Below are 230,686 nucleotides of genomic sequence, written 5' to 3' on the forward strand. Positions count from 1 at the left end.
TGCGGATGTATTGGGCACTGCCATCATCACTGCCGTCATCAATCAGCACGATTTCCCAGTGCAGGTCCAGGGTGGCAAGCACCGGTAGAACCCGCTCAAAGAAAAGGGGCAGCATCGGGCGCTCGTTGTACAGCGGCACCACCAGCGATAACAGCGGCTTGCCAAACGGGTCATCCAAAGGTACGACGGGGAACTCAACGCGGTTGTTCATGGAAAACCAGCCTCTGGTAGACGATGTAATTCAGTGCAGCGACAAGCCCTGTGGTCACGATTTGTGACAAGGTGACGGGAAGTCCCAATACGTTATTGAGTAGAAAAAAGAAGGCGAGATTGCAGAACCAGGCGCCAAGACAGGAGACGATATAGCGCCACAACGTGACCCTGTGAGGGCCGGCATTGCGAAATGCCAGGCGCCGCTGGAGGCCGTAATTTAGCAGCGCACCAGACACGCTTCCGCTAACGGTTGCCAGCACTGGTTCAAGCCCGGCAGCGATCAATGCTGCCATTACAAACCAGTGGAGCAACGTAGAAAGGCCGCCGGCCGCTACAAATCCCTGAAGTTGGCGCGATAGGAGTGTGCTCATGACAATAACCACCACATTGACGACTGAAACGTCGCCCTGACATTGAGTGGGTATGATGACCCACCCTGTGTCACAGGTTTGTGGGAGTTTTATCAGGAAAATGTCAAAGCCAGAGTTAGTCCCGGCAAAGATACGCTTTCCCTTTTAACGAAACTCAAAACTTTCCTGATGGAAACGTAATGAAATGGGCTGTTGCTTAAGCCCGCTTCGCATGGCATCTGCGAGGCCCTGCGGCCCGCAAAACCAGACATCTACCTTGGAGCCATGGACTTGCAGTTGATTCACGGCCAACCGCTGCCCCTGCAAACTGTCGTGGATATGCAGTGATATCTCCGGCAGTGCAGTAATGAAGTGTGATAACCGGATGTTTTTGTTTGGAATTGATCAGGCGCTTTTCCAGAGCCGCCAGAAACGGTGTGATACCTATGCCGCCAGCCACCCATATTTGTTGGGCGAATTGTCCGGCCTGATGACCGGGCCACCGCTTGCCCATGTCACAGACGACTTCCGTAATGTTGGCTGATGTCTGCTTCACGGCCTGAACCAACCCCTTGTAGCGGCGGCTGCTTCCGATTTGCCCGGTCAGCGACTGCAGGCTTTCCACGGCACCACCTGCGATCAATAGCGCCATCAGCCAACCGGTGGGTTGGTGCCACCATTTCAGCGGGGCCAACAACAGCGCGTGGGCGGCCAGTACCAGATAAATCACTGGCATCATCCGCCATTTCGACCAGCCAGTGTGTCAGAGCAAAAACAACAGCCAGAATGGCAGTTGGGACATTATTCGGGCATTGAAGATTCCTGCGTGAATTGGGAGGGTACGCACTTTCAGCGCCTCAGTTCACACAGGTGATATATACCTATGATTGTTTTGAATCGAAGCGTCTGCTCAGGCAGAAGGCGTAGGCACTACCAATTACATAAACATTTATACGGGTATATTCTGGGCATACAGCAGCAATAAATTTAACATTAAGACAAGACAATTATTTATGCAGACATGTTAGTCCTGCCGAGGGCACAGGATGGTCTGCGCGGTGATCTGAGCCTATGGAAAGTCAGCAGCGTATGCTGACTTCGAAAACTTGAAATAAAATACGATCTCACCGGAAGCCTGCGGCGTTGACTGCCGCAGGCCCGGGTTCCCGCCTGACACTAGTCAGTGTCGAAGCACTAAACCTTCGCACCACTCAACGGCAGAACACGAACCAGTTCCGGGTCGTCGGCGTGCTCAAGCAGCATTTTGCGTACACGTTTCTGCCAAAGGCGAGCAAACTCCACCTGCTGCTCAGGTGTCTCGCGGTTGTGCATAACAGCCAACATACGCTCGCGTTGGGATTCATGCGGGGGGATCTGATTGGCATCAAATTTTACCGTTACTGCTGCGCCGGTATCGATGCGCTCGAAACGAACAGCCCCATCATTCTCACCACTTTTTTTGGCGAAACTGAGTAGTCCATTACGAGCAAAACGGCCTCCTATGCCCTTAAAGCCACCCTGGGCAGTGGCACCGGTAAGCATTGTTATTACCTGTGCGACAACGCCAATAGTGCCCTCTGTTTCTGGCGCGGGCATGTGTACCCGAATTGCGCCGCGCTCGGGCAGTGAGTTCGGATACAGCACATTCAGTGCAGCCCGAACGCTCAGGTAGGCACCGGCAACAGTCGGACAGGAATGCCCCGCCAGCCTTACAACATCTGCGTAGCGATACTCGATAGCGCCACCTTCGGCAGCACCCAGAAGATCTGCCAGCGGATCACGTAAAGAAATAACGGGTGCATCATCAAAAAACTTGGGGAACGCCATCACTATCTCCTGAAACCGGGACATTGATACCACAATCTCAGCCCTGAATCGCCTTCAGAGCCACTCTCAGCTTCTCCACAGTTCGATCCACGTTATTCAACTTCTCCAAGCCAAAGAGGCCCATACGGAAGGTGCAGAAACTCTCTGGCTCACCACACATCATCGGCACGCCAGCTGCCGTCTGCAAGCCCTGCTCACGAAACAGGCTAGTGTTATGGATATTAATATTGTCGGTGTGCAACACCACAACGCTAGACGACTCAAAGCCCGGGCTGGCAACACTCTTGAAACCAGCGCCATAAAACAGCTTGCGCACTTTGCGGCCCAATTCTTCCTGGCGCTGAAACAACAGGTCTGGGCCGGTTTTCAACGTTTCAAGCATGGCATCACGAAGGATAGCCAGGGTATCGGTGGGCATGGTGGCATGGTAGGCGTGGCTGCCGGATTCATAGGCCTGCATAATCTGCGACCATTTGCGTAGATCCCCGGCGAAACTGCTGCTGGTGGTTTCTTCTATCCGCGCAATCGCACGGTCGCTCAAGGTGATCAGGGCGGCGCAGGGTGAAGCGCTCCAGCCTTTCTGCGGCGCAGTAATAAGTACATCCACGCCACAGGCGGTGGTATCAACCCAGAGGGCACCGGAGGCTACGCAATCCAACACGAACAAGCCATTAACCTCTTTTACAGCCTCCCCAATGATTTTCAGATAGTCGTCTGGCAGCACGATCCCGGCAGCGGTTTCCACGTGAGGCACAAACACAACGGCTGGCTTTTCCGCCCTGATGCGCCCTGCAACTTCCTCGGCGGGTACAGGTGCAAATGCTGCCTGGGGTGAATCGTCAATAGCCCGTGCGGAGAGCACCGTCACGCGATCGGTGATTCGGCCTGCTTCCAGTATTTGCGTCCAGCGGTAGCTGAACCAGCCATTGCGGACTATCAGGCAGCCTTCATCATTGGCAAACTGGCGAGCCACGGCCTCCATACCAAAACTACCACCGCCGGGCACAATTACAGCTGCTTTGGCGTTGTACACGTGCCGCAAAGTGGAGGAAATATCCCGCATTATTTGCTCAAATGGCGCAGACATGTGGTTTAGCGAGCGATCATTGAATACCACGGAGTATTCCAGTAGCCCATCGGGGTCAACAGAAGGAAACAATTTGGACATGGGGCGTAGATTCCTTGCCTGGTGCAGTTTCTGGATGAATCATCTATGGTGTGAGTCTAACAAATCTGGCGTTATGCGCTTTATTTCTTACGTTTTCTGCAAGCCCACTTGTGGAACCCGACAAAAGCTTATAAATTGACCAAAGCGGCCAAGTTCCCGCTTTTTCTTTATTTATCCAGACAACACACCAGGTGAACCTGTGAGATCATTATTCTCAGCGTTTATTCCTTTCTATCATTCAAGCGCCCGCCGTCAGGCAGGCACTGCTGGTGTGTTGCCCGCTTTTCTCTTTTCTCGCTGAATCCGCTTTAAAAACGCCGGGTTCGGCGCCTGAATCCTGAAATTTTGAATTACTAATTATATTTTTTGGAGATAACTATGGCTGATATGCCGGCAGTTTTGGTTGCTGAAGAAGATTTCAACCGTTTGACTACCCTGATCGAAAAACAGGGTGATTCCGATGTGGCAGAAGGTCTGGATGATGAACTGAGCCGCGCCACGCTTGTGCCGCTTGCAGAAATGCCAGCGCACGTAGTGACCATGAATTCAAAAGTGCGCTTTCAGAATGCAGATACCGGCCAGGAGCAGGAGCTGACTTTGGTCTACCCTCACGAAGTGGGCACTGGAGAAGGCAAGATTTCTATTCTGGCACCAGCTGGCTCGGCACTACTTGGACTTGCTGTGGGTGACTCTATCGAGTGGCCAATCCGTGGCCGTAACAACATCCATCTCAAGATCATTGGTGTTACCCGAGAGGGCTAATCGCATGGCGGGGGCGGTTTAAGTGGCCCGCCCCGCTAGTTGTCCTTTCTGATTAATCGGAACTGCTCAATAGTTTCTCTAAGCGCTTCCGCCATCACCAGCAAATCACCTGCAATACCAGCCGTTTCCTGAGCATCTGTTGCTGTCTGCTCGGCCGAGCGGCTGATTTCAATCACGTTCTGATTGATAATTTCAGACACATCGCTCTGTTCGTTCGCTGCGCTTTCCATTTCCTGGTTAAGTGAAGTGATTTCACGAACGGCCGACGCAATGGTTTGCAACTCGGTTTCTACTTTCAGAATGGCTTCTACCTCATGCCCTGCCATATCAGAGGCATGGCGCATGGTAGCCACACATTCGGTTACTTCGCTTTGAAGAGAGTTTATGGTTTTGCGGATTTCCTCTGTAGATACCTGAGTGCGTGATGCGAGCGCTCGAACCTCATCTGCAACCACTGAGAACCCACGCCCCTGCTCACCCGCTCTGGCAGCCTCAATAGCAGCGTTCAGCGCCAGCAGATTGGTTTGTTCCGCAATATTAGAGATTTCTTCCAACATCTTCGCCATCTGACTGGTACGTTCGTTCAAGTCCTCTATTCGTTTAGCGCCACTCTGTACTTCCGTGTTGAGCGTTTCAATACCCTCTACTGCTGTGCGCGCAAGTTGTTCACCGCTATTGGCAGATTCAGCTGTTTCCGCCGACTTTCGAGCTGTGTGGTTGGCATTCTCCCGCACTTGAACAGCCGATGCGGCCATTTCAGTGGTTGCGCTGGCAACCTGGTCTGTATTGTCTTTTTGAGCCGTGACTTCGCGGCCAGTAGTTTGGGCCTTTTCCGCAATGCTACGGGCCGCCCGCTCAACCTGCTCGGCGTTATCCATCACCGTGTGCATACTTTCACGGATTTTTGCCATCATGCGATTAAACGCAAGGGAAACAGTCCCAATTTCATCATTGCGCGATACATCCAGCTCAATCGTGAGATCAGAGTTTCCGGAAATCTCATCCATACTCATCTGGAGCCGACGTAAACGGGAGAACACCAGCCGATTCAAAACCAGCCCGGTCAGGAAGAATACTGCAACAAAGATGGCGATCTGAATACCGCCACTGGTAAGCAATTGCTGGTGCAAGCTGGCGTCGCTTTCAGCGAGAGAATAATCCACTCGAATCGCACCCAGCACATCCCCTTCCTGGGCTTGATGGCAACCCAGGCAATCCACACCCTGATAGTCTGATTGAGCAATAACCGGGTCAATTAACGTGTAAACACGCCCATTTTCATTGCTTGAGTAACGCTCAATTCTCTGGCCGTCCAGTGCTTTTCTATCGTCTGCATCACGTTTCTGCTCTGCCTGGGTACCGGTGCCAAACATCTGGTTCAGCTGATCGCTACGAATCACCCTCACATCCAGCACATCCGCAGGCGCCATCACCTTGTCCCGAAGCACATCACGGTTGCTGATGGTACCAGTCACCATCATGGTGTTCAGTCCGTCAAAATAGGACTTGGCAAGGCCATCCACGTATTTGTGACTGAACTCTTCCATGTGGTCGCGCTGGGAACTGGCACTATGGAGCACGGTAAAAACCAGGATGAGTGAAAACGCAGCTGCCAGGGCAGCGAGCAGCAGAAAACGAATGGAATATTGGTTTTTCATAGCGACTCAGTCAAAAGAACAATGAGCACCAAGCTTTACCTGGCTCTTTCAAACATTCTATGTGGTTGACGGCAAAAGGACGGTTAACTTTATAGACATGCGTCAAATATTTACTGACTCAGATCAGAAGCACGTATTTTCAGTGGCTGGCCCGGAATGTGCATACACCAGGAGACAGACGATAAATTTCTGGCGCGCTTGTGCGAGCCAGTGGAGGAATGCACGCCATGTCACTGCTGACATCTCTTATCCAGGCAAGCACCCGCTTTCAGCAAACTCTGGAGAAGCGCCCTGTTGCAAACGGGGCCGATGAACAAAAGGCCAAAGGCACAGCCAGTGCTGAGACATTGCAACCCTCAGGGCCGGGGGATGACCGTTTTACACCATCGGGAGAGCTTTTGACTGATGCCGGCAGGCCTAAATCCCGGAAGCTGCCCCTATCGGATTACAAGCAAACCGTAGGGCAGGATCTTGCCTTCATCAGGGAGACGCTGCGGCACAAACTTGCCGAATATAACCTGAACCCATCCCTATCGATAAGCGTCAACAAAAACGACAGCGGTAGGATTGAGGTGGGCGGCAACCTGGCAGAAGAAACCCGAAGTCGAATCGAGAAGGATTTGAATGTAAACAAAAACTTTGCGGATGCCTTTAGCCGGCTGAGCGTGAACGAGCCAACTCTGCACTTCATGGACAACGCCCTGAAACTCAGCCAAGCCTATGGGGTTAATAATTCACTGCTGGATACGCTGATCAGCGAAAACCAGCAATTCAACGGCTTGCAGGATCTCGTACACCGCTACGACACCCTGCGCCGCTCCGCTCCGACTGACCAATTTAACGTTGCAGCCAACCGGGGCGCTTACGCCTTCAACCTGAACACCCGAGCCTAAGCCCTACTGTTCAAACGGTGCCGGATCGCCCTTACCCACCCGGGTAACCTCCGGCACTTCACCGGTAAAGTTCACCACGGTGGTTGGCTCCATGCCACAGAAGCCGCCATCAATAATCAAATCAAGCTCGTGCTGTAGCGTATCCCGTATGTCGTAGGGGTCCGTCATGGGGTCAGTCTCACCCGGTAAAATCAGCGTGCTGCTCATAATAGGCTCGCCAAGCTCACCCAACAGATCCCGGACAATCGCATTATCAGGAACCCGCACACCAATTGTGCGACGCTTCGGGTTCAGCAGGCGCCTTGGCACCTCACTCGTTGCATCCAAAATAAAGGTATAAGGACCGGGCGTGAAGGTTTTCAGCAACCTGTACTGGGTATTATCCACCTTGGCATACACACCGATATCCGACAGATCCCGGCACACTAATGTGAAGTTATGCTTATCATCCAGCTTTCGAATGCGCTTTATCTTGTCTGCTGCCGGTTTCTCACCCAAATGGCACCCAAGGGCATACCCGGAGTCGGTGGGGTATACAATTACGCCACCAGCGCGAAGAATCTCAACCGCTTGCTTGATCAACCGCTTTTGCGGGTTTTCCGGATGAATCTGAAAAAACTGACTCATAAAAGCCCTCCGCTGTGTTTTTTAGCCATCTGAAGCCGCCGATTAAGCATCAGACTTGGAACCACCCATACAATTCGGTGACGTGGGTGCAACCTGACCCGTTGCCTCCCACTCCTCAGGAGAGTATAGATGCAACGCCAATGCATGCACGCCACCGGCCATCTCCAACTCCTCAGAAAGCACCTGATAAATAGCCTGATGCCGTTTAACCTTCATCTGCCCCGCAAAGGCCGGCGACACCATGGTCACCTTGAAGTGCGTCTCCGAATTAGGCGGCACGCTGTGCTTGTGACTCTCATTCTCCACCTGAAGAATGCTGGCGCTAAACGCCTCATTCAGCTTGGCTTCAATTGCATTCTGCATTTTCATTACTTTTTAACTCCACAGTTCGCTCTGTATGTAGTGGCGATATCTCTGAGCCTGAAGCGGCTGTGGGCGTCGGCTTCCCAAAAGTGTGTGTTGCCAGGGATGGCAACACCAAGCCCCCATGGATGGGTTCACGGCGTCTTTTGGGAAGCCGACGCCCGCAGCCGCCACCTCCAGAGCAAACAGTCTACTACAGAACAAGCAGCTCCCGAACCTTGACACCCAACACCCAAACCGCCACATTCCCCACCACCCCAAATCCAGACAAAACCATACCCAAACATGCTCCTGTACATCGCCGAAAAACCCAGCCTTGGCAGAGCCATTGCCGCCGCCCTCCCCGGCCCCTACCAAAAAGGCCAGGGCTGGATCCGCTGTGGCAACGGCAGTGAAGCTGCGACCGTAAGCTGGTGCATTGGTCACCTGCTGGAACCTGCCGAACCGGCGAGCTACAACCCGGCATGGAAAACATGGCGCCAGCACGACCTCCCCATGTTCCCGGACAAATGGCAGCTGTCCCCGAAAGACAGCGTGCGCCATCAACTCAACGCACTGGAATCCCTCATTCGGCAAGCAAAGACCATCGTCCATGCCGGAGACCCAGACAGAGAAGGCCAATTGCTGGTTGATGAAGTAATACGCTACTTCGGAACTCAGGCACCTGTGCAGCGCATACTCATCAACGATCTGACACCTGCAGCAGTCGCCAAGGCCATACAGCAGCCCAGAGACAACCGCGAATTTCGCCGGCTTTCCCACTCTGCCCTTGCCCGACAACGGGCCGATTGGCTCTACGGCATCAACCTTACCCGTTTTTATACGCTGAACTACCAGCAGCAAGGTCAAAAGGGCGTTTACTCCGTAGGCCGGGTGCAAACTCCGGTGCTGGGTCTGGTGGTGGAGCGTGATAGAACCATAGAGAACTTCGAGCCCAAACCATACTTCCCCATAGAGGCACGCTTCAGAGCCCAGGAAGAAGAGGCAGACCAACAACCCTTCACCGCCAAATGGGTTCCAGACGAACAGTTTCAGGATCATCTGGACGAAGAAAGCCACCTATTGGATCGCGCCACCGCTGAGCAGATTGCTGCCAGCATTCACAACCGGCCCGGCACAGTACTGGACTCTCGCTTTCGCGACCGCTCGGAAGCGCCGCCCTTACCCTTATCTCTCTCGGCTCTGCAAATTGAGGCGGGACGCCTGTTCCGCATGGGAGCAAAGGACGTACTGGACACGGCACAGAATCTTTACGAGCGCCACCAACTGATCACCTACCCCCGATCAGACTCCCGTTACCTGCCAGAAGGCCATTTTGCCCAGCGTGAGCAAGTCACCGGTGCCATTGCCCGAGTCTCCCCCGACCTTGCCGATGCCTGTAGCAAAGCAGACTTCAGCCGCAGAACAGCCGCGTGGAACGACAAAAAAGTGGATGCCCACCACGCCATCATTCCCACCAGCAGAACCGCGCCCAACGGAAAGCTCAGTGACACTGAACAGAAGGTATACGGCTTGATCAGCCGCTATTATCTGATGCAGTTTTTTGCCGATGCCATACACCGCGAAGGCCAACTGACCGTGCGAATTACCGAGCACCGATTCCGCGCCTCAGAAACCGCCGTGCTCGAACCCGGCTGGAAAGTACTGGAGCTAAAACTCCGGGACAATAAAAAAGAAACAGATAAAGCACCGCTGCCACGCCTGAGCAAAGGCGAACCCGTTTTCTGCGAAGACAGCACCGTAATCCAGCGCAAAACCAAGCCACCCCAGCACTTTACCGATGCAACGCTGCTCTCGGCGATGACCAACATTGCCCGATTTGTAACCGACCCGGAACTCCGCAAAACCCTGCGAGAAACTGACGGACTGGGTACGGAGGCAACCCGGGCGAACATAATCGACACCCTGTTCAAACGGGACTACCTGTACCGGGACAGCCGCCATATTCGCGCCACCGACAAAGGCAAAACGCTGATCAGTGCACTGCCGGAATCGGTCAGCAAGCCAGACAGAACCGCCGTCTGGGAGGCGACGCTCGAGAGTATTCGCAGGGGTGAAGACGACCCTCGTAAATTTCTGGACACACTGAAGACTGAAATTCGCCTCTTCATTGGCACCAAGGCGGACACGCCAGGTGCAGGGCCTGAAACCCTGGCGCCAAACTGCCCAAAGTGCCGTACACCAATGACCGAGAGAGACGGCAAATTCGGTCGCTTCTTTGCCTGCACTCGATACCCCGACTGCCGTGGCACGCGCCCGATTGAAGATGCAACGCCCCAGGACGGTACCGGGCAAAAGCCTGTACCCTGCCCCCACTGTTTTTCCCCCTTGGTCAGACGGAAAGGTAAAAAAGGCTGGTTCTGGGGCTGCAGTAATTTTCCTGCCTGCCGACAAACAGTGGACGACGAAAACGGAAAGCCTGCATTTCCTTTACGCAAGGCTACATAACGACACTGAATACAGTGCTCCAATTTGTGATAATCGACTGATACAACACCACTTATCCCGGGAGAAGCGTAATGCGCATCGCTCTGCTTGAAGATCAACAAGAACAGGCGCAGCACATACAGTCCATTTTGTCGGAGTATGGGCACGACTGCGACAGCTTTCCTACAGGCCAAAGCTTCATCAGCGCGGCACTGCACCGCAGCTATGACCTGATGATTCTGGACTGGCAGATTCCCGACATGACCGGCATTGATGTGCTCAAAAGCATAAGAGCACAGATTAACTGGCCAATTCCCGTAGTGTTTCTCACTCAGCGCGACAGTGAAGCCGATATCGTTGAAGCCCTGGACGCTGGCGCAGACGACTTTATTGCAAAGCCCGCACGGGCAGCGGAATTAGTGGCACGCATTAACGCCTTGGCACGCCGCGCCAATCCAGACAGCGAAAAGGAAGTCCTGGTATACGGGCCTTTTGAAGTCAACACGCAACACAGAACCATAGCCCTTCACGGTGAAGAGCTGACCCTGACCGACAAAGATTTCGATCTGACCTTATTCCTGTTTCAGAATCAGGGCCGCCTGCTCACCCGTGAAGTCCTTCTGGAGCGGGTTTGGGGCTTGGCGCGCGACATCAATACGCGAACGGTAGACACTCACATGAGCCGCTTGCGGCGGCGGTTGGGCTTGAATCCGGAAAACGGGTTCCGCATCAAAACAATTTACCAGCGCGGTTATCGCCTTGAAGCCATGAAAGCCGAGGCTACCACTGAAGAATGATTGAAAACCCTGTGCCCTTTCTCACTAAAGTATTCCTGATGCTGGCTTTGCTGGCATTGGGCGCACCTGTGAGCGCAGAACTTTCACTTACACGCGGTTCGGCAACAACCATCGCGAACGCCTCCAGCCAAACTGCGCCTGAGTGGGTTTATACTCTGAAAGCGGGCGAGAGTTTTACCGAAGTAGCCAGCGATCTTCTGATTAAAAGCTATAGTGCTGGTCGACTGCTGCAATACAACGCTATCGAAAACGCCGCCATGCTGGGAGAAGGCGACCGCATTCGCATTCCCTTATCCTGGCTCAAAAGACAACCCGACCCCGCACGTGTCACCTCGGTTTCTGGCAGCGTTCAGCTGATATCCGGCATTGACGGGCGTAAAAAGCCTCTGGCAAAAGACGCACTTATACGGGTAGGCGATGAAGTGCTTTCTGCCGCTGGCGCCGCAACCATTGCATTAGCAGATGGCTCAGAAGTGCGCATATCTCCAAATTCAAGACTGATCTTCAACCGGCTAACCCAGTATGGAAAATCAGGCATGGTTGATACACGGCTGAGATTGAACCGGGGAGAAGTGCACACTCGAGTAAAGCCAGTCATTGAAGGTGGCGCCCGCTTTGAGATCGAAACGCCTTCTGCCGTCGCTGCCGTGCGTGGCACAGCATTTTCTCTGCAAACCGGGCCTGAAGGCACCCGTTTGCAGGTAACCGAGGGCGTTGTTGAGTTTGGGGCCCCTAACCGGACCCACCAGATTCCTGCAGGCTACAGTGCCACAGTTGCCAGCTATAGCAGCAGCAAACTGAACATACGGAAGATGCCAGCCGCTCCCGAAATCAACTCACTACCACCGGTGCTCAGGCAACTCCCGGCAGAGATGACCTGGAAATCAGCCCAATCAGCCAAGTATCGCCTTGATATCTTTGAAACAGAAAGCGGGCGCTGGGTTGAAAGCCGTGAAGTAGACGGGAACCGTTTCGATATCAGCCGCCTGGATAACGGGCAGTATGTTGTGCATTTGGCGGCACTCGACCCGCAAGGCATGACAGGAATGCCCGGTATCCTACCCATAGAGGTTGACCTGCAAGCTCGCACAGCCAGCCTGCTTACGCCCGAAAACGGTGGCAGCGTGAACGACGACATGCCGGAGTTTCGCTGGGTACTTAAAGGTGAAAACGAAGTGGCCCGGGTTGAAATTGCTGAAGACGATACTTTCCGCAACCTGATTGCAACCAGTGAATGGGCTCCGGGGACAACGGCCCTGCCCTCCCGCCCCTTGAGCCCAGGTCAATATTATTGGCGCGTAGTAACAGAAGCCGGCGGGAACTCGGTAGCAACCACCCAGCCGAGAAAACTGATTGTAAATGGCACCCTCCCGCCGGTGCGAATCATCAGCATCAACTACATCGACAGCCAGGTTCGTGTGTTCTGGGAAAAGGTGGATACGGCGTCGAATTACCGGTTACAACTGGCAGAAGAGCCCGGTTTTAACGACATAATTAAAGAAGCTACACTACCAGACACCACAGCGGCCTTGCGTCTTATTCCCGGAAGGCGGTATTTTGTGCGCCTGAAAGCACTTTCTGACGGCCCATTGCAGAGCCGCTGGGGACCAGGGAGGGAACTGTACCTGGAATAACTTCGAACACTTAACGCGCAAAGCAGGACTCATGAACCGGGATTGGTTGCCAATTAAGACGACTCCATGGACGCTCGGTCTGTCACTCCTGCTCCTGTTTTTGCTCGCCGAAACAACGGAGTTGCCCCAACGTATTGATTACTGGCTCCTGGACTCTGCCCTGCTTGCCAGCCCTGCTTTTGTTTCTCCCGACATAGCCATTGTCGCCATTGACGACCACAGCCTCGCCCAAGAAGGCCGCTGGCCCTGGCCAAGACAAACCCACGCCGATCTTATCAGGAAGCTGCACCAAGCCGGCGCAAGCACCATTGTGTTCGACATATTGTTCATAGAGCCTTCTCCAGACGATGGGGACCTAAGCAGTGCCATGCAGGACCATGGCAAAGTAATACTGCCCATTCATCTGGCACCCTCGAGCTCTCGCCTTTTACTCAGCGAACAGCTTCCTCCTGGCGACCTTATCTCTGCAGCGGCCAGCCTTGGCCATGCACATGTTGAACTGGACCATGACGGCATCGCCAGAGGGCTCTATCTGTTTAATGGCATGGGGCGACAACTCTGGCCCAGCCTTGCACTTGCAGCATCAGGTGTTGGCCCCCGAAAACCTGCCACACAAGGGCTGCCTGCCTTTGTAAACGTTAGGGACGACTATCGGATAGTTCCGCTTGCAGGTGGAGCCGGCACCTTACCTACCTACTCCTACAGCGACGTACTTGGCAGCCCTCCCGCACCGGACACATTCGGTGGCAAAACGGTCTTTGTTGGGGCCACGGCAGCGGGCCTGGGAGATATATTACCCACGCCTTTCTCCGGTCTCAGCCAGCCGATGTCGGGAGTGGAGTTTCATGCAAACACACTTTCCGCCATCAATCAGCAGCTGCTCATCAGGACAACTCCCAAATGGGTTGGCATTGCTCTGGCAATGATCACCCTTGTAACCTTGGCCTTGCTGTTGCCGCGAATACGCCCTGCACGCACCTTGCTGGCATGCCTCATGACCAGCGGAGCAATTGTTGGAATGTATCTGGTTATGGTGAGTGTATTCCAGATCAGGCTTTCGGTTGCTCACGCGTTGATCATTCCCCTGCTTGCGTTTCCCATATCCAGCGGTCTGCGCCTGGCCATGGCCAACCAGTTTCTGAACCGGCAACTCGATGAACTGGTGCGCAGCCCCAGAGTCGCCTTACCGGAGCCATCAAAGCGCCCGGCAACCCAGCTTCTTGAACACTTCCAGGCGCTGTTTCAGCCCCAGGGCTGGTTACTGGTGGAAGCGCAGAACATTCTCTCCATACGAAACCTGAATCTGGCTGATATTCCCGGCAATCTGGAACCGGGGCTCTGGCACCACAGCGGCAATCAAAGCTGGATTCGGTTCTACCGTGGAAGCGACAGCTACACATTGGGATTTACGCTCCCCAACGACCTCAGCCGGGAGGCGATACAGCGCTATTTACGCCGCCTCAAGCTTTCAGATACTGCACACGCTGCAAAAAACCCAAAACCCAGTGAAAATATTTCAGCGCGCATTGAGCGCGTTAAAGTTGCGACTGAGCGCCTGAACCACATTCAGGAATTTATCCGCCGCAGCTTTGAACGCATGCCTGATGGCATTATCGTTACTGACGAGCTCGGCATCATCCGGTTTGCCAACGGCCACATTGAGGAGTGGTTCGGAGAGCCCATGCCAAGCCTGGGCGGCTTACCATTGACGCGACTTCTTGAAGGGCACGACCCGCGGGAAACACCACCCTGGCATGAAACCGTTTCTGAAACGCTCACGCTTCTGCAAAGCCGGACCGTGGAACTCAAAATCCGTGAGAAAGACTTCCTGATCCATTTCGCTCCCTTTGCTCTTCCCGACAGCGTGCAATACGGCATCATTGCGAACATTTCTGACATATCCGAACTGCGGGAACAGCAGCGCCAACACCGCGAAGCCATCGACTTTATATCCCACGATGTACGCTCACCCCTGGTGTCGCAGCTGGCACTTATCGAGCAACTGAAGCGCGACCCGACTCATGTCGACCAGAGCCAACTGGAGCAATTGGGGCGCCTGGCAAGACGAAGCTACCATTTGGCGGAAGAGTTTGTGCAGCTGGCACGGGCCGAGCAGCTGACCGAGACCCGCTTTTATGAATGCGAGTTTTTGGCCATTGTTGAAAATGCCCGTGACAGCGTCAGTGAGCAGGCCGTAGAGAAACGAATTTCACTGCAACTCCAAGGGACTGAAGATTTATGGTTAAGAGGTAACGCAGAACTGCTTGAGAGGGCCGTGATCAACCTGCTAACCAACGCGGTGCAATACAGCCCAACTGGCTCGGCGGTGAGTCTTCAAGTGTTTCGAGCCGGGCATGAAGCATGCCTGACCATTACTGACGAAGGCGCTGGTATCGATCCTGACGAACTGCCTTATCTGTTTGACCGCTATCGGCGCCAAAAAAGCAGCGAACTGGCAGGTGTTCACGGCACTGGCCTGGGGCTTTCGTTTGTAAAAACCGTTGTAGAAAAACACCGCGGGGAGATATACGTTGTGTCCAGCCCCGGGGAAGGCTCATCGTTTACACTTAAACTCCCCATTGCCGACCCCTTGTCATAAACCCTGCGAACCCGCACTTATAATCAGCAGGCCGGCCACGCCCTTTCTTCAGGATTTGATTTCCTTGTTAACAATTGCTGAAGGTGCGCTCAACAAGCCATTGCTATCCTCAACCAGTATCGTGAAGTACCAGACACCAGCATCCAGATTATCCACTTTGTGAGTCATCTGGGCATAATCCTGGGCGCCTTCCACAACAACCTTATGGTCCAGTTTCTCGGCATCTTTTCCGTACTGAATAATGTACTTGTTCAACTCGCCCATTGGGATTCTATCGCCATTAACGCGACTTTCGGGAGCGCTCCAGCTCAGCACCGCCGCATTTTCGGCCTCTGGATAAACGGTCTCAGTGTTTGAGCCGACAGTTCCTGGGCTACCGGAATCAGAACCGCCACCACACCCAGCAAGCAAAACTCCCATAGAAAACGCGGCGATCCATGCCTTCGACACTTTAATGACGCGTTTCATATCACTTCTCCACCAATAATCCGTCGCATTTGTTAAATTGTACAAAACGCCGGCGATTATCAATGTGAGGCCTGTCATTCCCTTAGTTAAAAATTCGTCAATATACCGTCACCAAATCGTAATAAATTGAACGGATAACCGTGAACCTTTGATTGGTCAGGCAATTTTTTGCCCGACACTTGATGTAGGCGCTTACCGAGGGGGTGAAAAAAATTTGCAGCTGATATTTCGGGGTTGTGTTAGGAGATAGAAAAGGGTTAAGGAGGGGAAGCGGTAGCTTGAGGATATTGCCAGACAAGGGCCCCAACGGGACCCTTGTCAAAGGATTAGTAGCCGGTACCCCAACCTTGCGGAACCGAACCTTCGCGAATTCGCTGAGGGTGGTCACCAACATCCACGCGAGCAATTTCCTCAGCACGCTCGATGTTGATCACAGATATCTGATCGGTGCCACTCCAGGATACGAAGCAGTTTTCTCCGGATTTGTCCCGGGTGATCCAATAGGGCTTCTTCCCGAGGCCTTCCAGAATTTCGTACTCGAAACTCTCACGATCAACAATGGCCACGTAATCGCTCATGGTGCCAGCAACACAAAGCTTTTCATCGTTGCCGCCCATGGAAATACCGTGGTGGGCAGAATCGTTTACGTAGCGTTCCACGGGAAGGTTGGGCACCAAATTAGGCAAATCGGCCACGCGAGTAATCCGGTCGTTCTCCATGTCGTATTCCACGAAACCATGGAAGAACGAAAGCTGGAAATAGAAGAACTTTTCATCTTCGGTGTGTGCCATCGGGCGAATCGCCGGGCTCATGCCCGGGTAACCGGCCTCTGCCAGTTTGTCGCTGATATCAAAGCTTTTGATTTCCTCAAGCGTGTCGGCGTTAACCACCTTGAAGATGCGGTTTCCCTTGATATCCCTGAGTGCCCCCCTATCGGCCAATGTGAATACGTGGCCAATGCTGGCGTGATAAATTTTCTTGCCATCTTTGGAGTAAACATTTTCGTGGGGCGAATCTCCTGTTGGAAATCTTCCCCGCTCCTTGCCCGTGCGCACATCCAATATGTGTACAACTTTGCCAGTGGATGCAGACACTGCAACTTCGGTTCCATCTGGCGACAAGGCCATGTGATCCGAACGATACCCTTCAACCTCAAAGCGCCAGACAATCCTGTTGGTTGCAATATCTATGGCAACCACATCCGCAAAGCTGGGGCGGGAGACGATCAGTAATTTTCCGTCCCGGGTGCTGTACATATCGTCCACATACTGATCGTTACCTTCACCGATCAGATGACGCACAACCTGAAAGAAAAACAGCTTATCCGGGCGCCAGATTATTTCCCGAAGGCGTTTTCTCCTGTCAGGAATGCCATTGATGCGGCCAATTCTTTCATAGGTTTCGGCATCAATAACATCGATCATGCCTTCCCAATTGTTGCCGACAAACACTGCCTCGCGGGCGTAGCTTCCAGTCCCGGCAAGCGCATTGAATGACAGCGTAATGAGTAGTAAGAGAGAAACTCTGATTGGTCTCACGATTCAGTCCCTTTTTGTAGTTGTTGGTTTAACCCAGCCCAACCACTACGAGACAAAACGTCTATCCCGGTCGGCGCCAAACTGTAGCAACGCCAAAAAGCATCGTGCATGGCAGAAATGACACAGGCCCGGGCTTCTGGGCCAGCGTCGTTTTTATGGACACTTAAAGGAGTCGGCCGTCAGGCCAACGGCAGCGCTGAAAGCAGTATATTCCGCCGCACCATGTGCTCCTGCATCACCGCCAGCTCTTCGCTCGCCATGTGTTCGGCAATGGCGAGAAGCTCCCCGTCAGCTCGGCCTTTCAGCCTTGTCAGGGCGACGGACTGGTTACGGTGCACTTTGGGTTGGTTAAATGGCGTGTGCTTGCCAAGTTCACGCCAACTGGCAGGGACGAGTGTGCTGCCTTTGCCCTGATCGAGAGCGAGGGACTGCCCGGATGGGTCGAAATCGAAAAACCAGGCAAGTTTGTCTGCGGGTTGATTGCTGACCAGCTCTGTAACACCGCGAACGTTTTCCCTGTGCCCCCGGTACAGGATGATTGAGTCCGCGAAGGAATCCGGAAGCATGATATCCCCCCAGTAAGGCATCAACCCCCCGTTTTCGATAATCACTAAATTCTGAGTTTTAACGTGTTCAGCATCCAGGCAGTCCGGTCGAACGCTGAGCACACTGCCCTGAGGTGTTGTGACATTCTCACCGCTTACCCTTAAATGTGCAGTTCCGGCAGTCGCCAACACAAGCAGTTCGCCGAAGACTGAATCAGGGCTGAGCTTTTCACTGGCATTGTGGCTGGCCATTGCCATGCGGCCACCAGCACGGGAATCATATTGCGGGTCTAAACCATGCTCAGCTTTGGCGTATTCTCTAAGCCGTTGGCGCTCTTCCGGCGTGAAGCGAATCTCCTTGCCAACGACCTGCCCTACACCCGTCTCTGCGCATATCTGGTCCCAGACTTTTCCGCGCCTGACCGATGACTTGCCGCCCCTTAACAAACGCTCAATGGCTGCAATTTCAGCCGGCATTGCTATGCCTCAGGGTGAGGTCAGAAACCATCACATTATCTGGATAGATCCGGTGTGGCACCTGATGGTAGATCACCTCAATATACTGCTGATCCCCATCAGACAAGGATTCGATCTCTGAAACAATGGCCTGCAGCCAATCGGCTTTATCTATCTTCAAGCCAGTGCTGGTCAAGGCTTCAGAAGCAAGAATGCTGCGTTCACCCAGAGCGCCATCAACCACCATCTGAATCAACTCCTCAATGGCTTCTTCTACCGGGTCGTCTTCTTCAACTTCTGTTTCACCTGCTACGTCAAAGTTGACTGTAGCCACGTCATCGGGAACTGGCTTATCTTCTATTTCAACAGGGATTGTGCGGGCCTTTGCAGCAATCTCTATCAGCTCCAGATCGTCGGCTGAATCATAAATATCGCCAAAGCCCTTTATCTGAAACGGCTCTACCGTATTCAGAAACTCCGGAACATACCTCAGGTCCAGATGGTCGATGGAGGGTTCGAATCCGCGGTTGTTAATAAAGTGCGCTTCAAAGGCACCCACCATTCGGCTTAGCCGTTGATCCTCACGCATGCGCACCAGCATTTTGCGCAGCTGGTTAAGGGCGTAGGAGAGGTTCTTCTGTGAGGATTCCAGGGTGGCGGGCAAATGCCGCAATAACAGTCGCTTCAAGAAGGCATCGGAGCCCGCCTGCTCCGCCAGCTCCCGTATACGAAAGCTTTCAAACAAGGTAATCAGACGACCCGCGCGCTCGATAACCCGCTCGTTTTCACGGATGCGCAATTGCAAGTCTGTGATGTAAGCGAAGCCGGTATTGATGTATGTGGCGAAGGCCTCCGTGGCGTTTCGGATATCCTCAATAACATCCGCAAGGCATTCCTTGATTTCACCTTCCAGCCGATCAATATCACTCAGAGCCGATCGCTTTTTTGCTTCTTTGTATTCCAGAAACAGCTCACTGAGTTGCTGCCAAAGAATATCCACCTGAGCATTGGCGTAACGGCGTCGTTCAGACTCGGTGATGTGATCCAGAAACTGAACCAGCACCTTCTTCAGTTGCAGGTCTTCGTTGTCACCAATCCGCCAAACCAGGCGGTGGTGTTCAAGGGTTTCGATCAGGCCAAGGTTGTCATCGGAATCCGGCACCCGGTTGCCGTTTCGCAGGTGGGCCTCCAGAATCGCTTCGCCATATTTGGCCAACGCACGAAGCGTTCCGTGGGCATCATGAGCGCGGGCCATCAGTGCAGCCTCATTTGCTCGGAATCTGTGTCGTCAGAGCCCTGAATGCCTTCGTGGGTCTGTATGAATGTCATGGCATCGTACAGCCAGCTCCAACGGCCAGTGGCCCTGAAAAGGCTGCCGCTGGTGCCTACCGACTTCAGGTACCCCATCTTCTCCAGACTGGAGAGCACAGCACGAATCTGGCCAGCAGAGTCTGCACGCTTGGTATGAAACACCTTTTTCTCCGCCAGCGATCTCAGTTTCGATTCCAATGCAGGCGCTGCCGCAATGCGATCCAGAATGGCGCCCTCAGACAGCTTGTCCCCGGGCAAAATCGGCCGGTCGTTTGCCTCCAGCATCATCACAAGCCGCAAAAACTGCACAAAGGCTTCAAGGTTGTTGGCAACATCCCGAAACTGGTGGCGAATCGCATCTTTGGTATCGGAGTCGGAGGTGTCCAGATAGGCGCAAACGAAGGCATCGTGAGCACTGGTCTGACGAAGCGTTCGATTTATCTGAGCCAGGAATCGATTCACAGAATCCTGATTGGCGGGCATAAGAAGGTAGTTGTACAACTCATCGTCACTGACCTCACAGATAACCCGCTCCTGAAGCAGGACCGTTACGGTTCGCTCGAATAACGGACTACTCATGGCTTGTCACCTCATCTGCTACTTGTACATCCTGGCTCACGCTCGAGAACAACTCCGCGTGTTTTCCTTCAATCCCGGAGGATTCGTAGGTGTGAATCCGTCCCTGCTTGAGGGAGATCTTATTCTCAAAGAACTTCCTCAAACTTCGGTCCAGCTTCGGGCAGGCAGAAATCATGGTGAGATTATTGGCCTCCAACATATCCGCCAGATGAGAGATGTTGTTGGGGCTGAGCGTGCCCAATTCATCTATGGGCCAGGTAATGCGCGTGTTCAAATCCGGGCACAGGTAGCGGGTGAGCCCCATGAATACAGTCATTATCGCCAGATAGGTCAGGCCGGTTGAGCTGGCCGACAGGAAGTCCGCATCGGTGCGGATGACCACCTGGCGGTCGTTTTCTTTCATTTCCAGGCGCATGTCGATCATCGACTCAACGCTGTCTTTTACCTTGGCATCACTGAGCGTGTCTGTAACCAGTTTAAAACGGCGCAGAATGGCATCGCTCGGTAGAGAGCGGCGATTCATTTGAATCCAGTTTTGCCATTGACCCACAAACTCTTTCAACGGCTGCCAGGTTTCGTCTTCGTAAATTCTGGGTTCCAGCACAACCTGTATGTCGCTCAGGCTTTCAATGTGCTGGTCGGTATTAATCTTTCTTTTCAGAAGGCTGGAAACTGCCTTCACTTCTCTAGCCATGACTTCCAGGCTGTCGAAATACTTCACCAGGCTGCCGGCTTCCGACACAAACTGGTCAATCAGTGCATCGCGAAGCTGGGGTATATCGGTATCCAATAGCTCTCGCAAATCCGGGACCCGCGCCAGCTTGAAGCTTTCCTCATGGTCCAACACCTCACCCGTCATCTGTCCACGCCGATAGGCTGAGAGTTTCTGCCATGCCTGCTGGATCTGGGTGTTGTCGTACCGGTTCAGGATTGCGGTGGCCTGGTCGAACGTGCCCACCACCTCTCTGCGTAATTGCTCCAGCTTTTGGTAGGCCCCCTGAAGCTCCTGGGTAAGATCGGCCATATTGCCCGGAAAGCCTTCTGAGAAGGTATTGCTCTGGAAATGCTTGAGCACAGCCTCTGCCGCTTCCGTTTGATCCCGCAGGTTTTTGATTGCTGCTTGATGCTCAGCAATAGAGACCTTCAGCTTGCTGTCCTGCTCTTTCCATGAGCGCTCTGCTTGCTCCCGGGTACGGGCGGCAGCCTCACATTTTGCCTTGGCTTGATTGGCTTGCTCGGTAAGCACTTCAACCTTGCACCACTCCTGCTCGCGCCATTTGCGATAGCCACGCACAAGGTCTTCAGACGCCACAATGGTTTCGACAGTGTCTTTGAGCTTGGCTAACGCCTCTCGAGCCTTTTGAACTTCCTTGGGATCAATCCCCTCTTCCGAAAGGCGCTGATCGTATATCTGGCGCTTACTCTTGAGCCGTGCTTTGTGGTCGGAATCCGCAGAAGCTATCAGCTCGCTTTGGTGGTCTATGCTGGATTGCAGCTCAGACTCTCTCTCTGCCCAATGAGCGCGCATATCCAGCACTTGTTGCTGGAATCCGGATTCAACCTCTCGTACGCCCTCACCCGTTTGCTCATCGAAGGCCTGCAGCTTGCCCTGGACGGCTTCAAGCTCTTTTGTGATTGTTGCAATCCGAGTGGCCTGCGCCTCTTTAACACGCTGGCGTACGTTAGCCAGTTTGTTCTGCGCGTTATCGCGGGCACGTTTGACCAGCGAGAACTCAGTTTCCAGCCGGTCGGCAGCGGCGGCTCGTTCCTTGTAGGTCTCATGCCTGCGCTGGGCCTCGCGCTCGGTATCCGCCCGCTGCTTGAACGCGGCCTGGCGCTCTGTATCTATGTTCCGGCTGCTTTCCTGCAAGGCTTCTTCAGAAGCTGCAAAATCCGGAATTGGCAAAGTATCCAATGCGAGCTGCCAACCCATAACAGCCGTGCTATTTGCAGTATGATCGCGGGTAGGTGCAAGATCCTTTCTGTGCAGCAGATCGGGATTGACGACTTTTGCCAAGTGGCTGCCCCACTCCGGGTCCTGGGCCCGCAGCTGTGATAACCAGGTACCGTCTTCAGGGGCAATCTGCCGTTGCAGTTCGTTAAACGTGTCTTCCAGCGCCTGGACCTTGTCATCCATTTGCTGAACCTGATCCTGCGCAACTTTCCAGTCCCGGTCTGCCTGATCTCTTTTACGTCCAGCTTCTAACCGATTTTCATGGGCCAGAGACACCTGTTCCGATGCTTCTTCTGCGGCCTGCTCAGCAACCGCAATTTCCTGCTGTTCAGTTTCCGTTTGCCCCGGGTTTTCCCGCAGCGCTAACAAGCGAGCCTGCTCACTCGTCAGTTCCGAGCGCTCCTCTGAACGGCCACCCTTGTACTCAGATACCGCCGTAACCTGACTTGTTTTGATGGAATTCAGTTTCAGATCATAGGCATGCTTTGCTGAGGTAAGCGCGTCAGTAGCTTCCCTCAGCCGCTGCTGGCGCTGAGCCTGCTGCTTCTCATGCTCGCGCTGGATACTCTGCTTTTCCTGCTCGTACTCGCCTTCTATCTCAGAGGCCTTACCCGTCAGGCTGTCGTAATCTGCTTGCGCTGTGGCCAAGCGCTGGCGGTAGTCGGCGAGATTATCGAAACTCTGGGCCAGCTCTGAGAGCCCATCCTCTTCATATCTGTCGTTCTGCTTGTGCAGGGCGGCTACTTGCCCGTCCAGGGATTCAAACTCGGCATTGCGATCCGTTACCTCTCGGGCCAGTTGGCGATCGCTGTCTTCAAACTCCGCTCTTCGATTGCTTCTATCTGCCTCAAGCCGCTCTTTCTGCTCCCCCAGTTCACTGACCTTCTCCCGGGCCTCATCAACAGACGCGTGCAGGTTGGCTACGGACTTATCCGCCTGTTCAAGAATCGCCCTGCGTTCTGCGTCCTTTCGCAAACATTCACGGATTTTTGCTTCCTCACCCGCAAAGGCAGAAAGGCTTTGTATGTCCGCGATCAGGTCTTTGCGATCAATGGCGCGAGGCTTGGCATGCTGGTGGATATTCTCGAACTGGGTTTCGCAGATCATGGTTTTGAAACTGCTGAGCAGCCGGTGCTTGTTCAACACCACATGGGTAAGCCGCTCAATGTTGGTCATCTGGGTGTCGCTGTCACCCAGACCATGCTCGGCCGCCAAGGCGCGGAGCGCTCGTGCATCCGCAGGCAACCTTTTCAGCAACTTTTGATTCCGCTGAATAATGGCCCGGTAGCTGGTAATGGTATCGATCATTTTCGAAGGGTTAACACCCCGGCTACGGAGCGCGGCAAACACGTCATCTGCACTGGCCCCGGCTTGAAGCAACGGCTTCACCTCTGGCGAGAAAAAGGTCTCCTCAGCAGAGCCAGCCACAAACCGGTAGCAGGGTTTTCCCTGTGCATGGCGATACATCACCGCACAGTGCAGCCCCGTGCTTCGCCGGTACTCGAAAATTATGAGGCTTTGGAAGGTGGGCAGGTAGTAGTCCAGAAAGGACAACTTGCCCGAAGCTTTGGTAACGATGCGCTCTGGCTCTTCGCCAAAAAATGCCGGTATAAGCGCCAGGACAGAGGTTTTGCCGGCCCCGTTCACACCACCCAGGTGCGTACGTTCGCGGCAGTCGATTTTGATGGTTCGCCCCTTCACTTGCTTGAAGGAGTGATGAAGGATGATGCTTTCTAGTCCGTAGCTAACAGTCTCGCCAGACAAACTGATTTCCCCGTAACGGCAGGTCGTTCTTGATACCCGCAGTATACAGGGAATAGTTTCCGGACAAAGCTATGGAGCTGGTTCAAACATCACTCAGCGCCGCTGGGCATAAACTATCTACCCAACGGCTCTGGATCTTGCTCTGGCAGGGGGCTATCAGCCTTTAAGCTTGGCGGCGATTTTTGCTACATGCTCACCTTGATGGCGGGCAATGCTCAGCTCACGCTCGTCTGGCTGGCGTGAACCATCACCGCCTGCAATTGTAGAGGCACCGTAAGGCGCACCACCACCAACTTGTGAGACATCAAACAGCGCTGGCGTGGTATAGCCGATTGGCACAATAACCATGCCGTGGTGCGCCAAGGTGGTCCAGGTAGAGGTAATTGTCATTTCCTGACCACCACCGGTACCGGTTGACGTGAACACGCTAGCCACCTTGCCTGCCAATGCGCCCTTGGCCTAAAGGCCTCCGGTCTGGTCGAAGAAGGTGCGCACCTGCCCCGCCATGTTGCCAAAGCGTGTGGGCGTGCCGACGATGATGGCGTCGTAGTCTGCCAGCTCGTTAGGCGTAGCAACCGGTGCAGCCTGATCAACCTTTCCACCCGCACCTTTGAAGGCCTCGGCATCCATGGTTTCCGGAATACGCTTCAGGGTCACTTCCACACCCGCTAAGCTGCGAGCACCTTCAGCAACGGTTTGCGCCATAGTTTCAATATGGCCGTACATTGAATAATAAAGAACCAGAATCTTCGTCATTTATGTATCCTTCATCTGTTTGGTTTGTACGCGTGTATGTATTCACCAAGAGCCGGGCAACACTCTTACCAAAGGTAGTAGTGCAGCCCGCTTCCAACAAGTCGAACTGGCTTCTTACGCCACGTCTACCAGTACGATTTCGCTGCTTTCCAAAGCCTTCACGTTCAGCAACTCTTCATCTCTAACCGCAACGCCATCACCGGCAGACGCTACCACTCCATTCACTTCAATCTTGCCGGTAGCTAAAACCAGATACACCTTACGCCCGGGGGCGATGTGATATTCAGTAGCCTGACCTGTCTCCAGAGTTGCTGCCACCATGCGAGCATCCGTGCGAATTGGCAGAGCCTCACCATCACCGGGCATGCCGCTCGCCAGGGTTACAAACGAGCCACTGCGCTCACCTTTGGGGAAAGGCTTGGTGCCCCAAGTGGGTGGCAAACCAACTTCGTTAGGCATGATCCAGATCTGGAAGATTTTGGTCGCCACATCTTCCTCATTCATTTCACTATGGGCAATGCCGGTTCCCGCACTCATTACCTGCACATCACCTGCTTCCGTGCGTCCCCGGTTACCAAGACTGTCCTGGTGGGTGATTGCGCCTTCGCGAACGTAGGTGATGATTTCCATATCCCGGTGCGGATGGCGTGGAAAGCCTGAGCGCGGGGCTATGGTGTCATCATTCCATACTCTGAGATTTCCCCAGTGCATGCGATTGGGATCGTAGTATTCGGCGAATGAAAAATGGTGGCGAGTATCCAACCAACCATGGTGGGCACCGCCGAGTTCACTGTGGGGTCTGAGTTCAATCATTGTAAGATCTCCTGCTTCGTGTCATTCGTGACGGTTAACTTTTCGCCTTAAGGGATCAGGACAATTTTTTCAGCCCCACCCTCATTTACCTTGTGGTAAGCCGCAACAGCTTCCGAGAGCGGCATCTCGGTAAAGTCTTCCGGTATTGGTAGCGCCCCTTCAAAGGCTGCACCAATCTGCTCAAACATGGTCGCGCACTCTTCCAGGCTGTATAGCAGCGAGTTGATGCCGATGACCGAACCACCGCGGCGGTAAAGAGCAAGAATAGGCATGCTAATCAGCCCGTCCACTGGCGCTGCGATAACCGCGATACGCCCGAATGCAGCCAGGGTATTCACTGCTGCTGGCAACCAGTAGCCGGTGGTGTCAAAAATCACCTCAGGCGCTTGCTGCTGAAAATGCGCCAGTGCCTGCTCTGGTAACTGCTCCGCCTCTGGCAACTCAAAAGCCTCAACACCTTTCGCTATCAGCTCTTGCACAACATCGGCCCGGCGCGCGGCCATGACCACATTCGCACCCCTTGCTTTGGACAGCGCTTGCGCTGCTCTGGCCACGGCACCGGCGCCGATGATCAGGAACCGGGTGCCCGCTTTAACCTGGCTACGCTCCAGGGCATCCCACGCCGTGATGTAGGGAACACCGAAGGTTGCCGCCTGAGCAAAGCTCAGTGATTCCGGTTTGGGCGCGACTGCATTCGCCGGTACAACCACATACTGAGCATGGCAGCCGTCCCGGGTAAAACTGAAATCTTTGCCCGTGCCGCCCCAGACCGCTTGGCCCAGAAGCTCTTCCGGTCCCTCCACAACAACACCTGAGAAGTCTCTACCGGGAATGCGCGGCGTTGTTGTGTAAGGAAAGCGACCGAGAACGTTTTTCAGGTCGCTGGGGTTCAGGCCAGCAGCCCGAACCTCAACAAGAACCTCGCCGGCACCGGGTACTGGCCTAGGCAGATCAATCACTTGCAGCGAATCGAGTGAGCCGGTTGCTGAAAACTGTAGAGCTTGCATAATCGACCTCGATAACAAAATTGAAAGTTGTGCCTTATCGGCGACTGCCACCAAACCGTTCCAGCAGCAGGTTATCCACTGCAAACCGACCACCGCCCTGAATAGCAAGGGCTACAGCCACAACAAACAAAGTCAGGCCGAACTCATAACCGTTGTTTTCCATGAACAAACCGTTGCCAATGTGCACGGTGAAAATGGCGACCAACATAGCAAAGGCAATAACTGCTGCGGCCGGGCGTGTCAGCAGGCCCAATACCAGCGCCAGCCCCCCGAAGAACTCAGCACCGCCAGCCATGAGGGCCATCAAATAACCTGGCTCCAGACCAATGCTGGCCATCCACTGCCCGGTGCCTTCAAGACCATAGCCGCCGAACGAACCGAAGAGCTTCTGCGCACCGTGTGCCGCCAGGGTCAGTCCAACCGGGACCCGCAAAACAAGCGAAGCGAATCCGCCATTGGAATTGAACAATGCGTGGGTAAGTTTGGAGCTCATGATGAATCCTCAAATAGTAGTCTGTTGATTTGCCTCCTGAAGCGTCGCTCCAGATAATGAGCCTACTTTACTATCGCCCATTCGAAAGAATAAGATGGCAGATGTTGCGTTACTATCAACACAGCGTTGATAATCATTGAGCCTACAAAGTCAGGATGAACCTATGGATCGCCTTGATGCCATGCGTGCTTTTGTTACGGTTGTTAGTGAAGGCGCCTTCACTCGCGCCGCCGAAAAGTTGGACATGTCACCCCAACTCGTCAGCAAGTATGTTTCTCAACTGGAAAAACATCTTGGCGTGCGCCTGCTCAACCGCACCACCCGCCAGCTTCACCTCACAGAGGCAGGCGCCAGCTATCACCTGCGGGCTCAACAGGTGCTGCACGATATTGAAGACATGGAGTGCCAGATTGGCGACCTGCAAACCGAGGCTCGTGGCATGCTGAGAATCAGTGCGCCGGTCTCTTTCGCCATTCGCCATATGGCGCCGTTATTGAGTGAGTTCCAGAAAGCCCACCCTGGTGTAGGCATCGACTTGCAACTTAATGACCGCAAGGTTGACCTGGTTGAAGAGGGGTTCGATGTAGTACTGCGGATCGGTCACCTCAAAAGCTCCTCTCTGATTGCCAAGCGCATTGCTCCGATCAGAATGGCAGTGTGTGCATCCCCGGATTATCTGAAACAGAATGGCACCCCCAAGCAACTGGAGGATCTGCAGGGCCACCGCTACCTGCGCTACAGCTACATTGAACTCGATTCCAGCCAGCCCCTGCACCGGTGGCTGCAAAACAACGGGCAAAATGACAGCAACGGTATGAGCAGCAATAATGGCGACGTACTGGTTGAATCTGCCATCGCAGGCTCGGGGATTGTCTTGCAGCCTACATTTATCTCTGGCCCGGCAATCAAGGAAGGCAAGCTGCAGGTCATACTGCAGGAATTTGAACCTGAGCCCATGGGGCTTTACGCGATGTATGCCCACCGCCAACTATTGGCGAGCAAGGTTCGTAGTTTTGTTGATTTTATCGATGGGTATTTCGGTGACCCGCCCTACTGGGATTGAGCGGGCACCTGCTTATGCTTTTGCGGCTTCGAGGGATTTGTATCGCTCGGCTAATTCCGCACGAATGGCACGACGCTCTTTACCGTTGGCAAAGCGCCTGATTTCATCTTCAGTACGCGGTTCCAGCGGAGGGACTTTTACTGTTGCCCCAGTCTCATCAACCGCCACCATGGTGAAAAAACAACTATTGGTATGCCGGACCATCTGCTCTTGTATATTTTCAGTGATCACCTTGATGCCCACCTCCATTGAGGTGTTGCCCGTGTAGTTAACGCTGGCCAGAAAGGTAACCAGCTCACCCACGTGAACAGGCTGGCGAAATGTCACCTGATCCACCGACAGAGTAACCACATAGTTTCCCGCATAGCGGCTTGCGCAGGCATAGGCCACTTCATCAAGATATTTGAGCAAAGTGCCACCGTGAACGTTACCCGAAAAGTTGGCTTTGTCCGGGGTCATTAAAACGGTCATGGTCAGTGTTGAAGATCCGAGTGCCATATTATCCTCTTGGTGGAGCGTCTCTATAGGCTCCAGAATCAGTGATAATATGGCTAGCGTCAACCACGAGGAGCTGGGTACCGGTTAACGGGCCTTCCCAGCTGTTTTCTTCACGCTCTCCTGCTGCTCGATTTCTACCGCGGTTAAACCTTTTTTCTTCCCCTGCAGATACCTCAAGTACGCAGGTATGTGCGTTTTACCCATGTACTTATCAAGATACGGCAGGAAGCCCGCGTAATTGCCTTTGAATTTAGCGTGGTGAAAATCGTGATAAACAGGGCCTTCGTACACAGGCAGCAGATGCACCGGGTTCCAGGGGATGTCATAGCCAATGTGGCCGTCTGCACCTTCAATTTGCCGGATGATCACCCAAAGCCAAACAACATAGATATGTGCGCCCAAAAGAATGGGGCCTATCAAGGTGAGCGTTGCGGTTAACGTATATTCCAGCCAGTGCATGTAGTTACCGTTGATTCCGCAGGTATTGCGGATTCGATGGTGCACGCTGTGCACATTTCTCAACAGCCATTTGTTCTCGTGCATGTACCGGTGCATCCAGTAATACAGAAAATCATCCAGCAACACGAAAAACACCAACTGCGCCAAAATCACATACCACGCAGGCAGTTCGTTGTTATGCACGCCGGTATGTTTCAGCAGCGGCCAACTCAGCACCAGCAGCGACGCCAGAATAATGTTGTTAACGAGTATGCGTCCGAGGGAAGGCAGCAGAAACTTTTTAACCTCAAATGGCTTTTGCTGGATTTTGTATTTTCTCAGCGAGACAGGATCCAGCCAGGCAACGATGGTCCAAGGCGTTGCCACAAGCAAAAACGCCGCCATGCTGATGGCCAGTGTGGCCATAGGAAACTGCCAGAACCAGGGATCGTTATAAAATCCATCCCACAAACCAAATACATTCATACCGACTCCAGACAACCTGAATCCATGATCAAAATGCGGTTATCAATAAGCTGGATCACTTCTTCCTGTACACAGTTCCAAAGCTCAGATCACCATAGGTGACCGTTGGCCGATACCCGGGAAAGCCCCAATAGCTGGTCAGCTCAGAGGAATTGGCCATGTTGGGGAAATCTGTATACAGCGGATGATTACCGGCGATGGTTTTCTCAACCACCATAGAAATGTATTGATCCAGCCCGCCCTCAAGGGTGTTGCCATTCAAAATCACTTCCATACCGGTTTGCTGTGCGTATTTCTTCAAGCCAGGAATCCGTGAATGCAGAGGCGCATAACAATCCGGGCCAACACCGTTTTCGCTGGTTACCTTTAGCCCTTCCGGCGTATGAGCCACGAAAGAGTGGTTACCCACGGTATGGCCGGGCGTGCGAATCAGCGCCAGCCCATCACCAATCATCACATCCCCATCCAGCTGAATAATGCGATCTTCCGGAACACCCGCCAGCCCATTTGGGCAGTACCAGTCGATCTGTGGTGGCATCAGGAAATTAGCTGAAGTCCACTCCTCTCTCATCACCAGAAGCTTGGCATTGGGGAACAAACCTGGATTCTTGCTATCGCCTAGCCAGCGACGAATATCCTGGGTGTGCAGATGGTCATAGCTGATGTAGTCCACATCTTCCGGCGTCAAACCAGCCTGCTGCAGACACGCTTCAACCGCATTGATTTCAGGCGCGAGAAACTTTTTAACCAACTCTTTGAGAGGGCCAGCCTTGTCGATCACCTTCCGGAAATACGGGGTTTCTGCGTTCGCTTCGGCATCTGAAGGCGAGAGCAGTATCGTTTTCACACCCTCTTCACTATCAACCTGCACAATAAACAGGCGATTCAGGATATGAATAAAAGGACTTGGAATAACATTGCAGTTCAGAAAAGCGTACTTGGTGGGGTACGGCACACGGATCAAGCCCATACTCTGATAAAACCTGGCCTGGGGTTTTGCCAACATGTCATCGCGGAAACTGACCGCCGCTTTCCGCATGCTTTCCAGTCGATAGTGCGCAGTATGGCACTTACGAGCCTCTTCAAAATGCTTGATCGGCTTGATAATGCTGCTTTCAATCGTACCGGTTTTGAGAATACTGCCCATGTGCCGCCTATTTATAATTGTTGTAGTGTCTGTGACTCGAATTGAAAAGCATCCTAGCCTGCTTTAACCTGACTTAATTGTTGGATCACGAATAAAAATTACTATAAGGCGGCAATCTTGATCAACAAACCAGAAGCAAACACTTCGCGAAACCACCCACTCAACTTTGTGGTTGGAGCCTACATTCAGCCCATTCTCGTAGCCTATCTTCAACAAGGCGGCCGACTCTCTCCTCTAGCAGATGCTGCCGCTGTTAACGACCTGTGGATGATTAACCCTCCGGAAACAATTGCGGTAGAAGACTATTTTCGACTTTTTCTGAGCGCAAGCGAACTTCTCAAAGACCCCTTGCTCGGCATCAAGGCGGGGCAAAGTGCAGGCCTCGAAAACTTCGATGTGCTGGGTGAAGCCTTGACCAATCTACGAACCAAATCACTGACTCTCGGGCATGCCTTACATCAGATGATGACTCTTGAACGACTGGTGCATCGCTTGGGTACCTCTCGCATAGAATCAGGTGGCGGGAACATTCGTCTTATCTGGCGAGCCCATTTTCAGCAACACAAAGCGGCCCGGCTGGTATGTGAAAGTGTAATTGCAGGAATTATCCATCTTGCGGAACAGCTAACGGGGCGATTGATACCTGTAATGGAAGTGTGCTTCGTTCATGCAAGGCCAGCGGATTATCACGAAGCGGAGTACCAACAGGGATTCCGGGCACAATGCCGGTTCAGCCAAAGCCATAACAGCATTATGTTTGCCGCAGACGTATTAGCCTGGCCTTTAAAAAACATAGCTCGCCCATCCGTTGCCGACTCCACCGCAGGGCAAGTGGTTGAGCAGGTAAAAAACCATGTTGGGAAGAACCTGCTAAACAGCCCAAAGCTCCCCCAAATAGCCGCCATTCTAGGGCAAAGCGAACGCAGCTTGCAGCGCCAGCTAAAACAACAGGGAACCAGCTATCAACAACTATTGGCCGATGTTCGCTTACACCATGCCCAGGATTATCTGCAGTATTCGAATTTGAGTATTTTGCAGATCAGCCAGTTGCTGGGGTTCAGGGAACAGAGTTCGTTTAACCACTTTTTTTTAAGGGGCAGCGGAATGTCGCCTAAAAAGTGGCAGGAAGTGAATCGGGCTGGGGCTGCGGCTGGGTAAAACTTAATAAGGCGGGGGCAGACTGTCATCAGGCGTTAATCAAGTGCGGGCAATATTGGCGCCTGTACAGCCTGAGATTAAACAACCGCCCCGTTCTCGCCAACTAAAGCGATGCCGGGACGAACCCAAAATGTCCAACAGAAGGACTCTGTTATGAAAGTTTCGTTTATATTGCCTCTGTTCATCGGTGCTCTCGCCATGTTATCCGGCTGCAACGACAGCGATAGCAACGCCAACGTACCTGAAGCGAGCCCTTCAGATAACAACGAGCAGCTGGTTCAGCTCGGCCCAAGGCCTTACTTTCTGGTTAATGATATGGATGACGGTGAGCTGAAAAGTAAGCTGCAAGCATGCGAATCCATACCTGCAGTCTCGACCGACTTCTCCATTGCCCACCGGGGGGCGCCATTGCAGTTTCCTGAACATACCCGCGAATCGTATGTAGCGGCGGCCAAAATGGGAGCCGGAATCATTGAGTGCGACGTTGCCTTTACCAAAGACCGGCAATTAGTTTGCCGTCACGCACAGAACGATCTGCACACCACCACCAACATCGTGGCCATACCGGAGCTGAATGCCAAATGTACCAAGCCTTTCGTGCCTGCCAATCCAGGCGCTGGCACAAAAGCTGAGGCCGAATGCCGCACCAGCGATATCACGCTGGCTGAGTTCAAGTCGCTCCGAGGGAAAATGGATGCGTTTGATGAGAATGCCACCACTCCTCAAGAGTATTTGGGCGGCACCGCCGATTGGCGCACGAACCTGTATGCCACTGAGGGCACTCTATTAAGCCATCGCGAAAGCATCGAACTGATCAAAAAGCTGGGCCTTAAGTTCACCCCGGAGCTGAAGACACCGGTGGTCGATATGCCTTTTGAGGGTGACTACACACAAGAGGATTATGCTCGGCAGATGATCAATGAATACATCGCTGCCGGTGTGAAGCCCGAGGATGTATGGCCACAGTCGTTCCTGCTGGACGATGTTGCTTTCTGGGTTAACCAAATGCCCGAATTTGGCCGCCAAGCCGTATTTCTGGATGAGAAAAGTAACGACCCGGATAACGTGTCTATGGCATATATGGAAAGTCTCGCCCAAAAAGGTGTTTCCATTCTGGCGCCGGCACTCTGGAAAATGCTGACTCTAAACGGCCACCAGGAGATCGTGCCATCCGAGTACGCGCTCAATGCCAAGGCTGCTGGCCTTGATTTGATTGGTTGGTCTCTGGAACGCAGTGGGCCGCTCGCCGAAGGTGGTGGCTGGTACTACCAAACTGTCAACGATGCTATTAACAACGACGGCGACATTTATACAGTAATTGATGTGCTGGCTCGCGAGATTGGTGTCATAGGCATTTTTTCAGACTGGCCTGCGACGACAACCTACTATGCCAACTGTATGGGCCTGAAGTAGTCCCGCAATCGAACGTTCGTTAATGCCATACCAGAGCCAGCGGATGCCGTTATCCGCTGGCTTTCTTCGCTGCCCCAACCTTTCAATCCCCTGCTCGCCCGATTAACAGACACTTCCAACATCCTGTCTTTGTCACGGAACCATAACAATCCCTGGTTAGTATCTGGCCGATGATGCTTCATAACCTGAGGATGCAAATATGAATAAGTTGATGTCTCTTACATGTGCTGCTCTGATGACGCCTATGCTCGCGCAGGGCGCATTCAAACTGGACTCCCGATACAGCGACAATGACGGGGATCTGATTGCTGACATTCCTGCCGAGTCTGAGCAGATCGATCCCTCCACTCTGATTTTTGCTTACACCCCGGTAGAAGACCCGTCTGTTTACGCTGAAGCCTGGTCCGACTTTCTCGATCATCTGTCTGAGAAAACCGGTAAAAAAGTTCAGTTTTTTCCGGTCCAGTCGAACGCAGCGCAAATTGAAGCCATGCGCGCAGGTCGCCTCCATATTGCCGGTTTCAATACCGGATCCAACCCGATAGCCGTTGCCTGTGGCGGCTTCCGCCCTTTCACCATTATGGCGTCCGCTGATGGCTCATTCGGCTACGAGATGGAAATCATCACCCACCCTGATTCGGGCATTACCGATGTAGACGGACTGCAAGGTCGCGAATTGGCATTCACCTCCGAAACCTCGAACTCAGGCTTCAAAGCGCCCTCTGCAATATTGAAAGCGGATTATGATCTTGTTCCAAATAGAGACTTCACGCCGGTGTTTTCCGGCAAGCACGACAACTCTGTGCTTGGCGTTGCCAATAAGGACTATGACGCCGCCGCAGTCGCCAACTCCGTTATGGCGCGAATGCTGAATCGGGGCGTTGTCAACGAAGATCAGATCGTGTCTCTGTACAAGTCTCAGACCTTCCCGACCACAGGGTATGGCGTTGCTCACAACCTGACGCCAGAGCTGCAGGACAAAATCCAGCAGGCATTTTTTTCCTTTGAATGGGAAGGAACTTCTTTGGAAGAGGAGTTCTCCAAGTCAGGTGAAGCTCAGTTCATCCCGATTACTTTCAAGGAGCACTGGGAAGTTATTCGTAAGATCGATGATGCCAACGGCGTAGTTTATAACTGCCGCTAAAGACTCAGTCCCCAAACCGCCTTCAGCGGGTTGAGCATGTCGCGAGATGTGCTCAACCCGCTGACTCATATAAATATCAGCAATGGCAAAAAAACTGTGCTTGAACTGAAATCCTTATCAAAAACCTACAAAACCGGCGACCGGGCACTGACCGACATCAGCTTCTCGGTGCCTGCAGGCCAGGTTGTAGGCCTTATTGGCCCCTCTGGCGCCGGCAAGTCGAGCCTGATCCGGTGTATCAACCGTCTGGTTGAACCCAGTTCCGGCAGCATTTACCTCGGTGAAACAGAACTGACCAAACTCAGTGGCCGGGCTTTACGCCAGGCTCGTCGCCGTATCGGGATGATTTTCCAGGAATATGCTCTCGTTGAGCGCCTTACAGTAATGGAAAATGTGCTCTCAGGCCGTCTGGGGTATGTCTCCGGCTGGCGATCCTTCCTGCGCCGATACCCACAAACTGACATCGACCAGGCATTCGGCTTGCTGGAGCGAGTCGGGCTGGGTGATCACTACAACAAGCGGGCAGATGAACTTTCTGGCGGCCAGCGCCAACGAGTAGGTATCGCCCGGGCGCTGGAGCAAAACCCGGAACTATTGCTGGCCGACGAGCCCACGGCGTCGCTCGACCCGAAAACGTCTCGCCAGATCATGCGCCTGATTCAAGGCGTCTGCCGGGAAATGAACCTTCCAGCCATCATTAACATTCACGATGTAGTGCTGGCACAAAACTTCGCCGATCGGATCATCGGGTTACGGGCAGGCCAAGTAGTGTTCGATGGCCCACCGTCAGCCTTGTCCCATAAGGCACTGACCTGCATCTACGGAGCAGAGGATTGGGACCAGGTGCAACAGAGCAGCGAGTCACAAAACGACGAGTTTCTGTTCAGCAACGCCAAAGTGCTGGAGCTAACATGACCGGCGCAATCACGTCTTTGAGGACCTGGAAGCGGCCTCCGGTACTACTTAAAGACCCACGATGGCGCTGGACCATTTTGTTAGGGAGTGCGATCTACCTGGTTCTGGCGATCAGCTCAGTGGAGGTCAACTGGTTTCGGGTTTATGAAGGTCTTGAGCGCGGCTGGAAGTTCATTCAAGGGTTTCTGTCGCCGGATTTCAACTCCCGCTGGCGGGACATCCAGGCTGGGCTGGTCGAAAGCCTGACCATGACTCTAACCTCCACCGCAGCAGGTGTGTTGATCTCGGTACCCATCGGTATTGGTGCCGCCCGCAATCTGGCCCCGGCGCCGGTGTATATGTTCTGCCGCAGCCTCATTACGTTATCTCGCTCATTCCAGGAAATCATCATAGCGATTCTGCTGGTTGCGATGTTCGGATTCGGGCCCTTTGCCGGGTTCCTCACTCTGACGTTTGCTTCCATCGGGTTCCTTTCCAAGCTTCTGGCGGAAGACATTGAAGGCTGCGACAGCGCCCAGATAGAAGCCATTCGCGCGACCGGCGCAGGCTGGTGGCAGGTGGTTAACTATGCAGTCCAATCTCAGGTGATGCCAAGACTGATCGGCCTTTCTCTGTATCGGTTGGACATAAATTTCCGGGAGTCGTCGGTCATAGGTATCGTTGGTGCCGGCGGTGTTGGAGCCACTTTGAATACAGCTATTGATCGCTACGAGTACGATTCAGCTGGCGCCATCCTGATTATCATCATCGCTATTGTATTAGTGGTGGAATACTCATCATCCTACATTCGGCGGTGGGCCCAATGATTGCCAGTACAAACACGAAAACATGGCAGTTCAGAACTCCAAAACAACACCTGCTCCGATGGGCTGGCTGGTTCTGGCTGGTGGCTTTAACAGCATTCTGCTGGAACCTGATGACTGAAGACACCATCTGGGCCTTTGTAGCAGACGCACCCCGACAGGCTTCGGATATCGGTGGCCGCATGCTCCCACCGCGCTGGGGCTACCTCAATCAACTCTGGCAGCCGCTCTGGGATACGCTGAACATCGCAACTCTTGGCACACTGATCGGAGTGATCATCGCGATACCCGTTGCCTTCCTGGCCGCTGGCAACACCACCCCGAGCCGTCATTTTGTACGCCCGATGGCCCTGCTTATCATCGTAACCTCACGCTCCATCAACTCGCTTATCTGGGCGCTGCTGCTGGTCGCAATCATCGGCCCTGGACTTTTGGCAGGCATTGTCGCGATAGGCCTACGCTCGATCGGCTTCGTTGCCAAGTTACTGTACGAGGCCATTGAAGAGATTGATGAGAACCAGGTGGAAGCAGTGCGAGCAACAGGTGCCTCCCGGGTTCAGGTGATTGATTACGCGATTATCCCGCAGATCCTGCCGGCATTTTGGGGCATATCAGTGTTCCGCTGGGACATCAACATTCGCGAATCGACCATTCTCGGGCTGGTGGGTGCCGGCGGCCTGGGTCTGCAACTCCAGTCATCCTTGAGCACGCTAGCCTGGAACCAGGTAACGGTAATTTTTCTCGTTATAGTGGCGACTGTGGTCGTTTCTGAATGGGTGTCTGCGAAAGTTCGGCGGGCTGTGCTCTAAACGAGCATGATCGCCAGTAGGGTGAGTAACTCAAAACGAAAAAAGGCAAATCAGTAAGTTACTGATTTGCCTTTTAATATGGTAGCGGGGGCAGGATTCGAACCTACGACCTTCGGGTTATGAGCCCGACGAGCTACCAGACTGCTCCACCCCGCATCAAACTGGTTGTTGCCGAGTCGCCTCGATCAACGTGCGCGTATAATAAGGACTTGTGGGCGCGTTGTCAATTACTGTTTTCAAACAGATCTGTTGGGTAGTGGAGGTTTTCTGTCACCGACGCCTCGGGATTCTTGAAGAACCCAACCTGCTCCATGGCCTCCTGAACTGGCCGGAAGGACTTGCGATGTTCTGGCGTTACCCCCAACCGGAACAGGGCTTCCATGTGGACGGGCGTGGGATAACCTTTGTGTTTGGCAAGTCCGTAGCCGGGATACCTCTGCTCCAGTGCCTCCATCTCCCTGTCCCGGGTCACTTTGGCAAGTATGGATGCAGCGCTGATGGCCTCTACCCTGCTATCCCCCTTTACCACCGGCTCGGAAGGCCAATGCCATTTCGGGCATTTGTTTCCATCCACCAGCACGTACTCTGGCGCAACGCCCAAACCGGCAACGGCTCGCTCCATGGCAATCATGGTGGCTTGGTATATGTTGATCTGATCTATCTCATGGGCCTCACAACGGCCCAGACACCAGGCAGTCGCATGCTCAATAATTTCTTCGTAAAGAGCATTACGTTTTTTTTCTGTGAGTTTTTTCGAGTCTGCCAACCCTGCAATAGGCCGATCAGGATTCAGAATAACCGCTGCAGTCACTACCGCACCAATGAGTGGCCCGCGCCCTACCTCATCCACGCCAGCCAATAACCGGCCCTGATAGGCACATTCAAACGGAGGTAATGCAGGTGCTCGCGCCATTCAACGGGCTCGCTCTTCAACAAGCTCAGAAATTGCCTGGGCAGCTTTTTCGTCGGCATCCTGTTTCAAGGTGTGGTGAAGCTCTGAAAATGCCTCTACTAACCGGTCTCGCTCTTGCTGATTTTCCATGCGCTCCAGCACAGCAGCGCCGAGTGATTCCGGTGTCGCGTCATCCTGCAATAACTCAGGCACAAGAGGTTGCTTCGCCAACAGGTTAGGCAGTGAAACGTGAGGCACCTTCACCAGGCGGGAAATCACTGCCCAGCTGACGTTGCTCAAGCGATAGCCCACGACCATAGGCTTTTTCAGCAGCATAGCCTCTAGAGTCGCCGTTCCGGACGCCAGCAATACAACATCTGATGCAGCCATCACTTCCCGGGAGCGGCCTCTTACAATAGTGACCTGAAGCTTTACGTCGAGCGCTTCGATGAGATCACGAACCTGCTGTTCCCGTTCACGGTTCACACAGGGGATAACCAGTTGCACATCCGGCCGTTTGGCCTGAATCCAACGTGCGGCTTCCAGAAACAAGGTACCCAGACGTTCGACTTCACCAGCCCGGCTCCCTGGAAGCACCGCCAACAAGGGTGCACTCTCATCAAGTCCAAGGTCTTGGCGGGCTTTCCCTGTTTCGGGAACCAGCGGTATGCGATCTGCAAGAGGGTGCCCTACAAAGGCAACGGGCACCTGATGCTCTTCATAGAACCTGGCTTCAAATGGCAACAGGGTGAGCATCAGGTCGACAGACTTGGCGATTTTGAAAATTCGTTTCTGCCGCCAGGCCCAAACCGACGGGCTGACGTAATGAACTGAGGGGATGCCCGCTTCCCGACAACGCCGTTCGATAGCCAGGGTGAAATCCGGGGAATCGATGCCGATCACCACATCTGGTGGGGTGGCGAAGAAATAACTCAGGAGGCGTGCGCGTATACGAAAGAGTTCCCGGATACGGCCAAGGACTTCTACCAGGCCCATAACAGAGAGCCGCTCCATAGGAACCAGAGAGTGGAAACCTTCGGCTATCATTTCATCACCACCAATGCCGACAAATCGGGCTTTGGGGTAGCGGTTGCGAAGTGATCGGATCAGGCCGGCGCCTAAAATATCCCCGGACGCCTCACCTGCGATAATTCCAAAGGTTATACTGCGGTCACTGACAAATGCGGCCCGGGGATGATCCATCGAATAAAGCTCCTGCTGGCTCAGCGGATAATGCCGCGATGAGCTCCGCGCAAGGAGTCGATAAGCACGCGCACTTCTGGCGTATCGGAGTACTCTTCTTCCAGTTTCTCCACAGCCTGCTCAGTGGTTAGGCCCTGGCGGTAGATGACTTTGTAGGCTCGGCGCAGGGTCATTAGCACCTCTTTACTGAAGCCGCGGCGCTTGAGACCTTCAACATTCATGCCGTGTGGCTCCGCCGACTGGCCCGCAGCCATAACGTAAGCCGGAATATCCTTGAGCACGATACTGCCACCAGCTGCCATGCTGTGAGGCCCTATATGGCAGAACTGGTGCACCATGGTGCCACCGCCCAGAATAGCATGATCGCCTACCGTAACATGGCCTGCCAGCGTTGCGCAGTTGGCAAGGATGATGTTGTTGCCAATAACGCAGTCGTGGGCCACATGCACATAGGCCATCAGCAGGTTGTGACTGCCAACGCGGGTTTCACCTTGATCTTGTACAGTGCCACGGTGAATGGTGCAGTTCTCGCGAATGGTGTTGTTGTCACCAATAATGAGCGTGGTTGGCTCCCCGGCGTATTTTTTATCCTGACACTCTTCACCGATGCTGGAGAACTGGAAAATACGGTTGTTCTTGCCAATAATCGTTGGCCCTTTAACAACCACATGGGAAAGGATTTCTGTGCCTTCGCCAACTTCCACATTCGGGCCGATATAGCTCCAGGGACCAACCGTTACGTTATCCGCAAGTTTGGCTGATGGGTCTACTATCGCTTGGGGATGGACGCCCGACCAATCATTTGTCGCCATTAAACTTCTCTCTCAGCGGTCAGTATCTCTGCCACACAGACGACTTCACCATCGACCAATGCGCGACATTCAAATTTCCAGATACCGCGTTTTTCCGAGATAATTTCCGACTCCATGCACAGCCGGTCTCCAGGTAACACGGGGCGCTTGAAGCGTGCCTTACTGGTGCCTGCAAGATATTGTACCAGCCCATCCGAAGGTTTCCGCCCTACTGTTGCAAAACCGAGAATACCGGAAAGTTGTGCCATGGCTTCAATAATCAGAACCCCAGGCATAATCGGGTTACCGGGGAAATGGCCGTTAAAAAAAGGCTCGTTAAACGAGATATTCTTGTAGCCTTTGATCGACTTAGATTTTTCAAGCTCGGTAACCCGATCCACCAGCAAGAAAGGGTAACGGTGTGGCAGGTACTCCAGTATTTCATCAATATACATCATCGTGATCGGCCTCAGCCCTCTGATTTCTTTTCCAGCTCTTTGACGCGCCGCGCCAGAGTATCCAATTGACGGAAACGCACGGCATTTTTGCGCCATTGCCGGTTGGTATCTGCGCTGGTGCCGGAAGAATACACTCCTGGTTCCCGAATATCTCCGGTGACCAGAGTCATGCCGGTAAGATGTACCTGGCTGGCAATTTCCAGGTGGCCGGCTACTCCGGACGCACCACCAAATACACAGTGGCTGCCAATCTTTGTACTGCCCGCAATCCCCACCATTGCGGCCATAGCGCAATGATCACCAATGTGGACATTGTGGGCAATTTGAATGAGGTTATCGAGTTTAACGCCACTACCGATAACGGTGTCATCCAGAGCACCACGATCTATTGTGGTGTTTGCGCCCACCTCAACATCGTCACCAAGAACAACGCGACCTAGCTGTGCAATTCTGTGCCATTGGCCCTTTTCGTTGGCGAAGCCAAACCCGTCAGAGCCTATGACTGCACCGCTGAGAATATGGCAACGCTGCCCAATCACCACATCGTGGGCAAGCGTAACTCTGGGCCTGATAATGGAGCCGGCCCCGATGCTGGAGCGAGAACCAATAACACTGCCTGCACCGATGACAACCGCTTCGCCAATAACCACTTCCGCCTCAATAACGGCATTAGGGCCGATACTGGCACTGGTGGCAACGGTTGCACTCGGGTCAACCACTGCCGCAGGGTGAATGCCCGGCGGCGCAATGGGCGCAGGGTCAAACCAGTGACTGAGCCGAGCATAACCCAGATAAGGATTGGCAAGTACCAGGACATTGGTCGGGCAATCATCCGCTGCTGCAGGCGACAGAATAACGGCCGCAGCCTGAGTCTCTCCCAAGTGTTTTGCATAGGTGGGATTAGCCAGAAAACTCAGCTGATCCGGGCCTGCAGCCTGAAGCGTTGCAAGGCCGGATACCTGAATTTCAGGATCGCCTCTAAGCTCCGCGCCGAGGGCTTCTGCTATTTCTCCAAGCCGGTAAAACTTTTCCGTCATCTCGCGCTCCAAAACACGCTTGTGAGCCCCCGGGCTCTTCAGCAGGAATTAACGGTTCAGTTTTTCCAGAAGCTGTGGAGTCAGATTCATTTCCGGCTTTACATAGACAACAGCTTCGCTTGGCAGAATAAGATCCAGATCGTTTTCTTCAAGCAACTCTTTAACAGCCGCATCTACTTCCGGACGTGCTTCCTCAAGGAATGCCTGCTTCCGCTGGTTCACAGTAGTATCAAGGCGCTGCTTCAGGAAGTTGAACTCTTTGACCTTTTCCTGGAATTCGCCGGCAAGCTTGTTACGCTCGCTCTCGTTCATCATTGCGCCGTCTTTTTCCAGACGCTCTTTCAGCTTTCGAGCGGCCTCTTGGGTCTCGCGAACCTTTTCCTCGTCGCCGGCAAAATCTCTTTGCATAGCTTCACTGAAAGACTTGGCGTCGTTTGATGAGAACAATGCTTGCCGAAGATCTACGACACCAATTCGGGTTTCTGCTACGGCTGGCAATGCGATCGCCATGGCTGCTGCAAACATCACTAGGTTTCTGAACATCTTGGGTCTCCTGAGTTTCATTCGTTTTTGTTTCTCGCAACGCTTAAGCAAATTTCTGCAAATCAGAATGTCTGGCCAAGTGAGAACTGGAACACCTGAGTTTCATCTTTCGGTTTGTCGTTCAGCGGCTTGGCAAGGCTGAATGCCAGTGGACCTACAGCGGTAATCCACTGGAACCCTATGCCCACAGAGTATCGTAACTCCGACGGCTCCGGGTCATATCCGCGATCGGGATCGAATACCTGACCTCCGTCCAGGAAGAATGCGGTACGCATAGAGCGGCTGTCTCCGGCAAACGGCGTTGGGAAAATCAACTCCAGGGATCCTTCTGTGAGGAGATTACCACCGAACGGATCGGGATCGGAAAAATCGTTATCAGCAGGACGCGCACGCGGCCCCAGCGAGTTAGCCTGATAACCCCTCACTGATCCATAACCGCCCGCATAGAAATGCTCATAGAACGGCATGATTGGGTCTTCACCATATCCATTGCCGTAACCCACTTCCGTTCTCGTATGCAGAACCCAACGATCGTTGTCCGACATGGGGAAGTAGAAATCCGTTCTGTGGGTAGCTTTATAGAACGTAAGGTCACTGCCGGGCACGGCGACATCAATCGACAGGGAGTGGCTGTGACCCGAGGTTGGCAAGACACCCCGGTTCAAGGTGCTGCGACGCCAACTGCCGAATAAGAAATAGTTATTGAAGTTATCGCCTTCTTCTTCGATGAAGTCAGTCACATCTTTGGACGTAAATACTCCACCTTTAATCTTGGAGTTGGTATAACCCACCCCGAAATTAAGCCTGGTAATATTGTCGGTTGGATACCCGAAGGTGATACGTCCGCCGTATTCATCCAACAGGTAGGACGTAATGTCCTCCTGTTCAAAATCTGTTTCCCTGGCAAACACACTGAAACCACGGCTTACACCGTCTACAGTGTAGTACGGGTCCATGTAGGAGATATTCGCGCTTCTAACGGCATCACTCACGTTTACGCCAAATGATGCCCGCTTGCCCGTGCCAAAAAAGTTATTTTCGGCCACGTTGGCGCCAAGAATAATGCCCGAGTCCTGTGAAAAGCCAACAGATGCGGAGAGACTTCCTGTTGGCTGTTCTTCCACCGAATAGTTCACATCAACAAGATCATCTGTTCCCGGTACCGGAACCGTATCCACATTAACCATCTTGAAAAAGCCAAGCCGCTCAAGGCGGGTTTTGGAAAACTCAATACGGTCGGATGAAGCAATACCGCCTTCCATTTGCGTCATTTCCTGGCGCAAAACATCGTCACGGGTAGAGACATTACCGCTGAAATTTATACGCCGAACATAAGCCCGCTTGCCCGGCTCAACAAAAAACGTAACGGCAGCGGTGTTATCTGGACCCGGCTCAGGCACGGCATTTACATTTGCGAAGGCGTAACCTTCCCTGCCTAAACGGAAAGACAGCGTCTCTGAAATGGCTGTCATCCGGGCACGGGAAAATACATCGCCCGCCTCTACCGGAATCAGTTTACGCAGTTCCTCTTCATCAACAATGAGATTGCCACGGAGCTTTATTTCAGAAATCGTATACTGCGGGCCTTCATCGATAGCGATAGCAATAAACACCTGTCGCTTGTCTGGTGAGATAGAGACCTGGCTGGACTCCACATTGAAGTCGAGGTAACCCCGGTCGAGATAGAATGAGCGCAAGGTTTCCAGGTCACCGCTCAAGCGTTCCCGTGCATACTTGTCCGCATTAGTGATGGAGTTCCACCAGCTAGTGGTACGCAGCTCGAACAGGTCTCGTAACTGCTCATCACTGAACTCCCGGTTACCCACCAGGTTGATGTGCTGAATGGCTGCAACAGTGCCTTCGTTAATATCCAGGCGAATGGCCACACGGTTTCGCGGAAGCTCTTCGGCCGTTGCCTTCACGCGCGCGTTGTAGCGCCCCTGCCCAATGTAGGAGCGCAGAATTTCCAGTTCCAGCCGCTCCAATGTTGCCCGGCGGAATACCTGCCCCTCCTGAAGCCCGGCACCAGCCAGGGCATCCATGAGCATATCGGTCTCGATGTTCTTGTTGCCCTCAATTTCGATCGACGTGATCGAAGGGCGCTCCCGAACAGTAAGAATCAGAATCCCGGCATCGCGACTCGCTTCGATGTCGGTGAACAAACCTGTACGGAACAGCGATTTAATCGCATCAGCCAGTTCGGCTTCGTCCATCTGTTCTCCGATATTTACAGGAAAAGCAGAAAACACAGTACCTGCAGAAACACGCTGCAAGCCTTCCACCTCAATATCTGCAACCGTAAATTCATCTGCAAATGCTGGCTTCATGCCGGTTGCGGCAACAGCGAGGCCAATGGCTATGCCTAGAAGAGAACGTCTCATTCAATTATTTCGCCTGGTTAATGCGCGTAAGGAGCCCGCAATTCTCACAACCGCATCAGGTCGTTGTAAAGAGCAAACACCATTAATGTGAGGATCATTGCCATACCAATTCGTAATCCAAGCTCCTGAACGGCGTCCGATACCGGCTTTTTGCGGATTGCTTCGATGGTGTAATACAAGATATGACCACCGTCCAGCACCGGTACAGGTAACAGATTCAGGATACCCAGGCTGACACTCAGGTACGCCAAAAATCGAATAAAGTCTTCAAACCCCGAGCTGACACTGGCTTCAGCTACACGGGCAATCGTAATCGGGCCACTGAGATTACTGGGTGAGAGTAGTCCTGTAACCATCTTTTTGATGGCAACCAGCGTAAGCCTTGTATCTGCCCAGGTTTCGTCCAGCGCAATGGGGATGGCAGCCAAGGGGCCATAACGAACGTCGCGCATTACATCATCTGGCCATGAGACTGGCTTAACACCGGCCCCCACGAAACCAATAACTTCGCCATTGTCCTGCTGCTTTTGCGCCGGAGTTACCTGAACAGACTGCTCAGTCCCAGCACGCTCAATACTGAGTTCGAGCATTTGCTCGGGTGCACTGCGAATAAAAGCAACCAACTCGAACCAGTCTTCAACTGGTTCTTCATTCACCGCAAGAACACGATCTCCCGCCTGCAACCCTGCAGCTTGAGCACGGCCACCGTCTGCAATCTGGCCAAGTATGGCTGGAACATCTGGCCGCCAGGGCGTAATACCAAACTCACCAAGCGGGTCCGGTGTTTCGTTGCTCAAGCTCCAACCACCCAGCTCGCCGCTCAAAGTGCCCTGAGCGCCAGCACTGGATACATCCAGGGTGATTATTCCTTGCTCGCCAGCACGCTCTAGAATGCGCATATTCACATCCCGCCAGGAGCTCACTCTATGCCCATCTACAGCGTGGATTTCCATACCCTCACGAAGGCCAACATTACTGGCAACGCTTTCCCTGGCAACATCACCCACGATGGGCGCGACGTGAGTGACACCCACCACGCCAAGCAGCCAGTAGGCGAAAATGGCAAACAGGAAGTTGGCAACCGGGCCTGCTGCCGCAATGGCAATCCGCTGAGAAGGAGGTTTGGATGTAAAAGCCTGGTCTCTGAGTTCTTCAGGGACCGGTCCCTCTCGCTCATCCAGCATCTTTACGTAGCCGCCCAATGGAATGGCGGCTATTGCGAATTCAGTGCCGTGGCGATCGTACCAAGAGAACAGGGGCTTACCAAAACCCACTGAGAAACGCAGTACTTTCACCCCGCATCGGCGCGCGACCCAGAAATGGCCATACTCATGCAGGGTGACGAGTATCCCCAATGTAAGCGCAAGAGCAAGTACGGTTTGAATAATCTGCATAGCATTCCTGGTTTAAGCGCCAGCCCGGCGAAAAGCTCTAAGTTACATCAGACCGTTAACAGGCGGATTTGTTCTCGTGCCTGCTGCCGTGCCTCTGAGTTCTTCGCGAAGATGGTATCAAAACTGTCCGCAGGTACCACTGGTGTAACCGACAGAGTTCGCTCAATAACAACTGGAATGTCTGTGAAAGCCAGATTTCCTTTCAGGAACTCGCTCACTGCAACCTCATTGGCCGCATTCAGCACTGCCGGCGCTGTACCCCCCAGTTCAAATGCTTCAGCAGCTAATCGCAGGCAGGGAAAGCGCAAGAGGTCCGGCCGCTCAAAATGAAACCGCCCTATTGCAAAAAGATCCAGTGGCGCCACCGCGGCATCAATACGCTCTGGCCAGGCCAGGCCGTTGGCTATGGGCGTACGCATATCAGGGCTGCCCAGCTGAGCCAATACCGAGCCGTCAACGTACTCAACCATTGAGTGAATGATACTCTCGGGGTGTACGTGGACTTCAATACGGTCTGGCGTTGTATTAAACAGCCAGCACGCTTCAATCAACTCGAGCCCTTTGTTCATCAAAGTGGCAGAGTCGACCGAGATTTTCTGTCCCATAGACCAGTTTGGATGAGCGCAGGCTTGAGCAGGTGTGACTGAGTGCAGGTCTTGAGCGCTGGTCTCCCGGAAAGGGCCACCGGAGGCGGTGAGCAGAATACGGGTAATACCGGCACCTTCGGGGTCGCGAACCTTTTCAGCAGGCAGACATTGAAAGATTGCATTGTGCTCGGAATCTATCGGTAGCAACTCTGCACCAGACGCCGCAACAGCATCCATAAACAGTTTGCCAGACATCACCAGAGCTTCTTTATTGGCCAGCAACACACGCTTACCTGCACGCACAGCGGCAAGTGTTGGCGCGAGGCCTGCCGCACCAACAATAGCTGCCATAATTGTGCAAGCTTGCGGAGCTGAAGCCACCTCACAAAGCCCCGGCTCCCCACTGAGTACTGAAATCCGGGGAAGGTCTGAAAGCAATTCCGTGAGTTTTTCTGCTGCTGCAGCATCTGCCATTACGGCTACTTGCGGAAGAAATTCGCGACAAAGCACCGCGAGCTCTTCTGCATGCGTACTGGCTGTGAGCGCATAAATTGAAAACCGATCGGGATGGCGGCGAATGACATCGAGGGTGGAAAGTCCGATTGAGCCGGTCGCCCCCAGTACCGTAACAGAGCGCTTTACCATACTCACAAGTGCCCGACTGTCAGCCAGCCAAGTTGCGTAATGATGAGCGCAAACACGGGAGCAGCGGCAGTAAGGCTGTCAATACGATCCAGTATCCCACCATGCCCTGGCAGCAGAGCACTGCTGTCCTTGATACCCCTGAAACGCTTGAGCATGCTTTCCAGAAGATCCCCAAGTACGGACACCAGGCCGGTTACCAAAGTTGCGACCACCAGCATTATTGTTTCAGTCAAGCTTGCGGAAGCAAGAAGGCTCGCAACCAAAGCCAATACCGCCACAGCAACCAAGCCGCCGTATACGCCAGCCCAGGACTTACCAGGACTGACTCTGGGAGCCAGCTTCGCTTTACCGAAAGCTCGCCCAGCAAAATAAGCACCAATGTCTGCCACCCAAACAACGCAGAACACATACAGAATCAGCAGGAGGTTGTTATCTGTATTGCCAAACTGGAAGCCTGCAGCCCTAAGATGGTTCAGCCCAACCCAAGCGGGCACAAGAACCAGCACGCCCATAAGTGCGCGCACTGGCCTGCTACCCCAGCGCTCTGAGCCTGCTGGATAGCTGCGTACCAGCAAAAAACACACAACCCACCAGAGAAGGGCCAGCCAAAGCACCGGAACGGCAGACACATCAAGCAGACCATAGAGAATGATGGCTACAACGGCCGCATAACCAATGCGTGCCGGCTGCTGCTCGAAGCCAGACATATTGGCCCATTCCCAGGCGCCCAGCGTAATAATCGCCGCCGTGAATAAAGCAAACCCCAGGGGCGGCAGAAAAAAAATACCCCCAATAGCGATAGGCGCAAGAATAAGGGCGGTGATAATTCGGGTTTTTAGCACAATTTAGGTCGCTGTCATTCGTTATTGTTGTGATGTCTTGGCCACGATCTGGTCGTCTGTCTGACCAAAGCGGCGCTGACGTCCGGCGTAGGCCTGTAACGCCTTGCGCATTTCTTCTTCTTTGAAATCGGGCCAGAACACAGGCGAAAAATACAGTTCGGTGTAGGCAAGATGCCAAAGCATGAAGTTACTGATCCGCTGCTCGCCTGCCGTCCGAATCATTAGATCCGGCATTGGAAGATCACCAACGCTCAGGTGCTGTTGTATGAGGTCGTCGGTAATGTCAGATGGCTCAAGCTCGCCGCGTTTAACCATTTGGGCAACCTGTTGTGTTGCCTGGACAATATCCCAATGGCCACCGTAGTTTGCAGCAATGACAAGGGTCATTCTGGTGTTATTGCGGGTGAGCTCCTCGGCCTTGGCCATATGCTCTTGCAAGGTTGCATTAAACGCGGAACGATCACCAATGATGCGCAAGCAGATATCGTTGCGATGCAGCTTTCTGACTTCCCGCTCCAAAGCAAAAAGAAACAGCTTCATGAGGGCTGAGACTTCATCCTTTGGCCGCCGCCAGTTTTCGCTTGAGAACGCGAACAGGGTAAGTACTTCAACGCCCTCGCGGGCACAGGTTTCAACAACAGCTCTTACTGCGTCTACCCCGGCCTTGTGCCCTGCCACTCCTTTAAGCAGGCGTGATTTTGCCCACCGGTTGTTACCATCCATGATAATGGCCACATGCCGGGGCCGGCTATCAGCCGACACCGGAATTTCTGCGGATACTGATCCCGTCATGAAATCCCCTGTACGGCCAATGGAACACCCCTATTGGCCGTGTGTTTCGCTTGCAAGTGAACCATGGCGATCAAACCGCCATCAGGTCCTCTTCTTTAGCTTTCAGCATCTTCTCGACTTCGGCGATGTAGCGATCTGTCAGCTTCTGGATTTCTTCTTCGCCCTTGCGCACATCGTCTTCGCTGATGTCTTTGTCCTTCAGCAGGTCTTTCATCATGCTGTTTGCATCGCGACGGGCATTACGGATAGAGACACGACCATTCTCGGCATCCGCTTTCGACTGCTTAACCATGTGTTTGCGGGTCTCTTCCGTCAGCATCGGCATAGGAATACGAATCAGATCGCCGCTGGTTGCGGGGTTCAAGCCAAGATCTGAAGCCATGATGGCTTTCTCGATAACGGGCACCAGGTTCTTTTCCCAGGGCGACACTGCCAGCGTGCGGTTATCTTCTACGTTAACACTCGCCACCTGTTTCAGTGGTGTTTCCTGACCGTAGTAGTTAACCATCACACTGTCCAGAATCGACGGGTGGGCACGGCCGGTACGGATCTTGTTGAACGCCGAGTGCAGAGCTTCAAGGCTCTTTTCCATTTTCTTCTCGGCTTCAGCTTTTATGTCATTAATCACGTAATCATCCTCAATTCGTTCATCGGGTGGTCATAAAACCCGTTATTCGATCAATGTGCCTTCTTTCTCGCCGGTCACGATGCGCGTCAGGGCGCCCGGACGGTTCATATCAAAAACACGCAGCGGCATGCCATGATCCCGTGCCAGGAGGATAGCGGTCAGATCCATCACACCCAGCTTTTTGTCGAGTACTTCATCATAAGACAGTTTGTCGTACTTTTCTGCAGTCGGGTCAAGGTAAGGATCCGCTGAGTAAACGCCATCTACCTTCGTTGCTTTCAGTACGGCATCTGCCTGAATCTCGATACCACGCAAGCACGCCGCAGAATCTGTTGTGAAGAAGGGGTTGCCGGTACCTGCACAAAAAATGACGACATCACCGTCTTTAAGATCACGGACAGCGCGACGACGATCATAATGCTCAACAATACCACTCATGGGAATGGCTGACATAACCCGGGTGCGTATGTTTGAACGTTCCAGAGCGTCGCGCATGGCAAGACCATTCATTACAGTGGCCAGCATACCCATGTGATCGCCAGTAACACGATCCATTCCAGCGTCGCTCAGCGACGCTCCCCTGAACAGGTTGCCCCCACCAATAACGAGGCCGACCTGAATACCGATGCCAATCAAAGCACCGATTTCAAGCGCCATGCGATCAAGAACCTTGGGGTCAATACCGAAATCATGCTCGCCCATCAGGGCTTCGCCACTGAGTTTAAGCAGAACACGATTATATCTTGGCTGGTTTTTCGATGATGTCGGCATACTGATCCCCTTTTCGTCTGTTAACTGCTATCCGGCGTGATACGCATTGCAGGCTTGCATCTGACATACTCCTTGAAAAAGGGGGATCTCAGATACAAGCCCGCCACGAGAGCCGGAAAAATCCAGCCAACGTGGCAGACTCAGGTGGCACTGTAACTAACCGTCACAGCGCCGAGAAAAATCAGGCCTTGCCTGTACCGGCTGCAGCAGCAACCTCAGCAGCAAAGTCCACTTCTTCTCTTTCAATGCCTTCGCCCACTTCCAGGCGAACAAAACCAACCAGCTCGCCGCCGGCCGCTTTAATAAGCTGGCCTACAGTCTGCTCCGGGTTTTTAACGAAAGGCTGCTCAACAAGGCTGTTTTCCTTGAGGAACTTCTGGATACGGCCGCCCATCATTTTCTCAACGATTTCGGCAGGCTTGCCTTCCATGTCTGGCTGAGCACGGATAACTTCTTTCTCTTTTTCCAGCTCTTCAGCAGGCATGTCTTCAGGCTTGGCTACACGCGGGTTAACTGCAGCAGCATGCATCGCGATATCACGAGCAAGTTCAGCATCGCCAGCGGTCAGAGCAACAACAGAAGCAATCTTGTTGTTACTGTGAACGTAACCGCCAACTACCGGGCCTTTAACTGAAACCAGACGACGAACAGTAATGTTCTCGCCGATTTTCTGAACCAGCGCTTCGCGCTTGGATTCCAACTCGCCCTCCATCAGCTTGGCAACGTCTGTTTCGCCTTTTTCGAAGGCAACGTTCAGTACGTCGTTAGCAAAGTTCAGAAGGTTGTCGTCGCGAGCAACGAAGTCTGTTTCAGAGTTAACTTCCAGAATGTATGCAACGGTGTTGTCGTCAGAGATCTTGATCAACGAAACACCTTCAGCGGCAATACGGCCTGCTTTCTTGGCAGCTTTCAGACCGGAAGACTTCCGCAGCTCTTCAATTGCTGCGTCTACACTGCCCTCAGATTCAACCAGAGCTTTTTTACACTCCATCATGCCAAGGCCAGTGCGGTCGCGCAGTTCTTTGACCATTGCAGCGGTAATAGCAGCCATGTTCAGTCCTCTTAACTTTTCTGAAATCGGTGGGAAGACATGCCGAGGAGATTTCCCCAGCATGCCTTATATCTCATCAGTGATGCGAGCGTATCACTCAGCAGCCGGAGCGGCGCCTGCAGACTCTTCAGCAACTTCAACAAATTCGTCAGCGCCGCCAGCCTGAGCAGATTCCAGGCAAGTGTCAGCAACCGCTTTCACGTAGATCTGGATTGCGCGAATAGCGTCATCGTTACCCGGGATTACGAAATCAACGCCATCCGGGTTGCTGTTGGTATCAACAACACCAATAACGGGGATGCCCAGCTTGTTGGCTTCTTTAATGGCAATACGCTCGTGATCAACGTCGATAACGAACAAGGCATCAGGCAGACCGCCCATATCCTTGATACCACCGATAGAACGCTCGAGCTTATCCATCTCGCGGGTACGCTCAAGTGCTTCTTTTTTGGTCAGCTTGTCGAAAGTACCGTCTTTGCTCTGGGCTTCCAGTTCACGGTAGCGACGGATTGACTGACGGATGGTCTTGTAGTTGGTCAGCATGCCGCCGAGCCAGCGATGATTAACGAAAGGCTGGCCAGAACGCTCTGCTTCTTCCTTGATAACCTTGGCTGCGGCGCGCTTGGTGCCAACAAACAAGATCTTGTTCTTGTTCTCTGTCAGTTGCTGAACGAAGTTAAGGGCTTCGTTCATGGCAGGAACAGTCTGCTCAAGGTTGATGATATGAATTTTGTTACGGGCGCCGAAGATATACTTCGACATTTTCGGGTTCCAGTAGCGAGTCTGGTGACCAAAGTGAGCACCTGCTTTGAGCAGGTCACGCATATTTACCTGAGCCATGATAGTACCTTAGTTTAGCTTCGGGTTAGTCTTACACGCGTCCAATTACCCCAACCAGGCTCCCTGTATAGATTTAAAGCGGGAGCAGGCACCCTGGGGCAACGTGTTGACTCGTGCTCGAATTTGCCGGAATTGTTTCCAGCGGGCGCGTTTATACCATAAAACCACCAGCCCACGCCATTATTTTTGAACCTCTGCTTCCTTGTACCCTGAGCCCGGGCCCCTTAAAATGCTCGTTTGACACAAATCAATGGGAAGCCCAATGCAAGTATCGATCAAGACTCCGGAAGAAATTGAAAAGATGCGTGTGGCAGGCCGCCTGGCAGCTGAAGTTCTCGAAATGATCGGGGAGCACGTCAAGCCTGGCGTGTCCACCGAAGAGCTCAACCAGATCTGCCATGACTACATCGTCAACGAGCAAAATGCGATCCCCGCTCCGTTGAACTATAAAGGCTTTCCTAAATCCGTGTGCATTTCAGTTAACCACGTTATCTGCCACGGCATCCCTTCAGAAAAGAAAGTTCTGAAGGACGGCGACATCGTGAATATTGACGTTACCGTAATAAAGGATGAATACCACGGCGACACCAGCAAAATGTGGATCGTTGGCAAGCCAAAGCCCGGCACTGAGCGCCTGATCAAAATTACTCAGGAATGCCTCTATAAAGGTATTGAACTGGTTAAACCCGGGGCGCGCCTGGGCGACATTGGCCACGTTATCCAGCAGCACGCCGAAAAACATCGTTATTCTGTGGTTCGAGACTATTGTGGCCACGGCATTGGCAAAGTGTTCCATGAAGAGCCGCAAGTTATGCACTACGGCAAACCAGGCACTGGCATGGCACTACAAGAAGGCATGACCTTCACCATTGAGCCGATGATCAACCAAGGCAAGTATCACACCAAGCTGCTGCCAGACCAATGGACCGTAGTCACCAAAGACCACAAGCTTTCAGCGCAATGGGAGCACACCATTCTGGTCACTGCCGATGGCTATGAAGTTCTGACCAAGCGGTCGGAGGAGTCCTTCTAAGTGACGCGCCAGGAACTGGAAGCCAGAATCAGCAGGGACCCTTCCCCGGTTATGGCAGCCAGGGAACTGCTGAAAGAACGCTACAGTGCAGATGCCGAAGCCTTCAGGCAAGGTGCCGACGTTCGTGCTCTGGTTCGCTCCAGAGCCGACACGATCGACACCGTTCTGAAGCTTATCTGGAACCGCTACCCTTTCTCCAGCTCACCCGACATTGCGCTAATCGCCGTTGGCGGGTACGGCCGGGGTGAGCTGCACCCACATTCAGATATCGACCTGCTTATTCTCACCCGGGAGGGTATCGATCCGGGCTGGCAGGAAGATCTTGGCGCTTTCGTCACACTATTGTGGGATCTGAAGCTCGATATCGGCCACAGTGTTCGCAGCATTGAAGAAAGCAAAGCTGCGGCGCGGGGCGATGTGGCCACACTGACCAATCTTCTGGAAACCCGCACAATTGCAGGCCCGGATGAACTGCGCAAAGAACTCAGCGAGCAAGCCTACTCCGATAACATCATTACCGACCGCGACTACTTTATTGCCAAGCGCAAAGAGCAGCAGCGGCGCCATAAAAAATACAGTGACACCGAGTACAATCTCGAACCCAACGTAAAGAGCTCTCCGGGTGCCCTTCGGGATATTCAAACCATAGGCTGGATCACAAAGCGACACTTTGGGCTACAGAGCATTGCCGACCTGACCCGCTTCAGCATCCTCACCGACGAGGAACATCGGGTTCTGGTAGAAGGCGAAACGCTTCTTTGGCGACTGCGTTATGGGCTGCAGTTGATCGCAAACCGGAATGAGAACCGCCTGTTATTTGACCACCAGCGCGCCCTCGCACAGATGCTGGGTTACAAAGACGAAGGCAAGCGGCTGGATGTCGAGCTGATGATGCAGTCCTATTACCGTGCGGTACTGGCGCTGGCAGAACTTGCAGACGTAATTCTTCAGTTTTACGACGAAGCGATACTCGGCACAGGCACGGAAGACAACATTCAACCGATCAACAACCGCTTCCAGATTCGCAACAGCTATATAGAAGCAGTAAACAACCAGGTTTTTGCCTACTCGCCCTACGCGATTATGGAAATCTTTGTGCTGATGGCCCAACACCCTGAAATCAAGGGCATCCGGGCAACAACCATCCGGTCTTTGCGGGCACACAGGCACCTGATTGACGACGCCTTCCGTTCTGACCTCGCGGTTACATCCTTGTTCATGGAATTGCTGCGAACCCCCCATGCGCTGGACGAAGTCCTCTCAGCCATGAAGAAATACAACGTACTGGGTCGCTATTTGCCAGAATTCGGCCAGATTATTGGCCAGATGCAGCACGACCTTTTCCACATTTACACAGTTGATGCCCACACCATGCGGGTGGTGCGCAACATGGTACGAATGAGCGGCCCGGAAGCCCGCGACGACTATCCGTTAGCAGCGCGGTTGATCCATGGCCTGCCCAAGCGCGAGCTACTTTATATAGCTGGCCTGTATCACGACATTGCCAAAGGTCGCGGCGGCGACCACTCAGAGCTTGGCGCCGTGGATGCCGAAGCCTTCTGTCAGCGCCACCACCTTGGCGAGCGAGATACCCAATTGGTGTCCTGGCTGGTGGAAAACCACCTGCTTATGTCCATGACAGCTCAACGCAAAGACATTTCAGATCCGGATATCATCCGCTCATTCGCCCGGGCAGTACCCAGCCAGGCACATCTGGATTATCTGTACATTCTTACGGTGTGCGACATCAGTGCAACCAACCCCAAGCTCTGGAACACCTGGCGTGCTTCCCTGCTGCGCCAGCTGTATATAGAAGCCAAACGCGCCCTCAGACGTGGCACCGAGATTCCCGTAGACAGGCAGGAATGGGTGCGTGCAACCCAATCTGAAGCAAGGGAAATTCTCCATGCACAGAACATCAGCGATGAGCAGATTAATGCTATCTGGGATACCGTTGATGAAGACTATTTCCTGCAGGACTCCACGGTGGATATAGCCTGGCAAACGGCTGCCATAATCAACCATGGCGACACGCCCGGCCCGCTGGTACTTATCCGGGATACCCACGGCGGCCCTACTGACGGTTTTTCCCAGATCATAATTTACATGAACGACCGCGCCACTCTGTTTGCGGCAACAACGGCCGTGCTGGAACAGCTCAATCTCAACATCGTTGATGCTCGTATCAGTTCAAATGATGGTCCTTATACAATCAGTTCCTATGTTGTGCTGGACGAGAAAGGCCAGCCTCTGGGTATCGACCCGGCCCGCAAAGAGCGGGTGCGCAAGCGCCTGATCGAAGAGCTGGACGACCCTGAAGACTACCCCGATATTATTCATCGTCGCACCCCACGGCAACTCAGGCATTTTGCGTTCCCGACCGAGGTGCTGTTCTCCAACGACACCGTTAATGAGCGCACAGTGATTGAAGTGGTGACACCTGACCGCCCCGGCCTTCTGGCTCGCATTGGGCAGGTGCTTCTGGATCACCGCATACGCCTGAGCAATGCCAAAATCGCCACTCTCGGCGAGCGGGTGGAGGACGTTTTCTTTGTAACCGACGAACACGGCGAGCCAATCAGCGATCCTTCCGTATGCCGTGCCCTGCAGCAAGACCTGTGCAAAATGCTGGATGAAATTCAATGAATCCGAATTTGAACAAGCTTCACCCCTACCCTTTCGAAAAACTGGCGAAACTCAAAGCAGGCATTTCGGTACCCAAGCATCTGCCGGCCATATCTCTTGGCATCGGTGAGCCCAAACACCCGGCCCCTGACTTTGTGAAGCAGGTGATTGCCGACAATCTGGACCGCCTGGCCAACTACCCCACCACCCGTGGTTTGGATGAGCTGCGGCAAACGATAAGTCAGTGGGCTACGAAGCGCTTCCAACTGAAAACTGGCTCCCTGAGCCCGGATCAGAACATCGTTCCGGTAAACGGCACCCGGGAGGCTATATTTTCACTGGTACAGGCGGTGGTGGATTCCAGCAAGCAAGCAACCGTTGTAAGCCCCAACCCCTTCTATCAGGTGTACGAGGGCGCAGCGTTTCTGGCAGGGGCTATGCCGGTATACCTTCCTTGTGATAGTTCCAACGGCTTCATTCCTGATTTTGATGCAGTGCCAGATTCTGTATGGCAGGATTGCCAAGTTCTGTTCCTGTGTTCGCCAGGCAATCCCAGCGGCGTTGTCATACCACGAGAGACACTGAAAAAAGTTATTGAACTGGCAGATAAATACGATTTCATCGTCGCCTCAGACGAATGCTATTCCGAACTTTATCCCGATGAAAACAATCCACCCGAAGGCTTGCTGCAGACCTGTGCAGCGATAGGTCGTCACGACTTCGCGCGCTGCGTTGTTTTCCACAGCCTCTCGAAGCGTAGCAACCTGCCAGGCCTTAGATCAGGCTTCGTTGCCGGCGATGCAAGCATACTCAAAGGCTACCTGAGCTATCGCACCTATCATGGCTGTGCCATGCCGGTTCATAACCAGCTAGCCAGCATTGCCGCGTGGCAGGATGAAGACCACGTGCGGGAAAACCGGGCGGCTTACCGCGCAAAATTTGAAGCTGTAGTGCCCATTCTGCGCGAAGTAATGGACGTCGATTTTCCCGATGCCGGGTTTTATCTATGGCCGGTCACACCAATGGATGACGAAACCTTTGCCAAGGAGTTGTCAGCCCAGCAAAACGTTCATGTTCTGCCTGGTCGCTACCTGTCCCGCACGGTGGATGACTACAACCCGGGTGAGAACAGGGTTCGTATGGCGTTGGTTGCGCCACTGGAAGAATGTGTGGAAGCAGCAAAACGCATTGTTGAATTTGTAAAGGCAAACTGAACTATGAAACTGTACGGCATCCGCAACTGCGACACCGTCAAAAAAGCCCGTAAGTGGCTTGACGAACAGGGCATTTCTTACGAATTCCACGATTTCAAAAAGGATGGGCTCAGCGAAGCCACGCTAACCGAGTGGGAACAGGCTGTGGGCTGGGAAACCCTGCTGAACCGCCGTGGCACCACCTGGCGCAAGCTCAGCGAAGAGGTTCGTGATACAATCACTGCCCTTTCTGCCCACGATATCATGCTGGAAAACACCTCCATCATTAAACGCCCTGTAGTCGAGCACAACGGCGCAGTTTATGTTGGCTTTAACGCCGACGATTGGGCAACAACCATCAAGTAGCAACTATCATATAAACAGGAGCAATCACTGCATGAGCTTTGCATTCGGTATAGGAATCGGCAGCCAAAACAACCAGGGCGAATGGCTGGAAGTTTTTTACCAGCAACCGATTATCACACCGGAAACAGAGCTGATAGATGCAGTCGAAACTGCACTGAACTACAAGGGTGACAATCAGGCCATCCAGGCGACGGCTGAACAACTTACCCAGCTTGCCACTGCCCTGCGCCAGATCGGCGCCACAGAGCAGGCATTACTGGCAGAGAAGGCTGCCGGCAGCAAGCGCCCCGTGGTAGTGACCGTATTAGAAACAGATGGCGCTGCATCCAGCACTCCGGAGGTGTATCTCAAGCTGCATCTGATTTCCCATCGGCAGGTTAAGCCCCACGGTCTAAAACTTGACGGCATCTTTGGCCTTTTGCCGAATCTTGCCTGGACCAACGAAGGCGCGATTGATTTGAACGAACTGCCGGAGCGACAGCTCAAGGCTCGCCTTGAGGGACGCACTCTGGAAGTGAAATCCGTGGACAAGTTCCCACAAATGACTGACTACGTGGTACCAAGCGGCGTTCGTATTGCAGACACAGCAAGAGTGCGCCTTGGTGCCTATGTGGGCGAAGGCACTACCGTTATGCACGAAGGCTTCATCAACTTCAATGCCGGCACCGAAGGCACCAGCATGGTTGAGGGACGTATTTCTGCAGGCGTTATGGTAGGCAAAGGTTCTGACTTGGGCGGCGGCTGCTCCACCATGGGCACCCTTTCAGGCGGCGGCAACATGGTTATTTCCGTTGGTGAGAACTGCCTGATTGGCGCGAATGCAGGTATCGGCATTCCGCTGGGTGACCGCTGCACGGTTGAATCCGGCCTGTATGTTACAGCCGGCACCAAGGTTGCCTTACTCGATGGCAACAACGAGCTAGTGGAAGTTGTAAAAGCCCGTGACCTGGCCGGCAAGCCAGACTTGCTCTTCCGCCGAAACAGCCAATCCGGCGCTGTGGAATGCAAAACCAACCAATCCGCCATCGAGCTGAATGAAGAACTGCATGCAAACAACTAATTCTCCAACGCTCGATCTGGCCATCGACCTGATTAGCCGCCCTTCGGTATCTCCAGAAGACGCTGGCTGTCAGGAGCTGATGATGTCTCGCCTGGTTCCCCTGGGGTTTATCGGCGAACACATGCGCTTTGGCGATACGGATAACCTCTGGGCCCGAAAAGGCACCGAGGGTCCTGTACTGGCCTTTGCTGGTCATACTGATGTGGTGCCCACCGGGCCGGAAAAAAACTGGACCCACCCCCCATTTGATCCGGTTATAAAAGAGGGGTACCTCCATGGCCGTGGCGCGGCTGATATGAAAGGCAGCCTTGCGGCATTTGTTACTGCCTGCGAGCGCTTTGTAAGCGCCCATCCAGACCATCGTGGTTCCATTGCCCTGCTGATCACAAGTGACGAAGAAGGCCCTGCCCAAAACGGCACCGTAAAGGTAATCGAGGCACTCGAAGCCCGTTCAGAAAAAATGGACTGGTGCCTTATTGGAGAGCCATCGAGCACTAAGGAAGTAGGCGATGTAATCAAGAATGGGCGCCGCGGCTCCTTGCATGGCTACCTCACTGTGCATGGCACCCAAGGTCACGTGGCCTACCCGCACCTTGCAGAAAACGCCATTCATGCCGTTGCACCTGCTCTGCACACTTTGGCTAATGAGTTCTGGGACAACGGCAACGATTACTTTCCTCCCACAACCTTTCAGATCACAAAAGTGGAAGCCGGCACCGGCAGCAACATTATTCCCGGAGAGTGTCTGGTGCACTTCAACTTCCGTTACTGCACGGAGAACACTGCGGAAAGTCTTGAAGAAAGAGTTGTCGCTACGCTTGATCGGCACAACCTTAAATATGACCTGCAATGGCATCTCAGTGGCCGTCCGTTCCTTACAGACAAAGGCGCACTGGTCTCCGCCACGCAAAGTGCTATCCGCAATGTGACTGGGCGAGAAACCGAGCTTTCTACCTCAGGTGGCACGTCTGATGGGCGCTTCATAGCGCCTACCGGCGCACAGGTTTTAGAGCTGGGTCCGATCAATGCAACCATTCACAAGGTAAACGAGTGCGTGAAAGCTGATGATCTGGACACCCTCTCTCAAATCTATGAACAAATTCTGGTGGAATTACTCGCCTGAGCATCAGGTTCAAAACAAGCTGAAACCAAAAGGCCAGAGCACATGCTCTGGCCTTTTGGTTTTATGAGGTCGCATCTCGATGATCAATAATGCGGAGGTGGTGACTCTTCCTCTTCTCGTTTGATATTGGATGAAGAAACATCCTTTATCTGACTGTGCAGCAATCGTTTGGCATTCCAGAGTTCACGAATATCCATCTCCTGCTTTGCCAACTGCTCGCTCAGGGTATTGATAATGTCGTCCTGAAAGGCAAGCCGTGTTTCCAGTTCATCCAGTCTGTTTTGCAGGTCTTTTTGGCTCATCAGGTACTGAAACTCCATCAGATGAATCGTTCAAATAGATAGGGTACAAATTGCGGCCAGCGCGCTTTCAAATATAGTTCTGAGGCATTCGGCACAACAGTCGCTTGGTAAGCAGCAGGGATAATCTGTTATCATGCCGCTTTTGCCCGCCCGAGTTCCCGTTTTCTAGGAAGTCAGGTGGTAATCACTGGCCGGATAAACGATTTTACCCGATATCCGGTTTTTTATCGTCAGCGTTAATGAAAAATGGAGAATTCTCAGTCAATGCGTAATCCAGCCAAAGCGATCCTTGTTGCTATTCTGATCGCTATTCCCGCCCCATTTATCCTAGGCTTCCTGCTGGTCTCTTTTACCCCGGAGCTGTTCCAGATCCTTTCTCAGTCACAGAGCAATGAGTTGGCAACAAGCACGCCGTTCGTTCTCGGCAGCGCCCAGGGTATCGCAGCGTACGTAATCAGCTTAATTGTTTTTGGCATTGTCGGCTTTCTTGCCGTCACTATCGCAGCCAAACAGCCCGCGCGCGCCACTTCGAAGCGAGCCAGTTCACTATCACGGAGCCAGAGTTCTAACCAGAACTATGACGATGGTGAAGCCGACTACGACGACGATAGCCCAGAAGGCGACGAAGAAGGCACTGTGAAGTGGTTTAACGTTAAGAAGGGATTCGGCTTTATTGTCCGCGACAGCGGAGACGAGGTGTTTGTTCACTTCCGTGCCATTCGTGGAAGTGGCCGCCGAGTACTTCGCCAAGGCCAACTGGTTCGGTTCAGCGTTGTTGACGCCGACAAGGGCCTGCAAGCAGATAACGTTTCTATCCTGAGCGACTGAAATCTGATCTGATGCAAAAAAGGCAGCCTGCTATTATTTAGCGGCTGCCTTTTTTCGTTCTGGTTAATCCAGTTCCGGGACTCTCAGTTCCATACGACTAGTTGCTCACCGCGACTGTCCAGTCGCCACCACTTTTCGTCTTCCGCTGACTCGCCTTCTTTCCACTCTCCGGGGCTGCAACGGATTTCAGTGTCCATGGTTCGCCATGCGCTGCGTGCACACTCCAGATCGCTGTTCCAGGGTAGCTGCTCACCCTCTATAAGCAATGATGTGAACCGCTTTCCGAAAGCTTGGGGATAGAGCGTTATCTTCAGAAAAGCTTCCCCAAAAACAGCAGTGCCCTTGGTAACGGATGCAACATTATTGTCATCAAGCACCAACTGCTTTACATGGCTCTCAAGCCAATGATGAACGGCGCCTGCTTCCAGGTCACGAATGTAGATTTCCAGATCCTGCACTCGCAGATTCTCCATGGTGGTGGTCACAATGGAGCACATAGTGAACCGGCCCGGGCCGCGCTGCAAGCCAGCGTTCCAGTTCATGCCGCAAATCCTCCGCCGTTAACAGGCGCAAGGTTCCTGCAGCTTTGCGTTCGTGCCATGCCACTTCAGCAGCCGTACGCAACAAATGTAATTCCTCTAAAGATTGCTCGATCTCATCCAGCGGTTCTTGCCGCGCCATAGCAACAAGGCTCTGACGCCGGAGCGTGTCAGCCTGCCCGGAAAGCGCTACGGAGCCCACGGGGCCGCGCCGGGCAAACAGTTCCAATCGTGCCGCTGCCCGCTCAACCCACTGCAACATTCCACCGGGTGTACACACACATCGGCTGTGTCGGGAAGCAGCGAACTGTATCCCGGATAGAGAGAGCAGTATATTCCAGCGACGCTCTATATTTGCTTGATGGGCGACCAGGATGGCTTTTCGCTGCATCTCGCTGGGTAGTGGCATGTCACAGATCTCCAGCGTTCGACCAAGCAACTGCTCCAGAGTACGGCAAGGTTTTTCGTTGCCTTGTGACGTATCCGGCCCCAATAACACTAAAGGCCCTTGCCATCGCTGAACAAGCTCGGACGCAAGGCCCGAAGGACGATCCATCAATGCCAATAGATCCACTGGTGATACGTTATCAAGGACCAGGACCGGCCAAGGCTTCTTGGCATTCGCGGGAATGACCGCAAGCTCACTGGCCATTACCTCCGTTTCGCTACGCAGATCCATCTCAACATAAGGTTGTGCCAGCGATGATAACAGGGAACGCAGCCAAACAGACTTGCCCGCGCCACGTTCTCCTCTGACCCACACCACAACGCCCGGCGTTGCTGCAAGAGTAATAGCTACATCTTCTGCAAGTTCGATCCAATTCGCATCGGTAACCACCACCGGCGCTGTCTGCTCATCCTCAATACCAGGCCTTGCAGAACCCTCGCCATCACTATATTCATCACTCGATTCGGGCCACTGCGATACCAACTCAAGCACGGCAACATAGGCTTTTTCCTGCAAGCGCTCAGCATGTCTTGCGAGCACTTCAAGAAGCTGAGGCCAATCAAGCCAGGCAGGTGTACCAAAGGATTCTCGAGCCGTTGCCAGCCAGTAGATGAGCTGGGAGGAAAGCAGGCCTTCACCGCCTACTTCAGTCACTATGGGTTGTTCACACTGGACAGTACGGATCAGCTCATCCATATCCACGCCTGATCCGCGCAGAAAATAGCTTGCGGAGGGGCTGGACTCCAGTAATGCAAGCAGAAAGTCTTCAACCGTTATCACTGCGCCGCCACGGCGATCAACATCTTCGCGGGCATTCAGCAATGCAGTCTGACATTGGGGGGCGAGGCATCCTTGCCAATCTTCCATCAAACGTTTCCCTGTTTTATCGCATCATCCTGATGCATGAGGCGTTAGTTAAAACTAACCTTTAAAATCTTCACAATTCTATGGATGTTTCGGTTGATCTGCAATTCCGACGGGCATGCAGCACTCACCAACTGCCGGTATTCTCCATACTGACCCAAGGCTCTTTAGGCGCCAACGGCTCGCCTTTCTGCAGCAACTCTATGGAAATATTGTCTGGTGAGCGGATAAACGCCATGTAACCATCCCGGGGAGGACGGTTAATCGTAACGCCTCCAGCCTGCAGCTTCTCACAAAGCGCATATATATCATCCACCCGATAAGCCAGATGGCCAAAGTTACGGCCACCCGTGTACTCTTCCGGGTCCCAGTTATAGGTCAACTCCAGCGTGGGTGCCTTATGCTCACGCGCTTGAACTTCGTCCTTTGCCGCTGCGAGAAACACGAGCGTAAAACGCCCTTTCTCACTGTCTCTACGGTCGATCTCAACCATACCCAGCAAGTCACAAAAAAAATGCAGGGATTTCTCAAGATCCCCTACGCGGATCATCGTATGTAGGTACTGCATACTGCCTCCTTCCGTATCCTTTTGCTTCAAGCGGTGAACACTGCGCTTTGACTGGCACAGGGCTGCCGCATCTTTATTACCTCACAGTTTACGGTATTCTGGACGGATGGACGCAAACCTCAAGTCGGAACTGACTAGCCCTTACCAAACTCCAGCGATCAACCATCTCGCCTGGCTGTGCCAGGCACCGCAACTGATGCATTCGCCGATCATTTTTGAGCCTGCAGAGTATCTGCCTTCGAATTATCCTGACCTGCTTAAGCTCTGGGATGAATATCCTGAAGCTTCACCTCCGTTACTGAGAGAGCCGCCACAGCGCCGACTGGGATTCTATTTCGAACGGCTATATCAGATTTTGCTGGAAGACCTGCTCGGCTGGCCCATTCTGATGAAAAACCAACAGATACAATCTGCCGGGCACACCATCGGAGAGCTGGATTTCGTGGTGCACAGCCGTGCAGAAGACCGCATTGAACACCACGAAATTGCCATCAAGTTCTATCTTGGTGTGCCAGAGCCAAACGGAACAACCCTCTGGTACGGCCCCAATGCCAGAGACCGGCTGGACATAAAAACAACCAGCCTGCTCGAACAACAAAGCAGGCGCACATGGTTGCCTGAAACCATCGCAATGCTGTCGGAATATGGCATTACAGGACCGCTGACATCACGGATTTTCATGCCAGGATATTTGTTCTATCCCGATGCCTCGCAGGCAGTCACTCCGGATTATGTTCCCAGTGAGCATCTGCGTGGGCGGTGGATGTATGTGTCCCACGCAAAAGCATTAGACACGTCACATTGGGTTGTGCTCAACAAACCGCATTGGATTGGCGGCTGGTTTCAGCGCGAGAAGCCAGATGCTGAGCTTGCTATGGATGCTCTGATGCGCGTAGAAGACAGAGGCGTTCCGCAGCTGTTTGCCGTGCTGCGGGAAGATCAGCAGGCCGGCAATTGGAAAGAGATGGATCGGGTGTTTGTGGTGCCGGAGGGCTGGCCACTCGTTCGCTGACCACAAATCCATATACTTCTTTACCAAAACCTTTCAGATCGGCCAAGCTCCAACCGGTCGCTGTTTTCGGTATTCTTCCATGGAGATCTTACCCAATTGAGGCGTGAGTTTGCACCTGCGCTTACTCCAAGGATACTCGGTTTGTCGCTTCAGCCACTCAACCCCTTCGCCCTTTTTCCAAGCATCTATATCCAGGTCACGCCAGAAGCGGGGGTTGCGGCCGGTTTGCTTATCATGTTCCGCAGTGACCGGATCCAGGTGCCGGAAGGGTTCCAACCTAGGTACATCGGGCAGAGGCCGGGATACATCCATATAGGTCTGGAGCACATCCCAGAGTGCCAGCACCTCAGACTTGCTGGATTCGATGGAGCTGAAGGCGGTGTTGTGGAACGATTTTTGAGTATAACGATGCAGAAAAATGAGCCGATAAAACACTCCACTTTGCTGGATCACTCGATCCACGTAGGCATCGAATTCCACGAACGGGGCCTCGAAATGCCGCCCTCCTCCCAGAGCCATGCGAACCTGGCCGGTGGTGCGGTTAAACTCGCTGCAGCCGTCCTCCAAAGTTTTATCCAGCTTTTTGTTGATGGTTTTCTCAAAGGGCTTCAGAACGAAGCCCATGCCGGTGCTCATAAGCCAGTTGGTGGTTACTGGCGTTGCCCAGATCGCAAAAGCAAACCACGAAAGCGATAATATTCCCCCGATAATTACTAAAATCTCGGAAGCAATGTTCAGGTTGTCGTTTGCCGTAATGAGCCCCCAGCCCACAACTGCGATACCGCTGAACCACAAGAAAAAGACCCAAATCACCGGAAACAACAAAACCAAAAACTTGAGGCCCAATTTTTCATTCAGAAATCGAATCCGCTGATGGTCCCACCACCAATCTTTAGAAGTGAATTCCGGGTCGGTTTTTTCGTAATCCTGAAGCGTTTCAGCGTCTTGAATTGTACCCTGATAGGGGATAATGCCCGCATAGCTGCCAACTGGCTGAAGCTCTTCGCCGATACGCGTGCGTTCTTTTGGCGATTTCGGAAGAGGACTAATTTCCATGGCCCGAAACGCCTTATCCGTGATGTCGGGCATCGGTTTTAGCTCGCTCATACCGGTGTTTTTCAAGATAGATCGCCCTGACTAGCCTTCCTTGCCTGGAAGCGCTTCCATACCCATCAACCAGAAGCGTCAACACTCTGTAACTGAACAGCACCACCGCTCAGTGCTGAACTCATGATTGCAGAAATCAAAATAAATGGAATCGCCACGAAATAAGTAGGGAATCCGGCATCACCAAACATATTGATCAGCGCTACCACACCAACCGTTGCCGCCCCAATGGTGAGTATTAAAACCGATACTTTTGCTTTTAGCTCTGATTCGGCATCCACTTTAATCTTGACCAGTACCCCACACTGGGAACATTCAACAGGCTCGGATTTCCCAAGCAATTCCATCTGATCTGCCGTAAGTTGATTCCTACCATCGCAGGCTGTGCATGTCGCTTCTACACAATCACTCATTTTCACCATCCCTGGAGTTGAATTATTTTTTAATCTTTGTCTACTGTATTGATTCGTGTGTCACCGCTGAGCCCCCTCTGCCTGGCAAGCCTCTCAGGCTCTGCGCCTGCCTTGGTTAGCTTCCTGGCCGCAATGTCAGGCCACTAAGGGGCTCTTTGTCTCAAATTGGCCAAGACCCATCAGGGCGTTTCTGGCGATACTCTTCCATCGTAATTCTGCCCAGTTGGGGTGTCAGTTTGCACGCCCTACTATCCCACGGATACTCTCGTTGGCGCCTAAGCACCTCCTGTCCCTCACCGGTTTTCCATTCCTCCAGGTTCAAGTCACGCCAGTAGCGGGGGTTACGGCCAGTTTGCTTATCATGTTCAGCAGTAACCGGATCTAGGTGACGAAAGGGTTCCAGGCGCGGTGTATCTGGCAAGGGCTGAGTCACATCCATGTAGCGCTGAAGCATATCCCACAGAGCCAAAACTTCGTGCTTTTCTGCTTCAATGGTGCTGAAGGCAGTCTTGTTGAAGGTTTTCTGGGTGTAGCGGTGTACCAACATGAGTCGATAGAAGATACCGCCTTGTTGAACAACCCGCTCAACATAGGCATCAAACTCCACTAAAGGCGCCTCGAAGAAACGTTTTCGCCCGAGAGCAATGCGCACCTGACCAGTGAGTCGGTTGAATTCACTGCAGCCATCTTCGAGGGTGTCGTCCAGCTTCTTGTTGATGGCTTTTTCGAAGGGTTTGAGAAAAAAGCTGAGACCAGTGCTCATTATCCAGTTGGTGGTGGGAGGGATTATCCAAAATGCAAAAAACATCCACGCAAATACAATAACCAACCCAAGCACACCAACTAAAAGCCCGGGAAGATCGTACCACCCAGATAACAGGGTGATTCCCCAAACAATTGAAGCCAAGCCTCCAAATAGAAGCAAAAAAATCCACGTGAATGGCAAGAGCAGGACCAAAAATTTAAATCCTAACTTGCCATTCAGAAATCGAATTTTCTGGTGATCCCACCACCAATCCTTATCTTTGAATTCAGGATCTTTTCTTTCCTGATCCTGCAGGGTCTCAATATCTTGGATAGTTCCATGGTATGGAATAAGCCTAGCGTAAGTGCCAACGGGCTGCAGCTCTTCGCCGATACGGGTGCGCTTGGTCTGGTTTTGTGGCAACGGCCCTATAGCAGTTGCCCTGAAGGCCGTGCCTACATATTCAGAGACAGCTTTTGGGGCACTCATGCGGTTACCTCGGTGAAAAACCAGTATGGCGACTTTGGCTGAGCGTATGGATCCAAGATAGCCCGCTCCTTAGGTGGTGGATTGCTGTGCAGGGCCGAATTATATGGTTCATAATATTCATACACTGGTGCGGGAAATATGATCGGCCCTAATTCGGTATCTAAAGTAACCTGAAGTCCAACTCGAACCCGTGTCTTCACTGACTCTTGATAAAGCAAACTACGATATTCACGATCTTGAAGCTCGCGTTTTACAAGAAACCGAACAGCAGATAGATGTGGCAGTGACTGTCGAGCCACGACTTTCTTCAACGGTGTGGTTTTTACGAGTTGAGTACTGCTAACGGGCGCAATAGAGCCCGGAGCAACGATGCTTGTATTTGAGGATTGATAGGCGACTTCCTGAACAACCAAGTTGAAAGGGGTCACAGGTATGCCTGCGTTACACTCATACCCACGATAGAGGTTCAACCGGCTGACCAAAGGGAACTTTACTGTTACCACGTAATCATCAGATTTGGGTGTGTAACTAGGGGGTGATAATGCAGAATCCGGTTCAATATCTGCATACTTTTGCGCAGTAATCTCAATCGGTGAAAGAAGAGAAAGCAGTTGACTGTAATAGGCTTGATCGTCGTGCCCAACCATTAAGTCGTCAGGATACGTACCCCACGGACCTCGCTTGAGGAGTTTTTCGAACACATCATCTGCAACAGCAGAGGCATACAAACCACCGCCAATCACCATCGTCATGCCAAGGATTGCCCACCCCCAGCCAGGTATGGCGAGCAAAGTGCCAAAAAGTGGCTGAGCCACAAAAATCAAGCCACCTATTAATGCTATGGCGTGGCCCGTGGCGGCATCCAAATCCTGCTGTGACAAACTGATTCGCAATTCCCAGGCGCTCACAACAACATTGATAGCACTTGCAACAAAACTCGCCAAGCCTACAGTACGAACCAAGGTAGAAGCATTCAAGCTTTTTAACCTACTACCAATAAAAATCCAGTTTTTCATATCGAACAGTGGTCGAGTAGAAAATTTGTAAAGACGACGCTGGTTAGTTAAGTCGCTTCCCATCACAACGCTCAATTTCATGGACGCTGCGAAGAGATCCACGCCAGCACCCGCCAGCAACTTCGTGGTTGCTAGGGGCATGTTCCCATTACGTGAATCTTGGGCTCGACCATAATTTTGCAGTTCTATAAAAACATTAAACGCCGCCAAAATCACCAGCCCCCGGGACACAGCTGGCCCATCCACAACTTTCCCGACACGCTTAGCAAAATCCACCTTCAACAGGCTAAGCTTCTGGGCTTCGGAGTGCGCATCGGGCGCAAAGAACACCATGGTTCCACCAGCTACCTTATTAACAGCTTCCTCCAAAGCATCAGCGGCTCGTGTGGGGCTGCTTGATGCAATTACCTCATCAGAACTGTCCAATAGATCCGCATACAAATAGTCTTTTTTTCGTGTGAGCACGCCTTCTGTGTGGTCAAAATCATTTAATCCCCGGTCGAGCCCATTTCCTTTCACACCTAGAATTGAACCGCTGATAAGAGCTCCAGCCCGGTCCATCACCTTAATACTTTTCAGCTCGGGATCAGTTAAAGCAAGGTTCGATGAAACGGCCTGCATAACTCTTTGCAATTCGACCTGCTGAATTTCTCCCACTTCCATCAGACGCTTACATACTGCCAATATCGCGGAACTCCACTCTGACAAAGCACCGGATACTAACCCTCCAACTTTTCCCGCATTGGAAATATCCTTAATAACGCTATCACCGCTTTCTGTTTTCTCTTGCAGCTGCTTCTCCAGATAGACTAATGACTGCGTATTCAGGCGGTTTAGCAGCGCCTCATCAATCTCGACGCCCCCATCAGCAAGCGCTCGCAAGCGTTCATAAGGAGACGGCATCTCGCCCTTCTCATCAGTTGAACTCTCAGAATCAGGTTGCGGTGACCAATCAGCTAGAAAACTTCCCTTGAGTATCCATTGTTTTAATCCGGTTAAGACCTCGACATCACTGCTTGCACCTTGAGCTTTAAGCACGCCGGGGATCTGCTGCAAGACATTGAGTTTATCCGCCACCAACAAATAGGCTTCACAGATCGCATGATCACTGCATGTCCGGTAATCTTCAAAAATTGGATCAAGCCCCCCTATCTTGATCGTGGCTATCAGGTCTTCGGCGTGCTGCTCAATGATGCGAATGGCATGATTCTTTTCAGACGTGTGCAACACTTCATCTAACTTCTGCCGGTCTATGGCTTCTGCATACTTTGCCAATGATGGTTTTTTACCACCTGCTTGCGGATCAAAAACCGCCTGCCGGATCAGCATTGCAGAATGAACCATCGGGTTTTTCTGAATAGACACATCAATCGCATCAAGATAATGCAAAGCCAAATGCAACTGAGCAAGCGAATGCCGCAGCTTGAAAAGCGGGTCTGGCAAGGCAATGCAAGCTAGCCCTTTCTGCCCTCTCAGGTCGGCCAGCCGGTCTTTGTCGGGATCACAGCTAATATCAAGCTCTACGGGCTGCCCACCTTCTTCCTGAGCTTCACGCAAGCGGGCGGCTAGTTTTACACAGAGTTCGGAATCCGATGGAGTTTCGAAGGCTGGCGTAAAATCTCGCGGATTTTCCAGCATTAGCTCAACGCCGAGATCCCTTGCCCGCAGCTCCGGTAGATCCTCAACCCTGGAAGCCGGAAACCCGGTCTTGAAGCTGATGCCCTCTGCGGCAGTTACAGCCCAGGCATGGCCAATGCCTGTTGTGCGGGCATTCCTGGCCTTATCATCGGCCTCCAGCTTCTGGATATAGCTCCAGTCCCATTGCACCTCACTGTACGCCATGCGGAAGTCGTGCATAACCGCTTGCCCTTGCAGGAATACGGGTACGAGTACATCGTCGAACCATTCACCTTCCGCTGGGCGCTCAACCCGTAAGTTACTCTCCGGGTTATCAATTTCATTCCGGGCAGCCGTGAGATCAACATCACTCACTTTTGAATCTGGCCCGATCTCCAGCTCACGCCACAAACTGCCTCGGCGAAACACATATAAGTAGCCTGGCCGGAGCATCGCAACAGCCTTGCCTTGATAGACTGGGGCTCCATAACCTGTAGAGACAGGAAGTGCGCTTTCGATTTCTGCCAGGGGTTTAATCCTTAACAGGGTGTTCTCCTGATGGTCTTCCCGTTCAATATTCGAACGGGCATTTTTCAGAAGCGGAATAGTAATCTGCCCCCCTTCCCGCTTGTTGATTGTGAGCACCAGGTCATGGGGATTACTGTCGTCGTATTCTGCTTTACGACGAACTGAACGTTCCCTGGATTCATCGGTAAAAGTTACAGTACCTGTCACGCTTTGCCCCCTTCTGAAGAATCCTTGATAACCTCAACTGCTCCCCCGCTGTTATGCCCACCAATCACATCAACGATCAGCTTTCGATCTGTGCCCGGCAACTGATCAACCTCCATTTGGTCAGGAGAGGCATTTTTGCGTTGGCCCACCATCGCCAGTTCCGGCGGCTGTAGCATTGCCGCACCATCTATACCAAGTACTGCTGGGAGTTCCGGAGTAACGACCGCCTGCCCTGAGCCACTCCCCGGCGCCCCACCCGAATTGATCTTGATCCCCGGCCCACTCAGCGTTACGCCACTGGGATCCAGCTTGATAAAGCTGCCACCGCCAGAAATGGTAATTTCGGCACCGGCATCCAAAACCACTTTGGCACCGGCTTTATGGTGAACTTCACTCCCGGCTTCGCAGAGGGTGGCGCTGCCGGATTTCTGGTGCAGGGTGCCGCCGATGGTCTGGCTGCAGTCGGCTCCGATGGTTTGGCGCTTTTCGCCGTCCACCGTGAGGTGGTCGTTGCTCTTTACGTGGCTGAAGCGGTCGTTCTCGACGGTCAGGTGGCTGTCGTTTTTGATGACTTCGGTACGGTTGTTTTCCGTGAGCAGATCCAGGTCTTTCTGGGCGTGGATGTAGATCTGTTCTTTATCCGCTTCATCCTCAAACCGCAGTTCGTTGCTGCCCTCGCCCTTGTGGGTCTGGGTTTTCAGGGTGGTGCGGGTTTTGTGTTCCGGCAGCGGGTAAGGCGGCGTGTTAGTCGCATGATAAGTGCGGCCGGTAATAATGGGCTGATCCGGGTCGCCATCGAGGAAGGAGACAATCACTTCGTTGCCGATTCTGGGCAGGGCCATAAAGCCATACTGGCCGCCGGCCCAGCCTTGGCTGACTCTTAACCAGGCGCTGCTGTGTTCGTCGTTCTTGCTGTATCTGTCCCAGGGGAAGCGCACTTTTACCCGGCCAAATTCGTCGCAGTGAATTTCTTCCCCTTCCGGGCCGGTCACTATGGCGATTTGTGGGCCGTCCATGAGTGGGCGATGGCTAACCGTTGGCCGCCAGGTTTTGTCGGCGGGTACGGCACTGAAGGTGTTGTGGTAGGTAGTGGGGCCAGAACCGCTCTCTTCTTCCATGGCCTGGGGCTGTTTGCCGGTGTGTGTGACGGCAGTCAGTAGCCAGTCCCGATTCAGTTTGGAGTTGTCGTGTTCGGTGAGTTCGGTTTTGGCACCGCAAGTGAAGTCGGGGCGGTTGCTCTCGCCATTGGCGGTGCTGGCGTCGTTTCTTAGGGCGTCGAGCCTGGCTTCGGTAAACGGCTGGCCGCTGGCATCGGCTTTGAAACGGCCGGGGTAGTCAAAGTGCTGGTAATCCTGCCGTTGGTTGGCACTGGCGGCACTGTGTTCGTGCATCAGGGCGTAGGCGGGATTTTTGAAGGTGTAGTCTTTGGTGGCTACAGACGCGGCGCGAACCCGCTCTTCGTAGCGGAAGCGGAATACGGCGGATTGCTTGGTACTTCCGCCGGCTTTGCCGTTGTATTCGGCAGTACCCAGCCTTGGTGCATCGCCGTGGTGGTCGGCAATAATCAGGCCGGGTTGTTCGCTGCCATCTACGCTGCCGTGCTGATAACTGTAGTGCCAACCTTCTTCGGCAGCCAATCGCCCGATAAAGGCCAAATCGCTTTCCCGGTGCTGTACGCAGTATTCCCGTTCCTGAGGTGCGCGTTTCAGATCAAATACGGAGTCCACAATGCCCCGCTCTTCCAACAGGGTGCGCACAATGGTGTCTGTGGCTTGGGTCTGGAAGATGCGGCTGTTGTGCATCAGCCCCAAGCGCCATACAGGCGGCTCGATAACAATCTCATAGCGGGTGCGGCGGTGGCCGGAATCGCCCCGGGCGAATTCGTTGACCACGCCGGTGAAGCGGCGAAGAGGCATGCCGTCCTGCCACACCACCAGATCGACTGGCTGCTCCAGAACTTCGGATGCATCAATATCCGGGTCGGTGCTGGCCAGTTCAAGGCGGCCGTGAAAAAGCTCGGACAGCCGTTCCGTCAGCGTAAAGCCAACAACGGAAAATAGATCAGTGGGGAGTTCGCCAACACGGGCGGTAAACTGCAGTCCGCTTGCCTGGGGCATGTCTTCTATCCCTGAAGATTGGTGTGTTATTCATGCTCATCCTGAGCCGGTGCCCGATTATACCCACCACGTTTGTGAATGTAACCCCACTGCACCGGAGCGCTTCAAGCATGAGAGCTTGACCACAACTCTATTCTGCGCCACCCTAATCTGGTTTCGTTACGCAACCTAAGTAGCAAAATAGCTACTGCATATCTCAAACTTGGCGGCGTACCCCACCACAGCAAGGAGAAACACCATGAGCCAATACCAAAATCGCGCCATTGTGCTGAAACAGCGTCCCAACGGCGAAATTCAGGAGGGCGATCTGGCAATGGAAGAGCGCCCGGTGCGTAAGCCCGAAGAGGGCGAAGTGGTTGCACAGGTGTTATGGCTTTCGCTGGACCCGTATATGCGCCCGCGAATGAACGATGCGAAAGGCTATATGGATCCCATTGCGATAGACGACCCCATTGTGGGCGAAAGCGTGGCCCGGATTGTTGAGTCCCGGTCAGACAAGCTCAAAGTGGGCGACCTGGTTACCTGCTATTCCGGCTGGCAGGAGTATGTCACCTTCCCCGCAGATGCGCCGATGGTGTACAAAATCGATCAAAAAGAGGGCGTTCCGCTGCAAACCTATCTAGGTGTCGCAGGCATGCCAGGTCGCACCGGCTACTGCGGTTTAACCTACTTGGGTAAACCGAAATCCGGCGAGACGGTGGTAGTCTCCGCAGCTTCTGGCCCCGTGGGCACAGTAGTTGGTCAAACCGCCAAACTTGCGGGTTGCCGCGTGGTGGGTGTTGCCGGTGGGTCAGAGAAGTGCCGCTATGTGGTAGACGAGCTGGGCTTCGATGCCTGCGTAGACTACAAAGCGGGCAACCTGGAAGCCGACCTGAAAGCCGCCTGCCCCGACGGTATCGATATTTATTATGAAAACGTAGGTGGTGACGTAACCAGAGCCGTTGCGCCACTACTGAACCCCGGAGCGCGGGTGCCCATTTGCGGTTTCGTCTCGGCTTACAACGCCAAGAGCACAGATAAGGTAGAGACACCGTTTGATATTCTCAAGCGCCTCGACCCGGTTCCGGAACACCGTTTCTTTCTGGTAACTGAGTGGCAGGACAAACACCAGGAAATTACCGACATTCTCACCAACCGCATTGCCTCAGGCCAGCTCAAGTACCGCGAAACGGTTGCTGAAGGCCTCGAAAACGCTGTTGAGGCATTCAAAGGCATGCTGAAGGGCAAGAATTTCGGCAAGCAGCTGGTGCACATCGCCGATTAAAGTAACCGGCGTATAACGCCGGGAAGGCTACTCCCCTATTTGGAGAAGTACCTTCCCGGTATTTTTGTTGGCTTCCACATAGGCCATGGCGTCTTCAACCTGCTCAATGGGCCAGGCACTGTCAATCACCGGCTCAATCTGCCCGGCAACCAGCAACGGCCAAACATGGCGATACAAATCTTGCATTACACGCTCCTTATCCGCGACTGAACGGGAACGCAGAGTCGAGCCGATCAGCTTGTGGCGCTTCATAAGCATGAGGCCCAGATCGACTTCCGAAAAACGTCCTCCCAGAAGACCGATCAGAACAATGCGGCCATCAGCACTCAGGACCTTCTGATCATCCTTAATGTAGCCACCACCAACCGGGTCCAGCACCATGTCTACGCCGCCCCAGCTTTTCACCGCATCCACAAACGACCCGTTCTTGCGGTTCCAGGTGCCCGTTGCTCCCAGCTTACGGCACACTTCCAGCTTGTCGTCGTCACCTGCAGTGGCAAACACCGGATTACCAAACGCTGTTGCTATCTGAATAACTGTGGTACCCAGGCCGCTTCCTGCCGCGTGCAGCAATACACGCTCACCGGGCCTGAGGTCGGCTTCCTGATATAGGTTCAACCAAGCCGTCGCAAACACCTCCGGAAGCGCTGCGGCTTTTTGCAACGAATACCCCTTGGGTATGGGCAACACCTGAGCTGCGGGAACCAACACCTTGGTTGCGTAGCCTCCCCCCGTCAGAAGCGCACAAACTTCGTCGCCCACTTCAAAGCCCGTTACGGCTTCGCCTATGGCTGCAATACGGCCGCTGACTTCCAGCCCTAGAATTTCCGATGCTCCGGGAGGTGGAGGATAAACGCCCGCCCGCTGAGACAAATCAGCCCGGTTAACGGCAGTCCAGACAACATCGATTTCTACGTGGTTTGCAGGCAACTCATCGAAGCTCGCATAGTCTTCCCACACCAGGGAATCACCGACTATCTTGATTGCTTTCATCATGTATCGAATCTCGGCACTCGTGGGTGTCCAGCTATTGAATATCCAGCTATAAATCGCGTGACTTATCAGGATACCCCATGTGGATGGGTGGTTCGACTTTGAAGCTAAGGGAATGCGATTCCGATACGTTTATCACCACATCCGCGTGGGCGGGCATTTCCGCATGGGCTGCTCTGGTTATCCGCTCATAGTGCATAATAAACCGTGCGATTTCATCATCACTCATAACCTGCAACTGCTTCGATTTATCAGTAGCTGCAACTGCTGTCCTAATTCGCACTGCCAGTTTGTGTTCCTGCAAGATACGCCATTCCAGAACGCTTTCCATGGAGGGCGCTTTAAGCATAATCAGGCTATCCAGCTGTCTAAAAAAATTCTTATAAGTAGTACTCAGGCACTGATTCACGTAGTCGCGCCATACTCCCTTCGAGTCTTCTTGCTCCTCCAATAAATTCACCGGAGCTATAAGTGCCTCCTTGCTTTGCGCCCGAGCTCCCACACACCAACCTTCCAGCAAAATGACAGCCGGCCTGCCTTTGAATACTGGCCAATCACCTGCTGGCGCCCTGTCATCTATTGATTTATCGAACGCAGGGATGGCCGTTTCATCCCCCGGCAGGGCTGAGCGGAGCTGATCTACTACCCGCAGGCCAAGCTCAAGATCGTGTGTACCCGGCACCCCACGGGTTAGCAGTAATGGGTGCACTTGCTCCGCAAGCTCCCAACGCTCTGCTCTGGTAAGGTAGATGTCATCAAGAGAGAAGCTGGCTGTAGGGCAACTCCAGTGTTTTGAGAGCAGCTCCCTCATAAACAGGGCCAGGGTAGATTTGCCAGTTCCCTGTGCACCGTGAATGCCTACAACAAGCGTTCGTTGCGCCGACTTATGGAGCTGCAAGACGTAATACACTAAGGGCGCAATAATCTGCTGCACCGTGTTGGCGTAGCTTTTAGGTAGACCTTCCTGGTCGATTAAAGTGGCGATAGTATTTTCGAGCGCATTCACAAGCAGAGCTGATTCCCGGTGTTAGTTGGTGGTTTGCAAGCATCCTTGTCGATTTGGAGTATAGGCCTTTTATGAGCAGCAATAGTTTTCGTGTAGAGCATCGCTACCTGGAACTCCCCGACAGCTTCTACACCCGCGTTCAGCCCACTCCGTTAAAAGACGCCAAAATGGCGTGTTTCAACCACAAGCTGGCGCAGGAAATGGGCTTCCACGCTACCAACGAAGCCGACTGGGCAAAAATCGGGGGCGGTGCAGAGCTGCTTGAAGGCATGGACCCGGTTGCCATGAAATATACCGGCCACCAGTTTGGTATGTACAACCCGGATTTAGGTGATGGCCGCGGGCTGCTGTTGTGGGAGACCATAGGCCCCGATGGCCGCCGATGGGATTGGCACCTTAAAGGCGCAGGAACAACCCCCTACTCCCGCTTTGGCGATGGCCGCGCGGTTCTTCGCTCTACCATTCGGGAATATCTGTGCAGCGAAGCCATGCATGGGCTTGGCATTCCAACGACCCGCGCCCTGTTTATGGTCAGCGCCCGGGATCCGATTCGCAGAGAATCCATCGAAACCGCCGCTGCACTGGTGCGAGTCGCCCAGAGCCACATCCGGTTTGGCCACTTCGAGTTTGCAGCGCACCATGAAGGCCCGGAAGCGGTAAAAACCCTTCTGGAACACGTCATATCCCTGCACTTCCCACACCTGATTCAACTACCCGAGGAAGAACGCCATGCACACTGGTTTGAAGAAGTGGTGGGGCGTACTGCAAGACTGATCGCAGACTGGCAAGCAGTAGGCTTCTGCCACGGCGTGATGAACAGCGACAACATGTCCATCATCGGCGACACCTTCGATTACGGGCCTTTCGCGTTTCTGGACGATTTTGATGCCGGTTACATCAGCAATCACACTGACCAGGGCGGTCGATATGCCTATAACCGCCAGCCACAAGTCGGCTTTGCCAACTGCCAGTATCTTGCCAATGCGCTGCTACCGGTGATGGACGAAGATACCATCCGAAAAGGGCTACAGCGGTATGAAGCCGCGTACAACGGGCGCTTCTTACAGAACATGCGGGAAAAGCTCGGCCTGGCCCAGGAAGACGAAGGCGATCTCAGCCTGGTAATGGACACCTTCAGCATGCTCAACGAACACCATGCCGACTACACAACCTTCTTTCGCGCTCTCTCAAACCTGTATGACCACGGCCATGCGCCATTGCGGGATTTGTTTGTGGATCGCCAAGTAGCTGATGAATGGCTCGCACGTTATGCGGAACGGCTTGAGAAAGAAACGCGCGCCCGGGATGAGCGGGAATATGAGATGCGCAGGGTGAATCCAAAATACATTTTGCGGAACTACCTGGCGCAGAAAGTGATTCTGGAAGCTCAAAATGGCGATTTTGAACCCATGAAGGAATTGCTTAAGGTTCTGGAAAGGCCCTTCGACGAGCAGCCGGGTTATGAAAAGTACGCTGCGCTGCCACCGGACTGGGGCAAACACATGAACATCAGCTGTTCGAGTTAACGGCGGAGAAATTAGGAAGGGAGAGCCGAGGGCCAGATGGTGAAACCTGACCCTCGACTTTATAGCTCAGCTAACGTCAGATGGCTTTCGCAGCAATAATCTTCTCTTGCCATTCCACCGGGCCAGTCTGATGAACCGACGTACCCTTGGAATCCACCGCCACAGTTACCGGCATGTCTTCCACGTCAAACTCGTAAATAGCCTCCATACCCAGTTCCGGGAAGGCGACCACTTCGGCATGCTTGATGGCCTTGGAGACCAGGTAAGCAGAGCCACCCACAGCCATCAGGTACACCGCGCCGAATTCCTTGATGGCATCGATAGCTACCTGACCACGCTCAGCCTTACCAATCATGCCGGTGAGGCCAGTCTTCTCCAGCATGGTATGAGTAAACTTATCCATGCGGGTTGCAGTAGTGGGGCCTGCAGGACCAACCACTTCTTCACGTACAGGATCAACCGGGCCCACGTAATAGATGAAGCGGCCTTTCAGATCCACCGGCAGTTCTTCGCCAGCGTTGATCATATCCACCATCTTCTTGTGGGCTGCGTCGCGACCGGTCAGCATCTTGCCAGACAACAAAACGGTTTCACCCGGCTGCCACTCTTTTACTTCTTCCGGTGTAATGGTGTTCAGGTTCACCCGGCGCACGCCCTCACCTACTTCCCAAGTGATTTCCGGCCAGTCTTCCAGGCTCGGAGGTGTTTGCAAAGAGGGGCCGGTGCCATCCAGAGTGAAGTGCGCGTGTCGAGTCGCCGCGCAGTTCGGAATAATCGCAACCGGTTTGTTTGCTGCGTGAGTCGGGTAATCTTTTACCTTCACATCCAGCACAGTCGTCAGGCCACCCAGGCCTTGAGCACCGATACCAAGGTCGTTCACCTTATCGAACAGCTCGAGGCGCAGTTCTTCAGCGCGATTGGAGGCACCACGTGCCTGCAGATCGTGGATATCGATTGGGTCCAGCAGGGATTCCTTTGCCAGCTGCATGGCCTTCTCAGCCGTACCACCAATACCAATACCCAGCATACCAGGTGGGCACCAGCCAGCACCCATTTGAGGCACCATTTTCAGAACCCAATCCACTACCGAGTCGGACGGATTCAGCATGGCGAACTTCGACTTGGCTTCAGAGCCACCGCCCTTGGCTGCCACATGAACTTCAACCGTGTCGCCGGGAACCATTTTGTAGTGAATGATTGCAGGCGTGTTGTCGCCAGTGTTCTGACGCTTGCCATCCGGGTCTGCAAGAATCGATGCCCGCAGTACGTTGTCCGGATTGGCATAGGCGCGGCGCACGCCTTCGTTGATTACATCGTCCAGTGGCATCTCGCAGTCCCACTGAACATTCATGCCGATATTGACGAACACGGTCACAATGCCTGTGTCCTGGCACAGCGGGCGATGCCCCTGAGCACACATGCGCGAGTTAATCAGAATTTGCGCCATGGCATCCTTGGCCGCCTGGGACTCTTCCTTCTGGTAAGCCTCATGCACCGCGTCAATAAAATCTTTCGGGTGATAGTAAGAAATGAACTGCAGCGCGTCCGCTACGCTTTCAATCAGGTCATCCTGGCGGATTACGGTGGTCATAGGCGCCTCATCAGGTTGGTATCGTTATGATCGGATCGTCAAAAAACAGGAGGCATAGTTTACCAGAAATTCGCGAGCGCGAGGGATTGGGCAAAAGGCAAAGCTTTTATCTTAACAATCACCTGAAAAAAGGTATCATCCTAACCAAATGACAAAAACCACTTCAGGAAGCACCCCAGGAGAGACAGTGACAGACTTTGTTCAATCCGAAATCAACAACAAGATTTTGACTGTTCGCATTAACCGCCCGGAGCGCAAAAACGCTCTTACTCACGCCATGTACACGACACTGGGCGATGCGCTTGAGCAAGCCGAATCCGATGACGGCCTTCGCTGCGTACTATTTACTGGCAGTGAAGACTGTTTTACCGCCGGCAACGACCTCAGTGATTTCGCCAGCGGATTGAAAGGCAGCTTCAGAGAAACGCCTGTAGGCCGCTTCCTGATGTTGCTGGCCAAAGCGACAAAGCCAGTCGTGGCATCTGTAAATGGCCCAGCCGTAGGCATTGGCACCACTATGCTTTTGCATTGCGATTTCGTCTTCGCAGGCACTAACGCTCGCTTCCAGATGCCCTTTGCAAACCTGGGCCTGTGCCCTGAGGGTGGCTCAAGCCTTTTACTTCCTTCCTGGGTCGGCCGGGTACGGGCAGCCGAGCTATTGATGCTGGGCGGAGCCTTCACCGCGGAAGACGCCTATCGGCTGGGACTGATTAATAGAGTGTGCGATCCCTCCGACACCGAGAAAGCCGCGCTGGAAACTTGTGAAAAGCTCGTCAACCAGGCACCAGCTGCCATTCGGGCAACGAAAATGCTTCTCAACAAGCCCATCCAACAGGAACTTGAGGCAACCATGCTGGCCGAAGGCGAACTGTTTTCAGCTCGCCTGAAATCACCAGAAGCTGCAGAAGCCTTCGGAGCCTTCATGCAAAAGCGCAAACCGGACTTCTCACGTTTTAAATAATCCTCTCGCCCGCCAGTTATCTTGCTCTGGCGGGCATTTGCTACATTTTGTAAAAACCCCCGGATATCGTCAGCTTGGGCTCGACAAACGTCGTGCAGCCATCTATTTTTCATAAAGGCCAAGTTCCCCTTTGTGCGAGGAGGATCCAAACAGCAAGAATCACACTTTTGGCTGATCAACACGCGCTTTAGTGTCGCTATAGTCATAGATATAGAAATTGGCTTAAAGCGCTGGCTACAATTTCAGACAACCGTTTATGCAGAACAGGCCACTGACATCGGGTTTACCGCTTCAGACCGGCCCCGTTAGTTGCCGAACATAACGATACAACAACAGGAAAAGGTTCCACCCATGTTCAAGAAAACTCTAATAAGTCTTGCCGTGGCGTCTTCCCTTGGGCTAACAGGCTGCCTCAGCGGCGGTGACGAAGGGGCGAATGCTAATCCGGATTATCCGATCAGTCAGGATAAATTCACAGCTGAATTCGAGGCAAAGTTTGCGGGCAAAGTTTACCCATTGTTTGACCCCGTACCTGCCGTTTCACAACTGCCAATCCCCAATGACCTGATCTACGCTAAAGCGTCGGGAGATAAAGGGTTGCCGGCCGACGGCTCCTACTCTGTCAGCAATCCAGATGACAACCCTGTTATTGCTGCGCTAAATGGCCTGAGCGGATCTTCAACTGTTGCTCCGATAGATATCCAGTTGAGCGGTAAGCTTGAGGCTACTGATCCTGCCGTGCTAGCTGGCAACGTATTTTTAATCGAAACCAAGTATGCCAGCGGAGAACCCCTGCGCGGGCTATCAGCTTCCGAGCCGGCAACTGTTTCTCGAATGTCGGTTCCGGGGCTTCCTGGTGGAGTTATTGGGGTCGACATAGAGATCAAAGAGCTCAAAACGGAAGAAGGCACCCTTACCGACTTTATCCGGATCTCACCAAAAGAACCCCTAAAGCCCAACACCCGCTATATTGTTGTGATCAAGAAAGGCCTGAATGCTGCAGATGGGAACCCAATTGTAAGCTCTCCAAGGTATACGGTGCTCAAGGATAACGAATTCCCTGATCCCAATTACCCGGAAATCAACAGTGACAACACAACCGTTGGGCCTGGTCTTGATCCGGTCGTTAACCTTATCAACAAGCTGTGGGAACCCATTGCTGAAAAAACTGTAGCGCCTAATCGTGCTGACATTGCACTTGCCTACAGCTTTACAACATCAAACGATGAAAAAGTACTGACTTACATGGCCAACCCGGCCAAATGGTTCGAGGATCAGGTTAAAGCGTTAATTACATCAACAGCGGCGAAGAAAGTCCGTGGCGCACAACTGTACTTCCTGAACCAAATTAAAGCGCCTGGTGCACCTAGTATGCCCGGAACCACATGGGACATTGACGGCAACGGAATTGTGAACGCTGCTGACTTTGCACCATTCTCTGACAGCCCACCAAGTAGCTTCTTGCTAGCTTCCGGTAGCGTCGAAGAGTTTGGATATGCAGATGTTGACCTTGCTGTTCAAGGCGCCCTAGCGCAATTCGTGCCCAGCGTTCAATTTCCCAAACTAGTGCCCGCTGGCGTGGGAGATTGCGACGCCGCCCCCACTGCAGATTCAAAGCTCGCATGTACTGGCGAAGTATTATACGGCACTGCTAGCAACGTATACGGGGCGGAGTTCCCTGCACCTAGCGTGCAAACCGTAGACTTCAGCATTTCTGACCCTACAAGCGCTCAGCAAGTATCAGCGGTTTTATCATCAGTGATAAAGCCTGCGCCTGCTGTTCAAGTCGACGTACACCAAGCTTCAATTACCCTACCTTACTATCTCGGCACACCGGTTGGCGGAGATACCGCCAAGGTGAGGGGCAGCTTCTGGACAGCAGATACTCCTCTCGCGAGCATTTTGGCCAAGAAACTAGGATTAAAAGTCGCACAGTCAGATGCGGATGCATCAACTGTTGTAAACAGCATATTCCCCTTCCCGGAGAAGACAACCGACCAAAGAGTTCCGATGCTGGTTATGACACCAAAAGGTGTTACCGAGGCAGATCTCACAAATAATGCGAACAATTACAAGGTTGCAATATTCCAGCATGGCATCACAACAGACCGAAGTGCCGCCCTGGGCTTTGGTAGCGCACTGATCAATAACTCTGATGGCAATCTAATTGTTGTTGCTATTGATCAGCCTCTGCATGGTGTTGCCCCTTTCTCTAGCGAGGAGCAAGACAACCTAGCCACAAACCTTCTTACAGCCGGCCAAGGCGCAGGCCTGCCACCAACACTGGCACCCTCAAGCTCCAACAATGCCGCTTTGATAGCTGGTCAGCTAAACATTGGGTTCGTTATTACAGCAACGCCAGCCACTACCCCAGCACAAGCTCAACAAACAATCGAGTTGGTGCTTGGCGGCGGAACAACCGGCAACCCCGGTCTGGACAAAGGAATTACCTTCCTAGCCGGAGCGGAAAATGCTGTAGCCAATGCGGGTAGCACGATTCCTGGCCTGGCATCAATTGGCCAAGTTTCAGAGCGTCACTTCAATCTAGCAACCAATGCGACGAATGATGTTGTTGCGATGAACTTCGACCCTGCAAATGCAGTGGGCGGCTCGGGAGATCTGTTTATCAACCTCAAAGGCTTCCTGAACTCCAGGGATAACCTTCGCCAAGGCGCGGTTGACCTCATGAACCTGAGAAGGACTATCGCAAGCTGGGACGGCGTTGACCAAGATAACGTTTTCTTAGTCGGCCATTCACTCGGCACCGTTAACGGTACAAGTTTCGTATCTGCCGTTACCGATAGCGGCGTTGACGAGTTGAAAATTGCAGGGGCTCACTTGCTGACACCTGCATCGGGCATCGTGAGAATGCTTGAGAACTCTCCATCATTTGCGCCCAAGATTCTTGGAGGTCTGTCTCAGCCAGCGCCTTTGGGTGCGGGTCTAATGCAAGGGGATGCAAACCTTGAAACATTCTTCAATGTGTTCCAAGCGGCGCTCGACTCAACAGACCCTATCAACTTCGCAGACAACTTGGTGGCTTCGGCTGCACCAGTGATGGTATCCCAAGTAACCGGAGACAGAACTACTGTAAATGCGGCTTACGAAGGTTTTGGAAGCGACCCATGGGTTCTCCCAGCTGAACTGAATATTCCGCAGTTCTTCCCAATCCGGTCGTCCCAAGCACCTTTGGCTGGCTCTCTGCCACTTGCCAAGTTCCTTGGAATCGAGGGCAGCCCTTTCTTTGCAGACTATGCAGAAGGAGTCCATGGCACACCAGTGCTACCAACAGCTGATGTTACAAAAGCACCGGACTACCAAAAACTATCGTTCAGCTTCTTGAAAGATCGCACGTTCTCAGCTGGCGGTGATGTAGTTGTGACACAACAGGATGCAACTGTCACGTTCGAAGGAATGGTCGGAGCAACACTCACAATGATGGGCTCACTACCCACCCCTTAATAACCTGTAAGCAATAAATGAAAAAAAACCGCGTGACCGAAGAGTCACGCGGTTTTTCTTACTCCACGACAACTAAACTAAGTAATCAGGGCCCATCGAGAAGCTATTATCATTTGCCTGTATAGGAAGCTTCACACCCCGTCTTCTCAAACTTAATCGGAAACCCAATCTGCTTCTGCAGTATGCCATCGCCCCGATCAACCCCAATCACCATATCCCTGGCTTTTAATTGAGGGTGCTCAGCCGCCTCAGCAATACTCAAAACCGGCTCTACACAAGCATCCACATCAGCAAAAATAGCCTGCCACTGCTCCAGAGTTTTCAGCTGTATCTTTTCACTGAGCGCAGCTTTGAAGGCTTTCTGGTGATCCGGGTTCTGGCTCAGGGCAAAGCTCTTCATTTCAGCCAGCTCCAGAATGTCGCACAGTCTTGCGGAGAACTGTGGCTCCAGGCTGCCTACAGAGAGCCAACGGCCATCCTGCGTTTTGTAGTAGTCATAGAAAGAGCCACCGTTGAGCATGGCGCCTTCAGGCTTCTGCTCTTGGCCGCCAGCCAGGTTAGCGGCACCGGCCATGCCGTTGAGTGCGAAGGCGGCGTCGGTCATGCTAATGTCAACAAACTGCCCTTCTCCAGTTTGCTGGCGGTGAATCACCGCTGCCAGTATGCCCATCACCGCGTGGTGAGAGCCGCCAGCTACGTCGGCAATCTGGATGCCCATTGGAGGGGGGCCGCCTTCTTCACGGCCGCAATGGCTGCTCACGCCGGCTATGGAGAGGTAATTTATGTCGTGCCCTGCCCGGTCTTTATATGGGCCAGTCTGGCCGTAGCCGGTGATGGCGCAGTATATAAGCTTGGGGTTTATGGTTTTCAGGGTTTCATAACCAATGCCCAGCCGATCCATAACGCCGGGGCGGAACTGTTCGATCACTATGTCGTAATCCTTCACCAGTTCCAGAATCTTTTCTTTGCTGCCTTCTTTTTTTAGGTTGAGCGCCAGTGACTGTTTGCCCCGATTTAGAAATGCGTGGGCGGTGCTTACGCCCGCATCGTGGGGCGGCATCACTCGCGTAAGATCAACCCTGTCTGGCGCTTCTACTCTCAATACTTCTGCGCCCATGTCTGCTAAAAGCATGGTGGCGTATGGCCCGGGCAGCAGCGTGCTGAAGTCCAGAATTTTCATCGAGGTCAACGGACCTGCCATAGTGTTCTCCTTGTTTGTGATAGGTTGTTCGTGCTTTCCCCATGCTGCCCGGTTTTGCCAAAAGGGCCAACCGCCGGTTACGCCATTACAATTAGCCAATTCTTACAATGGCTTCGGTTGCATTGTGGTTTGGGGGTTTTATGATGGGTCTGGTTTTTATGGAATGGCGAAATTAATGTCTGATCTGACAGTTTCACGGCACTTTGTGCAGGCTGCCCTGTCTGGCGCTGAGCGTTTGGGGCTTGATACCGGGGAAATGCTTCGGGGTGCAGGCATATCACCTGATCTTTTGCGCATTGAGATGGCTCGGGTCAATAGCGATCAATTCAGTTCGCTGCTACAAATTGCCTGGTACCGCATGGATGATGAGTTTCTGGGCATGGGGCCACGGCGAGCCCGAGCCGGCACCTTTGCTACCATGTGTGCGCTGGTTATCGACTGCCCTACGCTTGAGGCAGTTTATCGCCGCGCGTATCAGTTTTCCCGGCTATTTGATCCCATGGCCACAATGGAGCTGGAAGCCGGTGGTCAAAAAGTGCGACTGGTGTCACGCATTGAAGGCGAGATTCACGACCCCGACTATTTTCTGCGCGAGAGCATTCTGGTTATCTGGCATCGATTGGGCAGCTGGCTGGTAGGCCAACCGGTAGAGCTGGAAAAAGCCGAGTTTAATTACCCACGGCCCGCTCATGGCGATGAATACCGTCATATTTTCCATTGTCCCCTCGAGTTTGATTCCGACTCCACCGCCCTCACGTTCGATAAACGTTTTCTGTCGGCGCCGGTGATCAGGGATAAACCGGAAATCCTGCAGTTCCTGAAAACGTCACCAGCAGATCTGTTATCTCGCCCAGATGAGAGCAATACATTTACCGGAAAAATCAGGGCGCTCATTGGTCGGGACTTTTCAAAGCCCCTGCCCGATTTCGAATGGATTGCCAGCGAACTACACACCAGCCCGCAAACACTGCGCCGCAGACTGAAGCAGGAAAACACATCGTTTCAGGAGATCAAGGATTTACTGCGCAGGGATATGGCAATTTACTATTTAAGCCGGCAAGAATTGTCTATTAACGATATTGCAGAAAAAGTCGGGTTCACAGAGCCCTCAACGTTTCATCGGGCTTTCAAGAAATGGACTGGGGTTACCCCGGGCGCCTATCGTGAAGGCGAGCGGGGTAACCTCAAAACCGAAAGCTAGGAGCCGGAGGGGGCCTGCAGGTTGCGAATCAGTCGCCCCAGAGTCTGGGCAATCTCTTCTGCCTGGCTGCGATTCGGTGAAAGCTGGAACAAGCGGGAGCCATCTCGTGGATCGTACACCCAACAGGTCGCCAGAGCTGTGTCACACCGCCACTCGACCTGAGGGTTTACCCCATACACGGGAATCTGGCCGGCTATCCGTGTGGCGCCGCCAGAGCTATTGCGCCTGATTTCCTGATAGGCGATTGCATCACCGCTAACGCTCAGGCGATATTCAATATCCGCTGGCCGATCAAGTCGCACAATTGCCTGGTCCTGCCGCCATCCAGCAACCCCAAAAAGGCTATTGAGGTGCAATACCAGAGCTTCGCGGTCCGTATCGGCCAGATACAATTTGCGCAGAGACTCAAGGCGCTTATCTCCTGCCGGCTCAATCACCGCAACTTTAGCCTCACCTTCAATCTGAGGGGTAAGAGCTTTCTCTTTCCGCGCCCGCTCAATATCGGTAATCAGTTTCAAGGCGCTTTGGTAATGACTACCGTCAGCTCCGGCTTTGGTGACATAGCCCTCGAGTGCGGCTTGCGCCTCATTGAGGTGCGAAGACTGAAGCATTACCCTGCCACGGTAGTAGAAGTAATCGGCGGGCTTTTCTGCATCCAGCAGCTGCAAGCGATTAAGATACTCACTCGCCTCAGCCCAGTTTTCTGCGGCCACTGCTTCTTCAGTCGCCAGCATCAAGCGACGGGTTTCATGCTCCGGTGCCAGTGCGGCAGCCTGCCCTGCCAGCAAGGCCGAAGCAATAATTGCCACTTTGGCCAGCTGCCGGCCTTTTAATGCCAAGGCGGGTAAACGGCTGTTCCCAAAACGTACTGCCATGGTACTTACTCCTGATCGTTATCTGCACCGATTGCCTGATTTTCCGAACCCGGCTCTTCGCGGGGCACGTTCTGCTCAAAATCCACCTCGGCCTGATCCATGACAGCCTTCGGCAGTTCTTTTTTCACCCGCACGCCAAGCTCCACAAACCTGTTGGCTTGGGAAACAAGGTTTCCACGGCCTCTGGTGAGTGTGTTCATCGCCGAGTCGTAGGTAACCTGGGCAGTATGCAGTTGCCCGCCCAAGCGCTCCATGGCTTCTACGAATACTCTGAGTTTGTCATAAACAGCGCCTGCGCGCTCCGCTATCAAACGGGCATTCTGGCTCTGGCGTTCGTACCGCCAGATATTTTCAACCGTGCGCAGGGTCGCCAACAGCGTTGTTGGTGTGACTACAATAATCTTTCGCTCGAAGGCTTCTGAGAAAAGGTTCTCGTCCTGCTGAAAAGCTGCCACAAAAGCCGGTTCTATGGGCATAAAAAGAAAAACAAAGTCCGGCGAGTGCAGGCCACCTAATTGGCTGTAGTCTTTTTCACTCAGAGTGCGAATATGGGTCCGCACGGCAGCCACGTGCTCCTTAAGCGCCTCTTCTCGCGCACTGTCATCTTCTTCCGTGGCCCATGTTTGATAGGCCACCAGTGACACTTTGGAATCAATCACCAGATTTCGGCTATCCGGAAGATGCACCACCACATCTGGCCGAAGCAACTGGTTTTCAGCATCCCGGTAACTACCCTGGGTGTCGTACTCAATACCTTTACGCAGCCCGGATTTTTCCAGAACCCGCTCCAGTATCAACTCTCCCCAGTTGCCCTGGATTTTTTTGTCGCCCTTAAGCGCCCGTGTAAGGTTGGCAGCTTCTTCAGTAATCTGGCGATTAAGGTCCTGAAGCGATTTAATTTCGCTGCGAAGCGCTTGTCGATCCCGGGTTTCGGTGGTGTAGACATCTTCTACCCGCTTCCGAAAGTCCTGCAACTGATCCCGAAACGGGTTGAGCAGGGAATCAATACTTGTGCGGGTTTGCTGAGTGAAACGCTCACTCTTCTGCTCAAAAATCCGGTTGGCAAGATTTTCAAACTCCTGTTTCAGCGCATCCCGATTGCGTTCCAGCAACGCAAGCTTCTCGGCAGCAGACCGCCGCTCCTCTTTCAGCACAACCTGCTGCTCTCGCAGTAAAGCTCGGGCCTCACCCAACTCACTCCGGAGGGAGTCAATTTTCAACTGCTGGCTTTGGCGTTCTTCTGAAAGCTCTTCAATTCTCCGGCTGTGGGCCGCCACATCAGATTGCAGGCCAGCCGCCTTGCTTTCCGCTCTTGCCTTTGCCATGAGCCCAACAATAACAACCAGAGTTGCAAACAACAGAGTAACCAATACAACCAACATCTCTGGCCGGGATACTGCAAACTCACTTACGGCCTCGGGCACAGGTAAAGCTCCTCTGGTTGGTTCAGTATTTGTTCGGATTAACGTGAGCTTACCCACGCACTACATTCTATAGGAACGCAATAACCTTTTCGCCGGCAGTCTTTGCCATGAGGCATATGCACGGCGTACATCACGACTGTTTGGCAATTTGGTAATGCGCTCGAATCCGACTATGGACGCGCACCGTAATATCCACTAAAAGAGTATATGTCGCCCAAAACTGGCGGATTACACTTTGTTAACTGCTTATTGGGCCGACACCGAACCAAACTGGATCCTTTATCATGCTGAAAGAACTCTGGCGAAAGCTGGGCGCTGATTTCCGACAGACCGACAGCCCTTATAATGAGTGCGGAGAAGGCGATCCTCATTTTTATGGTTCAGGCGATTTCAGATTACTGCCTCACATTACCCACACTGGCGAGTTCCACCTTGAACGACTCACGCTCCTGCTCAAGAACCGGTATGGCAAGAGCCCCGAAACGTCGGATGCCGCCTCTGACGATGCTATTCGCGATTTAATTGTGTTTGCCGCGCGGATTCAGGATCAGGACATTCAAAAGGAGCTGCTTCTTTTTTACCTCAACTGCTCACCGGTGATTCAGGAATATTTACGTTCCGATGAGGTTCTGGGCACCAGCCACTTTCTGTTCCGCTAAGCAGCAGCCAGAGCAGATAGCAAATCCGTCTTAACCAACTGTAAAACAAATACACACGTCGGTTGTTGTATACTCCTGCCCCGGATATTCTCCGTTAATCTTTTTTATGACTGTTACACCCATTCTATTCCAGGTGTGACCGGCAACCGGCTCAGGGGTTTTTAATGCGTTCCAAACAATTGCGAGCTGGTCTATCGACGTTATCCGTTGTGGTTTTAGCAGGCACTGCTCTGCTGACGGGTTGCTCGGCAGACAGGTATTTCATGGTGCCAAAATCCGATCTTGGCGATCTCAACACATCAGTTCAGACCCAGCGCGCGACACTGGTCACTATGGAAAACAACGCAACGATTCGCCACGACAAGATTCTGGAACAGAACGAAGTCGCAACACAAAAGGTGCTGGATGCCATTGCTACGCAAGTTGCGAAGCCTTCTTGCCCCCCCATCCCTGCGCAGAAAGCCTGCCCCGCTACCGATAAATCGAAAGGCCGGGCTGACAGACTTAAAGGGAAAGTAATCGTTGGCGAAGTAGAGAACTTTTATCTGGCCGGCCCCGGGCTGATCTACAAAGCCCGCATTGATAGCGGTGCTGAAACGTCCTCCATTGATGCTCGCAATATTACCCGTTTCGAACGCGACGGCAGCAACTGGGTGCGTTTTGATGTTCCAGTTCCCGGCACAAAAGATTTCGTTACCCTTGAGAAAGAGATTTCCCGGCGCGTAAAAGTAATTCAGGCCAGTGCAGATGGCGCAGAAAGGCGCGTAGTAGTAGAACTACAATTCTCCATTGGTGACCATCAACAGGTAGCAGAGTTTACGCTTTCAGACCGGAGCAACCTCACGTACCAGGCACTCATTGGCCGCAACGTTCTCCGGGATGTCATGCTGATTGATGTTGGCAAGGAGTACGTAACGGAACTGCCTGACTCCATTCGCACAGATAACGACAACGGGAAATAATCGTGACTAGCCCCTCCCGCCTGCCATTCTATATTGCTGTCTTCCTGCTGATTACTGCGGGTATCTCACTTGCCATTTGGCGCAACGTTGAACTGGGAATTCCTTGGCTCACCGGGGAACAGCACCCAGTCTGGATGGTTGAGGCCCGGGTAGACTTTAATGGATCAAATCAACCAATCGTAGCAAGCTTGAATGTGCCTGAGCATCCGCCCGGATTCCGGATTCTGACCGAGCAAGCTGCCTCGCCAGGTTACGGGTTTTCGATTATTGATAAAGCGGGTAGCCGGCGTGCAGAGTGGACGAAGCGCGAAGTTGCTGGCCCGCAAACCTTGTATTTCAAGGCGCAGTTCATACCCGACCCGGGCGCAGAGCAAACTCCCCCCGCCCAACCACCAAGAACCCGCCGACTGTTCTGGGAAGAACCCCAGGCGACAGCTGTGCGTGAAATTCTGGCCCAGGCAGAGGCTCGCTCAAGCACACCTGAAAGTATGACCCGCGAACTGATCCGGTTGATGCAGCCAGATACCCGCGTTCAGAACACAACGCTTCTTGTGTCTGAAGATAACTATCTGCAGCTACTGGTAGACATGCTTAACCACTCGGGGATTCCTGCTCGCACGGCCGATGGCCTGAAACTTGAGGATGCTCGGCGCCGGCAACAGCTAACACCTTTTCTGCAGATATATAACGGCGAAAAATGGCTTACTCTGAACCCGAAAACTGCTGCCCAAGGCATTCCCGAAGATCTGTTACTCTGGCGCCAGGGCTCAGAATCCTTGCTCGACGTTGTGGGTGGTGACAACTCCGAAGTCAGCTTCTCCATACTTCGGCAAACTATCCCGGCACTCCAGCTTTCCGCCATGCAATCTGACGGCAATGGCTTGGGCTTCCTGAGTTTCTATGAACTCCCTATTGAAGAACAAAGCATGTTCCGCATGCTTCTGTTACTGCCGCTCGGCGCGCTTGTTGTTGCATTTATGCGTATTGTTATCGGCATTCGCACATCAGGCACCTTCATGCCGGTGTTGATAGCAGTTGCCTTCGTTCAAACCACTCTGGTCCCTGGCCTCGTCGCTTTCCTTTCAGTGGTTGCCATTGGACTGGCAATGCGCGGCTATCTCTCCAGTTTGAACTTGCTTCTGGTATCACGCATATCAGCCCTGATCATCCTTGTTATCTTCATAACTGCCGGCCTCAGTATCTTCGGTTATCAGATGGGCTTTAACACAGGCATGACAGTGACCTTCTTCCCGATGGTCATCATCGCCTGGACTATCGAACGTATGTCCATTCTCTGGGAAGAAGAAGGCGGCCAGGAGGTTCTGGTTCAAGGTTCTGGCAGCCTGTTTGTTGCTATTTGCGCCTACTTACTGATGAGCGCGCCCCTGGCCGGCCATCTGACATTCAACTTCCCGGAGCTGCATTTTTCGATTTTGGGACTGATTCTATTGATGGGCCAATATACCGGCTACAAGCTCAGCGAACTCAGACGCTTTACTCCAATGAAGGTCTACGACTGATATGGACTGGATCTCTCCGCGCGCACTGAATCGCTTGGGCATGCTTAACATGAACCGGCGCAACGTTGACTACATTGCCCGTTATAACGAGCGCTCATCATATCCGCTGGTGGACAACAAGCTCAAAACGAAGCTGGCCGTTGCCGAGTATGATGTGAAAACCCCAAAGCTGCTGCAGGTTGTAAAACAACAACACGAGATCTCTCGCTTTCGGGAAATAGCAGAAGGGCTTGCGGGTTTCGCCATCAAACCTGCCAAAGGATCTGGCGGCAAAGGCATTACGGTGATCACTGGCCGGGACGGAGATAGCTTTGTAAAGGCATCCGGTGCGCGAGTGGGGGCTTCTGTACTTGAGCGGCACCTGACCAACATTCTGGCCGGCCTTTACTCACTGGCAGGCACTCCGGATGTGGCTATTGTTGAAGACCTGGTGGAATCTGCCCCATCGCTGGCTCGCTATTCACACCAGGGCGTACCTGACATACGTATAATCGTATTCCAGGGCTACCCGGTGATGGCTATGCTGCGCCTTGCAACAACCGACTCTGATGGCAAAGCAAACCTGCACCAGGGTGCAGTAGGTGTTGGCCTGGATCTTTGCACGGGTAAAAGCCTGAATGCAGTACAATTCAACCGCCCTATTAAACTTCACCCCGATACCGGCTTACCCCTGGAAAACATCCAAATTGAAGCCTGGGATGAGATGCTGGAGATGGCTTCACGCTGCTTCGAGGCAACAGGGCTGGGCTACATGGGCGTTGACCTTGTAGTGGATGCTCAGCATGGCCCACAACTTCTTGAACTGAATGCACGGCCAGGCTTGGCTATCCAGATGGCCAATGGCCGTGGTTTGCTGCCCAGGCTGCGCGCTGTTGAGCGTCTCAAGCGCCCTCACTTCACACCCAGAGAGCGCGCGAACTACGCTATGAAAAACTTCGCGAGCCTTTGAACGGAATACAACGAACATAAAAAAACGGAGCCAAGGCTCCGTTTTTTTATGCGTCACTTCCTATGACATTTCACCTCGTGCAATCAGCAACTTGCGCTCATGAGCCAGACCTTTCAGCAAGCCCCAGGTCATGATCAGAAGGATCACGGTGAACGGTAAGCCCGCACTCACTGCAGACGCCTGGATAGCGCTTAACGCATCCGCACCCCCACCAAAGATCAGTGCCGCTGCAATGGCCCCCTCCATGATCACCCAGAATATACGCTGTGCTGTAGGTGCATCGGTTTTGCCGCCGGCGGTGATGCTATCTATTACCAGTGAGCCTGAATCCGATGAAGTGATAAAGAACACCAGCACCAGCACAATGCCAACAAACGACAGGATCTCAGTCAGCGGAAGGTTTGCAAACATCTGGAACATCGCCAGGGATACTTCTGTGATGCCATCTTCTGCCAGCGCACCAATGCCCTGATCAATCTGCTCAAGCGCCGCACCACCAAAGGAACTCATCCACACTGCCGTAATAACGGTAGGGATGATCAGAACTGCCGTTACAAATTCACGAACTGTACGGCCCTTGGAAACCCGGGCGATAAACATGCCCACAAAAGGTGACCAGGAAATCCACCAAGCCCAATAAAACACAGTCCAGCCGCGCATCCATGCTTCGTCATCACGGCCGAACGGATTACTGAAGGCCACTACGTTCCCCACATAGCTGGATGTCGTCGCCCAGAGGTTTTGCAGAATACTCATGGTGGGGCCGGCAAAAATAACAAAGAACAAAAGAATGCCAGCAAGTGCCATGTTGATATTACTCAACACTTTAACGCCACCATCCAGGCCTCGCAGTACCGACAGAAGCGCAACTGCTGTTACGCCAACGATGATCGCCATTTGCACGTTGATGCCGGAACCCATACCGAACAGGTAGTTAAGGCCAGAAGCCGCTTGCTGAGCACCGAATCCCAGGGAGGTTGCCAAGCCGAAAATTGTGGCAACAACTGCTAGTGTATCGATGATATGGCCCGGCCAGCCCCAAACCTTGTCTTTCAATAACGGGAAAAACGCGGAGCGGATGGTCAGCGGCATGTTCTTGTTATACGCAAAGAACGCCAGAGACAGTGCAACAATGGAGTAAACCGCCCATGGGTGAAGCCCCCAGTGATACATAGTGCCGCCCATAGCAAGCTTACGCGCTTCAGGCGTGTTCGCCTCCACTCCAAACGGTGTGCCAAACCAGTCAGTGTAATAAGCCACTGGCTCTGCCACTGCCCAGAACATCAGGCCAATACCCATGCCTGCTGCGAACAACATTGAGAACCACGAAATGGTAGAGAAATCGGGCTTGGCATCCATGCCGCCCAAGCGAATCTTACCCACTGGCATAAAAATCAATGCAATGCATACAATCACAAACACGTTGGCGCTTAGCAAAAAGAACCAATCGAAGTTTTCAATGATGCTGTCCTTCGTACCAACCAACAGTTCGTTGGCAGCGGTAGGAAACATGAGTGTCCCCACCACAAAAAGCACAACCAATACCGCTGTGATCGGAAATACCGGTGCGTGAAGATCCAGCCCGAATGGTCTTACATTATCCTGGCCGGCTACGTAATCTGTTTGATACTCGTCTTTAACTACGTCGCCCACGTGATGGCGCCTCCTGATTTTTGAATTTGGTATCGAAAATTCGTAATAATCTGGATTCAAATGTTACAGGCGCGCCATATTAATGTTTTGAGCTCAAAACATCAAAAGCGCTATTAGTACTCTTTCAGCATAGACCAAACAACGAACTTGAAAGCAAAAAACTCATGCAATCGGCTATAAGTTACGGACCGCATGGATATACTGAAGACCAACCGATTGATGCACCCTCTTCACAGTATTTACTGAGCCAAGTGAGAAATTCATGGAGAAAACAACCACATTCCCGATGCGGTACTCAGCTTACGCTTTAAGTATTGCAGGCTTTCTTGTTTCGCTTTCCCTGAGCCTATACTTCGAAGCAGGTTATCTTTTCCCCGGCATATTCGGCGCTTTGGCGATACTTGGCACCTACGACTTGCTGCAAAAGAAACGCACTATCAGCCGAAACTACCCCATCATGGTGCACTTTCGTTACCTGTTTGAATCTATAGGGCCCGAGATTCGCCAGTACTTTATCCAGTCCGACAACGATGAGCAGCCGTTCTCAAGGGACCAGCGCACGCTCATCTACCAGCGGGCAAAAAATGTGCTGGACAAGCGGCCATTCGGCTCACAACTGAAAATGTACGAAGATGGGTTCGAGTGGATCAACCACTCCCTCCGCCCAACCAAAATACCAGACAGTAATTTCCGCGTGCTGATTGGCTCGCGCTGTGCAAAGCCATACAGCGCAAGTGTTTTCAACATTTCCGCCATGAGTTTCGGCGCCCTTTCTGCCAACGCTATTCTAAGCCTGAACACGGGCGCAAAAATGGGCGACTTTTACCACGACACCGGCGAAGGCTCTATTTCCCGCTACCACAAACAACCCGGTGGCGATCTGGTATGGGAAATCGGCTCCGGCTACTTCGGCTGCAGACACAAAGACGGAACCTTCAACCCTGAAATGTTCGCGAAGAATGCGACGCTCGACCAGGTAAAAATGATAGAGGTCAAACTATCTCAAGGTGCAAAACCTGGCCATGGGGGTATTCTTCCTGGCGCCAAGGTAACCCCGGAAATCGCAGAGGCCCGAGGAGTTTCTGTGGGAGAGGATTGTGTATCTCCATCACAGCACTCGGCATTTTCAACCCCCATTGAACTGCTGGAATTTCTGGATCAGTTGCGGGATCTGTCCGGCGGCAAACCTGTGGGTTTCAAACTGGCCATTGGCCACCCATGGGAGTGGTTCGCCATTGTAAAAGCCATGCTCGAAACCGGTCGTAAACCCGACTTTATTGTTATTGATGGCGGCGAAGGTGGCACTGGCGCAGCACCACTGGAGTTCATCAATCGCATTGGCACCCCCATGACAGAGGCTCTGCTCCTCGTACACAACACGCTGGTGGGCACCAATCTACGAGAAGACATATCCATAGGCGCAGCTGGCAAAATCACCTCGGCCTTTAATATCGCCCGTACTCTGGCCCTCGGCGCCGACTGGTGCAACTCTGCAAGGGGCTACATGTTTTCGCTTGGCTGCATTCAGGCCCTGAACTGCCATACCGGCCGTTGCCCCAGCGGGGTGGCAACCCAGGACCCCAGAAGGAGTAGCAAGCTTGATGTAGAAGACAAAAGCCAGCGGGTGTACAACTTTCACAAGAACACCCTGGATGCCCTGCAAAACATGCTGGAAGCCTCTGGCCTGCGCCATCCTGGTGAACTCGGGCCCGAACACATAGTTCGCCGGGTATCGAAAACAGTAGTGCACTCGTACATCGACCTATTCCCCTTCCTTGCCCCTGGCGCTCTGCTTGAAGGGAAAACCGGCATGGCTGTCTTCGATAAATACTGGGCCGATTCACAGGCAGAAAGCTTTGATCCACCAGAATTCATCCAAAAACTCAGAGAAACCAAGCTACGCTAAAAATTCGAACCAGAATTCGACAATGCCTGTTTATTTTCAATCCGGGCTAGTGTAGACTTCGCTCCCGCTAAGCCACTGAGATTCCTCTTTTAAGTCTCCGCGGCACACGCCATCAAAGCCAAGCTTTGTAACGGCATAAATTAGCGAATCGGGGCGTAGCGCAGCTTGGTAGCGCACTTGCATGGGGTGCAAGGGGTCGTAGGTTCAAATCCTACCGTCCCGACCAAATATCACGAAAAGGGTACATCTTTGGATGTGCCCTTTTTTTATATCTGGCACATCCCCACTTATTCCATATTGATCTGAATAAATCATTTTATATTCTTTCAAGACTTAAGATGACTTTGGTAAATTACCCACCATCAAATCATCTGGTTTAGGGGATTGTCATGCCAAGTAAACTTAAGGGCCTGGTTACCGGTCTTGCGCTAGGCGCTTCACTTTTTGCACAACCGGCTGTGTCCGCCGATCGTGAGCTGCTTAACACCTCCTATGACATTGCCCGGGAACTGTTTGCGGCTTACAACGTGCACTTCAACCAGTACTGGGAAGAGAAAACCGGTGAAACGCTTGAAGTTAGCCAGTCTCACGCTGGCTCCTCAAAGCAGGCACAGGCAATCATCCAGGGCTTGAAAGCAGACGTAGCGACCTTCAACCAGGTTACCGACATCGATATCCTGCACACTCGTGGCGGCCTGATTCCGGAGAACTGGGCCAAGCGTCTGCCTAATAACAGCTCGCCCTACTACTCCACCATGGCGTTTCTGGTTCGCAAGGGTAACCCGAAAAACATTCAAAACTGGGACGACCTGATTAAAGAAGATGTGGCCCTGGTTATGCCCAACCCGAAAACCTCAGGCAACGGCCGTTACACTTACCTGGCTGCCCTGGGTTATGCCCAGGACCGCTTTGGCGACGACCAGACAAAAATTGATAGTTTCCTGCAGGATTTCCTTTCGCACGTAAAGGTATTCGACAGCGGCGGGCGTGGTGCAACCACTACATTTATTGAGCGTGAAATTGGTGATGTTCTTCTGACATTTGAATCAGAAGTACTGAATTTGGCAGATCGCTACGACAATGGTGAATATGAAGTTGTAACGCCAAAAGTAAGCTTTTTGGCAGAGTTCCCGGTTACCTGGATCGATGAATACGTGAAGCAGAACAAAACCGAGGATCTTGCGAAAGCCTATCTTGAGCACCTGTACAGTGAAGACGCCCAGCGCCTGCTGGCTGGATTCAACTATCGGGTTCATAACGAGACCGTGAAGCAAGAAACTTCAGATCGCTTTCCTGAAGTAAAACTGCTGCCCATCGATGCCATTGCCGGCAGCTGGGAAAACGCCACCAAAGAGCACTTTGCCAGTGGCGGCAAACTCGACCAACTGCAACGCCGGCGGTAATTCATGTCCACGGCTAACCAGGCCGGCGCTGCAGTCTCTCAGCGCTGGCCACGGATCGGAAACCGCAGCAAGCGGGTACTACCGGGGTTCGGTTTGAGCCTCGGTATTTCGCTTTTGTTTATCAGCCTTATCCTGATGCTGCCACTCACTGGGCTGGTGATGGAAGTTTCTGCCATGAGCTTCGATCAGTTCTGGTTTGTAATCACTGACCCTCGGGTAGTCGCCTCTTACAAAGTTACCGCCCTTGCAGCACTGGCGGCCTCACTGTTTAACGGCATCTTCGGATTACTTCTGGCCTGGGTTCTGGTGCGCTACGAATTTCCGGGAAAACGACTGATTGATGCGGTCGTTGATTTACCGTTTGCCCTGCCCACTGCTGTAGCGGGCATCGTTCTCGCTACATTGTTTGCAGAGAATGGCTGGTACGGGCAATGGCTGAGCAAGCTGGGAATTGAGGTTGCCTTTACGCCTGTAGGAATAGTTGTGGCCATGGCGTTTACCAGTCTGCCGTTTGTAGTTCGCACAGTTCAGCCGGTTCTTGAAGAACTCGCGCCTGAAGACGAAGAGGCGGCCGTGAGCCTGGGCGCCAGCGATGGCCTGGTGTTCCGCCGGGTAATCTTCCCTGCCCTTTGGCCGGCTCTGCTGACTGGGGTGGCCTTGTCGTTTACCCGAAGCCTGGGAGAGTTCGGTGCCGTTATCTTTATTGCGGGCAACATGCCTTATGTGAGCGAAGTCACCAGCCTGATGATTTTTGTCCGCTTACAGGAATACGACTATGCCGCCGCCAGTGCCATAGCTTCCGTGGTACTGATGGTGTCTCTGGTAATGCTTTTTGCAATCACCCTGTGGCAGGCCCGTTACCTTAAACGCATAGAGGGGCGCTAATTTCATGAATGCCTCCCAACCTTCCCGACACCGGCGTGTTGGCGATAGCCCGGCAATGAAATGGCTGTTGATCGGCATTGCAGTCGCCATAGCGCTAGCTTTGTTGATCGTGCCATTACTTGTGATTTTTGTTGAGGCTCTGGGCGCTGGCTGGGGAACCCTGGCAGACAACCTGACGGACCAGTACACGCTGCATGCTATCGGCCTGACGCTGTTTGTGGCTGCGCTTACCGTGCCCCTTAACCTGGTTTTTGGCACTGCACTGGCCTGGCTTGTCACACGCTTTCGTTTTCCCGGCCGCAAACTACTGATCACTCTGATTGATATTCCGTTTGCGGTATCTCCGGTTGTTGCGGGCTTGTTATACCTTCTGCTCTACGGTCGTAACGGCTGGGTTGGCGGCTGGCTTGCTGGTTACGACATGCAGCTGATGTTCTCCTGGCCCGGCATTGTGATGGTTACTGTGTTCGTTACCTGCCCATTTGTTGCCCGCGAGTTGATACCGCTGATGCAGCAGCAAGGCAGCGAAGAAGAAGAGGCTGGTGTGGTGCTGGGCGCTTCTGGCTGGAGAATATTCCGCACAATCACACTGCCCAACATCAAATGGGCGCTGATTTACGGAGTAGTACTGACTAACGCTCGGGCAGTGGGCGAGTTTGGCGCTGTATCGGTAGTGTCCGGCAATATCCGCGGACAAACCAACACGCTCCCCCTGCACGTCGAGCTGTTGTACCAGGATTACAATATTGTTGGCGCTTTTGCGAGCGCCTCGCTACTGGCCGGCATCGCTGTATTTACGCTGGCTGTAAAAGGTTTCGTGGAATGGCGGCAGACACGCTCCCTGAATCGTCTGCAAACAGAGGAGACAGCGTAATGACTATCACTGTTGATGGCATCAACAAGCGTTTCGGGAAGTTCCAGGCGCTCAACAACGTCTCTCTGAATATTCCTGAAGGCAAACTGACCGCACTCCTTGGCCCTTCCGGCTCTGGCAAAACAACGCTCTTGCGCATTATTGCCGGCCTCGAGTCTGCCGATAGCGGACGAGTCAGTTTCTCGGGCAAAGATGTAACCAAGCTGCACGTACGTGACCGAAACATAGGTTTTGTGTTCCAGCACTACGCCCTTTTCCGCCACATGACCGTGGCACAGAACATAGCGTTTGGTCTGGATTCACTGCCGCGGAAACAGCGTCCATCCAAAGCAGAGATTCAAAAGCGAGTTGGCGAGCTGCTGGAAATGATTCAGTTGCCGCATTTGGCCAATCGCTTCCCCGCTCAGCTCTCTGGCGGTCAAAAACAGCGTGTAGCCCTTGCTCGCTCCATTGCAACACAACCCAAAATTCTGCTTTTGGACGAGCCTTTTGGTGCACTGGATGCCAAGGTGCGTAAAGACCTGCGGCGCTGGCTGCGCAACTTGCACGATGAATTCCATTTCACCAGCATTTTCGTGACTCACGATCAGGAAGAAGCTCTGGAGCTATCGGATCAGGTAGCGGTCATGAGCCAAGGCAATGTGGAACAGGTGAACGAGCCAACTGAGCTTTACGCCCGACCAGACAGCCGCTTCGTGTTCGACTTCCTCGGGCAGGTGAATGTGCTGTCTGGTGACATCAAGCATGGCACCTTGAGCCAGGGCAGCGCCTGGGTAACAGTTCCGGACATCCAGCATCAAGGCACTGCTCAGCTCTACCTGCGGCCCCATGAAGTACGCCTGGCCACAGCGCCTGCCGCACACGCCAATCTTCCACTGCGCATCGAAGCCGTTAGCCTGATTGGATCCGAAGTGCGCGTTGAGCTGCGCCCAGAGGGCTGGGCGAGTGAAGGCTCAGATAACATCTGGGAAGTTGGCATCAGCCATGCGGAGTTTAACCAGCAACGCCCAACTCGTGGCGATCTGCGTTATGCCATACCAGAGGTTGGGCACCTGTTTACCGGCAAAGACACTCAGCCGGCAACAGTTAACTGGGATGAGGCTAAGCTGTCACCCAGAATTCGCCTGATCAACTGAGCACTTTGGGCGCTCCGGACTAAACCTTCGGGGCGCTTGTAATCTTAACCTGAGACATCAATCCTCCCTCGCGCCAAGCTCACCCGCCCCTTGCGCTCAAGCTCCTTCAAAAGCCGGCTAACAACCTCTCGGGCGGTGCCCAGTTCAACAGCCAGCTCCTGATGGGTGATGTGTATTGGGCTTTTGCGAGCCTGAAGCCACTCTTCAAGGCGCTCATCCATTCGGCGAAATGCCACTTCCTCTACCAGGAGCATCAGGTCATCCAGCCGGCGTCCGTATGACTCCATTATTCCAAGACGGAAGGCGGCAGACTGGTCCATCAGCCGGTCAAATAGCCCCCGGGGAACCATTGCTGCCTCAGCCTCTTCGTCCACGATAGCTTCTGCCCGATAGCCATACCCTGTCATCAGGCAACCGATAGACAAGGTGCAAATGTCATCGGCTCCCATGCGATAAAGCACAATACTGTTACCAGACACGCCCGTCATCTGCACTTTGATTGCACCGCTGAGCATCAGGGGCAAGCCCTGGCAATGCTCTCCGGCCCGGAACAGGATCTTACCTGGCGGGAATCGCATAACCTGAATACTCTCAAGGGCTTCTTTTTGAAGCTCCCGGGGCAACGTCTCCAGAATACTGTGCTGTAGCATGAACTCTTCCATGGGCATTGAATAATGAAGGGGTCAGTGTGACTTTATCACTGAACGGACTCACGGTGAGGGCTAAAGTGACAACTGTAGCCTCATACCAACACAGGAGAATGGATTATGAGCATTAATATGGGTTCTGCGGACAGAATTATTCGCGCCATTGTCGGCATTGTGCTTCTGGCGTTGGTGTTTGTTGGGCCACAAACACCTTGGGGCTGGATTGGTATTGTGCCGCTGGCGACCGCTCTGCTGGGCAACTGCCCTGCTTATTCACTGCTCGGCATCAAAACCTGCAAAAAGCAGTAAGCAACGAATCTGGCTAAGACCGGATACAAGGTACAGAAAAGCCGAAGTGATGGTAAATCGCTTCGGCTTTTCTACTTAATTACACGGTCTATTTTACTGGGGCGTTGAGCACGTCCAGGACGTCTTCCAGCTCGGTAATCATTTGACGAATAAGCTGCTTGTACTGAGTTGTGTCGTCTTTCACTTCGTGGCTACTCAGCTTCTGCTTCGCACCGCCGATGGTATAGCCCTGCTCGTAAAGCAAGCTGCGTATCTGCCTGATGGTTATCACATCAGCACGCTGATAATAACGGCGGTTACCGCGACGCTTGACTGGTGACAGCTGCGGAAACTCTTGCTCCCAATAACGCAGTACGTGTGCCTTAACCGCACACAGCTCTGCGACTTCACCTATCGTAAAGTAACGCTTCCCGGGAATCGTAGGGAGTTCGTTGTTATGACTGGGTTCCAACATACGCTTCTACTTTCTGTTTCAGTTTCTGTCCCGGGCGGAAAGTAACAACACGCCGTGCGCTTATCGGAATCTCTTCACCGGTCTTGGGGTTTCGGCCGGGCCGCTGCTTTTTGTCTCGCAGATCAAAGTTACCGAAACCCGACAGTTTTACCTGTTCGTTATGGCTGAGTGCGCCTCTGATCTCATCGAAGAAAGCTTCCACCATTTCCTTGGCTTCGCGTTTGTTCAGACCCAATTCTTCGTACAAGCGCTCTGCCATTTCCGCTTTCGTCAAAGCCGCCATGTCTCAACTCCTCAGTGTTGCCCCCAGCTCTTCCTTCAGTGCGTTGATAACACCATTAAAGAGCGAATGCACTTCATCTTCATTCAACGTGCGTTCAGGATGCTGCCAGAACAAACTGAGAGCCAGACTACGATTACCCTCGCCCAGACTTTCACCTTCATAAACATCAAACGCACGCAACGCTGTTAATCGCTCGCCGGCATGCTTGCGGGCTACACGCTCTACGTCAGCAAACGAGACATCATTACCAATAATGATCGCCAAATCCCGTCGAACTTCCGGGAATTTCGAAATTTCTTTGAAATTAGGCACATATCCCGTAATGACCGAATTCAAGGATAGCTCAAACATTAGAATGGTGCCATTAAGTTCAAGATTTTTCTGAACTTGTGGATGCAGTGTGCCCAGCCAGCCTACATGCTCCCCATCCCGGATTAGCTCGGCAGTCTGACCTGGGTGTAAAGCCGGGTGCCGGCTGCCAACAAACCCGATTTGAATACCCAGCAAACTGAAAAGACCTTCCAACTCACCTTTTACATCAAAAAAATCTGCAGTTCTGCGACCGTTTACCCAGTTTTCAGGATATTGGGGGCCAACAACAACACCTGCCAACATGGGCTGTTGATCAATTCTCTGGCCATCGTGCAAAAAGCGCAAACCTGTCTCGAACAAACGTATCCGTGGTTGCTGACGATTCTGATTGTGAGCAACCGTTTTCAGCAAACCACTCCAGAGGGTGGTTCGCATAACGGACAAATCCGAAGAAATAGGATTCGCCAAAGCAATACCTTCATGCTCGGGATCCACCTGCGCTTGTACTTTCGGATCTACAAAACTGTAGGTAATCGCTTCCTGGTAGCCATGAGAAACAAAGTAATTCTGTATGGCAGACACTGGCCGGGTTGCTTCGTCATTTACACGCAACCCGAGAGAGCCCGTAGGTTCGGTGACCGGAAGATTGTTGTAACCATAGATGCGGCCAACTTCTTCAATCAGGTCTTCCTCAATGGATATATCCGGACGGAAGCTGGGCACCATAATCCGCCAGCCATCCTTCAGGAGTTTATCAACACGAAATCCTAGCCGGATAAGAATTTCCTCAACCGTTGTGCGGTCAATTTCCAGACCGAGCACATCCGCCAAGCGTTTGGATCGCAAGTCAATTGAGCGCGCCTTTGGCAAATGCTTGGCGCTGGACACTTCAACGATTTCTCCAGGCTCACCGCCTACGATATCCATCAGCAGCTGGGTTGCTCGCTCCATAGCGTCACGGGCAAGCTCGTAATCTACCCCACGCTCAAACCTATGAGAGGCGTCTGTATGCAAGCCAAAGTGACGAGCCTTGCCAGCAAGTGTTATCGGGTCGAAATAGGCTGCCTCGAGTACCAAATCACGGGTCTTTGCACTTACACCCGAGTGCTCGCCACCCATAACGCCTGCGATGGCTATTGGCTTTTCATGGTCGGCAATCACCAACGTCTGCTCAGTAAGCTCGACTTCCTGCCCATCCAACAGAACCAGCTTTTCAGCGGGGCGCGCCATACGAACAATAATGCCCGCACTGATTTCATCGCGATCAAACGCATGCATTGGCTGGCCCTGCTCCAGCATCACGAAGTTGGTCACATCCACAGCTGCATCAATCGAACGCACGCCGGAACGGCGGAGCTTTTCCTGCATCCACAAGGGTGTTTCGGCTTGGAGGTTCACATTTCGGAGAATACGCCCCAGGTAGCGGGGGCAACCTTCCGGTGCATCCACGCGGATATCGGGAACTTCTGAGTGCACAGCTTCTACTGGCTCAATCTGCGGAGCCTCTGGAACCAGGCTGTTCAGAACGCCAACCTCACGGGCAATACCTTTAATTGAAAGGCAATCGCTACGGTTGGGAGTCAAATCCACATCGATGGCCACATCATTCAGCTTGAGATAGTCACTCAAGGATGCTCCGACGGGTGCATCAAAGGGTAACTCCATCAAGCCCTCATGCCTTTCAGACAAACCCAGCTCAGACTCAGAGCACAGCATGCCTTCAGACGGCTGGCCGCGAAGCTTGGCCTTGCGGATTTTAAAAGCACCGGGCAACACTGCACCAACCACTGCAAAAGGTACCTTCAGACCCTGACGTACATTAGGGGCCCCACACACAACCTGAACAACCTGGGTGCCATCGCTTACCTGGCATACACGCAGTTTGTCTGCGTCCGGATGAGGCTCAACAGATTGAACCTCTCCAACGACGACGCCCTCAAATTTGCCAGCCACAGGTTCGAAGCCATCGACTTCCAACCCTGCCATGGTTATCTGATCCATCAACTCCTGGGAGTTGATTTCCGGGTTGACCCATTCGCGCAGCCACTGCTCACTGAATTTCATGGTAAATGCCTTGTTCTGATGCGGTTTCGACGTTTGATTCGGATGCCGTAAAACGTGTTATTAACGGAATTGGCGTAAAAAGCGCAAATCGTTCTCGAAGAACATACGCAGGTCGTTCACGCCATAGCGGAGCATCGCCAGGCGCTCAACGCCCATGCCGAATGCAAAGCCGCGATATTCCTCGGCATCAATACCGCAGTGCCCAAACACGTTCGGGTGAACCATGCCGCACCCCATAACCTCAAGCCATTTGATACTGCCATCGGCTTCGCGCCCCCACTCAATATCCACCTCAGCAGAAGGTTCGGTAAACGGGAAATAAGATGGCCGGAAACGAACCTGAAGATCACGCTCAAAAAACACCCGTAGAAATTCCTCTACTGTGCTCTTCAGATCAGCAAAACTGACATTTTTCTCAACCAGCAGCCCCTCAACCTGATGAAACATAGGGGTGTGGGTCATATCCGAATCGCAACGATACACACGCCCCGGGCAAATCATACGGAACGGCGGCTTACCAGCCTCCATGGTGCGAATCTGCACTGGAGAGGTATGGGTGCGCAACAAGGTACCGGGATTGAAATAGAAAGTATCGTGCATAGCACGGGCCGGGTGGTGGCCAGGAATATTGAGCGCTTCGAAGTTGTGGTAATCGTCCTCAATCTCCGGGCCTTGCTCTACGGTGTAGCCGGCACGGGAGAAGAATTCTTCGATACGCTGCAGTGTGCGAGTCACCGGATGCAATCCACCCAGGTCCTGACCTCGTCCGGGCAAACTTACATCAATGGATTCGCCAGCAAGTTTTTGCTCAATGGCAACTCGCTCCAGGTCGCTGCGTTTGACGTTAATCGCCTGTTCAACCTGTCCTTTCGCCTCATTTATCTTCTGGCCGGCGGCGGGTCGCTCTTCGGCGGAAAGCTTACCCAAGGTTTTGGCCTGCTGGGTAATAGCGCCTTTTTTGCCAAGATATTCAACACGAATTTGATCAAGCGCCTGCAAGCTGTCGGCTTTTTCGACCGCCGTTAAACCGTCCTGAACCAGTTGCTCCAGGTTTTCCATTGACCCTGCTCCAAACCAGAAATGAGGATTTCAAAAAAGAAATCTTTAAACAAAAATAGGGGAAGAGCGTGCCCTTCCCCTATTAAACGGCGCCTGATACGCGAATAAATCTGCGCTTGGCACCGGCTCGATTCGTAATCGATGAAAGAGCTAAGCGATCAGAGAGATGCTTTTGCCGTCTCAACAACAGCGGCAAACGCCTGCTGCTCGTTCATGGCCAGATCGGCCAGAACCTTACGATCGATCTCAACATTTGCCTTTTTCAGGCCAGCGATCAAACGGCTGTAAGACAGGCCGTTAGCCCGGGCGCCAGCGTTGATACGAGCAATCCACAGTGCGCGGAAAGCACGCTTACGGTTACGACGGTCGCGATACGCATACTGACCGGCTTTGATAACCGCTTGCTTGGCAACGCGGAATACACGGCTACGAGCTCCGTAGTAACCCTTGGCCTGCTTTAAAATCTTCTTGTGACGACGACGTGCAACCACGCCACGTTTAACACGAGCCATACCTTAATCCTTCTACCTTAAAACCGTTGAGAGTGTTTGCTGCGTTACTTACGGAGCATACGCTTTACGGATGCCACATCAGATTTGGCAACCAATGAAGTACCACGCAGCTGACGCTTACGCTTAGGGCTCTTCTTGGTCAGGATGTGACTGGTGAAGGCTGACTTGTGCTTGAAGCCGGTAGCAGTTTTCTTGAACCGCTTGGCCGCTCCACTCTTCGTTTTCATCTTAGGCATTTTTTAAAACTCCGCATTCTGTTTTTTTAATACATCAATATGAACCTGAACGACAAAACCCCTACCGTCAGGCAGGGGATTCATCACTGAATCAGATTCACTTCTTTTTGCGGGGAGCCACAATCATGGTCATCTGCCGGCCTTCCATTTTGGGCCGCATTTCTACCTGTGCCAGCGCTTCGATATCTGCCTCGATGCGCTCCATGAGTTTCATACCAATTTCCTGGTGTGCCATCTCACGGCCACGGAACCGGATAGTGATCTTGCCGCGGTCCCCGCCTTCAAGGAAACGTACCAGGTTGCGTAGTTTTACCTGATAATCCCCTTCTTCAGTTCCTGGTCGGAACTTAAGCTCTTTGACTTGCGTCTGTTTTTGCTTCTTCTTGGCAGCAGCCTTCGCCTTTTTCTCGTCGAAGACCTTTTTGCCATAGTCCATTATTTTACAGACGATCGGATCGGAATCTGTAACCTGTACCAGATCCAGGGTCGCCTCCTCTGCCATCTTGAGGGCCTCTGCGATCGGAACTACACCCACCTGCGTGCCCTCGGCATCTATCAGGCGGACTTCAGTTGCATCAATATTCTCATTGATCGGCGCCTTTGGAGTACGCCCACCCCGATTCGTTCGCTGTTTAATAGTTAAATCTCCGTCTTGATTCTGCCCTTGCGCTCAACATCTTCTTTCAGAAGTTGTTCGAACGCTTCGAGCGATAGGGTTCCCAAATCTTCACCTTTGCGGGTTCTCACCGCAACGGAGTTGTTTTCGACTTCTTTATCGCCGACAACGGCAAGAAAGGGAACTTTGTTAATTGTATGCTCGCGGATTTTAAAGCCGATCTTCTCGTTTCTCAAGTCAGCATTAACCCTAAAGCCCAAAGAATCCAACTTTTTCGCTAGATCCTGACAATAATCACGCTGATTATCGGTAATATTGAGAATGGCGACCTGAGTTGGAGCAAGCCATGTAGGGAACGCGCCCTCATACTCTTCTATCAGGATACCAATAAACCGCTCAAAAGAGCCAAGTACTGCTCGATGCAGCATAACTGGCGTTTTACGCTCGGAGTTATCTGCCACATACTGAGCACCAAGGCGGCCAGGCATAGAGAAATCTACCTGAATAGTGCCACACTGCCAAACCCGTCCGATACAGTCCTTGAGAGAAAACTCAATTTTCGGGCCATAGAACGCGCCTTCGCCCGGCAACAACTCCCAGTCCACACCTTCGCGATTAAGTGCTTCTTCCAGAGCAGCCTCAGCTTTATCCCAAACTTCATCCGAGCCCACACGTTTTTCGGGGCGGGTAGAAAGCTTGTACAGAATTTCTTCAAACCCGAAGTCTTCATACACTTCATGAAGAAGCTCAATAAACTTGGACACTTCTGGCTGAACCGCATCTTCCTCGCAGAAAATGTGAGCATCATCCTGAGTAAAGCCACGCACCCGCATCAAGCCGTGCAGTGCTCCAGAGGCTTCATTACGGTGGCAGGAGCCAAACTCAGCGAGCCGCAGCGGAAGATCCTTATAGCTCTTCAAGCCCTGGTTAAATACCTGAATATGGCAAGGGCAGTTCATTGGCTTGATGGCGAAATCGTGCTTCTCAGATTCCGTGGTAAACATATCATCACGGAACTTGTCCCAATGCCCGGACTTCTCCCACAAGCTACGGGAGACCACCTGCGGCGTTTTGATCTCTTTATAGCCGTGACGGTGCAGCATTGAGCGCATGTATTGCTCTATTTCCTGATACACCGTCCAGCCGTCCGGGTGCCAGAACACCATACCTGGCGACTCTTCCTGCATATGGAAAAGATCCAGTTTCTTACCGAGTTTTCGGTGGTCACGTTTTTCTGCTTCTTCCAGGCGATGCAGGTAGGCTTTGAGGTCCTTTTTATTACCCCAGGCAGTGCCATAAACCCGCTGCAACTGCTCATTATTGGTATCGCCACGCCAGAACGCGCCGGAAACCTTAGTCAATTTAAACGCTTTAAGCTTGCCGGTGCTGGGCACGTGAGGGCCGCGACACAGATCGATAAAATCGCCTTGGCGATAGAAAGACAGATCTTCATCACCCGGAATATCTTCAATAATCCGAACTTTATACTCCTCGCCCATCTCATCGAACAGCTTTACCGCTTCACTGCGGGAAAGCACAGAGCGGGATACCGGCATATCCTGTTTCGCAAGCTCTTCCATGCGCTTCTCGATTCTGGCCAGATCCTCATTGGTAAAAGGCCGATCGAATTTAAAGTCGTAGTAGAAGCCGTTGTCTATAACCGGCCCGATAGTCACCTGAGCCGAAGGAAACAGCTCTTTAACCGCCATAGCAAGCAAGTGAGCGGTAGAGTGACGAATTACATCAACGCCCTCTTCATCACGCTCAGTGATAATGGCAAGCTCGGAATCCTGTTCGATCCGATAGCTGGTATCCACAAGCTGGCCGTCTACTTTGCCGGCAAGTGCGGCTTTGGCCAAGCCAGCACCAATGTCAGCGGCAACATCGTGTACGGTAACGGGTTCTGCGAAACTACGGTGACTGCCATCCGGCAGGGTTATGACGGGCATGAAAAGCTCCTGTTAAGTACTCAGCGGTGATCTATACCAGAGATCACATGGTGACGGCGTTCCGCGATACAAACCGCGAGCCGTTTCGGGGCGTAGTTTAACAGAAAAAACCCCGACGGGTTAATGCCGGGGTTTACTTAGGGCCTTACTGCGCCTTTACGAGGCTTGCTGGCCTGCCTATGGGGAGGGAACGAATGCTGGCCGCTCGCCCTCACCCGCCCTTCGTCGTAACTGCACAAAGGCCAAAAGCGCGAGCAAAAGCAGCGCTGGAATGAACATCAACTCTTTAGGTGGACGTGGGTTTTTCACCTGTACTATATCTATCGTCCAGCCAAAGTTGAGTCCCGCCTTTTCAGCATCGCTGCCAAAATTGACGAACTCGACGTTCATCACGTCACCGGCTTCAGATACCTCCAGCCCGGCCGCCGCCAGCCGTTTCTCTGGCGTTTCGGCTGCAGGCAGTGGCAACTTCAGGTATTTGGAGACATCGTCACCTGACAGCGACATACCGGTGGCCTGCAGAATAATGGGCTGACCTGGTGCCACTTCATCAATGTGCTGCATTAACTCCGAACCGGGACGGTCGTTAGTGGGCGGGTATATCTCATCCCACCAGAAACCGGGACGGAACAGAGTGAAGGTAATCAGCAGAAGGCCAATGGTTTCCCACCAACGGGTTTTGGTAAACCAGAAGCCCTGGGTAGCTGCAGAGAAAACCAGCATTGCAGTCACGGCACTAAATACAGTCACCAACAAGTCGAACCAGCCAGTTAGCCCGATCAGCAACAACTGAGTGTTGAAGATGAACATGAACGGCAGAATCGCTGTCCGTATGTCGTAGGTGAAGCCTTGTATACCCGTTCTTATCGGATCCGCCCCGGAAATCGCTGCAGCAGCGTAAGCCGCCAATCCCACCGGAGGCGTGTCATCAGCCAGTATGCCGAAATAGAACACGAACAGGTGCACGGCAATCAGTGGTACCAACAAGCCGTTTTCTGCGCCCAGAGTAACGATGACCGGCGCCATCAAGGTAGACACCACAATATAGTTAGCCGTAGTAGGCAGCCCCATACCGAGAATCAAACTGATGACAGCGGTGAAGCTCAGCATCAGAAGCAGGTTACCGCCGGAGATAAACTCTACGAACTGCGTCATAACCAGGCCGATACCGGTCAATGTCACAGTGCCCACCACGATACCCGCAGTGGCAGTGGCCACACCAATGCCCACCATGTTGCGGGCGCCAGTGACCAGTGACTGGGTCAGGTCTACTCCACCCTGCTTCAGGCCACCAAAATAATCACCGCTGTTTTTGAAGAAAGCTTTCAACGGCCGTTGGGTAATAATGATAAACACCATGAACACCGTGGCCCAGAATGCTGACAGCTGCGGCGAGAACCGCTCAACCGTGAGGCACCAAACCAGCACCACAACAGGCAAAAGAAAATACAGACCGGTTTTCACCGTTGGCCCCACCGGGGGCAATTGATCCATAAGTGCGTTCGGATCATCATCCTCCAGGTCCGGGAACCTCGATCCATAGCCCACAAGTGCGATGTAAATCGCTATCAGCAGGGGCGTAAGCACCCACATAGCTGCGCTGCCGAACACGTCTTTCATCCAACCCACGCCGTAATACACAGCCAGTGTAAGCACGCTCAGCCCTAGCAGAATCATCACCCACACAAGCATGCGCTGAGCGAGTGTCGGCTTGTTCAAGCGCTCCACACCGATCATGTTCATTTTGCAGGCTTCAAGGTGCACGATATAAATCAGCGCCACGTAGGAAATCATTGCTGGAAGAATGGCGTGCTTGATCACCTCAAGGTAAGAAATACCCACATATTCAACCATCAAAAATGCTGCAGCGCCCATGATAGGCGGCGTTAGCTGCCCGTTGGTCGAGGCTGCAACTTCTACCGCACCCGCTTTGGTTGCTGGAAAACCGACCTTCTTCATAAGCGGGATGGTGAAGGTACCCGTGGTGACCACGTTGGCAATCGAGGAACCGGAAATAATGCCACTGAGACCACTGGCAACAACCGCCGCTTTGGCGGGCCCTCCACGCATGTGGCCGAGCATGGCGTAAGCAACTTTGATGAAATAATTCCCGGCGCCGGCACGCTCAAGCAGTGCACCGAACAGCACAAACAGGAATACAAAGCTGGTTGAAACGCCCAAAGCAACACCGAAAACACCTTCGGTGCCCAACCACTGATGCGAAGCCAACTTATTGAGGCTCGCCCCTTTGTGGGAGATCACATCTGGCATGTGGGGGCCAGCGAGGGAGTATATGATGAAGACCCCGGCAACAATCGTCAGCGGCAAGCCCAGCGCGCGGCGTGTGGCCTCCAGCAACAGAACCAGGCCCGCCAGAGCGACCACAAGATCCTGTGTATTAGGGGATCCTGGGCGACTTGCCAGTTGATCATAGAAAACGTAAAGATATGAGGCTGTCCCTGCAGCTGCGAGGGCCAGCAACCAATCGTAAATCGGCACTTTATTCGTCTGCTTCCCCCGGATCATTGGGAAAGCCGCAAACGCCAGGAATGATGCGAATGCCAAGTGAATCGAACGCGACTCCGTAGAGTTGAGTACGCCAAATTCGAAAATATAGGGTAGTGGTGATGCTATCCAAAGCTGGAAAAGAGACCAGAGCAAAGGAACACCAAAAAGGATGATCGCAGCAGATCCGGTTGCAGCCCTTCCACCGGATTCGGTTTGAAGAAACTCCTCTACCTTCTGCTTATCGATACCATCCCCGGCTCTCGGGTCGCTATTGGTCATAGCAGAATCCTGTCAGAGGGAAACGATAGAAAGATTAAAGCTGCGGGCAGAGATTGCCCGCAGCCAACTCAAGCGTCCGGGATCGAATTAATCGATCAGGCCAGCTTCTTTGTAGTACTTGGCCGCACCCGGGTGCAAAGGCGCACTCAAGGCATCAGCCACCATTTCACTCTTGTTCAGATTCGCGAATGCAGGGTGCAAACGCTTGAAGCTGTCAAAGTTCTCGAATACTGCTTTAACCACTTCATACACCACGTCGTCGGGCACATCCGTTGAGGATACGAAGGTAGCGGCGACACCAAATGTGGTTACGTCGTTATCAGAACCGCGGTACATGCCGCCTGGAATAACAGCTTTCCGGTAATACGGGTTGTCATCGATCAGCTTTTTGGCTGAGTTGTTGTAAACATTTACCAGAACGCTGTCGCAAGACGTGGTTGCTTCCTTGATAGCACCAGATGGGTGACCAACGGTGTAGAAGAATGCATCAATGTTGCCATCACACAAGGCCTGGGACTGCTCAGCCGCCTTCAACTCGGCCGCCAGAGAGAACTTGTCCATGGTCCAGCCCATTTCATTCATCAGCACTTCGGCTGTGGCACGCTGGCCTGAGCCCGGGTTACCCACAGAAACCCGCTTACCGGCAAGGTCTTCAAAGTTCTTGATGCCTGAGCCTTTGCTGGCTACCACGGTGAACGGTTCAGGGTGCAGTGAGAACACAGCACGAAGCTTCTTGTTAGGGCCGTCGTCTTTGAACTGGCTGGTGCCGTTAAATGCGTGGTACTGCCAATCAGACTGGGCAACTGCAAGATCCAGCTCACCTTGGCGGATTGCGTTCAGGTTGTATACAGAACCGCCGGTGCTCTCAACGGAACAGCGGATGCCGTGTTCTTTGCGATCCATATTGACCAAGCGGCAAATAGCACCACCCGCCGGATAATAAACACCGGTAACACCACCGGTTCCGATAGTAACAAAGCGTTGCTCCTGCGCAGAAACAGCGGTAGAAGCAGCACCCAAGGTAACAGCCGCAGCAATAGCAAATGCAGAGGCTTTAAGTTTCAGTGTCATATGAATCATTCCTTATTATCATCGTTGTAATCAACTGCCCGCCTGAGCACGGGGGCAAGTGTCACGCTCACCATAGAACATAGACCACTTTGCGTCATAAATAAAGCTTGAGGTAGCACGCTAACCAGTTGAGTGGACAACAAAAAAGCCCGCATAAGCGGGCTTTTTTGTTGTAGACATTCCTATTTGGCAGCACGAGCCTTGGCGACCATTTGATCTGGCCGTAGCAAGAATCGCGCAAGCGCAGGAAGCAGCCAGATTGCGCCAATCATATTCCAGAGGAACATGAAGAACAGCAAGAAGCCCATATCTGCCTGGAACTTGATTGGCGAGAAGATCCAGGTCACTACGCCAAGCCCAAGTGTAACACCGGTAAACATAACGGCCTTACCGGTTGAACGCAGAGTTTCGAAGTAAGCTTCCTGAAGTGGTTTGCCATCCAGCAGATACTTCTCAAGCTTGCTGTAAATATAGATACCGTAATCCACACCGATACCTACACCAAGTGCTATAACCGGAAGGGTTGCCACCTTGATACCAATACCCGACACGGCCATGATCGCTTCACAAAGAATCGATGTCAGCCCTAACGGGACAACAATACACAGCACAGCTCTCACAGAACGGAAGGTCGCAAAGCACAGCAAGCTCACCACACTGTAAACCAGGATTAGCATCATATCCTTGGCGTTGGCGATAACCTCGTTGGTAGCCGCTTCAACACCAGCGTTACCGGCGCCAAGCAGGAACGTGTGTTCATCGTTACTGTTATTGTTGGCAAATTCTTCCACCCGCTCAACCACTGTCTCCAGGGTCTCTGCCTTGTGGTCTTCAAGAAAAACCAGCACAGGCGTCAGGCTACACGTGGTGTTGATAAGGCCGGACGGCGCCTCACGGATGGATGCGTTGATGATGGTCTGGTTGCGGGAAATTTCATACCACTTCCAGTTCCCCTCGTTCAAAGCCTTGGTAACGATTTTGGACACGTCAGCAAGCGAAGCAGAGGATTGAACGCCAGGAGTGTTTTGAAGCTCCCACTGCAGTGAATCCATAGCACGTAACACATTGTACTGGGTGCACTGCTCTTCTGGAGTTTTCACCATCACAACCAATACATCGGCACTCGTAGAGTAGTTGTCGATGATGTAGGCATTATCCAGGTTGTAGCGCGAGTCGGCACGAAGCTCAGGAGCGCCCTGATCCAGATCCCCAACTTTAAGGTCCTGCTTGTAGTAGAGGCCAAGACCCAGACCAACCACAGCAATAAGCAGTGAAATTGGAGCGACACCGGGGTGCGCAAAGTAGGACATCAGGCGCCATTTGCGATCCTGCTTTTCGCCGTGATTCTGCACGTGGCGCACGCCACCCTTGGAAATACCAAGGTAAGACATGATCAGTACGTGGAGCACCAGGTTGGTGATGATAACAAAAGCCACACCCAAGCCGGCCGCAATGGCCAGATCCCGAATAACATCAATTTCGATGAAGAACAGTGTGAGGAAGCCAAACGCATCGGAAACCAACGCCAACATGCCCGGAATATAAAGCGCCCGGAATGCCAGGCGAGCAGCAGTTACAGCATCAAAGCCTTTCGCCGCTTCTACCGCCATGGCATTTACAATTTGTACGCCGTGACTGATACCAATGGCAAATACAAGGAACGGCACGAGTACCGAATAAGGGTCGAGCCCGTATCCCAAAAGCCTCAAGGCTCCTAACTGCAGGAACACCGCAACAATCGAGGTGAACACAGGCACCAACGTGCCGGTGATGCAGCGGGAGTACCAGAACAACAGCAGGGTTGTCAGTAGAATGGTAATGCCAGCAAACCAGGCTATCGACCCAATACCCTCAATCAGGTCGCCAACTTTTTTAGCAAAACCGACGATATGAATTTTTATGTTCGGGTTTTGCGCTTCGTACTTGGTCCGTATTTTCTCTTCCAGATCCCGGGAAAACGTTGCGTAATCCAGAGGCTCCCCGGTTTCAGGATTCTTTTCATACAGAGGTGCATACACAATCGTGGATCGGAAGTTATCTGATACCAGCCGCCCCACTTCATTAGAACGAAGTATGTTCTGGCGAAGATTTTCCAGACTTGCCGGCGAGCCATCGTAGTCATCGGGAATAACGTTGCCGCCCTGGAAGCCCTGCTCCGTGACCTCTACCCATCGAACGTTTGACGTCCACAGGGTTTTCAGGCCCGAGCGGTCCACACCGTTAAGATAAAAAACCTCATCGGTGATCTGCTTCAGAGTTTCCATGTACTCCGCAGAAAAGATATCACCGGTTTTGGTTTCCACAGCAATACGTACAAAGTTGCCAAGGTTTTCCAGGTCGTTCCGGTGATCCAGCATATTGATGATATACGGGTGCTCAAGCGGGATCATTCGCTCAAAACTCGCATCCGGCTGGATTTTTACAGCGTTATAGCCCAAAAACACCGTCAACAGCAGGAAGCCAATAAGGATTACGGCCCGATTATTGAAAATCAGGCGCTCCAGAAACGGTTCTGCCTTAGGCGTTGTCAGGTAGTGTTCACCCCTGTCATGGTTCGGGTTGGACATTCAAAAGCCCCTCTATTATTTTTTCAGTTGTTGCCACATCAGGGCGTTATTGAAGGTTCTTTCCGCGCGCGTCAGTAATTTTCACGCCGCTTTCACCCACAACAAGAAGATTGGTTCCAGATACCGGAACAACACTCATAATGCCTGCGCGATCATTCCGGAAGTGCTCACGAAATGACTCTGCGCCATTGGTGCTCATAAGCACTGTGCCACCATTTCCAACCAGAGTTATCCGGCCGTCATCAGCCACTGAACCATCATTAAGCGTAGCACCTGCACTGTTAGGCACCATGCGCCAAGTTTTTCCCAGATCGGCTGAAAAGAGCATATTGCCACGCAGGCCAAAGGCCAGAAGCTCGTTAACCTGACCGGTTCCTATCACTCCAAACAGCGAGCCCTCATACGGACTCTCGCGCCGCTCCCAGGTGTCTCCACCATCGACAGAAACGTGGATTTGCCCAGCCTCTCCAACAATAACAAGCGCTCCGCCGGTAATACGAGCCATGCCATTGAGGTGGAAATTCTGAGCATTCTGGATCTGCGATGCCCAGTCGCTCCAGGTACGACCGCCATCTTCTGTGCGCAGGATCATGCCATAGGCGCCTATGACGAAGCCGTGCTGGTCATCCTCGAACCATACGCCGAGCAATGGGTTTACCGGGCCGATATCCAGGTCTGACTGCATGTTTTCTATAACAAACACCAGGTCATCCATTGCCCACTCAAGATCGGCCTTTTCGGATTCAGGCGCCTCTTCAATGCGCTCTTCCATGGCCGCGACCTGCTCTTCCTTACTTTCAATAGCCAGTTTGGAGGCATCGGTTCCGGTTAGCTGAAGGCTCCAGTTCTCTCCGGCATCTTCGGTATGAAGCACTACGCCGCTATGACCAACGGCCCAGCCGTGTGTCTCGGTACCGAAATCCACAGCGGTCAAGGTAACGGATACGGGCACACTGCCCTGCACCCAGGTTTGCCCGTCATCATCCGAGTATATGATGTGTCCCCGCTCCCCCACTGCAACTATGCGATCGCCTGCGCGCGCGGCGTCATTGAGGAGTTTCGTGGGTGCCAGATCAGTTTGGCGGGCCGGAGTTTCAATGAGATCCGCAATCGCAAATGCGGCTGGCGCGGTCCAAACCATGGAAAGCCCGAGGCAGGCTGCCCCCAGCGTCTTGCACATCAACCTTTTAGCCATTCAAATTGCCTATTGTGTTGTTTTTAACTGTAAGTCTCTGGCCGGTAGCTCCGGCAATTAACGGCAAACATGCCGGCACCTGGGGTTACCGGCATGTTGTCCCGCAGACTCAAACATGGAGACTACGGTTTTAGCCCGCTACTGATAAATTGAGCACGCGCCTTAGCGAACACTCCGACGGCGCAGGGAGGCCGGAGAATAGTAACGCTTGTTCGGAATATCATCGGTCAAGACCCGAGTATTGGGTTCTTCCGTATCCAGACCAAGCACATGATAACGACGGGCCTGTAAATCATGATAGACGTCCAGAACCGTCCACACACCTGGAAGTTCATAATAATTTTTTGCGATACCCATAGTTACGCGCCACAACTCGCCGCGACCGTCGTACTGGTCCAGTAGTATGGTGTTCCAGCTGTCCTCATCTACGTAAAAGCGACGCTTTCCGTAAATATGGCGCGCTCCTTTTTTCAGGGTCGCCTCAACCACGTGCACACGATGCAACTCCCAGCGCGTAAGGTCCGGGTTTATGTGCGACATACCCAGTATTTCCGAATAACGGGTACCCTTTTCACCAATACGGTAGTTGTTATAAGGAACATAGACTTCTTTCAAACCTTCATAGGTCCAGTCATAACGATCAAGAGCACCGTTAAAAATATCCGAGTCATCCGCCGTGCGAAGGTTGTCCGCCGATGCAATCGGAGAGTCATAACCCAGGTTCGGAGCTCGTCTTACACGGCGCTGCCCAGCGTTATAACCCCAACCATTCCGCGGGCTGATGATCTGGTTCAGGGTTTCATGAATAAGGATGGCGCTGCCCGCGAGGCGGGGCGGAGACTGAGTGAAAGAGATGTAGTAGAAAATGATATTATCCAGTTCACTTTCATCCGCCTCAGGGTTATAGAAGTTGAAAAATGCTTCCTGCTGAGAGGTCACGAGCGAATAATCACCATTGCTCTGGACCGCAACTTCACTGGAGCGACGCGTGCCTGAAATTCCGCGCCAGCGGGTCAGGTGATTCCAGATAACCTGCCAGGCTTTTTGCTCATCATTGCCACTCAAAATGGGGAACGGATAGCCGCCATAGGCACCTTTCAGGCCTTCACCCTTACCAACAATCTCCGCCTGCACCGCATTCTCGCGGGTGTTCTCTGCCACCCACTCAGGTACTGCATGGGTACGACGGGATTTGTAGACCGGTATGCGGAAGCTTGTCGGGTAAGTTTCAAACATTGCCATAACACCGTCCGTCAGATGCTCTGCATACTGATCTTTATTGGACGCGTTGATGGTGAATAGCACTTCGTCGTTCGGGAAGGGGTCAATATGGTGCTGCCCCGACCCCTTATAGCCAGCCGGAGGCACTGTCAGTCCGCCGGTCCATTCCGGAATAGTGCCGGATTCATTGCCAGCCTTGATGGAGCCAAACGGTGTAAGGTCCTTGCCGAGACGGGAAGCTTCGCTGGAGGAAACTGCAGCCCAAGAGGGGGATGATGCTATCGTGAGGGCGAGCAAGCCCCCGAGTATCGCACTCTTTTTATGATTCATATATTGCCCTGAATTCAACTGGAAGCCCATGGGAAGGCTTTTTTATTATTGCCTGATGGAAAGGCAGGCTTTCCACCAGAGTAGCCGATTCGTCAAGGTTGTCTATCGATCGAAAGTGCGATTTTGTATCTGGCTGTAATCAAGTGCGATCAATCACAGCCAGCCCCCTTCCCCAGCCAAACCTCAGGCTTCAAGGCTTTTGTGCACAACCTCATAAAGATCTGCCGAAAGCTCTGCCTTGTCGCGAATCCGTTCAAGTGCAGTACGCATAAGTGCGCTGTAGGCAGGTGCAAACTTCTTCCAGCGCGTCAACGGTGCAACCAGCCGTGCCGCAATCTGGGGATTGCTGTCGTCAAGTCGACACACCTGATCAGCAAGGAATGAATAGCCTGACCCGTCGGGATTATGGAAGGCCGCAAGATTCTGACCTGCAAACACCCCAATAACGGAACGTATCTTGTTGGGGTTTTTCCAGTCAAAGGCTGGATGTTTCAGAAGTGCCTGAATCTGCGGTAACTGACCAGCCCTGTCGCTGGATGCCTGCACGGAGAACCACTGCTCCACAACCTGGGGATCGCTCTGGAAGTGCTCGTAGAAATCTGCCAGGGCCTGGCTTCTTTCCTCTGCATAATCCGAGTTAACCAACGCTCTCAGCGCACCCATACGATCGGTCATGTTATCGGCCTCGCGGAGTTGCTGAAGAGCCAGATCGCGCCCGGTATTGTCGTTGATCATCAGCAACCAGGCGAGCGCCGTATTCTTCAGGCTTCGACGAGCGACGGATTCAGGTGTTACCTCGTACTCTCCGTCATCCATATTACGGTGATAGCAGGCGACCAACTCACCCCTGAGAGAGGTTGCAAGATGGCTCAGCACCTGTTCGCGCGTCCGGTGAATTGCCGCCACATCCGGGCTATCCGCCAGCTCAATCAGATAGGCCTCAGAAGGCAGATGGAGCATTTTCGCCACCAGCGCCTGATCCAGCGTCCTGTCTGCCAGCAAGGTTCGGTATGCCTCCACCAGGCGAGAATCAATATCAACAGCCCCGGAGGAATCCACCAGTGACTGGATTACATCAACAGCAAGTCGCTGACCGGCATCCCAACGATTGAAGCCATCCGGATCATGGCTCATCAAAAATACAAGCTGCTCTCGGCTCCATGGGTAGACCAGCCGCACAGGCGCGGAAAAATGGCGAAGCAACGAAGGCACGGGCTTCTGCGTCAGACCATGAAACTCAAACGTGTGGCTTGCCTCTGTTAGCTCAAGAACCCGTTCGGTTGGCGCACTCGCCGCATCTTCTGTACTCACCAGCCTTAGAGGCAAAGCCTCCCCCTCCGCGCCCAGCAGGCCCAAAGCGAAAGGAATATGCTGTGGTTTCTTGTTCGTCTGCCCTGGCGTATCAGGAATTGCCTGCTGTATCTTGAGACTGTACACACCGCGCTCGGAATCATAGTCGTCTGACACCGTTAGCACTGGTGTCCCCGCCTGGTCGTACCACAAGCGGAACTGGGTAAGATCCCGACCGGATGCGTCTTCCATCGCCTTCACAAAATCATCGGTGGTGACCGCCTGCCCATCATGGCGCTCGAAATACAGATCACTGCCCTTGCGGAAAAGCTCTGGCCCCAGCAGGGTATGAATCATGCGTACCACCTCCGCACCCTTTTCATAAATGGTCAGGGTATAGAAGTTACTTATTTCCATGTACGAGGCCGGCCGCACTGGATGTGCCATCGGGCCGGCATCTTCGGCAAACTGAGCCGTGCGCAGCAGGGTTACGTCTTCAATGCGCTTTACCGTTGGCGAGCCCATGTCGGCAGAGAAGGTAGAGTCCCGGAATACTGTGAACCCCTCCTTCAGGCTCAACTGAAACCAGTCACGGCAGGTTACCCTGTTACCAGACCAGTTATGGAAGTACTCATGGGCAACAATGGATTCAATGCGCTGAAACGCAAGGTCGGTTGCGGTTTCCTGGCTTGCCAAGACGCAGGACGAGTTAAAAATATTCAGACCCTTGTTCTCCATGGCTCCCATATTGAAGTCATCGACGGCAACAATCATGAAGATATCCAGGTCGTACTCGCGACCATACACCTCTTCATCCCATCGCATGGAGCGCTTGAGTGAGTCCATGGCATGCTGGCACTTGGCTGCATTACGTGGCTCGACAAATATGCGCAAATCGATTTCCCGGCCGGAACAGGTTGTAAAGGTATCTTGTTTTTCCACCAGATCGCCGGCCACCAGAGCAAACAGGTAGCTCGGCTTGGGAAATGGATCTTCCCAGGTTACGAAATGGCGACCATCTTCGAGATCACCTCTGTCCACGTCATTGCCGTTGGACAGCAACACCGGGCAACTCGCCTTGTCTGCCTCAATACGGGTGCGGTATCGCGCCATCACATCGGGACGATCCGGGAAATAGGTAATGCAGCGGAAACCCTCGGCTTCACATTGGGTACAAAACATTCCCGAAGATTTGTACAACCCTTCGAGACGGGTGTTGTTCTGCGGCTCAATCCAGGTTACGACTGTTAATTCAAACTGGGCGGGCACCCTGGCTATAACAAGTTGTGCACCGGTTTCATCATAGTCATTACCTGCCATCAACTCCCGGCCATCCAAAATAACCTGTTCCAGTTTGAGGCTATCGCCATCCAACTCCAGGGGCGCAAACTCCTCAGCGGACTCCGGATTCCGGCGCACCGTTAAAGTGCTGTGCACCCTTGCACCATTGTCAAAGAGCTCAAAGCGAAGGTCGACGGCATCTACCAGGTGCGCAGGCACCTTGTATTCGCTCAGGCGGATGGTTGTTGGCTGATTGGTGCGCATTGATAGTCTCCAGATTTCCAGCCTGAGCAGCCCATACCGGGCCGATCAGGCAATATCAGATAGGGCGGGCAGCAGGTATCTTAAGAACCCATTACCCGGAAACGGACTTCATAACCGGTGAACTTGCGAATATTGATCACCCCGGTGTCGAGAATCAGGTATTGGCCTTTGATACCTTCAAGAACCCCCTCCACTTCCGGTGTTTTATCCAGGTTATGAGTCTTGATTTTTTCGGGCCAGGTCTGCACGGGGTAACTGAGCTCGAGCCCCTGCTCGCCCACCTCGCGAATGGAGTCCTGTCCGTGCTCTTCACGCAGCGCGGCAAGATCGCCGGCAATCAATGCCAGTATCCGCTCTCGTTCTTGCACAAGGTCCAGCTCCGTAACATCCCCCCTGAGCATGGCACGCCAGTTCGTGCGATCGGCCACATGCTCCTTGCAAGCCACTTCAACAAGGCCCGAAAGATACCGGGTAGCCACCCTCAGCATGGGAATTGCATCCACCGCCCCCTGATCAATCCAGCGTGTTGGCACCTGGGAGCCACGGGTTATGCCGACTTTAAGGCCTGATGAGTTGGCCAGGTACACCACATGCTCAATCATGCAATGGGTTTCACCCCATTCTGGCTCACGACAGGTGCCCAGATGATAATGGCACTTCTCAGGACTCATAATGCAACTGTCGCACGCCGCCAACTTTCGGAAACAGGGGTAGCAAAACCCCTGATTAAAGCTCTTTTTGGTGGTTCGGTCGCAGTTAATGCAACGTATGAGACCGTCATAGTCGAAGCGCAAGGGCTTGCCTATAAGTTCATTCATTGCCACCCGGGCATCGCCGATCGCGAGAATATAGGACACAGGGTCGCCAGCTTCTGCGGGCATTTTTCTGAGTCGCCCGGTTACATCCGTAAGATCACTCAAGACTTGACCTCAACAAACTGATTGGGATCGACGTTGTTCCCGCCTGGCTGATTGCGACGCACTGAAGGGTCACATGCAGTGCCGGCTTTGGCTCCACGATCAAGATATCCCACACGCTCCTGCTCAGGGATGCTATGCAGATTTTCGTAGTAGATGACGGCTTCCAAGCTTATCTCTCGCTGTTTCGGGGTTAGCTTGCGACCATCCGGCCACTTTCCCAGCTCAATAGACTGCTTCAGGTTTTGATAAACGTTGGGATCGAGCCGCTCAATAAGTTCTTCGTAAGTCATCCGGTTCTCCTGAAAAAACCTTCATGAAAAAGTCGAGTAATCGTTTGACAGATGCAAACGATAATGATTATCATTGCCTCGCCAAATGACGACGGTCGTATCATTTGGTCTCTCTCATCAGAGGCATATTCTGCTTCTTTTATACCCCACCTCTGGTGGGGTTTTTTTATGCTTTCCGATTGTTGCGAGCAGGCAGAATGGCAGCCAGGGCCAAGCCAGCGACGAACCCTCCCAAATGCGCTTCGTTTGCCATGCGCCCCAAGCCCAGCATTTCCGGTAAAGAGGTAAACCCGATCACCATCCACACCACGGCAAAGGTTACCAGTGCAGACGGGAACTGGAATCTGGGCAGCGCTCTCTGACTCAACCAGCAGTATCCCAGAATGCCATACACGACCCCGGAAAGGCCGCCAAAGAACGGCCCGGACACCACGTACTGCAACCCGTTGGACAACAAACTGGTGACAATAAAAATCAAAACCAGCCGGCCACGGCCATCAAACCACTCCACCTGGCTTCCCAGAAACCACAGCATTACGGAATTGAAAATAATGTGAGTCCAGCTGAAATGCAGGAAGTCAGGAGTGAACAGCCTCCAGACCTGACCACTGGCAAGGGTTGCCGACAAGGCATCGAGCCGCTCAGCCATGGTGCCCCAGTCGTAGGCCCGCGGGTCTACAATTAACAAGCTGGCAGTGAGCTGATTACTGCCCAGGCTGGTAAGCCAGGCCATCAACACACCCAGCACAATGATACCAAGCACCAAAGGCGCATGGCGGGGGGACGGCTGCCACCGCCCTGCCACAAACACAGGCGAATGATTCTGGCGCTCAACAGCCTGACGGATATCCGGCTCGGCGAGGAATCGTTCCAGAGCTTCGAGAACCGGCTCGGCGTGCTCTGGATGCTCCAGCCACAACACCTGGAAACCACCTTCTTCACTGATTCTGTGGGGAACTCCCTGGCTCCTTAGCCACTGGCTGAACCCGCCAAGGTCTAAACTGGCATCTAACTGCTTTACTCGGTACACAATCTACCTTTCCTCGCGGGGTAATCAGGCCAACAACTCGCACCGCCGCATTAGCGGGCAACGCTGTCTTCGCTGGTGGGGTAGTCCGGGGAATCCTTATGATCCCGAGCCACATTCACCCAGACAAACTTGTCGGGGGAGAGTTCTCGCTCGCCGTCCATCCGGTAAGCCACCAGCCTGCCGTATTTCACAGCACTGAAATCAATGCAGGCGACATTGGATTTGAGCGGCGCCGGCTCACTGTCCATCCAATAGTGACCGACGAACACCGGCGGTGCATCCAATGGGTAGCTGATCAGTTGCTTGCGCTCGTCCTCACTCAGAACCCGGCCCGCCACCTCCGGCGGCAAGGGGTCTGGCTGGAAAACCACATCGGCATATGTGTGGGGATTATCGGCCCAGAATTTGGTGCGGAAAAACTCTCGAACGTAACCATCCCGCCCGGTTATTTTCATGCCTTGCGGCAAGCGTAAATCTGTACCCCGCAACAAGGTGTCCATAACCTGCCCTGCAAACGATTCAATTGCTGCAGAAGCGTGCAGAAAATCCTCATCGATGCAGGCGCCACCTTGCACCTGTTTGAACTTCTGAATGAGCTCATCATCCCAGCAGGCGTGAACCGCACGGAAATCCTCCTCCTCGATAAACAAGGGAATGGTGTAAAACCACTCGAGAAAGTCATTCCACTCATGAGGGTAGGCTTCAAACTGCTCCAGGGTTTCCCGAATCAGCCGGTCGTGCCGCGGGTTATGTTCCCGCAACCATGTTTTACCACTGCCAGCCCGCGCCCGTGTACAGTAGCCCAGAGCGTTGTACTCATGGTTTCCCATCACAATGCGCGCAGAGCCACGCTCAACCATGTTCCTTACCAGGTGCAGGGCTTCACGAATTCTCGGGCCACGATCAATAATGTCACCAATGAACACTGCTTGCCGGCGGCGATGCTGATATACGCCATTCACCATGCTGTATCCCATCTGCTCAAGCAACATCGCAAGCGTATTCGCGCAGCCGTGAATATCGCCAATAATGTCGTACCCGCGACTTGCAGTATGCTTAATTCCAGCCATGATCAACTCGCTGCTATTTCACTTGCCCAGCCAAGCTTATCGCGGCAGGTGGCATAGAAATTATGGTCTGTAGGGTGAATCAGTCGAATTTTGAAAGGCTTTTTGGCGATGCGGATGATATCCCCTGGCGCGCAGGCAATGTTCATCTGACCATCAAAACTGATCTGCGGATAGGTTTCGTTGGTTTCCCCAACAACCAGTTTGATCTCACTCTTACCATCTACCACAATCGGGCGACTGCTAAGGGTATGAGGGAACATGGGCACCAGTACAATGGCATCCAGCTTCGGATGCATTATCGGCCCACCGGCTGAGAGTGAATAAGCCGTAGACCCTGTGGGGGTGGACACAATCAGGCCGTCCGACCGCTGGCTGTAAACAAAATGCCCATCAATATACAAATCAAAGCCGATCATACGGGTGGATTTGCCCGGGTGTAGCACAACATCGTTTAGTGCCGTCCCAAAACCCAGCGGCTGACCATTGCGCTCTACATTGCCATCAAGAAGAAACCGGGTTTCCTCAATGTACTCGCCTTCAAGCACCTTACCCAGACGCTCTTCCAGGTCAACGGGCGAAATATCCGTCAAGAAGCCCAAGCGCCCGCGATTCACACCAAGCAGAGGAATCTTGGATTTAGCCAGCTCCCGGGCTGCACCCAACAGGCTTCCATCGCCACCTACGACAATAACCAGATCGCAAATCTCGCCAAGAAGCTTTTTGCTGGCGACCTGCAAGCCGTGGCCAGGCAACATGCTGGCAGTGTCTTCCTCAAGGATTACGTGGTAATGATTGGCAACCAGATACTGTTTAAGCTGGCGCAATGACTCAACCACCTTAACGCTGCCCATCCGGCCGATAACGCCTATGTTTCTGAATTGATCCATGAAGCTTCCTGTGATGTCAAAATATGGCGAAAGCAGACAAGCCCGCTGATGCCCATATCAATCTGACCTACAGTCTAACGAAAGTCATCCCGATACTGAAAATAGTTCTGCGGCACCCTTCCGATTGCCGTTTACCTTCAGGGCTGGTGCTGCTCGCAGCGGTCGTCAACCCCGGGCCGGAACTCCCCGGGCTGGCTGACCCGTAACAGCGGCTCACCACAGGGTGCTTCACTCTCACTTGCCTGCTGACAAACCGGGTTCTCGTAGTGCGCAAGCCATTGCAGGTATGCAGGCTCGTTCATGCCACAACGTTCCGCCGCATAGGCAGTGGGATTGCTAAAGTAGGTTTCAATTTGATCATAAGGCAGGGTCAGGTGGCCGACACCGGGGTGGTAGGCCACCAGAAAAACCAACTCGGTCTTGAGGTGCCTCAATACGGTGTTTTCCATGGGTTCCCGGTGCCGGAGCTCGTGCACTTCCTGCTCCAGGGCAACCAGCTTTTCATCCCGATGTTCCAGCTCCCGCTGTTTACGATCCAACTGCTCCCGGAGCAAAACCAGTTCTGCCGTCACATTGGCATCACCGCGTTCTTTGACGGCTCCACCAGAAGCCATTTGCTCCTGCATGGTGAGGTATTGCTGATTCCGTTCCGCCAGGCGTTGTTTCAGTTGTTCGTTGTTCAGGCTTTGGCGCTCGCACTTCTGCTCCAGATCACCAATTTCATTACTTAGCGCTCTGATTTCCAGCCGATGCTCTCGCTGCACCTCAGTCAGCATGTCGCGGTGTACGCTTTGCAGTGTTTTAATACGCAAGCGTTGTTCACGGATCAGTTGGGCAAGGCGCGCACGATCAGCACCGGTGCGGGATTCATCGTCCAAAGCAGAATCCTGCTCCCCGGCACGCAGGACAGGGATATTTTCTTCTTCGGGCTCAACAAGGCGGAATTTAAGCGCGTTGGCTTTGACCGCTTTTCGAATTAGTTGGAAATGGTTGTTACCCGGCGTCATATCCGGGTCCCATAACTCAGAGGCATATTGGGGGTCCGGGCAAAGGCTTCGACAGACCAGGCGAATCGCGCCGCCTCCCATATTCGGACCTTTTGCACCTTTGCGCGCAAGCTCTTCAATAGGCACATTCCAGCTGCTGTCAGCTCTGCCTTCCTCATCAAACCAGATGCGGAAAAACACAAGCGAACGCACGAGAAGGTCGCCGCCAACCTCCACAAGAACGGCTTTCACATCCGTTTCAGCAAGGTCTGATAGCCCTACATAGCCGTCCAGAAAAGCGCCAAACTCGCTGGCCCGCATCTGCCGAGCCACCTCGTTGCCCTCTATAAAGAAAACCGCCGAATAATCATCCGTTGCCTGGCGGGCAGATACCATTACAGACTCCCCAAAATCGAAAAACTCTCTGACAGACTAAAAGTCTACTCAGAGAGTTTCCGATGCAAAGGTAAAAACTGCAATGTTTTGTGATCAGATCTGAGATGCCAGTCGGCTACCCTGATCAATCGCACGTTTGGCATCCAGTTCTGCCGCAACATCTGATCCGCCGATCAGGTGCACTGGCAGCGCTGCCGCTTCAAGCCCACCTTGCAGTTCACGCAACGGCTCCTGGCCGGCACACAAAATGATGGTATCTACCGGCAACACCCGGTCTTCACCCTGCTCTGCACCCTTCGCGGTGACTGTGATGTGCAGGCCTTCGTCATCAATCTTGCGGTAAGCCACACCCGGCACCATCTGAACCTTACGGTTTTTGAGGGACGTTCTGTGAATCCATCCGGTGGTTTTACCCAGGTTCTTACCCACTTTGGACGCCTTACGCTGCAGCAGGAAAACTTCGCGGGCAGGCTCGGGAACTTCAGCCTTCATACCCTGAACACCACCACGATGTTCCACTGTCAGATCCACCCCCCACTCGCGCATGAAGTGGTCAGTATCCAGTGCGGCTGAGGTGCCCTTGTGCACGATAAATTCAGATACGTCAAAGCCGATACCGCCAGCACCAATAACTGCAACTTTCTGACCCACCGGCTTACGCTCAAGCAGAGCATCCAGATAGCCAATGACTTTCGGATGATCAACACCTTCAATATCCGGGGTACGCGGCTCAACGCCCGTTGCCAGCACAACCTCATCAAAATTACCGGCTTTCAGGTCGTCAACACTCACGCGGGTTTCCAGCCGCACATCAACACCGTGCTTTTCCAACATCACACGGAAGTAGCGCAGGGTTTCATAGAACTCTTCTTTACCTGGAATCAGCTTCGCCACGTTGAACTGGCCACCAACCTCTTTGCCAGCGTCAAACAGGGTCACCTTATGTCCGCGCTCTGCTGCTACCGATGCAAATGCCATCCCGGCCGGCCCAGCGCCGACTACGGCAATCGACTTCGGCGAGGCAGTCTTTACGTATGTCAGTTCCGTTTCGTGACAGGCGCGAGGGTTCACCAGGCACGAAGTCAACTTGCCGCTGAAGGTATGATCCAGACATGCCTGGTTACAGCCAATACACGTGTTGATTTCTTCGGCACGGTCTTCAGCAGCTTTCAGTACAAGGTCGGCATCCGCCAGGAAGGGGCGTGCCATAGACACCATGTCTGCATCGCCTTCTGCCAGAATATTTTCGGCAACATCCGGCATGTTGATGCGGTTTGTGGTAACCAAAGGAATACTGACTTCGCCCTTAAGCCGCGCAGTAACCTTGGTAAACGCTCCCCGGGGGACAGAGGTGGCGATGGTAGGAACTCGGGCTTCATGCCAGCCAATACCGGTATTAATGATCGTAGCACCGGCTTTTTCGATTGCCTTGGCCAACTGAACGACTTCTTCCCATGTGCTGCCATCTTCAATCAGATCGAGCATGGAAAGGCGGTAAACCAGAATGAAGTTTTCTCCAACACGCTCACGCACACGGCGCACAATTTCGATGGGCAGGCGAATGCGGTTTTCATAGCTGCCACCCCACTGGTCGGTGCGGTGGTTGGTGTGAGCAACAATAAACTGGTTGATGAAGTAGCCTTCAGAACCCATAACCTCAACACCGTCGTAGCCCGCTTTTTGCGCAAGCTCGGCACATACCGCGTAATCCTCAATCTGCTTCTCGATACCGGCTTCATCAAGCTCTTTGGGCTTGAACGGGTTGATCGGAGCCTGAATAGCAGAAGGGGCAACCAACGCAGGGGAATAAGCGTAACGACCGGCATGAAGAATCTGCATGCAGATTTTACCGTCCGCTTTGTGTACGGCACTGGTGATAACCTTGTGCTTTTCCACTTCATCGTCATTGGTCATTTTGGCGGCGCCCTGGAAGACAGCGCCTTCCGGGTTGGGAGCTATGCCGCCAGTTACAATAAGGCCAACGCCACCGCGAGCCCGCTCAGCATAGAACTCAGCCAAACGCTCGAAACCGTTTTTAGCCTCTTCCAGGCCAGTGTGCATGGATCCCATCAACGTGCGGTTGCGCAGCGTAGTAAAACCCAAATCCAGCGGTGCAAGCAGGTTCGGATACTTGGCAAGGCCTGGTGCTGTGTTGGTCGTCATAACTGGTCTCCTCAAATTGATCACGGCAGGGTCTTAATCGCCCTGCTCTTTCTTGATGAACTCTAAAGTACCCATGCGGCTTGCGTTCAACAATATCCCTGAATAACATTATACTATCCTCAGGTAACAGCTCGTGGCGAATCCACATGAATCCGACCACTCCTCAGCACTTCCCGGACCGCAACCCGCTCGGCGATATCAGCGTGCTCCACATTTCGGTATTGCTCCGGGCTGCTGAAGCCGAAGGCGTAAACTCGCAGGAACTTGCTCGCCACTTTCAACTGAACGCACAAACTCTCACGTCTCCTGAGGCTCGAATCAGCATTCCCCGCTTTATGAGGCTTGGGCATGCAGCAATTCAAGCCTGCGGCAACCCCGCACTGGGGTTGCGCATGGGCGCATTGACCAGGCCTGTAGATATGGGATTGCCGGGCCTTACAGCTGAATGCACCAATACTGCCGGCAAAGCTATACACACACTTATCCGCTATTCCCTGCTGACCAGCCGGAATAGCCGTGGAACACCCACCGCAGATCCCGAAAAACGGCTCATTCAGTTTTATTCCATTCAGCCCTACAACGCATTTAATTATTTCGTTGTTGACTCAGTACTAAGCGCCTGGACTCAGTTTCTGCGAACAGTGAGCGGGCAATGGGATGTGCTGGAGAAAGTCTGCATAGAATACCCATCCACCGGCCTGGATGAACTCTATGAATCCTGGTTTCGTTGCCCGGTTCAGTTTGGGGCAGACTCAAACGGCATAACGGTGCGGCAAGATATATGGAGCCAGACAACCCTGCAGGCGCATCCGGCCATGCACGAGAAGCTGCTACTAATGTGTGAAGCGGAACTGCGGGACATTCAGCGAGGATGGACAACGGGAGACAGGGTAAAGAGTTTGCTAACACCTCTGTTTAGAGGAGAAACACCAAGCCTTGAGACCATTGCCTCGAAGTTGGGAGTTACTCCATGGACACTACAACGACAACTTGCCTCTGAAAACACAGGGTTCAGAGAACTTATGGACGAAACCAGAAAGCATTTGGCGCGAGACTATATTCGGGAAACAGAAACATCACTGTCAGAAATTGCCTGGTTACTGGGCTTTTCCAACCCAGCGGCATTGCACAAAGCCTACCGCCGCTGGTTTGAAATAAGCCCGGGGGAACACCGGAAACAGTTCCGCGGGGATTAGTATTACTTGTTCAGATGCTTAGCGTGGAAGTGCAAGTGCTCTCCAATAAAGCTGGCAATGAAGTAATAGCTGTGATCATAGCCTTCGTGGCGATTCAGAGTCAGCGGATAGCCACTTTCCTTTGCCGCAGCTTCCAGCGCTTCCGGCTTCAGTTGCTCGACCAGGAAGTTATCTGCCTCACCCTGATCTACCAGTGCAGGCACGAACTGCGTGGCCTTTTTCATCAGCAGGCTGGAATCATATTCGGCCCAGCTGGCAGTATCTGCGCCCAGGTAGGCTGTGAATGCCTTTTTTCCCCACGGGCAATCTATCGGATTACTGATCGGGCTAAAGGCCGATACGGACTGGTAACGCTCAGGATTGCGCATCGCCAGCACCAGTGCACCGTGACCACCCATAGAATGACCAAAAATTGACCGCTTATCACTCACCGGGAAAACAGACTCGATGAGATTCGGCAATTCGTTCAGCACATAATCGTACATGCGGTAGTGCCGGTTCCAGGGCGCCTGAGTGGCGTTTACATAGAACCCTGCCCCTTTACCCAAATCGTAGGCTTCGTCATCTGCCACATCATCGCCGCGAGGACTGGTGTCAGGCGCGATGATAGCAACGCCCAATTCAGCGGCCATTTGGTGAGCCGCTGCTTTCTGCATGAAGTTTTCATCGGTGCAGGTTAAGCCAGACAACCAGTAAAGAGCTGGAACCTTGTTGCCGTTGGCAGCCTGTGGCGGTAGATAAATAGCGAAACGCATATCGCAATTCAGCGTTTCTGAATGGTGACTGTACTGCTTGTGCCAGCCACCGAAACTTTTGTTTCGACTAAGATTTTCAATATTCATTGCAATCTCCCTGATAAATGGTCGCCCGTGCCATGCTCAGACGACCCTCCTCGTTATTTGTCAAAGTGAATAACGGTACGAATACTCTTGCCTTCATGCATCAAATCGAAGGCTTCATTGATCTTTTCCAGACCCATGGTGTGAGTGATGAAATCGCTAAGCTTGAACTCACCCTTCATATACCGTTCAACAATACCGGGCAACTCAGAACGCCCTTTTACGCCACCGAATGCAGACCCTCTCCAAACCCGACCGGTAACCAGCTGGAATGGACGAGTGGAGATTTCCTGGCCGGCCCCGGCAACACCGATGACCACTGATTCGCCCCAACCTTTGTGACAGCACTCAAGAGCCGAGCGCATCACATCCACATTACCAATACACTCGAAGGAATAGTCGACCCCGCCATCGGTCAGCTCAACAATGACTTCCTGAATCGGCTTGTCGTAATCCTTAGGGTTAATACAGTCGGTCGCGCCGAGCTGACGGGCCAGTTCAAACTTGCTCTCGTTAATATCGATGGCAATGATGCGGCTGGCTTTCGCCATGGTGGCACCGATAACAGCCGACAGACCAATGCCACCCATACCGAAGATAGCCACGGTGGCACCCTCTTCTACTTTAGCGGTATTCATCACCGCACCCATGCCGGTGGTCACACCGCAACCGAGCAAGCAGACTTCTTCAAGCGGTGCTTCTTTGTTGACCTTCGCCAACGCAATCTCAGGCAGTACAGTGTATTCAGAAAAGGTTGAGCAACCCATGTAGTGGTAGATCGGCTCACCATTGAGGGAAAAACGGGTGGTGCCATCTGGCATCAAACCCTTGCCCTGAGTTTCACGTATTTTCTGGCACAGGTTGGTTTTACCAGAAGTGCAGAACTTGCACTCGCCACACTCAGGGGTATAAAGCGGGATTACGTGATCACCCACCTGAACGCTGGTTACGCCTTCGCCGATAGATTCGACAATACCGCCACCCTCATGACCCAGAATAGCCGGGAAGATGCCTTCGGGATCTTCGCCAGACAAGGTAAATGCATCGGTATGGCACACACCACTGGCGATAACGCGAATTCGCACTTCACCGGCCTGCGGCGGCATAACATCCACTTCTTCGATAGACAGTGGCTGTTTCGGGCCCCAGGCGATAGCGGCTTTGGATTTGATTGTTTTAGTCATGTGGCTCTCCGATCTATGTTCCAGCTCTGGCAGAGGTTTCTGCCACCATGAAGAACATACTATAGTCTATCGCCCTGGTTGATAATCCCATATTATATAAACTCACCTTTACCAGTGAGTAACAATTGGGAAGAGCAAATCCGAAAAACCAGCTCTTTCCAGAGGAGCTCAAACGACAGCACGGGAAGCAGACCATGCATATTTGGGAAGGGGTAAGTGAGTTTGTGGCAGTGGCGGAGGAAGAGAGCTTTACTGCAGCAGCGAAGGCGCTGGGCATCTCAACCGCTCAAGTTAGCCGGCAGGTCAGTGCCCTGGAAGCCCGTCTATCAACCAAGCTGTTTTACCGCACCACCCGCAGGGTTTCGGTGACCGAAGCCGGACAGATCTACTATCAGCAATGCCGGCAAGTGCTCGATGGCCTCGAAGAGGCGGAGCGCACCATGACCAATTTGCAGATGGTGCCTAAAGGTCAGTTAAGGCTGACAGCCCCTGTGACATTTGGCGAAAAAAACATCGCTCCACTGGTTAACAACTTCGTGCTGCGATACCCGGAGCTTCAAGTACAGCTGAATCTGACCAATCAGAAACTGGATTTGGTTGCGGGTGGTTACGACCTGGCAATACGACTGGGTAAACTCGAAGATTCCAGCATGATGGCAAAACGACTGTCATCGAGAACCCTGCATGTATGTGCCTCACCCGCCTATCTGTCTGCCCACGGAACCCCACATTCTCTTTCGGAACTGGACAAGCATAACTGCCTTCAGGGAAACCTGGATTACTGGCGATTTCAGGTGATGGGAAAACCACAAAATGTCCGAATCAAAGGCAACATCATGTGTGACAGCGGCTGGGCCCTGCTGGATGCTGCCTTGAAAGGCATCGGCATTGTGCAACTGCCGGATTACTACGTTCAACCTTCTCTGGCTTCCGGCAAGCTGACTAGCCTGCTAGAACCCTACCAGGAAGCTGACGATGGCATCTGGGCCATTTATCCACACAATCGTCATTTATCACCAAAGGTTCGAATGCTGTTGGACTATTTGAGCGAAGCACTGCAGGCGAAGTGACTGCCTTTCCAGCGGCAGATGCAATGCAATGAGGAAGACTTAAACGAAAAAAGCCGTTAACTGCTATGCAGCTAACGGCTTTTTAAAATAGTGGCGGAGCGGACGGGACTCGAACCCGCGACCCCCGGCGTGACAGGCCGGTATTCTAACCAACTGAACTACCGCTCCACGTGTTATAACCGATTACTTTCCAAATACTTTCAAAGCATTGCAACCTTCAAGAGATTGCTCGGTGACAACGAGAGCGCATTATAAAGAGGTGCCCGATTAAGTCAACGCCTTTTACGAAAATAATCTATAAATCCCCGCATATTACATCGCATCGACCATCGCATCCTTGCCCTGAGCTGTTTTCCGATACTCAATGGGAGTCATGCCTGACCAGCGTTTGAACGCACGATAGAAGGTACTCGGCTCGGAAAACCCGGTGAGATAGACAATCTCATCAATCGACTCGTCTGTTGTCGCCAATAGTTGCCGGGCCAAGCGGTATCGGAAATCAGCCAGCACCTGGTTAAAGCTGGTTTCTGCTTCAGTAAGCCGGGTGCGCAGCGTGCGAGGCTTGATGTCCAACCGGGTAGCTACTGAATCCAGTGTTACCTCACCGCTATCCAGTAATTCAGCAATGATGCGCTCCACCTGCCCGACAATATCCTTCTTCTCCAGCCGGGCAACCTGCTCACTGGCAAAGCGCTCATGCAAATCCAGGAGTTCCGGTTCTGCGTGGGGGGACGGATGAGAAAGCAAACTCACGGGGAAGTACAAGCGGTTTTCATCTGCACCAAACACCACATCGCAACCCAGCAATTCAGCAACGTACTCGCGCCCTTCTTCACGGTCATGCTCAAACTCGACCCGCGACGGACGGAATTCGTTATCCGTGATGGACCGGAAAAAAGTAAGCAGGCCCTGCACAAAGCACTCGTTAAAATGTCGCAGGCGGCGAACTTCATCAGAGGCAGTATCCAGCACCATGCAGGCCTCCTCACCTTCGATGAAAAAATCCGTATTGGCAGCATCGCTTAACAAGCGCTGATAGTTTTGCGCGCGGCGCAGCCCCTCACCAAACGTAGGGCTACTCAAAAACAGGTACTCGAGAACCTGTCCTTTATAAACCGGTAACAGCTGCCCAAGGTGGAGCCCGATATCAGGATCACCGGATACATCTTCTACCGCCTGCCAGAAAAACATCTGGGCACTGTGGGGCGTGCGTAGCTGTTCGGTGTACACATACTCCGCATTCACGCCAAGCCGGCTGAAAACAAGATCGGTATCAAGACCCTTCTTTTTCATTGCCTCGTAGATAAGGCGCAGCATCACGCCCGCGTCACGTAGTTCCTGCATAAAATCCCGCTATGTATCTATTGGATACTACTTTGGCCCGGCAGACACCCGCCGGAACACCCCAGGTCAATGCGTCGTCAGCACGGGTTTGCCAGACTGACGGCAGGCCTGAAAGCAAAACCTGCGTCGACCCTGAAACTGCCCGACTTGACCAGAAGTCTACCTGGACTATCGTCTTGCATTAGAGCATATCAGGCCACAGACGCACAGTTGTACCAGAATCCTTGCACATCAGGTACCTGCATTTAGCAACTTTCATCAATCTTTTGTGCCAAAGCTATCATTGCATTGCCTTTAGAGAAAAACACCTATGTCAGACACACTTATATATCGAGACACACCACCAACACTGCTTCCACTGTTCGGCAAAGCTGTTTTACCAAAAAAAGTCAGCTCTGAAGGCGACATCAGGCTCCCGGAACTCTCTGCCAAGCTCCTCTACGCAAAAACCTCCAGCGATGATCTGAATCAATATGAGCGAGTATGCGGATTCAGCTCCGGCAACCATATACCTATTACCTGGCCCCACATTCTTGCGTTTCCACTGCACTTGAAGCTGCTGACCGAAAAAGCGTTTCCATTGCCACTGCTTGGGCTGGTGCACCTGCGTAACAGCATTACCCAGCACAGGGCGATTGGAAAAGGAGAGGTTCTGGAGCTGGAGGTTAAACTGGGTGGGCAGGAACGTACCAGCCGGGGAATAGAATTTGATGTAAACACCACCGCTCGTTCTGCAGGCACGGTTGTCTGGGAAGGCGATAGCACTATGCTCTTCCGCCAACCCGACCCAAATTCCAGGTCTTCAGCAAAGGCCGCTCCCCCGGCGCTTGAGCTTCATCCGAACATGGTCGACATCAAGGTGGCCGAATCCATCGGACGCCAGTACGCCAAAGTCTCCGGCGACAGCAACCCCATTCACATGCATGCCCTGAGCGCCAAGGCGTTCGGCTTTCCCCGCGCTATCGCCCACGGCATGTGGAGTAAAGCACAGGCTTTGGCGATTATGGGGCAACAGGATGGGTGGCATTCGGGGCCAGTAAAGGTAAGTTGCCAGTTCAAAAAACCGGTATTTTTACCAGGAACTGCCCAATTGAACTGGCGGGAAGGGAAAACCGCATGGGACTATCAACTGCTGAATGCTCGCGGTGATGCTCCCCATCTCAGTGGGCGCATTGAATGGCTCTAAATTGGGCCAGAGGAACTCTCATCGTCACCCGAAGAGGGTAATGCTGCGACAGGAAGCGTAAAGAAGAATCGTGCGCCGCCATCTTCGGGTCGCTCGAACCCTATTTCCCCTCCCTGAGCCTGTATCAGGGAGCGGCAAGTAGGCAAGCCGATACCCATGCCTTCTTCTTTGGTGGAATAGAACGGCAGAAACAGCTTTTCCTCAGCATCTTCTGCAAGCCCCTCACCATAGTCCCTTACCTCAATCCGAACACAGCCCTTGTCCGTGAGCCGCGCGCTTACTTCAACGGGCAACGCAACTTCTTGGCTGCGAGTCGCTTCGAGCGCGTTCCGGATCAAATTCAGCGCAACTTGTTGAACCTGAATCGGGTCAGCCAGCACCTCCGGCAGATCCTCGGATACAAGTAGCTCAATGGCCCCGTCGTTGTTGCGCGCGTCCACTTCCGCAAACTCGCGGGTGTCTTCCAGCAGAGCAGGAACAGAAAGCACTTCTTTGCCAGTCGCAGGTTTTTTAACAAATCGCCTGATCCTGCGAATTATCTCGCTGGCACGGTGCGATTGCGCCTCAATTTTATCAAGGGTTTCCTGCAGCAGACTCAAATTCGGGTTTTCAACGGACATCATCCGCTTGGAGACTCGAGCATAATTGGCAATTGCAGTCAGTGGCTGATTCACCTCGTGAGCAACACCTGCAGCCATCTCTCCCATGGTGGTCAACCGGGATATGTGCGCCAATTGGTCACGCTGCTCCTGTACCAGCTCTCGCGCCTCTTCCAGCGCCTGCTCGCCATCAAGCTCGACCGTTATATCGCGGAATACAACCACCGCACCGTGCAACTCTTCTCCTTCAAGCTTTGGCGTGGAACGGTATTCAGCCGGAAATCCGGTGCCATCGGCACGCAACATTCTTATATCGCGCTGATTTTCCGCCACACCCTGGCTACAGGTCGCATGAACCGGGAGTCCGCTAGGGCATTGGGCTGCTGTACTGAAGTGGGTATCGAAAAAATTCCGGCCGATCAGATCTTCAACAGGGCATCGCATAATGATGCCTGCTGCAGGATTGGCGAACTCGATCGTGCCCTTCTCATCAAGCCCGTAGATACCCTCACTGATCGAATTGAGGATACGGGCCTGATCGCTCTGAAGCTCCCTGTTTCGCGCCTGAAGTTCACGCTCAAGCCGAATAACGCGGGCATGGGTTTTAACCCTGGCAATCACTTCCTGGGACTGGAAAGGCTTGGAGATATAATCAGCCCCACCCAACGCGAAGCCTTTGACTTTCGCTTGCAGGTCATCCAGGGCTGAGAGGAACACAACGGCACAGTCAGCCGTCTCAGGATCGGCTTTGAGGCGTTCGCATACCTCATAACCGTCCATTTCGGGCATCATGATGTCGAGCAGGACAACTTCGGGCTGATGGCGGTGGGCAAGATCCAAGGCTTTTTCGCCTTCATTGGCGATCAGCAACCGATAGCCTTTATCTTTCAGTGTCTCATAGAGAACTTTCAGGTTCTGTGGATTGTCATCCACCAGCAGAACCGTCACTTCTGAATTTTCGCTGACAACTTCAGTCATATAAAAAAAGGCCGGTCAAAAAGATAACCGCATGATGCCGGCCAGATCACCTCTCGTCGATAAGGTTCTTTACGGACAGCACCATTCGAACCAGGTGTGCCAGCGAATGAGTCCCCATCTTATGCATCACCCGCGAGCGATGAATCTCCACCGTGCGCTGGCTGATTTCCAGTTCAATAGCGATCACCTTGTTCGCCTGGCCTTCTATCATTCGATCCATGATCTCGTGTTCACGGGGGGTCAGGCTTTTAACCCGACGAATGATTTCCTGCTTCTCACCCAACGTTTTGCGCTGCTCCAGATCCTGCTCCAACGCCGCTTCGATTTTCTCAAGCAACGCTTCTTCGCGGTAAGGTTTCTGAATAAAGTCCACGGCGCCTTCTTTCATGGCGTCAACTGCCATAGGGACGTCACCGTGCCCGGTCACAAAAATAATTGGAAGAATTGAGTGTTTCTCGTTCAACTTTTTCTGCAATTCCATGCCGTCCATGCCCGGCATACGGATATCCAGTACGATGCAGCCAGCCATTTTTTCGGAATAATCCTTGAGAAATACGGCAGCATTCTCATAAGGTTTAACCAATTTGCCATCAGTTTTCAGTAACAGCTCCAGCGAGTCACGAACGGCTTCGTCGTCCTCTACCACGTATACAGTCTGCTGAATATCAGTCATGGGTGTGCTATCTCCTGTCTGTTTTGTTATGGCGATCGGTCAATGAATCGACGGATCTTTCTGATCGTCCCGGGCGTGTTCCTGGCGTTCGTGCTCACGCATTTTCTCAAGCCGTTGCTGGATAATGCCAAAAACGCTCTGTTTCGGATAGTTGCCTTTACTGTCGGCCTTGCCCGCCGGCTTACCCAACAACAAGGTCACCGCTTCCTCGACATTTGAAACTGAGTAAACCGCAAACCGGTTTTCCCGGACAGCCTGAACCACTTCGCTGTCCAGCATTAAGTTCTGAACGTTGTTGGCCGGAACAATGGCGCCCTGGGTCCCTGTAAGCCCACCCTTGAGCTGACAGGTAGCAAAGAAGCCTTCAACTTTTTCATTAACGCCGCCAATCGGCTGCACCTCGCCAAACTGGTTAACGGAACCTGTAATGGCCAGGTCTTGTCGCACCGGAACGCCAGAAAGCGAAGATATCAGGGCACAGAGCTCTGCCAGCGAAGCGCTATCACCATCTACCTCGCCGTAGTTCTGCTCAAAAGTCAGGCTCGCAGACAGGTGCATGGGGTCCATCACCGCAAAGTGTGAGGCTAGCCACGAACTCAAAATCATCACACCCTTGGAATGAATATTGCCACCTAACTTCACATCCCGTTCGATATCCATAATCCCGCCATCCCCATAATAGCAGGTGGCCGTTACGCGGTTGGACAAGCCAAACTCGAACCCACCCGTGGAGAGCACAGACAGCGCATTAACCTGGCCCACAACCGAGCCTTGGGTTGATACAAACGTGGAGCCGTCACGAATTGAATCGTAAAGCTGGTCACGGATACGGCTACTGCGGTATTTCGCACTCTCAAGCGCTCTTTCCACATGAACATCCTGAATCATCTTGGCATTCGCCTGGCGAGCCCAAAAGTCCGATTCCCGCAGCAGGTTGGCTATATTGGCAGCATGCAATGAAAGCCTGTCCTGGTGTTCTGCCATACGCGCGCTGTGCTCGATGACCCTTGCCACAGCTTTATTGGTGCAGTGCAGCAGGTTTTTTTCTTTGACAACGCTGGCAATAAACTTTGCATACATAACCTGGCTTTCTTCGGAGCGGTACATTTCGTTCTCGAAGTCCGCAGTCACCCGGAACAACTCTGCAAACTCGGGATCGTAATCCTGCAGCAGCATCCAGGTTTCACGATCTCCGAACAGCACAAGCTTCACATCCAGCGGCACGGCCTGCGGCTCAATGGAGATGGTGCCTGAGAGCGTCAACTCTCGCTCAAGAGAGTTGATCTGAATGCACTTCGAGCGCAAAGCCCGCTTGATGCCGTCCCATACGAAGGGCTGCTCAAGCACCTTTATGGCATCCATCAACAGATAACCACCATTGGCCCGGTGCAGGCTGCCGGCCCGAATCAGGGAGAAATCGGTAAATACCGTGCCTTTATAGGTAACGTTTTCAACGTATCCAAAAAGGTTGTGATAAGTGGGGTTGTCTTCCACCACCATTGGCACTTCGTTGGTCTTCTGGTGCACCACCACATTAACGAGATAGCGCCGGGGCATCTTTTTATCCAGCGACGCATAGGCAATGGCTGCTTGCTCTTCGTTGTCGTCGAGAAAAATCTCCAGATTCTCAACCAGGTCTTTGCGTACCGCCTCGAAGTAAGCCACTACATCCGGCAGGTTTTTGTAGCTCTCAATCAATGCATCAATCTGGTGGCCAGATATCCCTTCCAGCGTTTCCTTGTTCAGGGCCTGTTGTTCATCGGCATATTCCTGCTCCCAATCCGCCAATTTCCGAAGTGCTTGCCGGAGCTTTTTCTCAAGTTTGTTGATTGAATCTTCGAACTTGTCGCGCTGTGCATCCGTTAGCGCCTTGAACGTCTCTGCGGTATGCGGCTTATCACCATTCATTGCCACCAAACGGTAACCACCTGGCGTGGTGATGGTCAGGCTGACCTTCTTGCGGCGGGCCTGGGCAGCGACCTTCTCGAGCTCATCTTCCTGTTTTTTGCCATACTCTTCTTTGAGCTGTTCTGAACGTTCCAGAAAGCTGTCGCTATCGAAGGTCTGTGGAATGACCTTCACCAGCCGGCTCATGAGCTTTTCCATGTCCTGTTTCAACAGCACGCCCTTACCCGCAGGCAACTGCAGTAGCTTGGGAATCCGCGGCTCCTCAAAATCTGCGACATAACACCAGTCGTGACTTTGCTGCTCAGTATCCAGGTGGTGCTCAAGATAACGCAGCATCATCGTGCGCTTACCCAGGCCGTTACGCCCTACGGCATACACGTTATAGCCACCATGGGGCATGGCAAGCGCAAACCGCACGGCTTCCTGGGCCCGATTCTGGCCCACAATTTCCGCGAGCGGCTCCAGCTGTCTGGTCGACTTGAACGGTAGATCTTTCAGAACACAGGCTTTGTAAAGCTGATGCAGAGGCAGTGACTTCAAGGTTGGGTCCTGTAACGGTTGACTCATTGGCCGGTCATTGTAGGTTCTGTGAACCTGTCTGTCGCGCTCGAGGGCAAGAATTGTGACAAACGCTTAAAGGTGGAAGATTTTGTGATGCAAGTCACGCTTCACAATCTCCTCATTGCCCTCGTCTTTCATCGAACACTACACTTCACAAGCCGACTCTCAGCCTTTAGTCTTATAGTCGGCTATAACAACATAATAATAAGCAATGGGTGCCAGTTTACGATGAGTGATTCCGAAGATCGCCGGCTCAAGGATCGCTATTCTGCTTCGTGCCTTAAGGTACAAGTTCGTCAGCGCGGTTTTTTCAAGAATAGCAAGCCTTCTTTCCAGGCCACCTGTCTCGACCTGAACCGTTACGGCATGGCCTTGCTCTGCCCACGCCCGCTGGATCCTGGTACTCGCCTGTTTATGGACTTTGAAGGGAAGTACATCAGCGAATCAAAGGTGTGCGCCCGCGTTGTAGAATGCCGCCCTTTCCAGGCCGGCTATCGGGTAAGTGTTCAATTCAGCTATTACCTTAACAAAAAAGGCTATTCCAGAGCGGTAGACAACGCTTTGTCACGCATCGAAGGCTTCTACAACCGCCTCGCCAGCTAACACTTCTCAGGCCAACCCGGCATCCAGGCTGGCTGCAACGTACATCCCTAACTCCCGACATTGCTCTTCGAACTCATCCTGATACTCTCCGCGGCACATCAGTGGTTCCTGGATTAGTTTCCAGCGTAACCCGGTGGTGATGCTTTCAATCGCGCGCCGCGTTCCTGTGCCGTCATGGCCAGCCCGGATATAAAATGCAAATGGAAGACCTTGGGTTTTCTCCAGGCAGGGGTAGTAGCTGCGGTCGAAGAAATCCTTCAGCGCGCCGCTCATGTAGCCGAGATTTTCAGTGGTGCCGAGGATAATGGCATCACAGGCAAGAACATCATCCGGGCCAGCATCCAGGGGCGCCAGCACGGTTACTTCAACATTTTCGATATCTTCGTGCCCTGCACCCTGCGCGACCGCATCGCGCAGGGTGAGGGTATTCGGAGAAGGCGCATGAGAAACAATAAGCAATTTCTTTATAGGTTCCACAAAACACCTCCCATACTGACTTAAAGCAACTCACCTGCTGCTTCAACAGGCGCTTCTGCAGCTGCATCTTTCTTGGATGCCGGCTTGGGCATCAGCCTTTCACGCACCTTGGCTTCAATTTCTTTTGCTATTTCCAGATTCTCTTCAAGGAACTTGCAGGCATTGGCTTTACCCTGGCCGATCTTGTCACCGTTATAGGCATACCAGGCGCCGGACTTGTCCACAAAGCCTTCCTTAACGCCCATATCGAGCACTTCGGCCATGTGATAAATGCCCTTGCCATAAAGAATCTGGAACTCGGCCTGGCGGAATGGCGGTGCAACCTTGTTCTTGACAACTTTAACGCGGGTCTCGTTGCCAACAACCTCGTCGCCATCTTTTACTGCACCGATGCGGCGAATATCCAAACGTACAGATGAGTAGAACTTAAGCGCGTTACCACCGGTGGTGGTTTCAGGGCTGCCGAACATTACGCCGATCTTCATACGGATCTGGTTAATGAAAACCAGCAGACAGTTGGCGTGTTTCACGTTGCCTGTCAGCTTGCGCAGAGCCTGAGACATGAGGCGAGCCTGCAAGCCGACGTGGCTATCGCCCATCTCACCTTCAATTTCAGCCTTTGGAGTCAGCGCCGCTACAGAGTCAACAATGATGACGTCTACCGCATTGGAGCGTACCAGCATGTCGGCAATTTCAAGAGCCTGCTCACCGGTATCTGGCTGGGAAACCAGAAGGTCGTCTACGTTAACGCCCAACTTCTCAGCGTAGATGGGATCCAGCGCGTGCTCAGCATCGATGAAGGCACAGGTTTTACCGGCTTTCTGAGCTTCGGCAATAACCTGGAGGGTCAGAGTTGTTTTACCAGAGCTTTCAGGGCCGTAAATCTCAACAATTCGGCCGTAAGGCAGTCCGCCTATACCCAGGGCAACGTCCAGCCCAAGAGACCCGGTGGAGACCGCAGGAATGGCTTCGCGGGGCTGATCGCCCATTTTCATCACTGCGCCTTTACCAAACTGGCGCTCAATCTGGCCCAGCGCTGCGCTTAATGCTTTTTTGCGGTTGTCTTCCATCAGTGCAAACCCTCTGTTGCCTTGGCCAACGGCAAGATAGTCAAGCCGGTGGAGGTATGATTAATCGGGAAGCCGTACAGTGGTAACAGCGAATTCCCTGTATATTTGAACAGTATTAAAACATACCCCGAGGGAGAGGCCAACCCCTGTTATTGTGAAAGCATTCAGGTTTGCTTCAAAAACCCGCTAACTCCCTGCAGGGCAAAGAGAACCGCCTGCCGTCGCACCTGATCGCGATCGCCTTTGAAGTGCTGCACAACCGCTTCGGTGCTCTCAATGCTGGCGCCCCAGGCAAACCAAACCGTGCCTACCGGCTTTTCTTCACTGCCCCCACCTGGCCCGGCTACCCCGCTAATGGCAACCGCTACATTCGCACCGGTCGCTGCAAGTGCACCTGCAACCATCTCACGCACCACCGGTTCGCTAACAGCACCATGATTGCCCAAAGAGGCATCGGTAACGCCTAACAACGATTGCTTGGCTTCATTGCTGTAGGTGACCAAGCCGCCCACCACATAGGCGGAAGATCCCGGTTTATCTGTCAGCACCTTGGCAACCCAGCCACCGGTGCAACTCTCGGCAGTCACTACCGAGGAACCCAGCTGTAGCAACTTTGCGGCTAATTGATCTCCAGCTTGTTCGAGTTCGTGGTCACTGGCAGGCATAATGTGCTCCCTCGTTTCATCACGGGCATAATTTTCTTACAATCCGTGGCTTCATCCAAAGTAAGATTATCCGGACTTGTTCATGTCAGCAGCTCAGAACACCAAACCCCAGCACACACCCATGATGCAGCAATACCTGAAAATCAAGGGTCAACACCCGGATGAGCTGGTGTTCTATCGCATGGGTGATTTTTACGAACTTTTTTATGACGATGCAAAAAAAGCTGCAGAGCTGATGGATATCACTCTCACATCGAGGGGGCAGTCCGGTGGCAATCCGATCCCCATGGCAGGCATCCCCTTTCATTCTTCTGAGGGTTACATTGCCCGTCTGGTGCGTGCTGGTCAATCCATTGCCATTGTTGAACAGATTGGCGACCCGGCAACCAGCAAGGGGCCGGTTGAGCGCCAGGTGGTCAGAATCGTCACCCCCGGCACACTCAGCGATGACGCCTATCTGGAAGACCGCCGCGACAACCTGCTTGCCGCCATCTATCACCATCGGGAGCAATTTGGCTTTGCTTCGCTGGATATCTCCAGCGGTCGCTTTGTGGTTTCAGAACTGAACACTCTGGAAGCCCTGCAGGGAGAGCTTCAGCGGTTACGCCCGGCGGAGATTCTTATCAGCGAGGATTTCCCCTACGAGGAAGTTGTAGCCGGGCTCACCGGTGTTCGGCGCCAGGGCCCCTGGCTCTTTGAATCTGACACAGCATTCCGGGTACTCACCCAGCAACTGCAAGTTCGCGACTTGACCGGGTTTGGCTGTGAGGACCTGAGTCTGGCGATTTGTGCCGCCGGTTGCCTGCTGCAATACGCAAAAGAAACCCAACGTACCGCCCTTCCCCATATTCGCAAGCTCACCCGGGAACGCCGGGACGAAGCAGTGATTCTCGACGCCACCAGTCGCCGCAACCTTGAGATTGATATCAACCTCATGGGCGGACACCAACACACCCTGGCCTGGGTGATGGATAAAACTGCCACCTCCATGGGTGGCCGCGAGTTACGGCGCTGGCTGAACCGCCCCCTGCGGGATATCGATGTAGTTCAGCAGCGCCAGCACGCAGTGTCGGCTCTGCTGGAAAACTTCCATTACGAGCCAGTACACAACCTGCTCAAAGCCGTGGGCGACATTGAACGGGTTCTGGCCCGCGTAGCGCTTCGCTCAGCGCGCCCGAGGGACCTTGCCCGCCTGAGAGATGCGTTTCAGGCACTGCCCGAACTACAGGAAGCCCTGAAACCGGTTAACTCCCGTCACATCGTCAAGCTGGCTACCACAATTGGCGAATACCCGGGGCTTGCCGACATGCTGGAGCGGGCGGTTATCGACAACCCGCCTGTCGTCATTCGGGAAGGGGGCGTAATTCGTGAAGGCTTTGACGAAGAGCTGGACGAACTGCGTAACATCAGCGAAAACGCCGGCCAGTACCTGCTGGATGTGGAAACCCGGGAGCGGCAGCGCACTGGCATAAGCACCTTGAAAGTGGGTTACAACCGGGTGCACGGCTATTACATCGAAATCAGCCGTGCCCAATCCGCACAGGCACCAGTGGATTACATTCGCCGCCAAACCCTTAAAAATGCTGAGCGCTTCATTACGCCCGAACTGAAAGAATTCGAAGACAAAGCCTTGAGCGCAAAGAGCCGCGCACTGGCCAGGGAAAAAGCGCTTTATGACGAAGTGCTGGAAACCGTCGCCGAACAACTCGCGCCTCTGCAGGATGCTGCTCAGGCTTTGGCAGAGCTGGACGTGATCAGCAACTTTGCGGAGCGCGCCACCACCTTACGTTTTGTTGCACCTGAATTTCGCGATGCGCCGGGGTTCGATGTCGAAGATGGTCGCCACCCGGTCGTCGAACAGCTTCTGGACGAGCCTTTCGTGCCTAACAACCTGCTGATGGATGCCCAGCGCCGCATGCTGGTTATTACCGGCCCCAACATGGGGGGTAAATCGACCTACATGCGCCAGGCCGCTCTGATTGCGCTGCTGGCCTACACCGGGAGTTTCGTGCCTGCCACCCGTGCAGTGATGGGGCCAGTGGATCGGATTTTCACTCGTATGGGCTCTTCAGATGACATTGCCGGTGGGCGCTCCACCTTTATGGTGGAAATGACAGAAACCGCCAACATTCTGCACAACGCAACCGAGTTCAGCCTTGTGCTGATGGACGAAGTAGGCCGGGGTACCAGCACGTTTGATGGTTTATCTCTGGCCTGGGCTACGGCAGAGCATCTGGCAAAAGAGATCTGCTGCTATACCTTGTTTGCCACCCACTATTTTGAACTCACACAATTGGCAGACGACCTTGAACTCGCTGTAAACGTGCACCTGACAGCAACAGAGCACGACGACAGTATTGTGTTCCTGCACAACGTGCACGAAGGCCCCGCCAGCCAGAGTTACGGCCTGCAGGTGGCCAAACTGGCTGGCGTACCTCAGAACGTTATAATCAACGCGAAGGCCCAGTTAAAGCTGCTTGAAACTAGCGCAGTGCCCGCCACGGCTCTGCCATCCTCTGCTATTGACCAACGCAGCAGGCAGCCAGCTATGCCTACGCAGGTTGTTTATCAAAGTGATATGTTTGCCAGCGCTGAACCCAGTGCTGTCGAAGAGGCACTGCAAAGCATTAATCTGGATGATTTATCGCCCCGAGAAGCCATGAACAGCCTGTATGAACTGAAGAAATTACTGAAAAACTGAGGGCAAGTTGATCTGGGTAATAAGGTTATAGCGGTCAAACGCTTGCGGCAGTGCGGGCTGCTCCCTACAATATCGCCCATTAAAATATAATGATGGAACCTGACAACAGGCTCCGGATGAGATTGACCACTGGACCAGGGATCTGATTATGGCGTTTATCGTTACCGATAACTGCATCAAGTGCAAATACACAGATTGTGTAGAAGTGTGCCCGGTAGACTGCTTCTACGAAGGCCCGAACTTTCTGGTAATCGACCCAGACGAGTGTATCGACTGCGCACTGTGTGAGCCTGAGTGCCCAGCTGAAGCTATTTTCTCGGAAGATGAATTGCCAGCCGATCAGGCGGAATTCGTTGAAATTAACGCCGACCTGGCAGGAAAGTGGCCTAATATCACCGAAAAGAAAGACCCACTCCCAGATGCCGCTGAGTGGGATGGCAAGCCCAACAAACTGCAATATCTGGAAAAGTGATTACCGACAGGCCTGGTAATATCACCAGGACCTGAACCAAAAAAGGGAAGCCCGTTTCGGCTTCCCTTTTTTGTTTACCTATACCGCATTAACAACTCCGTGCCACCTACGATGCCGGCTCGAGTATTTTCCGGGCCGCGGCGGATTTATAGAAAGCTGAGAGCCGTCTACGCACGAGAGCCTCAATATAGCCCTCCTCCTGGAGCAAACCTATTACCGGAATAGCCCAGGCATCTACCTCTGCCATAATCACCTCACGAGTAACACCAAGGTCACCGAGCAGGTCGGTAAGTGGTCGGTCCCCATACTTCACAAAAAGATGCGCAACCACGGCCCGGGTGCAACCGGCAAAATAGTCGGTTTTCCGGAACTGCAGCCAAAACTCATAACCCAGCACCACGAATGCCTGCAACTCAACATCGCCAAGCCCTTCGCGAAGCTCGTCGACAGTCCTGTCTTCTACGGCAATCCAGGCAGCCATAACCGTATCCCTCACCTCATCATCAGAGAGCGCGCGCTGCAGGAACTGCTCACTGCGGCTGATCAGCCCCGGCAAGCTATCAGAGAGCCAGGCCTTCAACCTGCGCTCAAAGGTTTCATCAAGCCCCGGTACCGCTTTGTTGGCCATACGTTTGCCAAACTTCATCATAGAGCCAACGCCAGGCACGGTTTTGGTGATCAGATTATCTTCGTAGAGGTAATTAACAATTCCCTGATAGACCACATTCGAAACCAGCTCCTGATAGACAGGATGAGCCATGATTTCGCTGATTATCCGTTCACGTTGCTGGCGCAACTCAAGCATTTCTTCCACAAAACCCGTGGCTTGATCACGGGTGATAATGTCACTTAATACTGTGTTTGCCTGAACGGATGCATTTAGCACCTCGGTAGCCATCTCACCCGCCAGTTCAGGAATACCAGCATCCAGTTCCATATCCACAACCACTCGCTGAATGGTCTCCATTACCTGTTGCTCAGACGCAATGCGATTCAGTGTGATGGTGCCCGCATGATCAAGAAGCTCTCCGACTTCCTGATTGAGAAATTTTCGGAGTTTTGCACCTTTCAATGAGGCAACTTCATGTTTCACATGCAGTTCCAGCAGTTGACTGGCTGGATCGATTCTATCCTTGGTCATGATATTCGCGGCCCTATTGATATAAAGAAATACATAAGTGATTGCACTGGATAGCGAAAGGCTAACACGAAGGCAGGATACACCGATTCGCCCCAGGCACGGCTGATTCATAGCGGCTGGGCCAGTGCCAACCCGGCACTGCGCTAATGGGTAGAGAAACTGCCGGATCGGACGCCAGGAGGTTACTGATAATCGGTGAAACTGTGAGGTTCTGCCGCTAGCGCCAGGCACAAACTGCCCGGCCCAATATAAATGCTGCTGGTGATGCCCATCTGCGACAGCAACAGTTCAACACCATTGTTTTCACAGGCATTTCTGAGCCGGTTCAAGCCGGGCAACTCTTCGATTTCTGTCCAGGCAAGGCCGCAAGACAAGCTCACGTAAGGCGTGAGCAGGCCGGCCTCGACTCTCGCGGTGGCATAATTCATCACCTTTTCCACCGCGGCCTCAAAACTACGGGTTTTGGCAACAGGCTGACCTTCAACACCCTGGCCGAACAACACCGGAGTGATATTCAAAGCTTTACCAAGGAATGCAACAACACCCGATATGCTTTTGTCGCCGCGGCGTCTGGCTCGCTCGCGAATGTAGTGAAGGTCGCGGGGAATAACGCAGGTGTAGATCTTGTCAGAAAAGCGCTCCACTTCATTACGTAGCGCGTTCTTGGAAAGTTTCTGGTCAATCAGCCTGAGCGTATGAGCCGCCAGCAAACCTTGCCCCGCAAAGATCTGCTTGCTATCAATCACCCGCATGGAGAATTTGCCTTCTCGGCCCGACGCTGCACGGGCCTGCTCGTAATTCGCCATCACGCTGTTCATAGCTTCAGATGCATTCTGAAAAACCAGACTTCGGCTGCGTGTAACTGTTTCACAAATTGCCACATCGTACTCGGGCACGATCTTTTCCATGAACAACTCATGGATCTGTTCGGCGCTAAACGCCTGTGTTTCAGCATGTCGACCTTTTTGCAGGAGCCCACTCTGATAGAACTCCTGGGTTCTGATAGGATCATGCCGGTCAATATAGGTTTCGCCATCAATTACCGCGGTTACGGGCAGAATGAACAAGTCATGCTTGCGACTGAATTCGAATGGTAAATCACATGCCGAATCGACGATTAATCCAACTTTCACACCACGCCTCCTGCTTTCAGTTCACCGAGGTTTTTCGCCAAAAGCGCCCTGTTATCTTGCTGCCAGGGATGAAAATCCTTGCGAAAATAGGCCAGAAATTCCGGCAAACACTGGCGCAAAATTCCGGGTTTCCCCCACAGGAAGTTAAGCCCACCCATCCAGGTGCGGAGACTCCAGAGCTTGCCGTCGGTTTTCAACAGGCTGCAGGTATTCAAGAAGGTGTACTTGAAGAAGTTCCAGGTTACAAACAGGAAGATAAACCGCCTCAGGTTTTCGTTGCCAACACACTCCCGATACACATCAAAGGCGACTGATTTGTGCTCGGTTTCTTCTATGGCATGCCAGCGCCAAAGCTGCGCCATAATCGGCGTGGCACCATCCAGCCATTCCGGATGACTTAAAATAGCATTCGCCAATACGGCTGTATAATGTTCGGCGCCGCAGGTGCCTGCTAACTGCCGACTCGGTGACAGCTTCCCTACCCACTCCATGTGTTTACGAAAACGGCTATCCAGCCCGTCAATGTCATAGCCCCGCGCTTTCAACCCTTCGTTGTAAGCCTTGTGCTCGCGACTGTGTAAAGCTTCCTGGCCAATAAACCCACGGATTTCAGCCTTCAGTTTCGGATCTTCAATCTTGCCCTGATACAGCCGAACCGCATTGATGAACTGCTGTTCACCATCCGGAAACTGAAGCGATAGTGCATTGAAGAACGCCGTACGAAACGCATCATCGCCGTGCCAAAGTGTTTTTAAATCTTCGCTGACATCAAAGTGCAGGTGCCGTGGCTTAACGGACACACCCTCTGGAGTGGAGCTGATGGACATGACTGCCTCCTGCTTCTATTTATTATAATTTGCGTTTGCTGGACAAAAAAACACCAGCGGCATCAGTCTAATCCCCGGAATGAGGTAGAAGGAAGGGTGGTAGCAGCAAAAAGGACACATTGTCACAAAATGACACATCGTCAGCGTGCTGAAAGCAGGAATAGTTAAAAAGCCGACACAAAAAAGGGAGGCTATTAGCCTCCCAAAGTCTTGCAGATCACTTTTTTGATGGTCCCCGGTAAAAACCAGGGACCAAGCACTCAGGATTTATCGGTTTTTGTGGCTCCCGGAGCTTCCGGATCCGGGGTAAATCCGATCAGTTTGGTTCGCTCAATCAAAAGATAAAGAACCACGCCGGTACCAAGGCCCCAACCTGCTCCATAGACCGCCAATACCACGCCCATGGTGCCCGCAATTCCGCGTTCGGTGTTGTTCTCCAGCTGTTCCAGACCAACCATCAAACAGATATAACCGGTCAGCAAAAGAGTCAGGGACAGTGCAATGGGCAGAACCGGCTGGAAAAAGCTCACCAGCGGCAGAATAAACAGGGCGATAAAGCCAGTGATCCAGAAGGTACCGCCACCACTGTAGATTGAATCCATAGCGTTGCGGCCATACTTGTAACGCTCGGCCATGGTTGCAGTCACGGCCGTCCATATTGGGCCTGCCAGGCCGGGGTATGGCGCGAAGAATGCGTGGCCACCATTACGAATGGCGGTTACCAGGTGCACACGGTCGATGCTGTTATCGATGTCTTCATCTTTACGAAGATGATCCACACGGTTCATCAGGGACTGCCCCACCACGATATCGCCGAAGGCGATAATGTAGGCAATGATCGCCGTTGGAATGGCATAAAGGAATATTTTGGGGTCGGGGAAGCCAACCGTAAATGGCAGGTAGTTCCACAACTCGTCAAAGGCCGGTTTGGTAATACCCCACTCAACATTCGGCACATCGTATTCACCCGTGGCGAATCCCACGAGAATAGCCACGATCATGCCTGGAACCATGCCGTAGTTGGCAATTTTGCGAGCAAAAGAGTTGCTCTCAACAAAGCCCTTGAACGACACAGAGAACATCAGATACAAACAAACCAGACCGCCAACAATGAGCGATATAGGCGTATTGGCCACTCGGCCGCCCACTTCAATCTCTCCCATCAGTGCCGCAATACCCGCACCGATAATAATGCCGCCTTTCATGGAGCGGGGAATCAGATCCACCAGTTTGCTTCCCAGGCGGGTAACGCCGAGGAAAAGGAAAATGATAAACACAAGGAACTGCAGAGCAAACATAGCCTGAATGGCGTCGGGGCCAGGCTCATAATCACTCAGGAAAAGCAACACCACCGGGATGCCCGGCGTTATCCAGCCTGGTACCAGAGGAACGCCCAACAAGGCAGGCAGCATAAACCCGATGCCGCAGATCACGGCATAAGCCAAGGCAACATCGTAGGGAACACCCAGGTATTTTTGCAGCAGAGGAATCATGGCAAGACTGACCACAAACATGATCAAAGCTTGAACCATCTCCGCAAATTCCCAGCGGTAATGAACAAAAGGAAGGCGAACTTTAAAAGGGCCGGCAGGCCAATACGGCTGCTCTTCCCCGGTCTTACGGTGAAACATTTGCATAGCAGGGTCTCCCGCACACGTTATTTACGCATGCCTGTTTTGTGTTGTTTTTGTAGCTTTATCCGGCAGTGCCAGGGCTGACACTGCCGGTCAAGGAGGTCAGGTCAGTTCTTTGGCTTGATCCCTTAGCAGAAACTTCTGGATCTTGCCTGTAGAGGTCTTGGGCAACTCCGAGAAAATGACTGTTTTGGGCACTTTGAAGCGAGCCAGGTGCTCACGACAGAAATTGATAATATCTTCCTCGCTCAGATCACCTGCTTCTGGTTTGAGGGTCACAAATGCACAGGGTGTCTCGCCCCACTTTTCATCCGGGCGGGCCACTACCGCGGCTTCCAGAACAGCCGGGTGTCGGTACAGCGTATCCTCAACTTCAATGGTGGAGATATTCTCACCACCAGAGATGATGATGTCCTTCAGGCGATCCTTGATTTCCATGTAGCCGTCTTCGTGCCAAACAGCCAGATCCCCGGTATGGAACCAACCACCGCGGAATGCTTCCTCGGTAGCCTTGGGGGTCTTCAGGTAGCCTTTCATAACGGTGTTGCCGCGCAGGAAGATTTCACCCACGGTTTTGCCATCTTTGGGCACCGCTTTCATGGTATTCGGATCGCCCACCATGGTGCCGGCGAGGGTGTGATAGCGCACACCCTGACGAGCTTTGATTTTGGCCCGATCGTGCAACGGCAGTTCATCCCAGTCAGATTTCCACGCACACACGGTTACCGGACCATACACTTCTGTCAGGCCATACACGTGGGTCACCTTGATGCCCATTTCTTCAACGGCACCAATAACCTGGGCCGGTGGCGCAGCACCTGCAATCATGGAACGAACTTCGTGATCAATGCCCGCCTTGGACTCAGCTGGCACGTTCAACAGCGCATTAAGAACAATCGGCGCGCCGCACATATGCGTAACCTGATGCTCTTTGATCAGCTGCAGAATCTTTTCAGGATCTACCCGGCGCAAACACACGTGAGTGCCCGCCATGGCGGTAATCGTCCAGGGGAAACACCAGCCATTACAATGGAACATAGGCAGTGTCCACAGATATACAGGGTGCATACCCATGGACCAAACCGCCTGGTTACCCAGAGCGTTGATGTAGGCGCCGCGATGGTGATAAACCACACCCTTGGGGTTGCCGGTGGTGCCGGAGGTGTAATTCAGTGAAATCGCGTCCCATTCGTTGTCCGGAAAGCTCCACTGAAACTGCGGGTCGCCCTCTTGCAGAAAGGCTTCATAGTCCAAATCGCTGACCTGAACCCCTTCGCCGTATTCCGGATCATCCACATCAACAATCAGCGGCTTGTTTTTCAGACGGCTCACCGCATCGCGAACTACCTCACCAAATTCGCGATCGGCAATTACCACCTTGGCTTCGCCGTGCTCAAGCATGAAGGCAATAGCCTCTGCATCCAGGCGCACATTCAGTGTATTCAGAACCGCGCCCATCATAGGCACTCCAAAATGACACTCCACCATGGCGGGAATATTAGGCAGCATGGCCGCCACGGTATCTCCCCGCTTGATACCTCGCCCTGTTAGCGCAGATGCAAGGCGCCGTGAACGGTCGTATGTCTGCGCCCAGTTATAGCGAACAGCTCCGTGGATAATGGAGGGGTAGTCAGGGTAGACGCTTGCCGTGCGTTCGATAAAATCAATCGGGGATTGAACAGCGTAATTGGCATCAAGGGGCGCAAGGCCCTGATCGAAGATCGAGGTCATGGGGTGTTCCTCTTTATGAGCCTATTGTTCTTGTGTCGTATTTGGAAAAGCAGCTAGAGTAGCTATGACTTCTTATAGAGAGAATCTTATTTAATAGAGGTAATACTAGAAATTACACCAAGGTATTATAGTGCAATCACTATACCGCACCCCAACACGATAGAATCGATGGCTACTATGAGTTTTAGCTTGTCCGATGCAGACCCGCAACCCAGCTTTATACTGGATAGCTCTGCCAAAACTTTGCAAAGCAATCTCGCCGCTGACAGGTTGTGGCAGGAAAATGGCCTGACAGGCCCATCAGCCACCCTCCCAACCAATACTCAGGCACTGGTTACCGCGTCGCTGACACAAGCCAGAGCCATCGAAGACGTAGAAGCCCGCATCAACGACACGATCCTTCTGTGGACATTTGTCCCCTGCCTGGAAACCTCTGAGGTTTTGGCCCGTGGCCGGGATGCCACAAACGATGTCCTTAACCGGGATCAGGCCATTCGATCGAACCGCTTATACCGGGTGATCACAGAAAATACCACCGACCTTATTTCGCGGCACGCTCCCGACGGGCGCTTCATAGATGCAACACAGGCTTCATGGCGCCTCCTCGGCTACTGGCCGGAAGAGCTTCGGGGCCGGCTACTGGAAGACATATTCCAGAGCGATAGCTCTATGCGCCAGTTAACCGAGACCCGCAATCGCCTGCGAGATGACGGCTACGCCACCATGACTCTGGACCTGACCCACCGTGACGGCAGCAAACGTTGGTTCGAAATCGCAAGCCGGGCCATCAGAGAAACCTACACAGGGGCGGTTGTTGAGGTGGTCAGTGTATCCAGAGACATCACCGCCAGAGTTGCCTCAGAGGACAACAACCGAAGGCTGGCCGATGAACTTGCGCGTACCGCAAGACTCGCGGCCCTTGGCGAACTGGCTTCCAGCATTGCCCACGAAATGAATCAGCCTTTGGCGACCATCGTTAACTTTGCCAGCGCCAGCCAGCGTTACCTGAAAAACGCCCGCACACATCCTGAACATCTTGAGCGTGTCGACGATGGCCTGGAGAAGATCATCCACCATGCCAATCGCGCTTCGGAAGTGATCAAGCACCTCCGAGCCTTCCTTCGTAAAGGTCGGAAACGCACAGCAGAAGTTCAGCTAAACGAAACCCTCACAAAAGTTGCCCAACTCTGCCAATGGGAGGCAGATAAACACGATGTAGAGATAATCTGCACCCCGGCCGACAGCAAGCCCACAATCATTGCAGATCAGGTATTGCTGGAGCAGGTACTGATTAATCTGATCCGTAATGGCATGGAAGCAAATATGGAAGCGCGCGCCGCCCAAGGAGCCAGCGCGGGTTCCCGCCTGATGCTCTCAGCATCCATAAATAGCGAAGGTGAAACGCTGATTGACGTCACGGATGAAGGGCCAGGCCTTGATGACCAGGAAATCCGGAAGATGTTTCAGCCGTTTTACACCAACAAGCCCCAAGGGCTTGGACTGGGGCTTTCCATGAGCCGCTCCATTATTGAAGGCTTTGGTGGCTTTCTGGATGCACGTCCTGCATCAACCGGTGGCCTTACCCTGACCTGCCGCTTCCCGACCGCACCCGCTCACAAACGTATACCCAGCACGGAGACTGCACCCGATGAGTAACGATCCCTCCCAGGAGACATCCACCGTTTACGTTGTTGATGACGATGCTGGCATGCTGGAATCTACCCAGTGGTTACTGGAGTCTGTTGGCTTGAACGTGCAAGCATACAGCGACGGGCGCAAGTTTCTGGATGCCCTGGGCGATAGCCGGGGCGGCTGCGTGGTGCTGGATGTGCGGATGCCGGGACTCGGCGGGCTGAACGTTCAGGAAGAGCTGCAAAAGCGCGGCATTGAGTTGCCAATCATTTTCGTATCCGGCCATGCGGATGTGCCAATTGTGGTGCGCGCGTTCAAATCCGGTGCCTTTGATTTCATCGAGAAGCCATTCAACGAGCAGCTGCTTCTCGACAGCGTGCAGCAGGCATTGGAAGCTCATCATCAATCCAGTCATCTGCAACTGGGCGACGAACGGGCTGATGCGCTCATTTCGACGCTTACACGCCGGGAGCGGGATGTATTCCTGCCTATGGCCCAAGGCTACACCAGCCGCGAGATTGCGGATCAACTGGGTGTAAGTGTAAAGACCATCGACCTCTACCGGGCCCGTGTAATGAAGCGACTGGGTGCGGAGCGGCTGCCCGATGTTACGGGCATAGCCATCACCGCTGGCCTGCTTGACCCATCAAACCTGCGCTAGCTCCTCATGGGCCAGCGCGCCCAGCCTGGCGATGGCCTGGTCGATACGCTCGTTCCAGGGATTGCCACCGTTTAGCCGCAGGCAAGACTCAAACTTGTCTGATATGGAAAACATCAGGCCCGGAGCCACGTTAATGTCTTCAGCCCGCGCTCGATGATAAACCCGAGTGCCAGAAACGCCTGCCGGTAGCTGCACCCAGAGTACAAAGCCGCCTTGTGGCCTGCTGACCGCAGTCCCCACAGGAAATGACCGCGCAACTGCCGCTCTCATACGCTCTGTGGTTTCCCGATAATTCTGCCGTGCCGAGCGCAGATAACGATCGTACCCACCCTGCTCCAGAAAGTGTGCCACTGCCAATTGCGGGATCGAAGATGTTGCCAGATTGGAAAAATACTTCTGCTGCCGAGCACCAGCCATGTATCGCCCGGGCAACATCCAGCCCAGTCTCAACCCCGGCGAAATGGTTTTGGAAAACGAGTTGCAGTAGATAACATTATCCGTGCGATCAAAGGCTTTCGCAGGCTTTGGGCGTTCGCCGGTATGATAAAGATCTCCGTAAATGTCATCTTCTATCAACGGCACTCCAGCGGCAGCAAGCATAGACACCAACTGTTTTTTGCGCTCATCCGGCATCCGTGCGCCCATGGGGTTGCTGTGATTGCACACCACTACGCAGGCTTTCAGAGGCCACTGCTCCAGGGCCAGCTGCAAGCCTTCAAGACTGAGCCCGTCGGATGGGTGGGTCGGTATTTCCATCGCCCTTAACCCAACCACTTCCAAAGCCTGAAGAATACCCGGGAACGAGGGCGACTCAACCGCCACTATATCCCCCGGTTGAGTGACGGCGCGCAAACCCAGAATGATGGCTTCCTGAGCGCCGTTGGTAACCAGCACATCATCCGGCGTAACCGGAACACCAATCGTCGCCATCCTTTGCGCAATCTGCCTGCGGAATGACGCTTTTCCGGGAAAAGCGTAATCCAGTGTTTCAAGGCCCCGCCGGGCCGCCCAAATCGTACTTTGTTGAATCTGTCGCAACGGCAAGAACTCCGGATGGGGAATGGCAGTAGCGAGCGGCACCATGCGGTTTTGCTCATCAGCGCACAATTCCAGAGTCATCTCGCGGGCCGTTACCGGCGCCGGGCGAATCCTGAGCCTGCCCATGACTGGCTCCGGGGCATCGACTGCAGGCAAGCGAACAAAGTAGCCACTGCGCTCCCGGGCCTGAAGATAGCCGCGAGCTTCAAGTGTTTGGTGCGCCTGCAACACAGTTGAAATACTCACTTCGTACTGTTTACTCAACACCCGCACGCCCGGCAGGCGGTCGCCATCCCGGTAGACACCGTCCTGAATCAGCGACTGAAGCCTGTCTGCCACCTGGTTGTATAGAGCCCCCATACTGCCCACCTCACCCAATCAAGAAATCATTTGCCCATTCGGACAGCCAGCACGCCCATTGCAACAGATCCGCACCAAACCGAAACGGTACAGATACCCGGAAAACACATCAGTACAGAGCGGCAATATTTAGCTCTGTACCGGTTCAAAAACAGATTATCTGAATCTGTTATGGCTGTCAGTTCAGGAAGACAATAACAACATCGAAAATCAGAAGAAGGAGTTTCATCATGGGCATCGCAAACAGTCAGGCTCTGACCACTACCCGAAGCAATCTTTTTGGCCTCAACCCCAGCGCGCCCGCACTGTACGGTGAAGACCTGAACACCAACCGCCAATGGCTGGAAGACCTCGGGTTTTCTATACGCCAGTCCGGCCAGAAGCACTGGGTAGTAACACACACCAATCCATTGCCCGAGCTGCACTTTTACAGCGAGAATGAGCTGGCGCAGTTTGCCAGCTACAAAGGCCACCACTACGCTAAACACTTGCTTCCAGAGAACAGAACATGAATTACCCCATCTACCAGGTAGACGCTTTTGCCAGCGAGATCTTCAAAGGGAACCCTGCCGCGGTCATGCCTCTGGAGGCGTGGCTTCCGGACGACACCATGCAGGCACTGGCCGCCGAGAACAACTTGGCAGAAACCGCATTCTTCGTACGGGAATCCGGCACCAATGGCGCAGACTTTCATATACGCTGGTTCACTCCCAGTGTTGAAGTACCCCTTTGCGGCCACGCCACTCTCGCCAGCGCCTGGGTTATTTTCAATAAACTGGGGTGGCAGTCAGATGAGATACGCTTTGGCTCTCGCAGCGGTATTTTAGGCGTTCACCAAACCCCGGATAACTGGCTGGTTCTGGACTTCCCGAACCTGAAAACTGAAGAACAGAACACACCGCCAATCATCAGCCAAGCTCTGGATAGCACGCCGGCAACGGCTTTTTACGTGCCGAACGACACCAATTACATGGTTGTCCTGGAAAACGAGGCAGCTGTGAAAGCGGCGCAGCCGGATATGCGAAAGCTCAAACAACTGGGCAATCAAGGCGTGATCATCACTGCACCCGGTGACACCGCCGACTTTGTCAGCCGGTACTTTGCGCCTGGCTCCGGAATTGATGAGGATCCGGTTACCGGCTCTATCCACAGTGTTCTGGTGCCCTACTGGGCAGAAAAACTCGGCAAAACAAAGCTGGAGGCGCGGCAACTGTCTGCACGGGGCGGTCTATTACGCTGTGAACTGAAAGGCGATCGCGTTGCGATTGCCGGGCAGGTGGCCTTTTATATGGAAGGCACTGTTCATCTGGAATGAGCCATACGGCAGCTCCGAGGCTGGTATACTGCGCGCCACATAAACCAATCGGCAGGCAGTAATGACGGCAAGTTCCAGTAACCAGTACGATGTAGTGATTATCGGTGCCGGCGCCGCCGGCCTGATGTGCGCCGCCACTGCCGGCTATCGCGGGCGCAAAGTGCTGGTAATCGATCACGCCAATAAGCCGGGAAAAAAGATCCTCATGTCCGGCGGCGGGCGCTGCAACTTCACCAACCTCAACAGCACGGCCGCAAACTTCCTGTCGGACAATCCACGGTTCTGTATTTCTGCCCTGAAGCGCTACACCCCCCAGCACTTTCTGGATCTTGTTGAACGCCATGGCATTGAGCACGAAGAGAAAGCCGCCGGTCAGCTATTCTGCAAAGACAGCGCGAAAGACATAGTCGCCATGTTGCTCACGGAATGCGAATGGGCCGGTGCAGAAATTCGCATGAAAACCAACGTGAAGAGCATTGCACAAAGCTATGGCAGCTACCGGGTTAATACCAGTTCAGGCACCCTGGCCTGCACATCTCTGATCATCGCCTGCGGAGGCTTATCCATCCCCACCATGGGCGCCACAGGATTCGGCTACGAGGTTGCCCGGCAGTTCGGCCTGGATGTCCTCCCCACCCGGGCCGGGCTGGTGCCTTTCACCCTGCACCCGGAACTGAAACAGCAGTTGGCCCCTCTATCCGGCGTAAGCTGCCCTGTTGATGCGGCCTGCAATAACCATAACTTCCGCGAGCCCATGCTGGTCACGCATCGAGGTTTGAGCGGCCCATCCATGTTGCAAATTTCCAGCTTCTGGCAACCTGGCGACCCTCTGACCATCAACCTGCTACCAGATCGCAACATCCTTGAAGATCTTCTGGCCCTGCGCAAACAGAGGCCTCAATCCACCATTGCCCAATACCTGGCTCTGCACCTCCCCAAGCGCTTTGCACAAGCCTTCAACGAAATTCATGGCTGGAGCGGCCCTCTTCAGGGCTACAAAAACAGTGACCTTGAACAGGTGTCTGAGACGCTAGGGCAATGGACAGTGAAGCCGGCGGGAACAGAAGGCTATCGAACAGCGGAAGTGACCCTGGGCGGTGTGGACACCCGCCAACTCTCATCAAAAACAATGGCGGCGCTTGAGCATCCGAACCTGTATTTTATCGGTGAAGTTGTAGACGTAACGGGGCATTTGGGCGGGCATAATTTTCAATGGGCGTGGGCTTCAGGAGTGGCAGCCGGAAGCGCTGCCTGATTGGGGTTTACAGGTAGCTCACTCCATCCCATCAGCATTGAGTGCCCTCAGGCTGAGCGTTATTATTGATCCATAATTTCATATGAGACATCGTTTATGAGCGCACCTTCCCCGTACGATAACCTCCCCGACGCACAAGGCTTTTTTGGCGAATTTGGCGGGCAGTTTGTGCCGCCGGAATTGAAACAGGTAATGGACGAAATCAGTGCTGCCTATCAGGAAATCCGCCAGCGCAAAGATTTTAAGGATGAGCTGGCTTATCTGCTATCAGACTATGTAGGCCGCCCCAGCCCGATTTTCTACGCTCGTCGCTTATCCGAAAAGCTTGGCGGGGCGCGTATCTATCTGAAGCGGGAAGATCTTAATCACACGGGTGCGCACAAGATCAATCACTGTCTGGGTGAAGCCCTGCTAGCCAAATTCATGGGCAAAACCAAGGTGATAGCGGAGACGGGCGCCGGCCAGCACGGTGTAGCTCTTGCGACCGCCTGCGCTCTTGTGGGCATCCCTTGCGAGATCCACATGGGCACTGTGGATATTGCCAAAGAACACCCTAACGTCACCAAAATGAAAATCCTGGGCGCTACTCTGGTGCCAGTAACCCGCGGCACCGCCACTCTTAAAGATGCCGTCGACAGCGCTTTTGACGAGTACCTGAAAGACCCGCAAAACTTTATTTACGCCATTGGCTCGGTTGTTGGCCCCCACCCTTTCCCGGGCATGGTCCGTGACTTCCAATCGGTTGTAGGCCGCGAGGCTCGCGAGCAGTTCATGGAGCGCTACAAGAAGCTTCCGGATTACATAGCTGCTTGCGTCGGGGGCGGCTCCAATGCCATGGGCATATTTACCGCATTTCTCAATGACGAAAGCGTAAAACTGGTCGGTGTGGAGCCGGCCGGTGAAGGCCTGGATACCGACCGTCATGCCGCAACCATGACGCTGGGCAAGCCTGGCCAGATACACGGAATGGCCTGCTATGTGCTGGAGGATGACGAAGGCAACGCAATGCCGGTTCACTCTATTGCTTCCGGCCTGGATTACCCGGGTAGCGGCCCGCAACACAGCTATCTGAAAGATTTGGGCCGTGTGGAGTATGCCTGTGCAGACGATGCTGAATGCCTGGACGCGTTTATGATGCTATCGCGGGTAGAGGGCATTATTCCTGCCCTTGAAAGCGCTCACGCTGTAGCTTGGGCAATTAAAACTGCACCTGGCCTGTCAGAGGAACACTCGATTCTGGTTAACCTGTCTGGCCGTGGCGATAAAGATGTGGATTTCGTAGCAGAAAAACTGGGGCTCTGAGCTGCCGCCCAGATCTCGCAAAAAGCCTTAGCCACCACCCGTAGCTCTCTGAATGGGCACGGGTGGTGAAGCAGGACAGCTAATGACTGGCGATTAGCGCAGAATGACCAATGGCTTTTCTGCGGTTCTCAGCATGTTGGTTGTGGTACTGCCAACAAAAAACTGCCGTATGCGGGAGTGGCCGTAGGCACCCATAACCATGATGTCTATATTTTGCTCTTCCTGATACTTGTGCAGCGCCTGCTCCACATCACCAGACAAAATGGTCAGGGTGATTTCAGTATCAAGCACTTCCAGCATCTGCTTTGCTTTCTCCAGCTGGCCTCTGTGCTCAGCAGTGTCTGCCCCAACCATTACAAGGTGCAATGGCACGCCTTTCAGTACCGGGCTACCCGCCAGCAACTCAACGCCTTTAAACGCAGTGGCACTGCCATCAAATGCTAACATGGCTGTACTGGGCGTTGAGTAGGTTTCAGGTACAAGAAGGATCGGGCGATGCACACTGCGGATAATCGTTTCCAGCTGGCTTCCTATGCGGGAGCCCCGATCAGAGCTGCTTTCTCCCTGCAAGCCCATCACTATCAGACGGGTTTCATCTTCCAGCGCCAACAAGGATTCGGTCAAATCACCATGGCGCTGGCGCTTTTTGATTTCGCCGACACCCGCGTTCTCAAGCCTGCGGGCTGCCTCGTCCAGCATGTGATCACCGTGCTCAAGAGCCAGTTTGGCTCGCTTACGGTCAAGCTGAGCCAACTCATCCAGAAGTTGCTCCCGACTACCCAGACCAATGTTTCCGGCCAGGTCCGGCTCTGAAGGATACCGCTCCTGATCCAGCACATGCAGGAGGGTCAGTGGCGAATCCATATGTTTGCTAGCCCAGGCCGCATAGTCGCATACCGCTGGCGCTGCGGGTGAGCCATCAATGCAGGCCACTACCTGCAAGCGGTCCTGAATGTTTTCTGTTGTATTTTGCATATTAATGGCCCATCAACTGATCAATGCCTTCCGGCTTGTCGTGCACACCAAAACGGTCAACGATGGTGGCACTGGCCTCGTTCATGCCAATCACTTCCACCTCTGCGCCATCGCGGCGGAACTTGATAACCACTTTGTCGAGCGCACCCACGGCGGTAATGTCCCAGAAATGCGCACGGCTAACATCTATCACCACTTTATCGACCACTTCACGGAAATCAAACGATGCAACAAACTTTTCCGAAGAACTGAAAAACACCTGGCCCGTTACCTTGTAGGTACGCGTGCCCGTGGCTTCATCAAGAGTGGACTTAACTTCCATAAAGTGGCCAATCTTGTTGGCAAAAAACAGTGCCGCCAGCAATACGCCGGCAAACACGCCCAGCGCCAGGTTGTGGGTTACAACCACAACGCACACAGTTACCAGCATCACTATGTTGGTCGAAAGTGGATGTTCTTTCAGGTTGCGTATGGATTCCCAAGAGAAGGTACCGATAGATACCATGATCATTACGGCCACCAGCGCAGCCATGGGAATCTGAACCAGTATGTCGTCCAGCACCACAATCATTACCATCAGGAATACGCCTGCGGTGAACGTGGAAAGCCGGCCGCGCCCCCCGGATTTTACGTTGATAACGGATTGCCCAATCATCGCGCAGCCTGCCATACCACCAAACAGACCAGACCCGATGTTGGCAATGCCCTGCCCCCGGCACTCGCGGTTACGATCGCTTTCGGTATCAGTCAGATCGTCCACAATGGTGGCGGTCATCATGGATTCCAGCAAGCCTACAACGGCCAGTGGAATGGAATACGGAAGGATAATCATCAAGGTTTCAAGAGTCAGGGGAACATCTGGCCAGAGAAAAATTGGCAGCGTGTCGGGCAACTCACCCATATCGCCCACTGTGCGCACGTCGATATTGAATATTACCGCCACAATCGTCAGGGATACTATGCAGACCAATGGCGAGGGCAAAAGCTTCCCTAGCTTGGGCACATAGGGGAACAGATAGATAATGCCCAGGCCTGCTGCAGTCATGGCATAAACATGCCAGGTTACGTTCGTGAGTTCCGGAAGTTGGGCCATAAAGATCAGGATAGCCAGAGCATTCACGAAGCCGGTTACGACTGAGCGGGACACAAACCTCATCAAGCTACCCAGTTTCAGCCAGCCAGCCAGTATCTGGAGCACACCGGTTAGCAGCGTGGCGGCCATCAGGTACTCCAGGCCATGCTCTTTCACCAGAGTTATCATCAGTAGCGCCATGGCGCCGGTTGCTGCCGAGATCATGCCGGGGCGGCCACCCACAAACGCAATGATTACCGCAATACAAAATGAAGCGTATAGCCCTACTTTGGGATCTACTCCGGCAATGATCGAGAAAGCAATCGCTTCCGGAATTAACGCAAGGGCAACCACGATCCCGGCGAGTAAATCGCCCTTAATGTTGGAAAACCATTCGGCTTTCATTGTATTTACCATAGCTTTGGTTACCCGGAAGGTTGCGCAAAATAAAGGGCGCGAATTCTACCAAAATACCGCTTCCGGCGTAAGGGCGCCTATTCTCACGGCCTCACGGGCTGCTATTATCCCAATAACACCCACCACAAAAATGAGCTAACTGCGTTCATGGATGATGTTGCTTCTCAGTTTCTGGCCACAAATCAGACCACTTTGAACCTTGCGGTAGCACTTCTGTTGGGCGCCATCATAGGCCTGGAGCGGGGCTGGGGCTCCCGCGAGCAGAAGTCCGGCGAGCGCATAGCCGGCATTCGCACCTTTTCACTTGTCGGTCTTCTGGGCGGTATTTCTACAGTCCTGGCAGAGGAAATCACCGTCTGGGCGTTTCCTGTACTCCTGCTGAGTGTGGTCGCCATGGCGATTGTGGCCTATAGCGAACGGCTCGATCATATCCGGAACTTCAGCATTACCGGCATGGTCAGCATGGTGCTCACCTTCTGCTTCGGCGCCATAGCGGTGGCCGTCGACCCGGTGATAGCGACGACTGCTGCAGTGATTACCGCCATTATTCTGGACAATAAGGACGAAATTCACGGATGGGTACACAAACTTAAAGCCCACGAACTGGATGCGGCACTCAAGCTGCTCGTCATTTCAGTGGTGATGCTACCTCTGCTACCAGATGAGGCCATGGGGCCTGGTGGCGTTCTCAACCCTCGGGAAATCTGGTGGATGGTCGTGATGATTGCGTCCATCTCCTTCGTGGGTTATTTCGCCATGCGAGTGGCGGGCACCAGCAAAGGCATTCTGTTTACCAGCCTGTTTGCAGGTTTGAGCTCATCCACCGCCCTGACCCTGCACTTCGCCCGCCAGGCGGACAAACACCCTGCCCTGAACGCACAGTTTGCCACCGGCATTCTGATTGCGTGTGGCACCATGTTCCCACGCATCCTTGTGTACTGCTTCGTCATTAACCGAGACTTGCTGCCCAGCCTGGCCTGGCCCGTGGCCGTTATGACAGTGCTGCTTTACGTGCCAGCGTTCATCATCTGGCACAGGAATTCCGAAACGGGCGAGGTCAGCCAGCCAACACTTAACCAAAACCCGCTGGATCTGAAATCGGCTGTAGTTTTCGGCATGCTGCTGACAGCCATCCTGCTGCTCGGGGACTTTCTGAAAGATTGGCTGGGCGATACCGGCATCTATATGCTGGCCGCCACTTCGGGCATTGCAGATGTGGATGCGATTACCCTGTCCCTCACTCGCATGTCCAACAATGGCCTGGCAATGGATGCTGCGGTACTCGGCATCGTTATTGCGGCGGCCACCAACAACCTGATCAAATCGGGCATGGCCTGGGTGATCGGCAACCGGCAAATAGGGCTTTATGTGGCAGGGCCTATGCTGCTGTCACTGGCAGCGGGGCTTTTGGTGGCCTGGCTACAGTAAGCAAACCACTACCAACTCGTTTTTCCGAGAAAATAGAGCGGCTGGATGAAAGCCTGTTCATGAAGATTCGCAAAAAAACACGTATATTCTGTGGTCTGATCCATTATCCCCTAAGGACGTTTTAATGCTGTTTGCGATGATCATTGGTGGTTTGATTGGTTACAGCTTTGGCAAGTTCCCCGGATTTTTAGTGGGGGCTGCTCTGGGCGCTTTTCTGCTTAACCGCGCTAAAAGCCGCCTGATTGGCAAACTTCAAGGCATTCAATCCGGTTTCATTGAATCTGTGTTTGCGGTCATGGGTGCACTGTGCAAGGCCGACGGAGTTGTTTCAAAAGACGAAATACAGATGGCCGAAGCCATGTTTGTGCGCTTCCGCCTTAATGAGGCCCAAAGAGAAGCTGCAAAAGCCGCATTCAGCCGGGGCAAAGCCGAAAATTTTGATCTGGATGCAGAGCTAAGACACTTCCTGGCTATCAGCGGTCGCCAACCCGCTATATTGCAGATGTTCCTCCAGGTACAAGTGTCTGCTGTCGCTGCGGATGGTGTAGTCCACCCGGCAGAACACGAAATGCTGGTCCGCATAGCACGCGGGCTTGGCCTGCCCGAAAGCCAGGTAGATCAACTGGAAGCCATGTTGCGCGGCGCGCACGCTGGCCAGACCGGCAGCCAGCGATCTACGGCTCAGCAAACCGACGATGCCTACAAGGTTTTGGGTGTTTCACCATCCATCAGCGACGCGGAGCTTAAAAAGGTATACCGCAAACTCATGAGTGAAAACCATCCCGACAAGATTGCCGGACGCGGCCTGCCGGAGAGCATGCGCGAAATGGCAGAAGAGCGCACACAAGAAATCACCCATGCCTACGACGTTATCAAGGAATCCCGAAAAGCCAGCACCTGATTCCGTCAACCCCCTCGCAAAAGCCCGTTAAACGTAACGGGTTTTTGCACTCATACCTGAAATGACATGTCGTCATATTTTGCGTTCGAGTAGAGTATGCCTCCAGGAAAGCAGCTCCCCGGAGAACTGCTGCAAATTATGATGGAGATGCCTCGAATGTCCGCTTCTGACGCCCCGAAAACCGCCAACACCTTTACCAATGACGCTCTTGGGAACGACGACGCGACCGCTTTGGCAGAGCGTATCCGCCGTAGGGACGTATCAATTTCCGAAGTGACCCAGGCTGCTATTGCCCGGTTGCATAAAGCCGAACCACTGGTTCACGGTGTTGTTGCGGAACGCTATCAACAGATGCTGGAAACCGCTGCCAAACTGGATAGTAAATCTGACCTGGCAGAGGCGCCGTTTTTCACCGGCGTCCCTACCTTTATAAAAGACAATACGAACGTAGCGGGAATGCCAACACGCCAGGGATCAGCCGCGGTGCCTGCCGGACACCTCGTAAAGCACACGAGCCCCTTTGCGGAACAGATGCTGGCCCAAGGCTATCTTTGCATGGGAAAGACCACCATGCCGGAGTTCGGATTTAATGCTTCAACCGAGCCGGTGCATGATGCCCCCACCCGCAACCCCTGGAACCTGGCATACTCCAGCGGAGCCTCATCAGGTGGCGCGGCAGCACTCGTGGCAAGCGGCGCCGTTCCCATTGCCCATGCCAACGACGGTGGCGGCTCCATACGGATTCCGGCGGCTGTTTGCGGGCTCATAGGGCTCAAGCCGTCCCGTGGGCGTGTGATCGAGAACGACGCTTCAAAGTCACTCCCCATTGATATTCTCAGTGATGGTGTAGTTACTCGCACCGTTCGGGATACAGCCAATTTCATCTATGAAGCAGAGCGGTATTACCGCAACCCGAAATTACCATCCATTGGAAAAGTGGAAGGCCCATCTGACAAGCCGATGCGGATTGGCTTGGTTATTGACTCTATTAACGGTCACAAAACTGATGACACGACACGGCGCGTTGTCGAAGCCACTGCCCGAAAACTGGAAGCCCAAGGCCACCATCTTGAGCCTGTAGACACACCTGCAAACTCGAGCTTCCCCGATGATTTTGCAATGTACTGGGGATTGCTGGCCTTTGGCATGAAACTCAACGGCCGCAAAATAACGCACCCGGGGTTCGACAAACGGCAGGTAGACGGTTTGACTCAGGGTTTGGACAGAATGTTCAAGCGAGGTTTCCTGAAGATGCCAGCAGTGCTGTGGCGCTTACGCCGCGCCAGGTTCGAGTTTGCTGAGGCCATGTCGGCCTATGATGCGGTACTGACACCGGTTCTGGGCCACACCACTCCAAAGCTGGGCCACCTGAGCTCAAAAGTGCCCTTTGACACACTGTTTGAGCGCCTCACGCAGTATGCCAATTTCACCCCACTGGCAAACGTTACTGGCACGCCTGCCATATCAATACCCATGGCTATGACACCAGAGAATCTGCCTGTTTCAGTGCAGCTCATGAGCAAGTTCGGGGATGAGCGAACGCTGCTGGAGCTTGCATTCGCGCTGGAGTCCGAGTTTTCACCCTGGGCTACTGCTGAATACAGTCACGCCTGAGTAGTGGCCGGTGTCGCGTCCTCACTGGGCGTGGCCCAAGCCACAACACAATTGCGGCCATTGGCCTTCGCCTGATACAAGGCTTCATCCGCCCTGCTGAAAATTACCTCCGTGGCACCTGCATTATCTGGCAGTTCCGTGCACACTCCGATACTGACGGTTAGATGAAGTGTTTGGCCGGATAGCTCAAACGCCATAGCTGCAACTGCCTTACGAATTCGCTCGGCAACATCGAGGGCGCCTTTGTGCGGTGTGTTTGGAAGCAGAACAACAAACTCCTCACCACCATAACGAGCAGCCATATCCTGTGGCCGGGTAACTAACTGGCGTACACACCGGGCCACCATCTTCAAGCAATCATCACCCACCAGGTGGCCATGGCTGTCGTTAAACTGTTTGAAGTGGTCGATATCCAAAAGCAGAAGAGACAGTGGCTCCTGATATCGGTAGGCGTGCACCACCTCCGCCTGGAATGCCCGATCAAAGTGGCCGCGGTTTTTTAGCTCTGTGAGTGCATCCGTGGAACTTAATTCAAGCAACTGCTCGTTCAGGCGCTCAAGATCCCGGGTACGCTCCCGTACTCTTTCTTCAAGCAGCACATTAGCTTCGCGTTGTATTTCCAGGGTTTTAGCCTGTGCAATCCGGGCCTTACGCTCCTCTCGCAATGCTCCCTGCTGGGCCTCAAAAATTCGCTTCTTGTCTTTATTCAGCCGGTCTGCCAGTGCAATTGACAGTAACGTTACGCCAAGGGCGGAGCCAATCTGCGTTGCATTTTCTGTCAGTAGGTTACGGGGCAACATGGTGAACTTGCTCATGGCCAGAACAATGCCGCCAAACAACATGAACACCCATGCAAAAGTGTAATACCGTGCCGCTGGATCCTTTTTCACCCACCGGACAATGCTGAGTATTAACAGGGTTGAGCAACCGATAACCGCCAACAATATTGTCGGCAAAATCAGATACTGGTACGGCACCAACAAGCCAGCCACCGCCATCAACCCTGCGGCCCCGGCAATGCAGAGCGTCCACCGGTTCAGCAGTGGGTGGTTTTTCCGGGTAACGTTGATAAATGCAAGAGTAAAGGATGAGCCAAATAGAACAGTCAGGCTCAAAAAAACGATGATAGCCTGATCATTCCACCATATTGCTTCCGGCCATAAATACTGAAAAGCCACACCATGAAGGCTAGCCAGGAACAACGGCATCGCCGCCATGAATACCACATAGTGCAGAAAGCTCCTCTCGCCAACGGCGAGAAAAACAAATACGTGGTATAAAATCATGACCAACACAATGCCGTAGTATAGCCCCTCAAACATGCTTCGGGACTGCTCCACCGAATAGAACGCATCCTGATTCCAAAGCGTTAAAGGAATCTGCATGGAACTGGTGGTTTTTACACGCAGGTAAACCTCAGCTTTCTCAAAGGGCGCGAGTGTTAAAGGTACAACAAAATTGCGGTGCAGAATGGGACGGTCGTAAAACGGTTGTTTGTCGCCCAATACCAGTACATTTTGGCTCTGGTCATCCGGTTTGAAGTAAACCTCGATGTGATCAAGAACCGGATAGCCAATCTCAAGAAAGGTGTTGGCTTCACTCGCAGTGGCGTTTTCCAGGGCCACGCGAAACCAGAATACCTGTGGGCCATAACCCAGGTTAACGCTATCACTGCCGTTGCGCGTCCAGGCATCCGCGCTTAACCCTGCAACGTGCGAAATATCGGTGGCCTCATCTGGCTCTTGCCAATAATCCACGTAACGAGAAAGTTCTACTCGCTTGGAATATTCACTCCATACAGCTGTCTGTTCCGCAGAAAACGCCGAGATGGACGTCAGCAGCAAAAGTAGCAGGCAAGGTAACCGGAAGTCTCGTTTCAAAGCTGGCTCCAATCACACACGGGCTTGTGTGCCGCTGTCGGCTTCTTACCCAGTATGGCCTCAGGATCATGCATTTGCCTGCACTTCCTACCATAAGGCGCAAATCGACAAGAAACGCTACAAATCTGTACAGCTTTGTACAATATTGCTCATAAATCGCCCCGGCACTTTAATCCGCAGGCCACATACGCCCGGTTTTCCTCCGCACAGCTTCCCCCACCCGATCACCCAGCACCAGCATGGCCGGTGTAAGCAGCAAGGTGAGAATGGTGGCAAATGCCAGGCCGCCAGCGATGGCGCTAGACAGCTGCGCCCACCACTGTGTTGATGGCGCCCCCAGCCCAAGCGACGGTGTAAGCAGATCGACATTCACGCTCAAAACCATCGGCATCAAGCCCAGCACGGTAGTAATTGCGGTAAGCAGCACAGGGCGCAAACGCAGACAGCTGGTTTCCAATGCCGCCTCGTATGCCGCCATGCCATCTTTCTTCATTTGATTATAGGTGTCGATCAGAATGATGTTGTTATTCACCACAATGCCCGCCAGCGCGATAATACCCATGCCCACCATTACGATGCCAAACGACTGGCCGTTCAACAGCAACCCGAGAAGAACGCCGGCCGTTGAAAGTACAATCGCAGAAAGAATCAGGAAGCTCTGATACAACGAGTTGAACTGAGTCACCAGAATGAGCAGCATCATGGCAATTGCAATCAAAAATGCGCTTATCAGGAAGTTGGATGCCTGCTGCTGATCTTCATTTTCCCCGGCAAACTTAACCGATACGCCGTCGGGCGTTTCAGGAAGCTTGGCCTGTAAAGCTTTTAGCAAGCTGTCTACTTGTTCCCCTGGGCCAATATCCGATTTGATGGTAACCGTTCGCTGACCATCTACCCGGGAAATGCTGCCTGTCTTGTTTCCGGGTTGCAGATCAAGAAACTGCGATAGAGGAACCTGCCCCCGCGCCGTATTGATGGTCTGGCGTTGCAAATGGTCGAGTTCGCGCCAGTTGCCGGGAACCCGCACAACAATATCCACCTCATCACGAACATCTTCGGGCCGGTAGGTGGCCAGCACCAGGCCATTGGTAACCAGGCGAACAGCACTGCCAATGCTCAGCACGTCGGTTCCAAAACGGGCGGCGGCTTCGCGATCTACTTCAAGACGCCATTCAATACCAGGCAGGCTGCGGTCATCTTCAATGTCCACAAAGCCACCCAGGGCGCGCATTTGATCCTCGATCTGATCCACGTATCCGTTGAGCTTGCTGCTATCTCGACTACTGATCAGAAGCTCTATCGGTTTGCCCCCAGCCGGGCCATTTTCCTGCTTGCGAAATTCCAGCTCGATACCCGGAATATCCTGGGTGCGCGCAAGGAAATCATCCAGAATGGCACTAGCGGGGCGGCGGGTAAACCAGTCAGTAAATTGGAACTGAAGCACTCCAACCACATCCGGAGCCATCTGAGTGCTGGCGTTCAGCATCGAGCGCGCGTACACCGCTTTTACTTCCGGCATGCCCTGTAACCGGCCTTCAACCTGTCGGACTATGGCATCCCGTTCCAGAACAGACAGGTCGCCCCGGGCTCGCACCTGCACCTGAGCAGAATCCGGTTCCACGCTGGGGAAAAATTCAATGCCATAATTGAACTTGCCATAGGCGATATAGATCACCACAACCACGCCAAGCACGCCCACCAGAGTAAGGCCTGGGTGGGACAGGAGTGTGGACAGCAACCTGCGATAGCCATGCATCATTCGTCCGCTTTCACTGACCGTGCGAGCACGGCGACCACCACTCACGCCCCCCAGAACCGGCAAAAACACCAACGCCATGGCAAGAGAAGCAACCAGGCAAATAATCACGGTAATGGGCAGAAACTTCATGAATTCGCCCACAACACCTGGCCAGAACAAAAGCGGAACAAACACCGCCAGGGTAGTTGCCGTTGAGGCAATTATCGGCCAGGCCATGCGGCTTGCAGCCTCCGCCCAAGCACTTTTTACGGTATGCCCGTCAGACAGGTTTCGGTCTGCCAGTTCAGATACTACGATCGCTCCGTCTACCAGCATGCCGGCAACCAGAATGAGGCTGAACAGCACCACGATATTGAGGGTAAGCCCCATGGACCAGATAACGAGAATGCCTGTCAGGAACGCGCCGGGAATGGTCAACCCTACCAGCAAGGCTGAACGCGGCCCCATAGCGGCAATGATCACAATAATAACCAGCACGATGGCAGTCAGTACGTTGTTGAGCAGATCGCTCAGCAGGTCGCGCACTTCATCAGACTGATCCATGATGTAACGCACTTCCAGGGCTTCCGGCAGCAGCGGCTGTGCCCGGGCAATCAGCTCACGTACCTGGGCCACGGTTTCAATAATGTTAGCGCCACTGCGCTTGGATACTTCCAGCACAAGTGCAGGCTCACCATTGATGCGCGCAAACCCGGTCGGGTCTTTGAAGGTGCGCTGCAACATGGCGACGTCTCCAAAGGTCACCACCGTATCGCCATCTACCTTCAGAGGCATGGACATAACATCTTCAATATTCTCGATAACACCGGGCACTTTCAGGGTCATACGACCATTGCCTGTATCCAGCGATCCTGCCGCCACCAGTTGGTTGTTGCGGGTGACCAGATTGCCAAGCTGGTCGAAATCGACGCCGTAGCCTTCCAGCACCTGAGGGTCTACTACAATTTCCAGCAAATCTTCCCGGTCGCCTCCAATATCAACTTCGAGCACCTCTGGAATCGCCTCGATGGCATCTTGTAGCCCGCGGGCAACTGTAATCAGCTCTCGTTCAGACAGCGGCCCGGAAAGACCGATGGAAAGTACAGGAAACAACGAGACGTTTATTTCATTGACGCTTGGCTCGTCAGCTTCCCGGGGGAGTTTGCTACGGGCCGTATCCACGGCCTCCCGAACGTCCTGAAGAGCTGTATCGGGGTCAAACCCGGCATCGAACTCCAGCATTACCGAGGCGTGCCCTTCAGAGGCGGTACCACGCATTTCCTTTACGCCCTCCAAAGAGCGCAACTCCTGTTCCATGGGGCGAATCAGCAGCCTTTCTGCATCTTCCGGGCTTATACCTTCCAGTGCCATGGAGATATAAATCATGGGAATGGTAACGTCGGGATTAGCCTCCCGGGGGATAATCTGGAACGCAGCAATGCCGCCAAGTGTCAGGAAAAATAGCGTAAGCAGAGTAGTGCGACTGCGATCTATGGCCGCATATATGAGTGCGTGCATACGGCTTAGCCCCGCTCTTCGGAAGCGTCTACAGGCTCGACTCGCTCGCCCTCTTTAACAAAGCCTCCACCACGAGTAATCAGGCGAGTCTCGTCCGGCAAACCGGTAACCCAAGCGCCCTCTGTGGACACACTGAGCAATGTCACCGTGCGAAAAACCACCTGGTTTTGATCATCAACATATTTCACACCCGGGCGCCCATCGTCTCCGAGGGAAAGGTAGGCCGGAGAGATAAACGTGGCCTGGACATCCGGCAGTGCAACACGGAGGTTGGCGCTACCGCCCGCTATGCGTTTTTGGTCCGGATTTTCAACGGAAATCTCTACTGCAAAACTCCGGGTCTCAGGGTTTGCAGCGCTCGCTACAAAGGTAACCACGCCATCGAGCGCGTCTCCATCCAGGGGGCGCACCCGCACCTTCTGGCCAGGTGCCACTTGGGCAGCAGACTGCTGGGGCACCTGCCCTTTGGCTTTGAGCCGGTCGGTACGCACCAACTCATACAAGGGCGAGCCAACCTGAACCAAGCTGCCAGTTTCAACCTCTTTGCGGTTTATCACCCCTTCAAACGGGGCCCTGGGCCTGAGGTGGGAAACCTCAAGCTGAGCGCTCTCCAACTCTGCCCGGGCAGCCGCCAGATCGCTTTCCACACCAAGAGCCTCCGACTGCGAAGCGAGATTTCTTGAGCCCAGTCTCTGCACCGCAGCCAGATCCGCCTCAAGTTTCTTCACCCGCGCCTGCCAGCGTTGAACCCCCGCACCGCGGCCATCTTCGGATAAGGTCAAGAGTACATCTCCAGTCTTTACCGAATCGCCAAGCTCAGCCGCAATGCTTTCTACTGTGCCCGCTACCCGGGCACTCAACATTACCGAACTCCAGGGTTCCAGTTGCCCTTGAAGCAAAAGCCCTGGCTCATATACCTGCGCGTTAAGTGTTGTAACCTCAACCCTTGTAAGTGCATGTTGCGCAGTTTCAGGCTCTGCGGGGGCATCGGTGCTTGCCTCTTTGACTTCACCTGTCGCCATCCAGACAATCAGGGCAATTACAATGATCACAGACAGACCCAGCGAACTCCATTTTACTTTGCTCATTAAGTACCTACACAGCCTGTATTGGGTGAACCATGGCCCGAAAGCGACACTAGCCTGAAAATAAAAGGTCGAAACGGTTGCAACCTGATCAAATCGTGGGGTAGATTCTACACAGATTCCTTTTGCTAATTCAGGCCAGATTGTCGTTTTTATGAACATCAACTCAGTAATTATTCTTGCAAAGCTCGTCCTGGTGGTGGTGATACCTTCCGGGGGATTTTGCGTGGATAAGCGGGTGAGATAGCGACAAACCTGACAAAAACACCAGAAACCCCCGGCACCGCAAGGTCCCGGGGGTTTCTTTTTTACGGAAGAAAAAACAGGAAACATAACGATGAACGGCGCACAGCATATTCTTCAAGCGTTCCACCACCACAACATCGAAACCGTTTTTGGTTACCCAGGTGGCTGCATCATGCCGCTATACGATGCACTAGTGGATGATGTGAGCGTTGAGCATGTGCTTTGCCGCCATGAACAAGGCTGTGCTTTGGCTGCCGACGGCTATGCCCGGGCCAGCGGCAAGCTGGGGGTGTGCATTGCCACATCCGGCCCCGGTGCTACCAACCTGATAACCGGCGTTGCCAACGCATACCAGGATTCAATCCCCATGTTGGTTATCACCGGCCAGGTGCCCTCAGCGCTGATCGGAACGGATGCCTTTCAGGAAACCGATGTTCTGGGAATGACCCTTGGTATCGTAAAGCACAGTTACCTGGCAGAGAGCGCAGACGAATTGCCCGGGATTCTTGAAGAAGCCATAGAGTTGGCGCAAAGCGGGCGACCCGGGCCTGTTTGGATTGATATCCCGAAAGATGTATTGCTGGCCGAGACATCTGCTGCGCCTGCCTACGCACCTGCTCAGCCAAAGGCAACCCGCCCGGAGCTCACCTGCGCCATCGCCATGCTTCGCGATGCTCGCAAACCTTTGCTTTACAGTGGTGGAGGCATCAGCCTGGCCCATGCAGAAGACAGCTTCAGGGAATTTGCCAAGTGCTCAGAGCTGCCAGCGGTAGTAACGCTAAAGGGAATAGGTAATGCCGGCAAACACAGTGCTCACAATTTGGGCATGCTGGGTATGCACGGTTCCCGAGCAGCCAATCGGGCTGTAGACGAGTGCGACCTTTTGTTGGTTATCGGAGCCCGCATGGATGATCGGGCCACTGGCAAACTTGACGGGTTCGCTCCTAACGCAAAAACGATACACATTGACGCCGACGCCTCGGAATTCAACAAGCTTCGCAATGCAGATATAGCCATTCGAGGAGACCTGAATACCATTCTCAAGGAGCTGACCCAGGCAATCAGGGACACACCTCTGGCGATCAACGACTGGCGTAAACAGTGCCAGACATGGCGCACTACGGGTGGATTTCAAGCTGCAGATAACGAAGAGCCGTTGGCGCCCATAACCGGCCCGGCTTTCATCAGCCAGCTTTCCCGCACCGCACCGGACGACACGATCATTGCCTGTGACGTTGGCCAGCATCAAATGTGGGTTGCCCAGCATTATCAGTTCGACCGCCCCCGCCATCATCTAACCAGCGGTGGCCTGGGCACCATGGGCTTTGGGTTACCTGCGGCGATTGGTGCGCAGTTTGCCAACCGCAACAGCACCGTCATCAATGTAACCGGCGACGGCTCCTTCATGATGAATGCTCAGGAGCTGGCCACCATTCGCCGTTACAACCTGCCCGTTAAGCTGATCATTATGGATAACCAATGCCTGGGCATGGTGCGCCAGCAGCAGGAGCTGTTTTATAACAACCGGGAAAGCCACATCAACCTGGACGACAACCCGGATTTTGTGGCCATGGCTCGCGCCTTCGACATCCCTGCCCTGAAGATTGATCGCACAGACCAGGTTCGGCGCGGCATTGAAACCATACTGGCTTATAACGGGCCCATGCTGCTGCACGTAGCCATTGCCCGGGAAGAAAACGTTTGGCCGATCGTAAAGCCAGGTGGAAGCAACAAGGAAATGATTGATGAAACCCGCCGCACTGCCGCGGACAAAAAGGAGAAGATCGCATGACCACTGAGAGCAACTGTGAAACACCCAGTTACGACATTACTTGCAGGATGAGCCACGAAGCGGCCGCGCTCGAGCGTCTGTGCCAGGTGGTTCGCGTTCGTGGTTTCAGGATTGCACAAATGGCGGTGGATTCAGCAGACGGAACGCTGAACATCGCCCTGACGATTCAGGGTAAGCGCCCTGTTGCCATGCTTCAGTCTCAGCTGGAAAAGCTGCATACGGTTGCGGAGGTAAAGTTTGCTGCGCCGGTGGTGGCCGCCGCCAGTCGTATCGCCTGACATAGAAAGCCGGTGCAGCGCCACACTTGCGCTACACCGGCTTTCTATCAGAGTAGCTCTACAGCAACGGCCGTGGCTTCACCACCGCCTATGCACAGAGACGCCACCCCACGCTTCAGCCCTTTCTGTTTCAGTGCGTTGATGAGGGTAATAATAATGCGTGAGCCTGATGAGCCAATGGGGTGCCCAAGTGCGCAAGCGCCGCCGTAGACGTTCACTTTCTCTGCATCGAGACCCAACTCATTAATGGCCAGCAAAGAAACCACTGCAAAGGCTTCGTTGATCTCGTAAAGATCCACATCGTCCTTGCTCCAGCCGGCTTTTTTCAAAACCTTCTCAACTGCACCAATGGGTGCCAGCGTGAACTCTGCCGGCAACTGGGCGTGAGTAGCGTGGGCAACAATCCTGGCCTGAGCAGTCAAACCACGAGCTTTTGCCTCTTCCGCAGAAGCTAGCACTAAAGCCGATGCACCATCACTGATGGAACTGGCGTTGGCAGCCGTGACTGTGCCGTCCTTTTTAAAGGCCGGTTTCAGGTTCGGGATTTTCTCGGGACGGGCATTGCCGGGTTGTTCGTCAACGCTCACCTGGGTATCGCCACCACGGCCAGATACGGTAACCGTGCAGATTTCCGGCTCGAACCAGCCATTGCTGATGGCCGCATTGGCTCGTTCCAGCGACCGAATGGCGAAGCCGTCCATCTGCTCGCGGGTGATCTTGTAATCGTCTGCGCTCTTTTGCGCGAACACACCCATCAGGCCGCCTTCGTATGCATCTTCAAGGCCGTCGAGGAACATACTGTCCATCACCTGCCCGTGGCCCATACGCATACCGCCGCGCGCTTTTGGCAACAGGTACGGCGCTTGGCTCATGTTCTCCATGCCGCCAGCAACCATTATATTGTTGGTGCCCGCTTTAATCTGATCATGGGCCATGATTACTGCTTGCATACCGGAGCCGCACATCTTGTTCACAGTGGTGCAACCGGAGCTGTCTGGAATCCCTGCACCACGGGAAGCCTGGCGCGCGGGAGCCTGTCCCAATCCGGCGGGCAACACGCAACCCATGATCACTTCCTGAACATCCACAGGCTGCAGCCCGCTGCGCTCGATGGCAGCTTTGATGGCAGTAGCCCCCAACTCCGGAGAGCGTACGGAACTCAGCGAACCCATCATGCCGCCCATAGGTGTGCGGGCAGACCCGGCAATCACAACGCTGTTATCGCTCATATTCAAACCTCACTGATTTCAGCCTCTACCCAGAACGGAGCGGGCAATGATTTCTTTCATGACTTCTGAAGTACCGCCGTAAATACGCTGTACCCTGGCATCCATAAACGCGCGGGAAATCGGGTATTCCGTGGTGTAGCCATAACCGCCGAACAGCTGCAAACAGCCATCCGCTACACGGCATTGCATTTCCGTGGCGCTGTATTTGGCCATGGAGGCTGTAGCAGCATCCAGCTCACCGGCTTCGTACTGGCTTATGCACTGAGCCACGAACGCCTTGTTAACCTGGTAATCGGTTTCCATGCGGGCTATTTCAAAACGGGTATTCTGTAGTTGCGCCAGTTTCTGGCCGAACAACTCCCGCTCCTGAGCGTAGGAAATGGTCAGATCCAAAGCACCTCTGGCTGCAGCCACACCCAGCGCGCCGATAACCAGCCGCTCCCGTGGCAATTCCTGCATCAGGTAGGCAAAGCCTTTGCCCTCCTGTCCGACCAGTGCGGAGGCAGGAACGCGCATATCAGAAAAGAACAGCTCGGAGGTGTCGCCACTGTGCTGGCCGATCTTGTCGATGTTTCGGCCTTTGCTGAACCCCGGCAGGCTGGTGTCTACCAGGAACAGGCTGATGCCTTTTGCTCCGGCAGCAGGATCGGTCTTCGCCGCAACAATCACCATATCGGCATGCTGGCCATTGGTGATGAAGGTTTTTGAACCATTGAGGATATAGTCGTCGCCGTCTCGCACCGCGCTGGTGCGCATGGCCTGCAGATCACTGCCGGCACCCGGTTCGGTCATGGCAATAGCACCAACCACCTCACCCGATACCATTTTCGGCAGCCACTGCTGCTTTTGCGCCTCGTTACCCAGATGGCTGATGTAAGGGGCGACAATATCCGAATGCACCATTACGTTAGTGGAGAGCGCACCATACCCCATGCGGGCAAGCTCTTCGCCCACCACCACGGAGTACTGAAAAGGGGCACCGCAGCCGCCGCAATCTTCAGGAATATCCACACACAACATGCCGGCATCGCCGAGGGTATTCCAGAGTTCACGGGGCACAAGGCCGGATTTCTCCCAAGCCTCGTAATGGGGCGCAACTTCTGTTTCCAGAGCCTTGATGACAGACGCTCTGAACAGAGCGAGTTCTTCCTGGTCCACTGAGTTAGTCATTGCGCTCTCCTGTATTTAATCGGATTTATCTGGGTGCCATGCGCAGAGCACTGTCCAGCCGGATGGTTTCGCCGTTCAGAATTGGGTTACGCACCATCTGATCCACCATCATGCCAAACTCTTCAGGCTTGCCCAGACGCTGTGGGAACGGCAGAGTTGCCGCCAGGCTGTCCTGAACCTCTTGCGGCATGCCAGCCATCATGGGGGTCATGAACAAACCGGGTGCAATGGTGTTCACGCGAATACCTTCGCGAGCCAGTTCACGGGCAGATTGAATCGTCAGGCCAACAACACCACCTTTGGATGCGCTATAAGCTGCTTGCCCTATCTGGCCTTCGTAAGCTGCTACGGATGCGGTGTTGATGATTACACCACGCTCGCCATCTGCGTTAGGGGCGCGCTGAGCCATATCGGCAGCCGCCAGCCTCAAAATATTGAAGGTGCCGATCAGGTTGATCTGGATAACCTTGCTGAAGTTCTCCAAAGGCATAACGCCATTGCGACCCAGAATTCTTGCTGCAGGGCCAATACCCGCACAGTTCACTGCAATACCACAAAGACCATGAGCTTCACGGGCAGCAGCTATCGCCGCTTCCGCGCTTTCGGCCGAGCTCACATCACAGTGCACAAAGATTCCGCCAATATCCGCAGCCACCTTCTCGCCCTGATCTTTTTGCAGGTCGAAGATTGCTACTTTGCAGCCAGCAGCCGCCAGTGCACGAGCCGCGCCTTCGCCAAGGCCTGAAGCTCCACCTGTCACAATGGCCGGTACATTTTTGAATTCCATCAACTTCTCCCTTCGCGTCGGGGGTTGGAGAGTGAACTGGGTCAGCCCACGCTTTACGTTAACGTAAACTGTACCCAATTCAGTCTTAAAAAGAAATCCGATTATTTGATCAGTTAATACGCTCAATAATCAGCGCAATACCCTGGCCACCACCAATGCACATGGTAATCAAGCCGTAGCGGCCACCCATGCGCTCAAGCTCGGCCATGGTTTTGACGATGAGGATAGAGCCAGTAGCTCCAACAGGGTGACCCAGAGCAACCGCACCACCGTTCGGGTTCACTTTATCCGCTGGCAAGCCAAGCTCCTTGCTAACCGCCAGTGCCTGGGCTGCAAAGGCTTCGTTGGATTCGATCACATCCAGGTCTGCCACGCTGAGGCCGGTTTTCTCCAGCACAGTTCGTACCGCCGGGATGGGGCCGAGACCCATTACGCTGGGGTCTACTCCGGCAAAGGCATAACCGACAATACGTGCACGGGCTTTCAGGCCGCGCTTTTCGGCTTCTGCTGCACTGGTCAGCACCATGGCAGCAGCACCATCGTTGATACCTGAGGCGTTGCCCGGAGTGACTATGCCGTCTTTAGTGAAGGCCGGCTTCAGGCCCGCAAGGCTTTCGGCTGTGGTGCCTGGGCGCACGTGCTCATCCTGCTCAAACACAACTTCCTTTCGCCCTTGTTTTACAGTTATCGGCACAATCTGCTCTTTGAAGTAACCACTCTCAATGGCGTGGCTGGCACGGCGGTGGCTTTCTGCCGAGAAGGCATCCAGATCCTCGCGGGTTAAACCGTATTTTTCGGCGATTCGCTCCGCAGTCATGCCCATGTGGCCGCTGCCAAACGGGTCGGTAAGGGTTCCCAGGGTCATATCAACCGCTTTCCCGTCACCCATGCGCAGGCCTTTGCGAACATTAGGCAGCACATAGGCGCCCTGGCTCATACTTTCCGCACCGCCAGCCAGTGCGATCTGGCTATCGCCCATCAGAATCATCTGCGCGGCACTGATCACTGACTGAACGCCAGAACCACAGAGGCGGTTTACGTTGAATGCCGCAGAACCTTTCTGCAGGCCTGAGTTCAGGCCAATGTGGCGAGCTACATAAGCATCAGCTGGCCCAGTAGGGATGATATGGCCGAACACTGAATGATCTATGTCTTCTGCAGGCACGCCTGAGCGACTAATTGCTTCTTTGGCTGCGCAGGTTCCAAGCTCAGCCGGGGTCAGTGAGCTCAGGCTACCGCCAAAACCGCCGATTGCGGTGCGTGCACCGTCGAGAATGACAACATCAGTAAGTTTCATTGATCGTTCCTCAAGATTTGGATGACTGGAATTCCACAGAGCGCATAATCTATTTGCCCAGCATGGAGCGGGCAATCACTTCTTTCATAATTTCCGAGGTGCCGGCGTAGATTGTCTGCACACGAGCATCCACAAAAAATCGCGATACAGGGTACTCCACGGTATAACCGTAGCCGCCAAATAGCTGCAAGCAGTCGTTAGCGATATCGCACTGCATTTCCGTGAGCATCAATTTGAGAATGGCGGCTTCCGTTGGCCCCATTTCGCCTTTCAGGTAATTCCCGATGCACTGATTCAGATAGGCTTTTCCCACCTCAAGTCGCGCCCTGGCTTCGGCCAGCTTGAACCGGGTATTCTGAAAATCGGCAACCCGCTGACCAAACGCCTGGCGCTGTTGCACATAATCCAGAGTCAGCGCCAGCACACCCTCAGTTGCGCCCACCGCTTGGGCAGCCACACCCAGGCGTTCGCGGGGCAGCTCCTGCATCAGATAGGCAAAGCCCTTGCCTTCTTCGCCAAGCAACGCGTCGTGGGGCACCACAAGATCAGAGAAGAACAGCTCTGCCGTATCGCTGGCATGCTGGCCTATTTTACGTATGCCTTTACCACGGGTGAACCCGGACAGGCTGGTATCCACAAGGAAGAGCGAGACACCCTTGGCGCCGGCTTGGGGATCGGTTTTTGCACACACTATCACCAGCTCTGCCTGCAAACCGTTGGTGATAAACACCTTGGCACCATTGATTACATAGCCATTGTCAGTGCGCTGCGCTGTGGTGCGCATAGCCGCCAGATCACTGCCAGCGCCCGGCTCGGTCATGGCAATTGCACTTAGAATGTCACCCCGGATCATCGCCGGAAGATAACGCTGCTTTTGGGCGTCCGTACCAAGATGCAAAATATAGGGCATGACTATATTGGCGTGGATGTTATAGCCACCCGCCAGGCCACCAAAACCCTTGCGAGCTATTTCGGAGATCGCCAGCTGTGAGATTTCGAAGCTGGCACCAGCGCCTCCGTACTCTTCCGGCATATCGATACCGAGCATGCCAGCCTGCCCAAGCGTATTCCAAACCTGGCGCGGGATCGCGGATTGCTCCTCCCACTCGTCATAGTTTGGCGCAATTTCCCTATCAAGAACCCGGTTGATCATTTCATGAAACAGCGCGGTATCATCGTGGTGTCCGGACATATGTAACCTCTCAAGTAGCCCCATGAGTCATCTGATTATTCAGGCAGCCAACCATTTAAAGGGTTATCCTTCTCATCGGGAATGGCTATACAAGCCGAAAAAATTGACACAATACGCACTCAATCAATTGTAAATATGCCCAAACCGCAATCCATACCGCACATCGCGAACCACTACCTGCAAGCTTCAATCCGCGGTGCCGAAAGGCAAGGGGTGAGCAAAGATACCCTGCTGCACAACGCAGGGATTGCAACCGAGTGGCTGAATAAGCCCGAGCAACTGATTACCGAACAACAGCTCACCCGTTTGATCAAGAGCGTGTGGCGAGCAACCCGTGATGAATTCCTTGGGTTATCCACCGGCCCCTGCAAAAATGGCACCTTCGCGTTGATGGCAGACTACTGCCTTGATTCCGCTTCCCTCGGGGCCGTGTTTCGCAAAAGCGCCCGGGTTTACAGCATTGCCTGTAACAATGTCGACATAGGTTTGGGAGAAAGCGACAGCAACAAACTGGTGTTTTTCCGCCTTAGCCTCGAAGACGCCAGCCAGGATACAGACCACATGCTGCAGGAGTTCCTGCTTCTTATGTGGCAAAGATTCACATGCTGGCTGGTGGACCAACAGATCCCATTCGCGACAACCTGTTTCAGTTATCCTGCACCGAAACATGTTAATGAGTATCGCGCTATGTTCCCCACGGAGTTGCAGTTTGATAAGCCTGTATGCGGCTTTACTCTGCATGAAAAATACCTGCAACTGCCCATTACCCGGAGCGAAGCAGAACTGGAAACCTTTCTGAAGGAAGCTCCGGCCTACATTCTGCACAGACCCGACAACGACGACAGCCTGCGGAACCGCATTCGCGCCCTACTCGCAAACCAGAGCCTGAATAATATGCCCAGCCTGGGTGACATTGCAGAGCTACTGCACATGACTCCAAGAAGCATAGGCCGAAAGTTACAGGAAGAAGGCACCTCGCTACGGCTGATCAAAAACAGCCTGCGGAGGGAGTACGCAATAAAGCTCATGAGCACAGAAAACCTCAGCATCGCAGACATCAGCGAGCGAGTTGGCTTTTCGGAAACCGCCTCATTCTGCCGCGCTTTCAAACGCTGGACAGGCAAGTCGCCCTCGCAATGGACCGCCTGACAACCATGTAGCGAACACATCTACTTGGCTGATTGGGTCAATTTTTTCGACCTGACAGGTCATTCCCGAAGCCGGTGTTTCTCTGAGTTAATGCCAGCCATACCAATATAAAAACACCAATAGAGGTACTTGCATGAACAACCACAGCACAACTGCCTCCAGCTCTCTGCCGGCGGGCATTGCCCGGGCACTGCGCAACACCATAGGTGATGCCCTCGCCCGCTCTGCGCGCACTCACAGCAAGCGCCCCGCCCTGGCATTCGACGATCGAACCTGGACCTATTCCGACATTCACACAGCATCAAACCGTCTGGCCCACCACCTTATTGAACTTGGGCTGGCCACAGGTGATCGTGTTGGCGCCTACGGTAAAAACTCAGATGCCTACCTGTTACTTTGGCTTGCCTGCACAAAAGCCGGGCTGATTCATGTGCCGGTTAACTACGCGTTAATTGGCAAAGAGCTAACTTATGTAGTGAATCAATCTGGTTGCAAGGCCCTGTTTTTCGATCCAGATCTGCAGCCGCAAGTAGATGCAGTTAAAAGCACAGTTGAGGTTAGTGTTTACGGAACCCTTCACGGCGGGCAAAACGACAAGGCCCCGGATGCTCTGAAGCTCGCGCTTGCAGCCGGTGATGACACTGCACCGGACGTTGAGATTTCAGATACAGACGTTGTGCAGATTCTTTATACCTCAGGCACAACCTCCGACCCAAAAGGTGCCATGCACACGCACCGCTCCCTGATGAGCCATTACAGCGCCTGCCAGTACCATCTGAACATCCGCGCCAGCGATCGCTCTCTCGCGGCCTTGCCTCTGTACCATTCTGCGCAAATGCATGTATTTTCAATGCCCATGCTACTTAGTGGCGGCTATAGCCGATTGATCAACACGCCAACACCGGATGCCATTCTCGGGCTGCTGGCCCGTGAACAACTCAATGCGTTTTTCGCGCCACCGACTGTCTGGATTGCACTACTGCAGAACCCCGGATTCAATCCGGACAAGCTCCAGCACATGGACAAGCTCTACTACGGCGCCTCCATCATGCCCGGCCAGGTCGTAAAGGAACTGGGTGAAAAACTACCGGGCGCCGGCCTTTACAACTGCTACGGCCAAAGTGAAATTGCGCCATTGGCAACGGTACTGCTACCTGAGGAGCATGCGGAACGGCCTTCCTCTGCCGGCCGCCCTATGCAAACTGTAATGACCCGCATTGTGGACCCGGTAACCGGTAAAGATTGCCAGCCTGGAGAACAAGGCGAACTGGTGCACCAGTCACCTCAGCTGATGGTGGGCTACTGGGCCAAACCCGAAGCAACCGAAGAAGCCTTCAAGGATGGATGGTTCCATTCTGGCGACCTGGGCTACCAGGATGAAGAAGGTTACATCTACATCGTTGACCGCATTAAAGACGTAGTGAATACCGGCGGTGTTCTGGTTGCCAGCCGTGATGTGGAAGAAGCTCTCTATCAACATGAATCCGTGGCAGAAGTTGCTGTGATTGGCGTACCCGATGAAAAGTGGATAGAAGCCATCTGCGCGGTTGTAGTACTCAGAGACGGATACACCGAAGATTCAGACGCCTTGATGAGCCATGCCCGCACCAAACTCGCCAGCTTCAAAGTGCCGAAGCACATCCACTTTGTAGATCAGCTGCCCAAAAACACGGCAGGTAAACTGCTGAAAAGAAAACTCAGAGAAGACCTCTCCTAACGCCCTCTCACACCAGCCGGGCTCACTCCAGGTCTTCGAGTTGAGCCCGGCTGCCTTCTGAACAACCCGTCCCGGTTTTGACTGCAAACAAAGGTGAAGCGTCTTCGTCACCCAAAGCGCTTTACGTTAACGTAAACTTCCTCTAATCTAGTTTGAAAGAGGATATCGCCATGACCGAAAAGAAAACGTTCAGCATCAGCGAACTCGCCAGCGAGTTCGACGTGACCACCCGCAGCATCCGGTTTTACGAAGATCAGGGACTGCTAAAGCCTACGCGGCGCGGGCAAACACGGATATTCAGCACAAAAGACAAAGTGCGCCTGAAACTGATCCTCCGCGGTAAACGCATGGGCTTTTCACTTGCTGAAACCAAAGAAACATTCGATCTCTGGGATGAAACCCTCACCGGCAACGAAAAGCAGCTCCTGAAAATGCTGTCGATACTGGACGAAAAACGAGCACATATCGAACAACAGAAAGCCGATATCGCTATGGCAGAACTGGAAATCAATACAAGAGAAGCCCACTGCAGGGAGGCTCTTGCAGAACTGCAGAAAAAGAAGCAACAGCAAGAATCAACAATCAAGCAATCTGGACACACCGCCGAACAAAGCTGATATCAATCAAAACATGGCGCAGTGCCCCACACCCAATTACGAACCTGGCAGAACAAAAAGGCAAACACATGAAATCACAATACTCAGAACTCAACTTCGGCCTTGGTGAAACCCTCGACACCCTGCGTGAGCAAGTAAACCGCTTCGCCGCTACCGAAATCGCACCCCGCGCTGAAGAGATCGACCGCACCAACGAGTTCCCAATGGACCTCTGGAAAAAATTCGGCGACATGGGGTTGCTTGGTATCACAGTAAATGAAGCCTACGGCGGTTCTGATATGGGCTACCTGGCTCACGTGATCGCCATGGAAGAAATCAGCCGCGCATCTGCCTCCGTTGGTCTGTCTTACGGCGCGCACTCCAACTTGTGCGTAAACCAGATACACAAGAACGGAACCGAAGAGCAAAAGCAGAAATACCTGCCCAAACTCGTCAGCGGCGACCACATCGGTGCCCTGGCCATGTCTGAGCCCAACGCAGGCTCCGACGTAATCTCCATGAAGCTTAATGCGCAGGATGCTGGCGACCACTACGTGCTCAACGGCAACAAAATGTGGATCACCAACGGCCCAGACGCCAACGTTTACGTTATCTACGCAAAAACCGACCCGAAAGCCGGCTCCAAAGGCGTTACCGCCTTTATCGTAGAGCGGGACTACGAAGGCTTCAGCCGCCACCAGAAACTCGACAAACTCGGCATGCGCGGCTCCAACACCTGCGAACTGGTTTTCCAGGACTGCAAAGTGCCCAAAGAAAACGTGCTGGGTGAAGTAGGTAAAGGTGCGAGAGTCCTCATGAGCGGCCTCGACTACGAACGCCTCGTCCTCTCCGGCGGCCCGCTGGGCCTTATGCAAGCCGCTATGGACGTTGTGATCCCCTACATCCGCGAACGCAAACAGTTCGAAAAAGCCATCGGCGAATTCCAGCTGGTACAGGGCAAAGTAGCCGACATGTACACCTGGATGAACACCGCCAAGTCCTATGTTTACATGGTGGCCATGTCAGCAGACCGCGGCGAAACCACCCGCAAAGACTCCGCCGGCGCGATTCTCTACTCAGCGGAAATGGCGACCAAACTAGCCCTCGACGCCATCCAGCTTCTGGGCGGCAACGGCTACATCAACGACTACCCCACAGGCCGATTACTCCGGGATGCCAAGCTGTATGAGATCGGCGCGGGCACATCCGAAATCCGCCGCATGCTGATTGGCCGGGAACTGTTCCTGAACAACTAAACAGTAGCTTCGATCCAGACACCCGCCAAAGCGAAATAGCTTTGGACGGCCAGCACCCAAGTTCGACGAGGGCCTGGCGGGGCGTCTTTCCGGGAATGTCGTAGGCCAAGGACGGCCGAAGACAAGCGCACATGGGTAAGGCAAGCGTTTATGAAGCGGAGCTTCATGCGCAGCCGAACGACAGCAATCTGTGATTGCTGGCCGGACCCCGCAAGGGGTGCTCGTAGCGGTTCCCGGAAAGACGCCCCGTCAGGCCCGCCGCCCCGAAAATCGAGGCCAGGAAAAATGACGATACTGCAAAGCAAAATAAACCCAAGATCTGAAGAGTTTCAGGCCAAGCAAACCGCCATGGCAGAAGCCGTCGCAGACCTGCGGGAAAAAGTCTCTACCATCCAGCAAGGCGGCGGCCCCTCCTACCAGGAACGCCACATCGCCCGCGGAAAGCTCCTGCCACGAGACCGCATCAACCGCCTCCTGGACGACGGCTCGCCCTTTCTCGAAATCGGCCAGTTCGCCGCCTACAACGTATACGGTGAAGACGTCCCCGCAGCCGGCGTTATCGCCGGCGTAGGCCGCGTCTCCGGCACCGAATGCATGATCATCGCCAACGACGCCACAGTTAAAGGCGGCAGCTACTACCCGCTCACGGTGAAAAAACACCTGCGCGCCCAGGAAATCGCCCTCGAAAACCGCCTACCCTGCATCTACCTGGTGGATTCCGGCGGCGCCAACCTGCCAAGGCAGGACGAAGTATTCCCCGATCGCGACCACTTCGGCCGCATCTTCTACAACCAGGCCCGCATGTCCGCCGACGACATCCCCCAGATTGCCGTCGTCATGGGCCTGTGCACCGCCGGTGGCGCATACGTGCCTGCCATGGCCGACGAATCCATCATCGTACGCAACCAGGGCACCATATTCCTGGCCGGCCCTCCGCTGGTAAAAGCTGCAACAGGTGAAGTCGTTACCGCAGAAGAACTCGGCGGTGCCGACGTACACTGCAAAATATCCGGTGTTGCCGATCACTACGCCGAAAATGACGCCCACGCGCTGGAAATTGCTCGCCGCTGCGTCTCCAACCTCAACCGCAAAAAGCCGGTTCCGGTAGAGATCCGCAAACCAAAAGCACCTCTGTACGATCCCAGTGAAATCTACGGCATCGTCGGCACCGACCTGCGTAAACCCTTCGACGTGCGCGATGTGATTGCCCGCACCGTAGACGGCTCCGAATTCGACGAATTCAAACGCTACTACGGCCAAACCCTGGTCACCGGCTTTGCCCACATCCACGGCTACCCGGTGGGCATCATCGCCAACAACGGCATCTTATTCAGTGAGTCCGCCCAAAAAGGCGCGCACTTCATTGAACTCTGCTGCCAACGCAACATCCCGCTGCTGTTCCTGCAGAACATTACCGGCTTTATGGTTGGCCAGAAGTACGAAGCCGAAGGCATCGCCAAGCACGGTGCAAAAATGGTCATGGCCGTGGCCTGCGCCAACGTACCCAAGATTACCGTACTGATCGGCGGCAGCTACGGCGCTGGCAACTACGGCATGTGTGGCCGCGCCTACAGCCCGGATTTCCTGTGGATGTGGCCAAACGCCCGCATCTCGGTAATGGGCGGCGAACAGGCCGCTGGCGTACTGGCTCAGGTTCGTCGTGATGGAATGGAACGAAAAGGCCAGGAATGGAGCGCCGAGGAAGAAGCTGCGTTCAAAAAGCCGATTACCGATACCTACGAAGAACAGGGCCACCCCTACTTCGCGAGCGCCCGCCTGTGGGACGACGGCGTAATCGACCCGGCACAAACCCGGGAAGTGGTTGCCCTCAGCCTCTCTGCCACCCTCAACCGGCCAGCGAAGCCCACACGCTTCGGCGTGTTCCGGATGTAACCGGGGAGAAGAACCATGACAAACACCAACATTCAGAAAGTACCGGAATCGGCCGTTCTACTCAACCGTCGCGCCCAGGGCGTGACCGAAGTCGTGCTGAACCGGCCCGACAAACGCAACGCCTTTGATGACGTGATCATCCAGCAACTGATCAGCGCATTCACAGAAGTGGATGCCGACTCCGCAACCAAAGTGGTCATCCTGCGTTCAGAAGGTAAACACTTCTCCGCCGGGGCAGATCTTGGCTGGATGCGCCGCATGGCAGACAACAGCCAGCAGGAAAATCTGGACGATTCCCGCCAACTCGCGCGCCTGATGGACTGCCTGAACCACCTCAGCAAGCCCGTCATCGGCCTTGTTCAGGGTGCAGCCTACGGTGGCGCCGTCGGCCTGGCCGCCTGCTGCGACATTGTTATTGCTACAGAAACATCCAGCTTTTGCCTGAGTGAGGTCAAGCTGGGCCTGATTCCCGCAGTAATCAGCCCTTATGTGGTGCGCGCTATTGGCGAACGACAGGCCCGCCGCTACTTCATTTCAGCGGAAGTATTCAGTGCCCGGGAAGCCGAGCGATTCGGCCTTGTGCATAGTGTCTGCAACGACATTGACGCCATGAACGCCCGCTGTGACGAGATGCTGAAGCAGCTTGCCCAGAATGGCCCGGAAGCTATGAAAGCCGCAAAGGACCTGGTGTTTGCGGTCAGCCAAAAGCCCATCGATAGCGCTGTGATAGACGACACCGCGCACCGCATTGCTGATATTCGCGTAGGTGAAGAAGGTCAGGAGGGGCTAAGCGCCTTCCTGAACAAACGCCGCGCCAACTGGATTCCGGAGAGCCTCTAACATGTTCAGCAAAATCCTTATTGCCAACCGGGGCGAAATCGCCTGCCGGATCATCCAGACCGCACACCGCATGGGTATCCGCTGCGTCGCTGTTTATTCCGATGCAGACGCCAACGCCCTCCACGTTTCCATGGCAGACGAAGCCTTCCACATTGGCCCGGCGCCAAGTTCGGAAAGCTATCTGCGTAGCGACAAAATCATTGAGATCGCCAAGCAGAGCGGTGCGCAAGCAATCCACCCAGGCTACGGCTTTCTTTCCGAGAACACCGGGTTTGCCGAAGCCTGTGAGGCCAACGGCATTGTCTTCATTGGCCCACCCTCGTCCGCCATTGCGGCTATGGGTTCCAAATCTGCCGCTAAAGCCATCATGGAAAAAGCTGGCGTACCACTGGTGCCCGGCTATCACGGCGACGACCAGAGCCCCGAAACCCTGCGTGCCGAAGCTGAGAAATGCGGCTTTCCGCTGCTGTTGAAAGCGGTTGCCGGTGGTGGTGGTAAAGGCATGCGAGTGGTTGAGAACATCGGTGAGTTTGATGATGCTCTGGCCGCTGCCAAACGCGAAGCAAAGAACGCCTTCGGCAATCCCGACATGCTGATCGAACGCTACCTGACCCAGCCACGCCACGTTGAGATTCAGGTTTTCTGCGACGAAACCGGCCAGGGTGTGTATCTGGCCGAGCGCGACTGCTCGGTTCAGCGTCGTCACCAGAAAGTTCTGGAAGAAGCCCCGGCACCGGGCCTGAGCGAAGAAACCCGCAAAGCCATGGGCGATGCTGCTGTAAAAGCGGCCCAGGCGATCAACTACGTAGGCGCCGGCACCGTAGAGTTTCTCTACGATGTGGACGGTTCCTTCTTCTTCATGGAAATGAACACCCGCCTGCAGGTAGAGCACCCGGTGACCGAAATGGTGACCGGCCAGGATCTGGTGGAATGGCAGTTGAAAGTGGCCTGGGGTGAGCCCCTGCCGCTGGAACAGTCACAGGTGAAAACCCGCGGCCATGCTCTGGAAGCCCGCATTTATGCCGAAGACCCGGATCAGGATTTCCTGCCTGCCACCGGCAACCTGCGTTACCTGAGCACGCCTGACGAAAGCGCCCATGTGCGTGTCGATACCGGGGTGATCGAAGGTGATGAAATCAGCATTCATTACGACCCAATGATCGCCAAACTGATCGTGTGGGACGAAACCCGTGAGCAGGCCATCAATCGCATGGTTCAGGCTCTGGAGCACTACCGGATTGCAGGGGTGAAAACCAACATCCGCTTCCTGCACGCGCTGGCCGACTCGCAGCCCTTCCGGGAAGCCGACCTTACAACCGGGTTTATCGACAGCCACCGGGAATTACTGTTCCCGAAATCGAAGCTCGATACCCATAAAGCGCTGGTGCTGGCTGCTGGCTTTGTATTGGAAGAACGCAAATCCGTCGAGTCTGTGAGCACAGATCCCTGGTCGCCGTTCGGCCGCCGCAACAGCTGGCGCCTGAATTCGGAATACGCTCAGCCCCTGCAGTTGCAGGTAGGCGACGAGATACACGAGCTGAAAATTCTGGAAAAGGATGATCACTACCAGGTATCCGTGGATGGCAACGTATACAACCTTACGGCCAAGCTTGAAGGCGACTCGCTTCAGGCGGTGGTCGATGGCCACACGATCAGCATTCACGGCAACTTGCACAATGATCAGCTCGTGCTCTTCTACGAAGGTGACACCTTCCAGTGCACCCTCTACCAGGAAAATCACGCACTGGAAGACATGGCTCCTGAAGGCGGACTGACGGCCCCCATGAACGGCGCAATTGTGGCGGTACAGACCAAAGTGGGCGACGCCGTTACAGCCGGCCAAACTCTGGTCATCATGGAAGCCATGAAGATGGAACACGCCATCAAGGCTCCGGCAGACGGCGTGGTCAGCGAAATCTTCTTCGCCGAAGGTGAGCAGGTTTCAGAAGGCGCGGAGCTGATTGCCATAGAGATCAACGAATCCAGCAGCGAGGAGGCAAGTTAATGGGCTTCCCCAAACAGGCGCGACTGGTTGAAATGAGCCCCCGGGACGGTCTGCAGAATGAGTCCGGCCCGGTAATCGCCACAGACATAAAAACCGGGCTGATCGAACGGCTTGCAGAGTGCGGCCTCACCCACATTGAATCCGCCAGCTTTGTGTCACCCAAGTGGGTGCCACAAATGGGCGACGCCGCTGAGGTTATGGCCGGCATCAAGCGCAAGGCTGGCGTTCGCTATTCGGTGCTTACCCCCAACCTCAGAGGCTTTGAAAATGCTCTGGCAGCGGGCGTGGATGAAGTAGCTGTGTTCGCTGCAGCATCAGAATCCTTCAGCCAGAAGAACATCAACTGTTCCATCGCCGAAAGCCTGGAGCGGTTTCTACCGGTGATGGAGGCCGCTCAGAAGCACAACATCCCCGTGCGCGGTTACGTCTCCACCGTATTGGGGTGCCCCTACGAAGGGGAGATTGCCCCAGAGCAGGTCGCAAAGGTGGCCAAGGATTTGGCAGACATGGGCTGCTATGAAATCTCTCTGGGCGACACCATTGGCACAGGTACGCCACTGAAAGCGAAATACATGCTTGAGGCCGTCGCCAAACACGTGCCCGTGGAGCGCCTTGCTGCACACTTCCACGACACCTATGGGCAAGCACTGGTAAACCTCTATGCAGTACTGGAAGAAGGCGTGGCTGTTTTTGATGCCTCAGTCGCCGGCTTGGGTGGTTGCCCTTATGCCAAGGGTGCCTCTGGCAACGTTGCCACCGAAGACGTTCTCTATATGCTCAACGGCCTGGGAATCAGCACTGGCGTGGATCTGCAGAAACTGGTGGCTACCGGTACATGGATCAGCAGCCAGCTCAACCGGCGTAACGGTTCCAAAGTGGGTCAGGCGCTGCAAACCTGAGGATCTGAAACCCGCCCGAGCCAAGGCAGATGATTATCCCTGAACATTTTAGCCCTCGACGACAATAACAACCGGAGGCAAACCATGAACCAGACTCTACCAAGCTACAGCAGCGGTACCTCCAACACACCGCTGTTGGGCATGACCATCGGCGAGATGCTTGATCACACCGCCATCAAATATCCTGACACCGAAGCTCTGGTGTGCCTGCATCAGGACATTCGCTGGACCTACAAGGAGTTCCTTGCCAAGGTCAATGAGGCAGCACGGGCGTTTATCGCCATTGGCGTCAAACGTGGTGATCGCGTAGGTATCTGGGCACCCAACCGTTACGAATGGACACTTACCCAATTCGCCACTGCCAAAGTGGGCGCCATTCTGGTTAACATTAACCCGGCCTATGGCCTGCACGAACTCGAGTACGCCATGAATCTGGCAGGCATCAGCGTGCTGGTAACGGCAGACAGTTTTAAAGCCTCAAACTACCGCCAAACACTTTATGAATTGGCACCGGAGTTGAGGGCGAGCACCCCGGGCAAAATCAAAGCCCAGCGGGTTACTGATCTTCGTGCAGTCATCAATCTGGATACGGAAAAACACGCCGGCATGTTGAGCTGGGCTGAGTTTGTGGGCCTTGCCAGTGAAGTTAGTCAAGATGAAGTAGACAAGGCGCAAAGCCAGCTTCAGTTCGACGACCCCATCAATATCCAGTTCACTTCAGGCACCACCGGCAACCCCAAAGGCGCCACCCTCACCCACCACAACATCCTGAACAACGGGTTCTTTGTGGGTGAAAGCCAGAGCCTGACAGAGAAGGATCGACTGGTTATTCCAGTCCCCCTCTACCACTGCTTTGGCATGGTCATGGGCAACCTTGGCTGCATTACCCACGGCTCCATCATGATTTACCCGGGCGAAGGCTTTGACCCAAAAGCCGTGCTGCAGGCGGTGCATCAGGAGAAGGCCACAGCGCTCTACGGCGTACCCACCATGTTCATAGCAGAACTGGCCGAGCCGGAATTTGATTCCTACCACCTGTCCACCCTGCGCACAGGCATCATGGCCGGCTCCATCTGCCCAGCGGAGGTGATGAAGAAGGTCAACACCAAGATGCACATGAAGGAGGTTCAGATTGCCTACGGCATGACCGAAACCAGCCCTGTGTCTACCCAGACCAGCTCTCTCGATCCCTTCGAGAAGCAGGTAACCACCGTTGGCCGTACCCAGCCCCATCTGGAAACCAAGATTGTCGACCCGGGAACCGGTAACGTCTTGCCCCGGGGCGAGATTGGGGAACTCTGCACTCGCGGTTACAGCGTGATGCTGAAGTACTGGAATAATGAAGAGAAGACCCGCGAAGCCATCGACGCCTCCGGCTGGATGCACACCGGTGATCTGGCCACCATGGACGACGAAGGCTATGTACAAATCGTCGGCCGCATCAAGGATATGGTGATTCGTGGTGGTGAAAACATCTACCCGAAAGAGGTTGAGGAATTTCTGTACAGCCACCCATCCATTGAGGAGGTCCAGGTAACGGGCATTCCGCACGAGACCTATGGCGAAGATTTGATCGCCTGGGTAAAGCTGCGCCCAGAGGCAGAGCCGGTAAGTGCAGACGACTTGATTGCATTCTGCAAAGGCAAGATCGCCCACTTCAAAATCCCCCGGAACTACAAGTTCGTGGAAGAATTCCCGATGACCATCACCGGTAAGATTCAGAAGTTTAAAATGCGCGAGATTTCCATTGAGGAATTAGGGCTGAAGTAAAAGCCCCAGGCAATCGCAAGCCCCGGTTCTCCTTAGCTGAGCACCGGGGCTTTTTTTGACCCGCCAAAATCTGTTTGACTGCTGCTCAATTTCATGATGTTATCACTAGTAACATTGTTACCACCGATAACATTAGCGAGCATGAATACACATGGCGAAACCTGCCTACCACCACGGTGACCTGCAGCCCCAGGCGCAGTCGCTGGCGCTGGACATACTCAGAACCCAGGGGGATGCCGCCATCAGCTTGCGCGCCCTGGCCAAGCAGCTCGGCGTGAGTGCTCCAGCGCTGTACCGGCACTTCTCAGACCGCGAAACGCTGTTGGCAGAGCTCGCTATTGAAGGGTTCGAGGCCTTGCGTGATCGGCTGCAAGCAGTAGACCAGGAGCTGCCGCGCAAGGCTTTGATCGAAATCGGGCTGGTGTACGTAGCTTTCGCCCAAGAGGAGCCCAATCTATATCGTCTTATGTTTGGCGGTCGCGTATTACCCATGGGGGCGCACCCACGCTTGGATGCGGCGGGCAAAGGGGCGTTTCAGGTTCTGGAAAACACTGTAGCCCGTGCCCGCGACCTGGGTTACCTCAAACCTTCCCCCGTTTCACTAATGACAGCCGCCGCCTGGTCTCTGGTGCATGGCCTGTCACAACTAACCATCGATGGTCATTTGCCCAGCGCAAAGGCCGAGCCCATGTTGACCGAAGGCGTTCTCAGTTTACTGCTGGACGGCACCCGGTCTGACCAACAACAATCACAACAGGATTAACTCAATGAGCAGCCCAAAACCCAGTACCCTCCGAGTCGGCAAACGTTATCGTGAAAAGCGCCTGGACGGCCCCTACGATGCCATCATCATTGGCTCCGGCATCGGCGGCCTGACCGCAGCTGCTTGCATGAGCAAGATGGGCAAAAAGGTGCTCGTTCTTGAACAGCACTACACTGCCGGCGGATTCACCCACAGCTACGACCGTAACGGGTACGAATGGGATGTGGGCGTGCACTACATTGGTGACATGGGCGCAGACCACACACTGGGCAAGCGGTTGTTTGACCACATCACTGACAGTCAGTTGAAGTGGGCGCCAATGGACGCCAACTACGACCGTATCTACATAGGCGAAAAGTATGTGGACCTGGTTGCCGGCCCCGAGGAATTCCGTGCCGAGCTGGTGAAAGCTTTCCCGGAAGAAGAAAGGGCCATCGATACCTACCTGGGTTATCTACGCCAGGTATCCAAGGCCATGCCGGCGGTTGTTCTGAGCAAGGTATTGCCAAGCCTGGCTCTTGGACCACTAAGCATGCTTGCGAAACGTAAGGCGCCAGAGTTCCTTAACAAGCCTACCCGCGAAGTACTTGAAGGCATCACCAGCAACCAGGAGCTGATTGCCGTGCTTACCGGCCAGTGGGGCGACAACGGCCTGCCACCAGCCCAATCCAGCTTCATTGTGCACTCACTCATCGCCCGCCATTACCTGCACGGCGGCTACTACCCGATTGGTGGTGCCTCTGAAATGGCCAAGACCATTATCCCGGTAGTTCAGCAAAGCGGCGGTGAAGTCTTTACCTACGCTGATGTGACCGAGATTCTCATCGAGAAAGGCAAAGCCGTGGGCGTTCGCATGGCCGACGGTGCAGAGATTCGCTCGCCACTGATCATCAGCAACGCAGGCGTATTCAACACCTTCAACAAGCTGCTGCCAAAAGACGCGCCTGAATGGGACTACTATCAGGACAAACTCAAAACCGTTAAGCGTTCCATGGCCAGCAATTGCCTGTACATCGGCCTGGAAGATACTGCAGAGAACCTGGGACTGCCGAAAACCAACTATTGGATTTACCCCGGCACAGACTACGAAAAACATGTGAAAGACTTCGAGGAAGATCCGGATAACAGCGATATTTCGCTGACCTATATTTCGTTCCCCTCGGCGAAAGACCCCAGCTTTCTGGAGCGCTATCCTGGTCGCGCCACCATTGAGATTGTGGCACCCGGCCCCTTCAAGTGGTACGAGGAGTGGGCCGACAAGCCTTGGGGCAAACGCGGTGAAGACTATGAAGCCAAGAAGGAAGAGTACTCCCAGCGCCTGCTTGCGAAGCTCTACGAGAAGTTCCCGCATCTGGAAGGCAAAGTGGATTACTACGAGCTATCCACGCCCCTGTCCACAGACTATTTCTGCCGCTACAGCGAAGGTGAAATCTATGGCCTTGACCATACTCCCGACCGCTTCGAGCAGGACTGGCTAAAGCCCAAGACCCGCATACCCGGCCTGTACCTCACCGGCCAGGACATCATGACCGCCGGAGTAGTGGGCGCCATGCTCGGCGGCCTGCTGACAACCGTTGCTGTGAGTGGCCTTAAGGGCATTCCACTGGCGAAAAAGATGTTTGTAGGCTAATAACTATCAGTAACTTCGGCGTCACCAAGTCAAGGGTGGCGCCGAAAACTGACACGCCTACTATTACTTTCGAGGCTTCATGAAAACCATCGGATTAATCGGCGGAATGAGTTGGGAATCAACCCAGACCTACTACCGCCTGATCAACCAGCAAGTACGGGAACGGCTCGGTGGGCTGCACTCGGCCAAGGTTGTTCTCAACAGTCTGGATTTTGCCGAGATTGCACAACTCCAGAGTGCTGACGATTGGGTAGGGATGGAAAGACTGCTGGTGTCCGCGGCACAATCCATTAAGGCCGGTGGGGCTGATTTTCTCCTGATTTGCACCAACACCATGCACAAGGTCGCCCCGGAAGTTGAGCTGGCCAGTGGTCTGCCGCTCCTCCACATTGCAGATGCCACTGCAAAAGTGCTCATACACGATGGAATTACATCGGTAGGATTGCTTGGAACCCGGTTCACCATGGAGCAAGCTTTCTATCGCGAGCGCCTGGAAGCACAGGGGATCAATGTCATCATTCCGGATGACCACGAACGCGACACTGTGCACCGGATAATCTACGAAGAATTATGCCAGGGCATCATAAGCCCTGACTCCAAAACGGTTTACCTTGATGTCGTCGATTCACTTGCCGCTCGTGGCGCTGAGGCCGTGATTCTCGGATGCACAGAGATCGGTCTGCTGATCCAGGGCTCCGATACGCCCGTCGCGCTGTACGATACAACAGAGATCCATGCTACTCAGGCAGTGGAACTTGCCTTGATTTAGGTGATACGCAAAAGCGCATATCGTCTGCTATGCTTGCGGCAAACCCAAACAAAAAGGTATTTAAAATGACTGATACTTGGCTAACCTCGTTGATTACCGATACTCCCCAGCAAGGCTATGAGCTTGCCATCACCCTGAGCCGTCGCGGCGTGAAATACACTCAGCCGGATATGGATACACTGAAAAAGCTAAGGCCGGAATACGCGAACTCTGCCGACGGTTTGACTGCTGCCTCCCACGTTATCGCTGTAAACTTTCAGACGGTAGCAACAGCCAACAACTATTGGCGGGGATGACATCGGTCATTCAAGCACTCTTTCACGGTGCCCAAGAGCCATCAACTCTCGCACCGTGGGAGTAGTTTCTGAAGCCGGCAAGCTCTCATAGGTACAACCCCCGCACACTCCAACAAGATATTTGTAGCGCGCCACGCATTCTCGTGTTAAATATCGCCCGAATTCGGTCGGTTCCATAAGCTATAGCCCCACCGCCGTTTTCCAGGACAAGCCTCAAAGGAGTCGCACCCGCGGCCTTCCCTCAGCAGACCTGCACAACACCGCGTGCGTCCTGCACGTTTTGTATCCATCCCTTTTCAGTGAGGGACGTTATCCAATGTTCAAGTTGTGTAAGCCACAGGCGCTGGCCGCCTCCGTTGCTCTGTCTCTGTGCGCCTCTTCTGCAATCGCAGCAGAAGAAGTGCGTGTGTATAACTGGTCTGACTACATCGCCGAAAACACCCTGGCGAAGTTCACCAAAGAAACCGGCATAAAGGTCGTTTACGACGTTTACGACAGTAACGAGGTTCTTGAAGCCGCGCTACTGTCTGGCCGCTCTGGCTACGACCTGGTCGTACCGTCAAACCACTACGTTGCCAAGCAGATCTCTGCCAAGGCTTTTGTGGCTCTGGATCACGACAAACTGCCGAACATGGCCAATCTGAATCCGGATCTGATGGCTCAACTGGAAAAAGTGGACCCGGGCAGCCAGTTCTCCATTCCCTATCTTTGGGGAACCAACGGCTATGGCTACAACGCTGGCCGCATCCAGAAAATCCTGGGCGATACTGCACCCACAGATTCCTGGGCGCTGGTATTTGATCCTGAAGTAACAGCCAAGCTGGCCAAAGGCGGCTGCGGCATTGCCATGCTGGATTCCGGCGAAGAAATGGTGCGGGCTGCTATGGCCTACGCCGGCTTGAACCCGAACAGCAACAACGCCGAAGACATCAAAAAGGGTGGCGACGTGATCAAGGCCGTGCGGCCGAACATCACCTACTTCCACTCATCCCGCTACATTGGCGACCTGGCTAATGGCGACCTGTGCGTGGCTGCCGGCTATTCCGGCGACATCCTGCAGGCAGCTGCTCGTGCCGAGGAAGCCAAAAACGGCAACGAAATCCGCTACACCATTCCCAAAGAGGGCGCGGTGTTGTGGTTCGATATGATGACCATCCCGGCTGGCGCACCGAACGTTGAAAATGCCCACAAGCTGGTCAACTTTTTGATGAAGCCAGAGATCATCGCTGAGGTGACCAACTATGTGTGGTACGCCAACCCCAACAAGGCAGCCGATGAATTTGTGGATGCAGAAATCCTTAACGACACCAGCATTTACCCTACGGATGATGTGATGAAAAAGCTCTACATCATGGAAGGTCGGCCTCAGGACACACAGCGCCTGATGACCCGCACCTGGACCAGCGTTAAGTCCGGGCGTTAAGGGCGTGGTTAACGGAATCAACACCTCCGCGAAAGCGGAGGTGTTACTCAGCATTCGTGGCGTATCAAAAAGCTTTGACAGCACACTGGCGGTGGACGACGTAAGCCTGGACATCCACAAGGGCGAGATATTCGCGCTTCTGGGCGGTTCCGGCTCTGGTAAATCCACACTGCTACGCATGCTGGCTGGCTTTGAGACACCAGATAGCGGTCGTATTGTGCTGGATGGTCAGGACATAACTGCCCTACCTCCCTACCTGCGCCCAACGAACATGATGTTTCAGTCCTACGCACTGTTCCCGCACATGACCGTGGAGCAGAACATTGCCATGGGCCTGAAACAGGACAAGCTGCCGAAGGACGAGATTCGCGATCGCGTGGCGGCCATGCTCAAGCTGGTAAAAATGGAGCCCTACGCCAAGCGTCGGCCCCAACAGCTTTCCGGTGGCCAACAGCAGCGGGTTGCGCTGGCTCGCTCACTGGCAAAACGCCCGAAGCTGTTGCTTCTGGATGAGCCTATGGGTGCGCTCGATAAAAAGCTACGCACAGAAATGCAGCTTGAACTTGTGGATATTCTGGAAAAAGTGGGCGCCACTTGCCTGATGGTGACCCACGATCAGGAAGAAGCCATGACCATGGCCAGCCGCATTGCCATTATGTCCTTTGGACAGATTGCCCAGGTCGGCTCACCCATCGATATTTACGAAAGCCCGAACAGCCGCATGACGGCGGAGTTTATTGGCTCGGTGAATATCTTTGAGGCCAGCATCGAGGAAGACAACTCCGACAGCATTCTGCTGTCCAGTGGCCTGCTGGATTCGCAGGTATACATTGACCGCGGCGTGACCACATCGGCAGAAAACACCAACACGCTGATTGCCCTGCGCCCGGAGAAAATCTACCTGACGCCAGACAAGCCCGACGGTGAGTTCAACTGGAGCAAGGGCACGGTGGAGAACATCGCGTACCTGGGTGACATCACCTCCTATTACGTGAAGCTGGCCAGCGGCAAGCGTGTGCAGGCCACCATGGCGAACGTGGAACGCCGCGGTGAACGGCCAACCTGGGGCGACACAGTGTTCGTTTCCTGGGAAGCCTCCAGCCCCATCCTGCTTTGGAATTAATGCCATGAACGAGAACCCGACTCCCGCGCCCTTGACGGCGCGGGTGCGTACATTGCTGTTCCACCGCCGGGTGCTGTTTGGCATTCCGTTCGCGTGGCTGTTGCTGTTTTTCCTGCTGCCGTTCGCGCTGATCCTGAAAATCAGCCTGACGTCGGCCGTGATGGCCATACCGCCTTACGAGCCGGTATTCCGGCTGGCAGAAAACACCCTGTCGGTGGTGGTGAATTTCGGAAACTATTTATTCCTGCTGTCCGACAGCCTGTACGTTGCAGCTTATTGGGGCTCGGTGAAAACCGCACTCATCTCCACCATCGCCTGCCTGCTGATCGGCTACCCAATGGCTTACGCTATGGCCCGCGCGCCCAAACACTGGCAATTGGTGTTGCTGTTGCTGGTGATGCTGCCGTCATGGACCTCGTTCCTGATTCGGGTTTACGCCTGGATGGGCATTCTCGGCAATCAGGGTTTGCTGAACAGCTTCTTGCTCTGGCTGGGGTTGATCGACGAACCGCTAAAAATGCTGAACACCAACTTTGCGGTAATCCTCGGCATTACCTATGCCTACCTGCCGTTTATGGTGCTGCCCATTTTCACCAACCTGGTGAAGCTGGATCTGCGCCTGCTGGAAGCAGCATCAGACCTGGGCTGCCGCAGCATTACTACCTTCTGGGCCATTACCCTGCCTTTATCCAAGGCCGGCATTTTGGCGGGCTGTATGCTGGTATTCATTCCTGCTGTCGGTGAGTTTGTGATTCCTGAACTACTGGGTGGCCCGGATACGCTGATGATCGGCAAGGTGTTGTGGGAAGAGTTCTTCAACAACCGCGACTGGCCTGTGGCCTCTGCGTTGGCCATTGTCATGCTGGCACTGCTGTTGGTGCCGATTGTATTGTTCCACCGCTTCCAGAGTCGGGAGATGTCGAAGAATGGTTAATGCACGGGGTATCAGCTTCTCCAAAGTCATGCTGGTTCTGGGCTTGCTGTTTTTATACCTGCCGATGTTTGTGCTGATCGTGTATTCGTTCAACGCATCCCGGCTGGTATCTGTGTGGGCCGGTTTTTCGACCCATTGGTACAGCGCCCTGTTTCAGGATCAGCAAATACTGTCGGCTGTGTGGATGAGCCTTAAAATCGCCTTCTACTCCGCCAGCATGGCCATGTGCCTGGGCACCCTCTGTGCGTTTGTGATCACCCGATTCAAACGCATGCGGGGGCGAACACTGCTGTCTGGCATGATTACCGCACCTCTGGTTATGCCGGAAGTCATCACTGGCTTGTCTCTCTTGCTGCTGTTTGTTCAGCTGGCTGAGCTGACCGGCTGGCCGGCCGATCGTGGAATGGTGACCATCTGGATTGCACACACCACTTTCTGCAGCGCCTATGTGGCAGTGGTTGTGAGTGCACGATTGCAAGAGGTGGACCGATCCATTGAGGAAGCCGCCATGGATCTGGGCTGCACACCCTTGAAGACATTCTTTGTGGTCACCCTGCCGGTAATTGCGCCTGCCCTGGTATCCGGCTGGTTGCTGGCATTCACCCTGTCGCTGGACGACCTGGTGATTGCCAGCTTTGTATCCGGCCCCGGCTCCACCACCTTGCCCATGGTGGTGTTCTCGTCGGTACGCATGGGTGTATCCCCAAAGATCAACGCGCTGGCCACGCTGATTATTCTCACCGTATCGCTAGTGGCGTTTATCGCCTGGTACGTGATGCGCAGAAACGAAAAAAGGCGCCGCAGTGGGCGCCTTTCCTGATCGGGAAAATCAGGCCTCCTTGCGATCCCGAACCGTCTGAACCCATTTGTAGAAGATGGGCACCAGAAGCGTTCCCAGCACGGTGGCAGCAATCATGCCGCTCAGCACGGTTACACCCAGGCTGACGCGGCTGCCTGCCCCGGCACCTGTGGCTAACACAAGTGGCAGCACGCCAAGCACGAAGGACAGAGCGGTCATCAGTACCGCTCTGAACCGCAGCACCGCAGCCTTGTTGGCAGCTTCTGTGGCGGTCATGCCCGACTTTCGCAGCTGCATGGCAAACTCAACAATCAGAATGGCTGTTTTCGCTGACAGACCGATTAACAGAACCAACCCCACCTGAGCATATATGTTGTTGGCAAGCCCGGTTAGCCACAAGCCGGCCATGGCACCAAAAATGGCGATGGGTACTGCACCAATAACTGCAAATGGCAGCGCCCAGCTTTCGTACTGTGCAACCAGAAACAAATACACAAACACAATCGCCAACATGAAGATCACGATAGCCAGATTGCCCGCCTGTATTTCCTGCAAGCTCTGGCCAGACCAGCTGAACTCGTAGCCTTGGGGCAGGCGCTTTGAAAGCTCAGTCATGGTTGCAATTGCATCACCGCTGGCAAAGCCGGGTGCGGCCTCCCCGGAAATGGTCACCGACCGCTTCAGGTTGAAATGCGCAATGCTGGAAGGCCCAAGAACCGGCTTCAACGTGGCCAAGGTGGATAGCGGCACCATATCGCCGTCCCGGTTCCGAACAGAGTAATAGGACAAATCCTCCGGGCCTTTGCGGAATTCACCCTCAGCTTGTAGTTGTACCCGGTAGTTTTTCCCGAAGCGGGTAAAATCATTCACATACAACGAACCTAACTGAGCCTGCAAGGTAGAGAATATATCAGACAGCTGAATACCCAGCGCCTTTGCCTTGTTTCGATCCACCTCAAGCAGATACTGAGGAATGTTGGCCCGATAGGTACTGTATACCCGCGACAACCCTTCCTGCTGGTTAGCCTCATAAATCAACCCGTTCATTACCTGAGCCAACTCTGAAACGTCTCGGCCCAGGTTGTCCTGCAAGCGATAATCAAAACCTGCTGAAACACCAATCCCGGGAATGGGCGGGGCATTGAACACCATCACCTGGGCTTCGGGAATAGTGGCCAGCCGTGAATACAAACGCGGTATCGTTTGACCAAGCCCGAGCTCGGGAGTCTCTCGTTCGGCCCAATCGGAGAGCACCACAATGCCCAAGCCATTATGAGAGCCTGCGCCCCCCAACAAAGAGAAGCCCGAAACCGAAATGAAGTCGATAGCAGCCGGATCGTCCAAAACCATGTCTGTTACTTTACTGAGCACTGTGTCAGTGCGTTCCAGAGACGCAGCAACCGGCAGTTGCACGTCTACAAACAGGAAGCCCTGGTCTTCCGGAGGCACGAATGCCATCGGCACAGACTTGAACAAGCCCGCAGTACCTACCAACAAGGCAGCGAGCACGATCGCAGCGACAATCCCTTTGCGTAGCAGGCTTGACACCAGGCTCGAATAGCCTTTGGTACTGACTGAAATCAACTGCTCAACAGGCTGCAGCCACCGGACCGGTTTGGTGCCGCCACCCAACAAGGTTGCGCACAGGGCCGGGCTGAGAGTCAGCGCGTTGATGGATGAAATGATGACTGCCACTGAGATCGTTACGGAGAACTGCTGGTACAGCTTACCCGTTATTCCAGGCATGAAAGCGACAGGTACAAATACAGCCAACAGAACAAGAGTCGTAGCAACAATTGGCCCCGTTACCTGCTCCATCGCCTTGGAGACGGCTTCCTTGATGGGCAGTTTTTCTTCCTGCAGTATGCGCTCGACGTTCTCCACCACCACAATGGCATCATCTACCACAATGCCGATGGCAAGTACCAAACCGAACAAGGTAATGATGTTTATCGAGTAGCCCATCACCGCCATGATCGCAAAGGTACCAATCAGGGAGACGGGTATGGCAATGGCGGGCACCAAGGTAGCGCGCCAGTTCTGCAGAAACAGAAACACCACAAGGATAACCAGCCCGATAGCCTGAATCAGCGTGATCACAACTTCTCTGATTGACGCGCTAATAAACTTGGTAGAATCGAACAATACGCTGTGGGTGACACCATCCGGAAAGGTCTGAGCGAAGCCTTCTACGGTCGCTTTCACCTTATCAGCGACTTCGAGCGCGTTGGCGTCCGGTAGCTGGTAGATCACGATAAACGCGGTATCCTGGTTGTTCAGCTTGGCCGTAGATGTGTATGACCGCGTGCCCAGTTCGATACGCGCGACATCGTTAAGGCGCAGAAAGCCACCATCCTGCTTTGCCCGGATAATCATCTGGGCAAACTCATCAGGGTCGGATAACCGCTCCTTGCTCTGAATGCTGTACACAAATTGTTGACCTTCAGGAACCGGGGACTGCCCCAGCTTGCCGGCAGCAACAATCTGGTTCTGCTCCTGCAGCGCGGCAACCACCTCAGCCACTGTAACCCGCAAGGATTTCATGCGCCGGGGATCAAGCCATATGCGCATGCTGTAGTCTTTCGCGCCCATTACTTCTGCAGAGGCAACACCCGGCACTCGCCCCAGCTCTTCAATCAGGTTGCTTGAGGCGTAGTTGCTCAAGAACACAGCGTCCAGGTCGGGGCGATCCGATACGAGGTTAACGCCCATCAGCATGTTGCCGCTTTGTTTGCTGACAGTCACCCCTTGCCGCCGGACCTCTTGGGGCAAAAAGGGCTCGGCCAGTGCCACCCGGTTCTGCACGTTTACCTGCGCAATATCGGTATCTGTGCCACTCTCGAAGGTCAGTTTAATACTTGCAGTGCCATCGTCGGATGATGTCGACTCTATATAAATCATGCCCTCGACACCATTGAGCTGCTGCTCAATCGGGCGAACAACCGCCTCCTCTACAATTTGCGCGCTGCCCCCCGGAAGTACCGCCGTTACCTGAATTTGGGGCGGCGCCATGTCCGGATACATGTTGACGGGCAGCACCTGCAACGCCAAAAGTCCGGCCATCGTTATGAGGATGGAGATAACAAAGGCAAATTTAGGGCGGTGAATAAAAGTACTGCTGATCATTGTGCAGCCTCACCTTCTTTAGCGGGCTCTTCAGCACTGGTCAGCACACCGGTTTCCGTGTTTATCTGGCTCGGGACGGGGCTGACAGTTACCCCTGAGCGAACTTTCTGGAGCCCTTCAACAATCACTCTCTCGCCCACTTCAAGGCCACTCTCCGCGGTCAGCATGGCTCCAATACGCGGCCCGGTTTGGATGAAGCGCTGGGAAACCATCTGCTCTTCATCTACAACCAATACAAACTTGCCCTCTATGGTTTCCTGAATCGCTACCTGCGGTACAAGGACCTGTGCTTCACCCGCCCGACCTTCAATGCGAAGCGTTACGTACAATCCGGGAAGCAGAACTGCATCAGGATTGGGGAACACTGCCCGCATATTCACTGTGCCCGTACTTTCATTGGTCTGCACGTCTGCAAAGCTCACTACGCCTTCCTGGTTGTAGATCCCGCCATCTGGCAGAGTCAACCGCAGGGATAGTGAGCTGGCAACATCTTCATCTGAGGCGCTGCCTGCGCGACGAAACGCGACATAATCAGATTCATCAAGCTGAAACTCCACATAGATCGGGTCAGTTACCAGAATGTCGGCAATCGGCCCTGTCGCGGGACTGACAACAGCACCCACGTCGTAATTCAGCCTGCCTATCCAGCCGTCAAACGGGGCTCTGATTTCTGTATATTCCAAAGTGAGCTCGGCTCTTTGAACGGCAGCACCGGCTGCTTCCAAACGGCTCTCTGCAGCATTAAAACGGTCTTTGAGTTTGTCCAGGTCGGCATCAGAAAGGTATCCCTTGCTCGCGACTTCTTCTCCTCGCTGGAGGTTTCTCCGGGCGGATTCAAGCTCCGCTCTGGCCGCCGTTAATTCAGCTTTGGTCTGCTGGATATCCGCATTAGCACGAGTAGCTTCCAATCGAACCAGGATATCCCCTTTACTGACCCGGGAACCTTCGCGAAAGAGTATCTCTTTGATTTCAGCTTCAATACGTGGGGTAAGACCTGCCTTTGCAGACGCTGCCGTGCGCGCCACAAAATCACGTGAAGGCCGCACCTCTGTGCTTTTCAACACAACAACAGAGACCGAGGGTGGAGGTGCCTTAACAGGCGCAGCGGGCTCAGAACAACCAGCTAAAATTACAGATGCAAAAGCAGCCAGTAACGTCCACTGGGCTTGCTTTAATGAAAATCGTGATGAGACGCTGAGCATTTATATTCCCTGGTTAATAAGCGTGCTGGGCTTTTAAAATTAGATGATACGGGCGCCCATGGCACGGTAGTTTAAAGAATTAATATATTATAAGCATGCTAACTTACTAAGTGAATAGATAAATCCACTAAAACAGGCATTTACGTACGTATGGATCAATCACAAGAACGGCTGCTGAGAATGTGGCGGAGCCCATCGCATTGCACCAGTGAGTCCTCGCAATTCACCACAATATCTGAATGCGCTATCACGTACCCCTTCCCGGTTATATTGTTTTTCACAACCTGATAATCACCTACTTGCTCTGCAGCAGAGAAGTCACCAACAAAGCTTGTCCCCCGCAAAGATACAGTTTCAAGCTTGTTGCCTGGGCGGATAAGCCCTTCATGGTTCATCAGAGCTAGCCGGGCCGAGGTGCCTGTGCCGGTTGTACTTCGGCAGATAACGCCCGGATGCACATAGGTCGCTGAGCGGGAGTGGTAATGGCCATCTGCAACCTGATGTACCGGCCCCATAAAATGCAGAAATGGCAAAGGGCCCACATCGCCCAGGGTATAATGAAAAAACACTCGTTCTGCCCGTATCGCTTCAACAATCGCGTAAGCAGCGTCTGCAAGCTTGCGCTCTTCATTCAGAATGAGATCGAATCCCAGGGCTTCAGCATCCACCAGTGCGTAGAACCCGCCGCTGTATGCCACGCTATAGGTGACCGTGCCGAGTGATGGCACTTCAATAGTCGCGCGATAGGTGTCTATGTAACTTGGCAGGCCTTCGCAGGTAATCGCTTCAACCACGCCGTTTTCAACCAGTGCATCGATGCGCACCAAGCCAGCAGGCGACTCCAGGATAAAGTTCTGTTTACCTTCCTTCTTTGGCACGATTCCAGCCTCGAGCACGGCTGTTGCGGTGCAGATCGTGTTGGAACCGGAGTAAATCGGGTAGCCCATCACCTCCATGATGATGTAACCGGCCGCTGCCTGTGGGTCGGAAGGAGGAACCAACAAATCCACAGACATTTCGGGTATGCCATAGGGCTCTTCCAGCAACAGTTTTCTCAAGCCATCGGCGTGGTCACGAAGATACTTCATTTGGGCCCGCACACTGTCACCCGGCAAAGTATCAATACCACCGGTCACAATGCGGCTGACATCGCCACCGGCATGGGTGTCCATAAGCTGAATAGTGAGTTCCTGTTTCACGCGCTATCCTCCAAAGACCAGGGTTTGCCGTGCGTTTCCCACTGTGAATCTGGAACTATGACAATCTTGCCGAGATAATTGCTGCCACGGCTCATAAAGTAACGCTCCGCCTGGTGCAGTTCCGAAAGCCGGAAAGCGCCGTGGAGAACGGGCTTGAGCTGGCCTCCCCGAATCCACTCGATCAACTGCTCTGCTTCCTCTCGGGTGCCGTGAGAAACCCCAAAGATCTGCACCTGATACAGGTAAATACGCGTCCAAAGGATTTCACTGACATTTCCGCCACTGGCACCGGCAATACTCAGGCGAGGATAGGTTTCGCGGGCGTTCATATCGAAGATCATGGCGTCGATGAAGCGGTCGGTCATGTCGCCCCCCACCAGATCCATAACCGCATCAAGGGGTTTGCCACCGGTTCGGGCCTTTACCCGCTCCACAAAGCTGTCCATATCGGAGCGGTCGAGTACGGATTCTGCACCCAGCTCCAGGAGAGCCGCAGCTTTATCTGGCGTGCTCAGCGCATAGGGTACGGCTCCCATGATCCGGCACAGTTGTATCAGCGCGGTGCCAACACCGCCACTTGCACCGGTGACGAGAACTCGCTCTCCAGCTGCCACATGAGCAGAGGTGAGCATATGCATGGCAGTCTGATATGAGCACATCCCCATTGCCGCGAGCTGTGCATCCGCCAGATCTTTATTCGGTATATAGTGGAACTGGCTTGAAGGAACAGCGACGTACTCTGCGTACCCGCCATCTGCACCATGGCCGTAATAGTCAGGGGTAAGATTTATGTCTGGGCGGCTATTTGCGTAGATATTGAAATCCAACAAACCTCGCTCACCAATGCGGCCGGGATCAACACCCTCGCCTACGGCCACAACATGGCCAGCAATATCAGCACCCTGAATACGGGGGAAAATTAACGTGGGCTTACCACCCATCTGAAACGAGGTGGTTTCTCCCTTTTTGGTGGGATACAGCCCTTCCCGGGCTTTTCGGTCGGTGTTGTTTTTGGCAGTCGCTGTTACCTGAACCAGCACCTCTCCCCGAGCGGGAGAAGGCGTGGGCACGTTTTTATATTCAAGCTTCTCGATATCGCCATGACCGGTAAGAACCATGGCTTTCATGGTATTCGGGATCATAAGTGAATGATCGTCCCTGCCTGAGGAATGTAAGGTCTCTCTTCAGGATAGGAGACATTCATTCATGTGTCAGGGAGAGACGAGAGCGCCCACCAGAATCTGGTGCCACACTAACGGGCAATCACCTTATAGATAGGCCGCAACTTGGGAATCTGCTTCAGAACCACCTGAATTACGGTCATCAGTGGCACTGCAAGCAATACGCCTACAGGCCCCCAGAGCCAGCCCCAGAAGAAGATCGAAACAAAAATAATAACGGGGTTAATCGCCATGCGAAAACCGTGTATCCACGGCTCGATGAAGAAACCTACCATGGTGGTCAGGGCAAGATAACCTAAGGGTGCAATCGCCATCATCCACAAAGTATCCAGGCTCACCGCGGAAACAACTGCCAGCAGCAGGATGGTTAGAATAACACCCAGATAAGGAATAAAACGCGCAAGGCCTGCCACCAGCCCCCACACTGCCGGGTCTGGCAGGCCAACAGCCCAGGCCATAAGACCCGTCGCCACGCCGACCGATGTATTGCTTATGCCTAATACCGCCAGGTACTGGGCAATCTGATGCTGGGAGTCCCTGCTAATGCGCAGCACGGTTCTGCGGTGATGTCTCGGCAACTGGCGCACGAAATTAAGTACCAACCTGTCACCGCTAACCAACAAGAAGTATGTAAGTGCCATGGCAAGCGCAAGCCCCGCAATGCCATCACGGGCTTTATTCATAAGCTGGGCGCGCCAGGAGTCGGTTTGCAGAACGACCGTTGTTGGTTCTGCCGTTGTTTTTTTACCGCCACTGTCCGAGAGCTCGTTTACGGAGTCCTCCACCTTCTGTGCCGACTCAGTGACCTTGCTGATCTGTCGCTTGAGTTCACTTTCACCCACCAGCAAACGGGAAATACCCTCGGGAGCTTTACCCGCCCATTCCAACGCCGGCGTGGCGACGGCCATAGTAACGCCAGCAATGCCTGCAAGCACCAGCAACACCAGAATCAGCGAACTGACCACCCGAGGAATACGCAGCCCTGAACACATGCGAGTGGCCAGTGGAGACAACAGCAAACTCGTTAGAAGTGCCAAAACAATCGGCAGTATTATTTGGTGAGCGAGGTACAGGGTATAAAGCACACCCAGGATAAACAGCCCGTAGATAGGTGTGGAAAGATCAGCCAAGGTCTTTTCAGGTTTTGTGCTGCCCTGCTCAGCCGTTTTCTTTTCGTTTTCCATAAGATATCCGTATACCTGTCAGTCAGAAGTCACAATAAGGCTGCGGCCAGGCAGATTCAAATATTACATTCTCTGTGCACGCGGGCTCGAAACTCCTCACGAATGCGCTCGTTTTCTTCATCGTTTACGAAGACCCGCTCGCCATTTTTATTCAGCTGGTAAATCCCGGAAACATTATTCAGGTGCTTCAGCCGTGCCTCCATGCGCTCACAATGAACTCGAAGCTTCTCAGCTTTTGCCTCCTGTTGAGCTTCAGCTTCTTTCCGGGCCGCTCGCTCCTTCTCACTTTGCCGAAGGAACTCATCTACCCGCTGCTTACGCTCACGAGCTGTTGCATCAATAGATGGCTGGGCCTTTTCCAGGCGCACTTCTTTGGTGACTGCATTAGCAGGTGGCCGATCACCGAAGTGAGTCTGACCATTCTCATCAACCCAGCGGTAGGCGCCCGCTTGGGCGATTGACGTTGCTAACAGTATAAGTGTGGCTATGAGTCCCTTCATGAATTTTGCTCTCCCTGCGGATGATACGTACACATGTTAACACTGGTTTTGAGAACTTACTTGGCTGCTAAAAGCGAATCCGGATAATGCTTGAGTAAAGGCGCATGACGTGTATATTTTCAGGCAAAAAACGGAGTCTGTATGACAACCAGCGCCCTGGACGACATGGCCAAAAATTATTCATTTTGGCAGCACAAATACGGGGCCTATCACCCGAATGATCCTTTACCTGCAGGCAGCTATGCCACCGACGTTCTCATAGTCGGGGCCGGCTACACTGGTTTAACCGCTGCCAGAGAGGTGAAACGCGATCAGCCCGAGCTAAACGTTATGGTGCTGGATGCGAATGAAGTCGGCTTTGGCGCTTCGGGTCGAAATGGCGGCTTTAGCATGTCCTTATTCGGGATGGAGCCGGAGACTACCGTTTTTAGGTGGGGCAAGAAGAAGGCGCGAGAAGCTCAGGAATACATGCAGAAAGCGGTAGCCTACGTTCACGAACTGATCGACAACGAAGGCCTGGATTCCGATTATGAACATACCGGCATGTGGCGAGTTGCCTACACCGAGCGGCAGGAGAAACGGCTGAAAAGCACCTATCGTCTGCTATGTGATCTGGCAAAGGACGGAAGTTACTTTTTTTATCAGCAGGATGAGGTGAAAGAGAAGCTGAATGCGCCTCATATTCGCGCCGCGATTTACGAACCAGAAACCGGAATTCTCGACCCGTGCAAACACGTTCGAGCATTAAAGACTTTGGCCGAAGAGGCTGGAGCAAAGATCTATGAAAATTCGGCGGTAGCCGATATTCGCAGATCAGATGACGGCATAGTGGTCAAAACGTCGAATGCGACAATTCATGCGAAGAAGCTGGTTCTGGCGACAAATGCATGGACCCACACACTGCCTGGGCCTCGCAAGCTACGAAGCCGGCAGCGGGCAGTTTGGACTTACCAGATTGTATCTGAGCCCCTAACAAAAGATGAATGGGAAACATTGGGCTGGCGCGACCGCATGTCGATCGAAGACAATCGCCAGCTGGTTCATTATTTACGAATCACCAAATGTGGTCGCATCACGATGGGCGGTGGAAGTATTGGCTTTGAATATGGAGATGCCATGGTTAAATGGCATGATCCCGGCGTCTGGCAAGATTTGGAAGCGCACTTTCGCTGGCTGTTCCCATCGCTTAAAAATAAAAAAATCTATTACAAATGGGGCGGTGCGGTGTCGGCCAATTTCGACATGGTTCCTGAAATAGGATTTATCGGGGATCATAATATTATCTATTCAACTGGCTGTATCGGACACGGCGTATCGCTTACACAGTTGAACGGCCGGCTGATTGCAGACCTCATTTCCGGAGTGGACAGCGAACTAAGCCGGTTCTGGATCGTTAACAGGAAGGCCATTTCGGTGCCTCCTGGCAACCTGCTTCCTTTTATTGGTGTCAAAGCAATTACCAGCGCTCTCAAAGGCATTGACCGATTCGAGGAGCGGGAGCTTCGAAGCAAACGGATTCAAACGAGCAATAACTCATCCCAACAAACTCAGTGACACACACTGTTGAATCAGGAAAAGGATTTCATGCCCAAGGCACGGACTAAATACTGCCCCTCATGTAACACTCAGGGCCTGAGGCCCACCAGCAATCCGAACATACTAGGCTGTAAACAATGCCAAGGATTGTGGTTTGAAGATGGCTCGCTAAACCAGGCCATTGCTCAAGAACACGATTGCATAGACCAGTACGATCACGAGCTTCACCTGGGCCCTGCGCTGCGTGTCAGCGAACGCCTGTGTATCAGTTGCCGCGTCTCCATGACCCACTATCAGCTGTTGGTGCACTACACCACCGAGATCGACTGCTGCCCGGCTTGCGATGGTGTTTGGCTCGACAAGCATGAAATAGATCAGGTAATGCATTCACCCAAACTGAAGCAGGCGCTTACGGAGCTGAACCAAAAAGTGTCCTGGAAATCCTGGTTGTTCCAATTCCTGACTGCCATGCCAGCGGAGTACAACGTAGCGCCGCAGCGCACGCCCTGGGTCACCCGCACACTGGTTGTCCTGTGCAGTCTGATTTTTGGTGTTGGTGTGTTGTCGCCGGAGGCCGGTGAATGGATATTCATGAATCTGGCCCTGAACTCGGACACCCAAAACCCCGCACACTTTGTACTGCAGCTACTGACCTATCAGTTTGTGCACGGCGGGTTGATGCACCTGGTTGGCAACATGTATTTCCTTTGGATTATTGGCGACAACCTTGAAGACGCGCTGGGACACGGCGCGTTTCTGGCTATCTACCTGTTTGCCGGCATGATGGCAGCCTTGGCAGAACTGCTACTGTTCAATACCAGCCAAGGTCCTCTGCTATTGGTTGGCGCCAGTGGTGCTATTGCAGCCCTGTTCGGCCTCTATCTGGTGTGGTTCCGCCATGCCAGCCTGACCTTCATGATTGTTATTTACCAAAAGAAGCTTGCACCCCATTGGTACTTCCTGATCTGGAGCCTGATTAACATTGCAGGCATGATCTCCGGCCAAGGCGGTGTGGCTTGGGTCGCACATTTGGGCGGATTTGCCTTGGGATTGCTGCTGGGCTACTTGCTCAAAGATTATGTACTACGAAAGAACCCACTGATAGCGATGCTGAATCAACCAGAGGCTGTGGTGCGTCGGTGAGATGCATGGCTCATTGAGAAACAACATTCCAAACAAGGGAAAATGATGACACCTGTACCAAGCCAAGGCTTCAGCCCTCTTGATCCATATAGCCAGTCAGTAAGCTGGAAACTGGTTGTCATCGTAATCACAGCTCTGTGCTTATCTGTAGCATCCTACATCGAGATACCCATGGTGCCGGTACCTATCACCGCGCAAACCTATGTACTCCTCACTGCTGCAGGACTTCTCGGCTGGAAACTTGGTGCCGCCTCAACAATCCTGTGGCTGAGCCTCGGAGCTCTGGGGCTTCCGGTTCTTGCCGGAGGCTCCAGCGGGCTGGATTATTTCTCCGGGCCTACTGCTGGCTACCTGTTTGCATTCCCACTGGCCGTTGCCGTGGTTGGTTTGCTTTTTGAGCGTGGCTGGAGCACAAAAAACATTGTTCTGGCCTTCCTGGCGATGCTATTGGGTCATACCGTTTGCCTTGGGTTCGGCGGGGCATGGTTGTCATTTACCATCGGGCCAGAAAAAGCATTCCTGAAAGGTGTTCTGCCGTTCTTACTTGGGGGCGTTATAAAGTCAGCCCTTGCGGTTGGCACGGTTCTCATTGTTGATCGTTTGCTGAGATTCCGAGGCCCTAACCTTTAAGGGCCCCATATAACTCTCAAACATCAACACTCAGTTCCCGGACTCTCGCCCCATTACGGATTCTTGCAACTCACCAATCACCCGCAAAACCCGGCTCATTTCCCGTTGGGTTTTCAGATCCAGGCCCAGCTTGCCGTCCATGAGTTTTACCAGTGGAACAATGGATTCCTCAAAGATTCGGGCGAAGGCTGTGAGGGCTTCGCCTACCTGAGGTGGGCTATCCAGATTTACTGTTACTGCCGGGTTCAGTTGCACGGACTGTAAACCTTCGGCCAGACCGGTTTCGAGAGAGCGCGACAGTTCGCCGAGGGCCTTATTCAGGTCTGGCTCCGAGTCTTTGCGACTCGCCATGCCCGCGACCAACTGTTGCCCCAACTGCTGCATTTGCTCCGCTATGAGGCCAAGCTGACGCACAACCTTCACACCGGTTTCCTCATCGCCCCCCGCCTGCTGGCGCCGGCGATATTCTTCACAGATAGCCTGCCAGCGGGCCGCTTCGGCTTCGGTCATGGTGCCGCGCATTTGCTTGAGTTTAAGCAGGTTCTCTTCTGCTCCCTGGGTCAGCAGTTGAGATTCACCCTGGTAATGATCGTCAATCAGGGCTTCCAGCTCTTTATCACTCATCACCGGCGACAGTTTTTCCGCCAGCTTGTTCATGTTCCGATAGCTGCCCTGCAACTTGAACGTGGGCTCCGTGCGATAGGCCTCGGCTTGGGCGCTGGAAGCAATGTATGCCTGGTTCACCCGCAGCACGGTTTCCCGCACGCGCATCATTTTCTGCAGTAGGGATACGATTTCATCCCGTTCGGCGGCGCTGTAATCGTGCTCGAAGTCTGAATCTGCAACAGTCTTGCCTTCCGCCAGATCCGCAAACCGGTAGAAGTCTGCCATGCCTCGCGTAGCCAAGGGTGCCAGCACCCGGTTGGCACTGAGGCTGTTTTCGATATAGGACAATTCGAAAGCGTACTCCATACCCGACAACACATCGCCCAGGTTGTAGATGTCCGCCCGGTTTGCCAGCATGTCTGGCACTTTGAACACTTCGCCGCTTTCCGTGTAGGGGTTACCGGCCATGACTACGCAGAAGCGCTTGCCCCGCATGTCATAAGTGCTGGTGCGGCCACGCCATACGCCTTCGATACGTCGTGTGCCGTCACACAGGGAGATGAATTTCTGCAGGAACTCCGGGTGCGTATGCTGGATGTCATCCAGATACAGCATCACGTTATTACCCATTTCCAGAGCCAGGTTGAGCTTGATCAGCTCTGCCTTCGCTGTGGAGTGCGGTGCCTTCTCCGGATCCAGAGAGGTGACTTCGTGGCCCAGACTTGGGCAGTTGATCTTCATAAAGATCAGACCCAGCCGGTTGGCCACGTATTCCATCAAGGTGGTTTTACCGTAACCCGGCGGCGAGATCATCATTAACAGGCCGGACTGATCGGTGCGCCGATCTTCGCCAGCGGTACCCATCTGCTTGGCCAGGTTGTCACCAATGATCGGCAGGTAGCTTTCGCTGATCAGTTTGTTGCGCACAAACGATGACAGCGGCCGGGGCCGGTATTCTTCAAGGCGCAGTTGATCCCGCCACTTCTCCAGTACCTTGTGGCGAACGGATTGCAACTGCTCCCAGCCGGGAATGATTTCCTGCCGGTGATAACGCAGGCGCTCCTCGTACTCATCCAGTTGCAGGCTCAGGGTGCGCTCATTGATATTGCCGTGCTGGCCCAGCAATCCCTCCACCTGAAACGCCAGCTCCACACTGCGTACCGCCGTGGTGATAGCCTCTCCGGCATTCAGCACTGCCACCACTTCCGGCAGGTAATGCAACAGATGTTGCCTGTCTGTTTTACCCATCCAGGCTTTCAGCCAGTGGCTGGTGATGCTCCAGCGTGCAGCCGGCTGGTCGGCAACAACATTCAAGGCGTTCTGGTACTGGGTAAATTGGTTATCCCGTTTCAGGGCTTCGGTAAACCCTTCCGCCAGTTCACCGGCATAGCGGGTGACCTCGAAGGTTTCCGATTCTTCGGCCAGTTGCAAAACCAGATACTCGGCGGCTGATTTCAACAAGGTGCGTTCGGCACTGCCTTTTCCGGTCAAGGTGAGACCATTAGTTTCAACAAACTCTGACAGCTTCGGCCCAACCTCCTGCTCCAGAGCCTGCAGCAACTCACCGGACTGCATCATGCGGCTGAGTATACCCGCCGACAAACAGCGGGAACGCAATTGCCGGGCATGAACCTGCTGTTGGCCCAGATCCACCCAGAACAGCATGGCCAGTGCCCGGGCATTGGGGCTGAATCGCAGCAGCCCGGCATTCTGAATGGCGGGCCAGAGGGTGCTGACAATCAGCGCGGCATCGTGATCGTGGATGCCTTTTTCATAGCCTTCGCGGTAACGGGGCGATGCAAATGTGCGGATATAGCCAGTAAGTTCTGCAATATCGGCGACGTTAACCGGCAAATTCGGTGATTTCCGGAATTCTTCGATCACCAGAGCCGCCAGATACTCCCCCCGGAAAACCTTGTCGGATTCCGACGGTTGGCTCATGTTCCAGTAGCCCCGCAGGCGATCAAGTTCCGGTTCGTCCAGCCGTTCGTAATACTGGGTACCGGTCAGGTGCAGCAGTACATGGTCATCCCGCGGGATCAGGGTGAGATCGAGCTCCTGCTGGTTCACGCTGAATTTGTGTTTGCCCAGGCGGATAATGGCGCCGCCATCTTCAAAGATATCGGCTTTGTCCCGCACACTTCTGAGGGCTGTGTCCTGGGCGGCTTTCAACTGTCCCAGGCAGTCATCAGCTTCCATGGCCGAGCCCAGATCCCGCAACTCCTTTGCCATGCTGCGCAGGCGCGCCACCATGGCATCGGACGCAAAGAAGGCATGCAGCTCCTCCACGGTGGTAAAGCGTTCGGTACGGCGGTTGACGTTTTTCAGTATGCGCTCAGCGGCGTCAGTGAGTGTGGTCACCCGGCGCTGCCGTTGGTCCTGAAGCTGCTGGCGCCGGGCTTCAATGCTTTCGTGGGCGTTTTCACGCTGTTCCAGAACCGCAGCCAGAAACTCATCGTACTCGCCAAACTGGCTTTCCAGTTCCTGCAGCTGGTCAAGCATGCGGGTCATCAGGCCATCGCATTCCCGCACATCGGAAAGCGCGCTGACACCGTTGGCCAGGCTTTGTTCAAACAACCGGATGCGAGCCGCAAACTGGGCCCGGGCCTCGGCACTGCCCTGCTCTTTCAGGCGAATTTCTGCTTCCGAGCGCTGCTGGTTGATGCTGGCATATATGCCGGAGATATTGTCGGTAATGGCAGTTTCCAGCGCAGCATCATCACCTGCCATAGAGGCCAGCATTCCCTGAATCATATCCAGCCCGGTGGTCAATTCCCGGTAGCGCTCCACAATTTTTTTCAGGACATCCCGGCTTTCTGCACTGACCAGCTCCGCTTGCAGTTCTGCCAGAGTATTGCGGTAGCCCTCCAGCGCTTCGGGGGAGGCTAGAAAGCGGAAGGTGCGCTCGGTCAGGCGCTCCTCTGCCTCCGCCAGCTCCTGCTCCAGACCATCGATTCGTGCTTCGTCTGCGTAACGGCGATCCTTGAGCGTTCGCACCCGGCCCCGGTGTTCCCGAAGCCTGGCCAGATACCCCACGAACTGATCCGGCGCTTTCCAGCTGTCCGGTTTCAGATCCCGCATCAAGGCACCCTGGACATCTGCCACTTCACTGATTGCAGCTTCCGTCTGTGCCCGGATGCTCTGGACTTTCTCATACTCATCCAGCACCAGTTCGGCCGTGTTGCGAATGGTGGAGAGCTGCTCATGCAGGCCCGAAAACAAGGCTTCATCCTGCCTCGCAGCCAGCCAGTAAAACTGGTCGAGAACGCGGTCTACTGTGCGAATCAAAGCGGTGAAATGACGCTCACTGGCGCCATTGGCTTCCACCAGAGTAATCACCGTGTTCAGCTCGGCGATGCCGCGAACCAAATCCGGGTTGCCGATGCGGGCCAGTTCCGAGTCGTTGGCAACGCTGGCCTGTGCATGGAAGTTCTCGGAGGTAAACGGCGTTTCCCAAACCTGCAGCGGATGAACGAGAGTGGGCTCCTTGTCGGCGCTGAAAACCACCAGATGGCCATTTTCAAAGAGCGCAAAACCATGACCAATCAGCGGTACATCGGCCTGTTTGCGGATCAGGTTGTAGCGGAACAGAATCACCTGCCCGGTAAGTTGCTCGAAAAACACGTAAAGCACATCCTCACCGTTGGGCGCTCTCAATGAACGCTTGAGGCGAAAATCCCCTTCCGGAATCTGGAAGGTTTTCAGCTCGCCTGTGGTGAGGTAATACCCTGACGGGAAGATGAGACCGTGGTTATCCGGAAGCGGCACCACAGAGCCGGCCATGCTATCGACCCGCTCAACTTTCCGCTGGGTGCGATTGAACAGGTAGTAGCGCCAGTGCTTTTCGTTGAAGGGAAGAATTCGTACCAGAAGAATTTCACCCAGATCGGCGTACTCAAAGGTAGCGTCGTCCAGGGACTGGGAATCAGAGTCTACCGGATCTGCATAGATGCCTTCGCCTGTAGCGGTGTTGTTCTCTACCTTGAAGGTAATCTCGCCCCGGAGGTTATCCACAAACAGCGTATCAGCGATATTCAGGTGCGGAGACCGCCCCTGCACCTGGCAGTCACGACCGACGGTTTTCCACGGAAAACTGAACCTGTCGGGGAAGCTAAGATCCCGCTCGCCCCGGTTGTCAATGTAGCGGTTTACCTCACCATCAGGCTTCAGCTCCCAGCGAAATACCCGAAGATCACTGAGCTTGTCACCGATGCGAAATACCATCAGCAGCATGCCTTTAAGGATCGTCAGCTGAGACAGAGTGGCGGTGTTGTAATATTGCTGAAGTTCCCGGAAGTCGGTGGCAAAGCGGCCATCTTTCAGGAAAGTGCCCTCAATCGCGGCCTCTGTCATTTCAAAGCCGCCGTCACCATCGTTCAGGTGATACAGGCAGAAGACGTCCTCAAGCTCCAGGGTTTTGCGCAACCCCAGTTGCAGGTTAAAACCGAACAACAGCTTGTCACCAAGGCGCACTACATCCCGGGCTATGGCGTTGTTTTCAGTTCTGACCCGGGCACGCCCCAGCACGTTCATGCCAGCGCTTCCGAAAATATCTTCCCGGGCCTGATTCAGCCCCGACACCTGCTCGCGAAGCTGACCGCCCTGCTCTTTCAGGCGACGCTGAATGGTTTCGAAGGCAGAACCTTCCTGAACAATGCTCTCGAGGCCGGTGCGATCCGTCGACATACCAAATCATCCTGAACAAAGGGGGAAAATCTGAACGAGATAGGCACCACCTACGCCGATTCAGGCGCAGGTGGTGCCCGGGGTTTTATGCAGTTTCAGAGGCTTTACTGGGCTTGTCCGCTGCAATACGCCCGGCGATACCTGCCAAAGCCGCCTGCAGTGACGGGGCATTATCCAGCACGCCCTGTACGCTCTTGCCATAACCAAGGCCCTGAGCAAACTTGTCGAAGATACCGCCGTCGCCGCCGATCATTTCAAACTTGGCGTCCTTCAGAGCGGCGGCCATTACCCGGCCATTTTCCAGAATGCCTGTCTGCTGGGCCTCAATCTTCGCCAACACTTCCTTCTCATGAACTTCCAGGTTCATGCGGAATTCTTCGAAGTGGCGGGCCTCTTCAGACATGTTGTTATAGGCTTTGAGTTTCTCTACCAGGCCAGACGCTTCCGCCTTGGCCATGGCCTCGCGGGCACCAGCCTTTGCATGACCCATGCGATCTTCACCTTCTGCCTCTGCCAGCACCAGAGCCTTGCGGGCATCTGCCTTGGCGTGACCCATCCTGGCCTCACCGTCAGCTTCTGCCAGAACCATGGCCTTACGGGCATCTGCTTTTGCCAGACCCAGCTTTTCTTCACCCATGGCTTCTGTTTCGAGGCGCTGCTCAAGAACCCGAACCTCTGCCATACCGGCTTCTTCATCGGCTTTGGCTGTTGCTGATTTCACATCGGCACGGGCGATACCATCGGCCCGGATGGCTGACGCCTGGGCTTCCTTGACCTGAGCTTCCGCCAGCCCATCGGCTGCAGCCAAAAACTGACGGCCGCGAGCCCGTTTTTCATCGGCAATGGCTTCTTTCTCGGCCGCATCCATCTCGGCCTGGGCAGTAACACGAATCTGCTCGGCTTCCAGCTTGGAGCGTTCAAACGCAGCTTCTGCCGCCTTCACATCCTTGAGCTTGAGCTCATCAGCGTCGGCCTCAGCCGCCACCACTTTTGTAACCTTCAGGCGCTCAGCCTGAGAACGGTTGCGAACATCCTTGATGTTCTCTTCCTCTTCCGCCACGTTGCGCTCAACTGCAATGCGCTGGCTGGTGATATCCGCAATTTCCTTGCGCTCGCCCTCAAGCGCCTTTTCCATACCAATGCGCTCGATTTCTACCGCTCGTTCACGGTTTACATCTTCCAGCTCCCGAGCCTGGCGAATGCGCACTTCTTCAATCTGAACCGCACGCTCGCGGGCTTTCATCGCCATCTCAATCTGGCGCTGCTTGTTCTCTTCCGCAATGGCCAGCTCTTCGTCTGTCTTGATACGGGCAGCTTCGGCACGGGCGCGTTCTTGTTCGCGCACCTGCTCAGTCTCAGATGTTTCGCGAGCTTGCAGGGTTTCAATCTCACGACGCTGACGCGCTTCGGCATCCGCCTGGCTGCGCTCCAGTTCCAGTGAGGCCTCACGTGCTGAAACGTTCTTGCGCTGGATTTCCAGCTCCTGATCACGCTCCAGGCGGTTGGTTTCTACATTGTGGAAGGCCGTGATTTCGGTAATCCGCTTGATACCTTCGGAATCCAGAATATTGTTGGGATCCAGAGAGGTTTTCGGCGTTTGTTCCAGATAATCGATGGCAACGTCTTCAAGGATGTAGCCGTTAAGATCTTCGCCAATGGTTTCTATGATGGAATCGCGGAAGTGCTGGCGCTCTTCAAAAAGCTGCATGAACTCCAGCTTTTTACCGACTGTTTTCAGCGCCTCGCTGAACTTGGCATTGAACAATTCGTTTACCGCATTGCGGTCAGAAGCACGGCCAACACCCACAGACTTGGCTACCCGCAACACATCTTCCGAGGTTTCGTTTACCCGCAGGTAAAAAGCAACGGTAATATCGGCGCGCAGGTTGTCTTTACAGATCAGCCCTTCTTTACCGGTGCGGTTCAGCTCCAGGGTAATGACCGAGATTTTCATGGTCTCGGCGCGGTGAATTACCGGCAGCACCATGGCGCCGGTGAAGTACACCTTTGGCGTGGGCGACAGGTCGTTCACAATCAGAGCCTGGCCCTGATCCACTTTGCGATAGAACGCCTTGAACAGGGTCAGCACGCCCAATATCAGCAAGACCACAACGCCGACGGTCGTTAGTACCGGCATCATCCACGATAAGTCCATTTAGTCATTCTCCTGAGCTGGTTTTAAATAAGTGAGTGCGGGGTTATCCGGTGGAGCCACCGGAATGGAATTCGGATTCCGGAACAACCCACCAGGCATTCTTATCCGGAATATGTTCAATAATGACGGCCCTCTCCCGACGGGAAAGCGCGGAGTGGCTACGTATTTGAAGCACAAGATGGGCGCCATCCAGAACCGTTTCGCCACGACCAGAGGTTTCGGTAACCCGTGAAGAAATCACCACACAGGGGGTGCCAACAATCCGCTTTTGAAGAGGCTGCAAAAATGCACGGCGAAACAGGGGGCGAAGCGGGCGTACCACGATAGACGTTACCAGCATTGAGGCAACAAGCGCCGCAACAATAACAGCCGCTGCGTATAACCATTGCAGCAAACCGGCCGGAACAAGAGAGCCAATAATGAGATCAACAAAATAGCTGGTCAGCCAACCAAACAGGAACAACAGCGTGAGCACTAACGGCAGGGGAACACCCTGTAGCCCCAAGGTAACCATCAGGCCGCTGAAATCGCCACCGGCATCAATGTCGCCGTCTGCGTCTATATCGCCCATGCCAAGCAGGGATATCAGCCAGTAGATAATGGCCACACACAACAGAACGGAGAAAACTACCGTTGGAAAGGAGAAGGCTACAGCGAAGAACGTTTCCATACGCGACCAGATTATCCTTTCTGGTAAACCCAATAATTGACAGTTTGTGTCAAACGAGAGCGCCGTTATAACGCAAACAAACTAATCCTTGCAAATGTTTAATTGCGAAGTATAGACTCTAATTATTGACATAAAATGTCAAGCGACAGGACAAGGTTCGTCCGGATCGGCCGAACCGATTCACCGCCACAGGAAGGAGCTATTTGTGGATATTCAAACTCTCACCCTGGCCCTGGGTGATTCTACCCATGCCGGCCGACGCTTCGATGTTATGCCCATAACCGGGGACGAACCGGTGCTTCAGGTAACGGTTTCCGGTGCAGAAGAAACGCCGGTGTACCTTACCGTAACCGACACTCAAATTCTGTGCCTTGCGTATCTTTTTGATGAGCAGGAACTGAACCCGGAGCGCCTGAATGAACTGCATGAAAACATGCTGCGACTCAGTGTACCCATGCCCCTGAGCTCACTGGGCAAAACCGGTGATCACTACGTGGTCTATGGCGCTCTCAGCCCCACCTCCGGCGCAGCCGAAATCATGCAGGAACTGGTGACGCTGGCAGAGAATGCCATCGACCTGTTACAGACATTTGAAGACTACCTGGCTTAACTGAGGGCTGAGACATGAGATCCATACTGAACAAACTTCTGACCGCCATGCGCGGTGGCGTTAATGAACTGGGCGAAGCCGTAGTCGACGGCCAGGGCAACCGCATTCTGGAACAGGAACTGCGGGACTCCGAGCAGGAACTGAAGCAGGCTAAGCAGGAACTGGCTGCACTGATGGCCGAATCCGCCTCTTTGGCCCGGCAAATTCGCTCTGAGCAGGACAACGCCAGCAAACGCGAACAGGATGCCCGCAAAGCCATTGCCGCCGGCCAGGAAGACCTGGCCAGAGAAGTGGCTGAACGCATTGTTGGCCACGAACGCCGCGCAGTAGAGCTGACCCAAACCCGCGAATTGCTGCAACAGCGGATTGCCGGCCTGAAAGAGCGTGTTCAGCGGGCCGAAAAGCAACTCGCCGATTACCGCCGGGAACTGCAAGTGGTGAAAACCAATGAGCGCGTGCTTCGCACCACCGCCCAGATTGATACAAACATCAACAGCCAGAAGTCCTCGCTGAACACCGCCAAGGAAACCCTTGAGCGCATTCGCGAGCGCCAGGCCCGGGAAGAAGACCGCCAGACCGCCAGCGCCACTCTTGAAAAAGAACTCACAGGCGCCGACCTGGACGAAAAACTGAAAGCCGCCGGTATTGACGGCGAACAAGATGCAATCGACAACGTGCTGGCTCGACTCAAAGACAACCCTGCACAGTAAGCCCAACGCCCCCGAACTCCGGGGGCGTAATCCTTCAGGTTACTCCCATGGCAAATAAACCGGACTGGTCTAAAGAGGAGCAGGCCGTTCAGGCCGTACAAATGGCCTTCGACCTCTCCAACGACATTCAGCGCGCCTTTCGGGTCTCTGCAGCCATACAGAACATGAGCACCTCCGACATGGTGCGCAAAGTTCTGGAACTTCCCTATCAGAAGACCCGGGCAAGGCCGCGTTTGACCATTACCCTGAAAGATGAAGACTTCGAATTGCTGGCCCGCAAGTACGGCCTTGACCCGCAAGATCGGGCGATTATCCGCCAGCGTGTCTCGGAGGATTTACAGGTGTTTGCCCGTAATTATCTGACCGAATCTGAGTGACCACCGTCGCAACCGCTCACCGCAAGCTTACTAAGACACCAAGCACTGCGATGATCAAAACGGAGGTCAGTGCGGTCATTCGTACAAAGCTTCGATCAGCTTTGATGCTGTCATCGGGCGTTGCGACTGCCGCCTGAGCAGGATGCCCAGGTATATCCGTTTTGGTGTCAGATGCTTCCGTCTGCTCAGGTGCCGGGAACGGGTAGAGCGGTTGACGCCACTCATCGAACAAAGCCTGCTCGGCAGAAGTGATAGTACTTCGGGCCTTTGGACCGTTACGCAGACTACCGTCAGGATTAAGCAGAATCACACCATCATCGTCGTCGTAAACCAACCAACTCTCAGCATCACCAACCTCCTGATCGCCCTCGATCGTCGTGATAGTCCAACGCTGAGCCATGACAGGCCCAGTGCCCATTTCATCATTCGCTGGCAGTTCAAGGAGCTTTGCCCGATACAAGCGTTCGGTGCCAGACTCATTTTTCGCGATACCGGCTAAACCGAGAATATGCAAAATGGAGTCAACCACCACGCCACCATCTGAACCAGCCCAGACAACCCACGCGCCCAGCACCGCAGCATTTCTTGCAAGTTCTTTGAGAGCAACCGGCTTTATGGAAATATTCCCGTCACCCGCCGAAAGCCGGTAGTCCGCCAACTCTGCTTCAACCGCTTCAGGATCTGTGCCAGCGAGGAAGGCCAAATGATCGTGCACCTCCACGAGAGCAGGTAGCTCCACCTCGGGGCCATTGTTTACAAACACGGCATAAAAGGTGTGAACTTGCCACTCACGCACCAGAGAAACGTAGTCTTTAGCGGCAACAAGCTTGCCGAACTCTTCAATACAGGCAACTGATTTTTCTTCCATGATTATGCTATTCCATCGTTTATGAAAAACTCGATCCCTTGGACCAGAGCGGATCAGACTCCCCTTTTAATGCAGCCTTTATCTATCTGGCGACCAAGAAACAAACTGCCCGCCCTCCCTCGCGGCGCAGAGTTGTTTGAAAATCTCATTGCAATCCCCTGCGTAGTTGTAAAGATTCGTGGCAAAAATGCCACCATCGCTCCGCTCGTGAGATATGAATCTACCTGGCGTCGGCAGATTATACTTGTGCCCGCCTTTCAAATAGACAATCAGCAATACAGATCGCCCTGTCTCCATGCTGGAACGCTTTTCCAGCTTGAGGTGAGTAATATCCCGCCAGGCTATTTCCTTTAATATGCAATCATCCACCCGCAGGAACTCGGGAGTCACCTCAATGACATGATTAATCTTGCCAAAATCCAGCCGCAAAAAACTCCAAAATAAAAAGCTCATCAGCACAACGAAGATGATTGCAGGTATTGAAGATGATGTTTCCAGATAGAACCAGTAGGCAAGCCCACATATTGTTGCAAACAGCGACCCACCCACTGAGTACATCAATGCTCGATCTTTCTGGTAAACCCGGTGTTTGACGACAGGAAGGTCTGTATACATAAAATCCATGCTGGCCTCGCAATAACGACTACTCAAAATTGTCTAAACCTGTTGCCGACTCATATTCCGTAGAGGACCATGAGCAAAAAAACAAAAGCCATGAACCCAGCGCATGCCCAGAAGACACCAGAAACGCCGCCGGGGTCTTTGCTACCTTGCACATCCAGCTTGGCCTGATCACTCAGGCCCTGTTTCGCAAGATAGTATTCAAAGTCCGAGATTAGCTGAGTGTTGGACGTCCGGATGCCGGCATACCAATCTTTGGGAAACTCGATTGCGGCAACAGGTACCACCAGAAACGCACACATGGAAACGAAGGGCACTGAGCCGTTAACCAACAGAGAATCCCGCCCGACTAATCCGCGGGGAAGATCCGAAGCGGGAACCCGGCACTCTTCTAGAACTTCACAAACGTAACCCTCAGGTACTTCACCGTGAACAAGCACGGGAACCTGCTGTGCACCACACGGCATGCAAGCCAGGACAGGAAAACGTCCGTCGGTCGCATCCGGAACGAAGAGGCGATTCATGTTATCAGGACAAAACGGCTTTACGCCTTCGAACTGACCTAACACCAGATGCGCAGGCTTGCCCGGGTCACGCCCGTGCCAGAACAACACCCAGGCAATTGCCCGGGTAAGTCGCAACCTCAAGTGTTCCGGCACTTCATGGACACCAGGCTCCTGGGGCAGCCAAACTTCCCCGGTGTAATCCGTCATGGCGAGCCCATCCCCGCCCAAGGGCAAGCTCCACTCAGGATGGTCGGCAAACAAGATACGGAACCGCCGCCCATCCACTCTCAAAAGTTCATCGCTATCCTGCTCTTCTACTTCAGGAATCACCTGGTCTTCAATAACTTCCAATTGCAGCTTGGTGGCATCCGGCATGATTTGATTATGAACAGCACGTTCAAGATCATAGAAAGAACGAAGATGTTCTTCGTCAACGATGGCAGGGGCCGGGACGTAAGTGTCTACGCTTTTGGCATTTTCATCCGCTCCGCTCTCTCTTTCACTCCCCTCCTTCAACGCGGCATAGTCGTATAAAGGTTCAGCCCACCAATCAAACAGCGCCTGCTCTTCAGCCGACAAGTCGCTGCGATTTTTAGCACCACCTTTTGGGCCAAGGCCAGGCCCAAACACCACAAGCCCCCGATCATCGAAGATAAGATCTTCTCGCGCCACTTCGGTAGCCGAATCTGCAGACACGGTGCTGATGACCCAGCTTTGCGCTTTGATTATCTCGACGAGCCCGCCCGGGTTTTGAAGTTCATGGATTTTCGCCTGATACAAACGCTCCTGGCCTGAAGGCTCCTGTTTAATAGCCTTCATTCCGATTAAATGCATCAGCGACGTGTTCATGATTACTTTGGATCCGGTCCAGCAGAGCCACGCACCTAAAAGGAACGCATTCCTTGCGAGCTCTCCCAGGGGAACCGGTCTGACAAAAACGTCCAGCTCTTCGTCGAAACTGAAGTCTTTGATAGCTGCCCGGGCCGCAACCGGGTCTGGGCTTCCGATGAAGCATCGTCCGTCTTCGATGGGTAGCAAGACAGGTAATTCCAGATCGTGTCGTTTTTTTGCAAATAGCGTGTGAAAGATAACGTCTCGCCAGTCCCTTATCAGGCCTATGTGGTTTTCACTAGCGATAAGGTCGGTGAAGGCGCTCTCTGTTGGTGTAAATGAATCTTCCATGATTCTAACTGCCTGTTCTTTCGGTTTTTGCGACCCTTGCCCGTCAAGGATCTTCTTTGTCATCATGTTCGCGCCGCGGCAGCGCAACACCCAGGCTGTCCCATTAGGACAGCTGAGTTCCTATTCAGGACGATGCTTTGGACTGGTACCGGCCCCGCCCCCGCTTTTCTTGCCGTTTCGCCTCACGCCCGGCTTGCCATTCGGAGACCGGCCCCATGTTGGTGAAGCGAAGGCCCCGTTCATAAGCACGGGTGAGGTTCTGATTGAGGCTTTGCAGGGCCTCTGACGGTTTGGTCCATTGCTCTTTTGGCAAAGGTGCTGACCAACGCTCCAGTTCTTTCGGCAGGCTTTTCAGGGCCAGGGTCTTGATGCGACGTTCGGTGATGATGTGGGCCAGGTAACGCTGGAAGAACCAGTCGCCCACCTTCTTACCCAGCCAGGGCAACAGAGACATTTCTTTTCGGGCCTGGCGGCACCGGGCTTTGTAGTGGGCCAGTGTGTCATCGTTCTTCGGATCCGGGCAGTCCTCGGGACCATCTTCCATAAACCGTCGGAGGCATTCCCACTGCGCCAGGCCAGCGGTTTCGTGGCCCACATTAATGGTGGCGGCTGCCAGCGCGGATTCCGGGTCGTCAGGTTTCGGAATAGCCAGGGTGAGAACCGTGCGCGTGGCCATCAGGCTGGGGCCAATGTCCTGTCGGGTTTCAATGTAGGCGACCAGCTTGTCCCAGGGATAGAATTCGTAGACCAGCTTGGGGTCGTGTTTTTTCTTTAAGCGAAGCGCTATGAAAAAGTAGGCCCCAATAACCAAGGTTTCAACGGCCAAAGCCGTGGCAAATATAGTCACCAACAATTGGACATACTCTGGCGACTCACCCTCCAGCGTATAAGGCATAAATACAGCAGCTATCGTACCGATATACGTTATGTATGCGATACCAGCTGCGCTGTCATTCCAGAAAGGCAGTTTGAATTCCTTTCCTTCGGTCCATCGCGGTATCGCCACCTCCCTGCGCTGTCGGTTAAGCCTTATCGGTGGAGTTTCTTTCACGGCCTTGTTGCCAAGAAAGTAAACATACAACCCCCACGGAACAGTAATTAATAAATTCATTCCCCCCAAGCCAAGCAAAGGTATCCACGTTAGTTCATGGTGCCCAAGATAATAGTTCACTGTCATAGCCAGCCCCCCCATCATGACTAAAATAGTGAGACTCAAAAACATCAGTGCGAATTCGGCGCTAAACAGCAGGTTGCCGTTCTGCAAATCCAGCCAGCCTTCAGTTTTCCGCCGAATCCAGGCGTTGACATCGACCGCCCTCTCGCCCGTCACAACCGGTTTTGGAGTCAAGGCCAGCAAGCGCCCCTCTTTGGTAATGCGACGCACACCCGCTTCCCAGTTGGGCTCAGGCGGCAGTTGGTTAGTTAGCGGGTTCTCATTGGCTTTGGTCATAGTCAAGACTTCTTGGGTTCGCTTAACAGGGCATGATAGTTGGTGATCAAGGCGTTCAAACGATTGTCCGGGCCACCCAGTGCTTTTACCGTCTGCCACACTTTCGTCTCGTTGGCTCCTACCTTCGGGAGATTTCCCGGCTCATGCAACGTGAGCTTATAGTGATATGCCTTTTCTGCTTCCGGCAACCAATTAGGCGAATTCGCAGCTTTGTAGCGGAAGGCCAGATAGAAACCGTTCGCCGATTCCAAGTCGATCTCGGTCAGGGATAATTCCAGAGCAACACCCGCCGCCCCCATGCTCTTTTTCGTGAATGCCTGGTTCCAATACTCATGATCAGGACTCCAAGCTGTCCCTTCTTGCCGCAATACGGCCCACTCCATATTATCCGAGTCCAGCGAGTTCAGTCCCGGCAATTCAAGACGAAAGGCACAGTAGCTCGTGCGCCCATCTAGTGCAGCCTGCTCAGCCTTGACCAACAAGCTGGGCTGGTAAATGGCCTTGGCCAATTCGTGGCGTTGCTGATCGCCATCCCAGTCTTTGCCATCATTACCCCAGATACTTTGCTCACACCACCGCTGGATGTCTGTACGTTTGAAGTAGCTTTGCACCCAGTTACCAACTACGACAAGGGCTGTTCCGACCCACAGGTAGGCATTCAAGCCCCGAAACACGCCTCCAGCTAGTGATAGCATCCCCCGATTGACCGATTTCCAGGTAATCTCTTTAGAAGTTTCTCGGATGACATGGGAGATGCCGGAAGTTCCGGCTTTCGCCATTTGCCAACTCCCATGTATGAGAAAGCTATCACCAATTAGGGTGGTACCTGCCCCCATCCGAGTTCCGTTACTACTTCCAGATTTAACCATTAGAGATAACTGCTTAAACCAGTCAGCTCCCGCCGATAAGAATCCTGCCCATGCCGCAATGGTACCTCCCCACACATTTACGCGGGCCAGCCGCGTCAGTACCTCATCGGCTTGGTAGATTGTTTGGTAGTAGTAGTTCAGGCGGGCGCTACCGACGATAGTCAAGATACTTGCAGCAGCACCCACCGTCCCGGCAGTACCATTGGCAAACGACCAAAACTCATCCCAATCGCCTTCTTTGTCCCACTTATTGAACGCATCCCAAGCCCCAACAGCACCAACCAGCCCCATAAACGACACTAGCCCCAGGCCACCAACCCGTGTCGGCGCGTCGAGCGCGTCCTTCCCGTGGATCATGCCCCGGCCATAGTCCATCACTTTCGTAAGCCCACCCCAGTCTATCAGGCTTGTCAGTTTGTCTAACTCCCCCTGCACCGCACGACCATAAGCGGTTCGGGTCAATCCGCCTATCAAGAGGGCACCATTGTGGTTTTCACCCTCTATAGGAGAGGTATCCATTAGCCTGAATCCTCGTTCCCGGAGCCGGTCGGCCAACATTTGTTTGCGCATTCGGGCATCGCCAACCTCTTGGTCATATTGCTGTTTGTAACGGCGACGGTTGCGCGTATTGGCCTCACTGTGAAGTCTCTCAAGGCGCTTTTCTTCGCTCAGTGCCTCCTCATGCATCCGGGCCAAATGTTCAATCTCTTTCACCAAAGATTCATGCCTGGTCAGGCTGTCGACATCAGCGATGCTCAGGTCGACCTGATAAAGTCTCTGGTTTTCGAAGATGTGAGCCCGCAAGCCGGGATCCATACGCTTGAACACTTGCTTCAGGCGGCCATGCAAGTCCGCAGCGTCAGCTGCTTGCACCAACTCGAACAAGGCCAACCGACCGGTTATGTTGAGCTGGGCCAAGTGATGGCTGAGTTGGGCGGCAGCCCCCGGCGACAAATCTGGAAACTGGAAACAAGGACTTTTTTCAATCAACTGAACCCACTCTCGGTATTCGGCTGGGCCTTGATGTGCGTCCATGATGGCTTTAAGGCCATCTATCAGATCCTTTAACGTGCCGGGGATAATCTCGTGCTTCAAGTCCAGCGAGATCAGGTGCTGATGCCCTACTTCCTCAAAATAAAATCGCTTTAAGAAAGCGAAATCACCAGATGATTGAGCCCACTCCGTGAGTATCGTAATCAACCCATTGTCCATGCCCAGCAGTGCCATGTAGCTGGCTTCGCTTTGCCGGTCATACAGATGACCGTGGAGATAAAATGTGGCCAATAGCGTCTGGATATCCGACACAATCCGTCGCTTTTCGTCGGCAAACCAGGCTAAATGCTGCTGAGCCTGCTCCAGATAGGCATTCATATCGTCCAGTTTTACCAAGTCTGCGATGCCCTGCTGGCCACCGAGGGCGGAACCATCCACGAGGTTTTCCTGGTAGTCCGCGATAGACTCAACGATCGAAAGAACTTCCCCTTGCGACATCCCCAATTCCGTCGCCAGTGCTTCGCTGGCTTCCCGCATTGCGATGACCCGTTCGCGATCGGCTGGCATATAGTTGTAGGTGGTGGGTCCGGCTACTTTCCGAGTGCTTGTCTGGTACTCAGGGAAGTCTTCAACCAACTGTTTCAACTGATTATGTTGGCTTCTGTTTCCCTGAGCGACTTTTTTAAACAGGGCCTTGGCGCCCTCATCTTCAATTTGCTCCGAAAATGAAAGGGCCAGCTCAGCCACTCGTCCACCATCCAGACGAATCAGGTCCTTGATAAACCTTGCGGAATAATATTTCGCGTCCTCGCCCTCCAGCCAAGCATTATGGTTGGTATCTACAATCGCCCAGGCATCCATAAGGTCACTAATATGCCCCATCATGTCATCGACCACGAGATAGGCATGATCCAAGTCGTAGGCTGGTAGCCGATGGGCGAACGGCTCAGAGCCAACATCCAATGTATTTTGAGCCCAATACCAAGAGGGTAATTGGGGCTGACCATCCATCGGTGTCGTTTGAGATTCCGGGTGCGTGAGCAGCGACTCCAGACTCGATTTGCTCAACAGCTGTGACTTGCCATTGACAGGGCAGTAGCCGGACAGGCTCACCCGCTGCATTACATCACGACGATAGCTTTGCCAGCCGATCAACATGCTGCACTTTTTTGCGGTTAGCTGGGCGGACGAGAACAAGACATCAATATGTCCCCGGCGCGGAACCACGATGGCCTCTGTATCCGCTTTCCCAAGACGCTCATCCTTTGCGGCCTCGTTACCTTTCCACATACGCTTGGTGACCGCACCGCCATCTTTAACTTCGTATTCATGCAAAATATCTGGAGCATCGGAATGGAACAAGTAAAAGTAGCCATCCCGTACCTGGCGGATGCCGATCGGCTGAAACCCAAGGTCAAAACCCGGTGTCAATGAGGGGTGATCTGCCGCCGCATCGGCGTAGGCGTAACGCACCGGGATTAATTGGATGTCCGCTCGGGTCAAAGGGCAAGAGCCCTGCGCAGTGGTGCTCGCCAGACTTGCCCGATCGGCGGCAGCAATGGGGCTGGCAACTTGCTTACCCATGTATGAGCTCTCCTTGCACTTGGGTTCCAGCCGAGGCCATGGCGATCAATGCCGCTTTTTTAGCCTTGGCTTCTGCGGCCGATCCTGGCCAGCAGTGAAAAATCTCGTGAATATCCGGAGCCATTGCCTTCCAGAGCGACATATCACCTTGGCAACCATACACGGTGCACCAATGAAGCAAGGCCTGGACTGACTCATAGCCATTCGCAATGGCCTGTTCCATTAAGCTATGTAGATCCGTAACCACACCACGCCTGGCCTTTGTCTCAGCCCTATCTGGAAAATAGGTTTCCAGGTGCTGCATCATTTTGACCAGTGTTATACGCAGATCGGCGTTCGTTAAGCCGCGCAGGGTGAGCTCGCTCAGGCAAGGCGGAACAGCACCCTCCTCACATAACCCAACGGTGCCTGCTGCCCATGATTCCGGATTTTCCTGAAGGTGCCAGCCGTCCCAAAGGGCATCCGGCAATGTTACCGCTGTGAATGGCATCCAGAACTGCGGCAACCCGCCGTCACCGGAAGGTGCCAAAAGCACCCTTGCGACGGTCGGGTCAGCGAACCGCAACATAACATTGTACCCCAAAGGGTGGCGCACCATGATAAACCGACGCAAGTGATTGGCTATTGAATCTATCGCTTCTTCGCTGGAGATACCGTAGCCCCACTCCAGCGTCCTGCCTTCCTGAACCAACCGTTCCAGCAGAGGACTGCTCCGGTCGGCGCGCACCAACAGAGGTGCAACCTCACGAATCGACGCCCATTCGGTACCATCAAACAGGTTGCGATAATCGGGTGCCTCGACGAGTTCGTATAGCCAGCGTTCCACCGCTTCATGTTTGCTGCCATCAATCAGGACGTAGTTGCAATGAATGTTCTTATCCTGAGCAAGGCTTGCAGGAGGGCTTTCGAAAACATCAAGCATCAGATGCTTCTCCCGATGTATCTTCTTCTGCCTGACAAACGGAGGTTAGCGCTTTGCCTTCCCGCAGCGCACGAATCTGAGCATCCGGCTCAACGTTGGCCCGCTGACCTACCATGGCGAGAGCAACTGGTGCTACGAAGGCTCCACCTGCATTCACCAACCCCGGCATCTCCGCCACCTGAACCTTCTGCCCACTCCCCTTGCCCGCCGCACCGCCGGCGTTCATTTTTATAGAAGCCCCACCGAAAGCAACGCCGCTGGGATCAATTTTCAAAAAGCTGCCGCCCGCTTTAAGAGTGATCTCGGCACCCGCTTCGATAACCGCTTTCTGCCCGGCCTTGATATGCAGTTCTGTGCCGGAATCACTGAGCCAGGCGGTGCCCGCTTTCAGGTGCAAGGAGCCGGTTACGCTGAAACTGTGGTCTTTGCCGGTTTGTTCGCGTTTTTCGCCGTCGATGGTTTGGTGTTTGCTGCCTTTTACGTGGCTGAAGCGGTCATTTTCAACGGTGAGATGGCTGTCGTTTTTGATGACTTCGGTGCGGTTGTTTTCCGTGAGCAGGTCCAGGTCT

Annotated in this window: 190 protein-coding genes, 3 tRNA genes and 1 pseudogene (1 of these 194 cut by a window edge); 77 read left to right on the forward strand and 117 right to left on the reverse strand. The window is 53.6% G+C overall.

Annotation, left to right across the window (positions count from 1 at the left end; all coding sequences use genetic code 11):
* The 5 genes from FFI61_RS08515 to FFI61_RS08535 all read right to left on the reverse strand — a co-directional run.
* The coding region (locus FFI61_RS08515) for a glycosyltransferase (RefSeq protein ID WP_200369956.1) at positions 1-211 on the reverse strand (211 nt) is incomplete at its 3' end.
* On the reverse strand, positions 195-584 hold the full coding sequence (locus tag FFI61_RS08520; RefSeq protein ID WP_200369957.1) for a GtrA family protein: 390 nt from the start codon (positions 582-584) through the stop codon (positions 195-197). The genes FFI61_RS08515 and FFI61_RS08520, both read right to left, overlap by 17 nt.
* 196 nt (positions 585-780) lie before the next feature.
* Positions 781-1,302: a hypothetical protein gene (locus FFI61_RS08525; protein ID WP_227714788.1), complete on the reverse strand. Its 522-nt coding sequence runs from the start codon at positions 1,300-1,302 to the stop codon at positions 781-783.
* Between the two features lie 455 nt (positions 1,303-1,757).
* Positions 1,758-2,390 (reverse strand): FmdE family protein, encoded by a 633-nt coding sequence (locus FFI61_RS08530; RefSeq protein WP_200369958.1) that lies wholly within the window; start codon positions 2,388-2,390, stop codon positions 1,758-1,760.
* A gap of 37 nt (positions 2,391-2,427) precedes the next feature.
* A complete protein-coding gene (locus FFI61_RS08535; RefSeq protein ID WP_200369959.1) occupies positions 2,428-3,558 on the reverse strand; it encodes an aminotransferase class V-fold PLP-dependent enzyme in 1,131 nt (376 codons plus the stop codon).
* A gap of 378 nt (positions 3,559-3,936) precedes the next feature.
* Here FFI61_RS08535 and rnk point away from each other — a divergent pair, with 378 nt between their 5' ends.
* The gene (rnk, locus tag FFI61_RS08540; RefSeq protein ID WP_200203992.1) at positions 3,937-4,320 is read left to right on the forward strand and encodes a nucleoside diphosphate kinase regulator; all 384 of its coding nucleotides are present in this window, start codon (positions 3,937-3,939) and stop codon (positions 4,318-4,320) included.
* A gap of 35 nt (positions 4,321-4,355) precedes the next feature.
* Here rnk and FFI61_RS08545 read toward each other — a convergent pair whose 3' ends face one another.
* Positions 4,356-5,978 (reverse strand): methyl-accepting chemotaxis protein, encoded by a 1,623-nt coding sequence (locus FFI61_RS08545; protein ID WP_200369960.1) that lies wholly within the window; start codon positions 5,976-5,978, stop codon positions 4,356-4,358.
* Between the two features lie 227 nt (positions 5,979-6,205).
* Here FFI61_RS08545 and FFI61_RS08550 point away from each other — a divergent pair, with 227 nt between their 5' ends.
* Positions 6,206-6,871, forward strand: a complete 666-nt coding sequence (locus FFI61_RS08550) for a hypothetical protein (protein WP_200203988.1) — start codon at positions 6,206-6,208, stop codon at positions 6,869-6,871.
* Positions 6,872-6,874: 3 nt separating this feature from the next.
* Here the strand turns inward: FFI61_RS08550 and FFI61_RS08555 are convergent, their stop codons facing one another.
* Together FFI61_RS08555 and FFI61_RS08560 are read right to left on the reverse strand one after the other, a co-directional pair.
* On the reverse strand, positions 6,875-7,498 hold the full coding sequence (locus FFI61_RS08555) for an L-threonylcarbamoyladenylate synthase (RefSeq protein WP_200203986.1): 624 nt from the start codon (positions 7,496-7,498) through the stop codon (positions 6,875-6,877).
* Positions 7,499-7,540: 42 nt separating this feature from the next.
* Positions 7,541-7,867 (reverse strand): BolA family protein, encoded by a 327-nt coding sequence (locus tag FFI61_RS08560; RefSeq protein ID WP_200369961.1) that lies wholly within the window; start codon positions 7,865-7,867, stop codon positions 7,541-7,543.
* A 279-nt stretch (positions 7,868-8,146) separates the two neighbouring features.
* Between FFI61_RS08560 and FFI61_RS08565 the strand changes: the two genes are divergently transcribed.
* The 4 genes from FFI61_RS08565 to FFI61_RS08580 all read left to right on the forward strand — a co-directional run bounded on the left by FFI61_RS08565 (position 8,147) and on the right by FFI61_RS08580 (position 15,318).
* Entirely contained in the window at positions 8,147-10,309 is a 2,163-nt protein-coding gene (locus FFI61_RS08565; protein WP_200369962.1) for a DNA topoisomerase 3, read from the forward strand.
* A 71-nt stretch (positions 10,310-10,380) separates the two neighbouring features.
* Positions 10,381-11,085 carry a response regulator transcription factor gene (locus FFI61_RS08570; RefSeq protein WP_200203980.1) on the forward strand — a complete coding sequence of 235 codons (705 nt, stop codon included), beginning with the start codon at positions 10,381-10,383 and terminating at the stop codon, positions 11,083-11,085.
* Entirely contained in the window at positions 11,082-12,719 is a 1,638-nt protein-coding gene (locus tag FFI61_RS08575) for a FecR domain-containing protein (protein WP_200203978.1), read from the forward strand. The genes FFI61_RS08570 and FFI61_RS08575 overlap by 4 nt, the downstream gene beginning before the upstream one ends.
* A 31-nt stretch (positions 12,720-12,750) precedes the next feature.
* Positions 12,751-15,318, forward strand: a complete 2,568-nt coding sequence (locus FFI61_RS08580) for a CHASE2 domain-containing protein (RefSeq protein WP_200203976.1) — start codon at positions 12,751-12,753, stop codon at positions 15,316-15,318.
* Between the two features lie 48 nt (positions 15,319-15,366).
* Here FFI61_RS08580 and FFI61_RS17780 read toward each other — a convergent pair whose 3' ends face one another.
* From FFI61_RS17780 to FFI61_RS08630, 10 genes and pseudogenes are all read right to left on the reverse strand, one after another.
* On the reverse strand, positions 15,367-15,786 hold the full coding sequence (locus tag FFI61_RS17780; RefSeq protein ID WP_227714789.1) for a hypothetical protein: 420 nt from the start codon (positions 15,784-15,786) through the stop codon (positions 15,367-15,369).
* A gap of 326 nt (positions 15,787-16,112) precedes the next feature.
* Positions 16,113-17,324: a YncE family protein gene (locus FFI61_RS08590; protein ID WP_200369963.1), complete on the reverse strand. Its 1,212-nt coding sequence runs from the start codon at positions 17,322-17,324 to the stop codon at positions 16,113-16,115.
* Positions 17,325-17,503: 179 nt separating this feature from the next.
* The gene (locus tag FFI61_RS08595) at positions 17,504-18,346 is read right to left on the reverse strand and encodes a hypothetical protein (protein WP_200203972.1); all 843 of its coding nucleotides are present in this window, start codon (positions 18,344-18,346) and stop codon (positions 17,504-17,506) included.
* Positions 18,336-19,580, reverse strand: coding sequence for a hypothetical protein (locus tag FFI61_RS08600; protein WP_200203969.1), 1,245 nt, complete (start codon positions 19,578-19,580; stop codon positions 18,336-18,338). Before FFI61_RS08600 ends, FFI61_RS08595 begins: the two co-directional genes overlap by 11 nt.
* A complete protein-coding gene (locus FFI61_RS08605) occupies positions 19,580-20,215 on the reverse strand; it encodes a condensin complex protein MksE (protein ID WP_200369964.1) in 636 nt (211 codons plus the stop codon). The genes FFI61_RS08600 and FFI61_RS08605 overlap by 1 nt, the downstream gene beginning before the upstream one ends.
* Entirely contained in the window at positions 20,208-23,933 is a 3,726-nt protein-coding gene (locus FFI61_RS08610) for an ATP-binding protein (RefSeq protein ID WP_200369965.1), read from the reverse strand. The genes FFI61_RS08605 and FFI61_RS08610 overlap by 8 nt, the downstream gene beginning before the upstream one ends.
* 156 nt (positions 23,934-24,089) lie before the next feature.
* Positions 24,090-24,689 (reverse strand): annotated as a pseudogene (gene wrbA / locus FFI61_RS08615) (NAD(P)H:quinone oxidoreductase).
* Between the two features lie 114 nt (positions 24,690-24,803).
* Entirely contained in the window at positions 24,804-25,502 is a 699-nt protein-coding gene (locus tag FFI61_RS08620) for a pirin family protein (RefSeq protein WP_200369966.1), read from the reverse strand.
* A gap of 47 nt (positions 25,503-25,549) precedes the next feature.
* Positions 25,550-26,509 (reverse strand): quinone oxidoreductase family protein, encoded by a 960-nt coding sequence (locus FFI61_RS08625; RefSeq protein WP_200369967.1) that lies wholly within the window; start codon positions 26,507-26,509, stop codon positions 25,550-25,552.
* Positions 26,510-26,543: 34 nt separating this feature from the next.
* Positions 26,544-27,002 carry a DoxX family protein gene (locus tag FFI61_RS08630; protein WP_200369968.1) on the reverse strand — a complete coding sequence of 153 codons (459 nt, stop codon included), beginning with the start codon at positions 27,000-27,002 and terminating at the stop codon, positions 26,544-26,546.
* A 163-nt stretch (positions 27,003-27,165) separates the two neighbouring features.
* Here FFI61_RS08630 and FFI61_RS08635 point away from each other — a divergent pair, with 163 nt between their 5' ends.
* Entirely contained in the window at positions 27,166-28,065 is a 900-nt protein-coding gene (locus tag FFI61_RS08635; protein WP_200203940.1) for a LysR family transcriptional regulator, read from the forward strand.
* 12 nt (positions 28,066-28,077) lie between these two features.
* On the opposite strand, the gene FFI61_RS08640 is transcribed toward FFI61_RS08635, so the two are convergent.
* The 3 genes from FFI61_RS08640 to FFI61_RS08650 form a co-directional block, all read right to left on the reverse strand.
* Positions 28,078-28,563: an acyl-CoA thioesterase gene (locus FFI61_RS08640; RefSeq protein ID WP_200203938.1), complete on the reverse strand. Its 486-nt coding sequence runs from the start codon at positions 28,561-28,563 to the stop codon at positions 28,078-28,080.
* An 84-nt stretch (positions 28,564-28,647) separates the two neighbouring features.
* On the reverse strand, positions 28,648-29,487 hold the full coding sequence (locus tag FFI61_RS08645; protein WP_200203936.1) for a sterol desaturase family protein: 840 nt from the start codon (positions 29,485-29,487) through the stop codon (positions 28,648-28,650).
* Between the two features lie 55 nt (positions 29,488-29,542).
* On the reverse strand, positions 29,543-30,634 hold the full coding sequence (locus FFI61_RS08650; protein WP_200369969.1) for a hypothetical protein: 1,092 nt from the start codon (positions 30,632-30,634) through the stop codon (positions 29,543-29,545).
* 117 nt (positions 30,635-30,751) lie between these two features.
* On the opposite strand from FFI61_RS08650, the gene FFI61_RS08655 reads away from it, so the two are divergent.
* From FFI61_RS08655 to phnE (FFI61_RS08680), 6 genes are all read left to right on the forward strand, one after another.
* Positions 30,752-31,792, forward strand: coding sequence for an AraC family transcriptional regulator (locus FFI61_RS08655; protein ID WP_200369970.1), 1,041 nt, complete (start codon positions 30,752-30,754; stop codon positions 31,790-31,792).
* Positions 31,793-31,945: 153 nt separating this feature from the next.
* Positions 31,946-33,205 carry a glycerophosphodiester phosphodiesterase family protein gene (locus tag FFI61_RS08660; RefSeq protein WP_200369971.1) on the forward strand — a complete coding sequence of 420 codons (1,260 nt, stop codon included), beginning with the start codon at positions 31,946-31,948 and terminating at the stop codon, positions 33,203-33,205.
* Between the two features lie 199 nt (positions 33,206-33,404).
* Positions 33,405-34,349, forward strand: coding sequence for a phosphate/phosphite/phosphonate ABC transporter substrate-binding protein (gene phnD / locus FFI61_RS08665; RefSeq protein WP_200369972.1), 945 nt, complete (start codon positions 33,405-33,407; stop codon positions 34,347-34,349).
* 36 nt (positions 34,350-34,385) lie between these two features.
* Complete coding sequence (gene phnC / locus FFI61_RS08670; protein WP_200369973.1) at positions 34,386-35,264, forward strand: phosphonate ABC transporter ATP-binding protein; 879 nt, start codon at positions 34,386-34,388, stop codon at positions 35,262-35,264.
* A complete protein-coding gene (gene phnE, locus FFI61_RS08675; protein WP_200369974.1) occupies positions 35,261-36,070 on the forward strand; it encodes a phosphonate ABC transporter, permease protein PhnE in 810 nt (269 codons plus the stop codon). The genes phnC and phnE (FFI61_RS08675) overlap by 4 nt, the downstream gene beginning before the upstream one ends.
* Positions 36,071-36,180: 110 nt before the next feature.
* Positions 36,181-36,876 carry a phosphonate ABC transporter, permease protein PhnE gene (gene phnE / locus FFI61_RS08680; RefSeq protein ID WP_265092120.1) on the forward strand — a complete coding sequence of 232 codons (696 nt, stop codon included), beginning with the start codon at positions 36,181-36,183 and terminating at the stop codon, positions 36,874-36,876.
* 79 nt (positions 36,877-36,955) lie between these two features.
* On the opposite strand, the gene FFI61_RS08685 is transcribed toward phnE (FFI61_RS08680), so the two are convergent.
* From FFI61_RS08685 to rpsB, 16 genes are all read right to left on the reverse strand, one after another.
* Positions 36,956-37,032, reverse strand: a tRNA-Met gene (locus FFI61_RS08685).
* A 67-nt stretch (positions 37,033-37,099) separates the two neighbouring features.
* Positions 37,100-37,789 carry a ribonuclease HII gene (rnhB, locus tag FFI61_RS08690; RefSeq protein WP_200369975.1) on the reverse strand — a complete coding sequence of 230 codons (690 nt, stop codon included), beginning with the start codon at positions 37,787-37,789 and terminating at the stop codon, positions 37,100-37,102.
* Positions 37,790-38,971, reverse strand: a complete 1,182-nt coding sequence (gene lpxB, locus FFI61_RS08695; protein ID WP_200369976.1) for a lipid-A-disaccharide synthase — start codon at positions 38,969-38,971, stop codon at positions 37,790-37,792. It lies immediately after the preceding gene.
* Between the two features lie 20 nt (positions 38,972-38,991).
* Positions 38,992-39,783: an acyl-ACP--UDP-N-acetylglucosamine O-acyltransferase gene (lpxA, locus tag FFI61_RS08700; protein WP_200369977.1), complete on the reverse strand. Its 792-nt coding sequence runs from the start codon at positions 39,781-39,783 to the stop codon at positions 38,992-38,994.
* Complete coding sequence (gene fabZ, locus FFI61_RS08705; protein WP_200203908.1) at positions 39,783-40,220, reverse strand: 3-hydroxyacyl-ACP dehydratase FabZ; 438 nt, start codon at positions 40,218-40,220, stop codon at positions 39,783-39,785. The genes lpxA and fabZ overlap by 1 nt, the downstream gene beginning before the upstream one ends.
* Positions 40,221-40,231: 11 nt before the next feature.
* Complete coding sequence (gene lpxD / locus FFI61_RS08710) at positions 40,232-41,257, reverse strand: UDP-3-O-(3-hydroxymyristoyl)glucosamine N-acyltransferase (RefSeq protein WP_200369978.1); 1,026 nt, start codon at positions 41,255-41,257, stop codon at positions 40,232-40,234.
* A 48-nt stretch (positions 41,258-41,305) separates the two neighbouring features.
* A complete protein-coding gene (locus tag FFI61_RS08715) occupies positions 41,306-41,800 on the reverse strand; it encodes an OmpH family outer membrane protein (protein WP_200203903.1) in 495 nt (164 codons plus the stop codon).
* Between the two features lie 62 nt (positions 41,801-41,862).
* Complete coding sequence (gene bamA / locus FFI61_RS08720) at positions 41,863-44,181, reverse strand: outer membrane protein assembly factor BamA (protein ID WP_200369979.1); 2,319 nt, start codon at positions 44,179-44,181, stop codon at positions 41,863-41,865.
* A 44-nt stretch (positions 44,182-44,225) separates the two neighbouring features.
* On the reverse strand, positions 44,226-45,575 hold the full coding sequence (gene rseP / locus FFI61_RS08725; protein WP_200203899.1) for an RIP metalloprotease RseP: 1,350 nt from the start codon (positions 45,573-45,575) through the stop codon (positions 44,226-44,228).
* A gap of 47 nt (positions 45,576-45,622) precedes the next feature.
* Positions 45,623-46,807 carry a 1-deoxy-D-xylulose-5-phosphate reductoisomerase gene (gene ispC, locus FFI61_RS08730; RefSeq protein ID WP_200369980.1) on the reverse strand — a complete coding sequence of 395 codons (1,185 nt, stop codon included), beginning with the start codon at positions 46,805-46,807 and terminating at the stop codon, positions 45,623-45,625.
* A 2-nt stretch (positions 46,808-46,809) separates the two neighbouring features.
* Positions 46,810-47,649, reverse strand: coding sequence for a phosphatidate cytidylyltransferase (locus FFI61_RS08735; protein WP_200203895.1), 840 nt, complete (start codon positions 47,647-47,649; stop codon positions 46,810-46,812).
* 21 nt (positions 47,650-47,670) lie between these two features.
* On the reverse strand, positions 47,671-48,441 hold the full coding sequence (uppS, locus tag FFI61_RS08740) for a polyprenyl diphosphate synthase (protein WP_200203893.1): 771 nt from the start codon (positions 48,439-48,441) through the stop codon (positions 47,671-47,673).
* 70 nt (positions 48,442-48,511) lie between these two features.
* On the reverse strand, positions 48,512-49,069 hold the full coding sequence (frr, locus tag FFI61_RS08745) for a ribosome recycling factor (RefSeq protein WP_200203888.1): 558 nt from the start codon (positions 49,067-49,069) through the stop codon (positions 48,512-48,514).
* Positions 49,070-49,111: 42 nt separating this feature from the next.
* On the reverse strand, positions 49,112-49,840 hold the full coding sequence (gene pyrH / locus FFI61_RS08750) for a UMP kinase (RefSeq protein ID WP_200203885.1): 729 nt from the start codon (positions 49,838-49,840) through the stop codon (positions 49,112-49,114).
* Between the two features lie 181 nt (positions 49,841-50,021).
* Positions 50,022-50,891, reverse strand: coding sequence for a translation elongation factor Ts (gene tsf / locus FFI61_RS08755; RefSeq protein ID WP_200203883.1), 870 nt, complete (start codon positions 50,889-50,891; stop codon positions 50,022-50,024).
* Positions 50,892-50,984: 93 nt separating this feature from the next.
* Complete coding sequence (gene rpsB / locus FFI61_RS08760) at positions 50,985-51,731, reverse strand: 30S ribosomal protein S2 (protein ID WP_200203881.1); 747 nt, start codon at positions 51,729-51,731, stop codon at positions 50,985-50,987.
* 262 nt (positions 51,732-51,993) lie between these two features.
* Here rpsB and map point away from each other — a divergent pair, with 262 nt between their 5' ends.
* From map to dapE, 6 genes are read left to right on the forward strand one after another with little or no spacing between them, the layout of a single operon-like run.
* Complete coding sequence (gene map / locus FFI61_RS08765; RefSeq protein ID WP_200203878.1) at positions 51,994-52,764, forward strand: type I methionyl aminopeptidase; 771 nt, start codon at positions 51,994-51,996, stop codon at positions 52,762-52,764.
* On the forward strand, positions 52,765-55,410 hold the full coding sequence (locus tag FFI61_RS08770; RefSeq protein ID WP_200369981.1) for a [protein-PII] uridylyltransferase: 2,646 nt from the start codon (positions 52,765-52,767) through the stop codon (positions 55,408-55,410).
* Positions 55,407-56,603, forward strand: a complete 1,197-nt coding sequence (dapC, locus tag FFI61_RS08775; protein ID WP_200369982.1) for a succinyldiaminopimelate transaminase — start codon at positions 55,407-55,409, stop codon at positions 56,601-56,603. The genes FFI61_RS08770 and dapC overlap by 4 nt, the downstream gene beginning before the upstream one ends.
* Positions 56,604-56,606: 3 nt before the next feature.
* On the forward strand, positions 56,607-56,948 hold the full coding sequence (locus tag FFI61_RS08780; RefSeq protein ID WP_200369983.1) for an ArsC family reductase: 342 nt from the start codon (positions 56,607-56,609) through the stop codon (positions 56,946-56,948).
* A gap of 31 nt (positions 56,949-56,979) precedes the next feature.
* Positions 56,980-58,008, forward strand: coding sequence for a 2,3,4,5-tetrahydropyridine-2,6-dicarboxylate N-succinyltransferase (gene dapD / locus FFI61_RS08785; RefSeq protein WP_200369984.1), 1,029 nt, complete (start codon positions 56,980-56,982; stop codon positions 58,006-58,008).
* The gene (gene dapE / locus FFI61_RS08790; RefSeq protein WP_200203866.1) at positions 57,995-59,131 is read left to right on the forward strand and encodes a succinyl-diaminopimelate desuccinylase; all 1,137 of its coding nucleotides are present in this window, start codon (positions 57,995-57,997) and stop codon (positions 59,129-59,131) included. Before dapD ends, dapE begins: the two co-directional genes overlap by 14 nt.
* Positions 59,132-59,214: 83 nt before the next feature.
* Here the strand turns inward: dapE and FFI61_RS08795 are convergent, their stop codons facing one another.
* On the reverse strand, positions 59,215-59,433 hold the full coding sequence (locus tag FFI61_RS08795; RefSeq protein WP_200203864.1) for a SlyX family protein: 219 nt from the start codon (positions 59,431-59,433) through the stop codon (positions 59,215-59,217).
* Positions 59,434-59,697: 264 nt separating this feature from the next.
* On the opposite strand from FFI61_RS08795, the gene FFI61_RS18015 reads away from it, so the two are divergent.
* On the forward strand, positions 59,698-60,261 hold the full coding sequence (locus FFI61_RS18015; RefSeq protein WP_200369985.1) for a cold-shock protein: 564 nt from the start codon (positions 59,698-59,700) through the stop codon (positions 60,259-60,261).
* A gap of 83 nt (positions 60,262-60,344) precedes the next feature.
* On the opposite strand, the gene FFI61_RS08805 is transcribed toward FFI61_RS18015, so the two are convergent.
* The 3 genes from FFI61_RS08805 to gloA all read right to left on the reverse strand — a co-directional run bounded on the left by FFI61_RS08805 (position 60,345) and on the right by gloA (position 62,680).
* Positions 60,345-60,719 carry a hypothetical protein gene (locus FFI61_RS08805; protein WP_200369986.1) on the reverse strand — a complete coding sequence of 125 codons (375 nt, stop codon included), beginning with the start codon at positions 60,717-60,719 and terminating at the stop codon, positions 60,345-60,347.
* Positions 60,691-62,115 carry a hypothetical protein gene (locus FFI61_RS08810; RefSeq protein ID WP_200369987.1) on the reverse strand — a complete coding sequence of 475 codons (1,425 nt, stop codon included), beginning with the start codon at positions 62,113-62,115 and terminating at the stop codon, positions 60,691-60,693. The genes FFI61_RS08805 and FFI61_RS08810 overlap by 29 nt, the downstream gene beginning before the upstream one ends.
* 124 nt (positions 62,116-62,239) lie before the next feature.
* Positions 62,240-62,680 (reverse strand): lactoylglutathione lyase, encoded by a 441-nt coding sequence (gene gloA, locus FFI61_RS08815; protein WP_200203855.1) that lies wholly within the window; start codon positions 62,678-62,680, stop codon positions 62,240-62,242.
* Between the two features lie 106 nt (positions 62,681-62,786).
* Here gloA and FFI61_RS08820 point away from each other — a divergent pair, with 106 nt between their 5' ends.
* Entirely contained in the window at positions 62,787-63,692 is a 906-nt protein-coding gene (locus FFI61_RS08820; RefSeq protein ID WP_200369988.1) for a DUF1853 family protein, read from the forward strand.
* A gap of 33 nt (positions 63,693-63,725) precedes the next feature.
* Here the strand turns inward: FFI61_RS08820 and FFI61_RS08825 are convergent, their stop codons facing one another.
* The 5 genes from FFI61_RS08825 to FFI61_RS08845 all read right to left on the reverse strand — a co-directional run bounded on the left by FFI61_RS08825 (position 63,726) and on the right by FFI61_RS08845 (position 71,931).
* A complete protein-coding gene (locus FFI61_RS08825) occupies positions 63,726-64,799 on the reverse strand; it encodes a hypothetical protein (RefSeq protein WP_200369989.1) in 1,074 nt (357 codons plus the stop codon).
* 65 nt (positions 64,800-64,864) lie between these two features.
* Positions 64,865-65,212 carry a hypothetical protein gene (locus FFI61_RS08830; RefSeq protein WP_200369990.1) on the reverse strand — a complete coding sequence of 116 codons (348 nt, stop codon included), beginning with the start codon at positions 65,210-65,212 and terminating at the stop codon, positions 64,865-64,867.
* A gap of 160 nt (positions 65,213-65,372) precedes the next feature.
* Positions 65,373-66,446: a hypothetical protein gene (locus FFI61_RS08835; protein WP_200369991.1), complete on the reverse strand. Its 1,074-nt coding sequence runs from the start codon at positions 66,444-66,446 to the stop codon at positions 65,373-65,375.
* On the reverse strand, positions 66,443-69,814 hold the full coding sequence (locus tag FFI61_RS08840) for a toxin VasX (RefSeq protein WP_200369992.1): 3,372 nt from the start codon (positions 69,812-69,814) through the stop codon (positions 66,443-66,445). Before FFI61_RS08840 ends, FFI61_RS08835 begins: the two co-directional genes overlap by 4 nt.
* Positions 69,811-71,931 (reverse strand): type VI secretion system Vgr family protein, encoded by a 2,121-nt coding sequence (locus FFI61_RS08845; RefSeq protein ID WP_200369993.1) that lies wholly within the window; start codon positions 71,929-71,931, stop codon positions 69,811-69,813. Before FFI61_RS08845 ends, FFI61_RS08840 begins: the two co-directional genes overlap by 4 nt.
* Positions 71,932-72,169: 238 nt before the next feature.
* Between FFI61_RS08845 and FFI61_RS08850 the strand changes: the two genes are divergently transcribed.
* On the forward strand, positions 72,170-73,195 hold the full coding sequence (locus FFI61_RS08850; protein WP_200369994.1) for an NADP-dependent oxidoreductase: 1,026 nt from the start codon (positions 72,170-72,172) through the stop codon (positions 73,193-73,195).
* 27 nt (positions 73,196-73,222) lie between these two features.
* Here the strand turns inward: FFI61_RS08850 and FFI61_RS08855 are convergent, their stop codons facing one another.
* Together FFI61_RS08855 and FFI61_RS08860 are read right to left on the reverse strand one after the other, a co-directional pair.
* Positions 73,223-74,191, reverse strand: coding sequence for an NAD(P)H-quinone oxidoreductase (locus tag FFI61_RS08855; protein ID WP_200369995.1), 969 nt, complete (start codon positions 74,189-74,191; stop codon positions 73,223-73,225).
* 46 nt (positions 74,192-74,237) lie between these two features.
* The gene (locus FFI61_RS08860; RefSeq protein WP_227714790.1) at positions 74,238-75,194 is read right to left on the reverse strand and encodes a P-loop NTPase fold protein; all 957 of its coding nucleotides are present in this window, start codon (positions 75,192-75,194) and stop codon (positions 74,238-74,240) included.
* A gap of 71 nt (positions 75,195-75,265) precedes the next feature.
* Between FFI61_RS08860 and FFI61_RS08865 the strand changes: the two genes are divergently transcribed.
* The gene (locus FFI61_RS08865) at positions 75,266-76,720 is read left to right on the forward strand and encodes a protein adenylyltransferase SelO (protein ID WP_200369996.1); all 1,455 of its coding nucleotides are present in this window, start codon (positions 75,266-75,268) and stop codon (positions 76,718-76,720) included.
* Between the two features lie 76 nt (positions 76,721-76,796).
* Here the strand turns inward: FFI61_RS08865 and FFI61_RS08870 are convergent, their stop codons facing one another.
* Complete coding sequence (locus tag FFI61_RS08870) at positions 76,797-78,311, reverse strand: fumarate hydratase (protein WP_200369997.1); 1,515 nt, start codon at positions 78,309-78,311, stop codon at positions 76,797-76,799.
* A 187-nt stretch (positions 78,312-78,498) separates the two neighbouring features.
* Between FFI61_RS08870 and FFI61_RS08875 the strand changes: the two genes are divergently transcribed.
* Both FFI61_RS08875 and FFI61_RS08880 read left to right on the forward strand, forming a co-directional pair.
* Positions 78,499-79,272 (forward strand): enoyl-CoA hydratase, encoded by a 774-nt coding sequence (locus FFI61_RS08875; RefSeq protein WP_200369998.1) that lies wholly within the window; start codon positions 78,499-78,501, stop codon positions 79,270-79,272.
* A gap of 351 nt (positions 79,273-79,623) precedes the next feature.
* Positions 79,624-82,734, forward strand: a complete 3,111-nt coding sequence (locus FFI61_RS08880; protein WP_200369999.1) for a hypothetical protein — start codon at positions 79,624-79,626, stop codon at positions 82,732-82,734.
* Positions 82,735-82,843: 109 nt separating this feature from the next.
* Here FFI61_RS08880 and FFI61_RS08885 read toward each other — a convergent pair whose 3' ends face one another.
* Entirely contained in the window at positions 82,844-83,935 is a 1,092-nt protein-coding gene (locus FFI61_RS08885; protein ID WP_200370000.1) for a CaiB/BaiF CoA transferase family protein, read from the reverse strand.
* A 175-nt stretch (positions 83,936-84,110) separates the two neighbouring features.
* Between FFI61_RS08885 and FFI61_RS08890 the strand changes: the two genes are divergently transcribed.
* Positions 84,111-85,136, forward strand: a complete 1,026-nt coding sequence (locus FFI61_RS08890) for an AraC family transcriptional regulator (protein ID WP_200370001.1) — start codon at positions 84,111-84,113, stop codon at positions 85,134-85,136.
* On the opposite strand, the gene FFI61_RS08895 is transcribed toward FFI61_RS08890, so the two are convergent.
* Positions 85,133-86,011 (reverse strand): hypothetical protein, encoded by an 879-nt coding sequence (locus FFI61_RS08895; RefSeq protein WP_227714791.1) that lies wholly within the window; start codon positions 86,009-86,011, stop codon positions 85,133-85,135. The two genes, FFI61_RS08890 and FFI61_RS08895, sit on opposite strands and share 4 nt — an antisense overlap.
* Before the next feature lie 5 nt (positions 86,012-86,016).
* Positions 86,017-87,435, reverse strand: a complete 1,419-nt coding sequence (gene rmuC, locus FFI61_RS08900) for a DNA recombination protein RmuC (protein ID WP_200370002.1) — start codon at positions 87,433-87,435, stop codon at positions 86,017-86,019.
* Between the two features lie 284 nt (positions 87,436-87,719).
* On the opposite strand from rmuC, the gene FFI61_RS08905 reads away from it, so the two are divergent.
* The 4 genes from FFI61_RS08905 (at position 87,720) to FFI61_RS08920 (ending at position 91,525) form a co-directional block, all read left to right on the forward strand.
* A complete protein-coding gene (locus tag FFI61_RS08905) occupies positions 87,720-88,094 on the forward strand; it encodes a hypothetical protein (protein WP_200203797.1) in 375 nt (124 codons plus the stop codon).
* Positions 88,095-88,258: 164 nt separating this feature from the next.
* Positions 88,259-89,056 carry an ATP-dependent zinc protease gene (locus FFI61_RS08910; protein ID WP_227714792.1) on the forward strand — a complete coding sequence of 266 codons (798 nt, stop codon included), beginning with the start codon at positions 88,259-88,261 and terminating at the stop codon, positions 89,054-89,056.
* A 2-nt stretch (positions 89,057-89,058) separates the two neighbouring features.
* Positions 89,059-90,576, forward strand: coding sequence for an inactive transglutaminase family protein (locus tag FFI61_RS08915; protein WP_200370003.1), 1,518 nt, complete (start codon positions 89,059-89,061; stop codon positions 90,574-90,576).
* Position 90,577: 1 nt separating this feature from the next.
* Positions 90,578-91,525: an alpha-L-glutamate ligase-like protein gene (locus FFI61_RS08920; protein WP_200370004.1), complete on the forward strand. Its 948-nt coding sequence runs from the start codon at positions 90,578-90,580 to the stop codon at positions 91,523-91,525.
* 60 nt (positions 91,526-91,585) lie between these two features.
* Here the strand turns inward: FFI61_RS08920 and FFI61_RS08925 are convergent, their stop codons facing one another.
* On the reverse strand, positions 91,586-93,178 hold the full coding sequence (locus FFI61_RS08925) for a BCCT family transporter (protein ID WP_200370005.1): 1,593 nt from the start codon (positions 93,176-93,178) through the stop codon (positions 91,586-91,588).
* Positions 93,179-93,440: 262 nt separating this feature from the next.
* Between FFI61_RS08925 and FFI61_RS08930 the strand changes: the two genes are divergently transcribed.
* The 6 genes from FFI61_RS08930 to FFI61_RS17940 all read left to right on the forward strand — a co-directional run bounded on the left by FFI61_RS08930 (position 93,441) and on the right by FFI61_RS17940 (position 99,382).
* Positions 93,441-95,084: an FMN-binding glutamate synthase family protein gene (locus tag FFI61_RS08930; protein ID WP_200370006.1), complete on the forward strand. Its 1,644-nt coding sequence runs from the start codon at positions 93,441-93,443 to the stop codon at positions 95,082-95,084.
* A 149-nt stretch (positions 95,085-95,233) separates the two neighbouring features.
* A tRNA-Pro gene (locus FFI61_RS08935) sits at positions 95,234-95,310 on the forward strand.
* Between the two features lie 163 nt (positions 95,311-95,473).
* A complete protein-coding gene (cysP, locus tag FFI61_RS08940) occupies positions 95,474-96,487 on the forward strand; it encodes a thiosulfate ABC transporter substrate-binding protein CysP (protein WP_200370007.1) in 1,014 nt (337 codons plus the stop codon).
* A gap of 54 nt (positions 96,488-96,541) precedes the next feature.
* The gene (cysT, locus tag FFI61_RS08945; RefSeq protein WP_413785031.1) at positions 96,542-97,372 is read left to right on the forward strand and encodes a sulfate/thiosulfate ABC transporter permease CysT; all 831 of its coding nucleotides are present in this window, start codon (positions 96,542-96,544) and stop codon (positions 97,370-97,372) included.
* 4 nt (positions 97,373-97,376) lie between these two features.
* Complete coding sequence (cysW, locus tag FFI61_RS08950; protein WP_200370009.1) at positions 97,377-98,246, forward strand: sulfate ABC transporter permease subunit CysW; 870 nt, start codon at positions 97,377-97,379, stop codon at positions 98,244-98,246.
* The gene (locus tag FFI61_RS17940) at positions 98,246-99,382 is read left to right on the forward strand and encodes a sulfate/molybdate ABC transporter ATP-binding protein (protein WP_200370010.1); all 1,137 of its coding nucleotides are present in this window, start codon (positions 98,246-98,248) and stop codon (positions 99,380-99,382) included. Before cysW ends, FFI61_RS17940 begins: the two co-directional genes overlap by 1 nt.
* Positions 99,383-99,426: 44 nt before the next feature.
* Here the strand turns inward: FFI61_RS17940 and FFI61_RS08960 are convergent, their stop codons facing one another.
* On the reverse strand, positions 99,427-100,032 hold the full coding sequence (locus tag FFI61_RS08960; protein ID WP_200203772.1) for a Crp/Fnr family transcriptional regulator: 606 nt from the start codon (positions 100,030-100,032) through the stop codon (positions 99,427-99,429).
* 117 nt (positions 100,033-100,149) lie between these two features.
* On the opposite strand from FFI61_RS08960, the gene FFI61_RS08965 reads away from it, so the two are divergent.
* Positions 100,150-100,338, forward strand: a complete 189-nt coding sequence (locus FFI61_RS08965) for a DUF2892 domain-containing protein (protein WP_200203770.1) — start codon at positions 100,150-100,152, stop codon at positions 100,336-100,338.
* An 88-nt stretch (positions 100,339-100,426) separates the two neighbouring features.
* Here the strand turns inward: FFI61_RS08965 and FFI61_RS08970 are convergent, their stop codons facing one another.
* From FFI61_RS08970 to FFI61_RS09070, 21 genes are all read right to left on the reverse strand, one after another.
* Entirely contained in the window at positions 100,427-100,792 is a 366-nt protein-coding gene (locus FFI61_RS08970; protein WP_200203768.1) for a MerR family transcriptional regulator, read from the reverse strand.
* On the reverse strand, positions 100,773-101,075 hold the full coding sequence (ihfA, locus tag FFI61_RS08975) for an integration host factor subunit alpha (protein ID WP_071264800.1): 303 nt from the start codon (positions 101,073-101,075) through the stop codon (positions 100,773-100,775). Before ihfA ends, FFI61_RS08970 begins: the two co-directional genes overlap by 20 nt.
* A 3-nt stretch (positions 101,076-101,078) precedes the next feature.
* Positions 101,079-103,451 carry a phenylalanine--tRNA ligase subunit beta gene (gene pheT / locus FFI61_RS08980; RefSeq protein WP_200370011.1) on the reverse strand — a complete coding sequence of 791 codons (2,373 nt, stop codon included), beginning with the start codon at positions 103,449-103,451 and terminating at the stop codon, positions 101,079-101,081.
* A gap of 60 nt (positions 103,452-103,511) precedes the next feature.
* Positions 103,512-104,510 carry a phenylalanine--tRNA ligase subunit alpha gene (gene pheS, locus FFI61_RS08985; protein ID WP_200203764.1) on the reverse strand — a complete coding sequence of 333 codons (999 nt, stop codon included), beginning with the start codon at positions 104,508-104,510 and terminating at the stop codon, positions 103,512-103,514.
* A gap of 158 nt (positions 104,511-104,668) precedes the next feature.
* Positions 104,669-105,022 carry a 50S ribosomal protein L20 gene (rplT, locus tag FFI61_RS08990; protein ID WP_200203762.1) on the reverse strand — a complete coding sequence of 118 codons (354 nt, stop codon included), beginning with the start codon at positions 105,020-105,022 and terminating at the stop codon, positions 104,669-104,671.
* Positions 105,023-105,066: 44 nt separating this feature from the next.
* On the reverse strand, positions 105,067-105,258 hold the full coding sequence (gene rpmI, locus FFI61_RS08995; RefSeq protein ID WP_100639828.1) for a 50S ribosomal protein L35: 192 nt from the start codon (positions 105,256-105,258) through the stop codon (positions 105,067-105,069).
* 97 nt (positions 105,259-105,355) lie between these two features.
* Positions 105,356-105,895, reverse strand: coding sequence for a translation initiation factor IF-3 (gene infC / locus FFI61_RS09000; RefSeq protein ID WP_200204081.1), 540 nt, complete (start codon positions 105,893-105,895; stop codon positions 105,356-105,358).
* 2 nt (positions 105,896-105,897) lie between these two features.
* The gene (thrS, locus tag FFI61_RS09005) at positions 105,898-107,823 is read right to left on the reverse strand and encodes a threonine--tRNA ligase (RefSeq protein WP_200370012.1); all 1,926 of its coding nucleotides are present in this window, start codon (positions 107,821-107,823) and stop codon (positions 105,898-105,900) included.
* Positions 107,824-108,000: 177 nt separating this feature from the next.
* Positions 108,001-110,610: a TRAP transporter permease gene (locus FFI61_RS09010; protein ID WP_200203758.1), complete on the reverse strand. Its 2,610-nt coding sequence runs from the start codon at positions 110,608-110,610 to the stop codon at positions 108,001-108,003.
* A gap of 87 nt (positions 110,611-110,697) precedes the next feature.
* Positions 110,698-111,681 carry a TAXI family TRAP transporter solute-binding subunit gene (locus FFI61_RS09015; protein ID WP_200370013.1) on the reverse strand — a complete coding sequence of 328 codons (984 nt, stop codon included), beginning with the start codon at positions 111,679-111,681 and terminating at the stop codon, positions 110,698-110,700.
* 182 nt (positions 111,682-111,863) lie between these two features.
* Complete coding sequence (locus FFI61_RS09020) at positions 111,864-114,248, reverse strand: efflux RND transporter permease subunit (protein ID WP_200203754.1); 2,385 nt, start codon at positions 114,246-114,248, stop codon at positions 111,864-111,866.
* Between the two features lie 46 nt (positions 114,249-114,294).
* On the reverse strand, positions 114,295-115,443 hold the full coding sequence (locus FFI61_RS09025; RefSeq protein WP_227714794.1) for a WD40/YVTN/BNR-like repeat-containing protein: 1,149 nt from the start codon (positions 115,441-115,443) through the stop codon (positions 114,295-114,297).
* A 162-nt stretch (positions 115,444-115,605) separates the two neighbouring features.
* Entirely contained in the window at positions 115,606-116,994 is a 1,389-nt protein-coding gene (locus FFI61_RS09030; protein ID WP_200203752.1) for a DUF1329 domain-containing protein, read from the reverse strand.
* A 183-nt stretch (positions 116,995-117,177) separates the two neighbouring features.
* On the reverse strand, positions 117,178-119,829 hold the full coding sequence (gene pepN / locus FFI61_RS09035) for an aminopeptidase N (RefSeq protein WP_200370014.1): 2,652 nt from the start codon (positions 119,827-119,829) through the stop codon (positions 117,178-117,180).
* A gap of 80 nt (positions 119,830-119,909) precedes the next feature.
* The gene (locus tag FFI61_RS09040; protein WP_227714830.1) at positions 119,910-120,710 is read right to left on the reverse strand and encodes a DUF2797 domain-containing protein; all 801 of its coding nucleotides are present in this window, start codon (positions 120,708-120,710) and stop codon (positions 119,910-119,912) included.
* Positions 120,711-120,745: 35 nt separating this feature from the next.
* Positions 120,746-121,039, reverse strand: coding sequence for a YeaC family protein (locus tag FFI61_RS09045; RefSeq protein WP_200370015.1), 294 nt, complete (start codon positions 121,037-121,039; stop codon positions 120,746-120,748).
* A 166-nt stretch (positions 121,040-121,205) separates the two neighbouring features.
* Positions 121,206-122,069, reverse strand: a complete 864-nt coding sequence (locus FFI61_RS17945) for a rhomboid family intramembrane serine protease (protein ID WP_200370016.1) — start codon at positions 122,067-122,069, stop codon at positions 121,206-121,208.
* Between the two features lie 50 nt (positions 122,070-122,119).
* Positions 122,120-123,139, reverse strand: a complete 1,020-nt coding sequence (locus tag FFI61_RS09055) for a metallophosphoesterase (RefSeq protein ID WP_200370017.1) — start codon at positions 123,137-123,139, stop codon at positions 122,120-122,122.
* A gap of 2 nt (positions 123,140-123,141) precedes the next feature.
* Positions 123,142-124,026, reverse strand: a complete 885-nt coding sequence (locus tag FFI61_RS09060; protein ID WP_200370018.1) for an NAD(+) kinase — start codon at positions 124,024-124,026, stop codon at positions 123,142-123,144.
* Positions 124,027-124,163: 137 nt separating this feature from the next.
* On the reverse strand, positions 124,164-125,408 hold the full coding sequence (locus FFI61_RS09065; protein ID WP_200370019.1) for a DNA repair protein: 1,245 nt from the start codon (positions 125,406-125,408) through the stop codon (positions 124,164-124,166).
* Between the two features lie 93 nt (positions 125,409-125,501).
* Positions 125,502-127,571: an NADPH-dependent 2,4-dienoyl-CoA reductase gene (locus FFI61_RS09070; protein WP_200370020.1), complete on the reverse strand. Its 2,070-nt coding sequence runs from the start codon at positions 127,569-127,571 to the stop codon at positions 125,502-125,504.
* A 146-nt stretch (positions 127,572-127,717) separates the two neighbouring features.
* On the opposite strand from FFI61_RS09070, the gene FFI61_RS09075 reads away from it, so the two are divergent.
* Positions 127,718-128,767, forward strand: coding sequence for an AraC family transcriptional regulator (locus tag FFI61_RS09075; protein WP_200370021.1), 1,050 nt, complete (start codon positions 127,718-127,720; stop codon positions 128,765-128,767).
* A gap of 2 nt (positions 128,768-128,769) precedes the next feature.
* Here FFI61_RS09075 and fghA read toward each other — a convergent pair whose 3' ends face one another.
* Positions 128,770-129,609, reverse strand: coding sequence for an S-formylglutathione hydrolase (gene fghA / locus FFI61_RS09080; protein ID WP_200370022.1), 840 nt, complete (start codon positions 129,607-129,609; stop codon positions 128,770-128,772).
* Between the two features lie 53 nt (positions 129,610-129,662).
* Complete coding sequence (locus tag FFI61_RS09085; RefSeq protein ID WP_227714795.1) at positions 129,663-130,790, reverse strand: S-(hydroxymethyl)glutathione dehydrogenase/class III alcohol dehydrogenase; 1,128 nt, start codon at positions 130,788-130,790, stop codon at positions 129,663-129,665.
* Between the two features lie 194 nt (positions 130,791-130,984).
* On the opposite strand from FFI61_RS09085, the gene FFI61_RS09090 reads away from it, so the two are divergent.
* Positions 130,985-131,860, forward strand: coding sequence for a LysR substrate-binding domain-containing protein (locus tag FFI61_RS09090; protein ID WP_200203720.1), 876 nt, complete (start codon positions 130,985-130,987; stop codon positions 131,858-131,860).
* A gap of 91 nt (positions 131,861-131,951) precedes the next feature.
* Here the strand turns inward: FFI61_RS09090 and FFI61_RS09095 are convergent.
* A tRNA-Asp gene (locus tag FFI61_RS09095) sits at positions 131,952-132,028 on the reverse strand.
* 144 nt (positions 132,029-132,172) lie between these two features.
* On the reverse strand, positions 132,173-133,204 hold the full coding sequence (locus FFI61_RS09100; RefSeq protein WP_200203718.1) for an AraC family transcriptional regulator: 1,032 nt from the start codon (positions 133,202-133,204) through the stop codon (positions 132,173-132,175).
* Positions 133,205-133,514: 310 nt separating this feature from the next.
* Between FFI61_RS09100 and FFI61_RS09105 the strand changes: the two genes are divergently transcribed.
* Positions 133,515-134,390 carry a MaoC family dehydratase gene (locus FFI61_RS09105; protein ID WP_200370023.1) on the forward strand — a complete coding sequence of 292 codons (876 nt, stop codon included), beginning with the start codon at positions 133,515-133,517 and terminating at the stop codon, positions 134,388-134,390.
* Here FFI61_RS09105 and FFI61_RS09110 read toward each other — a convergent pair.
* The 3 genes from FFI61_RS09110 to FFI61_RS09120 are packed head-to-tail and all read right to left on the reverse strand — an operon-like array spanning position 134,387 to position 139,088.
* Positions 134,387-135,967, reverse strand: coding sequence for a response regulator (locus FFI61_RS09110; RefSeq protein ID WP_200203714.1), 1,581 nt, complete (start codon positions 135,965-135,967; stop codon positions 134,387-134,389). The two genes, FFI61_RS09105 and FFI61_RS09110, sit on opposite strands and share 4 nt — an antisense overlap.
* A gap of 46 nt (positions 135,968-136,013) precedes the next feature.
* Complete coding sequence (fixJ, locus tag FFI61_RS09115; protein WP_200370024.1) at positions 136,014-136,640, reverse strand: response regulator FixJ; 627 nt, start codon at positions 136,638-136,640, stop codon at positions 136,014-136,016.
* Positions 136,641-136,679: 39 nt separating this feature from the next.
* On the reverse strand, positions 136,680-139,088 hold the full coding sequence (locus tag FFI61_RS09120; RefSeq protein WP_200370329.1) for a Lon protease family protein: 2,409 nt from the start codon (positions 139,086-139,088) through the stop codon (positions 136,680-136,682).
* A 249-nt stretch (positions 139,089-139,337) separates the two neighbouring features.
* Between FFI61_RS09120 and FFI61_RS09125 the strand changes: the two genes are divergently transcribed.
* Positions 139,338-139,712 carry a PilZ domain-containing protein gene (locus FFI61_RS09125; protein WP_200203709.1) on the forward strand — a complete coding sequence of 125 codons (375 nt, stop codon included), beginning with the start codon at positions 139,338-139,340 and terminating at the stop codon, positions 139,710-139,712.
* 6 nt (positions 139,713-139,718) lie between these two features.
* Here the strand turns inward: FFI61_RS09125 and FFI61_RS09130 are convergent, their stop codons facing one another.
* The 3 genes from FFI61_RS09130 to FFI61_RS09140 form a co-directional block, all read right to left on the reverse strand.
* A complete protein-coding gene (locus FFI61_RS09130; protein ID WP_200203707.1) occupies positions 139,719-140,189 on the reverse strand; it encodes a flavodoxin family protein in 471 nt (156 codons plus the stop codon).
* Positions 140,190-140,209: 20 nt separating this feature from the next.
* Positions 140,210-141,259: a recombinase RecA gene (gene recA / locus FFI61_RS09135; RefSeq protein WP_200203705.1), complete on the reverse strand. Its 1,050-nt coding sequence runs from the start codon at positions 141,257-141,259 to the stop codon at positions 140,210-140,212.
* A 164-nt stretch (positions 141,260-141,423) separates the two neighbouring features.
* The gene (locus tag FFI61_RS09140) at positions 141,424-141,924 is read right to left on the reverse strand and encodes a nicotinamide-nucleotide amidohydrolase family protein (RefSeq protein ID WP_200370025.1); all 501 of its coding nucleotides are present in this window, start codon (positions 141,922-141,924) and stop codon (positions 141,424-141,426) included.
* Positions 141,925-142,006: 82 nt separating this feature from the next.
* Here FFI61_RS09140 and mutS point away from each other — a divergent pair, with 82 nt between their 5' ends.
* The gene (gene mutS / locus FFI61_RS09145) at positions 142,007-144,625 is read left to right on the forward strand and encodes a DNA mismatch repair protein MutS (RefSeq protein ID WP_200370026.1); all 2,619 of its coding nucleotides are present in this window, start codon (positions 142,007-142,009) and stop codon (positions 144,623-144,625) included.
* Between the two features lie 148 nt (positions 144,626-144,773).
* Positions 144,774-145,097, forward strand: coding sequence for a ferredoxin FdxA (gene fdxA / locus FFI61_RS09150; protein ID WP_200201755.1), 324 nt, complete (start codon positions 144,774-144,776; stop codon positions 145,095-145,097).
* Between the two features lie 106 nt (positions 145,098-145,203).
* On the opposite strand, the gene FFI61_RS09155 is transcribed toward fdxA, so the two are convergent.
* The 5 genes from FFI61_RS09155 to FFI61_RS09175 form a co-directional block, all read right to left on the reverse strand.
* Positions 145,204-146,238, reverse strand: coding sequence for a hypothetical protein (locus FFI61_RS09155; RefSeq protein ID WP_200370027.1), 1,035 nt, complete (start codon positions 146,236-146,238; stop codon positions 145,204-145,206).
* Between the two features lie 182 nt (positions 146,239-146,420).
* Positions 146,421-147,371: a DegV family protein gene (locus tag FFI61_RS09160; RefSeq protein WP_200370028.1), complete on the reverse strand. Its 951-nt coding sequence runs from the start codon at positions 147,369-147,371 to the stop codon at positions 146,421-146,423.
* On the reverse strand, positions 147,368-148,198 hold the full coding sequence (locus FFI61_RS09165) for a metal-dependent hydrolase (RefSeq protein ID WP_200201758.1): 831 nt from the start codon (positions 148,196-148,198) through the stop codon (positions 147,368-147,370). Before FFI61_RS09165 ends, FFI61_RS09160 begins: the two co-directional genes overlap by 4 nt.
* 260 nt (positions 148,199-148,458) lie before the next feature.
* On the reverse strand, positions 148,459-149,835 hold the full coding sequence (locus FFI61_RS09170) for a solute carrier family 23 protein (protein ID WP_200201759.1): 1,377 nt from the start codon (positions 149,833-149,835) through the stop codon (positions 148,459-148,461).
* Positions 149,836-149,934: 99 nt separating this feature from the next.
* Positions 149,935-151,563: an acyl-CoA synthetase gene (locus tag FFI61_RS09175; protein WP_200370029.1), complete on the reverse strand. Its 1,629-nt coding sequence runs from the start codon at positions 151,561-151,563 to the stop codon at positions 149,935-149,937.
* Positions 151,564-151,740: 177 nt separating this feature from the next.
* Between FFI61_RS09175 and FFI61_RS09180 the strand changes: the two genes are divergently transcribed.
* Positions 151,741-153,219, forward strand: a complete 1,479-nt coding sequence (locus FFI61_RS09180) for a sensor histidine kinase (RefSeq protein ID WP_200370030.1) — start codon at positions 151,741-151,743, stop codon at positions 153,217-153,219.
* Positions 153,212-153,856, forward strand: coding sequence for a response regulator transcription factor (locus FFI61_RS09185; RefSeq protein ID WP_200201762.1), 645 nt, complete (start codon positions 153,212-153,214; stop codon positions 153,854-153,856). The genes FFI61_RS09180 and FFI61_RS09185 overlap by 8 nt, the downstream gene beginning before the upstream one ends.
* Here the strand turns inward: FFI61_RS09185 and FFI61_RS09190 are convergent.
* Positions 153,842-155,254, reverse strand: a complete 1,413-nt coding sequence (locus FFI61_RS09190) for a PLP-dependent aminotransferase family protein (RefSeq protein WP_200201763.1) — start codon at positions 155,252-155,254, stop codon at positions 153,842-153,844. The two genes, FFI61_RS09185 and FFI61_RS09190, sit on opposite strands and share 15 nt — an antisense overlap.
* A 230-nt stretch (positions 155,255-155,484) precedes the next feature.
* Between FFI61_RS09190 and FFI61_RS09195 the strand changes: the two genes are divergently transcribed.
* The 4 genes from FFI61_RS09195 (at position 155,485) to trpB (ending at position 159,126) form a co-directional block, all read left to right on the forward strand.
* Positions 155,485-155,766 (forward strand): hypothetical protein, encoded by a 282-nt coding sequence (locus tag FFI61_RS09195; protein ID WP_200370031.1) that lies wholly within the window; start codon positions 155,485-155,487, stop codon positions 155,764-155,766.
* Positions 155,763-156,569, forward strand: coding sequence for a PhzF family phenazine biosynthesis protein (locus FFI61_RS09200; RefSeq protein WP_200201765.1), 807 nt, complete (start codon positions 155,763-155,765; stop codon positions 156,567-156,569). Before FFI61_RS09195 ends, FFI61_RS09200 begins: the two co-directional genes overlap by 4 nt.
* A gap of 61 nt (positions 156,570-156,630) precedes the next feature.
* Entirely contained in the window at positions 156,631-157,824 is a 1,194-nt protein-coding gene (locus FFI61_RS09205; RefSeq protein WP_200201766.1) for an NAD(P)/FAD-dependent oxidoreductase, read from the forward strand.
* A gap of 96 nt (positions 157,825-157,920) precedes the next feature.
* Positions 157,921-159,126, forward strand: a complete 1,206-nt coding sequence (gene trpB, locus FFI61_RS09210) for a tryptophan synthase subunit beta (protein WP_200370032.1) — start codon at positions 157,921-157,923, stop codon at positions 159,124-159,126.
* Between the two features lie 93 nt (positions 159,127-159,219).
* Here trpB and FFI61_RS09215 read toward each other — a convergent pair whose 3' ends face one another.
* Both FFI61_RS09215 and FFI61_RS09220 read right to left on the reverse strand, forming a co-directional pair.
* Positions 159,220-160,101, reverse strand: coding sequence for a universal stress protein (locus tag FFI61_RS09215; RefSeq protein ID WP_200201768.1), 882 nt, complete (start codon positions 160,099-160,101; stop codon positions 159,220-159,222).
* A 1-nt stretch (position 160,102) separates the two neighbouring features.
* On the reverse strand, positions 160,103-161,590 hold the full coding sequence (locus tag FFI61_RS09220) for a SulP family inorganic anion transporter (RefSeq protein ID WP_200370033.1): 1,488 nt from the start codon (positions 161,588-161,590) through the stop codon (positions 160,103-160,105).
* Between the two features lie 147 nt (positions 161,591-161,737).
* Between FFI61_RS09220 and FFI61_RS09225 the strand changes: the two genes are divergently transcribed.
* From FFI61_RS09225 to FFI61_RS09235, 3 genes are all read left to right on the forward strand, one after another.
* Complete coding sequence (locus FFI61_RS09225; RefSeq protein WP_200370034.1) at positions 161,738-163,018, forward strand: MgtC/SapB family protein; 1,281 nt, start codon at positions 161,738-161,740, stop codon at positions 163,016-163,018.
* A gap of 124 nt (positions 163,019-163,142) precedes the next feature.
* Entirely contained in the window at positions 163,143-163,919 is a 777-nt protein-coding gene (djlA, locus tag FFI61_RS09230; protein WP_200370035.1) for a co-chaperone DjlA, read from the forward strand.
* Positions 163,920-164,075: 156 nt separating this feature from the next.
* A complete protein-coding gene (locus FFI61_RS09235; RefSeq protein WP_200370036.1) occupies positions 164,076-165,533 on the forward strand; it encodes an amidase in 1,458 nt (485 codons plus the stop codon).
* Here FFI61_RS09235 and FFI61_RS09240 read toward each other — a convergent pair.
* From FFI61_RS09240 to FFI61_RS09250, 3 genes are all read right to left on the reverse strand, one after another.
* Complete coding sequence (locus tag FFI61_RS09240; RefSeq protein ID WP_227714797.1) at positions 165,524-167,413, reverse strand: diguanylate cyclase; 1,890 nt, start codon at positions 167,411-167,413, stop codon at positions 165,524-165,526. The two genes, FFI61_RS09235 and FFI61_RS09240, sit on opposite strands and share 10 nt — an antisense overlap.
* Positions 167,414-167,582: 169 nt before the next feature.
* Positions 167,583-170,669, reverse strand: a complete 3,087-nt coding sequence (locus tag FFI61_RS09245; protein WP_200201773.1) for an efflux RND transporter permease subunit — start codon at positions 170,667-170,669, stop codon at positions 167,583-167,585.
* A 5-nt stretch (positions 170,670-170,674) separates the two neighbouring features.
* Positions 170,675-171,757 (reverse strand): efflux RND transporter periplasmic adaptor subunit, encoded by a 1,083-nt coding sequence (locus FFI61_RS09250; protein ID WP_200370037.1) that lies wholly within the window; start codon positions 171,755-171,757, stop codon positions 170,675-170,677.
* A gap of 334 nt (positions 171,758-172,091) precedes the next feature.
* Between FFI61_RS09250 and ilvG the strand changes: the two genes are divergently transcribed.
* Both ilvG and FFI61_RS09260 read left to right on the forward strand, forming a co-directional pair.
* Positions 172,092-173,792, forward strand: a complete 1,701-nt coding sequence (gene ilvG / locus FFI61_RS09255) for an acetolactate synthase 2 catalytic subunit (protein WP_200370038.1) — start codon at positions 172,092-172,094, stop codon at positions 173,790-173,792.
* On the forward strand, positions 173,789-174,070 hold the full coding sequence (locus tag FFI61_RS09260) for an ACT domain-containing protein (protein WP_227714798.1): 282 nt from the start codon (positions 173,789-173,791) through the stop codon (positions 174,068-174,070). Before ilvG ends, FFI61_RS09260 begins: the two co-directional genes overlap by 4 nt.
* Positions 174,071-174,117: 47 nt before the next feature.
* Here the strand turns inward: FFI61_RS09260 and FFI61_RS09265 are convergent, their stop codons facing one another.
* The 5 genes from FFI61_RS09265 to FFI61_RS09285 form a co-directional block, all read right to left on the reverse strand.
* The gene (locus FFI61_RS09265; RefSeq protein WP_200370039.1) at positions 174,118-175,299 is read right to left on the reverse strand and encodes a thiolase family protein; all 1,182 of its coding nucleotides are present in this window, start codon (positions 175,297-175,299) and stop codon (positions 174,118-174,120) included.
* 18 nt (positions 175,300-175,317) lie between these two features.
* Positions 175,318-176,469: an acyl-CoA dehydrogenase family protein gene (locus FFI61_RS09270; RefSeq protein ID WP_200370040.1), complete on the reverse strand. Its 1,152-nt coding sequence runs from the start codon at positions 176,467-176,469 to the stop codon at positions 175,318-175,320.
* Positions 176,470-176,494: 25 nt separating this feature from the next.
* Complete coding sequence (locus FFI61_RS09275; protein ID WP_200370041.1) at positions 176,495-177,256, reverse strand: SDR family NAD(P)-dependent oxidoreductase; 762 nt, start codon at positions 177,254-177,256, stop codon at positions 176,495-176,497.
* Between the two features lie 109 nt (positions 177,257-177,365).
* Positions 177,366-178,553 carry a beta-ketothiolase BktB gene (bktB, locus tag FFI61_RS09280; protein ID WP_200370042.1) on the reverse strand — a complete coding sequence of 396 codons (1,188 nt, stop codon included), beginning with the start codon at positions 178,551-178,553 and terminating at the stop codon, positions 177,366-177,368.
* A gap of 49 nt (positions 178,554-178,602) precedes the next feature.
* Positions 178,603-179,745 (reverse strand): acyl-CoA dehydrogenase family protein, encoded by a 1,143-nt coding sequence (locus FFI61_RS09285; protein ID WP_200370043.1) that lies wholly within the window; start codon positions 179,743-179,745, stop codon positions 178,603-178,605.
* 135 nt (positions 179,746-179,880) lie between these two features.
* Between FFI61_RS09285 and FFI61_RS09290 the strand changes: the two genes are divergently transcribed.
* The 17 genes from FFI61_RS09290 (at position 179,881) to FFI61_RS09370 (ending at position 199,628) form a co-directional block, all read left to right on the forward strand.
* Positions 179,881-180,894: an AraC family transcriptional regulator gene (locus FFI61_RS09290; RefSeq protein WP_200201781.1), complete on the forward strand. Its 1,014-nt coding sequence runs from the start codon at positions 179,881-179,883 to the stop codon at positions 180,892-180,894.
* Between the two features lie 133 nt (positions 180,895-181,027).
* Positions 181,028-182,611 carry a fatty acyl-CoA synthetase gene (locus FFI61_RS09295; RefSeq protein ID WP_200370044.1) on the forward strand — a complete coding sequence of 528 codons (1,584 nt, stop codon included), beginning with the start codon at positions 181,028-181,030 and terminating at the stop codon, positions 182,609-182,611.
* A gap of 170 nt (positions 182,612-182,781) precedes the next feature.
* Entirely contained in the window at positions 182,782-183,228 is a 447-nt protein-coding gene (locus tag FFI61_RS09300) for a MerR family transcriptional regulator (RefSeq protein ID WP_200370045.1), read from the forward strand.
* Between the two features lie 68 nt (positions 183,229-183,296).
* A complete protein-coding gene (locus FFI61_RS09305; RefSeq protein ID WP_200370046.1) occupies positions 183,297-184,463 on the forward strand; it encodes an isovaleryl-CoA dehydrogenase in 1,167 nt (388 codons plus the stop codon).
* Between the two features lie 285 nt (positions 184,464-184,748).
* The gene (locus FFI61_RS09310; RefSeq protein WP_200370047.1) at positions 184,749-186,356 is read left to right on the forward strand and encodes a carboxyl transferase domain-containing protein; all 1,608 of its coding nucleotides are present in this window, start codon (positions 184,749-184,751) and stop codon (positions 186,354-186,356) included.
* A gap of 15 nt (positions 186,357-186,371) precedes the next feature.
* On the forward strand, positions 186,372-187,196 hold the full coding sequence (locus FFI61_RS09315; protein WP_200370048.1) for an enoyl-CoA hydratase/isomerase family protein: 825 nt from the start codon (positions 186,372-186,374) through the stop codon (positions 187,194-187,196).
* 1 nt (position 187,197) lies between these two features.
* Positions 187,198-189,201: an acetyl/propionyl/methylcrotonyl-CoA carboxylase subunit alpha gene (locus tag FFI61_RS09320; protein WP_200370049.1), complete on the forward strand. Its 2,004-nt coding sequence runs from the start codon at positions 187,198-187,200 to the stop codon at positions 189,199-189,201.
* Complete coding sequence (locus tag FFI61_RS09325; protein WP_200370050.1) at positions 189,201-190,100, forward strand: hydroxymethylglutaryl-CoA lyase; 900 nt, start codon at positions 189,201-189,203, stop codon at positions 190,098-190,100. The genes FFI61_RS09320 and FFI61_RS09325 overlap by 1 nt, the downstream gene beginning before the upstream one ends.
* 84 nt (positions 190,101-190,184) lie before the next feature.
* Entirely contained in the window at positions 190,185-191,870 is a 1,686-nt protein-coding gene (locus tag FFI61_RS09330) for an AMP-binding protein (protein WP_200370051.1), read from the forward strand.
* 151 nt (positions 191,871-192,021) lie between these two features.
* Positions 192,022-192,633, forward strand: coding sequence for a TetR/AcrR family transcriptional regulator (locus FFI61_RS09335; protein WP_200370052.1), 612 nt, complete (start codon positions 192,022-192,024; stop codon positions 192,631-192,633).
* A gap of 4 nt (positions 192,634-192,637) precedes the next feature.
* Positions 192,638-194,263 (forward strand): phytoene desaturase family protein, encoded by a 1,626-nt coding sequence (locus FFI61_RS09340; protein ID WP_200370053.1) that lies wholly within the window; start codon positions 192,638-192,640, stop codon positions 194,261-194,263.
* A gap of 79 nt (positions 194,264-194,342) precedes the next feature.
* Positions 194,343-195,032, forward strand: coding sequence for an aspartate/glutamate racemase family protein (locus tag FFI61_RS09345; protein WP_200370054.1), 690 nt, complete (start codon positions 194,343-194,345; stop codon positions 195,030-195,032).
* Between the two features lie 65 nt (positions 195,033-195,097).
* Positions 195,098-195,328, forward strand: coding sequence for a hexameric tyrosine-coordinated heme protein (locus FFI61_RS09350; RefSeq protein WP_200370055.1), 231 nt, complete (start codon positions 195,098-195,100; stop codon positions 195,326-195,328).
* Positions 195,329-195,644: 316 nt separating this feature from the next.
* Positions 195,645-196,751 carry a polyamine ABC transporter substrate-binding protein gene (locus FFI61_RS09355; RefSeq protein ID WP_200370056.1) on the forward strand — a complete coding sequence of 369 codons (1,107 nt, stop codon included), beginning with the start codon at positions 195,645-195,647 and terminating at the stop codon, positions 196,749-196,751.
* A gap of 4 nt (positions 196,752-196,755) precedes the next feature.
* The gene (potA, locus tag FFI61_RS09360) at positions 196,756-197,874 is read left to right on the forward strand and encodes a polyamine ABC transporter ATP-binding protein (protein ID WP_200370057.1); all 1,119 of its coding nucleotides are present in this window, start codon (positions 196,756-196,758) and stop codon (positions 197,872-197,874) included.
* Positions 197,875-197,878: 4 nt separating this feature from the next.
* Positions 197,879-198,808, forward strand: a complete 930-nt coding sequence (locus FFI61_RS09365; RefSeq protein ID WP_227714799.1) for an ABC transporter permease subunit — start codon at positions 197,879-197,881, stop codon at positions 198,806-198,808.
* Complete coding sequence (locus tag FFI61_RS09370; RefSeq protein WP_200370058.1) at positions 198,801-199,628, forward strand: ABC transporter permease subunit; 828 nt, start codon at positions 198,801-198,803, stop codon at positions 199,626-199,628. The genes FFI61_RS09365 and FFI61_RS09370 overlap by 8 nt, the downstream gene beginning before the upstream one ends.
* Positions 199,629-199,637: 9 nt before the next feature.
* Here FFI61_RS09370 and FFI61_RS09375 read toward each other — a convergent pair whose 3' ends face one another.
* From FFI61_RS09375 to FFI61_RS09400, 6 genes are all read right to left on the reverse strand, one after another.
* Positions 199,638-202,733, reverse strand: coding sequence for an efflux RND transporter permease subunit (locus FFI61_RS09375; protein WP_200370059.1), 3,096 nt, complete (start codon positions 202,731-202,733; stop codon positions 199,638-199,640).
* Positions 202,730-203,935: an efflux RND transporter periplasmic adaptor subunit gene (locus tag FFI61_RS09380; RefSeq protein ID WP_200370060.1), complete on the reverse strand. Its 1,206-nt coding sequence runs from the start codon at positions 203,933-203,935 to the stop codon at positions 202,730-202,732. Before FFI61_RS09380 ends, FFI61_RS09375 begins: the two co-directional genes overlap by 4 nt.
* 155 nt (positions 203,936-204,090) lie before the next feature.
* Entirely contained in the window at positions 204,091-205,134 is a 1,044-nt protein-coding gene (locus tag FFI61_RS09385) for a proline racemase family protein (RefSeq protein WP_200370061.1), read from the reverse strand.
* Positions 205,131-206,276 (reverse strand): zinc-binding dehydrogenase, encoded by a 1,146-nt coding sequence (locus FFI61_RS09390; protein ID WP_200370062.1) that lies wholly within the window; start codon positions 206,274-206,276, stop codon positions 205,131-205,133. The genes FFI61_RS09385 and FFI61_RS09390 overlap by 4 nt, the downstream gene beginning before the upstream one ends.
* Before the next feature lie 110 nt (positions 206,277-206,386).
* The gene (locus tag FFI61_RS09395; protein ID WP_200370063.1) at positions 206,387-207,499 is read right to left on the reverse strand and encodes an AI-2E family transporter; all 1,113 of its coding nucleotides are present in this window, start codon (positions 207,497-207,499) and stop codon (positions 206,387-206,389) included.
* 56 nt (positions 207,500-207,555) lie between these two features.
* Positions 207,556-207,999 (reverse strand): DUF4124 domain-containing protein, encoded by a 444-nt coding sequence (locus FFI61_RS09400; protein WP_200370064.1) that lies wholly within the window; start codon positions 207,997-207,999, stop codon positions 207,556-207,558.
* 141 nt (positions 208,000-208,140) lie between these two features.
* Between FFI61_RS09400 and FFI61_RS09405 the strand changes: the two genes are divergently transcribed.
* Genes FFI61_RS09405 through FFI61_RS09415 form a run of 3 tightly spaced genes read left to right on the forward strand, consistent with a single transcriptional unit; the run spans position 208,141 to position 211,308 of the window.
* Positions 208,141-209,553 carry an NAD(P)/FAD-dependent oxidoreductase gene (locus FFI61_RS09405; RefSeq protein WP_200370065.1) on the forward strand — a complete coding sequence of 471 codons (1,413 nt, stop codon included), beginning with the start codon at positions 208,141-208,143 and terminating at the stop codon, positions 209,551-209,553.
* A gap of 30 nt (positions 209,554-209,583) precedes the next feature.
* Complete coding sequence (locus tag FFI61_RS09410) at positions 209,584-210,678, forward strand: rhomboid family intramembrane serine protease (RefSeq protein ID WP_200370066.1); 1,095 nt, start codon at positions 209,584-209,586, stop codon at positions 210,676-210,678.
* Positions 210,679-210,723: 45 nt separating this feature from the next.
* Entirely contained in the window at positions 210,724-211,308 is a 585-nt protein-coding gene (locus FFI61_RS09415; RefSeq protein ID WP_227714800.1) for a biotin transporter BioY, read from the forward strand.
* Between the two features lie 30 nt (positions 211,309-211,338).
* Here FFI61_RS09415 and FFI61_RS09420 read toward each other — a convergent pair whose 3' ends face one another.
* From FFI61_RS09420 to FFI61_RS09430, 3 genes are all read right to left on the reverse strand, one after another.
* Positions 211,339-216,600, reverse strand: a complete 5,262-nt coding sequence (locus tag FFI61_RS09420; protein ID WP_200370068.1) for a DNA repair ATPase — start codon at positions 216,598-216,600, stop codon at positions 211,339-211,341.
* An 85-nt stretch (positions 216,601-216,685) separates the two neighbouring features.
* On the reverse strand, positions 216,686-218,755 hold the full coding sequence (locus FFI61_RS09425; protein WP_200370069.1) for a flotillin family protein: 2,070 nt from the start codon (positions 218,753-218,755) through the stop codon (positions 216,686-216,688).
* 43 nt (positions 218,756-218,798) lie between these two features.
* The gene (locus FFI61_RS09430; protein ID WP_200370070.1) at positions 218,799-219,425 is read right to left on the reverse strand and encodes a hypothetical protein; all 627 of its coding nucleotides are present in this window, start codon (positions 219,423-219,425) and stop codon (positions 218,799-218,801) included.
* A 205-nt stretch (positions 219,426-219,630) separates the two neighbouring features.
* Between FFI61_RS09430 and FFI61_RS09435 the strand changes: the two genes are divergently transcribed.
* The 3 genes from FFI61_RS09435 to FFI61_RS09445 are packed head-to-tail and all read left to right on the forward strand — an operon-like array spanning position 219,631 to position 221,122.
* On the forward strand, positions 219,631-220,035 hold the full coding sequence (locus tag FFI61_RS09435; protein WP_200370071.1) for a YjfI family protein: 405 nt from the start codon (positions 219,631-219,633) through the stop codon (positions 220,033-220,035).
* A 14-nt stretch (positions 220,036-220,049) separates the two neighbouring features.
* Positions 220,050-220,745 (forward strand): PspA/IM30 family protein, encoded by a 696-nt coding sequence (locus FFI61_RS09440; RefSeq protein WP_200370072.1) that lies wholly within the window; start codon positions 220,050-220,052, stop codon positions 220,743-220,745.
* Positions 220,746-220,792: 47 nt separating this feature from the next.
* Entirely contained in the window at positions 220,793-221,122 is a 330-nt protein-coding gene (locus FFI61_RS09445; protein WP_200370073.1) for a hypothetical protein, read from the forward strand.
* 16 nt (positions 221,123-221,138) lie between these two features.
* Here FFI61_RS09445 and FFI61_RS09450 read toward each other — a convergent pair whose 3' ends face one another.
* The 7 genes from FFI61_RS09450 to FFI61_RS09480 form a co-directional block, all read right to left on the reverse strand.
* The gene (locus FFI61_RS09450; RefSeq protein WP_200370074.1) at positions 221,139-221,990 is read right to left on the reverse strand and encodes a hypothetical protein; all 852 of its coding nucleotides are present in this window, start codon (positions 221,988-221,990) and stop codon (positions 221,139-221,141) included.
* Between the two features lie 78 nt (positions 221,991-222,068).
* Positions 222,069-222,605, reverse strand: a complete 537-nt coding sequence (locus FFI61_RS09455; RefSeq protein WP_227714801.1) for a hypothetical protein — start codon at positions 222,603-222,605, stop codon at positions 222,069-222,071.
* Between the two features lie 59 nt (positions 222,606-222,664).
* On the reverse strand, positions 222,665-224,365 hold the full coding sequence (locus tag FFI61_RS09460; RefSeq protein ID WP_200370076.1) for a hypothetical protein: 1,701 nt from the start codon (positions 224,363-224,365) through the stop codon (positions 222,665-222,667).
* A gap of 58 nt (positions 224,366-224,423) precedes the next feature.
* Positions 224,424-225,749 (reverse strand): hypothetical protein, encoded by a 1,326-nt coding sequence (locus FFI61_RS09465; RefSeq protein WP_200370077.1) that lies wholly within the window; start codon positions 225,747-225,749, stop codon positions 224,424-224,426.
* 2 nt (positions 225,750-225,751) lie between these two features.
* Positions 225,752-229,195, reverse strand: a complete 3,444-nt coding sequence (locus FFI61_RS09470; protein ID WP_200370078.1) for a toxin VasX — start codon at positions 229,193-229,195, stop codon at positions 225,752-225,754.
* Positions 229,188-230,117: a DUF4123 domain-containing protein gene (locus FFI61_RS09475; RefSeq protein WP_200370079.1), complete on the reverse strand. Its 930-nt coding sequence runs from the start codon at positions 230,115-230,117 to the stop codon at positions 229,188-229,190. The genes FFI61_RS09470 and FFI61_RS09475 overlap by 8 nt, the downstream gene beginning before the upstream one ends.
* A protein-coding gene (locus tag FFI61_RS09480) for a type VI secretion system Vgr family protein (protein ID WP_200370080.1) crosses the window boundary here: on the reverse strand, positions 230,110-230,686 show its end. It continues 1,508 nt past the right edge of the window; only the last 577 of its 2,085 coding nucleotides appear in the window; its start codon lies off the right edge, out of view; it ends in the stop codon at positions 230,110-230,112. Before FFI61_RS09480 ends, FFI61_RS09475 begins: the two co-directional genes overlap by 8 nt.

The organism is Marinobacter sp. DY40_1A1 (assembly GCF_016597815.1).
Lineage (GTDB): Bacteria > Pseudomonadota > Gammaproteobacteria > Pseudomonadales > Oleiphilaceae > Marinobacter > Marinobacter xiaoshiensis.

Coding starts and splice junctions, on each gene's coding strand:
- FFI61_RS08520 (WP_200369957.1), bottom strand. CDS start 584: ATGAGCACACTCCTATCGCGCCAACTTCAGGGATTTGTAGCGGCCGGC.
- FFI61_RS08525 (WP_227714788.1), bottom strand. CDS start 1,302: ATGATGCCAGTGATTTATCTGGTACTGGCCGCCCACGCGCTGTTGTTG.
- FFI61_RS08530 (WP_200369958.1), bottom strand. CDS start 2,390: ATGGCGTTCCCCAAGTTTTTTGATGATGCACCCGTTATTTCTTTACGT.
- FFI61_RS08535 (WP_200369959.1), bottom strand. CDS start 3,558: ATGTCCAAATTGTTTCCTTCTGTTGACCCCGATGGGCTACTGGAATAC.
- rnk (WP_200203992.1), top strand. CDS start 3,937: ATGGCTGATATGCCGGCAGTTTTGGTTGCTGAAGAAGATTTCAACCGT.
- FFI61_RS08545 (WP_200369960.1), bottom strand. CDS start 5,978: ATGAAAAACCAATATTCCATTCGTTTTCTGCTGCTCGCTGCCCTGGCA.
- FFI61_RS08550 (WP_200203988.1), top strand. CDS start 6,206: ATGTCACTGCTGACATCTCTTATCCAGGCAAGCACCCGCTTTCAGCAA.
- FFI61_RS08555 (WP_200203986.1), bottom strand. CDS start 7,498: ATGAGTCAGTTTTTTCAGATTCATCCGGAAAACCCGCAAAAGCGGTTG.
- FFI61_RS08560 (WP_200369961.1), bottom strand. CDS start 7,867: ATGAAAATGCAGAATGCAATTGAAGCCAAGCTGAATGAGGCGTTTAGC.
- FFI61_RS08565 (WP_200369962.1), top strand. CDS start 8,147: ATGCTCCTGTACATCGCCGAAAAACCCAGCCTTGGCAGAGCCATTGCC.
- FFI61_RS08570 (WP_200203980.1), top strand. CDS start 10,381: ATGCGCATCGCTCTGCTTGAAGATCAACAAGAACAGGCGCAGCACATA.
- FFI61_RS08575 (WP_200203978.1), top strand. CDS start 11,082: ATGATTGAAAACCCTGTGCCCTTTCTCACTAAAGTATTCCTGATGCTG.
- FFI61_RS08580 (WP_200203976.1), top strand. CDS start 12,751: ATGAACCGGGATTGGTTGCCAATTAAGACGACTCCATGGACGCTCGGT.
- FFI61_RS17780 (WP_227714789.1), bottom strand. CDS start 15,786: ATGAAACGCGTCATTAAAGTGTCGAAGGCATGGATCGCCGCGTTTTCT.
- FFI61_RS08595 (WP_200203972.1), bottom strand. CDS start 18,346: ATGCCGGCTGAAATTGCAGCCATTGAGCGTTTGTTAAGGGGCGGCAAG.
- FFI61_RS08600 (WP_200203969.1), bottom strand. CDS start 19,580: ATGGCCCGCGCTCATGATGCCCACGGAACGCTTCGTGCGTTGGCCAAA.
- FFI61_RS08605 (WP_200369964.1), bottom strand. CDS start 20,215: ATGAGTAGTCCGTTATTCGAGCGAACCGTAACGGTCCTGCTTCAGGAG.
- FFI61_RS08620 (WP_200369966.1), bottom strand. CDS start 25,502: ATGATTGAACTCAGACCCCACAGTGAACTCGGCGGTGCCCACCATGGT.
- FFI61_RS08625 (WP_200369967.1), bottom strand. CDS start 26,509: ATGCAAGCTCTACAGTTTTCAGCAACCGGCTCACTCGATTCGCTGCAA.
- FFI61_RS08630 (WP_200369968.1), bottom strand. CDS start 27,002: ATGAGCTCCAAACTTACCCACGCATTGTTCAATTCCAATGGCGGATTC.
- FFI61_RS08635 (WP_200203940.1), top strand. CDS start 27,166: ATGGATCGCCTTGATGCCATGCGTGCTTTTGTTACGGTTGTTAGTGAA.
- FFI61_RS08640 (WP_200203938.1), bottom strand. CDS start 28,563: ATGGCACTCGGATCTTCAACACTGACCATGACCGTTTTAATGACCCCG.
- FFI61_RS08645 (WP_200203936.1), bottom strand. CDS start 29,487: ATGAATGTATTTGGTTTGTGGGATGGATTTTATAACGATCCCTGGTTC.
- FFI61_RS08650 (WP_200369969.1), bottom strand. CDS start 30,634: ATGGGCAGTATTCTCAAAACCGGTACGATTGAAAGCAGCATTATCAAG.
- FFI61_RS08660 (WP_200369971.1), top strand. CDS start 31,946: ATGAAAGTTTCGTTTATATTGCCTCTGTTCATCGGTGCTCTCGCCATG.
- phnD (WP_200369972.1), top strand. CDS start 33,405: ATGAATAAGTTGATGTCTCTTACATGTGCTGCTCTGATGACGCCTATG.
- phnC (WP_200369973.1), top strand. CDS start 34,386: ATGTCGCGAGATGTGCTCAACCCGCTGACTCATATAAATATCAGCAAT.
- phnE (WP_200369974.1), top strand. CDS start 35,261: ATGACCGGCGCAATCACGTCTTTGAGGACCTGGAAGCGGCCTCCGGTA.
- phnE (WP_265092120.1), top strand. CDS start 36,181: ATGACTGAAGACACCATCTGGGCCTTTGTAGCAGACGCACCCCGACAG.
- rnhB (WP_200369975.1), bottom strand. CDS start 37,789: ATGGCGCGAGCACCTGCATTACCTCCGTTTGAATGTGCCTATCAGGGC.
- lpxB (WP_200369976.1), bottom strand. CDS start 38,971: ATGGATCATCCCCGGGCCGCATTTGTCAGTGACCGCAGTATAACCTTT.
- lpxA (WP_200369977.1), bottom strand. CDS start 39,783: ATGGCGACAAATGATTGGTCGGGCGTCCATCCCCAAGCGATAGTAGAC.
- fabZ (WP_200203908.1), bottom strand. CDS start 40,220: ATGATGTATATTGATGAAATACTGGAGTACCTGCCACACCGTTACCCT.
- lpxD (WP_200369978.1), bottom strand. CDS start 41,257: ATGACGGAAAAGTTTTACCGGCTTGGAGAAATAGCAGAAGCCCTCGGC.
- FFI61_RS08715 (WP_200203903.1), bottom strand. CDS start 41,800: ATGTTCAGAAACCTAGTGATGTTTGCAGCAGCCATGGCGATCGCATTG.
- bamA (WP_200369979.1), bottom strand. CDS start 44,181: ATGAGACGTTCTCTTCTAGGCATAGCCATTGGCCTCGCTGTTGCCGCA.
- rseP (WP_200203899.1), bottom strand. CDS start 45,575: ATGCAGATTATTCAAACCGTACTTGCTCTTGCGCTTACATTGGGGATA.
- ispC (WP_200369980.1), bottom strand. CDS start 46,807: ATGGTAAAGCGCTCTGTTACGGTACTGGGGGCGACCGGCTCAATCGGA.
- uppS (WP_200203893.1), bottom strand. CDS start 48,441: ATGACGGGATCAGTATCCGCAGAAATTCCGGTGTCGGCTGATAGCCGG.
- pyrH (WP_200203885.1), bottom strand. CDS start 49,840: ATGCCGACATCATCGAAAAACCAGCCAAGATATAATCGTGTTCTGCTT.
- tsf (WP_200203883.1), bottom strand. CDS start 50,891: ATGGCTGCTATTACCGCTGCAATGGTCAAAGAACTGCGCGACCGCACT.
- rpsB (WP_200203881.1), bottom strand. CDS start 51,731: ATGGCTCAGGTAAATATGCGTGACCTGCTCAAAGCAGGTGCTCACTTT.
- map (WP_200203878.1), top strand. CDS start 51,994: ATGCAAGTATCGATCAAGACTCCGGAAGAAATTGAAAAGATGCGTGTG.
- dapC (WP_200369982.1), top strand. CDS start 55,407: ATGAATCCGAATTTGAACAAGCTTCACCCCTACCCTTTCGAAAAACTG.
- FFI61_RS08780 (WP_200369983.1), top strand. CDS start 56,607: ATGAAACTGTACGGCATCCGCAACTGCGACACCGTCAAAAAAGCCCGT.
- dapD (WP_200369984.1), top strand. CDS start 56,980: ATGAGCTTTGCATTCGGTATAGGAATCGGCAGCCAAAACAACCAGGGC.
- dapE (WP_200203866.1), top strand. CDS start 57,995: ATGCAAACAACTAATTCTCCAACGCTCGATCTGGCCATCGACCTGATT.
- FFI61_RS08795 (WP_200203864.1), bottom strand. CDS start 59,433: ATGAGCCAAAAAGACCTGCAAAACAGACTGGATGAACTGGAAACACGG.
- FFI61_RS18015 (WP_200369985.1), top strand. CDS start 59,698: ATGCGTAATCCAGCCAAAGCGATCCTTGTTGCTATTCTGATCGCTATT.
- FFI61_RS08810 (WP_200369987.1), bottom strand. CDS start 62,115: ATGGAAGATTGGCAAGGATGCCTCGCCCCCCAATGTCAGACTGCATTG.
- gloA (WP_200203855.1), bottom strand. CDS start 62,680: ATGCAGTACCTACATACGATGATCCGCGTAGGGGATCTTGAGAAATCC.
- FFI61_RS08820 (WP_200369988.1), top strand. CDS start 62,787: ATGGACGCAAACCTCAAGTCGGAACTGACTAGCCCTTACCAAACTCCA.
- FFI61_RS08825 (WP_200369989.1), bottom strand. CDS start 64,799: ATGAGCGAGCTAAAACCGATGCCCGACATCACGGATAAGGCGTTTCGG.
- FFI61_RS08830 (WP_200369990.1), bottom strand. CDS start 65,212: ATGAGTGATTGTGTAGAAGCGACATGCACAGCCTGCGATGGTAGGAAT.
- FFI61_RS08835 (WP_200369991.1), bottom strand. CDS start 66,446: ATGAGTGCCCCAAAAGCTGTCTCTGAATATGTAGGCACGGCCTTCAGG.
- FFI61_RS08845 (WP_200369993.1), bottom strand. CDS start 71,931: ATGCCCCAGGCAAGCGGACTGCAGTTTACCGCCCGTGTTGGCGAACTC.
- FFI61_RS08850 (WP_200369994.1), top strand. CDS start 72,170: ATGAGCCAATACCAAAATCGCGCCATTGTGCTGAAACAGCGTCCCAAC.
- FFI61_RS08855 (WP_200369995.1), bottom strand. CDS start 74,191: ATGATGAAAGCAATCAAGATAGTCGGTGATTCCCTGGTGTGGGAAGAC.
- FFI61_RS08865 (WP_200369996.1), top strand. CDS start 75,266: ATGAGCAGCAATAGTTTTCGTGTAGAGCATCGCTACCTGGAACTCCCC.
- FFI61_RS08870 (WP_200369997.1), bottom strand. CDS start 78,311: ATGACCACCGTAATCCGCCAGGATGACCTGATTGAAAGCGTAGCGGAC.
- FFI61_RS08880 (WP_200369999.1), top strand. CDS start 79,624: ATGTTCAAGAAAACTCTAATAAGTCTTGCCGTGGCGTCTTCCCTTGGG.
- FFI61_RS08885 (WP_200370000.1), bottom strand. CDS start 83,935: ATGGCAGGTCCGTTGACCTCGATGAAAATTCTGGACTTCAGCACGCTG.
- FFI61_RS08890 (WP_200370001.1), top strand. CDS start 84,111: ATGTCTGATCTGACAGTTTCACGGCACTTTGTGCAGGCTGCCCTGTCT.
- FFI61_RS08895 (WP_227714791.1), bottom strand. CDS start 86,011: ATGGCAGTACGTTTTGGGAACAGCCGTTTACCCGCCTTGGCATTAAAA.
- FFI61_RS08905 (WP_200203797.1), top strand. CDS start 87,720: ATGCTGAAAGAACTCTGGCGAAAGCTGGGCGCTGATTTCCGACAGACC.
- FFI61_RS08910 (WP_227714792.1), top strand. CDS start 88,259: ATGCGTTCCAAACAATTGCGAGCTGGTCTATCGACGTTATCCGTTGTG.
- FFI61_RS08920 (WP_200370004.1), top strand. CDS start 90,578: ATGGACTGGATCTCTCCGCGCGCACTGAATCGCTTGGGCATGCTTAAC.
- FFI61_RS08930 (WP_200370006.1), top strand. CDS start 93,441: ATGGAGAAAACAACCACATTCCCGATGCGGTACTCAGCTTACGCTTTA.
- cysP (WP_200370007.1), top strand. CDS start 95,474: ATGCCAAGTAAACTTAAGGGCCTGGTTACCGGTCTTGCGCTAGGCGCT.
- cysW (WP_200370009.1), top strand. CDS start 97,377: ATGAATGCCTCCCAACCTTCCCGACACCGGCGTGTTGGCGATAGCCCG.
- FFI61_RS17940 (WP_200370010.1), top strand. CDS start 98,246: ATGACTATCACTGTTGATGGCATCAACAAGCGTTTCGGGAAGTTCCAG.
- FFI61_RS08960 (WP_200203772.1), bottom strand. CDS start 100,032: ATGCTACAGCACAGTATTCTGGAGACGTTGCCCCGGGAGCTTCAAAAA.
- FFI61_RS08965 (WP_200203770.1), top strand. CDS start 100,150: ATGAGCATTAATATGGGTTCTGCGGACAGAATTATTCGCGCCATTGTC.
- FFI61_RS08970 (WP_200203768.1), bottom strand. CDS start 100,792: ATGTTGGAACCCAGTCATAACAACGAACTCCCTACGATTCCCGGGAAG.
- ihfA (WP_071264800.1), bottom strand. CDS start 101,075: ATGGCGGCTTTGACGAAAGCGGAAATGGCAGAGCGCTTGTACGAAGAA.
- pheT (WP_200370011.1), bottom strand. CDS start 103,451: ATGAAATTCAGTGAGCAGTGGCTGCGCGAATGGGTCAACCCGGAAATC.
- pheS (WP_200203764.1), bottom strand. CDS start 104,510: ATGGAAAACCTGGAGCAACTGGTTCAGGACGGTTTAACGGCGGTCGAA.
- rplT (WP_200203762.1), bottom strand. CDS start 105,022: ATGGCTCGTGTTAAACGTGGCGTGGTTGCACGTCGTCGTCACAAGAAG.
- rpmI (WP_100639828.1), bottom strand. CDS start 105,258: ATGCCTAAGATGAAAACGAAGAGTGGAGCGGCCAAGCGGTTCAAGAAA.
- thrS (WP_200370012.1), bottom strand. CDS start 107,823: ATGCCCGTCATAACCCTGCCGGATGGCAGTCACCGTAGTTTCGCAGAA.
- FFI61_RS09010 (WP_200203758.1), bottom strand. CDS start 110,610: ATGACCAATAGCGACCCGAGAGCCGGGGATGGTATCGATAAGCAGAAG.
- FFI61_RS09015 (WP_200370013.1), bottom strand. CDS start 111,681: ATGACACTGAAACTTAAAGCCTCTGCATTTGCTATTGCTGCGGCTGTT.
- FFI61_RS09020 (WP_200203754.1), bottom strand. CDS start 114,248: ATGTCCAACCCGAACCATGACAGGGGTGAACACTACCTGACAACGCCT.
- FFI61_RS09025 (WP_227714794.1), bottom strand. CDS start 115,443: ATGGCTAAAAGGTTGATGTGCAAGACGCTGGGGGCAGCCTGCCTCGGG.
- FFI61_RS09030 (WP_200203752.1), bottom strand. CDS start 116,994: ATGAATCATAAAAAGAGTGCGATACTCGGGGGCTTGCTCGCCCTCACG.
- pepN (WP_200370014.1), bottom strand. CDS start 119,829: ATGCGCACCAATCAGCCAACAACCATCCGCCTGAGCGAATACAAGGTG.
- FFI61_RS09040 (WP_227714830.1), bottom strand. CDS start 120,710: ATGCCCGCAGAAGCTGGCGACCCTGTGTCCTATATTCTCGCGATCGGC.
- FFI61_RS09045 (WP_200370015.1), bottom strand. CDS start 121,039: ATGACTTACGAAGAACTTATTGAGCGGCTCGATCCCAACGTTTATCAA.
- FFI61_RS09055 (WP_200370017.1), bottom strand. CDS start 123,139: ATGGCTGGAATTAAGCATACTGCAAGTCGCGGGTACGACATTATTGGC.
- FFI61_RS09060 (WP_200370018.1), bottom strand. CDS start 124,026: ATGGATCAATTCAGAAACATAGGCGTTATCGGCCGGATGGGCAGCGTT.
- FFI61_RS09065 (WP_200370019.1), bottom strand. CDS start 125,408: ATGGTATCTGCCCGCCAGGCAACGGATGATTATTCGGCGGTTTTCTTT.
- FFI61_RS09070 (WP_200370020.1), bottom strand. CDS start 127,571: ATGACGACCAACACAGCACCAGGCCTTGCCAAGTATCCGAACCTGCTT.
- FFI61_RS09075 (WP_200370021.1), top strand. CDS start 127,718: ATGAATCCGACCACTCCTCAGCACTTCCCGGACCGCAACCCGCTCGGC.
- fghA (WP_200370022.1), bottom strand. CDS start 129,609: ATGAATATTGAAAATCTTAGTCGAAACAAAAGTTTCGGTGGCTGGCAC.
- FFI61_RS09085 (WP_227714795.1), bottom strand. CDS start 130,790: ATGACTAAAACAATCAAATCCAAAGCCGCTATCGCCTGGGGCCCGAAA.
- FFI61_RS09090 (WP_200203720.1), top strand. CDS start 130,985: ATGCATATTTGGGAAGGGGTAAGTGAGTTTGTGGCAGTGGCGGAGGAA.
- FFI61_RS09100 (WP_200203718.1), bottom strand. CDS start 133,204: ATGCAGGAACTACGTGACGCGGGCGTGATGCTGCGCCTTATCTACGAG.
- FFI61_RS09105 (WP_200370023.1), top strand. CDS start 133,515: ATGTCAGACACACTTATATATCGAGACACACCACCAACACTGCTTCCA.
- FFI61_RS09110 (WP_200203714.1), bottom strand. CDS start 135,967: ATGACTGAAGTTGTCAGCGAAAATTCAGAAGTGACGGTTCTGCTGGTG.
- fixJ (WP_200370024.1), bottom strand. CDS start 136,640: ATGACTGATATTCAGCAGACTGTATACGTGGTAGAGGACGACGAAGCC.
- FFI61_RS09125 (WP_200203709.1), top strand. CDS start 139,338: ATGAGTGATTCCGAAGATCGCCGGCTCAAGGATCGCTATTCTGCTTCG.
- recA (WP_200203705.1), bottom strand. CDS start 141,259: ATGGAAGACAACCGCAAAAAAGCATTAAGCGCAGCGCTGGGCCAGATT.
- FFI61_RS09140 (WP_200370025.1), bottom strand. CDS start 141,924: ATGCCTGCCAGTGACCACGAACTCGAACAAGCTGGAGATCAATTAGCC.
- mutS (WP_200370026.1), top strand. CDS start 142,007: ATGTCAGCAGCTCAGAACACCAAACCCCAGCACACACCCATGATGCAG.
- fdxA (WP_200201755.1), top strand. CDS start 144,774: ATGGCGTTTATCGTTACCGATAACTGCATCAAGTGCAAATACACAGAT.
- FFI61_RS09155 (WP_200370027.1), bottom strand. CDS start 146,238: ATGACCAAGGATAGAATCGATCCAGCCAGTCAACTGCTGGAACTGCAT.
- FFI61_RS09165 (WP_200201758.1), bottom strand. CDS start 148,198: ATGTCCATCAGCTCCACTCCAGAGGGTGTGTCCGTTAAGCCACGGCAC.
- FFI61_RS09170 (WP_200201759.1), bottom strand. CDS start 149,835: ATGCAAATGTTTCACCGTAAGACCGGGGAAGAGCAGCCGTATTGGCCT.
- FFI61_RS09175 (WP_200370029.1), bottom strand. CDS start 151,563: ATGACCTCGATCTTCGATCAGGGCCTTGCGCCCCTTGATGCCAATTAC.
- FFI61_RS09180 (WP_200370030.1), top strand. CDS start 151,741: ATGAGTTTTAGCTTGTCCGATGCAGACCCGCAACCCAGCTTTATACTG.
- FFI61_RS09185 (WP_200201762.1), top strand. CDS start 153,212: ATGAGTAACGATCCCTCCCAGGAGACATCCACCGTTTACGTTGTTGAT.
- FFI61_RS09190 (WP_200201763.1), bottom strand. CDS start 155,254: ATGGGGGCTCTATACAACCAGGTGGCAGACAGGCTTCAGTCGCTGATT.
- FFI61_RS09195 (WP_200370031.1), top strand. CDS start 155,485: ATGGGCATCGCAAACAGTCAGGCTCTGACCACTACCCGAAGCAATCTT.
- FFI61_RS09200 (WP_200201765.1), top strand. CDS start 155,763: ATGAATTACCCCATCTACCAGGTAGACGCTTTTGCCAGCGAGATCTTC.
- FFI61_RS09205 (WP_200201766.1), top strand. CDS start 156,631: ATGACGGCAAGTTCCAGTAACCAGTACGATGTAGTGATTATCGGTGCC.
- trpB (WP_200370032.1), top strand. CDS start 157,921: ATGAGCGCACCTTCCCCGTACGATAACCTCCCCGACGCACAAGGCTTT.
- FFI61_RS09215 (WP_200201768.1), bottom strand. CDS start 160,101: ATGCAAAATACAACAGAAAACATTCAGGACCGCTTGCAGGTAGTGGCC.
- FFI61_RS09220 (WP_200370033.1), bottom strand. CDS start 161,590: ATGGTAAATACAATGAAAGCCGAATGGTTTTCCAACATTAAGGGCGAT.
- FFI61_RS09225 (WP_200370034.1), top strand. CDS start 161,738: ATGGATGATGTTGCTTCTCAGTTTCTGGCCACAAATCAGACCACTTTG.
- djlA (WP_200370035.1), top strand. CDS start 163,143: ATGCTGTTTGCGATGATCATTGGTGGTTTGATTGGTTACAGCTTTGGC.
- FFI61_RS09235 (WP_200370036.1), top strand. CDS start 164,076: ATGTCCGCTTCTGACGCCCCGAAAACCGCCAACACCTTTACCAATGAC.
- FFI61_RS09245 (WP_200201773.1), bottom strand. CDS start 170,669: ATGCACGCACTCATATATGCGGCCATAGATCGCAGTCGCACTACTCTG.
- FFI61_RS09250 (WP_200370037.1), bottom strand. CDS start 171,757: ATGAGCAAAGTAAAATGGAGTTCGCTGGGTCTGTCTGTGATCATTGTA.
- ilvG (WP_200370038.1), top strand. CDS start 172,092: ATGAACGGCGCACAGCATATTCTTCAAGCGTTCCACCACCACAACATC.
- FFI61_RS09260 (WP_227714798.1), top strand. CDS start 173,789: ATGACCACTGAGAGCAACTGTGAAACACCCAGTTACGACATTACTTGC.
- FFI61_RS09265 (WP_200370039.1), bottom strand. CDS start 175,299: ATGAGCGATAACAGCGTTGTGATTGCCGGGTCTGCCCGCACACCTATG.
- FFI61_RS09270 (WP_200370040.1), bottom strand. CDS start 176,469: ATGACTAACTCAGTGGACCAGGAAGAACTCGCTCTGTTCAGAGCGTCT.
- FFI61_RS09275 (WP_200370041.1), bottom strand. CDS start 177,256: ATGGAATTCAAAAATGTACCGGCCATTGTGACAGGTGGAGCTTCAGGC.
- bktB (WP_200370042.1), bottom strand. CDS start 178,553: ATGAAACTTACTGATGTTGTCATTCTCGACGGTGCACGCACCGCAATC.
- FFI61_RS09285 (WP_200370043.1), bottom strand. CDS start 179,745: ATGTCCGGACACCACGATGATACCGCGCTGTTTCATGAAATGATCAAC.
- FFI61_RS09290 (WP_200201781.1), top strand. CDS start 179,881: ATGCCCAAACCGCAATCCATACCGCACATCGCGAACCACTACCTGCAA.
- FFI61_RS09295 (WP_200370044.1), top strand. CDS start 181,028: ATGAACAACCACAGCACAACTGCCTCCAGCTCTCTGCCGGCGGGCATT.
- FFI61_RS09300 (WP_200370045.1), top strand. CDS start 182,782: ATGACCGAAAAGAAAACGTTCAGCATCAGCGAACTCGCCAGCGAGTTC.
- FFI61_RS09305 (WP_200370046.1), top strand. CDS start 183,297: ATGAAATCACAATACTCAGAACTCAACTTCGGCCTTGGTGAAACCCTC.
- FFI61_RS09310 (WP_200370047.1), top strand. CDS start 184,749: ATGACGATACTGCAAAGCAAAATAAACCCAAGATCTGAAGAGTTTCAG.
- FFI61_RS09315 (WP_200370048.1), top strand. CDS start 186,372: ATGACAAACACCAACATTCAGAAAGTACCGGAATCGGCCGTTCTACTC.
- FFI61_RS09320 (WP_200370049.1), top strand. CDS start 187,198: ATGTTCAGCAAAATCCTTATTGCCAACCGGGGCGAAATCGCCTGCCGG.
- FFI61_RS09325 (WP_200370050.1), top strand. CDS start 189,201: ATGGGCTTCCCCAAACAGGCGCGACTGGTTGAAATGAGCCCCCGGGAC.
- FFI61_RS09330 (WP_200370051.1), top strand. CDS start 190,185: ATGAACCAGACTCTACCAAGCTACAGCAGCGGTACCTCCAACACACCG.
- FFI61_RS09335 (WP_200370052.1), top strand. CDS start 192,022: ATGGCGAAACCTGCCTACCACCACGGTGACCTGCAGCCCCAGGCGCAG.
- FFI61_RS09340 (WP_200370053.1), top strand. CDS start 192,638: ATGAGCAGCCCAAAACCCAGTACCCTCCGAGTCGGCAAACGTTATCGT.
- FFI61_RS09345 (WP_200370054.1), top strand. CDS start 194,343: ATGAAAACCATCGGATTAATCGGCGGAATGAGTTGGGAATCAACCCAG.
- FFI61_RS09350 (WP_200370055.1), top strand. CDS start 195,098: ATGACTGATACTTGGCTAACCTCGTTGATTACCGATACTCCCCAGCAA.
- FFI61_RS09355 (WP_200370056.1), top strand. CDS start 195,645: ATGTTCAAGTTGTGTAAGCCACAGGCGCTGGCCGCCTCCGTTGCTCTG.
- FFI61_RS09365 (WP_227714799.1), top strand. CDS start 197,879: ATGAACGAGAACCCGACTCCCGCGCCCTTGACGGCGCGGGTGCGTACA.
- FFI61_RS09370 (WP_200370058.1), top strand. CDS start 198,801: ATGGTTAATGCACGGGGTATCAGCTTCTCCAAAGTCATGCTGGTTCTG.
- FFI61_RS09375 (WP_200370059.1), bottom strand. CDS start 202,733: ATGATCAGCAGTACTTTTATTCACCGCCCTAAATTTGCCTTTGTTATC.
- FFI61_RS09380 (WP_200370060.1), bottom strand. CDS start 203,935: ATGCTCAGCGTCTCATCACGATTTTCATTAAAGCAAGCCCAGTGGACG.
- FFI61_RS09390 (WP_200370062.1), bottom strand. CDS start 206,276: ATGATCCCGAATACCATGAAAGCCATGGTTCTTACCGGTCATGGCGAT.
- FFI61_RS09395 (WP_200370063.1), bottom strand. CDS start 207,499: ATGGAAAACGAAAAGAAAACGGCTGAGCAGGGCAGCACAAAACCTGAA.
- FFI61_RS09400 (WP_200370064.1), bottom strand. CDS start 207,999: ATGAAGGGACTCATAGCCACACTTATACTGTTAGCAACGTCAATCGCC.
- FFI61_RS09405 (WP_200370065.1), top strand. CDS start 208,141: ATGACAACCAGCGCCCTGGACGACATGGCCAAAAATTATTCATTTTGG.
- FFI61_RS09410 (WP_200370066.1), top strand. CDS start 209,584: ATGCCCAAGGCACGGACTAAATACTGCCCCTCATGTAACACTCAGGGC.
- FFI61_RS09415 (WP_227714800.1), top strand. CDS start 210,724: ATGACACCTGTACCAAGCCAAGGCTTCAGCCCTCTTGATCCATATAGC.
- FFI61_RS09420 (WP_200370068.1), bottom strand. CDS start 216,600: ATGTCGACGGATCGCACCGGCCTCGAGAGCATTGTTCAGGAAGGTTCT.
- FFI61_RS09425 (WP_200370069.1), bottom strand. CDS start 218,755: ATGGACTTATCGTGGATGATGCCGGTACTAACGACCGTCGGCGTTGTG.
- FFI61_RS09430 (WP_200370070.1), bottom strand. CDS start 219,425: ATGGAAACGTTCTTCGCTGTAGCCTTCTCCTTTCCAACGGTAGTTTTC.
- FFI61_RS09440 (WP_200370072.1), top strand. CDS start 220,050: ATGAGATCCATACTGAACAAACTTCTGACCGCCATGCGCGGTGGCGTT.
- FFI61_RS09445 (WP_200370073.1), top strand. CDS start 220,793: ATGGCAAATAAACCGGACTGGTCTAAAGAGGAGCAGGCCGTTCAGGCC.
- FFI61_RS09450 (WP_200370074.1), bottom strand. CDS start 221,990: ATGGAAGAAAAATCAGTTGCCTGTATTGAAGAGTTCGGCAAGCTTGTT.
- FFI61_RS09455 (WP_227714801.1), bottom strand. CDS start 222,605: ATGTATACAGACCTTCCTGTCGTCAAACACCGGGTTTACCAGAAAGAT.
- FFI61_RS09460 (WP_200370076.1), bottom strand. CDS start 224,365: ATGATGACAAAGAAGATCCTTGACGGGCAAGGGTCGCAAAAACCGAAA.
- FFI61_RS09465 (WP_200370077.1), bottom strand. CDS start 225,749: ATGACCAAAGCCAATGAGAACCCGCTAACTAACCAACTGCCGCCTGAG.
- FFI61_RS09470 (WP_200370078.1), bottom strand. CDS start 229,195: ATGGGTAAGCAAGTTGCCAGCCCCATTGCTGCCGCCGATCGGGCAAGT.
- FFI61_RS09475 (WP_200370079.1), bottom strand. CDS start 230,117: ATGCTTGATGTTTTCGAAAGCCCTCCTGCAAGCCTTGCTCAGGATAAG.